This is a genomic window from Pseudomonas sp. TZ252 (genome assembly GCF_056110345.1).
Map to the genome: position 1 here is coordinate 4,233,022 of NZ_CM148566.1, position 223,442 is coordinate 4,456,463.

Consider the following 223,442-nt stretch of genomic DNA (forward strand, 5'->3'; position numbering starts at 1 on the left):
AGCCAGCCGGCCAGTTGCTCCGGCTCGGCCAGCAGTTGCCAATGGCCGACGCTCGCCTCGCGCCGCCACAGGCGTGGCGCCCACAGGCTGAGGTGCTGGAACAGCTGGGCGCCGACGTAACGGTCGCGGGTCGGTACGATCAGTTGCACCGGCACTTCGGTGTGGCGCTTGCGCGGACGGAACAGGCTGCGGATGAAGTTGCCGCGGTACAGCTTGACCCCGTGCCGGCCGTCGCTGGCCTGGGTCGGGTTGACCTGCGGATGGCGGACGCCTTCGGCGTGCTTCAGGAACTGCGGCCAGAGCCGGGCCAGGCCGGCGCTCCAGAGCAGCTCGGGTACGACGGGGGTATGGAAGAAGGCGATGTACCAGGAGTGGAGCAACTGGCCGAATACCGCTTTCAGGGCCTTCGGACTGCGCTGCCTGAGGTGTTCGCGCATCCAGAAACCGACATGGTCCAGGCAGGGCCCGGAGATCGAGGTATAGGACGCGATCAGCGGTCGGCACTGCGGATCGGTGACGCTTTCCCAAGTCTGGATCGAGCCCCAGTCATGGGCCAGCAGGTGTACCGGGCGGTCCGGGCTGGTGGCGCGGATCACCGCCTGCAGGTCTTCGCTGAGCCGCTGCAGGTGGTAGTCGCGGCTCCAGCGTGGCTTGTCCGAAGCGCCGGCGCCACGCACGTCGTAGGCGACGATGCGGTAGCGCCCGGCCAGTTGGCGGATCAGCGGCAGCCAGGTCTCGTGGTTGTCCGGGTAGCCATGCACCATCAGCAGCGTCGGCTTGCCGTTGTCCGGCGCGCCCCAGCAATGAACCGCCAGGCGCACGTCGCCGGATTGCACGAATAGGCGTTCCGGCTGCAGGTCGGGGAGGGCGAGGAGCGCGTTCATGCGGCCTCCCGTGCTTGCGGCAGCAGTCCGCGCGCCTGCCAGCGGCGGACGTGCGGCAGGTCGTCGTCGAGCCAGTAGGCGTCGTCTTCGGTGACCACCAGCAGTTCTTCGAACTTGGCGCCCACCCCGCGTAGCCCCAGGTGCGGTTCCACCGCCCAGAGACCGGGCGTCGGCGGGTGCTCGGAGCGCTTGCCGCTGGACCACAGCGGCGACCAGCCTTCGCGCTTGCCGGTGACCAGCGCGTTGCGCGTCAGGGTGTACAGGTTGCGCACGCCGAAGCGCGCCACCGAGGGACCGCGGCGGTTGCCGAGCTTTTCCACGCGATGGGCGAGCACTTCGAAGGGATAGGCCTTGTGCCGTGGCAGGGTGCCCTGGATCACGCAGAGCCGGTCGACCGCCTGGCTGACTTCGGCCAGGGGGCGCCGTTCGCGGACCAGGTCAAGGATGGTGCGTCGGTGTATCAGCAGATCGTCCATCAGCCGCTCCTGCAACAGGTTGTGGCCTAGTGCGCCGGAGTAGCCGACATCGGCGGTATAGGCGCCGAGGGTCGGCGCGCAGTCGAGGATGAACGGCATGCCTTCCTCCAGGCGCTGCTTGCCGGGGTAGAAGGCCAGGTTGAAGCCACCGAGATGACGCAGGCCGTCGAAGCCCTTGAACGAGGTGCGGCTGCCGAACCAGGCGAAGGGCTGGTGGAACCAGTCGTCGACGCCATGATCCTGCAGCCAGGTCTTCATCAGCGCCGCGGCTTCCCTCTCGCTGATGCCGGCGCGCAGTTCGCCGTGGATGGTTTCGCAGCAGGTATAGGCCAGTCGCTGGACCTGGCGGAAGTGATCGAGATCGTCGGGAGTGGGTACCCAGGCGCCTTGGGACATGGCTCTCTCCAGGCTGGCTTGTCGTTATTGTGACATTGATTGATGTCATGGTTGATGCTGGCCCATAAGCAGGCGTTGCGCCAGCCCTGGGAAGTCTCTTCACGCCGGTGTTACGGCACTTGCTACCGGCGCCGGAAGGCCCGGGGCAGAAGGCTCGGGACGTTTCCCCCGGGTTTTGGCGGTGGTGCCGGAGAAGCGGCTGACCGACGAGTCCAGTCTTTGGTTGGCGCCCGCGCATCCGGACGCTGGCACAGAGCGTTGCGCCCCCGGAGGTTGTGGCCGTTCGGCGGGCCTCGTTATGATCCGCCTCCATGAGCACACCCCTGACCCTCCTGCAGCGCCTGCTGCAACGTGGCGAGCAGCCGTCCGCCGAGGATGCCCGCGAATACAGCGTCGACGAACTGGCTCGCGCGGCCGGCAGCAGCGTGCGCAACGTACGCGCCTACCAGGACCGCGGCCTGCTGCCGCCGCCGGAGCGGCGCGGCCGGGTCGGCGTGTATTTCGACAGTCATCTCAAGCGCCTGCGGCTGATCAGCCAGTTGCTCGAGCGCGGCTATTCCAGCGCCAACATCAAGGAACTGCTGGAAGCCTGGGAACAGGGCCGCGACCTCGACCATGTGCTCGGCCTGGACCAGGCGATCATCGGCGAGTGGAACCTGGAGACGCCCGGCAGCATCGGCTTCGACGAACTCCAGGCGATCTTCGGCGACGAACTGAACGACCGGGTGATCGACAAGGCCCAGGCGCTGGGCCTGCTGCTGTTCGACGGCGAGCGCATGAAGATCCCCAGTCCACGGCTGTTCCAGGCCGGGCTGGAACTGTACCGCAGCGGCATCCCGCTGGAGGCGCTGCTCGATCAACTCGGCGAGTTGCGCAGCGACACCGAGCATCTGGCGGCGGGAATCGTCCGCCTGATCGTCACCCACCTGGTGGACGGCCGCGGCACCGACCTGCTGCCCGGGGCGCCGGACCTGCAGGAGCTGGCCAAGGTGTTCCTGCGCCTGCGCCCGCTGGCGGAACACGTGGTCCAGGTGGAACTGGCGCGCGGCCTCAAGCTGTCGGCCAACGAAATGCTCGGCGAGCGTGTCGGCGAGATGCTGCGCAAGCTGGAAAAGCCTTCCTGACTCTTCTTCAGATCTTCCGCGCCGCCGCCTGGATCTGTTCCCGCAGCCAGGCGCCGGCCGCTTCGCGCTCGGCGTCGCCGCGCCAGATCTGCACGTAGTCGAAGCGCGGGATCGCCAGCGGCGGCTCGCAGAGCGCCAGTTCCTCGGGTAGCCGCAACCTTTCGAGGGTGCGTTCGGCGATGGTCAGTACCAGGTCGGTGCCGGCCAGCAGCGCCGGGGCCACGGTGAAGTGCGGCAGGGTCAGCGCCACCTGCCGGCGCAGGCCGCGTTTTTCCAGGGCGCTGTCGACTTCCTCGGCCGGGTTGTCCTGTAGCGAGACGCGCACGTGGCGGGCCGCCAGGTAGCGGTCGAGGGACAGGCCGTCGGGGCGGTCGAACAGGCTGCGCCGACAGACGCAGACGAAACGCTCCTCGAACAGGCGCCTGGCGCGCACGCCCTCCGGAAGCAGGGGGAATACCCCCAGCGCGCAGTCCAGCTGTCCTTCGGCGACCTGACGGGCGGTTTCCAGGCGCGGTTCCTGGACTATCCCGAAGCTCACCCCGGGCGCCAGCGCCTGTTGCTGGCGCAGCAGCGCCGGCAGCACCACCCAGGCGCCGTAGTCGGACATGCCCAGGCGGAAGTGGCGTCGGCTGCGCACCGGTTCGAAGGTCGGCCCGCCGATCACCCCGCGTACCTGGTCGAGGCTGGCCTGGAGCTTCGGCGCCAGCTCCAGCGCCAGGCTGGTCAACTGCATGCGGCTTTTTACCCGCACCAGCAGTGGATCGCCGAACAGTTCGCGGAGACGCCCGAGGGCGTGGCTGACCGCCGGCTGCGACATGGCCAGGCGCTGCGCCGCGCGGGACACGTGGCGCTCGCTGAGGAGCGCGTCGAGCACCACCAGCAGGTTGAGGTCGATACGGCGTAGGTCATGAATCTGCTGCATGGAAGGTGTACCAACTATCGATTTCCATTCGCGAAGTGGATAGCAAAAACTCTGCTCCAGAGGCAAGCGCCGGAGGAGGAGAATCAGCATGCCCAATTATCTGATGGTACTGATGGCAGTTTCGGTGGGCGGCATGGTGGTGCTGCAGGCCGGCAGCAACGCCTTGCTCGGGCGCCTGCTCGGCCATCCACTGAGCGCCAGCCTGACTTCGCTGGGCGTCAGCCTCGGGGTGGTCAGCCTGGGCCTGCTGCTGGTGCGGGTGCCGCTGCCGGCTACCGCCAGCCTCGGCGGCGCGCCCTGGTGGAGCTGGCTCGGCGGGCTGTTCGGCGCGGCCTACCTGACGGTGGCGATCCTGGTCGCGCCGCGCCTGGGTGCCGCCACTTTCATCGCGTGCGTGGTGGCCGGGCAGATGCTGGTCTCGGCGCTCTGCGACCAGTTCGGCTGGGCCGGTTTCCCGGTGCGCCGGTTGTCCTGGGAGGGCTATCTCGGCCTGGCGCTGGTGGTGGCGGGGGTATTGCTCCTGCAATGGCGGGGAAGAGCGTGAGGAGAGTGCCGGCGAAGGCTGTCAAGTGGAATCTGGCCTAGACCAAAATCTTGATCTCAAATTGTGATGAAGTTGGCATGAATAGTTGTTGCAAAGCGTGTTGAAACCAAAGCGTCTTTTTCCCTCACTAGCGTCGTCGGGGTTCGAACAGCTTGCTGCCGAGTGAGCCTGCGGGCGTCATGGATGCGCTCGGCAGCCCTGTGCCACACCCTGACCTGGTGAGTCCCCCGATGATTTCGAAAAGCAGAAGAAGCTTCATCCGCCTGGCCGCCGGTACGGTCGGCGCCACCGTCGCCACCAGCATGCTGCCGTCGAGCATCCAGGCGGCCCTGGCGATTCCCGCGCACCGCCGGCATGGCAACCTCAAGGACGTCGAGCACGTGGTGATCCTGATGCAGGAGAACCGCTCCTTCGACCACTATTTCGGCACCCTCAAGGGCGTCCGCGGCTTCGGCGACCGCATGGCGATCCCGCTGCCCGATGGCCAGCGGGTCTGGCACCAGAAGGGCAGCAAGGGCGAGATCCTGCCCTACCACTTCGACACCAGCACCACCAGCGCCCAGCGCGTCGACGGCACCCCGCACACCTGGCCGGACGCCCAGCAGGCCTGGAACGAAGGGCGCATGGACAAGTGGCTGCCGGCCAAGACCGAGCGTTCCCTGGGCTACTACAAGGAGCAGGACATCGCCTTCCAGTTCGCGATGGCCAACGCCTTCACCATCTGCGACGCCTATCACTGCTCGTTCCAGGGCGGCACCAACCCCAACCGGCTGTTCCTCTGGACCGGCACCAACGACCCGCTCGGCCAGCACGGTGGTCCGGTAACCACCAACGACCACGACAGCAACGGCCCGGTGGAGCAGGGCTACACCTGGACCACCTATCCCGAGCGCCTGCAGGCTGCCGGCATCACCTGGCGGGTCTACCAGGACATGGCCGACAACTTCTCCGACAACCCGCTGATCGGCTTCCGCCAGTACCGCGCCGCGGCGCCTGACTCGCCGCTGATCGTCAACGGCCTGAGCACCTGGAAGCTCGATGCGCTGAAGCGCGACGTGCTGGCCAACAGCCTGCCGCAGGTGTCCTGGATCGTCGCCCCGGCCAAGTACTCCGAACACCCCGGCCCGTCCAGCCCGATCTGGGGGGCCGAGTACACTTCCTGGGTACTCGACGCGCTGACCGCCAACCCGGAGGTCTGGAGCAAGACCGCGCTGCTGGTGATGTTCGACGAGAACGACGGCTTCTTCGACCACGTCGCCCCGCCGGCCGCGCCGAGCCTGAACAAGGACGGCACGCTGCGCGGCAAGACCACCGCCGACGCCACCCTCGAATGGCACACCAAGGGCGATATCCGTTATCGCAACCAGCCCTACGGCCTCGGCCCGCGGGTGCCGATGTACGTGATCTCGCCGTGGAGCAAGGGCGGCTGGGTCAACTCCCAGGTGTTCGACCACACCTCGGTGATCCGCTTCCTGGAGCAGCGCTTCGGGGTCATGGAGCCGAATATCAGTCCCTGGCGTCGTGCCGTCTGCGGCGACCTGACCTCGGCGTTCAACTTCGCCAACCCGAACAACGAGCCGTTCCCCGAACTGCCCGACACCAGCCAGGCCGACGCCATCGTCGCCAGCCAGATCAAGCTGCCGAAGCCGAAGCCGCCGGCGGTGGCCGCCATGCCCAAGCAGGAAATGGGCATCCGTCCGGCCCGCGCCTTGCCCTACGAGCTGGGCGTGCATGCGCGCTACCGCAGCGGCGGAGATGCGCTGAGCCTGACCTTCGCCAACACCGGCAAGGCCGGCGCGGTGTTCCAGGTGTTCGACCTGCTCGACAGCGAGAGCCCGCCGAAACGCTACACCGTCGGCGCGCGCAAGCGCCTGCACGACAGCTTCCAGGGCGACGCCAGCGGCGACTACCACCTGGAAGTGCACGGTCCGAACGGTTTCCTCCGGGTCTTTCGCGGCAACCTGCGGCGCGACCTGGCGGAGCGCAAGGCGCCGCTGCCGGAAGTGCGGATCGACTACGAGCCGCTGTTCGGCAACCTGCGCGTGCAACTGATCAACCGTGGCCGCCATCCGGTCAAGCTGACGGTCAAGGACAACGTCTATCGCCAGGGCGAGCGGCGTACCGTCAACGTGCCGCCGGGACAGCGCCGGGAAGTCCGCTATTCGCTGCGCAGCAGCGGCAACTGGTACGACTTCAGCGTCAGCGCGCAGGGGGCGGACAGCTTCCTGCGGCGTTTCAGCGGTCGCATGGAAGATGGTCGCTCCGGCTTCAGCGACCCGGGCATGGGCCTGGGCACGCTGACCTTCTGACCCGGACGGCCGCGCCGGCTCCCTGCAATGGGGCGGCCGGCGCGGACGGCCTGCGCCCTAGTCGAGGGGAACCGGGTAGAGGGTATTGAGGATCCACTTGCCGTCCTTCAGGACGAAACCGTACGAAATCTCCTTGGCCATGTACGTATCCCAGCGCGTGCAGGCGCCCTGGCCGTCGGCCTGCTTGCAGGAGTAGGCATCGATCTTGCCCATGTGCAGCTTCTCCAGGGAAACCACCTGGAACTTGCTGTTGCCGCTGCAGGCCACCGGATTGTCGATGTATCCGTACTGGCGCCAGGCCGCGTCGTAGTTGCCTCTCGACTTGAACAGGGTCTTGTCTTTCTGCGACGAGCCGGACGGCGGCGTCATCCCGTAGATGTGCTGGGTCACGTGGCCGCCCATCGAGGTATTGCGCGTGGCGTCGGCGCTTTGCTGCACGCTGGTGATGTCGCGGCAGGCGGCGGCGTTGGCCGAGGAGGCCAGCAGCAGAAGGGCGGAGAAACCCAGGCCGGCGACGCACTGGCGTGCGTCGGGGCGGGGCAGTGAAAAGCGGTTCATCGGCGGCTCCTGTGAGATGGATTGCTTATGAAGGAACGCCGCCGCGCAGTTTTCGTGAAGATGCCTCAGTCGCGATAGCGTGGTGGCGGCGCGTAGCCGCCGCCGTTCCGGGCGTCGGCGGGAAATGCCTGCGGTCCGTCGGCCGGCGCCTCGCGACCGCTGGCCGGAGCGTCCAGCTCGAACAGGGCCACGCCGATCACGCCGAGGTTGCGGCTGTCGCCGGCCGCGCTGTTGCTGGCGTAGGCATCGTCGGGGCTGGCGAAGCGGAACGCCGCGACTTCCCGTTCGTTCTTGCGGAAGCCCTCGATCACCAGGCTCTCGCCCGGTTCCAGCACATAGCCGCGGTTCTTCAGGCTGCCCGGCTGGCCGTTGAGCACGTCCAGGCCGTCTACCGTGGAGACCACCTCGTAGGTCGCGTTGCCGAGGTTGTTCAGCCACAGTCGGTAGCGCTGGCCTTCACGACCCTGCAATTGCAGGGTGCTGCGGTGCTGCACGAGGTCGAACTTGCCGCCATCCTCGTCGAGTACGGCGAAGCCCACCCTGCCCTTGGCCAGGGGCAGTTCCTTGATGGCACGTCCATCGAAGCGGCTCGCGCTGTAGAACACCTGGCGGCGATCGACCGGTTGCTCCGATAGACGTCGCAGGGCCACCGAGGTGACCGGCGAGGCGACGCCTTCGCCCCATTGGGTGCCGAGCCGCTGCTCGGTCGGCGCGCCGGCCTGCTGTTGGGGCAGGCTGCAGCCGCCGAGGGCCAGCAGGCCCAGCAGTAATGCGGATAGCAGTGGTTTGCGCATGGTTCCTTCCTCTCCCTGGACACCTGGAGGCGGGGTGCCTCCCTGATGGCTCCGAGCACCGATGATGCCCGATCTTCGGCGGGCTTCGTAAATTTCCTCGAACGGGCGCGGCGGCGCGTTTTCCTATTGGCTGACCCAGCGCTGCCGCGCCCAGGCGCTCAGGCTGTCGACCCCGAGCACCAGGACCAGCATGGCCAGGATCACCGTGGCGGCCTGGGCCTGCTGGAACAGGCTCAGGCTGAAATAGAGCATCTGCCCGAGCCCGCCGGCACCGACGAAGCCGAGCACGCTGGCCATGCGGATATTGTTCTCCCAGCGGTACAGGGTATAGGCCACCAGTTGCGGCCAGACCCCCGGCAGGGTGCCATAGGCGAATGCCGCGAGGCGTCCGCTGCCGGCCAGGCGCAAGGCCTCGGCGGGCTGCGCCGGGGTGTTCTCCAGGGCTTCGGCGAACAGCCGGCCGAGCACGCCGCCGGTGTGCAGCGCCAGGGCGAGGGTCCCGGCGTTCGGCCCGAGCCCGGCCGCCAGCACCATCAGCGCGCCCCAGACCAGCTCCGGCACCGCGCGCAGCGCATTGAGCAGGAGTCGCGCCAGGCTCTGCGCCGGCACGCCGAAGCGACCTGCCGCCGGCAGCGCGAAGAGCAGGCCGAGCAGCGCCGCCAGCAGGGTGCCGATGGCCGACATGGCCAGGGTTTCCAGCAGCCCCCGGCCAATCGCCCGCAGGTGCGGAGCGGACAGGTCGGGCGGGAAGAACTCGCTGGCGTAGGCGGCCATCTGGCCCCGTCCCTTGCCGCTGAAAAGACCTGCGGTGTCCATGTCCAGATAGGCGAACGAGGCGCCCACCGCGGCCACCACCAGCAGCGGCCAGAGCAGCAGGCGCCAGGTCCGGCTCATGCCAGCCTCCCGCGCAGGAAGCGGCTCAGCAGGTCGGCGAGGAGGACCAGCAGGAGGAAGGTCAGCAGGATGCTGGCAACCTCGCCGCCGGCGAACATCCGCAGCGACAGGTCGATCTGCTGGCCGAGGCCGCCGGCGCCGACGAAGCCCATCACCACCGAAGCACGGATCGCGCACTCCCAGCGATAGACAGTGTAGGAAATCATTTCCCCGGCGGCGTTCGGCAGCACCCCGTAGGCGAATGCCGCCAGCCGCGATCCGCCGCCCAGCAGCAGGGCGCGGGTGGGGCGCGGATCCACCGACTCGAAGATTTCCGCGTAGACCTTGCCGAGCATGCCGGCATAGGTGATGGCGATGGCCAACACCCCGGCGGTGGGGCCCAGGCCCACGGCGCGGACGAACAGCAGCGCCCAGACGATTTCCGGCACGCTGCGCAGGAGGATCAGCAGGCCGCGCACCGGCCAGCGCAGTGCCCGTGCCCACCAGGCCGGCAGGCCGCCGCGCGGCAGTGCCGAGAGCGACAGGGCGCGGGTCGCCAGCAGTGCGGCGGGAAACGCCAGGAGCCAGGCCAGGGCCATGCCGGCGGTGGCGATGGCGAGGGTTTCCAGGGTGGCGCGGCCGAGCAGGGCGAGGAACCCGGGATCGTGTGCCGGCGGCCAGAAGCCGGCGAGGAAACCGCCCATGGTGCGCGCGTTGTCGCCGCTGAACAGGGCGGGGATATCCAGTTCGCTGAGGCGCAGCCCCGGCCAGAGCAGCAGCAACGCGGCCAGGGTCAGCAGCAGGCGCGGCAGGGCGGCGGGGTCGCGCGGCGGAGAAGCGGCGTTCAGCATCGTGGGATGTGCACCACGGCGGGTTCGCCGGCCGGGCTGGCGCGCTCGGCCTGCAGTTGTTCGTTGGCGTAGAGGGCGTCCAGCGCGGCGCGGTCGACTTCGCCGGCGGGCAGGTCGAAGGCGATGCGTCCGGCGCGCAGCCCGATCACCCGGGGGAAGTGTTGCAGCGCCAGGTCCACCGCGTGCAGGCTGGCCAGCAGGGTGCTGCCGCGCGCGGCGGCCTCGCGGTTGAGCAGGGCCAGGGTATGGCCGGCGAGCACCGGGTCCATGGCCGAGACCGGTTCGTCGGCGAGGATCAGCTCGGCGCGCTGGTAGAGCACCCGGGCGATGCCGACCCGCTGCAACTGGCCGCCGGAAAGCTGGTCGCAGCGCTGGAACAGCTTGTCGCCGAGATCCAGGCGTTGCAGGGCGTCGTGGGCGCCGGCGCGGTCCAGCGGATAGACCAGGCTGACCAGGCTCTTCCATAGCGGCCACTGGCCGAGGCGCCCGGCCAGTACCGCGCTGACCACCCGTTGCCGTGGCGGCAGCGGCGGTGCCTGGTGGACCAGGCCGATGCGCGCGCGCAGGCGTTGGCGGGCGGCGGCGGATAGCGCCCAGGGCTCCTCGCCGAGCAGTTCGACACGGCCGACGCTGGGCCGCCATTGGCTGGCGAGCACCCGCAGCAGGCTGGTCTTGCCGGCGCCGGAAGGTCCGATCAGGGCCACCCGTTCGCCAGCGGCCAGGCGCAGGCGGATGTCGGCAAGGGCGCGTTGGCCGTCGGCGTGGACCAGGTCCACGCCGTCGAGGCTCAGGCTCACTTCAGCAGGCCGGCGGCGCGTGCGGACTCCTCGATGCCCTTGTAGTTGTCCGGATTGGTCTCGATGAAGCGGCTGGCGGCCTGCAGGTCGAGGATCTCCTTGTCGGCCGGTTTCGCCGGGTCGAGGGCGAGGAAGGCCTGCTTGATCTTCTCGGCCAGGGCCGGGTCGAGGTTGCCGCGCACGGTCCAGTTGTAGTCGTAGTAGGTCGGCGTGGTGGCGAAGACCTTGACCTTGGCGGTATCGACCTTGCCGCTGTCCACCAGCTTCTGCCAGACCGAGGCGTTCAGCACGCCGGCGTCGACCTTGCCGGCCTGGACCCAGGCTACGGTGGCGTCGTGGGCGCCGGAGTAGGCGACGCGGGAGAAGAACTGCTCGGGGACGATGCCGTCCTTCTGCATGAAGTAGCGCGGCATCAGGCTGCCCGAGGTGGAGGAGACCGAGCCGAAGGCGAAGGTCTTGCCCTTCAGGTCCTGCAGGGATTTCACCTGGGGATCGGCCGTGATGAATTTGCTGGTGAACTGCTGGTCCTGCTCGCGCTGCACCAGGGGGATGGCGTTGCCGGTCTTCAGCCGCGCCTGGACGAAGGTGAAGCCGCCCAGCCAGGCCATGTCCAGGCGGTCGGCGGCCAGCGCCTCGACCACCCCGGCGTAGTCGGCCACCGGGACGAACTTCACCGGCATGCCGAGTTGCTTCTCCAGATAGGCGCCGAGCGGCTTGAATTTGCGCAGTAGCTCGGTGGGCGCCTCGTCGGGGATCGCCGAGACCTTGAGTTCTTTCAGGGTTTCGGCGTGGGCGAGCGCGGCGGACAGGGACAGGGCGATGCCGGCGGCGAGCGCCAGGGAGCGTTTCAACATGGGAGAGTTCTCCGGTTCAATGGCGGAAAAAACCCGGGGAGTATAGTGGTGCGCGGCCCGCTTGGGCAGCCGTCGCGGCGTTGCTCGCCGGCGCCTCGCGGGTAATATGGCGCTCCCCGTGCCCATTCGCTGCGTATTGGAGTTCGCCATGTCCGCTTCCCTGCCTTCCCTTGCCTTCGCCGGTCTCGGCCTGATGGGCGTGCCCATGTGCCGCCGGCTGCTGGCCGCCGGCTATCCGCTGGCGGTGTGGAACCGTTCGCCGGGCAAACGCGAGTTGCTCGCGGCCGAGGGCGCGAAAGCCGTCGAGGTCCCGGCCGAGCTGGCCGCCGACGCGGAAATCCTGATGCTTTGCCTGGCCGATACCGCGGCGGTGCGCGAAGTGGTGTTCGGCGCCGGCGGCATCGTCGAGAACGCCAGGCCCGGGCAGTTGCTGGTGGACTTCTCCAGCGCCGAGCCGGCCGCCACCCGCGAGATGGCCGCCGAGCTAGAGGCGCGCTGCGGCGTGCGCTGGGTCGACGCGCCGGTCTCCGGCGGCACGCCGGGCGCGGAAAGCGGCAGCCTGGCGATCATGGCCGGCGGACGCGCAGCGGATATCGAACGCCTGCGGCCGGTCCTCTCCCGGCTTGGCCAGCGCCTGACGCGCATGGGCGAGGTGGGCGCCGGGCAGGTGACCAAGGTCTGCAACCAGATGATCGTTGCCTGCAACGCCCTGGTGATCGCCGAAGTGGTGGCGCTGGCGGAGCGGGCCGGGGTCGACGCCAGCCTGGTCGCTCCGGCGCTGGCGGGCGGCTTCGCCGACTCGAAGCCGTTGCAGATCCTCGCCCCGCAAATGGCCGAGAGCCGTTACGAGCCGGTCAAGTGGCACGTACGGACCCTGCTCAAGGATCTCGATACCGCGGTGAAGCTGTCCCGCGAGCAAGGCGCGGCCACCCCGATGAGCGGGTTGGCCGCGCAGTTGATGCGTCTGCACGGCAGCCAGGGCTATCTCGAACGCGATCCGGCGACCCTGGTGGAGCAATACCGGACCGCCGTCGAGTGAACCTCAGGCCTGGTTCAGGCTGCGCAGCGGCGGCGCGGCGTCGAAGCGGTAGGCGCGGAGGAACTCTTCCAGGGCCGCCAGCGGCAGCGGCCGGCTGAACAGGTAGCCCTGCACCAGCTCGCAATGGTTCTCCCGCAGGAACGCCAGTTGCTGCGGGGTCTCCACGCCCTCGGCGACGACTTTCAGATGGAGCTTCTGGGCCATCGCGATGATCGCCTGGGCGATTTCCATGTCCCGCTGCGAGGCGGGGATGTCCATGATGAACGAGCGATCCACCTTCAGCGCGTCCAGCGGCAGGCGCCGCAGGTAGGCGAGCGACGAATAGCCGGTGCCGAAGTCGTCGATCGACAGGCTGACGCCCAGCTCGCGGAGGCGTTCGAGCAGCGGGATGGTCTGGTCGATGTTGTACATCAGCGCGTCCTCGGTCACCTCCAGTTCGAGGAAGCACGCCGCCAGCCCGGCCTGCTCCAGCGCATGACGGACTTCGTCGACCAGGCTGGCCCGGCCGAGATTGCTGGCGCAGCAGTTGACCGCCACCCGCAGCCGTTCGTGGCCGGCCAGGTGCAGGCTGCGCAGGTCGCGGCAGGCGCGTCGCAGCACCCAGTCGTCGAGCTGGTCGATCATGCCGTTGGCTTCGGCCAGGCCGATGAAGCGGTCCGGACCGAGCAGGCCCTGGGTCGGATGGCGCCAGCGCACCAATGCCTCCAACTGGTGTACCTCGCCGTCGGCGAGGGCGAGGATCGGCTGGTAGTGCAGCTCCAGTTGGTCGTCGCGCAGGGCTTGGCGCAGTTCCTCCTCCATCTGCAGTTCCTGGGTCGCCCGCACCAGCAGTTGCCGGCTGAAGAACTGCGCGTTGTTGCGCCCGCAGGCCTTGGACTGGTGCAGGGCCAGGCCGGCGTTCTTCAGCAGCTCCTCGCACTGCTCGCCGTCGTTCGGGTAGAGGCTGACGCCGACGCTGGCGGTCATCACCAGGGTGCGCCCGTCCAGGGCGATGGGTTCCTTCATCTTCTGCATCAGGCGTTGCGAGAGGATGTGCGCCTCGTGGTCCTGGGTGAGGTCGGCGAGCACGCAGAACTCGTCGCCGGCGAAGCGCGCCACCACGTCGCTATCGCGCAACACGCTGCGGATGCGTTCGGAGACGATCTTCAGCAGTTGGTCGCCAGAGTCGTGGCCGAGGGAATCGTTGATCCGCTTGAAGTGATCGAGGTCGAGGAACATCACCGCCAGGCCCTTGCCTCTCAGGCGACAGTTCTCCAGGTGCTGGACGAACACTTCGTTGAATGCCGTGCGGTTCTGCAGGCCGGTCAGGCTGTCGTAGCGAGCCATCTGGCGCAGCGAGGCGTGGGCGTGGTCGAGCTGGTTGAGCAGGGCGTTGACCCGGCTGTTTTCGCTGAGCCGGCGCTCCCGTTGTTTCTCCGACCATGCGGCCCAGATGCCGCAGGCGGCGATGGCGCTGGCGAGCACTCCGGTGAGCCAGCCCAGGCGCAGCGAGTCGGCGCTGGCTTGCAGTTCCAGCGGCGTGCCGGCGGGTACGCTGAGCACCAGCGCGGCCATCCCGGTGAAATGCATGGCGGCGATGGCGCCGGCCAGCAGCAGGCTGGCGATCAGTTTCATGTAGCGGTAGCGCGCGCTGCGCCGGCCGCGCAGGTAGGGGACCGCGGCGAGGGCGGTGAAGGCGGCGCCGATGGCGATCAGTACCGAAAGGGCGAACAGCGATGGCTGGTAGTACTGGGTGGCCACCGAGCGCATCGCCGCCATCCCGGTGTAGTGCATGGCAGCGATGCCCAGGCCGATGCAGCAGGCGGCGAGCAGGCAGGGCAGCAGGCCGAAGCGCGGGCGGGCGGTCATGTACATCGCCAGGTACGAGGCGGCGACGGCGATCAGCAGCGACAGGCCGGTGATCGGCAGGTCGTAGCGCAGGGCGATCGGCGCGTGGAACGCGAGCATGGCGACGAAATGCGTGGCCCAGATGCCGCTGCCCAGGCAGAACGCCCCGATCCATTGCCAGAGGCGCGGGTGGCTCAGGCTGTTGCCGACCCGCTCGACCATGTCCAGTGCCGTGTACCCGGCGAGGCAGGCGACGAGGAAGGCGAGCGCCACCAGCGACGGCGAATAGGTGCAGTTCTGCAGCACGTAGCCGTCGACGGGAGACTCTCCGAGGAAGCGCAGGCCTTGCCAATCCATAGCGGTGTCTCCCTGGACACGGAAAACCCGCGGACGGCGCGGGTGCGGGCTGGGGGTGGCATTGTGCTTCCAGTATAGATAGCGGGAGCCACCTGCAAGGTCGGCATGGAAGGAAGTCGCTGGCCGCCGACATACGGCCGGTTTCGGCATTTTCCCGGGGAGAAAAGGCATAGCTGAGCTTGTTCCGGCTCCATCGCCACGGGCATGATCGCTGCGCCCGCGAGGGCTCGCGAGGCTTCACGAAATTTTGACCAGGCGCCCGATAGAGTTCGGGCGCCCCGCCACGGGGGGTGGCGGCGGTCCGTTACGTTTCAGGAGTTGCTTCAATGGGTGGGGGTATCAAGCGTTTCTTGCCGGCTATCGGTTCGACCCGGCTGGTGATGCTGTTCGCGCTGGTTCTGGTGGTGTTCTACAACGCGGCGACCTGGAAGGCCCTGCATGGCCTGGTGCCGCTGCAAGGCTTGAAGGGCTTCGCGTTCTTCGCCTCGTTCGCGGCGTTCCTGTGGGCCGCCTTCACGCTCCTGCTGACCCTGGTTTCCTTCCGCCCGCTGCTCAAGCCGGCCTTGACCCTGGTCGCCCTGTGCTCGGCCGGCGCGACCTACTTCATGGGCAGCTACGGCATCAGCATCGACACGGTGATGGTGCAGAACGTCTTCGAGACCAACGCCACCGAGGCCGGCGACCTGGTCAACCCGACCCTGCTCGGCTATCTGCTGTTGCTCGGTGTCCTGCCTTCGCTGCTGATCTGGCTCTGGCCGGTACGCTACCGGCCGTTCTTCCGCGGCCTGCTGAACAAGATCCTGACGCTGCTCGGCTGCCTGCTGATCGTCGCGGTAATGGTAGGCAGCTTCTATTCCACCTACGCCCCGATCTTCCGCGAGGAAGACAAGCTGACCCACTTCATCAACCCGACCAACTACATCTACGCGGTGGGCAAGTACGCCAAGCAGCGCCTGGTGATCAAGGAACACCTGGTGGTCGAGCCGATCGGCCTGGACGCCCGCCAGGCGCCGGCTGCGCTGCAGCGACAGAAGAAATCGCTGCTGGTGTTCGTGGTCGGCGAGACCGCCCGTGCCGACCATTTCTCGCTGAACGGCTACGCCCGCGAGACCAACCCGGAGCTGAGCAAGCAGGACATCGTCAACTTCACCCAGGTCCGTTCCTGCGGCACTTCCACTGCGGTCTCGGTGCCCTGCATGTTCTCCCAGTACCCGCGCGAGGACTACAGCGACAAGAAGGCCAAGACCCACGAAGGCCTGCTGGACATTCTCCAGCGTGCCGGCGTGCAGGTACTGTGGCTGGAGAACAACAGCGACTGCAAGGGCACCTGCCTGCGGGTGCCCAACCGGGACATCCCGAAGACCCAGCCGAGTCCGTTCTGCGACGGCAAGAACTGCCTGGACGAGTCGCTGCTGGTAGGCCTGCAGGAGTACATCGACGGGCTGCAGGACGACGCCATCATCGTCCTGCACTCCGATGGCAGCCACGGTCCCGAGTACTACGAGCGCTACCCGAAGGAGATGGAGCGCTTCCAGCCGGTATGCCGGACCAACCAGCTCGGCAGTTGCAGCAAGGAAGAGCTGGTGAACGTCTACGACAACACCATCCTCTATACCGACCACTTCCTGACGAAGGTGATCGAATTGCTCAAGCGGAATGCCGACAAGCGCGATACGGCGATGATCTACGTGTCCGACCACGGCGAGTCGCTGGGCGAGAATGGCGTCTACCTGCACGCGGCGCCCTATTCGATCGCGCCCCAGGCGCAGATCCACGTGCCGATGGTCATGTGGTTCGCCCCGCAGGCGCTGGGCAACTGGGGCATCCAGCGCAGTTGCCTGGACGGCAAGCGCGACGACAAGGACCTGAGCCATGACAACCTGTTCCACTCGGTGCTCGGCCTGCTGGACGTACAGACTTCGCTGTACCAGCCGGCGCTGGACATCTTCGCCAGTTGCCGCGCGCCCAGGGCAGCCCAGTGAGCGACGGGGGCTGAAAGAAAAAAGGCCGTGGAGGATTCCCCCCACGGCCTTTTTCGTCGGCTTTCGCCTTATTTGTCGCGGACCAGCAGGACCGGACGCGAAGCCACGCGGATCAGGCCTTCCGCCACGCTGCCGAGCATCAGGCGGCGCATGCCGCGACGACCATGGGTGCCCATGACCACCACGTCGGCATCGCTGGCCTGGGCCTCGAGCTCGATGCGCTCGGCGATTTCCTCGCTGGCGCGCTCCTGGCAGACGCGATCGAAGGTGGCGCCTTCGACGTTGCTCGCCTCGACCTTCTCGCGGGCCTTGGCCAGGACGTCATCGGCGGCTTTCAGCGCGGCTTCGCGCAGCGGCTCGGGGTTGTAGTACACCGCGTAGTCGGGAAGGTGGCGCAGCGGGCTGTCGACGATGGTGATGACGCGCAGCTTGCCGCCGCTGAGGCCGGCCAGCTTGATGGCCTCTTCCAGGGCGCGGTCGGAGACCGGGCTGCCGTCCACGGCTACCAGAATGCGATCGTACATAAGGTGTCCCTCCAGAGTGAGTGTCCGCCCGCCGGGCGTTCTTGAAACTTCAAGGACACTGTAGACCCTCGCGGCCGGCGGACCTTTGCCGGAGGTCAATAAGTCGCAGGGCGACCGTCGCGATTCCGCTGCGACGCCCGGCTCGCGGCCCGGCGGGGGCCGGGGAACGGGGCGAACGGTCGCCGCGCGGCCATCCGCCGTTGCGGCCTTCGCTGGAAATGAAATGAAAGAAGCCATGGGGGATGCCCATGGCTTCTCGTTTCGCGCAGCCGTTGCCGGGCGTCAGCCGGCGACCAGGATGCGGATCGCCTCGAGGCGCAGGGAGGCCTTGTCGAGCAGGGCCAGGCCTTCCTCGCGCTGGGTGCGCAGGCTGTCCAGCTCGCTGTCGCGGACGCTCGGGTTGACCGCCTTGAGCGCGGTCAGGCGCGCCAGTTCCTCGTCCATGGCGGCGGCGAACTGCTGCTTGGCCCTGGCCACGCGTTCCTCGTGGCGCGGGACGATCTTGCCCTCGGCCACGTCGAACTGCTTGGCCAGCACATCGCGCTGGGCCTGGACGAACTTGTTGGCGCTGACCCGTGGCACGCTTTCCAACTGGTCGTTGAGGGTTTCCAGGGATACCCGGCCGGCCAGGTCGTTGCCGTTGGCGTCGAGCAGGCAGCGCAGGGCCTGCGGCGGCAGCCAGCGGCCGAGCTGGAGGGCGCGCGGTGCCACGGCCTCGCTGACGAACAGGAGTTCGAGCAGCACGGTGCCAGGCTTCAGCGCCTTGTTCTTGATCAGCGCCACCGAGGTGTTGCCCATCGAGCCGGACAGCACCAGGTCCATGCCGCCCTGAACCATCGGATGTTCCCAGGTGAGGAACTGCATGTCCTCGCGGGCCAGCGCCTGGGCACGGTCGTAGGTGATGGTCACGCCTTCGTCGTCGCCGAGGGGGAAGCCGGCGTCGAGCATCTTCTCGCTTGGCTTGAGGATCAGGGCATTTTCCGAATGGTCTTCGCTGTGGATGCCGTAGGCGTCGAACAGGCGCTCCATGTAGATCGGCAGGGCGAAGTCGTCGTCCTGTTCCTCGATGGCCTCCACCAGCGCCTCGCCTTCGCCGGCGCCGCCGGAGTTCAGCTCGAGCAGGCGGTCGCGACCGCTGTGCAGCTCCGCTTCGAGGGCTTCGCGACGGGCGCGGCCTTCGGCGAGCAGCGCGTCCCAGGCCTTGTCCTCGCCGCCGTCGAGCAGCGGCAGCAGGCGCGGGCCGAACTCGTGTTGCAGGGCGTTGCCGGTGGGGCAGGTATTGAGGAAGGCGTTCAGCGCCTGGTGGTACCACTGGAACAGGCGCTGCTGGGCGCTGTTCTCCAGGTGCGGTACGTGCAACTGGATGGTGTGTCGCTGGCCGATCCGGTCGAGGCGGCCGATGCGCTGCTCGAGCAGGTCCGGGTGGGCCGGCAGGTCGAACAGCACCAGATGGTGGGCGAACTGGAAGTTGCGGCCTTCGCTGCCGATTTCCGAGCAGATCAGCACCTGGGCGCCGAACTCTTCGTCGGCGAAGTAGGCGGCGGCGCGGTCGCGCTCGAGAATGCTCATGCCTTCGTGGAACACCGTGGCGGAGATGCCCGAACGCAGGCGCAGGGCGTCTTCCAGGTCGAGGGCCGTCTCGGCGTGGGCACAGATGACCAGGACCTTGAACTGCTTGAGCATCTTCAGGGTATCGATCAGCCACTCGACGCGCGGGTCGAAGCGCCACCAGCGGTTGTTGTCGTCGCCGTCTTCCCACTGCTGCTGGAAATTCACTTCCGGATACAGGTCCGGGTGTTCGCCGGCCGGCAATTCCTCGTACTGGCTCGGCATCGGCAACGGATAGGCGTGCAGTTCGCGCTGGGGGAAGCCCTGCACGGCGGCACGGGTGTTGCGGAACAGCACGCGACCGGTGCCGTGGCGGTCGAGCAGCTCGCGGACCAGGCGCGAGCGAGCTTCTTCATCGCCGCCCTCGACGCTGGCCAGCAGCTCGTCGCCCTCGCTGCCGAGGAAGCCGTGGATGGCCTTGCGCGCGCCGGCGGAAAGACTGCCGTGGTCGAGCAGTTCCTGCACCGCTTCGGCGACCGGGCGATATTGCTCGCTCTCCCGGCGGAACGCTTCGAGGTCGTGGAAACGATTCGGATCGAGCAGGCGCAGGCGCGCGAAGTGGCTGTCCTGGCCGAGTTGCTCCGGGGTCGCGGTGAGCAACAGGACGCCGGGAATGATCTCCGCCAGTTGCTCGACCAGCGCGTATTCGGCGCTGACCTGGTCCTGGTGCCAGACCAGGTGGTGGGCTTCGTCGACCACCAGCAGGTCCCAGCCGGCGGCGAACAGGGCGTCCTGGGCGCGTTCGTCTTCCTTCAGCCACTCCAGGGCGACCAGGGCCAACTGGGTGTCCTCGAAGGGATTGCTGGCATCGCTTTCGGCGAAGCGCTCCTTGTCGAACAGGGCCACCTGCAGGTTGAAGCGCCGGCGCATCTCCACCAACCACTGGTGCTGGAGGTTTTCCGGGACCAGGATCAGCACCCGCCCGGCGCGGCCGGAGAGCAACTGGCGATGGATGATCAGGCCGGCCTCGATGGTCTTGCCCAGGCCCACTTCGTCGGCCAGCAGGACGCGCGGCGCCATGCGGTCGGCGACTTCGCGGGCGATGTGCAACTGGTGGGCGATCGGCTGGGCGCGGGCGCCGCCGAGGCCCCAGAGCGAGGACTGGAGCAGTTGGCTGCGGCGTTCGAGAGTGTGGTAGCGCAGGGAGAACCAGGGCAGGGGATCGATCTGTCCGGCGAACAGACGGTCGCTGGCGAGGCGGAACTGGATGAAGTTGGAGAGCTGGGTTTCCGGCAGGGTGCGCTGCTCGTTCTGCGCGGTGAGGCCGTGGTACACCAATAGGCCTTCGCTTTCCTCGACCTCGCGGACGGTCATCTTCCAGCCTTCGAAGTGCGTCACTTCATCGCCGGGGGCGAAGCGCACGCGGGTCAGCGGCGCATTGCGCAAGGCGTATTGGCGGGTATCGCCGGTCGCCGGATAGAGCACGGTGAGCAGGCGGCCATCCTGGGCCAGGATGGTCCCCAGGCCCAATTCCGCTTCACTGTCGCTGATCCAGCGTTGCCCCGGTTGATACTGCGCCATGTCCACCTCCCAAAAAAGCCGGGTATGGTACCGCAACGCGTGGCGTTGAGCGACGCTTGGCGATGGATTGCGTGTTGCGCCACGGCTTCGTCGGAGAGCCGTCCGTCGGTACGGGAGCGCCCGCCTGGCGGCTGGTTCTCAAGTCGAGCGGCGGGTCGACCGATAACCCTTGTAGAAGAACGCCGCAAACCGGCACGCTGCGAGAACCCATGACGCGGCACTACCCAGAGAGGTTGCCTGCATGCTTCCGCCGATCCCCCAGGGCCTGATCCCGGTCACCGTCCAGCAGGACCCGCCCAAGCCCCGTCCGGCCACGCCGCCGGTCGCGCCGACCCAGGCTGGCGCGGGCAGCGATGGCGTCGCCTTGCGCCAGGAGCGCGACGAGGAAAGCTGGCTGGAAGAGGAATACCGCCGTCGCCAGCGCCGCCAGGGCGGCGAGGCGCACGCGCGGAGCGACGAGGGGGACGAGGCGCCGGCTGACGAGGCGGGGGAGAGCGCCCAGGCGGACGAGCTGCCGCGCAAGGGACAATTGATCGACATCGAAGTGTAACCCTGGTTTTCCAGGCTTCAGCAGCGGCCTTGCGGCGTAGTAACCTGCGGCCCATGGACCTGTTCGCCGACGCACCCCTGACCCTGCCGGACGCCGACCTGCGCTATCTCCCGCATTGGCTGGATGCGCCGCTGGCGAGCGCCTGGCTGTTGCGCCTGGAACAGGAAACGCCCTGGGAACAGCCGATCCTGCGCATCCATGGCGAGGAGCATCCGACCCCGCGCCTGGTGGCCTGGTACGGCGACCCTGACGCCGCCTACCGTTATTCCGGCCAGGTCCACCGGCCGCTGCCATGGACCGCGTTGCTCGGCGAGATCCGCGAGCGCGTGGAGCGCGAGGTCGGCCAGCGGGTCAACGGCGTGCTGCTGAACTACTACCGCGACGGCCAGGACTCCATGGGCTGGCACAGCGACGACGAGCCAGAGCTGCGCCGCGATCCGCTGGTCGCCTCGCTCAGTCTCGGCGGCAGCCGCCGCTTCGACCTGCGGCGCAAGGGCCAGACCCGCATCGCCCACTCTCTGGAACTGACCCATGGCAGCCTGCTGGTCATGCGCGGCGCAACCCAGCATCATTGGCAACATCAGGTGGCGAAGACCCGCCGCTCCTGCATGCCCCGTTTGAACCTGACCTTCCGCCTGGTGTACCCCCAGCCATGAACGACGACGACAAGGTGATCGACCTCAGCGCCGAGCGCGACAAGCGCATCCACGACGTGCACGAGAAGCGCCTGCAGGAGGTCCGCAAGGCCTTCGAACAGGTGTTGCCGCTGGGCAAGCCGCGGAAGAAGCCGAAAGGCAAGCCGAAGAAGCGCTGAAGCCTCCGCCGCCGCGTTCGCCGGCGGCGCATTCCTGCGGGCAACGTGCGGCGATCGGGCAGGTTTTTCCCGGTTATCTGCGGCGTCCGACCGCATTCTCCCTCCTGCGAAACTTGACCTGGGTCAGTGTCATGCACCTGGCCGAAAAAGCCCGTCCGGGCGATTGATCCAGGTCAATATTGCGCCGCCGCGCCTCGCTAATCTGAGCCCATCGAGCAACACCCAACCGGCAACTGGAGGCCATCAACATGTTCATCGACGAAGTGGTTCTCGCAGGGATTCTTACAGTAGGCCTCATGGTCGCTTTCTTCGGTGGGGTCGGTTACTTCATCTGGAAGGATTCCCATAGCCGCAAAGGCTGATCCTCCCGGATACACAGAGCACGCAAGGCACTTAGGGCGACTTCGGTCGCCCGTTTTTTTTGCGCCTGGAAAAACACCGGCGCAGCGATCGGGATACTACGAATGTCGCTGGACGATATTGTTAGCAGCCTAATAATATAGGCTGCACATATCGCCTCGGCGTTCGCCGGCTATCTATGCTGATGTAGACCCCGTTTCGGAAGACCCTGTGCCCATTCACTGGAAGCCGTTCCTGGCACCCTCGACGCTGGCGCTCAAGTTCGCCATCAAGACGCTCCTGGCCGGCGGCCTGGCGTTGTGGTGCGCCTTTCGCTTCGACCTGGAGCAGCCGCAATGGGCGCTGATGACCGTGCTGATCGTGTCCCAGCCGTTGTCCGGCATGGTGGTGGCGAAGGGCTTGTTCCGCCTGCTCGGCACCCTGGTCGGCACCGCGATGTCGGTGTTGATGATCGCGCTGTTCGCCCAGGCGCCCTGGTTGTTCCTGCTGGCCATCTCGCTCTGGCTGGGGCTCTGCACGGCGGCCTCGACCTCCCTGCGCAACCACGTTTCCTATGCCTTCGTACTTTCCGGCTATACGGTGGCGATCATTGGCCTGCCGGCGGTGGACCAGCCGCTGCTGGTCTTCGAGCAGGCGGTGGCGCGTTGTACCGAGATCTGCCTGGGGATCATCTGCGCCTCGGCGGTCAGTGCGATCCTCTGGCCGCAGCGGGTCGAGCAGAACCTCGACAAGCAGGCCCACGCCACCTGGCTGCTGGGCATGCAGGCCGCGCGCGGCGAGATCGACCCGCGCCAGCGGCAGCCGCAGGGGCTGCTCAACGCGCTGAGCAAGATTGTCGAGGTCGATGCGCAGCGCGACCATGCCTGGTTCGAAGGCGAGCGCGGGCGGCGCCGGGCCGGCGCCCTGGCGTTGCTCTCGCGCGACCTGCTCAGCCTGTTGCGCACCGCGCGCGGCGTGGCCCGGCAACGGGCGCGGCTGAGCGAAGAGGAAGAGCGCCGGGTGGAGCGCTGGCTGGCCGCGCTGGCCAGCGCCCTGGAAGGAACCGATCCGGCGTCGATGCAGGCGCTGCGCGAGGAGTTGGCGCAGGTCGCGGTCGAGCCGCAGTGGAGCAACGACCAGCGGTACCTGCTGACCCGCTGCTCGGTGCTGCTGCTCAAGGCGGTGAATGCCGAGAAGGGCATGCGCGCGGTGGCCAGCGGCGAGGTCGAGGGGCGGGTGGGCAGCGCCGGTACCCTGTCCTGGCACCGCGACCTGCAGATGGCGCTGTTCTACGGTACGCGTAGCGCCCTGGCGTTGCTCGGGCTGTCGGTCTACTGGATCTATACCGCGTGGCCGGCGGCGTCCGGCGCGATGCTGCTGGCGGCGGTGGTGTGCAGCCTGTTCGCCAACCGCGACAACGCGGTGGCCATCGGCCTGAGCTTCCTGCGCGGCATCGTCTACGCGATCCCGGCGGCGATGCTGGTCAGCCAGTGGCTGCTGCCGCAGTGGAATGGCTTCCCGCTGCTCTGCCTGGCGATGGGCGTGCCGCTGTTCTTCGCCACCCTGGGCATGGCCGTACCGGTTACCGCCGGCACCGCCACCTCGTTCGCGATCCACTTCATCGTCCTGGTCGCGCCGCGCAACCAGATGGACTACAACCTCGCGACCCTGCTGAATTCCGCCCAGGGCGTGCTGATCGGAGTCGGCTTCGCGGTGGTGATCTTCCGCTTGCTGACCTTGCGTCCGGGCTGGCTGACCCGACGCCTGCTGGACGCCACCTGCGTCGATCTCGGCCGCCTCACCCGGCGCCCGCTGGCGCAGGCGGAGAACTGGTTCGGCGGGCGCATGGCCGACCGCCTGTTGCGCCTGGCGCGGCACGCCAACCTGTTGCCGGAGCAGGAGCGGCGGCGTTGGGACGATGGCCTCCTGGCGCTCGACCTGGGTAACGAACTGATCCACCTGCGGGCCTGCCTGGAAGGCGCCCGTGGCGTCCTGCGCAAGGCGCGCGACCGCTTCCTCGGGGAACTGGGCGAACTGCTTGAGGCCGGTCCCGCGGGTCCGCGCAGTGACCGCCTGGAGCGGATCAGCCTGCCGTTGCGCGAAGCCCTGGAGCGTGACGCTCGCCACGACGACGAAGCCAGCCGCCTGGCGCGCGCGGCCCTGGCGCAACTGCTGTTCACCTGGCAGCAGTGGTGCCATCAGGAGGAAAGCCATGAGTCTGCATGAATCGGCCTGGGGCGGCGTCTACCTCAGCCCGCTGTTCGTCTATGCCCTGCTGGCGCTGGCGGCCACCGCCGCGCTGCGGGTGCTGATCCAGAAAACGCCGTTGCGTCGCTGGGTCTGGCACGAGGCGCTGTTCGACTGCGCCCTGTTCATTTTGATGTTGAGTGGCATTACCTGGGCGGCTACGACCTGAATCGTCGCCCCGAGAAGGAGATTCGCATGCGTGCATCGCTTCGCGTCGTCGTCACCCTGCTGGTGGTCGCTGCCGCTGTCCTCGCCGGCATCTGGCTCTGGCGCTACTACATGCTCTCGCCCTGGACCCGCGATGCCCGGGTGCGGGCCGACGTGGTGGTGGTGGCGCCGGACGTGTCCGGCTGGGTGACCGACCTGGAGGTCAAGGACAACCAGGTGGTCAAGGTCGGCGACGTGCTGATGCGCATCGACCAGGAACGCTACCAGGCCAACCTGGAGCAGGCCCGCGCCGTCGCCGAGACCCGTCACCAGCAATACCTGTTGCGCCAGAACGAGGCGGCCCGGCGCAGCCGCCTGGGCATCGGCGCGATCAGCGCCGAGGACAAGGAAAACGCCCAGATCAATGCCGCCATCGCTCGCAGCGAGTACCAGGAGGCGCTGGCCCAGGTGAAGATCGCCGAACTCAACCTCAAGCGCAGCGAGCTGCGCGCCGCGCGCAACGGCCAGGTGACCAACCTGCGCCTGGCCCAGGGCAACTACGCCACGGCGGGCCAGGCGGTGATGGCGTTGGTCGACCAGCAGTCCTTCTATGTGGTCGCCTACTTCGAGGAAACCAAGCTGCCCGGCATCCGCGTCGGCATGCGCGCCCAGGTCCGCCTAATGAGCGGCGATCAGCCGATCGACGGCACGGTGGAGAGCATCAGCAGCGGTATCACCGACCGCAACTCGACGCCGGACGGCCAGTTGCTGGCCAATGTCGAGCCGACCTTCAACTGGGTGCGCCTGGCGCAGCGCATTCCGGTGCGCATCCGCCTCGACCAGGTGCCGGCGGATGTCCACCTGAGCGCCGGGATGACCGCCAGCGTCACCGTGCAGGGGGACTGAACGGCAGCGCTTGCGTGGCGCCATCCAGCGTGCTGGCGCCAAGCGCGCAGGCCAGCGCCGCCAGCACCAGGGCGAGGCCGACCCAGGGCGTCGCGGCGACTCCCAGTGCCGCCACCACCAGGCCGCCCAGCGCCGCGCCGAGGCCCACGCCCAGGTGCATGGCCGAGGTGTTCAGGGCGACGCCGGCGGAACCGCTGGCCGGATCGCTGCGCAGCAGGAAGCTCTGCACCACCGGCGAGATCATCCAGCTGATCGCGCTCCAGACCATCAGTACCGGCAGGAACCCGATGCTGCCCAGGCTCAGCGGCACCGCCGCCAGCGCCAGGGCGAAGGCCGCCGGCACCAGACGCAGGGCGCGCCGGTGGCCGAGGCGGTCGGCCAGCCAGCCGCCGATATAGCCGCCGCTCAGCGCTGCCAGGCCGATCAGCAGGAGGATCAGGCTGATCTCGCTGGGCGAGCGAATACCGGCCATGCTCGCCAGGTACGGGGTGAAATAGGCGAACAGGGTGAAGTGCCCGCCGAGCAACAGGATCGATACCAGTTGCGCGAGCCACAGCGCGGGCTGGCGCAACTGCCGCAGGTAGCCTTCGCGGCCGGGCAGGTCGCCGGCCTGGCGTTGCGGCAGGTAGCGCCAGAGCAGCAGGCACAAGGGCAGCGAATAGACCGCGATGCCGGCGAAGATCCAGCGCCAGCCGAACCAGTCGCTGATCTGTACGCCCAGTGGCACGCCGAACACCAGCGAACCGCTGATGCCCATGAAGATCAGGCCGATCGCCCGGCCGCGCTGGGCCGGGGCGGCCAGCTCGGCGGCGAGCAGGCTGGCGAGGACGATCAGCAGCCCGCAACAGGCCGACATTCCCAGGCGAGCCAGGAGCAGGCCGAGATAGCCCGGAGCGAGGGCGGCGAGCGCGTTGCTGAGGGCGAACAGCAGCAGGGTCGCCAGCAGCAGGCGGCGGCGTTCGATGCGCCGGGTCAGCCAGCCGAGCAGCGGTGCGGCGAGGGCGAAGCCGAGGGAGAACAGGGTGGTGAGCTGGCCGGCCAGGCTGATGGAGACCCGCAGGTCTTCGGCCAGGGGCGGCAGGATGCCGATCAGGATGCTTTCCGCCAGGCCGGCGGCGAAGGTGGTCAGGGATAGCAACAGCAAGCGAAGGTCCATGGCGGCTCCGATTCCCGGTAAGGGGTTTCGGGCGGTGGAGTGCCTTCGGTTATCCCTGATGATTGAGGTAAGACAGCGGACAGGGTAGAGCAGCGCGCGGCGGCCCGGCAAGTCCGCCGGGCCGGATGGCCCGACGGTAGGGAAAGCCGCTCAGCCGATGCTGATCGGCGGCAGTTCGGCCAGCTCGACGCTGAGCTTCTCTTCCGGCGCCATGATCTCCGCTTCGCCGTCGACCACCTGCTTGCCTGCCTGGTTGAACACCCGCGTGGCCATGCGCACGCGATTTTTCGGCAGCTTCTCGAGGACTTCCAGTTCGACCTTCAGGTCGTCGCCGAGCTTGACCGGACGGGTGAAGCGCAGGGTCTGGCCGAGATAGATGGTGCCTGGGCCGGGCAGCACGGTGGCGATCGCCGCGCTGATCAGGGCGCCGCTGAGCATGCCGTGGGCGATGCGTTCCTTGAACTGGGTGGTGGCCGCGTAGGCGGCGTCCAGATGCACCGGGTTGCGGTCGCCGGAGACTGCGGCGAACAACTGCAGGTCGCGCTCGGCGATGCTGCTGGTGTACTCGGCCTTTTGCCCGACCTCTAGCTCGGCGTAGGGAATGTTCTGGACCTGGCTCATGTTCTCTCCTTTGTCGAATGATCCCGGCGGTGGCGCAGGGCCTGTTCCAGCCAGTCGATCAGGTCTTGGGTGACCGCGTCGCGGTTGCTCTCGTTGAACAGCTCGTGACGGGCCTCGGGATAGGTCTTCAGGGTCACCTGGCGCAGCCCGGCACTGCGCAGGGCGTCGGCCAGGTCGCCCAGGCGCTTGCCCTGGCTGACCGGGTCGCGTTCGCCGCCGATGATCAGCAGCGGCAGGTCGGCATCGATCTGCCGCAGGTGGGTGGGCGGGGTGATATCGGCCAGGCCGCCGAGCAGGTCCACCCACAACTGGTTGCTGCAGCGGAAGCCGCACAGCGGGTCGGCCACGTACCTGTCGACTTCCTGCGGATCGCGACTGAGCCAGTCGAAGGCCGTGCGATTGGGCTTGAACGCCTTGTTGAACGAGCCGAACGAGAGGAAGTCGATCAGCGCGCTCTTGCCCAGCGGCCCCTGGCGCCAGCGCTCGAAGCGGGCGATCAGGCGGGCGACCCGGTAGAGCGCTTGCGGCTGGTAGTTGGAGCCGGAAAGGATCGCCCCTTGCAGGCTGCAGCTGTGGTGCAGCAGATAGGCCATGGAGATGTAGCTGCCCATGCTGTGGCCCAGCAGGAAGATCGGCAGTTCCGGGTGCTGCTGGCGGATATGGTGGTTCAGGCTGGCCAGGTCGCCGACCACCTTGCCCCAGCCGCCCTGGTCGGCGAAGTGGCCCAGCTCGTCGGCTTCGGCGGTCCGGCCGTGCCCGCGCTGGTCGATCGCATAGAAGTGGTAGCCGGCAGCGTTCAGCGCGGCGGCGAGACGCTCGTAGCGACCGGCGTGCTCGGCCATGCCGTGGGACAGCATCACCGCGCCAACGGCCGTTGCGCTCGGCCAGTGGCGGGTGTACAGCGGGGTTTCGTCGCTGGCGGGGAGCCAGTAGGCAGCGGCGGGCATGTTCGTTCCTTGTGCCGGGCGGACGCGTTCCGGCGCATTCTAGCAGCGTGCGCGGTTTCGTCCCGGAAAAGCGCCACCCTTGGGCACGGCCCGCTCTGGAATGGCGGGCGGCGAAGAGCGACAGGCTGGAGATTCACACTATCAATAAGGGCAGGAGGAGTATTTGCGCTGTCCGATGCAACTGCTAAGTTGCCCGATACCCCGCACACGCGGGCCAGACCCGCTCAGGTAAGAGGACAAGAATAAATGCAACCTGAATTCTGGAACGACAAACGCCCGGCCGGCGTACCCGACAGTCTCGACTTCGGCGCCTACCGTTCCGTGGTCGAGGTCTTCGAGCGCTCCTGCAAGAAATTCGCCGACCGCCCGGCCTTCAGCAATCTCGGCGTGACGCTCAGCTACGCCGAACTCGATCGTCTGTCCGCCGCCTTCGCCGCCTACCTGCAGAAACAGACCGATCTTCAGCCCGGCGACCGCATCGCGGTGCAGATGCCCAATGTCCTGCAATATCCCATCGCGGTGTTCGGCGCCTTGCGCGCGGGGCTGGTGGTGGTCAACACCAATCCGCTGTACACCGCCCGCGAAATGCGCCACCAGTTCAAGGACGCCGGCGTGCGTGCGCTGGTCTACCTGAACGTGTTCGGCAAGCTGGTCGAGGAAGTGCTCCCGGATACGCGGATCGAGTACCTGATCGAGGCGCGCATGGGCGACCTGTTGCCGGCGCTGAAGGGTTGGCTGGTGAACAGCGTGGTGAAGTCGGTGAAGAAGATGGTCCCCGATTATCGCTTGCCCCAGGCGCTGCCGTTCAGGCAGGCCTTGAAGCAAGGCCAGGGCCATGCCCTGCAGCCGGTCAGGGTCGGCCTGGAGGATGTCGCCGTGTTGCAGTACACCGGCGGCACCACCGGGGTCTCGAAGGGGGCGATGCTCACCCACGGCAACCTGGTGGCGAACATGCTGCAGGTCCACGCCCAGCTTTCCCAGCTCGGCAAAGATGGCCTGCCGCTGATGAAGGAGGCGCAGGAGGTGATGATCGCGCCGCTGCCGCTCTACCACATCTATGCCTTCACCGCGAACTGCATGTGCATGATGGTCAGCGGCAACCATAACGTGCTGATCACCAACCCGCGCGACATCCCCGGTTTCATCAAGGAACTGAAGAAGTGGCGTTTCTCCGCGCTGCTCGGCCTCAACACCCTGTTCGTCGCGTTGATGGAGCACCCCGGGTTCAAGGACGTCGATTTCTCCAACCTGAAGCTCACCAACTCCGGCGGCACTGCACTGGTCAGCGCCACCGCCGAGCGCTGGAAGGGCGTCACCGGCTGCACCGTGGTGGAAGGCTATGGCCTCACCGAATGCTCGCCGGTGGTGACCACCAACCCCTACGGCGAGCAGGCGCGCCTGGGCACGGTGGGGATTCCGGTCGTGGGCACGGCGCTCAAGGTGATCGATGAGCAGGGCAACGAGCTGCCTGTCGGCGAACGTGGCGAACTCTGTGTGAAAGGTCCGCAAGTGATGAAGGGGTACTGGCAGCGTCCCGAGGCCACCGAGGAGATTCTCGATGCCGAAGGCTGGCTGAAGACCGGCGACATCGCGGTGATCGACGAGGACGGCTTCGTGCGTATCGTCGATCGCAAGAAGGACCTGATCCTGGTCTCTGGCTTCAATGTCTACCCCAACGAGATCGAAGACGTGGTGATGGCCCATCCGAAGGTGGCCAGTTGCGCGGCGGTGGGCATTCCCGACGAGAAGTCCGGCGAGGCGGTGAAGCTGTTCGTGGTGGCCCGCGACCCCAGCCTGTCGGTCGAGGAGCTCAAGGCCTACTGCAAGGAAAACCTCACCGGATACAAAATTCCGCGACAGATTGTGCTCAAGGATGCATTACCGATGACGCCTGTGGGTAAAATCCTCCGTCGTGAGCTGCGCGAAATCGCCTGATAGCCTTACAAGGCTCTGAAACGGGCATTTGCCGGGGACAGGAAAGACCGTGACCGAGACTAATGTCTCGGTCATTTTTTTGACCGAATAGGTCATGTTTGGTGCTGGTCTGCCTCTGGCAAAGCTGATAATCTCGGCGCGCCTAATAGCCCTGGGTCCAGGGTTAGCGAGCAGATCACAACAAGATGCCGCCATGAGCGGTGAAGATTAGCTGTTGCTTAGGAGTGGGCTTCCATGATCGAAAACTTCTGGAAGGACAAGTACCCAGCGGGTATTGCTGCCGAGATCAATCCCGACCAGTACCCGAACATCCTGTCGGTACTGAAGGAGTCCTGCCAACGTTTTGCCACCAAGCCCGCGTTCACCAACCTGGGCAAGACCCTGACCTACGGCGAGCTGTACAAGCTGTCCGGCGACTTCGCCGCCTACCTGCAGCAGCACACCGATCTCAAGCCCGGCGACCGCATCGCCGTCCAGTTGCCCAACGTCCTGCAATACCCGATCGTGGTCTTCGGCGCCATGCGCGCCGGTCTCATCGTGGTCAACACCAACCCGCTGTACACCGCGCGCGAACTGGAACACCAGTTCAACGACTCCGGCGCCAAGGCGGTGGTCTGCCTGGCCAACATGGCCCACCTGGTCGAGGGCGTACTGCCGAAGACCGGCGTCAAGCAGGTGATCGTCACCGAAGTCGGCGACATCCTGCCGCCGCTGAAGCGCTTCATCGTCAACTTCGTGGTCAAGCACATCAAGAAGATGGTGCCGGCCTACAGCCTGCCGCAAGCCACCAAGCTGACCGACGCGCTGGCCAGGGGCGCCGGCAAGTCGTTCCAGGAAGCCGCGCCGCAGGCCGACGACGTCGCCGTGCTGCAATACACCGGCGGCACCACCGGGGTCGCCAAGGGCGCCATGCTGACCCACCGCAACCTGGTGGCCAACATGTTGCAGTGCAAGGCGCTGATGGGCGCCAACCTCAACGAGGGCTGCGAGATCCTCATCGCGCCGCTGCCGCTGTACCACATCTATGCCTTCACCTTCCATTGCATGGCGATGATGCTCACCGGCAACCACAACATCCTGATCACCAACCCGCGCGACCTGCCGTCGATGCTCAAGGACCTCGGCCAGTGGAAGTTCACCGGCTTCGTCGGCCTGAACACCCTGTTCGTCGCCCTGTGCAACAACGAGACCTTCCGCAAGCTGGACTTCTCCGCGCTGAAACTGACCCTCTCCGGCGGCATGGCACTGCAGCTGGCCACCGCGGAGCGCTGGAAGGAAGTCACCGGCTGCGCCATCTGCGAAGGCTACGGCATGACCGAGACCGCGCCGGTGGTATCGGTCAACCCGTTCCAGAACATCCAGGTCGGCACCATCGGTATTCCGGTGCCCTCGACCCTGTGCAAGGTGATCGGCGACGACGGCCAGGAAGTGCCCCTGGGCGAGCGCGGCGAACTCTGCGTGAAGGGTCCGCAGGTGATGAAGGGCTACTGGCAGCGCCAGGAGGCCACCGACGAGATCCTCGACGCCGATGGTTGGCTGAAGACCGGCGATATCGCGATCATCCAGGAAGACGGCTACATGCGCATCGTCGACCGGAAGAAGGACATGATCCTGGTCTCCGGCTTCAATGTGTATCCGAACGAACTGGAAGACGTGCTGGCGACCCTGCCGGGCGTCCTGCAGTGCGCCGCGATCGGCATCCCCGACGAGAAGTCCGGCGAGTCGATCAAGGTCTTCGTGGTGGTCAAGCCGGGGGCGACCCTGACCAAGGAACAGGTCATGCAGCACATGCATGACAACCTGACCGGCTACAAGCGGCCGAAGGCCGTGGAGTTCCGCGACAGCCTGCCGACCACCAACGTCGGCAAGATCCTGCGCCGCGAACTGCGCGACGAAGAGCTGAAGAAAGCGGGCCAGAAGTAAGTCCGCCGTTGCCTGAAGAAGCCCCGCCGATGCGGGGCTTCTTCGTTGCAGGCAGTCGGTTGCGGGGTGAGCGGGCCTGTGCGGACGTGCCGGCAGCGCATCACCTGCCGGAGGAAACCCCCATGGCCTGCCCTGGCCGAAGAAATACGCCGTCTGCCGATCAGCCGGTGTCTGGAACTGATCCAGGCATTGCTGGATCGCGCCGGCCCCGAGGTGCTCAAGCGACTGGGGCGCTGAGAGGGCCATCGCCCACCAGCAGCGTCGGCCGTATCGCGGCAGCGAGCGTTAACCGGGATTCGTCCTCTTCCGCTCAAATCTGCGACAATTCCGAATATTTTTCGCCTCGGCAGTGGCCGGAGCTTCTCCCGTCCTCCGCGACTGCGGCACGCTCACAGCATTCGAAAAGCCTAGATGACCGACCAGACTCCTTCCCTTGACCAACTCGTCCGGCGCCTCGACCAGGCCCAGATCAGCGACCGCCACCGCTTGCGCCGGCAGCTCCACGAACTGCGCAAGCAGCCCGACGACGCGCGCCTGGCGCAGTGGGTCGAGCGCTTCCAGACCTCCTGCGCCAAGGTCGAGGCGCGGCGCGCCAGCGTGCCGGCGATCCGCTACGACGACAGCCTGCCGATCGCCGCCAAGCGCGACGAGATCAAGGCCGCCATCGCCGCCCACCAGGTGGTGGTGATCGCCGGCGAGACCGGCTCGGGCAAGACCACCCAGTTGCCGAAGATCTGTCTGGAGCTGGGTCGCGGCATCCACGGCCTGATCGGCCATACCCAGCCGCGTCGGCTGGCGGCGCGCAGCGTGGCGACGCGGGTCGCGGAAGAGATCGGTACGCCGCTGGGCGCGCTGGTCGGCTACCAGGTGCGCTTCGAGGACCAGAGCGACGACAGCACCCTGGTCAAGCTGATGACCGACGGCATCCTCCTGGCCGAGACCCAGCACGACCGCTACCTGGAGCGCTACGACACGCTGATCGTCGACGAAGCCCACGAGCGCAGCCTGAACATCGACTTCCTCCTCGGCTACCTGAAGACCCTGTTGCACCGGCGTCCGGACCTGAAGCTGATCATCACCTCGGCGACCATCGACCTGGAGCGTTTCTCCCGGCATTTCGACGGCGCCCCGGTGATCGAGGTTTCCGGCCGCACCTATCCGGTGGAGACCTGGTACCGGCCGCTGGCGGCGGAAACCGACGAGGAGGGCAACCGGGTCGAGGACGACCTGTCGGTGGACCAGGGCATCCTCGCCGCCCTCGACGAGATCGCCGCCCACGAACGCGAGGTCGGCAAGCGGCCCGGCGACGTGCTGGTGTTCCTCCCCGGCGAGCGGGAGATCCGCGACGCCGCGGAGATGCTGCGCAAGGCCAACCTGCGCCACACCGAGGTGCTGCCGCTGTACGCGCGACTGACCCCGGCCGAGCAGCAGAAGATCTTCCAGCCGCGCCCGGGACGCAAGATCGTGCTGTCCACCAACGTCGCGGAAACCTCGCTGACGGTGCCGGGCATCCGTTACGTGATCGACAGCGGCACCGCACGGATCAGCCGCTACAGCTACCGCGCCAAGGTCCAGCGGCTGCCCATCGAGGCGGTGTCGCAGGCCAGCGCCAACCAGCGCAAGGGCCGTTGCGGGCGGGTCGAGCCGGGCATATGCGTGCGTCTCTACAGCGAGGAGGACTTCAACGCGCGTCCGGCCTTCACCGACCCGGAAATCCTCCGCACCAACCTGGCCGCGGTGATCCTGCAGATGCTGCACCTGCGCCTCGGCGACATCGAGGCGTTCCCCTTCATCGAGCCGCCGGACGGCAAGGCGATCAAGGACGGCTTCACCCTTCTGCAGGAACTGTCGGCGGTCAACCGCGAAGGCCAGCTGACCCCGCTGGGGCGCCAACTGGCGCGCCTGCCGATCGACCCGAGGCTGGGCCGCATGCTGCTGGAGGCGGCCCAGCAGGGTAGCCTCGAGGAAGTGTTGACGGTGGCCAGCGCGCTGTCCGTGCAGGACCCGCGCGAGCGTCCGGTGGAGCGGCAGCAGGCCGCCGACCAGGCGCACGCGCAATGGAAGGACCCGGATTCCGACTTCGCCGCGCTGATCAATCTCTGGGGTGGCTTCGAGGAGCAGCGCCAGGCGCTGGGTTCCAACGCCCTGCGCAGCTGGTGCCGGAAGAACTTCCTCAACTACCTGCGCCTGCGTGAGTGGCGCGACGCCCACCGCCAACTGACCCTGATCTGCCGCGAACTGAAGCTGCCGTTCGGGCGCCCGGCCAAGGCCGAGGCGCGCAAGCCGGAGGCGAAGAAAGGCGCGTCGGCCGACAACGAACGCGAGGTACCGGGGATCGATTACGCGGCGGTCCACAAAGCGATCCTGTCCGGCCTGCTCAGCCAGATCGGGCAGAAGGCCGAGGAAGGCGACTACCTCGGCGCTCGCCAGCGACGTTTCTGGATCCATCCGTCCAGCGGCATCGCTCGCAAGCGCCCGCAATGGATCATGGCCGCGGAACTGGTGGAGACCACCAAGCTGTTCGCCCGAATGGTCGCGAAGATCGAGCCGGACTGGCTGGAGCCGCTGGCCGGGCACCTGATCAAGACCAACCACTTCGAGCCGCACTGGGAGAAGCGTCGCGGCCAGGTGGTGGCGTTCGAGCAGGTCACCCTCTACGGCCTCATCGTCATCGGTCGACGTCCGGTGCACTACGGTCCGATCGACCCGCCGGTGGCGCGCGAGCTGTTCATCCGCGAAGGCCTGGTGCGCGGCGAGATCAACAGCCGCGCCAAGTGCCTGAGCGCCAACCGGCAGTTGCTGGAAAAGCTCGACGAGCTGGAAGCCAAGGCACGCCGGCGCGACATCCTGGCTGACGAGGAAACCCTGTTCGCCTATTACGACGCGCGCCTGCCGGCGGATATCTACCAGACCGCCAGTTTCGAGAAATGGTACGCCCGCGAGCGGCAGAACCAGCCGGACCTGCTGCTGATGCGCGAGGAAGACGTGCTGGCCCGCGAAGCCAGCGAAGTCACTGCGGCGCAGTACCCGGATCGCCTGCGCCTGGGCGACCTGCACCTGTCGCTGAGCTACCAGTTCGAGCCCGGCACCGCGCGCGACGGCGTCACCGTGCGGGTACCGGCGCCGCTGCTGCCGCAATTGCCGGCCGAACGCATCGACTGGCTGGTGCCCGGCCTGCTCTACGACAAGGCGGTGGCGTTGGTGCGCAACCTGCCGAAGGCGATCCGCAAGAGCTTCGTGCCGGTACCGGACTTCGTCCGCGCCGCCCTGGAGCGCATCACCTTCGGCGAAGGTTCGCTGCCGCAGGTGCTGGGCCGCGAGCTTCAGCGCATGACCGGCGTGCGGGTAGCCGACGAGGCCTGGGCCGAGGCGGCGACGCAGTTGGACGATCACCTGCGGATGAACATTGAGGTGGTCGACGCCCAGGGCAAGTTCCTCGGCGAGGGCCGCGACCTGGCCGAACTCACCGCGCGTTTCGCCGAAGCCAGCCAGGCGGCCCTGGCGATTCCCCAGGCCGACAAGGAACAGCAGCGTCCGGTGGAGGCCAAGGCCTTCGCCAGCGTCGCCGAGAAGGCCCAGCAGAAGGTCGCCGGATTGTCGATGACGGTATACCCGGCGCTGGTGGAGGAGCAGGGCGAGGTCAAGGAAGGGCGCTTCCCGACCCAGGCCGAGGCCGACTACCAACACCGCCGCGCCCTGCAACGACTGCTGTTGCAGCAACTGGCCGAGCCGGCCAAGTACCTGCGCGCCAAGCTGCCGGGGCAGACCGAGATGGGCCTGCTGTACCGCGAGCTGGGACGGGTCGAGGCGCTGGTCGAGGACATCCTCCTGGCCAGTCTCGACAGTTGCGTGCTGCAGGGCGAAAGCCTGCCGCGCGACGGCGCCGCCCTGGCCGCGCTGGCCGAGCGCAAGCGCGCTGCCTGGAACGAGCACGCCGAGCGCCTGGCACGCCTGGTGCTGGATATCCTCAAGCTCTGGCACGGCCTGCAGAAGCGCTTCAAGGGCAAGGTCGAGCTGGCCATGACCGTGCCGCTGAACGACGTCAAGGGCCAACTGGCCAACCTGGTGTATCCGGGGTTCGTCCGCGCCACCCCGCTGGAGTGGTTGAAGGAGTATCCGCGTTACCTCAAGGCCATCGAGCAGCGCCTGGACAAGGTCGCCGGCCAGGTCCAGCGCGACCGGGTGTGGAGCGGCGAGCTGGGCGAACTCTGGGCGCAATACCAGGCGCGCCTCGCCAAGCACGCCCAGGAAGGCAAGCGCGACGCCGAGTTGCAGGTGTATCGCTGGATGCTGGAGGAGTACCGGGTCTCGCTGTTCGCCCAGCAACTGGGAACCCGGCTGCCGGTCTCGGACAAGCGCCTGGCCAAGCAGTGGAGCCAGGTCGAGGGCTAGTTCCAGGGATACCGCGCGAAATGAAAAAGGCGCGCCGGTCGAAACCGGCGCGCCTTTTTCGTTCTGGTCCGATCAGTCGCGCAGGTTCAGTGCGCGACGGATGGTGAAGAACAGGTCGGTCTGGTCGGTCAGGCCGGTGACATTGGCGGCCTGCGGGCCGTAGGCGGCGATGCGCAACTGGGTGCCGGTGTGCTCCTGGGAGCCTTCCTCGGAGTTGCCGTAGCTGATCGCCAGCGGCGCGCCGTCCTTGGTCGTGAGCAGTTGGGTCAGCCCCGGCGCGGCGGTTTCCGGCGGGATGATCTGGCTGGAGTGGGCGTGGTCGGCGGTGACGATCACCAGGGTCTCGCCATCGGCCTTGGCGAAGGCCAGGGCCTTCTGCACGGCTTCGTCGAGGTCGACGGTCTCGCCGATCTGGCCGCACGGATTCGCGGCGTGGTCCTGCTTGTCGATGGACGCGCCCTCGACCTGCAGGAAGAAGCCGTTCGGATTGTCCTTCAGCAGCTCGATGGCCTTGCTGGTCATTTGCGCCAGGGTCGGGATGTCGGCGGTGCGCTTCGGGTTCGCCTCGCAGCTCACCGCCGGCTGGTTCAGGTTGCCGTGGTAGGTGGCGGTCGGACCGAGCCAGCGCACTGGCATGTTGCCCGGCGCGAACAGGCCGATCAGCGGCTGCTTCTGGTTGGCGCGGCGCACGGCTTTCAGCTCGTCGAGGTTCTCGACGATCCGGTAGCCGCGGGCTTCGGCCTGGGCGCGGAGGGTCTTGCCGGCATAGCGGCCAGCCTTGGCGGTTTCCGCGAAGGTCGCGGCGCCGCCGCCGAGAACCACGTCAGGGCGGGTCTTCAGCCACTGCTCGGTGATCGAGCCGGCGCCGCCGTTCTCCAGGGCATTGCTCGGGCACTGCTTGCTGGTGGCCTCGGGACCGTAGCACTTGCGAGCGGTGACGTGGGCGAGCAGGGCGGCGGGGGTGGCGTCCTGCAGCTCGGCGGTGGAGACGTTGCCGGTGGCCTTGCCGTTGAGCTTGGCCAGCTCCAGCAGGTTGCGGTGCGGCTGTTCGTGGATATCCACGCCGATCGCGCCGTTGTACGACTTGACCCCGGTGGTCCAGGCGGTGGCGGAGGCGGCGGAATCGGTCACGTAGTCCGGCAGGCCGCTGTCCTTGTGCAGGGAGTAGTGGGTGTACTGGCCGGTCAGCGGCAGCGCATCGATACCCTTGAAGTAGCCGCCCGCGCCGCGCGCGTAGTTGCGCGCCACGGTGATCTCGGAGTCGCCCATGCCGTCGCCGATCAGCAGGATCACGTTCTTCGCCTTCTTCTTCGACAGCGACTGCTTCAGGGCCTGGGTCAGGTCCTGCTCGACGCGCCGTGCGCCGCCGTACTCGCTGAGTTCGCCACGGGCCTGGCGGTTGAACAGCGACGGATCGTCCTGGCGCGCCTGGGCCGGCAAGGCGCTGCCGAGCACGGCCATGGAGACGGCAAGAGAGAGGGCGAGGGGATAACCTGGGGTCATGACGCATTTCCCTATGTTGAGGAGGTGGCTGTGCGAGACGGCAGGGCCATCCGGCGAGTGCTACGAAAGTAGGGAAGGGTGATGACGGGCTTGTGACAATTTCTTTCGAAGTGTGTGGCGCGCGCGACGCATCACGTCGTGACGAGCGGGGAGCGAGCCGGTATGGTGCGCAGGTCTATTCCGGTTCGTTCAAGGAAAGCCTCCATGAGTCTGCACGGCGTTTACGATTCCCAGAACATCTTCGCCAAGATCATTCGCGGCGAAGCTCCCTGCTACAAGGTCTACGAAGACGAGGACGTGCTCGCCTTCCTCGATCTGTTCCCGCAGTCCTACGGGCATACCCTGGTGATTCCCAAGCACGCCGAGGCGCGCAACCTGCTCGAGATCGATGCGCAGAACCTGGCCAAGGTCATGGCCGTGGTCCAGCGCCTGACCCGCGCCCTGGTCGAGGAGGTGCAGCCGGACGGCGTGCAGGTCGCCCAGTTCAACGGCGCCCCCGCCGGGCAGACGGTCTTCCACATCCATTTCCACGTCATCCCGCGCTTCAGCGGCGAGAATCTCGGCATCCATGCGGCGAAGCAGGGCGACCCGGAAGTGCTCGCACAACTTCAGGAGCGTTTGGCGCAGCGTCTGCAAGGCTGATTGCGCAAGGGCCGGCCCGGGACGGGGGGGCGGTCCTTCGCTCGTTGGATTTTTCTGAAATACCTTGTTACATACTGTCGAGGGTCAGGCGCGCCGCGGTTTTCCGGCGATGTGCGCAACAATTTGCACAGTTTTTTTGACGTAGCATCCGCGACATCCCGCTCTTCGGAGCGACCACGGCGAACAGGGACGCCAGCCGTGCAGGTTTTTCGAGCAACAGGGGACAGCGGATGTTCAACCCGGCCAACCAGACCCACTTCAGCCTCACCCTCGACGGCCTCCGCCACGACCTGCAGGTCCTCGCCTTCAACGGCCACGAAGGCATCAGTCGCCCCTACCGTTTCGAACTCGAACTGGTCGGAGAGCGCGCCGGCCTCGACCTCGAAACGTTCCTCCACCGGCCCGCCTTCCTCGCCTTCACCCCGCAGGGCCAGGGTGTCCACGGCCTGGTCTACGGCGCTGCCCAGGGCGATGCCGGCAAGCGCCTGACCCGCTATCGCCTCACCCTCGTCCCGCACCTGGCCTACCTCGCCCAGCGCAACAACCAGCGGATCTTCCAGCACCTCACGGTGCCGCAGATCGTCGCCCTGATCCTCGAGGAGCACGGCATCCTCGCCGACGCCTACCGCTTCCAGCTCGGCACCCGGTATCCCGAGCGCGAATACTGCGTGCAGTACGACGAAAGCGACCTGCATTTCGTCCAGCGCCTCTGTGCCGAAGAGGGCATCCATTTCCATTTCCGGCACAGCGCCGAGGCGCACCTGCTGGTGTTCGGCGACGACCAGACGGTGTTCCCCCGCCTGGGCCGTCCCACCGCCTACGTGCACGACAGCGGGCTGGTCGCCGACGAACCGGTGATCAAGCGCTTCAGCCTGCGCCTGGCCAGCCGCACCACGCGCACCACCCGCCGCGACTACGACTTCGAGAAGCCGCGGCTGCTGCTGGAGGCCGGCAACCGCCCCGCTGCCGACGCCCCGGCCGAGCCGGACCTGGAGGACTACGACTACCCCGGTCGCTTCGTCGATCGCCAGCGCGGCAAGCTGCTCAGCCAGCGCGCCCTGGAGCGCCACCGCGCCGACCGGCGCCTGGGCGAAGGGGTCAGCGACCAGCCGCTGCTGGTCAGCGGGCACTTCCTGGAGATCGCCGAGCACCCGCGCGCGGAGTGGAACGACCTGTGGCTGCTCAGCGAAGTCTTCCACGAAGGCAAGCAGCCGCAGGTGCTGGAAGAGAACGTTACCTCCGACACGTCGGCCAGCACGGACGACTTCCAGCAGGGCTACCGCAACCGCTTCCTCGCGACGCCCTGGAAGGTGTTCTTCCGCCCGCCGCTGGAGCACCCGAAGCCGCGCGTGCTGGGCAGCCAGACCGCGGTGGTGACCGGCCCGCCAGGCGAGGAAATCCACTGCGACCGCTACGGCCGGGTCAGGGTGCAGTTCCACTGGGACCGCGAGGGCCAGGGCGACGACAAGAGCAGTTGCTGGCTGCGCGTAGCCAGCGGTTGGGCCGGCAACGGCTATGGCGGCATCGTCATTCCGCGGGTCGGCATGGAAGTGCTGGTGGACTTCCTCGAAGGCGATCCCGACCAGCCGCTGGTCAGCGGCTGCGTCTACCACGCCGCCCACCCGGTGCCCTACGAGTTGCCGGCGAACCAGACCCGCAGCGTCTTCAAGAGCCTCAGCAGCCCTGGCGGCGGTGGCTACAACGAGCTGCGCATCGAGGATCGCAAGGGCCAGGAACAGATCTTCGTCCATGCCCAGCGCGACTGGGACGAGAACATCGAGCATGACCAGAAGATCCGCGTCGGCCACGAACGCCACGACACCGTGGAGGCGAACAGCTACAGCGAGTTCAAGGCCGAGGAGCATCACACCGTGCACGGAGAGCGCAAGGTCGAGCTGAAGGCCGATGACCACCTGACGGTCGGCGACAGCCAGCACGTGAAGCTCGGTCGTGCCTACCTGGCCAGGGCCGGGCGCGAGATCCACCTGAAGGCCGGGCAGAAGATGGTGATCGAGGCTGACAGCGAACTGACGGTGAAGGCCGGCGGCAGCTTCATCCGGCTCGACGCAAGCGGCATCGCCATCAGCGGCCCGTTGGCACGGATCAATGCAGGCGGCGCGCCGGGAAGCGGCTCGGGGATCGCGATCAAGATGCCGCGGGTGCCGGGCATGGCCGACCAGGACAGCTCCGGCGCGCCACCCGAGGCGGTCGCGGCCAACCTGCCGCCGCGGCAACCGGTCTGCGAAGAGTGCCTGCTACAGGCGAAGAAAAGAGGCCAGGCGCTCGCCGAGCGCTGAGGAACCGCGATGACGCCGAACCCCCGCCATTGGGCCCGCGAGCTGTGGCAGCGCTCCCGCGATCGCGGCTTGCAGACCCACATCGATGTATTGGTCGATGCCACCGGGCTGGACGACTATCCCTTGCTCGCCGAGCATGCGCGGCAAAGCGATCCTCCGGCGCTGTTCAAATTGCTGGAGCAAACCCCGGAGGCCGCCCTGGCCGACGAGGGCCCGCTGCTGCTGCGCCTGGAAGACGGCCACGCGGCCTGGCTGGACGAACTGCTCGAACGCATCGACTGCCGCCGCCACCTGATGCTCCTGTTCAGCCCCTGGCCGTTGCCGCGCCTGGGCGAGCACCTGCGCAGCTGCACCCAGGCCGAGTGGAACCAGGGTCGTTCCAGCGGCGTACTGCGTTTCTACGAGCCGGGCCTGTTCATGGCCGTCAGCGACATGCTCGATCCCCGGCAGAGCCGTTATCTGCATGCCCCGGTTTCCAGCTGGCACTGGCTGGACCGCGACGGCCGGCCGAGGGCGCTGGCCGGTCATTACCAGGCCCACGAGACGCCGCCGCTGCAAGCGGCCCTCCGCCTGGAAGCGCACCAGGTCGCTGCCTTGCGCGCCTGGAGCGAGGCCGAAGCCTACCGCCGCGAATACTTCGTGCTGCCCCGCGAGTATGGACTGGGCAGCCAGGAAAGCCTGCTCCAGCATCTGGTCCAGGCGCACCTGGCCGCCGACCGCCAGGGCTTGCAGGACTTCGACCAGCGCGATGCCTTCGTCGCCCAATGGCTACGCGAACAGACCCCCGGCCCCGGCTTTTCCCCGGCGGGAACGAGTCGCGCATGAACGGGCGCGGCATCGGCCTTCCCGCCCTGCTTCCGGGGCCCCTGCTGGCCGCGGGCTGCCAGAGCGGGCCGGACATGCTGGCGGCGCCGGTGATGGGTTACAACCATACGTCCGCGGCGATCAATTGGTTTTCGGTGAATGGGGCGGGTGGACCGCGTTTAGGCCCTTATCAGGGGGATGGTAGCCAGGTTTGTTGCGGAGTGATTCCAAAGAAGTGGAATCCAAATTTGAAAGCTGTCGTGGAATGGGAGAAAGATCCCAAACCGCACGCCGCTATAAGGCGAGATAAATATGGACGGCTGGATAAAGATGATTACTTGAGAAATGCCTCAAGCTACACCCGACACAAGATGATCGTGGATGTACCTAGATATAGTGAAAAAATATGCCTGTTGCAGGTGCATTTCCTCCCGTGCTACCAGGTCGTGGTCTCAACAACCTATTACAGCCAGGGGCATCCAGAGTATCCAGATAGAAAGTATTTTCAGAAGAGAGCCTTCATGCAAAAGCTCTTGAATGCAAAGGGGTTAAGGACACCTGTTTGGCTGATTGCTTTACTGATAGGTTTTTTGTTTTTACAAGCGTGCCAGGCAGGCCCTGATATGGTGTCTACTCCTATCGGAGGATACAACCATAAATTCGGCGGCTATTAACAGATTCAGTGTAAATGGTGCTGGCGGATTAAACCTTGGTCCATTTCAGGGGGAGCAGGGCAGGTATGTTGTGGTGTAGTTCCTAGAGTTTGGAAGTCGGGCTTGAAGGCAACCGTAGAGTGGGAGGTGGTTCCTGAGCCAGGGGCTTATAAAGACTGGCCGGAAAGATATTTTCAGATGGCTGGAGAAAACGTATGAGAGAGCATGGGCTCTTGTATGTTCGTCATAAGGAAGCCGTCGATATACCTCCTTGTGATAGTAAGGAGATTTGTTCGCTAAAAATGCACTTTCTTCCATGTGATAAGGTTGCTACTTCAGTTGCCTGTTATACGCCGTTTCATCCTGAATATCCGAATAAAGGTTACTTTTATATGAGGGGTATGTCATGCAGAAGTTGATGAACTTGATCTGTGTGGGAAATAAAAATTCCATTGGGCTGGTGGTTTTTCTCAGCACCTTCTTTGGGCTGGTGGCATGCCAGGCTGGGCCTGAAGTGCTGTCTACACCTATCATGGGTTACAACCATACTCCGGCGGCGATTAACGAATTTACGGTGAATGGTGCTGGCGGACCGAACTTAGGTCCTTATCAGGGAGATGGTAGTCAAGTTTGTTGTGGGGTAATTCCAAAGAGATGGAATCCAAATTTGAAAGTTATTGTGGAATGGGAGAAGGATCCAAATCCCCGTGCCGTTATAAAACGAGATAAATATGGGCGGTTGGATGAGAGTGATTATTTGAGGCATGCCTCAAGTTACACCCGTCACAAGGCGACTGTGAATGTGCCTAGGTATGATGAAAAGGTGTGCTTGCTGCAGGTGCACTTCTTGCCGTGTGACGAGGTGGCTGTTTCTACGACTTGTTATGGGCCAAATCATCCAAAATATCCTGATAAGGCCTATTTCGAGATGAGAAAGTCAACGATATGTCCGGCTAACTGAAGGCAGGTGGGAAGATGCCTAATTTTGGATTTCATATAGCACCCACCCATCCTGTGGCAGGGCGCCTGATTTATGATTCTAAAAAATTATCAGAAAATATATTAAAGCAGCAGAGTGATGAACGGGTTTTTTCAAGGGCGCAAGAGCAAAAAAGGCTTTCTGAAGGTGACGTAGTCGGTGGTGCGCCTTGCTGTAAAGCTATCCATATTACACTTGGTTTTGATGGGACTAATAATAACGATAAGGCTGATGGTTCATCGGTTTCTCCATCTTGCAGTAATGTCGCTAGGCTAATTCATGCAAGTATTGGGAGCGGCGATGATATAAACAGTAGGGGGATTTTTAAGTACTATTGCCCAGGTGTGGGTACGGTGTTTCCGGATATTAAAGAATTTACGCCTTCAAACATGGGGTTAATTGGTGCTGAGGGAGGCGAAAATCGAATAAACTGGGGGCTGGTTCAGTTAGTTGATGCTCTTTTCTATACTTTATTAAAAAGTAGGCTTAAACTAAATGAGGTTCAGGACCTAGTAGAAGAAATGTCCACTAACTGGACCGTCAGTACGCTCACTGGTGGTTTATTGGAAAACGGCGAGAAAAAACGCCGAGCTGCCTTGGAGCCAAAACTCAAGGAACTGGAAGAAAAGCTTCGACAGCGTCAGAACTCTGGACAGAAACCGCATATCCTGGCCATGCGCTTGTATGTCTACGGATTCTCCCGTGGGGCGGCAGAAGCACGAGCCTTTGCCAACTGGCTGCAGGAGCTAACCCGGGTCAGCGATGCCGATGGTCGGGTGGAATATCGCTTTGCCGGTCTGCCGATCTCGATCGAGTTCCTCGGCCTTTTCGATACCGTGGCGGCAGTTGGGCTGGCGGATAGTGCGCCGTTCGCTGCCGGGCATATGGATTGGGCCGATGACACCATGCGCCTGCCCGATGAGGCCCTCTCCCAGTGCCTGCCGACCATCCTGCCGGAAGACTGTTCTTTTCTGAAACGTTGCGTGCATCTGGTTTCCTGTCATGAGCAGCGTGCCAGTTTTCCACTCGATTCGATCCGCCGTCGTGACATGGATGCCAACGGACGTCGGACGGGGCCCTCCTGCTACCGGAAGTGGACGGTGGAATATGCTTATCCTGGTGTTCACTCGGATGTTGGTGGCGGTTATGGCGTCGGCAACCAGGGGAAAGCTGTGGGAGGTTCGGAATTTCTACTATCCCAGATAGCGTTGCAGCATATGTATGCGGAGGCTTTCGAGGCAGGTGCTCCTTTGCAAGTTCCAGCACCTGCCGTCCATCCAGACTTTCATGAAGATTGGCGGGTAATGGTGCCCAAGATTGAAGCGGAGTTCAGCGTCTCCGAAGAACTCGCCACCCGTTTCAACGCCTGGCAGGCCCAAGCCCAGGCCAAGGCCGGCCCCCTGGAAGAGGTGATCCGTCGCGAGACCGCGTTGATCACCGCCTGGCGCATCGACCGCTATGCCGGCGGGCTGCGCAACAAGGCGTTCTTCGCCAATGTCCCGCCGGACATGCCGGAAGCCCAGCAGAAGGCCTGGGAGGCCCTGCACAAGCGGCGTAGCCGGGAGTACGCGGCCGCCCAGCAGGGCGAGCCGCTCCCGCCGATGAGCGCCGCCGAACAGGCGGAGTGGGATCGCAACGTGGCGCTGATCGGCGGCGAGGACAAACTGCGCGACCTGCGGGTGGAGAAGCAGTTCGATCCGCCGCTGGACCAGCGCCAACTACTCGGCGCCGCCGCCGAATTCGCCCATGACTACAAGGGCGACTGGGGCGTGCTCGACGACGGCATGACGGTGGGCGGAGTGATCGACCTGCTGCTCGGCGGCACCGTATTCCTGATCAACGAGGAAGACGAAGCCGAGGAATACAGCCAGATCCACCGCGACGGTAGCGCGCGCTACCACCAGTTGTTCAGCGCTCCCGACCGGGTGGCGCCGGGCCAGGAAAAGCTGGTGGCGCTGTTCGACGAACAGGTGCACGACTCCCGCGCCTGGTTCATGAACACTTCGGCGATAGGCCCGCGAGAACCCTTCACCGACTACTTCCGCTATCGCCTGGTGCATTTCGATAACGAGTCGAACAAGCGGCTCTCGGTGCTGGCCACCGCCGGGCGGGTGGTGGGCGTCGGGGTGATGCTGGCCAGCGTCGGCCTCAGCGTCAAGCGCCGCGATCCGCGGATGCTGCTCGGGCTGTTCCTGCCATCGCTGGCGCGTCCGCTGCTGAGCGGCAAGGTCGGCCTGCCGGAGATCAGCGCCTTCGACCCGCTGACCGGGATCGCCTTGCCGATGGTCGGCGGGGCGGCGCTGGACAACCTGCGGGCCTTCACCCGCGAGCCTGGCGACAAGGTCGAGCAGATCGGCCAGTTGCCGCCACCGCCGCCGCTAGCGGTCGCGGCGGTGCAATCGCCCGCATTGCAGCAGGTGCTGCTGGCTCAGCAGACCGTGGAGGCGCTCAAGGCGCGCGACCTGGGCAGCCTGGCCGGGCTGGTGGCCAAGGCCGAACTCACCCAGGCGCCCGCGGCGGCGACCCCGGCCTGGCTCGCCGAGGCGAAGCAGGCCTTGCAGGACATGGGTACGGAGCGGGCGCAACCGCCGGGCCCCGGCTCGGCGCCGGGCTGGCTGCAGCGCGGCAAGGACCTGATGGAATCGCTTTGAACCTCGACCGGCGAACGCGGCCGACCTGTCGCCCCGGATCATTCGGTGCGGATGTCGAACCCGCTGCTGGCCTCGCTGACGATACGGAAGCGCGCGTTGCCGTCCGCGGCGATCCGGGTTCTCAGCTCGCGGTTCAGCAGGCCCTTGCCGCAGAGAGTGTCGTCCTGGGTATCGATGCCGATACCGACCACATGCTCGCCCGCCGGCACCTGGAAGCTGGCTTCCTCGCCGACGCCGATGCGCGCGGCGACCTGGCGGTCGATAAGGAACGCCACGTAGCAGCCGCCGCCCAGGTAGCCATAGTCGCGGTGGACTTCCAGCCGGCCGCCACCGCTCACCGGTTGCTGGTAGCCGAGCAGGCGTTCGGCGGGGATCGCCCGGGTCTTCTCGGCGGGAACCGAGGAACAGCCGGCCAGGAGGAAAAGGATCGCTACGGCGTACATCGGGCGCATGAAGGCTCTCCGTCGAAAGGTTCCCTCAGGCTAGCCCAGTTTCGCTGGAGCGCGGAGCGACGGGGCGGAGTGGGCTAGAATGCCTGGCCTGTTCTTCCGGAGCCGACTACCGATGCGCCAGGCCCTGCTGATCGTCGACGTGCAACCCTGTTTCGCCCCGCCGGACTGGCTGCTGGAAGGCATCGGCCAACTGCTCGGGCGGATGCCCTCGGTGGCCAGCGTCGAGCGCCATGACGAATCCCGTACGCCGTTCCAGCGCCAGCTCGGCTGGCGACCGCCGCTCGACGATGCCTGCCTGGTGGCGGCCGACCGGGTCTTCGTCAAGCATGGCTACCTGCCGACGGCGGAACTCGTCGACCATCTGCGTGCGCTGCGAGCGGAACGGGTGCTGGTATGCGGCATCCAGGCCGACACCTGCGTGCTCGCCGCCGGCTTCGCCCTGTTCGACGCCGGCCTGCAACCGACCCTGATCGGCGACCTGGTGCTCGGCTCCTCGCTGGATCGCTCGGGGGAGCTGGGTGTGCGCCTGTGGAAGCATCATTTCGGCCAGGTCGTCAGCCTGGCCGAGGTGCTGGCGGATTGAGGCTCAGTGGGGCCGGCTGAGCAGCGCGACCGTGGCCTCGGCATTCATCATCCGCGCCGCCGCCAGCGGCGTCAGCCCGGCGGCGTCCTGGGCGTCACGACGGGCGCCGTGGGCCAGCAGGCTGGCGGCGACCTCGGCCTGGTTGAACATGGCCGCCATCATCAGTGCGGTCTTGCCGTCGGCCGAGGCGCCCTCGACGTCGGCGCCGCCGGCGAGGAGCAGTTCGACCATCGCCAGGTCGCCCTTGAACGCAGCGCCGGCCAGCGGTGTCTGCCCGGCCAGGTTGCGCAGGTCCGGGTCGGCCTTGTAGGCCAGCAGCAGGCGTACCGTGTCGGCGTGGCCATGGTAGCTGGCCAGCATTAGCAGGCTGTCGCCCTTGTGGTTGCGCAGGTTCGGCGGCAGGCCCTGTTGCAGCAGTTGCTCGAGGCGCTGGCTGTTGCCCTGGCGGGCCAGGTCGAACAGCTGGTGGACGAACTCCTGGGTTTCCATATCCAGTTCTGGACGAGGGCTATCGGTCATGGGGCTGCTTCCTTGTGAATACCGGGTTTGCCGAATGATAGGCGGCCTTGCCGAGGTGGGCTGTTGAGCATTGCCTATGGGGCGGGTTGGCAAATTCAATCGATGGTTGGGGTGGGAAGGTGCCAGCCTGCTGTGACCGGAAGCCGGCCTGGTTGCGTCGTCTTTACAGTTCGATACGGATATCGGTGGCGAAAACGGGGAAAATAAACCGATCGTGCGCCTATCGGCTGTGCCCGGCGCGCACTCTGGAATATCCTTGGCGCCTTCGATACCACTGAGCGGTGCGCGCGCTTGCCGAAGCGAGGCGGTGGCACACTGCGCAATGGCCGACCTTGCCCGGGCCCTGTACGAAAGCGCGTCGCCAACGTCTTTTCGTAGAGCGCCCGGCATCGCCGCGAGCGAACCCGTTTCCGGTGCCGGCCCCAGGCGGGCACCGCTATGCCTAATCGGCCCCGTTCGACGGCGGCCCAGCGAGAGAAGAGGAACAACTGTGCATAAAGCCGTCATCAGCGGAACCGGTCTTTATACTCCGCCCTACAGCATCTCCAACGATGAGCTGGTGGAGAGCTTCAATACCTTCGTGCGCCAGTACAACGACCAGCACGCCGAGGCCATCGCCAAGGGCGAACTGGAGGCGCTGGCCGAGTCCAGCTCGGCGTTCATCGAGAAGGCGTCCGGCATCAAGAGCCGCTTCGTGATGAACAAGGAAGGCATCCTCGACCCGCAGCGCATGGTTCCGTACCTTCCCGAGCGCAGCAACGACGAGTGGTCGATCCTCTGCGAGATGGCCGTGGCCGCCGCCAGGGAGGCGCTGCAGCGTGCCGGCCGCAGCGCCGCCGACATCGACGGGGTGATCGTCGCCTGCTCCAACCTGCAGCGCGCCTACCCGGCGATCGCGGTGGAGGTGCAGGCCGCGCTGGGCATCCAGGGCTACGGCTACGACATGAACGTGGCCTGCTCCTCGGCCACCTTCGGTATCCAGGCCGCCACCACCGCGATCCAGACCGGCCAGGCGCGGGCGATCCTGATGGTCAACCCGGAGATCTGCACCGGCCACCTGAACTTCCGCGACCGCGACAGCCACTTCATCTTCGGCGACGCCTGCACCGCGGTGATCGTCGAGCGCGCCGACCTGGCCGTGTCGAAGCACCAGTTCGACATCGTCAGCACCAGGCTGCTGACCCAGTTCTCCAACAACATCCGCAACAACTTCGGCTTCCTCAACCGCGCCGACGAGAGCGGTATCGGCAAGCGCGACAAGCTGTTCGTCCAGGAAGGCCGCAAGGTGTTCAAGGATGTCTGCCCGATGGTCGCCGAGCTGATCGGCGAGCACCTGGCGGCCAATGAAATCCAGGTCGCCGAGGTCAAGCGCTTCTGGCTGCACCAGGCCAACCTGAACATGAACCTGCTGATCACCCGCAAGCTGCTCGGCCGCGACGCCGAGGCGCACGAGGCGCCGGTGATCCTCGACAGCTACGCGAATACCAGTTCCGCCGGCTCGGTGATCGCCCTGCACAAGCACCAGGATGACCTGCCCAGCGGCGCCATCGGGGTGCTCAGCTCGTTCGGCGCCGGTTACTCGATCGGTAGCGTGATCCTGCGTAAACACTGATCGTGGCGGCGCCTACCGACTCCGAGCTGCTGCCGCGCCTGCTGGCCGGCGAGCAGCGAGCCTTCCGCGAGCTGGTTGGCGCCTACCAGGGCGCCATGCGGGCCGTGGCCTGGGCGATCATCGGCAGATCGCATACCGAGGAAGTGGTGCAGGACGCCTGGCTCGCGGCGGTTCGCGGGCTGGACGGGTTCCAGGGGCGTTCGAGCCTGAAGACCTGGCTGCTGACCATTACCGCCAATACCGCCAAGAGCCGCTTGCGCCAGGTTCGCCGGGAAGTTTTCCTCGACGACCTGCCGGGGCCCCATGGTACGGTGGATGACCAGCGCTTTGCCGCCGACGGTCACTGGAGCCAGCCGCCGCACGCCTGGCACGAGGATTCGCCGGAAGCCCTGCTCGCCGAGGGCGAACTGCGCGATTGCCTGGACAAGACCCTCAACGGTCTGTCCGAGCTGCAGCGCAGCGTGCTGACCCTGCGCGAACGCCAGGGCTTGGAGCTGGAGGAAATCCGTGATCTCCTGGATATCACGCTTTCCAATGTCCGGGTGCTGCTGCATCGCGCCCGCCTGAAGGTCTTCGCCACCCTGGAGCATTTCGAGGAGACCGGCCAATGCTGAGTTGCAAGGAACTGGTCGCCCGGTCCAGCGACTTTCTCGATGGGCAACTGGACTTCCGCGGACAACTGGCGGTGCGCAGCCACCTGCTCATGTGCCGGCATTGCCGGCGCTTCATCCGCCAGATGCGCCTGACCCAGGCGACCGTGCGCCATCTGCCGGAGGGGCAGGGGCCGGAACTCGACCGTCTGGCCGCGCATCTCTCCGAATTGCGCAAGGACGCCGCGCGGCGCTGAGCCGGGGTATCCTCGACACCAAGCCGCCGCCCGCGATTCGTGGGCGGCGGCTTTTTCGTTTCCGCTATCCGGCGTGGGCGAACCGAACCCGGCCTGGCATGGGTGGCTCTCCCTTCCGCGTGACGAGGTCGAGGAGTGTGGCTGGGCTTGGCGGATATCGCTGCGCGATATGCACCCTACGGAGGGGCGGCAATCCGTTTCGCTGGGCGAGCATCCGAAGTTGAGGAGAACGCCTGGGACCTGGCGAATATCGCCGACCGATATTTCTCCAGCAGGGGCAATCCCTGAGTTCAGGCAAAGGGACGGGAAATTTTTTTCGACTCCGCTGTAACGCCGCCAGGGGTGCTCCGTCCATTGGAGCGAGGACGCCATACCGGCGCCCGCTACCAACTTCAGGAGTTACCCATGAAAAAGATTTCCCTCGCTTCTTCCGTCGTCGGCGCTGCTCTGCTCGGCGTAGCCAGTGTCGGCGCGCATGCCGCGCAGAATCCCTTCGCCGTGCAGGAGCTGAGCAGCGGCTACAGCGTGGCTGCCGCCGAGAAAGCCAAGGAAGGTTCCTGCGGCGAGGCCAAGTGCGGTGCCGACAAGGGCAAGCGCGAAGCCTCCAAGGCCGGTCATGAAGGCAGCTGCGGTGCGGATCGCAAGGCCAAGGAAGGTTCCTGCGGTGGCGAGAAGAAGGCCGGCGAAGGCAACTGCGGCGCCGACAAGAAGAAGTCGTAAGGCCTGAGGAGACGGACCATGCAACGGGAATTCGTCAGCGGCGCCGGGCTAGGCCTGCGTCGCGCGCTGCTGGAGCCGCTCGGCGCCGGCGATGGGGTCCGGGTCGACTTCCTCGAGGTCGCTCCGGAGAACTGGATCGGCATCGGCGGCCGTCTCGGCCGCCAGTTCCGCGAGCTGACCGAGCGCCTGCCGTTCCTCTGCCATGGTCTGTCTCTCAACCTCGGTGGCTACGCCCCGCTGGACATGTCGTTGCTGCGCGCGATCAAGGGTTTCATCGAGCAGCATGACATCCGTGCCTACAGCGAGCACCTGTCGGCCTGCGCCGACGACGGCCAGCTCTACGACCTGATGCCGCTACCGTTCAGCGACGAATCGGTGCGCCGGGTCGCCGAACGGGTCCGGGTGGTACAGGACGTCCTCGAGCGGCCGTTGATCGTCGAGAACGTCTCGGCGTATGCGCGCTTGCCGGGCGAGCTGGAAGAGGTCGATTTCGTCCGCGCGGTACTGGAGGAAGCCGATTGCCAATTGCTGCTGGACGTCAACAACGTCTACGTCAACGCCTGCAACTTCGGTTTCGACGCACACGCCTACATCGCCGCGATGCCCAGCCGGAGGATCGCCTACCTGCACATGGCCGGGCACGACGAACAGGGCGCCAGCCTGAAGATCGACACCCATGGCGCGCCGGTCTGCGATCCGGTCTGGGAACTGCTGGCACATGCCTATGCCTGCCATGGCGAACGCCCGACGCTGCTGGAGCGCGATTTCAACCTCCCGCCACTGAGCGAGCTGTATGCCGAAACCGATCGCATCCGCGAGCTGCAGCGGCGCAGCGGTGAAGCGCAACTGCGCAGCCTGGGGTACGGCACATGAACCACACGACCTTGCAACGGCGTTTCGCCGCACGTATCCGCGATCCGCAGCAGGCCTTGCCGCCCGGCATCGCGACGGAGCGCATGGCGATCTACGAGGAACTGTTCTTCAACAACCTGGACGGTTTCATCAGCAGCGGTTTCCCGGTCCTGCGCCAGTTGTTCGACGAGCCGCGCTGGCATCGCCTGGTGCGTGCCTTCATGCGCGAGCATCGCTGCCGCACACCGTACTTCAGCCAATTGGGCGAGGAGTTCATCGGCTGGCTGCAGGACGGCTACCGCGCGGAGGAGGGCGATCCGCCCTTCCTGCTGGAGCTGGCTCACTACGAGTGGGTCGAGCTGGCCCTGTCGCTGGCCGAGGCGCCTGTCGAGACGCTGCCGCAGGCCTGGTCGTGGTCGCCACTGGCCTGGCCGCTGGCCTATCGCTGGCCGGTCCATCGCCTGGGGCCGAGCCATCGGCCGATGGAGCCGCCGGCCGAGCCGACCTGCCTGCTGGTCTGGCGCGATCCGGCGGAGCGGGTGCGCTTCCTGCACCTGTCGCCATTCGCCTATCGCCTCGCGCAGCGCCTGAGCGAGGAGGGCGAGGCGCCGGTGGCGCTGCTGCCGTTGTTGCGCGAGTTGGCCGGAAGCTGCGGCCTGAGCGCCGACGTGGAGTATTTCGAAAATGCCTTCGCCTTGCTGGAGGACTGGCACGCCCAGGGCATCCTCATGGGCGAGGGCGCTCTGGAGTGATGATGAAGACTGTCTTCCTGCGTTTACAGCATGCCCTCGACGTCACCCGTCGAGCGGATTTCCTCGCCCCGCTGGCGCTGCGCCTGTACCTGGCGCCGGTGTTCTGGATGGCCGGCAGCCAGAAGCTGGCGGACATGCCGGCCACCATCGAGTGGTTCGGCAATCCCGACTGGGGACTCGGCCTGCCGTTTCCCGAACTGCTGGCCTGGCTCGCCGCGCTGAGCGAGGCCGGTGGCGCCGTGTTGCTGTTGTGCGGCCTGGCCGTGCGCTGGATCAGCCTGCCGCTGATGGTGACCATGCTGGTAGCGATCTTCGCCGTGCACTGGCCGAACGGCTGGCAGGCGATCGCCGATCCGTCCGCGCCGTTCGCCAACGCCCAGGTGCTGGAGGCTGGCGAGAAGCTGGCGCGAGCCCGGGAAATCCTGCGCGAATACGGCAACTACGACTGGCTGACGTCGAGCGGAAGCTTCGCCATCGTCAACAACGGCATCGAGTTCGCCGCGACCTACCTGGTGATGTTGCTCGCGCTGTTCTTCGGCGGCGCCGGCAAGTGGCTTTCTGCTGACTTCTGGATTGCTCGAAAATTGCGCTGAGATTTCTACCCATATCGAATAACCCGAAAGGCCCGTAGTAGAGGGCTTTTCGCTTTATTCGCATTGGAGATAAAAAGTTCCTCTGTAATGAAACATTTATCTCCATGCAATTTGGCTGCAATCTGCCATCGCCAAGATTCCCCCCAACACAAAGGGGCCGCCTTACGGCCAGCGCGGAACAAGGGGCGCGCTGTAGCCAGGCACTCGCGTGTTGCCAATGCACACACCATTAAGGGGAAATCTTCGATGATCCGTAAGCACTCGCTCGGCTTCGTTGCCAGCGCTCTGGCTCTGGCCGTATCTGCCCAGGCGTTCGCCGGCACCGTGACCACCGACGGCGCCGATATCGTGATCAAGACCAAGGGCGGCCTCGAAGTCGCCACCACCGACAAGGAATTCAGCTTCAAGCTGGGCGGTCGCCTGCAGGCCGACTACAGCCGTTTCGACGGTTTCTATACCAAGAATGGCAACACCGCCGACGCCGCCTACTTCCGCCGCGCCTTCATCGAACTCGGCGGCACCGCATACAAGGACTGGAAATACCAGATCAACTTCGACCTGTCGCACAACACCGGCAGCTCCGACAACGGCTATTTCGACGAAGCTTCGGTCACCTACACCGGCTTCAACCCGGTCAACCTGAAGTTCGGTCGCTTCGACCCCGACTTCGGCCTGGAAAAGGCCACCAGCTCCAAGTGGGTGACCGCTCCCGAGCGTAACGCCGCCTACGAACTGGCCGACTGGATCAACACCCACCAGGACGGCATGGGCGCCCAGGTCAACTCGACCTTCGCCGACATGGCCTACCTGTCCGCCGGCGTATCCGCCAAGGACGCCGACGACAGCGACGGCGACAGCGTCAAGCAGTTCAACTTCCGCGGCGTGTTCGCGCCGATGCACGAAGCCGGCAATGTTCTCCATGTCGGCGTGAACTATGCCTACCGCGACCTCGACGACACCGCCTTCGACTCGCGCATCCGTCCGCGCCTGGGCATGCGCGGCATCGCCACCAGCGGCGGCAACGACGCCGGTGACAACGGCAACCGCGCGACCTTCGGCGGTGTCTCCAACTCGCCGGCCGGTTCCTACAAGGACGATAGCGTCTGGGGCCTGGAAGGCGCCTGGGCGATGGGCCCGTTCTCGGCCCAGGCCGAATACCTGGCACGCAAGCTGAAGGCCGATGACAACGCCTACAAGGACATCAAGGCCAAGGGTTACTACGCGCAACTGGCCTACACCCTGACCGGCGAGTCCCGCCAGTACAAGCTGGAAGGTGCCAAGTTCGACTCCGTCAAGCCGGAAAACAAGGAAATCGGCGCCTGGGAAGTGTTCTACCGCTACGACAACATCAAGGTGGAAGACGACAACGTGGTCGCCGATACCGCCACTCGCGAAGTCGGCGACACCAAGGCCAAGGCCCACAACCTGGGCGTGAACTGGTACGTCAACGATGCGGTGAAGATCAGCGCGGCCTACGTCAAGGCGAAGACCGACAAGATCACCAACAACAATGGCGACGATGACGGCGACGGCTTCGTGACCCGTTTGCAGTACGTGTTCTAAGAAGCGACAACGATCTGCTCCTGTTTTCGGCCTCGCTCCGGCGAGGTCTTTTTAATCGCTTCCTTACCCGGTTGTGGCGATGTTGGCAGCCTGCAACCGGGTCTTTCTTTCGTTACAGGTCTACCCGCAGGTACTGGCAGGAATATCCGAAAGCCAGACGGTTATCGGCAGAAACTCTTGGTTTTCATTGCAGTCATGCAATCTTCGCAAGGTTGCCGCAATATATGAAACAAACTGTTACATCTGTCGCCCGGACCTGATGCCTCTAGGCTTGCGCCCTTATCCGACGGCCTCATCCAGGCGCTATCCGGCTGCCTGTCACAAAAGCTTTCGCGCTTTGCAGTCTCGCTGTCACAACCCATCCAGATGATCCCCCTCCAGCAGCGCCGGCCGGCGATAGAACCGGCCGTTTCCGCGCTGCTCAAGACCATTCGAAATCCGAACAGGGGACTTACCTGATGATTCGCAGACACTCGTGCAAAGGGGTGGGGAGCAGTGTTGCCTGGAGTTTGCTGGGCCTGGCGATTTCCGCGCAGAGCCTGGCCGGGACCGTGACCACCGACGGTGCCGACATCGTGATCAAGACCAAGGGCGGCCTCGAAGTCGCCACCACCGACAAGGAATTCAGCTTCAAGCTCGGCGGCCGCCTGCAGGCCGACTACGGCCGCTTCGACGGCTACTACACGAACAACGGCAATACCGCCGATGCCGCCTACTTCCGCCGCGCCTACCTGGAGTTCGGCGGCACCGCCTACCGGGACTGGAAGTACCAGATCAACTACGACCTGTCGCGCAACGTCGGCAACGACAGCGCCGGCTACTTTGACGAAGCTTCGGTCACCTATACCGGCTTCAACCCGGTCAACCTGAAGTTCGGCCGCTTCTACACCGACTTCGGCCTGGAAAAGGCCACCAGCTCCAAATGGGTCACCGCGCTGGAGCGCAACCTCACCTACGACATCGCCGACTGGGTCAACGACAACGTCGGTACCGGTATCCAAGCCAGCTCGGTGGTGGGCGGCATGGCTTTCCTCTCGGGCAGCGTGTTCAGCGAGAACAACAACGATACCGACGGCGACAGCGTCAAGCGCTACAACCTGCGCGGCGTGTTCGCGCCGCTGCACGAGCCGGGCAACGTGGTGCACCTGGGCCTGCAATACGCCTATCGCGACCTGGAGGACAGCGCGGTGGATACCCGGATCCGCCCGCGCATGGGCATGCGCGGCGTCTCCACCAATGGCGGCAACGATGCCGGCAGCAATGGCAACCGCGGTCTGTTCGGCGGCAGTTCGGCAGTCGAGGGGCTGTGGAAGGACGACTCGGTCTGGGGCCTGGAAGGCGCCTGGGCGCTGGGTGCCTTCTCGGCCCAGGCCGAGTACCTGCGGCGCACGGTCAAGGCCGAGCGCGACCGCGAGGATCTCAAGGCCTCCGGCTATTACGCGCAACTGGCCTACACCCTCACCGGCGAGCCGCGCCTCTACAAGCTGGACGGCGCCAAGTTCGACACCATCAAGCCGGAGAACAAGGAAATCGGCGCCTGGGAGCTGTTCTACCGCTACGACTCGATCAAGGTCGAGGATGACAACATCGTCGTCGACAGCGCCACCCGCGAGGTCGGCGACGCCAAGGGCAAGACCCATACCCTGGGCGTCAACTGGTACGCCAACGAGGCGGTGAAGGTTTCCGCCAACTACGTCAAGGCGAAGACCGACAAGATCAGCAATGCCAACGGTGACGATAGCGGCGATGGCCTGGTGATGCGCCTGCAGTACGTGTTCTGAGGCGCTCGGGCCCCGTCCGGCGGGCGGGGCTCGTTTCCGCAGGATGTTACCCGCGTCATGAAATTGCCTGGTGGATGTCCGGGCGGGCCGCCCAGCTTGACCCAGGGCACAGATCGCATGGCGGCATCTGGCTATGCTGGTCCCTCGGAAACGCTCTGGGAGGGACTGATGATCGGCTGGGGACGTGCCTGTATTGGCGTCGGGGGGCTGCTGTTGCTGGGCCAGTTGCTGGGGGGCGCCCTGCTGCTCGCGGACGACGGCGAAGCGACGCTGGCGGTCGAACACTTCTGGCAATTCGTCTTCCTGATCCCGGCGATCCTGGTGGCACTGGGAATGTTCGTCCTGCAGCATCACGTGGGTTCCTTCGCCCAGTTGTACCGCCGGCGTCTCGATGGCGCCTCCTACCTGCTGGTTTCCTGCGGCATCGCCCTGGTCCTGGGCAAGCTCTGCGTCCTGCTGCTCGCCTGAGCCCCTCGCGCGGCCCGGCATGTCCGGGTTTGCCCGAGGCATTCAGCTTCCTGATTTAGCCGGAGGGCGCTGAAACCCTTGGTTACACTGGCCTTCATCACACGAACAGGAAGGCAGGACCCCCTATGCAAAACCGCATGATGATCACCGGTGCCGGCTCCGGGCTGGGGCGCGAAATCGCCCTGCGCTGGGCGCGTGACGGCTGGCGCCTGGCGCTGGCCGACGTCAACGAAGCCGGCCTGGCGGAAAGCCTGAAACTGGTGCGCGAGGCGGGTGGCGATGGCTTTACCCAGCGTTGCGACGTACGCGACTACAGTCAACTGACCGCGCTGGCGCAGAGCTGCGAGGAGAAGTTCGGCGGCATCGACGTCATCGTCAACAACGCCGGGGTGGCCTCCGGCGGCTTCTTCGGCGAGTTGTCCCTGGAGGACTGGGACTGGCAGATCGCGATCAACCTGATGGGCGTGGTCAAGGGCTGCAAGGCCTTCCTGCCGTTGCTGGAGCGAAGCAAGGGCAAGATCGTCAACATCGCCTCGATGGCGGCGTTGATGCAGGGCCCGGCGATGAGCAACTACAACGTGGCCAAGGCCGGGGTGGTGGCGCTTTCGGAAAGCCTGCTGGTAGAGCTGGCGCTGGTCGAGGTCGGCGTCCATGTGGTCTGTCCTTCGTTCTTCCAGACCAACCTGCTGGACTCTTTCCGCGGCCCGAGCCCCGAGATGAAGCACCAGGTCGGCAAGTTGCTGGAGAGTTCGCCGATCAGCGCCGCCGACATCGCCGACTACATCCACGCCGAAGTGGCCAAGGGCAGTTTCCTGATCCTGCCCCACGAGCAGGCGCGGATGGCCTGGAGGATCAAGCAGCAGAATCCCCAGGCGATCTATGACGAGATGACCGCGATGGCCGGCAAGATGCAGGCCAAGCGTCAGCGCCAGGCCTGAGTGGAAATGGCTGCAGGCCAGCAGGGGCGCGGCTTTGCACCATTGCGGTGCGGCGCAGATAGTGCTTGCCCAAGGCGGTGCGATCGAGTAGCTTGAGTCACCGGCCTGCCTGCCGAAGTACGTTGGACCCCACAAGAAGCCTCGCTCATTTGCGAGGCTTTTTGCTTTTCCGCCCTCGCGCCCTGTGCTAGAAGGCTGCCTCTGCGAGTCCGTTCTGTTCTGGAGTACCCCTGTGGAGTCTGAATCCATCGTCTATGGCTGCATCCGCGACTGGCCGGGCGATTCGATGGAGCGGCGCATGCGTCGTGCCGCCAACCGCCGCGTGCTGGACAGCCTGCCGGGCGGCGAGGCCTGGCCGTTCCTCGGACGCGAGATGTTCAGCCGCTGCGAGCAGTCCGGGGCCGGGCTCTACCAGACCCAGATCATCCACTTCGGTGCCAGCTACCAGGCCATCGAATACGAGTGGAGCCTGTGGGTCGAGCAGTTCGAGGCGTTGCTCAGGCGCCTCTACTGGGCCAGCGCGGTGGTCCACCTGGAGACCGAAGTGAACGGCAGCCATACCTTTCGCTGGGAGTCCGAGCGTGGCTTCCATACCCCCCAGGAGAGCGACCTGCAGGTCCGCTGCGCCTGGGAGCGGGAGGGCGGGCGGCGGTGATCAACTACTTCTGGTTCGTCCTCGCGGCGTTCTGCGAGATCGCCGGCTGCTACGCTTTCTATCTCTGGCTGCGGCTGGGCAAGAGCGCCCTGTGGGTGCTGCCCGGCCTGCTCAGCCTGACCCTGTTCGCCTTGCTGCTGACCCGCGTGGAGGCCAGCTACGCCGGCCGCGCCTATGCCGCCTATGGCGGCATCTACGTCGCCGCGTCGCTGTTCTGGCTGGCTTTCGTCGAGCGCTCGCGGCCGCTATGGAGCGACTGGCTGGGCGTGGCCTTGTGCGTGGTCGGTGCCAGCGTCGTGCTGTTCGGCCCGCGCCTGTCTCAGTGACTCAGGCGGGGTGGGTGGCGCGCCCGTCACGGGCGCCGGTCCCCGCCGTCCCGGGCCGCCGCACCCCGAACCGGCGGATCACTGCGAAGTGTTGCGCTGTACGTCACCTTTTTCCTGATCCAGTTCCTTGAGCATCTGCGCGTAGGCATCGCAATCGCTCGGCCGGTTCTGTTCCGAGCGGGCTTCCTGGCGCTGGCGCAACTGCTCGTTGAGTTCCCTGGCCCGTTGCGGGTTCTTCTGGGTGATCGAGGCGACCTTGGTGGCGACTTCCTTGCCCATCTTTTCCGCCTCCGCTTCGGAACAGGCGAAGACCGGCGTGGCGACCAGCAAGGCGCAGGCGCTGGCGAGGGCGAAAAGCGGTTTCATGGCGTACTCCTGTGGGGTGGTCCTGAGCGGTGGAGCCCGGTCGAGCCGACAAAGTTCAGCCGCAACGCCGGACGGCGACCGATTCGAACCCTCGCGGCGGGTTGCGGGTCGCACGCATAGAGAGGGTGCGAAGGACCCTCGTTGCTTATGCCGCAGGAGGTATGCCATGACTCACGATTGGGATCTGGTCGAACGGTTGCTGCTGGAGGTCCGGCAGTCCGCCCATGAGAACTTCGCCCCGCGCGCCCATGCCGAACGCCTGGCCGAGGAACGCTCCCAGGCCGGGCAGCGGGTCGGCGACATGGATGCGTTGAAGCAGAAGGCCGCCGACTACGAGGCGATCCTGCTGGAGGGCGGCTTCATCGAACCGCGTCCGGAAGAGCAGGGCGGCAATGGCGAGAACTTCGTCCTCACGCCGCGCGGCGAGCGCCTGCTCGGCCTGATCGGCGGCGAGACGCCGAAGGCCGCCGAGGCTCGCCGGCTGCTCGAGGAGAACGGCAGCGAAGCGCTGCACGCCGAGCGCTTCGACCGTTTCGTCGCCGGGCTCTGAAACTGCGCCCGACGGGCGATCGGCGGGGCTTGTGAGTCGCCCGCGGCGCCACCATAGTGCGGAGCATGATGCCTATTTCATCCTCTTCCGCCCGCCGCGCCGAGCCGGCTCCGCGGCCCCTGGCGGAGTTCCATCCCGCCGTCCGCCAGTGGTTCGAACGCCACTTCGCCGCGCCCACGCCGGCCCAGGTCGAGGCCTGGCCGGCGATCCGCGAGGGGCTTTCGACCCTGGTCGCCGCGCCCACCGGTTCGGGCAAGACCCTGACCGCCTTCCTCGCCGCCATCGATGCCCTGGTGGTGGAGGGGCTGGCCGCCGGCGGCGAGTTGGCGGATGCCACCCAGGTGGTCTATGTCTCGCCGCTGAAAGCGCTGTCCAACGACATCCGCATCAACCTGGAGCAACCGCTGGCTGGCATCCGCGAGGAACTGGCGCGTCTCGGCCTGCCCGACGTCGATATCCGTAGCGCGGTGCGCACAGGCGATACGCCGCAGGTCGAACGCGGAGCGATGCGCAAGCGCCCGCCGCACATCCTGGTCACCACGCCCGAATCGCTGTACATCCTGCTCGGCTCGGAGTCGGGCCGGCAGATGCTTGCCGGGGTGCGCAGCGTGATCGTCGACGAGATCCATGCCCTGGCCGGCAGCAAGCGCGGCAGCCACCTGGCGCTGTCGCTGGAGCGCCTGCAGGCGCTGTGTCCGCGACCGCTGCTGCGGATCGGGCTGTCCGCCACGCAGAAACCGATCGAGAAGGTCGCGCGCTTCCTCGTCGGCGCCAGCGGCAATCCGCGCGATCCGGCCTGCCGGATCGTCGACATCGGCTATACGCGCCCCCGCGACCTGGGCATCGAGGTACCGCCGGTGGCGCTGGAAGCGGTGATGTCCAACGACACCTGGGAGCTGGTCTACGACCGCCTGGCGCACCTGGCCGGCGAGCACCGCACCACCCTGGTGTTCGTCAACACCCGGCGCATGGCCGAGCGGGTCACCCGCTTCCTCGCCGAACGCCTCGGCAGCCGCCAGGTGGCGGCCCACCACGGCAGCCTGGCCAAGGAGCTGCGCCTGGATGCCGAGCAGCGCCTCAAGGCCGGGCAATTGAAGGTACTGGTGGCGACCGCCTCGCTGGAGCTGGGCATCGATATCGGCGACGTCGAGTTGGTCTGCCAGTTGTCGTCGCCGCGCTCCATCGCCGCCTTCCTGCAACGGGTCGGGCGTTCCGGGCACAGTGTCGGCGGCACCCCCAAGGGCCGGTTGTTCCCGACCTCCCGCGACGACCTGGTGGAATGCGCGGCGCTGCTCGACAGCGTGCGCCGTGGCGAGCTGGACAGCCTGGTGCTGCCACGCCAGCCGCTGGACGTGCTGGCGCAGCAGATCGTCGCCGAAGTGGCCTGCCAGGAGTGGCGCGAGGACGACCTCTATCGGCTGGTGATCCGCGCCGAACCCTACGCCGGGCTGGAGCGCGAGCGCTTCGACGAAGTCCTGCGGATGCTTGCCGAGGGCTACCACTCACGCCTCGGCGTGCGCGGCGCCTATCTCCATCGCGATGCGCTCAACGGCCTGCTCCGTGGCCGCCGTGGCGCGCGGCTGACCGCGCTGACCTCGGGCGGGACCATTCCCGATACCGGCGACTACAGCGTGCTGCTGGAGCCGCAGGGCCTGCTGGTGGGGACGGTCAACGAAGATTTCGCGGTGGAGAGCCTGGCCGGCGATGTGTTCCAGCTGGGCAACACCTCGTACCGGATCATCCGCATCGAGCCGGGACGGGTACGGGTCGAGGACGCCCAGGGCCAGCCGCCGAACATTCCGTTCTGGCTGGGTGAGGCGCCGGGGCGCAGCGACGAGCTGTCGGCCAGCGTGGCGCGCCTGCGCGACACCCTCGACGAGCTGCTCGGCGAAGGCCAGGCATTGCCGGAAGGGCAGCGGCTGGAGCCAGCCATCGCCTGGCTCGGCGCCACCCTCGGGCTGGACGATGGCGCCGCGCGGCAGATCGTCGAGTACCTGGCCCGCGCCCGCCAGGCCCTGGGTGGCCTGCCCGGGAGCCGGCGGCTGGTGATGGAACGCTTCTTCGACGAATCCGGCGGCATGCAACTGATCATCCACAGTCCCCACGGCAGCCGCCTCAACCGCGCCTGGGGCCTGGCGCTGCGCAAGCGTTTCTGCCGCAGCTTCAACTTCGAGCTGCAGGCGGCGGCCACCGAGGACGCGATCATCCTCTCGCTGTCCACCAGCCACAGCTTTCCCCTCGACGAGGTCTGGCGCTACCTGCATTCGGCGAGCGCCGAGCACCTGTTGGTACAGGCCGTGCTCGACGCGCCGCTGTTCGGCGTGCGCTGGCGCTGGAACCTGACCACCTCGCTCGGTTTGCCGCGCTATGCCGGCGGTCGCAAGGTGCCGCCGCAACTGCTGCGGATGAAGAGCGAGGATCTGCTGGCCAGCGTGTTCCCCGACCAGGTGGCGTGCCTGGAGAATATCGTCGGCGAGCGCGAGGTGCCCGATCACCCGCTGGTGGCGCAGACCCTTGACGACTGCCTGCACGAGGCGATGGATTGCGAGGGCTGGCTGGCCCTGCTGCGCGACATGGAGAGCGGCGCGGTGGACTTGCTGGCGCGCGACCTGCCGGCGCCTTCGGCGTTGGCGGCGGAGATACTCACCGCGCGTCCCTACGCCTATCTCGACGATGCGCCGCTGGAGGAGCGGCGTACCCAGGCGGTACAGAATCGCCGCTGGAGCGATCCCGAGTCCGCCGACGACCTCGGCGCCCTGGACCTTGAGGCGATCGAGGCGGTGCGTGGCGAGGCCTGGCCGGAAGCGCGCAACGCCGACGAGATGCATGAGGCGCTGAACAGCCTGGGCTTCCTCACCTCGGGCGAGGCCGAGGCCAATCCGGGCTGGGGGGAATGGCTTGCGCAACTGTCGGAGCAACGCCGCGCCGGACGCCTGGACTGCGCAGGCAGCACTCTCTGGCTGGCGGCGGAGCGCCTGCCGGCGATGCGCCTGGTGCATCCCGCGGCGAAGGTGCCCGACGCTTTCCAGGCGCCTCGCGGCTATCCGCCGCCGGACTCGGCGGAAGCGGCGACCGTGGAGCTGACCCGCGCCCGCCTGGGTGGCTTCGGGCCACGCACGGCCGGGCAGTTGGCGGCCGACCTGGGCATCGGCCTGGCCGACCAGCAGTACGCGTTGGCCGCCCTGGAGCGCGAAGGCTATGTGCTGCGTGGCCGCTTCAGTCCTGGCGCGACGGAAGAGGAGTGGTGCGAACGCCATCTGCTGGCGCGCATCCATCGCTATACGGTGAAGCGCCTGCGCCGGGAAATCGAGCCGGTGGAGCGCGCCGATTTCATGCGTTTCCTGTTCGACTGGCAGCGCCTGGCGCCGGGCACCCGTGGCCGGGGTGCGGAGTCCCTGGCTACGGTGGTCGAGCAGCTGGAAGGCTTCCAGGCCGCGGCGGCCGCCTGGGAAAGCGAACTGCTGGCAGCGCGGGTGGCCGACTACGCCAGCCATTGGCTGGACCAGCTGTGCCGTTCCGGACGCATCGTCTGGGCGCGCCTGGCCGGACGCAGCAAGGCCGCCGGCGGTCCGCTGCGCAGCGCGCCGATCGTGCTCCTGCCGCGCCGCGAGCTGGGGCTCTGGAGCGTCCTGCAGCGCGACGCGCCGGAGCCGGAACTGTCGCCGCGCGCGGCCAGGGTACTGGAGGTGCTGCGCGAGCAGGGTGCATCGTTCTTCGACGAACTGAGCCAGGATGCCCACCTGCTGCGCAGCGAGCTGGAGAACGCCCTCGGCGAGCTGGTCTCGGTCGGCCGGGTCAACGCCGACAGCTTCGCCGGGCTGCGCACCCTGCTGATGCCGGCGGACAAGCGCAGCCGCCAGGAGCGCCGCTCGCGCGGCCTGCCGGGCGGCATGCAGGACGCCGGGCGCTGGGCGCCGCTGCGCCGGGCGAAGGCGGAAGAGGCGGGGCAGCGTTTGCCGGCGGAGGTTCTCGAACATGTCGCCCGGACCTTGCTGCGGCGCTATGGGGTGGTCGCCTGGCGCCTGCTGGAGCGCGAGGCCGACTGGCTGCCGCCGTGGCGCGAGTTGCTGCGCGTCTACCATCGCCTGGAAGCGCGCGGCGAGATTCGCGGCGGGCGCTTCATCGCCGGCCTGGCCGGCGAGCAGTTCGCCTTGGCGGAAGCGGTCGGCCTGTTGCGCGAGGTGCGCAAGCGACCGCCGGATGGGGCGATGCTGGTGGTGTCGGCAGTCGATCCGTTGAACCTGGTCGGCGGCCTACTACCCGGCGAACGGGTGCCGGCGGTGACCGGCAACCGCCTGCTCTATCGAGACGGAGCGCCGCTGGCGGCGCTGGTAGCCGGCAAGGTGCGGATGCTCGCGGAAGTCGACGGCGAGACCGCGCAGCAGATCCGTGCGCTGCTGATCCGCCGTCACTGAGGCCCGCTCAGCGCAGGCTCAGATGGCGGCTGAGCAGGGCCCGCAACGCGGCCGGCTTGACCGGCTTGGACAGGTAGTCGAGGCCGGCGGCGTGGATCTCCGCCACCAGTTCCGGCCGCGCGTCGGCGCTGATCACCACGCCCGGCACCGGCTCGCCCAGGCGCGTACGCAGCCAGGCCATCAATTGCGTACCGGTCTCGCCGTCGTCCAGGTGATAGTCGATCAACGCCAGTTGCGGGCGCATCTCGCTGTCCAGCAGCGTGGCGCATTCCTCGCGGCTGCGCGCGGTCCAGACCTGGCAGCCCCAGCGGCTGAGCAGGCTGTTCATGCCGGCGAGGATGCTGTCTTCGTTGTCCACGCAGAGCACCTGGGCGCCGTTCAGCGCTTGCGCCGGTTCGGCCTTGTGGCCGTTGGCCAGGGCCGGCGGCGCCTGCCGCGCCAGCGGTACGCGGACGCTGAAGACGCTGCCCTTGCCCGGCCAGGAACGTACCTCCAGCGGATGGCCGAGGACCTTGCAGAGCCGGTCGGCGATCGCCAGGCCGAGACCGAGGCCTTTCTCCGCGCGGGTCTGGTGGCTGTCCAGGCGCTTGAACTCTTCGAAGATGACTTTCTGCTTGTCCGGGGGGATGCCCGGCCCCTGATCCCAGACTTCCAGGCGCAGGTAGCCGTCCTCGCGGCGCACGCCGAGCAGCACGTGGCCCTTGGCGTAGCGGAAAGCGTTGGTCAGGAAGTTCTGCAGGATGCGCCGCAGCAGCTTGATGTCGCTGTCCACCCGCAGCTGGCTGCCGCGCAGGCGGAAATGCAGGCCCTGTTCCTGGGCCAGCGCCTTGAACTCGACGCCGAGGGCATCGTAGAGGTTGTTCAGCGGGAACGGGTTGCGTTCGGCGCTGACCCGGCCGCTTTCCAGGCGCGAGATGTCCAGCAGGTCGGTGATCAGGTCCTCGGCGGAACGCAGCGACGAGTCGAGGTGCTGCACCAGGTCGCGGACCTCGCCGGGCAGCGCGTCCTGGTGGGCGAGGGCGGCGGAGAACAGCCGCGCGGCGTTCAGCGGCTGCATCAGGTCGTGGCTGACGGCGGCGAGGAAGCGGGTCTTCGACTGGTTGGCGGCCTCGGCGTTGCTCTTCGCCTCGCTGAGTTCCTGGTTCAACTGCGAGAGTTCCTGGGTACGCTCCTGGACCCGCTGTTCCAGCGACTCGTTGGCGCCCTTGAGGCCCTGTTCGGCCTCGCGGTAGGCGGTGATATCGGTGAAGCTCATGACGAAGCCGCCGCCGGGCATCGGGTTGCCGATCAGCTCGATGACCCGGCCGTTGGGGAACAGCCGCTCGGAGGTGTGTGGAGTGCCCTGGCGCATCCAGTACAGGCGCTTGGCCACGTGCATGTCCGGATCGCCGGGCCCGCACAGGCCGCGATCGGCGTTGTAGCGGATGATGTCGGCGATCGGCCGGCCGACGTAGATCAGCCCGTCCGGGTACTCGAACAGCTCCAGGTAGCGGTGGTTCCAGGCCACCAGGCGCAGCGACTGGTCGACCACGCTGATGCCCTGGGTGATGTTCTCGATCGCGCCCTGCAGCAGGGCGCGGTTGAATTGCAGCACCTCGGAGGCTTCGTCGGCGATCCGCACCACGTCCTCCACCTGCATCTCGCGCCCTTCGATGGCGGCCTTCACCACCGCCCGCGCCGAGGACGCGCCGAGGACCCCGGCGAGCAGGCGCTCGGTGTGCGCGATCCACTCGTTGTTGGCGGTCTGGTTCGGGGTGAAGCCCTTGCCCTGGCGGTAGGCGAAGCGGATGAAGCTTTGCCGCGCGCGTTCCTCGCCGACGAAACGCGCGGCGAGCATCAGCAGGTCTTCCACCTGCACCGCGAGCATGAAGCGCGAGTTCTGCCGCTGGGAGATCTCCTGGCCGATGAAGCGGCTGGCCTGCCAGTGCTCGGACACGCGGGTGCGCGAGAGCACCGAGACCAGGCCGAACAGGGCGAAGTTGCCGACCAGCGAGATCAGCACGCCCTGGGTCAGCGGCTCGATCGGCAGGCCGAAGGGATTGCTTGCCAGCCAGGTCAGGCCGGGGATGCGCTCCAGCGGCCAGCCGAGGCCCTTGGCCACCACCGGCAGGACCAGCGTATAGGCCCACAGCAGCGAGCCGGCGGCGAGGCCGGCGAAGACCCCGCGGCGGTTGGCCTGTTTCCAGTACAGCGCGCCGATCATCGCCGGGCCGAGCTGGGCGATGGCGGCGAAGGCGATCTGGCCGATGGTCGCCAGGCTGGCGCTGGAGCCGAGCAGGCGGTAGGCCACGTAGGCGAGCAGCAGGATCACCGCGATGCTCACCCGGCGTACGGTCAGCAGCCAGTGACGGAAGGCCTCGAAGGGCCGTTCGGTGTCCTTTTCCCGGCGTCGCAGCAGCCACGGCAGGAGCATGTCGTTGGAGACCATGGTCGACAGCGCGACGCTGGCGACGATGACCATTCCGGTGGCGGCCGAGGCGCCGCCAATGAATGCCAGCAGGGCCAGCGCCGGGTGCGCCTCGGCCAGCGGCAGGCTGATGACGAAGGAGTCCGGCATTACCCCGGCGGGCAGGTGCAACTGGCCGGCGAGGGCGATCGGCACCACGAACAACGCGGCCAGCACCAGGTAGATGGGGAACACCCAGCGCGCCAGGTTGAGGTCGCGCGGCTCGATGTTCTCCACCACAGTGACGTGGAATTGCCGCGGCAGGCACATGATCGCGGTCATCGCCACGCCGGTCTGCAGCAGCATCGCCGGCCAGTGCACGGTCTCTTCCCAGTAGTCGGCCAACTGCGGCGCGGCGCGGGCCTGGGAGAAGAGATCGGCGAAGCCGTCGTAGAGGCCGAAGGTGACGAAGATGCCCACGGCGAGGAAGGCGGTGAGCTTGACCAGCGACTCGAAGGCGATGGCCAGGACCATGCCGCGGTGGTGTTCGGTGACATCCAGGCTGCGGGTACCGAAGACGATGGTGAACAGCGCCAGCACCAGCGACACGATCAGCGCCGTGTCCTGGGCGCGGGTACCGGTGGAGTCGGCGCCGGAGCCGATCAGCAGGTTCACCCCGAGGACGATGCCTTTCAGTTGCAGGGCGATATAGGGCAGCACGCCGACCATGCAGATCAGCGCCACCACCACCGCCAGCGCCTGCGACTTGCCGTAGCGGGCGGCGATGAAGTCGGCGATGGAGGTGATGTTCTCCTGCTTGCTGATCATGATCATCTTCTGCAGCACCCAGGGCGCGAATAGCATCAGCAACACCGGTCCGAGGTAGATCGGCAGGAACGACCAGAGCTGGTCGGTGGCCTGGCCGACCGCGCCGAAGAAGGTCCAGCTGGTGCAGTACACTGCCAGGGAGAGGCTGTAGACCCAGGCGCGCAGGCGGGGAGAGAGCGGGGTGCGGCGACGGTCGCCATAGAAGGCGATGGCGAACAGGATGGCCATGTAGACCAGGGCGACCACGGCGATCAGCCCGATGGACAGCGACATGCGAACTCCGATGATGTCCCCGCGTGAAGCTGGCGTGAGGCGGGGGTCTTGCTTTCGCGCCAGTTTCGCACTTGTCGGCCCGCGCGTCAGGCCGCCTGCGACCAAGGTCGCACGCATGCTTGAGCCGGACGCGCGGAGTTGGTAGCGTGCCGGGCTGCGTGAGCGCGGACGGCCCCGGCGGCCGGCTGTCCGTTCATCGTAGCCGGTTTCGGCTGCGGCACTAAACGCGGCCGCTACGCTCTGATGGGAGCGGAGTTTTGCGTCGATGTCGAGGAGGGCGCCCATGTTCAAGCCGCTACCGATCACCCTGCAGCGCGGAGCCTTGCGTCTCGAGCCGCTGGTGGAAGCGGACATTCCCGAGCTGGTGAGCCTCGCCGAAGCCAACCGCGAGGCGCTGCAGTACATGGACGGACCGACGCGGCCGGACTGGTACCGCCAGAGCCTCGCCGAGCAGCGCGAGGGCAGGGCGTTGCCGCTCGCCGTCCGCCTCGGTGTGCAACTGGTCGGGACCACGCGCTTCGCCGAGTTCCTTCCCGCCTTGCCGGCCTGCGAGATCGGCTGGACCTGGCTCGACCAGGCCCAGCACGGCAGCGGCCTGAACCGCATGATCAAGTACCTGATGCTCAAGCATGCCTTCGACAACCTGCGCATGGTCCGCGTGCAGCTCAGCACGGCGGCGAGCAACCTGCGCGCCCAGGGCGCCATCGACAAGCTCGGCGCGCAGCGCGAGGGCGTGCTGCGCAACCACCGGCGGCTGGCCGGCGGGCGGCTAGACGACACCTTCGTCTACAGCATCACCGACCACGAATGGCCTCAGGTCAAGGCGGCGCTGGAAGCCAGCTTCACCGGCTGAAGCCGGTTCCGTCGCTCCTGCGGTATGCTGGGCGGCCCGTCCGGACGGGCGAACGAGGAGACGGCAGTGCCGGACGAGACGAGCGGAGAACACACGCATTTCTGGCGCGCCGCCGAACTGGGCGGCGTCGAACTGCTGCACGCGCGCTATGTGGAGCAGCGCTTCGCGCCGCACGTGCACAGCAGCTTCGCCCTGGTCATCATCGAGCAGGGCGCGCAGCGCTTCCGCCATCGTGGCGGCGAGCACCTGGCCCCGCTGGGCAGCATGGTGCTGATCAACCCCGACGAAGTGCACACCGGCTCCAAGGCCCATGATGCCGGTTGGCTCTATCGCGGCTACTACCCGGAAATGGAACAGATCGACGGGATTCTCGACGAGCTGGAAATCCATCATGGCGGCGTGCCGCGCTTCGCCGACAGCGTGATCCACGACCAGCCCCTGGCACGCGCCTTCGTCCACTTGCACCGCCTGCTGGCCGAGCATGCCGACAGCCTGGAAACCCAGACCCGCTGGCGTGAGACGGTGCTCGCCCTGTTCCGTCGCCACGCCCGTCTGCCAGAAGCGCCGAAGGCCGGGCAGGAGCCGTTGGCGGTGGCCCGTGCCCGCGAACTGCTGGCGGCGCGGTTGCTCGATCCGCCTTCGCTGGAGGAACTGGCGGCGGCGGTCAATCTGTCCCCGTTCCATTTTGCCCGGGTCTTCCGTCGCGCCACCGGCATGCCGCCCCACGCCTGGCTCAGGCAGCGCCGCCTGGAGCAGGCCAGGGCACTGCTCAAGAGCGGCCGGGCGCCGCTGGAGGTGGCCCTGGAGCTGGGCTTCGCCGACCAGAGCCACCTCGGTCGCCAGTTCAAGCAGGCCTACGGCGTGGCACCGGGTGAATACCGCTCGGCCTGCGCGCGCTCATCCTTGACGATCTACGAATAAGTCAAGCTCACATTTGCAAATCATTTGTATTTACGTTCTTTACGATTTGCCGTAATTTTGCGCCCCACTTTTTCCTGCGTCCCTGGGGGAGCCTCGATGTCGTCCGTGAGTTCGTTGTCGCGCCTGGCCGTCGCCATCGCGCTGGGTGTGTCCATGCAGGCGGCGCAGGCCGAAGAGGAAGCCAAGGAGCTGGGCACGGTCACCGTGGTCGGCGACTGGCTGGGCGAAGCCGACCAGGCGGTGGTGCAGAACCATCCCGGTGCGCGCAGCGTGGTGCGTCGTCGGGAAATGCTCGAGAGCGGTGCGCAGAACGTCCGCGACGTGCTGCGCAAGGTGCCCGGCGTGCAAGTGCAGGACAACAACGGTACCGGCGGCAGCGACATCTCCCTGAACGTCGGGGTGCGTGGCCTGACTTCACGCCTGTCGCCGCGCTCGACGGTGATGATCGACGGCGTGCCGGCGGCGGTGGCGCCCTACGGCCAGCCGCAGCTGTCGATGATGCCGCTGTCCATCGGCAACCTGGAGAGCATCGACGTCGTGCGCGGCGCCGGCTCGGTGCGCTACGGCCCGCAGAACGTCGGCGGGGTGATCAACTTCGTGACCCGGGCGATTCCGGAGAAGTTCTCCGGCGAAATCGGCACTACCATCGAGCATGCCGGCCACGGCGGCTGGAAGAAGCTCAACCAGGCGTTCCTCGGCGGGACCGCCGACAACGGCCTGGGCGTGGCGCTGCTGTATTCCGGGGTGAAGGGCGCCGACTACCGCGACGGCAACAACGACAACGATATCGACGACGTGCTGCTCAAGACCCATTGGCAGCTCACCGACAGCGACCAGTTGGCGGCCAACTTCCACTACTACGACGCCTACGCCGATATGCCGGGCGGCCTGACCCAGGCGCAGTACGACGACGATCCCTTCCAGTCGGTACGCGACTGGGACAATTTCCGTGGTCGGCGCAAGGACTTCTCGCTGAAGTACACCCGCCAGGTCGACGACCTCACCCAGTTCGAGGTGCTCACCTACTACAGCGACAGTTTCCGCGGCAGCAGCATCGCCGCGCGCAACCTCAGGACCATCACCTCGTACCCGCGCGACTACCATGTGTTCGCGGTGGAGCCGCGGGTCTCGCGGATCTTCTTCGCCGGCCCGACCACCCAGGAGATCGGCATCGGCTACCGCTACCTGAAGGAAGCGATGAACGAGCGTGCCAGCCAACTGGCACTGGTCGACAATGTGCCGACCGTGCGTCCCGGCTCGGACGGCCATACCTACCAGGACCGTACCGGCGGTACCGAGGCCAGCGCCTTCTACATCGACGACAAGATCGATGTCGGCAACTGGACCATCACCCCCGGCATCCGCTTCGAGAAGATCGACAGCGACTGGCGCGACCGCCCGGTGCTCGGCCTGAACGGCAAGCCGGTGCAGGAGAAGAAGCGCAGCAAGGACTACAACGAACCGCTGCCGGCGCTGAGCCTGATGTATCACTTGAGCGACGAGTGGAAGCTGTTCGCCAACTACTCCGAATCGTTCGGCAGCCTGCAGTATTTCCAGCTCGGCCAGGGCGGCAGCGGCAACGATACCGCCGCCGGCCTGGAGCCGGAGAAGGCCAAGACCTACGAACTGGGCACGCGCTACGACAACGGCAGCTGGGGCGGCGAGATCACGCTGTTCTACATCGACTTCGACGACGAGCTGCAGTACGTCAGCAACGACGTCGGCTGGACCAACCTCGGCGCCACCAAGCACCAGGGCATCGAGACTTCCGGCCACTATGACTTCGCCGCTCTCGATCCGCGCCTGGACGGCCTGTCGGTCTACGGCAGCCTCACCTATACCCGCGCCACCTACGAAGGCGACATTCCCTCCTTCAAGGGGCGCGACCTGCCGCTCTACTCGCGCCAGGTGGCCACCGCCGGGGTGCGCTACGAGGTCGACCGCTGGACCTACAACCTCGACGCCTTCGCCCAGTCCATGCAGCGCGCGCCAGGGCTGAGCACCGACAGCCAGGGCAACTTCACCCACAACTACATCACCGAGCCCAGCGCCGACGGCCAGTACGGCGACATTCCCGGCTACGTGACCTGGAATGCCCGCGTCGGCTACGACTTCGGCCCGCAGGCGTCGAACCTGAAGCTCGGACTCGGGGTGAAGAACCTGTTCGACAAGCAGTATTTCACCCGCTCCAGCGACAACAATTCGGGAATCTACGTGGGTCAGCCGCGAACGCTGTTCATGCAGGCCAGCGTCGGTTTCTGAATATTCGGATGCGACTTGGCGCATCGTCCGACGACAGGCGTCCTGCGGTAACGCGGACGCCTGTTCTATGATGGGCGCGGAATTTCCATCGGAACGCTGTGGCCTGATCCGCGGTCCATGCAGTCCAATCGATGACGGGCTTCCTTTCGGCGGCCACGCAAGGTAACAAGGACGATGACCCAACATTCGCAATTCGCCCTGCTGGGCAAGCGGCGTTTCCTGCCGTTCTTCATCACCCAGCTGCTCGGCGCCTTCAACGACAACATCTTCAAGCAGTCGCTGATCCTCGCCATCCTCTATCACCTCAGCGTCAGCGGCGACCGCAGCCTGCTGGTCAACCTCTGCGCACTGCTGTTCATCCTGCCGTTCTTCCTGTTCTCGGCACTGGGCGGACAGTTCGGCGAGAAGTACAACAAGGACGCGCTGATGCGCGCGCTGAAGCTGGCCGAGGTAGGCATCATGCTGGTCGGCGCTGCCGGCTTCGTCTTCGGCAGCCTGCCGCTGATGTTCGTCGCGCTGTTCGCCATGGGCACCCACTCGGCGCTATTTGGCCCGGTCAAGTATTCGATCCTGCCCCAGCACCTGCACGAGGACGAACTGGTCGGCGGCAACGCGCTGGTGGAGATGGGCACCTTCCTGGCGATCCTGGCCGGCACCATCGGCGCCGGCGTGCTGATGTCCCATGCGCATTACGCGGCGGCGGTGGCCACCGCGGTGGTGCTGGTGGCCGCCTGCGGCTACCTGGCCAGCCGCGGCATTCCGCGAGCGGCGGCGGCGCTGCCGGGGTTGAAGCTCGACTGGAACATCTTCGCCCAGTCCTGGAGCATCCTCCGCCTGGGGCTCGGCCAGCGCCCGGCGGTCTCGCGCTCGCTGGTGGGCAACTCCTGGTTCTGGTTCCTCGGCGCGGTCTACCTGACGCAGATCCCGACCTTCGCCAAGGAATGGCTGCACGGCGACGAAAGCGTGGTGACCCTGATCCTCACCGTGTTCTCGGTGGGCATCGCGCTGGGCTCGATGCTGTGCGAGAAGCTTTCCGGTCGCAAGGTGGAGATCGGCCTGGTGCCGTTCGGCTCGATCGGCCTGACCGTCTTCGGCATCCTCCTCTGGTGGCACGCCGGCGGCATTCCCCCAGGCGAGGCGCCCTACGACTGGCTGGCGGTGCTGCGCCACCATGAGACCTGGGCGGTGCTGGCCGACATCCTGTTCATCGGCATTTTCGGCGGCTTCTACATCGTACCGCTGTACGCCCTGATCCAGGCGCGCACCGACGAAGACAAGCGCGCCCGGGTGATCGCCGCCAACAACATCCTCAACGCCCTGTTCATGGTCGCCGCGGCGCTGGTCTCGATCCTCTTCCTCAGCGTCGCCAAGCTGTCGATCCCGCAGCTGTTTCTCGCCCTGTCGCTGATGAACGTCGCGGTGAACGTGTACATCTTCAAGATCGTCCCGGAATTCACCATGCGCTTCCTGGTCTGGCTGCTCAGCCACACCATGTACCGGGTCCGGCATGTGAACCTGGAGGCGATCCCGGACGAGGGAGCGGCGGTGCTGGTGTGCAACCACGTCTCGTACGTGGACGCGCTGCTGATCGCCGGCTCGATCCGGCGGCCGGTGCGCTTCGTCATGTACTACAGGATCTTCTCGCTGCCGGTGCTCAACTTCGTCTTCCGCACCGCCGGCGCGGTGCCCATAGCGGCGCGCCACGAGGACGAAGGGATCTACGAACGCGCCTTCCAGCGCATCGCCGACTACCTGAGGGACGGGGAGCTGGTGTGCATCTTCCCTGAGGGCAAGCTGACCGCCGACGGCGAGATGAATGAGTTCCGCGCCGGGATCGAGCGGATCATCGAGGAAACCCCGGTTCCGGTGATCCCCATGGCGCTGCAGGGCCTGTGGGGCAGCTTCTTCAGCCGCGACCCGAACAAGGGCTTCTTCCGCCGCCTGTGGTCGCGGGTAAGCCTGGTGGCCGGCGAATCGGTGGCGCCGGGGGCGGTGGAGCGCCTCGACCTGCAGGCGCGGGTGACGAGCTTGCGCGGCGAAGCTCGTTGATCGATCCGCAGAAACGAAAAAGCCCCGGCGATGCCGGGGCTTTTTTTGGCGAACTACAAGTTAGATAACTTGTACTTCGTCGGCTTGCAGGCCTTTCTGGCCGTTGACGACCACGAAGGAAACCTTCTGGCCTTCCTGCAGGCTCTTGAAGCCGGTGCCCTGGATGGAACGGAAGTGAACGAACAGGTCGTTACCGCTTTCCGGGGTGATGAAGCCGAAGCCTTTGGCGTCGTTGAACCATTTTACGGTGCCGTTCTGACGATTCGACATGGTGTAACTCCTGAAACAAAGTTGATTGCGGCGACGGAAATATCCGAGCCGGTAGGTACTGAGTTGCAAAGAGTACGAGGAGCCGAGGCGATGAGCGGACCGAGATCTACCACACCAGGTCACGATTCACTGTGACCCAAGCAAGCACAGTGGTCGCAGAGTACGCGATAAAACTGCGGAAAGCGATACCCCTCGGAGCATATTCGATGGATGTCTAATGGCTCAGCTTGAGGCCGACCAGTCCGCAGACGATCAGCGCGACGCTGGCCAGGCGCAGCAATGCCATAGATTCGCCGAACAGGACGATCCCGGCGATTACCGTGCCGACCGCGCCGACCCCGGTCCAGACGGCATAGGCGGTGCCCAGCGGCAGGTGCTTCATGGCCAGGCCGAGCAGGCCCAGGCTGACCAGCATGGCGAGCGCCGTGAGGACCGTGGGAAGCGGCTTGCTGAAGCCTTCGGTGTATTTCAGACCAACGGCCCAGCCCACTTCGAACAGGCCGGCGAAAAACAGGATGATCCAGGACATGGCGATCTCCAGGGCAACGGGTGGCGGGGCCGTCCCCATTCGATCACCGGCCGGAGGCGGGTGGTGAGGTCGTCCTCACTGCGTGCGGTATTTTGCATGGTTCATCGGTCGGGACAAGGCTTCCCGACCGGGACCCAGTTCAACGCGGCGTATCTTCCATGCGCCGGAACAGGGCGGCCAGCAGCGAACCGGAGAGATTGTGCCAGACGCTGAACAGCGCGCTGGGCACCGCTGCCAGGGGCGAGAAATGGGCGTTGGCCAGCGCCGCGCCGAGCCCCGAGTTCTGCATGCCGACTTCGATGGCCAGGGCCTTGCGCTGTGCCAGCGGCATGCCGGTCAGCTTGCCGGTGAGATAGCCGAGCGACAGGCCGAAGCCGTTGTGCAGCATCACCACGGCCATGATCAGCAGGCCGGACTCGGCGATCCGCGCCTGGCTGGCGGCCACCACCGCGGCGATGATCACCACGATGCTGAATACCGAGACCAGCGGCAGCACCTCCGCCACCTGTCGGGTGCGCTCGCCGAGCAGGCGCTGTGCCAGCAGGCCGAGGGCGATGGGCACCAGCACCACCTGGAGGATCGACAGGAACATCGCCGCGAACGACACCGGCAGCCAGGCCGAGGCCAGCAGCCAGACCAGCGCCGGCGTGACCAGCGGGGCGAGCAGGGTGGTCACCGAGGTGATCGCCACCGACAGGGCGACATCGCCACGGGACAGCCAGGTCATCACGTTGGAAGCGGTGCCGCCGGGGCAGCAGCCGACCAGGATCACGCCCACCGCGATCTCCGCCGGCAACTGCAACAGGCGACAGAGCAACCAGGCCAGGCCGGGCATGATGACGAACTGGGCCAGCACGCCGATCAGCACCCGTATGGGGTGCCGGGCGACCTCGCGGAAGTCTTCGCCCTTGAGCGTCAGGCCCATGCCGAACATCACCAGGCCGAGCAGCGGCGCGATGGCGACGGTGAGCGGGAGGAACCAGGCCGGCCGGAAGAAGGCGAGGATGGCGAACAGCAGGACCCAGAACGGGAAGCTGGCGCTGACGAAACGGCTCAGGGCGGTCAGGGCACGCATGGGCTTTCCTTGTTATTGGACGGCCGCCAGTCTGCCATGCCGGGCGCGACTCTCCCAGCGGCGGGCGCCGCCGGGAGAGCGGGGCGTCAGACGCCCTGGGGGATTTCTTCGCCGCCGAGGGCCTCGAAGAGCGCCGGAAGGAATTCGGCGAAGGTCAGCATCATCAGGGTGAAGCTGGCATCGAGCTGGCCGAGGGCGTCTTCGCCGCCGTCCTTTTCCGCCTGCTCCTGCAGCAGGTCTTCGAAGCGCAGGCGCTTGACCGCCAGCTTGTCGTCGAGGACGAAGGACAGCTTGTCCGACCAGGCCAGGGACAACTGGGTGACCAGCTTGCCGGCGGTGAGATGCAGCTGGATTTCCTCGCTGGTCAGGTCCTGGCGCTTGCAACGGACCACGCCGCCGTCCTCGTGGGTGTCGCGCAGCTCGCATTCGTCGAGCACGTGGAAGTCGCCGGCGGCTTCCTGGGTCTTGACCCAGTCGGTGAGGGTCGCGGTCGGCGCGACCTTCACGCTCAGCGGGCGTACCGGCAGGGAGCCGAGCGCTTCGCGCAGCGTCGAGAGCAGGTCTTCGGCCTTCTTCGCGCTGGCCGAGTCGACCAGGATCAGGCCGAGGCTTGGCGCGATCGCGGCGAAGGTGCTGGAGCGGCGGATGAAAGCACGCGGCAGCAGGGTCTGGACGATCTCGTCCTTCAACTGGTCGCGTTCCTTCTTGTAGACCTTGCGCATCTGCTGGGCTTCGATCTCGTCGACCTTTTCCTTCAGTGCGTCACGCACGACGCTGCCCGGCAGGATGCGCTCTTCCTTGCGTGCCGAGATCAGGAAGAAGTCCTGGCTGACGTGTACCAGCGGTGCGTCCGGGCCTTTGCCGAACGGCGCGGTGAAGCCGTAGGTGGTCAGCTCCTGGCTGGCGCAGGGGCGGGCGGGTTTTTCGCCGAGGGCTTTCTCGAGGGAATCGGCATCCAGTTGCAGATCCTGGGTGAGGCGGTAGACGAGCAGATTGCGGAACCACATGGGGTCGTTCTCTCCGGGCACAAAGGACCCATTATTCCGCCGCTGGCGGCTCAGGCCAACCCCGGTCCGTCGCTAACTCCTTGGAACGGCAGAAAATTTTTTTCATCGAGGGGCTTGCCAGGGGCCGAATCGCTCCGTAGAATGCGCCCCACTTCGAGAGTGAAGGGTGATTAGCTCAGCTGGGAGAGCATCTGCCTTACAAGCAGAGGGTCGGCGGTTCGATCCCGTCATCACCCACCAATCTCGCAAGTTACGCGCAGCGGTAGTTCAGTCGGTTAGAATACCGGCCTGTCACGCCGGGGGTCGCGGGTTCGAGTCCCGTCCGCTGCGCCATTTCCTTCCTTCGCTGTATCTCTTGCGCTTCCTTCCCGCTTCATAATTCGACGTTTTTCGACGCTTCCTTTCCGCTGTTCTTCTGTCCTCGTTCCGCGCGTTCGTTCTGCTATCTCCTTCATTTTTCGGAAAGTTCGGCCTTGAACTTATCCGCGCGCACCTGTTCCTATTGCCCATAGCCACTGGTCGCGACAGCCTGCTAAGCTCGCGGCTTCATCGAATATGCCCGAGCGGCGAACAGATTAAAGGACTCAGCATGAAACAACATCGGTTGGCAGCAGCGATCGCACTGGTCGGTCTGGTTCTCTCCGGCTGCGATTCGCAGACCAACGTTGAGTTGAAGACCCCGGCGCAGAAAGCTTCCTATGGTATCGGCCTGAACATGGGCAAGAGCCTGTCCCAGGAAGGCATGGACGACCTGGATTCGAAAGCCGTCGCCAAGGGCATCGAAGACGCCCTCGGCAAGAAGAAGCAGCAGCTCACCGATGAAGAGCTGACCGAAGCCTTCGCCTTCCTGCAGAAACGTGCCGAGGAGCGCATGGCCGCCATCGGCGACGAAAACGCCAAGGCCGGCAAGAAATTCCTCGAGGAAAACGGCAAGCGCGACGGCGTGACCACCACCGCTTCCGGCCTCCAGTACGAAATCGTGAAGAAGGCCGATGGCCCGCAACCGAAGGCCACCGACGTGGTGACCGTCCACTACGAAGGCCGCCTGACCGATGGCACCGTCTTCGACAGCTCCATCGAGCGCGGCAGCCCGATCGACCTGCCGGTCAGCGGCGTGATCCCGGGTTGGGTCGAAGCCCTGCAACTGATGCATGTCGGCGAGAAGATCAAGCTGTACATCCCCAGCGAGCTGGCCTACGGCGCGCAGAGCCCGAGCCCGGCGATCCCGGCCAACTCGGTACTGGTCTTCGACATGGAACTGCTCGGCATCAAGGATCCGTCCAAGCCGGACGCGGAGCCCGAGGCCGGTGCCGCAGCGCAGCCCGAAGCCAAGGCGGACGCGAAGAAGTAATTCTTCCGCCGCGATGCATGAAACGCCCCGTCCATGACGGGGCGTTTTCATTTGCGGATTCGGCTGAACCCAGGCGCTGCCGCGAGGGTCTGAAAAACAGGTCGAGGGCACGGCCGGTGTTACCCTTATGCACACATTTGTCGCACGTCGACCCGACCTACGGTATTGACCTCGGGTTGTCCGTTGCGCTAGGTCAAACCCTTGATTTTCAATGCTTTTAGAGCATTGTCTAAAAAGTGTCCGATCTGTCGGAAAGCCTGTAGCGACGGGCTTCTCGCCGACGGAAGGGGGGGCTGTTCACAAGGTTATCCACAGTATGCGTGGATAACCCGGAGAGCCTCGGCGGCAAGCGCTTGAGCGAGGTGGAAGGATGGATGCACCACGAGGATTCAGTCGTTACCTGGGGATCGCGGAACGTTTCCTGGCCCGTGGCCGGGTGCCCGCCTTGTTGATTGCGGTAGCACGCAAGCGCTCGCGCCTGAAGCTGGTGAAGAGCGACCTGCGCCTGCTGCAGGAACTGCTGGTGGCCTGGGTTCGCGGCGAATACCGCGGACTCAGCCGCCAGGCGTTGCTCTCGGTGATCGCGGCGCTGGCCTATTTCCTTTCGCCGGTGGATATCGTCCCCGACTTCATCTTCGGTATCGGCCTGCTCGACGATCTCGCCGTCCTGGCCTGGGTAGTGCGTCGCTGGCAGTCCGAGCTGGATGCCTTCAAGGTCTGGCGCGACGCCCAGGCCGTCGAGACGCAGCAGGCGCTGCGAGAGCTGCCGGCTCCCAGGGCGGAGCGCGTTCAGGGTTCCTGAGGCGCTCGCAGGCTGTTTTCCAGCAGGCGCTCGATGCTGCCGTCCCTGACCATCTCGTCGAGCACCCGGTCCATACTTTCGACGGGGACCGGCAGTTGTCCGCCATAGATGCAGTGCATCCGATAGCTCTGCAGTACCAGCGGACTGACGCTCAGGCCCAGCTCGGGATGCTGGCGCGTCAGGTAGAGCAGCGGGCGGCGCATGTCCACCGCGGCGTCCAGGCGCGAACGCTTGAGCATCTGCACGCGACTGGCCAGGTCGCGGGTATCTTCGCGGCGAATTTCCCCGGCAGCGAAGGCCTGCATGAGATTGTCCGCGTAGACATAGCCTAGACTTGTACCCAGGGTCTTGCCGCGCAGCTCGGCGAAGTCGCGGATCGCCGGACGGTCGTCGCGCTGCAGCAGGACGTCCTGCTCTTCGAAGAGGGCAGGAGACCAATGGTAGCGTTCGGGTTTGCTATCCCATCCGGGGTTGGAGTTGCAGATCACGTGAATATGTCCGCTGGCCATGAAGCCGTCGATCCTTCGGTTCGGCGTTTCCACGAAACGCAGCGACAATCCCAGCCGCTGCGCGACCCGCTCCCCCAACTGGCGGGTGAAGCCGCCTTGCAGCTGGTGGTCGACGATGTCCACGTAGGGCATGCCGTCGGCGGGGCTGAAGCCCCAGCGCAGCTCGCCGGCGAAGGCCTGTCCGACTCCCAGCAGGATGCACAAACCAAGACTTCTCCGGCGCACCCGTGGGCTCCTCCACCAGGCAGACTGTGTGACCAGGGCAGCAGTATAGCCAGTCCGCAGCGGCGCTGTGCCTGATAAGATGGCGGCTTGCAAGGAGACCGACATGAATGTCCAAGTGATCACGCGAGACGGCGAGGCGGAATACGCGGTGTTGCCCTGGGCCGAATACCAGGCGTTGCTGGCCGCCGCTGGTCGCCCGGCCGCCAGTGTCGCGGTGGAGACGACCGCGCCGGCGCCGCCTTCCGCGAGTCTGCTGGAGCGCCGCGAGGCGCGCGGCCTGAGCCTGGAACAGGTGGCCCGGGAGGTCGGTATCAGTCCTTCCTATATGGCGATGATCGAACGCGGCGAACGCGAGGCCAGCGAGGCCATCCTGTTCGCCCTGGAGCGTGTGCTGGGCAAAGCGACGGGGGCCTGACCTTGAGTGTGCTGATCAGCCGTAAACACTGGGATAGCCTGCTGCTGGAAATCGAAGATGCGCGTCGCCAGCGTCATCTGCTCACCTACCGGGCGCTGATCGAGCGCCTGCAACTGCCGACTCCGGCGATGACCACCCTCACCGCGGCTCTCGAGCACCTGGCATCGCTGGATGCGCGCTCGGGGCGTCCGTTGCGCAGTTCGCTGGTCATCAGCCAGGGCGCAAGCCGCTTGCCGCGCACCGGTTTCTTCGAGTGCGTGGAGCGCCTCGGGCGTTTTTCCGGTCCGCCGGACGGCCCGGCCGCGGCTGGCTGGCATGCGGCGGAAGTGGTCCGTGTCTTCGAATTCGAGTATCCCGATGAACTCTGAATGGATCTGGCGCCTGCGCGCCCGCCTCGGTTACGGCGTGGCCCGGCAGTTGCTGGGCTGGCCCTGGCTGGTCAAGCAGCCGCGAGCCTGGCAGTGGATGCAGGGGCAGTTCTCGCGCATGGCCAACCTCGGACACCGCGACGCCCAGGCGTTCTACGGTCACCTGCTGCTGTTCCGTGGACAGGGCTTCGGCGCGCGCGAGGAGGGCCTGCGCCTGCTGCGCCTGGCTGCCAGCGCGGGCGATGGGAAAGCGGCCTACCAGCTCGGCGTGCAGGCGCTCAAGGGCGACAGCCGGCAAGCGCCCGACGCGCTGGCAGCCAGCCGCCACTGGGCGCAAGCGGCAGAGGCGGGCCACCCGCTGGCGGCGCGCAAGCTGGCGGAACTCTACCGCGATGGAGGCCCGGGCCTGGCGCCGGACAGCGAGCGCGCCGAGCACTATGCGCAACGGGCGTCCGCGCTCGGTCTATAGCTGAACGAACGGTTCAGGCGGCCTCGATCAGGTGCAGGCTTTAGCCTGGCAGCGCCTTGGCCTGGCGCTTGGCCTCGGAGGCCAGCGTCGCCAGGTGCGCGGCATCCATTCCCTGGCAGGCTTCGGCCGGTAGATGCACCACGCCGACGGACAATGACAGCAGCGGGTACTCCTCGCGCTGGCCATGGCGATTGTGTGCAACGAAACAGCCGGCTTCCAGGTGCTCGCGGCTGTAGAAGCGTCGGCATTGGCTCTGGAAGGTTTCCAGCAATCGGTCGATCCGTGTGCGCCAGTCCTCGGGGCCGAGCACCAGCATGAAGTCGTCGCCGCCGATGTGGCCGACGAAGTCGCTGCCCGGGTCGATCCGTTCGCTCAGGCACTGTGCCAGGCACAGCAGGACCTCGTCGCCGCGGGCGTAGCCGTAGAGATCGTTGAAGGGTTTGAAGCTGTCGACGTCGATGTAGCAGATCACCGCCTCGCGCCTTTGTTGCAGCAGGCGTTCGAGGCATTGCTGGATCGGCACGTTGCCGGGAAGCAAGGTGAGCGGATTGGCGTGCCGCGCCTGCTGGAGCTTTTCCTCGGTGATCAGCCTGAGCACGTCGATCACCCGGCCCATGCCCGCATAGTGCCCGCCGCGGGTGACGATGAAATCTTCCTCGATACGCTGGCGTGCGCGGCTAGTCAGCAGGCGGCTGACCTGCTGCAGGGTCTGGCCGAGTTCCACGGCGAGAAAATCGTCGCTCATCAGGCGGCTGATCGGCTTGCGCAGGAACAGGTCGCAGGCGAAGGGCCGGAGCAAGGCGTCGGTGAGCGCGTGGCGATGGACGATGCCGATGGGACGCCCTTCTTCGTCGAGGATCGCCAGGGAGTTCAGGTTGGCCTGGTGACGGAAGATTTCCACCACTTCCTGGGTCGAGGTGCGAACGTCGACCGCGCGCTGTTCCAGCAGCAGCGCACGCAGGTCGCCGTGCTCGTCGCCGGATGACTGGCTGGGGGCGCCAGCGCTGGGCAGCATCTGTTGTACGTCGCTCGCCGGGTGTTCCTGCGGGCGGCCGAACAGATAGCCTTGCACCAGGTCGACCCCCATCTCGCTAAGCACCGCCAGTTCCTCGGGCAGTTCGATGCCTTCGGCGATGACCTGGGCGCGAGAGGCCCTGGCCATCTTCAGGATGGAGCCGACGAACTCGCGTTTCACGGTGTCCAGGTGGATGCCGTCGACGAAGTGGCGGTCGATCTTCACGTAGTCCGGACGCAGTTCCGACCACAGGCGCAGGCTGGAGTAGCCAGCGCCGAGGTCGTCGAGGGCGATGGAGAAGCCCATGGCGCGATAGTGGTGCAGCGCGGTGTCGAGCAGGTCGAAGTCGTCGATGGGGGTCTGTTCGGTCAGTTCGATCACCACCCGGTTCGGCGAGATCCCCAGCTGTTGCAGCAATTGCAGGGTGCGGCCGGGCGGATGGCCGGCTTCGAGGAGGGACTCCGGGGAGACGTTGAGGAACAGCATGGCGTCGCCCTGGATGTCGCGGAAGCGGCTGAAGGCGCGTTGTCGGCAGAGCAGTTCCAGTTCGCTCAGCCGTCCGCATTGGCGGGCCACGGCGAACAACGCCAGGGGCGAGTGCAGCGGGCTGTTGGACGGACCGCGGGTCAGCGCTTCGTAGCCGACCAGGCGCCGTTCGGAAAGCGAGAGGATGGGCTGGAACAGGCAGTGCAGGTCGCCGTGGGCCAGGATGCTGTCCAGGGCGCTCAACTGCTCGGTGACGGTCATGGAACGCTCTCGTCGCAATGAAAAAGGGCCGGTTGTGCAACCGGCCCCGTATTTCACGACAGTCCCATGACTGTTTTATGACGCTCCCGCTGAACTCAGTGCTTGGCCACCGCCGAGTTGAGGTTCAGGTAGTCCAGCAGGATGTGCCCGGACTCGGTGAGGTAGGCGTCGTCCTGCGGCTTGGTCTTGTCGTCCTCTTCCGGCAGGGCGTTCTCGTCCTCTCGCTTGAGTTCCTTCAGCGGCTCCTGGCCCTTGGACTTGCGCAGGGCGTTCTCCATGGCCAACTGGCGGTTCTCGATGCTGGTCTGCTGGGCGCGGCGCTTGGCCTCGTTCAGGCTGACGGTCTTCTCCTTCATCAGCTCCTGGGCCAGCGCCAGGCGCTCGCGGGCGTAGACGAAGTCGGCGTTGTTCTCGGTGCGTGCGTCGTGCTGGGCCTTGAGTTGCGCGAGGAACGGCTTGAACGGGTTGGCCTCGTCCTTCACCACCGGGCGGATGGTGTCCCAGGGCATCGAGTCGGGCAGGGCGCTTTCGCCGATTTCCTTGTCGTCGACGATGGACGGGTAGCTGATGTCCGGGATCACGCCCTGGTGCTGGGTGCTCTGCCCGGAGACACGGTAGAACTTCGCCAGGGTCAGCTTCAGTTCGCCGTGGTTGAGCGGCTGGATGGTCTGCACGGTGCCCTTGCCGAAGGTCTGTCCACCGAGGATCAGCGCGCGGTGGTAGTCCTGCATGGCGCCGGCGAAGATCTCCGAGGCGGAGGCCGAGAGACGGTTGACCAGCACGGCCAGCGGGCCGGTATAGAAGGCCTTGCCTTCGTCGTCGTTGAGCACGTCGACGCGGCCGTCGCTGTTGCGCACTAGTACGGTCGGGCCCTGGTCGATGAACAGGCCGGTCAGCTCGGTGGCCTCCTGCAGGGAGCCGCCGCCGTTGTTGCGCAGGTCGAGGACGATGCCGTCGACCTTGTCCTTCTGCAATTCGGCGACCAGCTTCTTCACGTCGCGGGTGGTGCTCTTGTAGTTCGGGTCGCCGGCGCGGTAGGCCTTGAAGTCCAGGTAGAAGGCCGGCAGGTCGATCACGCCGAGCTTGTAGCTGCGGCCTTCGTGGTCGACCTTGATGATGGATTTCTTCGCCGCCTGGTCCTCCAGCTTCACCGCCTCGCGGGTGATGGCGACGATCTTGCTGGTCTGGTCGTTCGGCGCGTTGCTCGCCGGAATCACTTCCAGGCGTACCTGGGAACCTTTCGGCCCACGGATCAGCTTGACCACTTCATCCAGGCGCCAGCCGACCACGTCGACCATTTCGCCCTTGCCCTGGGCGACGCCGATGATCTTGTCGGAGGTGGCGATCTGCTTGCTCTTCGCCGCCGGGCCGGCCGGCACCAGGCGTACGACCTTGACGTAGTCGTTGTCGCTCTGCAGCACCGCGCCGATGCCTTCCAGCGAGAGGCTCATGTTGATGTCGAAGTTTTCCGCGTTGTCCGGCGACAGGTACTGGGTGTGCGGATCGTAGGACTGGGCGAAGGCGTTGATGTAGGCCTGGAAGATGTCTTCGCTGCGGGTCTGCTTCAGGCGCGACAGCTGGTTCTTGTAGCGCTTGGTGAGCTGTTCCTGGATCGCCTTGTCGTCCTTGCCGGTGATCTTCAGGCGCAGGACCTCGTCCTTCACCTTCTTGCGCCAGAGGTCGTCGAGCTCTGCGGTGTCCTTCGCCCAGGGGGCCTTTTCGCGGTCGATCAGCAGGCTCTCGTCGACGCTGAAGTCGATCTTGTCGACGCCCTTGTCGAGCATCGCCAGGGCGTAGTCGAGCCGACCTTTCAGGCGGTCGAGGTGGCGCTTGTAGATGACGAAGCCGGGATCGAGGTCGCCGCTCTTGAGGAAGTCGTCGAACCTGTTGCGCCAGCGATCGAACTCGGCGATGTCGCCGGCGGTGAAGTACATCCGCGCCGGATCGAGCATCTTCAGGTAGCTGTCGTAGATCTTGGCCGAGCGTTCATCGTTCAGCGGCGGCTTGTTGTAGTGGTGCCGCTTGAGCAGTTCCACCACGTTGAGGCTGGCGATGACCTGCTCGCGGTCCGGCTGCAGGCTGTCCCAGGAATTCTGGGCGCTGCCGACGGAGACGGCGGTCGAGGCGAACAGCGGCAGCGAACTGGCGCCGAGGAGGAGCAACAGGGCGGTACGGGGCAGAAAACGCTTCATGCTGATTCGACTGATCGCGGAGTAATGACGCATATTAGGCCTTATTAGCCGGCGCCGGGTTCCCTTGGCGCAATGCAAAAAGCCCGACTCTGGGTGATCGGGCCGTGACAACCCCACTATGGAGGCAGCGTGAACGCATTGCAAGGTATCGAAGGTCGTGTCGAGTGGTCGGAAATCGCCGCCCCGTCCTGCGGTCAGGGCGAAATCCGCATCCGCGTGGCGGCCGCCGGACTCAACCGCGCCGACCTGTTGCAGAAGGCCGGGCTCTACCCGCCGCCACCCGGCGCCAGCCCGGCGCTGGGGCTCGAGTGTGCGGGTGTGGTCAGCGAGGTGGGCGCGGGCAGCACCTGGCAGGTCGGCGACCGGGTCTGCGCGCTGCTCGCCGGCGGCGGCATGGCCGAGGAAGTGGTGGTGGACGCGCGCCACGTACTGCCGGTCCCGGCAGGGCTGAGCCTGGCGGAGGCGGCGGGGATTCCGGAGGTCTACGCCACGGCCTGGCTGAACCTGTTCCAGTTGGCGGCGTTGCAGCCCGGCGAGAAAGTGCTGCTGCACGCCGGCGCCAGCGGCGTCGGTTCGGCCGGCATCCAATTGTGCAAGGCGTTCGGCAACCCCTGCTGGGTCAGCGTCGGTTCCGCCGAACGCCTGGCCTACTGCGAATCCCTGGGCGCCGCCGGCGGCGTGCTGCGCAAGCAGAGCCTGGAATCGCTGCGCGATTTCGCCCCGTTCGACGTGATCCTCGATCCGGTCGGCGCCCGCTATGCCGGGTTGAACCTGGAGTTGCTGCGGCGCGACGGGCGCTGGGTGATCATCGGCCTGATGGGCGGCCGCGAGGCGCAACTGGACCTGGCTCAACTGCTAGGCAAACGCATCCAGTTGACCGGCTCGACCCTGCGTACCCGTGATGCCGAGTTCAAGGCGCAGTTGATCGCCGAACTGGGGTTGAAGGTCTGGCCATTGTTCTCCGCCGGGAAACTCCGCGCGCAGCTGGAGCGAACCTTCCCGATCGTCGACGCCGAGGCGGCGTTCGAGGCGTTGGCGAGCAACCAGGTGCAGGGCAAGGTCGTGCTGGTGGTGGACCCGTCGCTGGCCTGAAGGGCCGCTTCGGCGACGCGATGGAAAGCGCGATCCGCTCGCGCTTTCGCAGCGAGCCTGTCAGCGCCAGGCGTTGACCGGCCAGCCCATTTCCTTGGCGTAGGCGAGCAGGGTCGGGTCCGGATTGACCGTGTTCGGATGGCCGACCAGCTTCAGCAGCGGCAGGTCGTTGCGCGAGTCCGAATAGAACCAGGCGTCGGCCAGTTGGCGATCGTCTCCTTCCAGCAGGTCGAGCAGACGCAATACCTTGCCTTCGCGATAGGTGAGGGTGCCGAGGGTGCGGCCGGTGTAGTGTCCGTCGAGCACTTCGAGATCGATGGCGAGGACTTCGTCGACGCCGATCCGCGCCGCGATCGGCTTGACCAGGTGCACCCCGGATGCGGAGACGATCAGCACCCGGTCGTTGGCGCTGCGGTGGCGCGCCAGGCAGGCGCAGGCGTCGCTGTAGATCAGCGGCTCGATGACCTCCTCGACGTAGGCCTCCACTTCCCGCTCGACTTCCTCGACGCTGCGACCGATCAGCGGTTGCAGGGTGTAGTCCATGTACAGGTCCATGGACAGCTTGCCTTCGGCGTACTGCTCCATCAGTTCGGCGTCGTGGCGGACGAAGGATTCGTCGACCCAGCCGAGACTCGCCATGCGCTGGCTCCACAGGCTGGAGCAGTCGCCGTGGATCATGGTCTCGTCCAGGTCGAAGATCACCAGGCTCATCAAGCTACCTCTCGAATACTGTTGCGATCGATGACCAGCGTCAGCTGACTGCCGGCCGGATACAGGCGGTCTGCGCTGCGGTTGAGGACGTCGACGGTGAGTTCCACCCCGGCGGCCTCGACGCGGTAACGGATCACGTTGCCGAGCAGACTGTGCGAGCGTACCAGCGCCGGCACGCCTTCGCTCGGTTCGTTGCCCAGGCGCAGGGATTCCGGGCGGATCGCCACCTGTTGCGCGCAGGGCTGGCCGAGCAGGCGGCTGGCCTGTTCGGCGTCGAGCAGGTTGTAGTTGCCGATGAAGCCGGCGGCGAAGGCGTTTTCCGGCGCGGTGTAGAGGGTCTCCGCGTCGCCGCTCTGGACGATGCGTCCGGCGTTCATCAGGACGATGCGGTCGGACAGGGTCAGCGCTTCCTCCTGGTCATGGGTGACGAACACCGTGGTTAGCCCCAGCTCCTGCTGGATGCGGCGGATCTGTTCGCGCAGGTGCTTGCGGATGCGCGCGTCGAGGGCCGACAGCGGCTCGTCGAGCAGCAGCAGGCGCGGGCGCGTCACCAGCGAGCGGGCCAGCGCCACGCGCTGGCACTGGCCGCCGGAGAGTTGGTGCGGGTAGCGTGCGGCGTACTCGCCCAGTTCCACCAGTTCGATGGCTTCGGCGACCCGCTGCTTCAGTTCCGCCGCCGGCACCTTCTGCATGCGCAGGCCGAAGGCGACGTTCTGTTGCACGGTCATGTTGGGGAACAGCGCGTAGCTCTGGAACACCATGGCGATCCCGCGCTTCTGCGGCGGCAAAGGCACCACATCCTCGCCGTCGATGAGGATGCGCCCGCTGTCGACCTCGGTCAGCCCGGCGATGCAGCGCAGCAGGGTGGACTTGCCGCAGCCGCTGGGGCCGAGCAGGGTGACGAACTCGCCGCGGGCGGCGGCGAAGTCGATATCGCGGAAGATGCTGGTGGCACCGTAGCTCTTGTCGAGCTGTTCGACGCTGACGAACGACATGATCAGGCCTTGTCCTTGTTCAGTCGGTTGGCCGCCCAGGTCAGGACCAGGACGAACACGAAGTAGGAGACCACCACTGCGCTGGTGTAGTGGCCGCTGCTGTTGCGCATGTTGTTGAGGAACACCTGCAGGGTCTCGTAGCGGGTACCGACCAGCAGGTTGGCGAAGACGAATTCGCCGATGAGGAAGGAGAACGACAGCAGCAGGGCCACCATCACGCCCTTGCGCAGGTTCGGCAGCACGACCAGCAGCGCCGCCTTCCAGGTGCTGGCGCCGAGCAGGTGGGCGGCGTCCATCAGGTCGCGCAGGTTGATCGCCTGCAGGTTGTTGGTGATCGCCCGGTACATGAACGGCAGGGCGATGGTGAAGTAGCAGCCGACCAGCACCCAGGGCGTGCCGATCATTTCCAGCGGCCCGCTGGCATAGAGTTGCAGCAGGCCCACCGAGGAGACGATCGGCGGCACCGCGAAGGGCAGCAGGATGAGCACGTTCATCACGCCGTCCAGGCGCGGGAAGTGGTAGTGGATGACGAACATCAGCGGCAGGATCAGCAACACGCTGAACGCCAGGGCGCCGAAGCAGACCAGCAGCGAGCGGGCGAAGGCCAGCAGGAAGCGCTGGTCGCTCCACAGCGTCAGGTACCACTTCAGGGTCAGGCCGTCCGGCAGCAGGGTCGCCGACCACTGGGTGGCCAGCGAGTAGAGCAGGGTCGCCGCCAGCGGCAGGACCAGGATCAGGAACAGCGCGCAGACCACCAGGCGATGGTAGAGCGCGGCAGGACGTCGATCAGCGCGCGACATGGTAGCTCCTGCGCAGCAGCCATTGGTGGACCAGGGTGATCAGGGTCATCAGGCCGACCAGCACCATGGCCAGGGCGCTGGCCATGTTCGGGTCGGGGAACACGTCGCCGGCGACCAGCGCGCCGATGCGGATCGGGATCACGTTGAAGTTGCCGGTGGTCAGCGAGTACACCGTGGCGTAGGCGCCGAGGGCGTTGGCCAGGAGGATGACGAAGGTACCCAGCAGCGCCGGGGTCAGCACCGGGATGCCGATGTGTCGCCAGTACTGCCAGCCGTTGGCGCCGAGCAGCGCGGCGGACTCGCGCCAGTCCTCGCGCAGGGCGTCGAAGGCCGGGTAGAGCAGCATCACCCCGAGGGGGATCTGGAAATAGGTGTAGAGGATTATCAGGCCGGTCTTCGAGTAGAGATTGAAGTCGTCGATCCAGCCGGCCTGCTTGAGCAACAGGGTCAGCGCGCCGTTGAAGCCGAGCAGGATGATGAAGGCGAACGCCAGCGGTACCCCGGCGAAGTTGCTGGTCATGTTGGAGAAGGCCATGACGAAGTCGCGCAGGCGGCTGTCGACGTGGCGCAGCGAATGGCTGCCGAGCACCGCGATGAGCAGGCCGAGCAGGCTCGACCAGCCGGCGATCTCCAGGCTGTGGCGGATCGCCTGGCGGTAGAAGGGCGAGCCGAACAGCTCGAGGTAGTTGGCCAGGCTCCAGGCGTCGCTGGCCTTCAGGCTGTTCAGCGCGACCCAGGCCAGCGGCGCTATCTGGAAAATCACGAAGAACGCCGCGAAGGGCAGCAGGAACAGCAGCGCCAGCCATTTGCCGGAGAGTCGTTTCATGGGGCGAGCAGCTCCCGGCAGACGGGTTTGTCGTGGGCGGCGCCGAGGATTTCGCAGAGCGTGCCGCAGAGGTCGGTCTGCAGCGGTTGCGCCAGGTCGTCGCGGCTGAAGGCGTCGCCGAAGACGAACAGCGGCACCTCGCGCTCCTCCTCGAGGATGCCGCCGTGGCTGCGGTCCTCGTTCATTCCGTGATCGGCGGTGATCGCCACCTGGTAGCCGGCCGCCAGCCACTGGTGCAGGTATTCCGACAGCAGTGCGTCGGCGCGCCGCGCGGCGTTGCGGTAGGCGGGGCTGGCGAGGCCGTGCCTGTGCCCGGCGTCGTCGATGTTCATCGAGTGGACCAGCATGAAGTTCGGTGCGTGCCGGCGGCGCAGGCTTTCCGCGTCGGCGAACAGGTGCGAGTCCGGATAGTGGTCGCTCCAGTAGAAGTGTCCGCGCTGGATCGGCAGTGCGCTGTCGTCGGTGTGGCGGTCGCGGGCCGGGTCGAACGGCGCGCGGTTGTACAGTTCGCTGACCCAGTGGTAGGCCGCTGCCGCGGTACTCAGGCCGGCCGCGCGGGCGTAGTGGAACAGGCTCTGTTCCTGGCTCAGGCGGACCACGTCGTTGTGCAGGATGCCGCTATCGATTGGCGGCACTCCGGTGAGGATGCATTCGTAGAGCGGCCGGGACAGCGAAGGCAACTCGCATTCCAGGCGGTACGACTGGCCGCGGCCGGCGCCGCAGAGGGCCTGGAGATGCCCCATGCAGTCGCGGGCGACGCTGTGGTTGAGGCCGTCCAGCAGGACGAGGATGACGTCGTGGCGCATTCGGGGTATCCGTCGATGCGGGGCGGCCGCCGGGGAGGGCGGCCGCGCTCCGCGTCACTGCATGTTGATGATCACCGCTTCCTGCCACTGCCGCGGCAGGCGCTTGGAGGTTTCCTCCCAGGCCTTGGCGTCCTTGATCGGCTGGGCCTTGGCGTACTGCTCGTTGGGCAGCAGTTGGGCCTTCACGTCGTCCGGCAGGGGCAGGCTCTCGGCGCGGATCGGTCGCGCGTTGCCCTTGGCCAGGTTGATCTGTCCGGCGTCGCTGAAGATGTACTCGCGGGCAAGCTTGGCGGCGTTCGGGTGCTTGGCGTACTTGTTGATGATGGTGGTGTAGCCGGAGATCACCGAGCCGTCCGAGGGGATCAGCACCTCGAAGCGCTCCGGGTCGATCTGCTGGCGGTAGCTGAGGCCGTTGAAGTCCCAGACGATGCCGACTTCGACCTCGCCCTTTTCCAGGGTGGCGATCACCGGGTTGGTCAGCGACAGGCGGCCCTGCTTGGCGATCTTGCCGAAGAACTCCAGGCCCGGCTTGATGTTCTTCTCGTCGCCGCCGTTGGCGATGGCCGCGGCGAGCACCCCATTGACCGCCTGGGCGGCAGCGCTGACGTCGCCGATGGTGACCTTGTACTTGCCCTGCAGCAGGTCGGCCCAGCTGTGCGGTACGTCCTTCACCAGTTGTTTGTTGACGATGAAGGCGATGGTCCCGGTGTAGGCGAGTGCCCAGTGGCCGTCCTGGTCCTTGGCCCAGGCCGGGATCTGTTCCCAGGTGCTCGGCTTGTACGGCTGGCTGACGCCCTGCTGCACGGCGATGGGGCCGAAGGCGGCGCCGACGTCGCCGATGTCGGCGCTGGCGTTGTCCTTCTCGGCCTTGAACTTGGCCAGCTCCTGGGCCGAACTCATGTCGGTATCCATGTGCTTGAGCCCATACTTGCTCTCAAGGTCCTTCCAGGTGTCCTTCCAGTTCGCCCAGCTGTCGGGCATGCCGACGCTGTTGACCTGGCCTTCCTTGCGCGCGGCCTGTTCCAGCGCCTGCAGGTCCGCTTCGGCGGCCAACGCCAGGCCGCTGCCGAGGGCGATGGCGGTTCCCAGCAATGAAGCAAGCATGCGTTTCATTCGGTGCTCCTTCGTTCGAGAGGTTCGGTCGGGCAGCCTCGGGAGTTCTCGACGCTCCTTCGGGCGGGACTGCCGCGGGTGTGGTCTAGATCAGCAAGACCCAGGCCAATCTAGAGTCGCTGGATGACGGTTTCATGTCAGCTAGCCGCGCCTGGCATCGCCGCGGCTTGCATCCGCAGAAGCGTAGACCATGCTTAAGCCCTCGATTCCATGGGCGCCGGGCGCCTCCGGGAAGACCGTTGTCTTGTACCTGTCACGTCCCGGTCATCTGGGTTTCCTAGCATCGGACGAGCCGGAGGCACAGGGCGGGCCGGCGGAAATGCCCCTTGTTGGGGCTGGACTAGACCAATAAGGAAGCTGTCGATGCGTGACGAAGCGCTACCCACCGTAACGGCGATCTGCCGGGCGCTCAGCGAGCAGATCGGCCATGGTCTGCTGCCGGCGGGTGGCAAGCTGCCGGCCGAGCGCAAGCTCAGCGAGCTGTTCGCGACGACCCGGATCACCCTGCGCGAGGCGCTGATCCAGCTGGAGTCGCAGGGCCTGATCTACCGCGAGGAGCGCCGCGGCTGGTTCGTCTCCCCCGAGCGGCTGGCCTACAACCCGCTGGTCCGCAGCCACTTCCATGCGATGGTCAGCGAACAGGGCCGGGTGCCGGCGACCGAGGTTCTGTCGGCCCGGCAGATGCCGGCGAGCGCGGCGGTTTGCGAGCTGCTGGAGCTGCCGGCGCTGTCCAGCGTCTACCAGATCCGCCGGGCGCGGCGGGTGGACGGGCGGCTGGTGCTGTATGTCGAGCACTACCTGAACGCGCAGTACTTCCCCGGAATCCTCGGCCACGACCTGACCCGCTCGCTGACCGAACTCTATGCCAGCGAGTACGGCATCCACTATGGGCGGGTGCGTTTCGACATGGTGCCCACTGCACTGCATGCCGAGGCTGCGGCGCCGCTGAAGGTGGCGGTGGGCAGCCCGGCCCTGCGCATTAGCCGGATCAACCGCGACCAGCGTGGTCGGCTGATCGACTGCGACCTGGAGTTCTGGCGCCACGACGCCATCCATATCAGCGTCGAGGTACCGCAGTAACGCCACGCGTCGACGACCTGCGGCACCTTCTGCGAGGATGGGCTCCCGGGAAAAGGAGCCCTCGCATGTTCATACTGCCGATTTCGTCCGACCTGCACCTGGAGCTGCTCGACCAGCCGCGCGCCGAGGAACTGTTCCGCCTGGTGCGCGCCAACAGCGAGCACCTGGCGCCCTGGATGCCGTGGGTGCCACTGACGCAGAGCGCGGACGATACCCGCCGTTTCATTGGCGAAGGCCAGCGGTTGTGGGCGGAGCGCAGGAGTTGCCGCTGCGGGATCGTCGAATCCGGATGCCTGGTCGGCGTCATCGACCTGCACGATTTCACCGAGGACAGCCGCAGCGCCAGCATCGGCTACTGGCTGGCGGCGTCCGCGCAAGGGCGCGGGCTGCTCGCCAGGGCGCTGGGGAAGACGATCGAGTTGGGTTTCCTTGGCTACGACCTGCAGCGCCTGGTGATCCGCTGTTCCACCGAGAACCTGCGCAGCCAGCGCGCCGCCGAGCGCCAGGGCTTCCGGCGCGACGGAGTGATCCGGGCCAACGAGATCATCGCCGGGCGTGCCCACGACCATGCGATCTACACGCTGCTGCGCAGCGAATGGCACGCTGCGCACGCCTGAGTGGCCCCGGGCGAATGCCCGGGGCATGAGCGAGGCTGGCGCTCAGGGCAGCTCGCTGCTGGCGTAGAAGGCGCCGAGCACCTTGACCAGGTGCGCCAGGTCATGGCTGCCGGCCAGCTCGCGAATCGAGTGCATGGCGAAGGTCGGCAGGCCTATGTCGACGGTGCGCACGCCGACCTGGCTGGCGGTGATCGGGCCGATGGTCGAGCCGCATCCCATGTCGCTGCGGGTCACGAAGCTCTGCACCGGCACTTCGCTGTCCTGGCAGAGGTGGCGGAAGAAGCCGGCGGTTTCGCTGTTGGTGGCATAGCGCTGGTTGCTGTTGATCTTGATCACCGGACCGCCGTTCAGCGCCGGGCCATGGTTGGCGTCGTGCCTGTCGGCGTAGTTCGGGTGTACGCCATGGGCGTTGTCGGCCGAGACCAGCAGCGAGCGCTGGATCGCCCGGCTGAAGGCGTCGCCTTCCGGCAGCAGGCGGCGCAGTACCTGTTCGAGGAACGGACCGTCGGCGCCGCAATGCGAACAGGAACCGACTTCCTCGTGGTCGGTGCAGACCAGGATGCAGTTCTCGTCGCCTTCGGCGTTGAGCAGGGCTTCCAGGCCGGCGTGGCAGGACAGCAGGTTGTCCAGGCGCGCCCCGGCGATGAACTCGTCGTTGAGACCTACCACCGCGGCGGACTGGGTGTCGTAGAACGACAGCTCGTAGTCCAGTACCACGTCGGCGGTGATGCCGTGCTCGCGCAGCAGCTGTTCGTCGAGCAGCAGGCGGAAGTCGGCGGCCTCGCCCGGCGCCAGCTGGGCGATGATCGGCGGCAGTTCGTTCTGCGCGTTGATCGGCCAACCCTCGTTGGCGGCGCGGTTGAGATGGATGGCCAGGTTGGGGATTACCGCGATGGCCTTGCGGAAGTCGACCAGGCGGCTTTCCAGCTTGCCATTGGCGCGGAAGGTGACGCGCCCGGCCAGTGACAGGTCACGGTCGAACCAGGGGGCGAAGAGGGCGCCGCCATAGACTTCGACGCCGAGCTGGAGGAAGCCGTTGCGAGCGATCTCCGGGTTCGGCTTGACCCGCAGGCAGGGGCTGTCGGTGTGCGCGCCGACCAGGCGGAAGCCGCTTTCCAGGGGCGAGCGACGGCCCAGGCGGATGGCGATCAGCGACGAGTCGTTACGGGTCACGTAGTAGCGGCCGCCGGTTTCGGTGTGCCAGGCGTCGCGCTCGTCGAGGCGGCGGTAGCCGGCGGCTTCCAGGCGGCGGGCGAGGCTGGCGGTGGCATGGAAAGGCGTGGGCGAGGCCTTGAGGAAATCGATCAGGCCCTGGTTGAGTTCTGCGCGCATAGTGGCTCCGGACGGCAATCCATGCAGTCTATCGTATTGTCCGACGGGGTTCAGGTCGTTGGCGGCGGGGCCGGCCAGAAAAAGCGGAAGCTGGTCGTTGTATGGCAAGACGGGGTACCGGAAATCGGCGGGCGGCGTCCCGGCGGGCCGGGACGCGGCGGGGAAGGCTCAGAACGGCGCCGGCGACTCGAAGCGCAGGCGTTCGCCGCTCTGCGGATGGGTCAGGCACAGCAGGCTGGCGTGCAGGCACAGGCGTTCGTGGGCGGCGAGGGCTTCGGGGTTGGCGTAGAGGCGGTCGCCGAGCAGCGGATGGCCGATGGAGAGCATGTGCACGCGCAACTGGTGCGAACGGCCGGTGATCGGCGTCAGCTCGACCCTGCTCCAGCGTTCATGACGCTCGATCACACGCCAGAAGGTCAGGGCGTGGCGGCCGTGCTCGAAGTCCACCACGTGACGCGGCTTGGTCGGCGGGTCGTAGCGCAGCGGCAGTTCGATGCGCCCGCTGTCCAGTTCCGGCAGGCCCCAGCAAAGGGCGGTATAGGCTTTCTCGGTCTCGCGGTCGTGGAACTGGCGGGACAGCTCGCGGTGGCTGTCGGCGTCGCGGGCGAGCACCATCAGGCCGGAGGTTTCCCAGTCCAGGCGGTGGACGATGCGGGCCTCGGGATAGCCGTTTTCCTGCAGGCGGGTGACCAGGCAGTCCTTGTTGTCATCGGCGCGGCCGGGCACCGACAGCAGCAGGGTGGGCTTGTCGACCACCAGCAGGGCGTCATCCTGGTGAACGATTCGGATCTGGGACAGCGGCATAGCGAACGGGCTCATCGCCGGGAGGCGGCAGGGAGCCTGGCGGGCAGGCTCGGTGAAACGACTGCGGCGGCCAATGGCCGCCGCAGTATGGACCCTGGGCGAATCAACGATCCGGCAGGGTGATGTTGAGTTCCAGGATCGAGCAGTTGCCCTGGTTCTCCAGTTCCACCTGGATCTGCTCCTGGTCGATCGGTACGTACTTGCGGATCACTTCCAGCAGGTCTTTCTGCAACTGGGGCAGATAATCCGGCTGTGCGCGCTGGCCACGTTCGTGGGCAACGATGATCTGCAGTCGTTCTTTCGCGATGGAAGCGCTGTTCTGCGATTTCCGACTGCGAAAGAAGTCTAAAAGGCTCATTCACGTCCTCCGAACAGTCTTTGCAGGAATCCTTTCTTCTGCACATCGAGGAATCGATGCGGTATTTCCTTGCCGAGCAGGCGGTCGACCGCATCGCTGTACGCCTGGCCGGCGTCGCTCTGCTCGTCGAGGATCACCGGCACGCCCTGGTTCGACGCCTTGAGCACGGCCTGGGATTCCGGGATCACCCCGAGCAGGCGGATGGCGAGGATCTCCTCGACGTCGTCGACGCCGAGCATCTCGCCCTTGGTGACGCGCTCCGGGTTGTAGCGGGTCAGCAGCAGGTGTTCCTTGATCGGCTCCTCGCCTTTCTCGGCGCGCTGCGACTTGCTTGCCAGCAGGCCGAGCATGCGGTCGGAGTCGCGTACCGAGGAAACCTCGGGGTTGGTCACGACGATCGCTTCGTCGGCGAAGTACATGGCCAGGTGGGCGCCTTTCTCGATGCCCGCCGGGGAGTCGCAGATGATGTATTCGAAATCCTTGCGCAGTTCGGCCATGACTTTCTCGACGCCTTCCTTGGTCAGGGCGTCCTTGTCGCGGGTCTGGCTGGCGGCCAGGACATGCAGGTTTTCGAGGCGCTTGTCCTTGATCAGGGCCTGGGTGAGGGTGGCCTCGCCGTTGACGACGTTGACGAAGTCGTACACCACGCGGCGTTCGCAGCCCATGATAAGGTCGAGGTTACGCAGGCCGACGTCGAAGTCGACGATGACGGTCTTGAAACCGCGCAAGGCCAGGCCGGTGCCGATAGCTGCGCTGGTGGTGGTTTTACCGACGCCACCCTTACCGGAAGTGACTACGAGAATTTTGGCCAAGGTGATTCACCCCAATGAAAAACGTAAGAATTCTGGTCCCTGAAAGTGGCGGCAGTATCCGTTAAAGGCGGGTGATGTTCAACACGTCACCCGACAGGCTGACGTGCACTGCCTTGCCCCACTGCGGGCTGCGTCGCAGGTCCTCCGCGACCTTGTAGTTACCGGCGATGGAGACCAGTTCGGCGGCCAGCTGCTGGCAGAAGATTCGCGCCGTGGCGTCGCCTTTCACGCCGGCCAGTGCGCGTCCGCGCATCGGGCCGTACACATGGATGTTTCCGTCGGCGAGAAGTTCCGCGCCGGGACTGACCGCGGCCAGCACGATCAGGTCGCCGCCGGCGGCGTAGATCTGCATGCCGCCGCGCACCGGGGTCTTCACCACCTTGGTCGGGCGGCTGACGGGCTCGGCGGGCTTCTCTTCCGCCTTGGCCGGCTCGGGCCTGGCTTCACCGGCGCTCGGGCTGGGCTCTTCGGCAGGCTTGCGCGGGGCGCTGTCCTTGATGTCCAGCGGTCGTTCGCGGGCGCCCGAGGGCGGCAGCACCGGCAGGTCCAGGGCCTGGGCGGCGGCGATGTCCTCCTCGCGCCCGGCGCGTATCGCCAGGGTGCGCAGGCCGTGGCGGCGACAGACCTCGAGGAGCGCCGGCAGGTCGAGGCGGCCTTCGCCTTCGGGCAGCTTGTCGAGGGCCATGACCAGGGGGGTGTCGCGGAAGAAGTTGGGCGCTTGCGCCACTTTGTCGGCGAGTTGCCGTTCGAGCCTCGCCAGGTCGTTGTGCGCCAGTTCGAGGATGGTCACCGCGAGCATGCTGCCCTTGAGCTGGAATACGGGGTCTTGATCGAGGAGGTCGGCTTGGCTCATGGGGCTTGTCGGTCGTTGAATTGCAGGGACTTATAACGAGAACGCCGGATGCCCGCAAGCGTGGCAGATAGCCGGGGCGGCGTCGATCGGCAACGCGGCGTCCCGCCGGGACGGCGGGCAGGGTAGAATGGCGGGCTTTGATCGTCGTCGGAACCGTCCATGGATCGCCCCCGTTTCTCCAGCGCTTTCCTCCATCCCCGCTACTGGCCGCTCTGGTTCGGCCTGGGACTGCTCTGGCTGGTGGTGCAGTTGCCGTATCCCGTCCTGCTGATGCTCGGCCGTGGCCTGGGGGCGCTGATGTACCGCTTGGTCGGCTCGCGCCGCGAGATTGCCGCGCGCAACCTCGAACTGTGCTTTCCGGAAAAGTCGCCCGCCGAACGCGAGCGTCTGCTGAAGGAGAACTTCGCCTCCAGCGGCATCGCCTTCTTCGAGATGGCCATGAGCTGGTGGTGGCCGAAGGCGCGCCTGGCCCGTCTTGCCCATATAGAAGGCCTGGAGCATCTGCGCGAGGCCCAGGCGCAGGGCGAGGGGGTGATCCTCATGGCCCTGCATTTCACCACCCTGGAGATCGGCGCGGCGCTGCTCGGCCAGGTGCACACCATCGACGGCATGTACCGTGAGCACGACAATCCGGTGTTCGACTATGTCCAGCGCCGTGGCCGCGAGCGGCACAACCTCGATGCCACCGCCATCGAGCGCGAGGACGTGCGCTCGATGCTCAAGGTGCTGCGTGGCGGCCGCGCCATCTGGTACGCACCGGACCAGGACTACGGCGCCAAGCAGAGCCTGTTCGTGCCGCTGTTCGGCATCCCGGCGGCCACCGTCACCGCCACCACCAAGTTCGCCCGCCTGGGCCGGGCGCGGGTGTTGCCGTTCACCCAGAGCCGCCTGGCCGATGGCAGCGGTTATCGCCTGACCATCCACCCGCCGCTGGAGGACTTCCCCGGCGAGAGCGAGGAAGCCGATTGCCTGCGGATCAACCAGTGGGTCGAGCGCTGCGTGCGCCAGCAGCCCGAGCAGTACCTGTGGGCGCACCGGCGTTTCAAGACCCGCCCGCCAGGCGAAGCCAAGCTCTATCCGAAACGGCGCAAGCGCTGAGGACGGGCATTCCGGACGCGCGCGGGGTCTGGCTATACTCGCCGCAGTTCATGACGGAAGCCCCGCTGTGTCCGATCCCCTTGCCCCACGTCCGCCGCTCACCGGCCTGATCCTTTCCGGGGGCGGCGCCCGCGCGGCCTACCAGGTCGGGGTCCTGGCCGCCATCGCCGACCTGCTGCCGGACAGTGCCGGCAATCCTTTCCCGGTCATCGTCGGTACCTCCGCCGGCGCCATCAACGCCGTTGGCCTGGCTTGCGGCGCCCTGCAATTCCGCCAGGCGATCCAGCGCCTGACCGCGGTCTGGCAGGGATTCCGCACCGAACATGTCTATCGCAGCGACTGGCCGGGCGTGACCCGCCAGGCCTCGCGCTTCCTCGGCCATAGCCTGCTCGGCCTGGGACGGCGGGTGCCGGTGGCGTTGCTGGACAACCGGCCGTTGCATGAGCTGCTGGCACGTGAGCTGGATTTTTCCGGGATTCATGCGGCGGTGCGCCAGCGCCAGTTGCGCGCGGTGGCGGTGACCGCGTTCGGCTACGAGTCGGGGCAGGCGGTGACCTTCTACCAGGGGCGCGCGACCATCGATCCCTGGGTACGCCATCGGCGCCTGGGCATTCCCACCCGCCTGGAGCTTCGGCACCTGCTGGCCAGCGCGGCGATCCCGCTGCTGTTCCCGCCGGTGCGGATCAACCGCGAATACTTCGGCGACGGCGCGGTGCGTTCCCAGGCGCCCATCAGCCCGGCGTTGCACCTGGGCGCCACGCGGGTGCTGGTGATCGGCGTCAGCGGCAACCCGGCCACCGGTGGCGACAGTGCCATGACCGGCCTGCCGCCGTCCGACCGACCGCCGAGCCTGGCGCAGATCGGCGCCCACCTGTTGAACAGCACCTTCATCGACAGCCTGGAAGGCGACATCGAGCAGTTGCAGCGGATGAACCAGATCGGCCAGTTGGTGGCGCCGGAGGTGCGCCGCCAGGCGGGTGGGCTGGAGCCGGTGGAGGTATTGCTGGTGTCGCCGAGCCGGCCGCTGGACGAGATCGCCGCGCGGCACTACCGGGAGCTGTCGCGGGTGCTGCGGCTTTTCCTGCGCGGTCCCGGAGCGACCCGCGCCAGCGGGGCGGGGGTATTGAGCTACCTGTTGTTCGAGCGCGGCTATTGCAGCGAACTGATCGAACTGGGCTACCACGATGCGATGGGCAAGCGGGCGGAACTGGAGCGCTTCCTGCGGATCGAGCGGTAAACCTTATTCAGGACGGGACAGGCGGAAGGAAAAAGCCGCCCCGAAGGGCGGCTCGCGCACGGCTCAGACGGCCAGGACACCGTCGCGATAGTCGCGTAGCGCCTGCTCGATTTCCTCGCGGCTGTTCATCACGAACGGACCGTACTGGACGATCGGCTCGCGCAACGGCTTGCCGGCGAGCACCAGTACCCGGGCGCCGGCTTCGCTGCGCAGGCTCAGTTCCCCTTCTTCGGACAGCCGAGCCAGGCGATTGGTGGCGATTTCCACCGGGCGTTCGCCTTCCACCGTCAGGCTGCCTTCGTAGACGTACAGCAGCACGCGATGGCCGTCCGGCAGGCGCGGGGCGATGCGGCCGCCGGCAGGCAATTGCAGGTCGTAGTAGTGCGGCTCGGTGTCCGGCCTTTCCACGGCGCCGATCTGCTGCGCCTGGCCGTCGTCGAAGCGACCGGCGATCACCGTGACCTTCACGCCTCCGGCGGTTTCCAGGCGCGGCACGTCTTCCGGCTCGATATCGCGATAGCCGGCCGGAGCCAGCTTGCTCTTCGCCGGCAGGTTGACCCACAGCTGGAAGCCACGCATCGCGCCTTCCACCTGTTCCGGCATCTCGCTGTGGATGATGCCGTGGGCGGCGGTCATCCACTGTACGCCGCCGGGCTTGAGCAGGCCGCGATTGCCGAGGTGGTCTTCGTGGCGCATACGCCCTTCGAGCATGTAGGTCACGGTCTCGAAGCCGCGGTGCGGGTGCGAAGGGAAGCCGGCGACATAGTCGTCCGGGTTCTGGGTATCGAACTGGTCGAGCATCAGGAACGGATCGAAGCGTTCCGGGGACGGGCCGCCGATCACGCGGGTCAGGCGGACGCCGGCGCCATCGGAGGCGGGGTGGCCGGTATGCAGTTCGAGGACATCACGGTAGCGGGTCATGGGAACCTCCTGGTTCGTGTATGGCTCGATGATAGTCCTCTCTGGTCGATATATGGTTGCGAGTTTTATGTAATTCCTATCGATTTATTGAATCGTTATGAGGAAAAGAAACCGCCGCACAGGGCGACGGTTCTTCGTCTCACTCGGCGATCTGCAGCTTGCGCGCCTCGGTATAGATGTAGCGCAGTTTCTCGTACTCGAACGGCGAGTTCATCTGGCCGTAGCGGAAGCTGGTGTTGTAGCGCCTGTCCACCACGCGCAGGGCGGTGATCTCCGGGTGGTCGCCGCTGGCCTGGGGAACGTTGAGGTAGTTCACCTGGTATTCGCCGACGTAGTCCACCACCAGTCCGCCGGTGTCGCGCAGGTTGGACGGGCCGAGGATCGGCAGCATCAGGTAGGGGCCGCCGCCCACGCCGTAGAAGCCGAGGGTCTGGCCGAAATCCTCGCTGCGCTTGTGCAGGCCCATCCTGGTCGCAGGGTCCCACAGGCCGAGCACACCGAAGGTGGTGTTGAACAGCAGCCGCGCGGTGGTTTCCATCGCCGCCTTGCCCTTCAACTGGGCGAGGTTGTTCAGCAGGTTGGGCACGTCGCCGAGGTTGTCGAAGAAATTGCTCACGCCGCTGCGGACGAAGTGCGGGGTGACGTACTCGTAGCCTCGTACCACGGGCAGGAACACCCACTCGTCGAAGCGATAGTTGAAGTGGTAGACCCGGCGGTTCCAGGATTCCCAGGGATCGTACATGTTCAGTGCGTCGAGGGTGGCGCGCTCGAATTCGCGTTGATCCAGGCCGGGATTGAACTTGAGTTGGTCCAGCGGACGGCTGAAACCGTCGCCGTCGAGCTGGCGTGGCGGCAGTTCGACCGGCGCGGCGGCCTGGTCGGCCTGGGCGCTGGCGGCAGCGCTCAGCAGAAGGGCGAACATCCAGTGTGCGGTTCGGCTCATCGATCAGTTTCCTGCCTGCTGGGTGAGGGCCGCGCTGGCGACCTGGGTCTGTCCGGCGGCGGGCGTGGCGAAGAAGTCCAGCATGTCCTGCGCGTTGACCTTGTAGTTGAGGTTGCCGCAGTGACCGCCATAGGGATAGACGGTCAGGCGTTCGCCGAAGGTCCGGCGAAGGAAACCGAGGTCGCCCGGGCCGAGGATGACGTCGTCGGCGTTGTGCATCACGGCGATCTTCGGGCTGTCGTGCAGATAGTCCTGCAGCTTGTAGAGGCTGACCTGGTTGACCAACTGGGTCAGGCTGCCGCCGTCGTAACGGGCTCGCCACATCGGGATCAGTTGCTCAGTCATGTAGCACTCGAAGTCGCACTGCAGCGCGCGCTTGAAGAAGGGCTCCAGGCTGGTGCCTTCGTTGATCGGGTAGTTCGGCGGGGTGATCAGGCCGCGACGGTTGACCAGGTCCGAGGTGAAGGCGATGTCGGCGGCGGAGAAACGGAACGAGGTGCCGATCAGCATGGCCATTTCCTCGTTGCTCAGGCGCTGCTTCGACTGCTGGAAGTCGTAGAGCATGGCGTCGTTGATGTCGACGTAGCCTTTCTGCCGGAAGTAGCGGGTCAGCTTGCTCAGCACCACCTCGTAGAAGGTGCGCGAGTCGGTGATGCCCTTGACCTGGGTTTCCACCAGTTTGTCGAGGTTGCTCACCGAGGTGTAGAGGTTCACCGGTGGATTGAGCAGCAGCACCTTCTTGAAGTTGAAGCTCTGGCGGCTTTCGTCGAGGTGGCTGACGAACGCGGCGTTCAGCGCCCCCAGGCTATAGCCGGTGAGGTAATAGTCGGTCACCGGCAGGTCGCGCTGCTGCGCGCGCACCGCCTGCATCACCCGGTACAGGTCATCGGCGTCGTCGCTGGAAAAGCCCGGTGTGGCGAAGCGCGAGGCGCTGGCCATGAAGTCCCAACTGGTCGGCGAGGACAACTGCACCACGTGGTAGCCGGCCTGGTAGAAGAGCTTCTTCAGGTATTCCGGGTAGCTGCTGGCATAGTGCGCGCCAGTCCCGGCGATGATGAAGATCAGCGGCGCCGCATGATCCTGGCGGGCCAGGCGGTAGCGCAGCTTCTTCACCGGCCAGAAGTTGTCCGGCAGGGCGAACTCGCGCTCCGGGCGCAATTTCAGGCTGTAGTCCTTCTGGTCGATGTCCTCGCTGTGCGGAAGCTCGGGACGCAGTTCCGGCGGCGTGGTGGCGATGGTCGCCTCGAACGGGTTGGTCAGTGGATAGCCGTAGCTCGCGGCGTCCACGTCCCGGGCCTGCGCCAGATTGGCACAACCGAGGGCGAGGCCGCCGAGCAGGGCAGCGAAACGGAGGAAGTGGGGCATCGGGGGAATCCCTTCGAGGGAAAAGTACTGAGTGAATATACTGCCGCTATGACAACTGCAAGCCTCAGTAGTGCAGTGGGTTATTGCAGCCAGCGTTCCAATCGGTCTTTCCCGCCTCTTGCCGTGCCTCGCGAATATCCCTTCAGGCGTGGCGGTGCAGCCAGCCATGGGCGCTAGCCGGGCGCGGCGCGCCGTCTTTCTCGAAGCGTTTCCAGATCTTCTCGTGGAAGTAGAAACCGACCGAGTTGCACAGCGGCTCGACCGCCGCCACCAGCCCGCCGACCGCTATGCTGCCGGTCAGCGCATAGGCCACGCTGAAGGCGATGATGAAGTGCATGACGGTGAAGGTCAGGGTCTTGAGCATGGCTGCTCTCCTTTGATCGAGAATCATTCCTCTTTGGCGAAAGCCTATCCAGGCGCTCGGCCAAGCGGAAATCGGCCTGTCCAATCGAGTGCATAGAGCGCTTCGATCGCACTGTCTCGGAGCACATCCGCAGCGTGCCGCAGCGCAGTTCGAGGCATGTCGTTATCGGGTGCGATGGGTGTCGTTCTCAGAGCAGTCCGCCGTCCGGGCGCGCCGATGATGGACGGCGGCACCGCAGAGTGCCGCGACCGCCGGGGAGCGTCCCCGTCGGCATAGAACAAGGGGTACGTCTGATGCGAATGATGCGACGACTGTTGTGCTGGAGTGCGGGCCTGGCAATGTCGGCGGCTGTGGGGATGGCGGCCGCGGCGGACAAGCCGGTGATCACCATCGGTTACGTGGACGGCTGGTCGGACAGCGTGGCGACCACCCATGTGGCCGCCGAGGTGATCCGCGAGAAGCTCGGCTACGAGGTGAAGCTGATGCCGGTGGCGGCGGGGATCATGTGGCAGGGCGTGGCGCGCGGCAAGCTCGATGCCATGCTCTCGGCCTGGCTGCCGGGCACCCACGGCGCCTACTACGAGAAGATGAAGGATAAGGTGGTCAACCTTGCCATCAACTACCCGGACGCACGCATCGGCCTGATCGTCCCCGAATACGTGAGCGCCAACAGCATCGCCGACCTCCAGGCGCAGAAGGACGCTTTCGGCGGCCGCGTGGTGGGCATCGATGCCGGCGCCGGGGTGATGATCAAGACCGACGAGGCGATCAAGCAATATGGCCTCGACTACAAGCTGGTGGCCAGTTCCGGCAGCGGCATGATCGCCGAGCTGACCCGTGCCGAGAACGAGAAGAAGCCGGTGGTGGTGACCGGCTGGATTCCGCACTGGATGTTCGCCAAGTGGAAGCTGAAGTTCCTCGACGATCCGAAGAAGGTCTATGGCGATACCGAGCATGTCGACACCGTCGCCAACCCGGCGCTGGAGGCCAAGGCCAAGCCGGTCTGGGAGTTCCTGAAGAAGTTCGGCTGGAGGGATGGCAACGAGGTCGGCCAGGTGATGCTGGCGATCCAGGAGGGCGCCAAACCCGAGGATGCGGCGAAGCAGTGGGTGGCGGCCAACCCGGGACGGGTCAAGGACTGGGTGCAGTAGCACGGCTGGTTCGATCGGGGAACGCCGTGCCCGGGCAACCGGGCACGGCGTTTTTCCTTGCCGAAGGCTGGCTCCGGAATCTGCCGGAAGGCCCGGGAATACCGGTCTAGAGCGGCTGGCGAAACGCTACGACTAAAGTCGTCTGGAGCGCTTGCACCAGCGTCCTACAGTGGATATCGACGACATTCCGCGTCACCCCGCTGTGAGGATAAAAACAATGAACGACAGCATCTACCAGCGGATTGATACCAATCCGCGCTTCAAGGAGTTGGTGGCCAAGCGAGAGCGTTTCGCCTGGATACTTTCTTCGATCATGCTTGGCCTCTACGTGATATTCATCCTGCTGATCGCTTTCCAGCCGCAGCTGCTGGGCGCGCGTATCAGTCCCGATTCGTCCGTGACCTGGGGCATCCCGATGGGTGTCGGACTGATCCTTGCCGCGTTCATCCTGACCGGCCTGTACGTGCGTCGCGCCAACGGCGAGTTCGACAGCCTGAACCAGGAAATCCTCAAGGAGGCGCAGCAATGATCGCTCGTCTCCTTGCCGCGCTCGGTCTTGCGGCCTTCGCTCCGGCCCTCTGGGCCGACGCGCTGACCGGCGACGTGCAGCGCCAGCCGCTGAACGTCTCGGCCATCGTCATGTTCGTCGCCTTCGTCGGCGCGACCCTCTGCATCACCTACTGGGCATCCAAGCGCAACCGCTCGGCGGCCGACTACTATGCCGCAGGCGGCCGCATCACCGGCTTCCAGAATGGCCTGGCGATCGCCGGCGACTACATGTCGGCGGCATCCTTCCTGGGTATTTCGGCGCTGGTCTTCACTTCCGGCTACGACGGCCTGATCTACTCGATCGGCTTCCTGGTCGGCTGGCCGATCATCCTCTTCCTCATCGCCGAGCGCCTGCGCAACCTGGGCAAGTACACCTTCGCCGACGTCGCCTCCTACCGCCTCAAGCAGAAGCAGATCCGCACCCTGTCGGCCTGCGGCTCGCTGGTGGTGGTGGCGTTCTACCTGATCGCGCAGATGGTCGGCGCCGGCAAGCTGATCGAGCTGCTGTTCGGCCTCAACTACCATGTCGCGGTGGTCCTGGTGGGCATCCTGATGGTGCTCTACGTGCTGTTCGGCGGCATGCTGGCGACCACCTGGGTGCAGATCATCAAGGCCGTGCTGTTGCTCTCCGGCGCCTCGTTCATGGCGATCATGGTGCTCAAGCACGTCAACTTCGACGTCAGCACGCTGTTCTCCGAAGCCATCAAGGTGCATCCGAAGGGCGAGGCGATCATGAGTCCGGGCGGCCTGGTCAAGGATCCGATCTCGGCATTCTCCCTGGGCTTCGCGCTGATGTTCGGCACCGCCGGGCTGCCGCACATCCTGATGCGCTTCTTCACCGTCAGCGACGCCAAGGAAGCGCGCAAGAGCGTGTTCTACGCCACCGGTTTCATCGGCTACTTCTACATCCTGACCTTCATCATCGGTTTCGGCGCGATCCTGCTGGTCAGCACCAACCCGGACTTCAAGGACCCCACCGGCGCCCTGATCGGCGGCAACAACATGGCGGCGGTGCACCTGGCCGACGCGGTGGGCGGCAGCCTGTTCCTCGGCTTCATCTCGGCGGTGGCCTTCGCCACCATCCTCGCGGTGGTCGCCGGGCTGACCCTGGCCGGGGCCTCGGCCGTCTCCCATGACCTGTACGCCAGCGTGTTCAAGGGCGGCAAGGCCAACGAGAAGGACGAGCTGCGGGTCTCGAAGATGACCACCGTGGCCCTGGGCGTGGTCGCCATCGTGCTCGGCATCCTCTTCGAGAAGCAGAACATCGCCTTCATGGTCGGCCTGGCCTTCTCCATCGCCGCCAGCTGCAACTTCCCGGTGCTGCTGCTCTCCATGTACTGGAAGAAGCTGACCACCCGCGGCGCCATGATCGGCGGCTGGATGGGCCTGATCACCGCGGTGGGCCTGATGGTCCTCGGCCCGACCATCTGGGTGCAGATCCTCGGCCACGAGAAAGCCATCTACCCGTACGAGTACCCGGCGCTGTTCTCGATGATCGTCGCCTTCGTCGGTATCTGGTTCTTCTCCATCACCGACAAGTCGGCGGCGGCCGACGAGGAGCGGGCGCGCTTCTTCCCGCAGTTCATCCGTTCCCAGACCGGCCTGGGCGCCTCTGGCGCGGTGGCCCACTAAGCGCTACGTGAAGACGTAGCCCGAGGCGGCGGCCGGATTTCCGGTCCGCCGCCTTTCGTTTCAGCGTCCCGGTTACAGCGAGATGAGCCATGCCTGACAGTTTCAACTTCGCCTCGCCGCCCTTCGACCAGTTGCGTCCCCATCAGCGCGAGACCCTCAAGCAGGCCCTCAGCGTAGGCTACTACGCGCCGGGGGAAACCTTGCTGGAGGCCGGTTCGGCGGTCCCCGGGCTGTTCGTCCTGCTCAAGGGCGTGGTCGAGGAGCGCGGCGACGACGGGCGAGTGTTCGCCCAGTACGCCGCGGACGACCTGTTCGACGTCCGCGGGCTGTTTTCCGGCAGCAGCAAGCATCGCTACCTGGCGATCGAGGAAAGCATCGTCTACGAACTGCCGGCCAGTTGCTTCCACCAGTTGTGCGGGGAGAACCCGGGTTTCGCCCGGTTCTTCCAGGCCGACCTGGCGGCCAAGCGCCAGTTGGCCCAGCGCGACGGGCAGAACCTTGCCGAGTTCATCCTTACCCGCATCGCCCGCGAGCACTTGCTGCCGGCGCTGGAGGTGGAGGCCTCGCTGTCCCTCGGCGACGCCGCGCGCCTGCAATTGAGCCACGGCGCCGATGCCCTGCTGGTGCGGCTGGAGAGGGACGGGCCCGAGCTCGGCATCGTCACCCGCACCGACCTCATGAGCGCGCACTTCCGCGACGGGCGCAGCGAGCTGGAGGCGATCGGGCCGTTGGCCCATGGTCCGCTGGCCAGCGTCGAACTGGGCGATTTCCTGTTCGACGCGATGATCCTCATGACGCGCCAGCGTATCGAGCGGGTCGCGGTCACGGAGGACGGTCAGGTGATCGGCCTGTTGCACCTGACCCAGGTGCTCAGCCTGTTCTCCACCCATTCCCACGTCCTGGCGCTGCGCATCGCCCGCGCCGACGACCTCGGCGACCTGCGCCGCTGCGCGGAAACCCTGGACACCCTGATCGCTACCCTGGCCGGCAACGGTATCCGCCTGCGCTTCATCATGCAGCTGGTCAGCGCGCTCAACGAGCAATTGCTCGAACGGCTTTTCGAATTGTTGCTGCCGCCAACCCTGCGCGGGCGCTGCTGCTTGCTGGTGATGGGCAGCGAAGGACGCGGCGAGCAGTTGCTGAAGACCGACCAGGACAATGCCCTGGTCCTGGCCGACGATCTGCCGCAGGAACAGGCCCTGGCGATGATGCAGCGCTTCAGCGCGGCCTTGCTGGAGTTCGGTTATCCGCCCTGTCCCGGAGGGGTGATGGCCAGTCGGCCGGAATGGTGCAAGCCGCTGGCGGCCTGGCAGGCGGAGCTGCGCGGGACGCTGCTGGAGGGCAAGCCGGAGCAGCTGTTGCGCCTGTCGATCCTGGCCGATGCCTGGCCGGTGGCCGGCAACCTGCAGCTGTTCGAGCCGTTGCGTCGGCAACTGCGCGGTTTCGCCGACGGCGGCGAGCGCTGGCTGGCGGATATCGCGGCGGCGGCCCTGCAATTCGATACGCCGCTGACCTTCCTCGGCCAGCTGAAAACCCAGGACGCCCGCCTCGATCTCAAGCGCGGCGGGATCTTCCCCATCGTCCACGGCATCCGCACCCTGGCCCTGCGCGAAGGCCTGGAGACCCGCGGGACCCTGGCACGGATCGAGGCGCTGAAGCGACACAAGGTCCTCGAAGCACGCCTGGCGGACGACCTTAGCGAGTCTTTCGAGCTGTTCCTGCAACTGCGCCTGACCCGCCAGTTGGCCGGCCAACGCGACGGTCGCCAGCAGGGCCTGGACGTCAGCGGCATGAGCCGCCACGATCGCGACATGCTGCGCTACGGCCTGCATGTGGTGAAGAAGTTCAAGCAGAGCGTGGCCCGTCAATTCCACCTGGAGACCCGATGAACACCATGGTCAAGTTGCCCGACAGCCGCTGGCCGGGCTGGCGCCGCCGGCTGTATTGGTGGATGCACGAGGCGGTCGAGGCGGAGGAAGTGATCTCCCTCGATCTCGAGACCACCAGCCTCGACCCGCGTCGTGCCGACATCCTCAGCATCGGCGCGGTGCTGGTGCGGCGCGGCAAACTGGTCATGGGCGAGCGCCTGGAACTCTACGTCGAGCCGCCGCCGAGCCTGGATGCGGAGTCGATCCGCATCCACAAGCTGCGCCGCGCCGACCTGGAGGGACAGTTGCAGCTGGAGCAGGCCCTGCGCCAGGTGCTGGCGTTCATCGGCGACCGACCGCTGCTGGGCTACTATCTGTCGTTCGATGTCGCCGTGCTGAACCGGCACCTGCGCCAGCTCCTCGACCGACAGTTGCACAACCCCTCCATCGAGATTTCGTCGCTGTACCACCGGAAGGTCAGCCGGCATTTTCCCGACGCACACATCGACCTGCGCTTCGACACCCTGGCGCGGGCCCTGGATGTGCCGGTCAGCGGTCGCCACACCGCCCTCGGCGACGCCCAGGCGGTGGCGCTGATGTTCATGCGCCTGCTCAAGGGGCCGGCGCCCAAGGTCATCCACTGAGGCTGGAGGGCGCGGATTTATTGAATCTTCGTTGCTCGGCGGGGGTCGAGAACTACAAGGGCGGAATCTGCCGCCCTTTGCCCCATGAGCCGAACAGGAGCGACGCCCATGAGTCTCGGTACGATTCTTCTGATCATCCTGATCCTGCTGCTGATCGGCGGCCTGCCGGTCTTTCCTCATTCGCGCAACTGGGGCTACGGGCCCTCGGGGATCGTCGGCGCATTGCTGGTGGTGCTGTTGGTCCTGTTGCTGCTGGGCATGATCTAGGGCCCGATCGGGAATGCCGTCGCGGCGGGTATCGGCGGATAACGCCTCCGGCGTTATGCGCCCTACGCGGAGGGTTCCAAGCTTTCGCTCTGCGCTGGGGTAGGGTGAATAACCGCATCGCGGTTATCCGCCGTCGCGGCGGGTATCGGCGGATAACGCCTCCGGCGTTATTCGCCCTACGCGGAGGGTTCCCAGCTTTCGCTCCGCCGTTGCGGCGGGGTATCGGCGGATAACGCCGTTGGCGTTATGCGCTCTACGTAGGATGGATTGAAGCCTTCGCTTGGAGAAGGGCGGTTTCATCGCGGGTCCGCCGGGCGCTTTTTTCCATCGACCGGCTTCACTTGCCTTGCGTCTCGCGCCAGACTGGCGCGCATGCCGATCCAGACGCTTGCCACCCTTGCCGATATCGACGCCGCCGAGTGGGACGCCTTGCTGCCTCCCGCCCAGCCATTCCTGCGTCATGCTTTCCTGTCCGCGCTGGAAGACAGCCACAGCGTGACGCCCGCTACCGGCTGGCGCCCGGCTCATCGCGTGCTGCGCGATCCGCAAGGGCGGCTGTGCGCGGCGCTGCCGGCCTATGTGAAGGCGCACTCGTACGGCGAATACGTGTTCGACTGGAGCTGGGCCGACGCCTGCCAGCGGGCCGGTATCCGCTACTACCCGAAGCTGCTGGTAGGGGTGCCCTTCACCCCGGTCGCCGGTGCGCGCCTGCTGGGCGAGGACGAAGGGTTGCAGGGGCTGCTCGCGTCCCTTGGCGAGGAGGCCGAGGCGAGCGGTCTGTCGAGCATCCATGTGAATTTCACCGACGCCCGGGCGGACACCTTGCTTGCCGCGCGTGACGGTTGGCTCGAACGCCTGGGTTGCCAGTACCACTGGCACAACCGCGGCTATCGGGACTTCCAGGACTTCCTCGAGGCCCTCAGTTCGCGCAAGCGCAAGCAACTGCGCAAGGAGCGCGAACAGGTCGGCGGACAGGGCATCGAGTTCGAATGGCGGGAAGGCGGCCAGTTGTCCGAACTGGAGTGGGATTTCGTCTATCTCTGCTACGCCAACACCTACCTGGTGCGCGACCGCGATCCCTACCTGAGCCGCGAGTTCTTCGGCCTGCTGGCCGAGCGCATGCCGGAGGCGATCCGTGTGGTCTTCGCCCACCAGCGTGGCAAGCCGGTGGCGATGGCGTTCAGCCTGGTCGCTGGAGATACCCTGTACGGGCGCTACTGGGGATGCCTGGCCGAGTTCGACCGGCTGCACTTCGAGACCTGCTTCTACCAGGGCCTGGAATTCGCCATCGGCGCCGGCCTGGCGCGCTTCGACGCCGGCGCCCAGGGCGAACACAAGCTGATCCGCGGTTTCGAGCCGGTGCTGACGCGCTCCTGGCACTACCTGGCGCATCCCGGTCTGCGCGATGCCGTGGCGCAGTTCCTCGAACAGGAGCGGGCGGGTGTGCGCGCCTACGCCGAGGAGGCCCACGGCCTGTTGCCCTACCGCCAGGCCTGAAGGGGGCCGGAACGATAGGGCGTGGCGTCCGCTCAGCCGTTGCTGGTGCTGCCGCCCCATTCGAGGAAGCGGATCTTGTGCAGCTCGCCGCTATGGTCCTCGTAGACCACGGTCACCGGCACTACGCCGGTCCTGGTCGAATTGTCGGTACGGTGCAGGACATTCTTCACGTCCAGTTGCATGCCGTAGTGGTATTCCTCGACCGGCAGGCCGCGGCCCGGGTCCTTGTCCACGTCCTGGGCGAAGGCCATGGGGGCGAGGCTGGTGATGACGGCGGACACGACAGAGGCAAGTTTCATTCTGTGATTCTCCGTAGCGATGGGGCGAAATCCCCGGTACCGAGCACTGGCATCCTTGGTCGTCCGTGGCCGACGCCAGGTGGACGGGGACGATGCGGCAGGCGTCGGGATCGAGCCGGGGCACGGGTTCGATAAGAACACCGTTTCGCTGGCGGAAAAAATCGAAGCGCGTGCTAGTCGAGATCGACGGCGGTGATGATTGCCGCGAAAAGGCCCGTTGCAGAGCCTTTGACAAGGTCACCCAGGCCGGGCGGCGCGAGCCGCCGCCCGGTGCCGAGGCTTCAGTCGACGCCGACGAAGCCGCCGGTCTGGTGTTGCCAGAGGCGCGCATAGAGGCCGCCATGGGCGAGCAACTCGGCATGCGTGCCGCTTTCGGCGATGTGGCCCTTGTCCAGCACCACCAGGCGGTCCATGCGCGCAATGGTCGACAGGCGGTGGGCGATGGCGATCACCGTCTTGCCCTGCATCAGGGTCTCCAGGCTTTCCTGGATCGCCGATTCGACTTCCGAGTCCAGCGCCGAGGTCGCTTCGTCGAGGATCAGGATCGGCGCGTCCTTGAGCAGCACCCGGGCGATGGCGATGCGCTGGCGCTGGCCGCCGGAGAGCTTCACTCCGCGTTCGCCGACATGGGCGTCGAAGCCGCGGCGGCCCTCGGCGTCGCTGAGCAGCGGGATGAACTCGTCGGCGCGAGCCTTGCGCACCGCTTCCATGAGTTCCGCGTCGCTGGCGCCGGGGCGGCCGTAGAGCAGGTTGTCGCGGATCGAGCGGTGCAACAGCGAGGTGTCCTGGGTGACCATGCCGATCTGCGCGCGCAGGCTTTCCTGGGTCACCCCGGCGATGTCCTGGCCATCGACCAGGATGCGTCCGCTCTCCAGGTCGTACAGGCGCAGCAGCAGGTTGACCAGGGTCGACTTGCCGGCGCCGGAAGGTCCGACCAGGCCGATCTTCTCGCCGGGCCGGACCTTCAGGTCGAGACCCTGGATCACGCCGCTGCCCTTGCCGTAGTGGAAGGCGATGTGCTCGAACTCCACCTCGCCGCGCTCTACCCGCAGCGGCTGGGCGTCCTCGCGGTCGACCACCTTGCGCGGCAGGGCGATGGTCTGCATGCCATCCTGGACCTGGCCGATGTTCTCGAAGATGCCGCCGACCACCCACATGATCCAGCCGGACATGTTGTTGATGCGGATCACCAGCCCGGTGGCCAGGGCGATGGCGCCCACCGAGATCAGCTCCTGGCTCCACAGCCACAGGGCCAGGCCGGTGGTGCCGGTGATCAGCACGCCGTTCATCACCGTGATGGTCACGTCCATGGAGGTCACTACGCGCCCGGCGCGTTGCGACTTGAGGGTCTGGTCGCCGATCGCTTCGCGGGCGTAGTCCTCTTCCTGGCGGGTGTGGGCGAACAGCTTCAGCGTGGTGATGTTGGTGTAGCCGTCGACGATCCGCCCCATCAGCTTCGAGCGCGAATCCGAGGCCTCCACCGAGCGGCGCTTGACCTGGGGAACGAAGTAGGCGAGGGCGCCGACGTAGGCGAACACCCACAGCACCAGAGGGATCATCAGGCGCCAGTCGGCCTCGGCGAACAGCACCAGGGCGCTGACGGTATAGATCAGCACGTGCCAGAGGGCGTCCACCACCTGCACCGCCGAATCGCGCAACGAGTTGCCGGTCTGCATGATGCGCTGGGCGATGCGCCCGGCGAAATCGTTCTGGAAGAAGCCGAGGCTCTGCTTGAGCACGTAGCGGTGGTTCTGCCAGCGGATCAGGTTGGTCATGCTCGGGTTGATGCTCTGGTGCACCAGCATGTCGTGCAGGGCGTTGAACAGCGGGCGCAGGACCAGCGCCACCACCGCCATCCAGATCAGTTCGTTGGCGTGCACGCGGAAGAACTCCGCGCTGGGCGTGCTCTGGGCGAGATCGACGATGCGGCCGAGGTAGCTGAACAGCGCCACCTCGATCAGCGCGACGATCAGGCCGACCACCAGCAGGGCCAGGAACACCGGCCAGACCTGGCGCAGGAAGTAGACATAGAAACGCAGCACTTCGCTGGGCGGCATGCGTTCGGAAGCACTGCGGAACGGGTCGATCAGACGTTCGAAACGACGATAAAGCATGATGGCTCTCTTCTGGAGCGGGCCCGTCCTGGGCCCGCCGGATCAAGCCCCTGCGGCTGGACTCAGAGGCGTTTGGCGGACAGGATCACCACGTCGTCGCTCGGCACGTCGGCGAAGCCGTTGCGGCGGGTGGTGGGAACCTTGGCGATCTGGTCGACCACGCCCATGCCACGCACCACCTTGCCGAACACGGCATAGCCGAAGTCGCGGGCACCATGGTTGAGGAAGTCGTTGTCGGTCAGGTTGATGAAGAACTGGCTGGTGGCCGAGTCGACCACTCCGGTACGGGCCATGGCGAGGGTGCCGCGCTCGTTGAGCAGGCCGTTGTCGGCCTCGTTCTTGATCGGTGCACGGGTCTTCTTCTCCTGCATGCCGGCGCTGAAGCCGCCGGTCTGCACCATGAAGCCCGGGATCACGCGGTGGAACAGGGTGCCGTCGTAGTAGCCGCTGTCGACGTACTCGAGGAAGTTCTTCACGCTGATCGGCGCCTTGGCCGGATCGAGTTCTACCTCGATCTCGCCGAGGCTGGTGGCGATCAGGACGTGCGGCTTGGCGGCAGGCGTGGCGGCCAGCAGGGAACCGGCGAAGAGCAGGGTGCAGGCGGCGATCAGGAGACGTTTGAGCATGGTTGTTCCTTGGTTTTATCGATATCGGCGAGGAAGCCGAGCAGGGTGGTGTTGAAAATCTCGGGTTGGTCCATCGGCGTGGCGTGGCGGGAGTCCTCCACCACCACCAGGCGGGCGTCGGCGATCCGCTCGCAATAGGCCTGCTTCAGCGATACCGGCGTGTAGTCGCGATCCGCGCTGATCACCAGGGTCGGACAGGCGATCTCGGCCAATCGTTCCTGCACGCCCCAGCCGATGATCGCGTCGAGGCTGGCCAGGTAGGCGCGCTTGTCGTTCTCCGCCCAGCGCGCCTCGATCTTCTCTCGCAGCCCGGCCTGTTCCGCCTTGGGAAACAACAGCCGGCCGAGGGCGCGGCCGATGGTCCGCAGGCTGAGCAGGCGCGAGAGGAGCTTGCGCTTGGCCACCTCCAGATGTTCGCGAGGCTTGCGCGGGATGACTTCCGGAGTGCTGTTGACGATGGTCAGGCTGCGCAGCAGGTCGGGTCGGTCGCAGGCCAACTGGAAGCCGATCATCCCGCCCATGCTGATGCCGACCAGGTGTACCGGGCCGCAGCCGAGCCGGTCGAGCAGCGCCGCGCAGTCCTCGGCGAAGCCGGCCATGCTGTAGCCGCCGCGCGGCTTGCCGGAGCGGCCGTGGCCGCGCAGGTCCGGGACCAGCAGGCGGTAGCGGCCCAGCAGGGCCGGCAACTGGTATTCCCAGTCGCGGGCGCTCGAACCGAGACCGTGCAGCAGCAGGACCGGCGCGCGCTCGGTGGGACCGGGGTGGTCGTCGTAGACGAGGGTGCAGTCGCGGTGCTGGAAGTCAGGCATCTGCGTTCACTCGGCGGCCGGTTCGGGCGCCGCGAAGGGCGCGTTGAGCGGTACGTTGGCGAACGACTTGAGCATTTCCATGAGGATCTGGCTGGCCGGGCCGAGCGGCTTTTCCTTGTTGGTGTAGAGGTAGAAGCGGCTCTGCCGCACGCCGCCCTGGCTCAGCGGCAGCGGCTTGAGCTGGCCACTCTGCAGTTCGCGCTCGATGATGTGTCGCGGCAGCCAGGCGAAGCCCAGGCCGTTGCCGACGAAGGTCGCCGCGGTAGCCAGGCTGCCCACCGTCCAGCGCTGTTCGGCGCCCAGCCAGCCGTGGTCGCGCGGCTGTAGCCGGCCGCTGTCGCGGATCACCACCTGCATCTGGGTTTCCAGGTCCTGGTGGGTCAGTTCGCGTTGCAGGCGGTGCAGCGGATGGTCGGGGTGGGCCACGGCGACGAACTCGACCACGCTGAGGTCGGCGCCGAGGTGGCCGGGAATGATCAGGCCGCTGATCGCCAGGTCGGCGGCGCCCTGGATCAGCGCTTCCTCGACGCCGGAGAGCACTTCCTCGCGCAGCAGCACGCGACAGCCGCGGCTCTGCGGCATGAAGGCGGACAGCGAGCGGACGATCCGCGCGGTGGGGTAGGCGGCGTCCACCACCAGGCGCACCTCGGGTTCCCAGCCCTGTTCCATGTGGTGCGCCAGTTCCTCCAGTTGCCCGGCCTGCTTGACCAGTTGCCGCGAACGGCGCAGCAATACTTCGCCGGCCTCGGTCAGCACCGCCTTGCGTCCGTCGATGCGCAGCAGCGGCACGCCGAGCTGTTCCTGCATGCGCGCCACGGTATAGCTGATCGACGATTGCGAGCGGTGCAGGGCTTCCGCGGCCTGGGCGAAGCCGCCGTGGTCGACCACCGCCTGCAGGGTCCGCCATTGGTCCAGGGTTACGCGTGGCGCTTTCATTTCCGCCTCCTCGAATGCAGGGATGCCTCGCCGGCGTTTCCGCGGCCGGCAGGCGATGACGAGTGCGCCGGAGGGGCGACTTCGCTTATCGTGTCGTCGGCGTCCTGTACGGGGTAGCTGTCCATTCTCTTGACGTACGGGATGCCGTGGTTTTCAGGGTGTTGCCATTTTTCCATCTGTCGCTACCGGGAGTCCGGCCATGAAAAGGCTTTGCTGTTTCGCACTATCGCTGCTGCCCCTGTCCGCTTTCGCCTATCCGATCGAGGTCGACCCGCAACTCAACGGCACCGAGGTCTCCTACAGCACCCAGGACATCGGGCGCGACATGGGCGCGATCCTTCTCACCAACCTGGGAGGCCAGGCGGCAGAGTGCACGGCGGTGTTCCGCAACGGCCCGGAGACCCCGAAAGTGCGCAAGGGCGTGATCCAGCCCGGGCAGAACAGCAACTTCACCGCGCAGTTCGGCCGCGACATCATCAAGTTGCGGATCAAGCTGACCTGCAAGATCGCGAAATAGAGCGTTCTCTCACCGAAAGACTAGGTGGTGCCTGTTTATAAATCAACCTGGTCGATATTTAACAGCGGTTTTTTCAACTTTTTAATCGATTAATCATTCTCTACCCTCACCTCCATCGTTGTAGCGCAGTGGGTGGAGGTCGAGTCATGTCCCGTGTCCTGGTTATCGAGAGCAGTGCCCGCCAACGGGGCTCGGTTTCCCGCCTGCTGACGGCGGAATTCATCTCCCACTGGAAAATCGCGCATCCCGCTGATCGCTTCCAGGTTCGCGACCTGGCGCGCGAGCCGCTGCCGCACCTCGATGAATTATTGCTGGGAGCCTGGACCACCCCCTGTGATGGCCATAGCGCTGCGGAAAGGCGCGCCCTCGAGCGTTCCAATCGCCTGACCGAGGAGTTGCGGATGGCGGACGTGCTGGTGCTGGCGGCACCGATGTACAACTTCGCCATTCCCAGCAGCCTGAAGAGCTGGTTCGACCATGTGCTGCGCGCCGGCCTGACCTTCCGTTACGCCGAGCAGGGGCCGGAAGGCCTGCTACAGGGCAAGCGCGCCTTCGTTCTCACCGCCCGCGGCGGGATCTACGCCGGCGGTGGTCTCGATCACCAGGAACCCTATCTGCGCCAGGTGCTGGGCTTCGTCGGCATCCACGACGTCACCTTCATCCACGCGGAGGGCATGAACATGGGCCCGGAATTCCGTGAGAAAGGCCTGGCGCGAGCCCGTGAGCGGATGCGGCAGGCGCTGGAAACCGACACCTCCCTTTGCGTCCCTCTGCCAACGCTCCGGTGATTGGACGCAGCACCCGGTCGAACCCCTTCCCCCCGCGTGTTCGACCGGGTTTTTTTATTCCCTGCGGACTTTCGATGGTTGCCGGTGTGACGGCCGGGGCGGATTCAGGCGCGCTCGGGATCGCCTCGTTCGTCGCCGACTGCGGTTTTCCTGCCCCGTGCACCGAGGCGCGCCGACAGCACGATGGCGAGGATGATCAGGGCACCGCCGAGGAACATCCGCGGCCCCGGCGTCTCATGGAACAGCAGCCAGGCGAAGGCGATCCCGTAGACCGGCTCCAGGGCGAATACCAGTGCCGCGGTGCGGGCCTTGACCACCGCCAGGCTGGCCACGAACAGGCTGTGCGCCAGGCCGGTGCAGAAGACGCCCAGCAGGGCCAGCCAGAGCCAGTCGAGAGCGGGTAGCGCCGGTAGTTCGCCGACCGCGAATGGCAGCAGGCACAGGGCGACTACCAGGTTCTGCCAGAGCGCCGCCTGCACCGGGCCGACCTGCCCGCTGTTGCTACGGTTGGCCAGCGACAGCAGGGCGAACAGCAGGCCGGAAAGGATCGCCCAGAGCAGGCCGAGGGTGGCGCCGCTGGCGAGGTCGAAGTTCGGCGTGACCAGCACCAGGCCAAGGCTGACCAGGACCACCAGCAGTCCTTCCGCGAGATGAATGCGCTCGCGGAAGAGCAGCCCTTCGAGGATTACCGTGAAGGCCGGGAAGCTGGCGAAGCCGAGGGTGGCGATGGCCACGCCGGCGGTCTTCACGGCGATGAAGAAACTCACCCAGTGGCCGGCCAGGAGCAGGCCGCAGAGCGCCAGGCGCAGCCATTGCGCGGGTCCCAGGGCGCGCCAGGCCTGGCCCGCGAGGCGGGCGAAGAGGCCGAGGGCGAGCACCGCGAACAGCGCACGACCGAACACGATCACCCCGGGGGAGGCGCTGGCCAGCTTGCCGAACACCCCGGTCAGGCCGAAGAGGAGGGCGCCGCCGTGCAGGGCGGCGAGGGCGGAACGTCGATTCATGGGGATCCTTCAGGCCAGGCGCGCACCGTTGGGCAGGGGCTTGTCGAAGCCGGCCAGGACCACCTTGTCCTCGCTATCGTAGACCCCGGTGATCAGGACCTCCGAGCGCACCCCGGCGATCTGCTTCGGAGCGAAGTTGCAGACGCAGAGGACCTGGCGTCCGACCAGTTGCTCGGCCTGGTAGTGTGCGGTCAGTTGCGCGCTGGAGGTGCGCAGGCCGAGCGGTCCGAGGTCGACCTCGAGGACATAGGCGGGTTTGCGTGCCTTGGGGTTGGGAGCGGCGCTGAGGATGGTGCCGACGCGCAGTTCGACGCGTTCGAAATCCTGCCATTCGATGATGTCCATGCTGACTCCTGTTCTGTCGATGGGCAGAGAGTAAGGAGTCGTGACGGATTTGTCTGTCGTGCGGCTAGCCGGTTTTGTCGCGGGACTCGCGACGCAGTTGTCGCGGGGTGACGCCGAACTCGCGGACCAGCGCTGCGGTGAAGGCGCTCTGCGAGGCGTAGCCGACCCGGGCGGCGATCTCGCCCACCGCCAGGCTGCTCTCCAGCAACAGTTCGTGGGCCTGGTGCAGGCGTCGGCTGCGCGCGTAGTCCATGGGCGTCTGTCCGGTCTCGGCGAGGAACAGGCTGTGGAAGCGCGCCACCGAAAGACCGGCCAGCCGCGCCAGGTCGGCTACCTGTAGCGGATGGGCGGCATGGCGGTCGAGGTAGGCGTCGAGGCTGGCCAGTGGCAGGCGGGGCTGCTGGCGCGGCGGCTGGCGCTCGCTGGCCAGGCTGGCGAGGAGCAGGCCGGCGCCCTGGTGGGCGATCACCGGGTCGTTGATCGGGCCGCTGGCCAGCCAGTTCACCAGTTGGCCCTGGGCGGGCGTCAGCGACAGCGCCTGCGGTCGCTCGAACAGCCGCCTACCGGCTTCGGCGTGTTCGCCCAGGCCCAGCAGCAGGCTGCCGTCGCAGGGCAGGTCGAGGACCAGGCAGCGGCTGCCGGAGGGACTCGAGCAGGCATGCCGGGCTTGCGCCGGAACCACCGCGAAGGTCTGCCGCAACACGCGGCTGCCGCGCCCCTCGACCTCGAAGTCGAGGCAGCCGCTGAGGCCCAGGACCAATTGGGCATGGTCATGGCTGTGGACGATCTGGTCGTGGCTGTAGTGGCGCAGGGAAAGGATCGAACCCATGGCGAAGCTCCCGGAGGCAGGCGCCCAGTCTACCCGCTGGCGCCGGCGACAGACAGCCGGGCCCTGTCACGCAACGGTCGCCGGCCTGTCACAGTCGTTTCACCGGCGCCGGCCAAGATCGGAAAAACACCGTCGGAGACCCGCCGATGAGCACCGCGCAACGCTTCACCTCGAACCGCAAGCAGCGGGTCCGGACCCTGTGGATCTCGGATGTCCACCTGGGGACGCGGGATTGCCAGGCCGAACACCTGGCGGCGTTCCTCAAGCGCTACCACGCCGATCGCATCTACCTGGTGGGCGACATCATCGACGGCTGGAAGCTGCGCGGCGGCATCTACTGGCCGCAGGCGCACACCAACGTGATCCGCCGCCTGCTCACCCTGAGCAAGCGCGGCACCGAGGTGATCTACGTCACCGGCAACCATGACGAATTCCTGCGCCGCTATTCGAGCCTGATCCTCGGCAACATCCGCCTGGTCGACGAGGCGGTGCACAGTACCGCCGACGGCCGCAAGCTGCTGGTGATACACGGCGACCAGTTCGACGTGATCACCCGCTACCACCGCTGGCTGGCGTTCCTCGGCGATTCCGCCTACGAGTTCACCCTGCTCCTCAACCGTTGGCTGAACCACTGGCGGCGGCGCTGGGGCTACGGCTACTGGTCGCTGTCGGCGTACCTCAAGCACAAGGTCAAGACCGCGGTGAACTTCATCAGCGACTTCGAGGAAGCCATCGCCCACGAGTGCCACAAGCGCGGGCTCGACGGGGTGGTCTGCGGGCACATCCACCATGCCGAGATCCGCCGCATCGAGGGCGTCGATTACCTCAACTGCGGCGACTGGGTGGAGTCCTGCACGGCGCTGATCGAACACTGGGACGGCAGCATCCAGCTCTACCGCCTGGCCGAGGAGCAGGCGCGGCTGGCGGCGCAGGCCGCGGCGGTCGAGCCGGCGGCATGAGGCTATTGATCGTCAGCGACGCCTGGTTACCGCAAGTCAACGGAGTCGTCACCAGCCTGCTGGCCCTGCAGCGCGAGCTGGAACTGCTGGGCCACCAGGTACGGGTGCTGTCGCCCGCCGACTTCCGCTGCCTGCCCTGTCCCAGCTATCCGGAAATCCCCCTGGCCTGGAACCTCTGGCGCCTCGGCGGGCTGATCGAGGCCTTCGCCCCGGATGCCGTGCACCTGGCCACCGAGGGGCCGCTCGGCTGGGCCGCGCGGCGCTGGCTGGGCAAGCGCGGCCTGGACTTCACCTCGGCGATCCATACGCGCTTTCCCGAATACCTGCGTGACCGCTGTCCGTGGCTGCCGCTGTCCTGGGGCTATGCCTTCCTGCGCGCCTTCCATCGGCCGAGCCGGGCGGTGCTGGTGAGCACCCCGCGCCTGCGCGACGAGTTCTGCGCCTGGCGCTTCCAGCACCTGCGGCTGTGGCGCAAGGGCGTCGATACCGAACTGTTCCATCCCGCCGAGACACCCGCGGCGGAAGAGCGGCCGCCGGTGTTCCTGTATGTCGGGCGGCTGGCGACGGAAAAGAACCTGGAGGCGTTCCTCGATCTCGAACTGCCGGGCGAAAAATGGCTGGTGGGCGACGGCCCGCAGCGGGCGGCGCTGGAGCAGCGCTATCCACAGGCGCGTTTTCTCGGCTACCGCCATGGCCGCGCGCTGGCCGACGCCTACCGGGCGGCCTCGGTGCTGGTGTTTCCCTCGCTGACCGATACCTATGGCCTGGTGATGCTCGAAGCACTGGCCTGCGGCGTGCCGGTGGCGGCCTTCGCCGTGCCGGGGCCGCTGGATGTATTGCAGCAGGGCGTGACCGGGGTCATGCACGAGGATCTTGGCGAAGCCTGCCGCCAGGCGCTGGCGCTGGATCGCCAGGCCTGCGGGCGCTGGGCGCGGGAGCAGTCCTGGCGGGTTTCGGCGGAGGAGTTCCTGGCGCTGCAGGCGAGCGGCCCGCGGACTGCGCCGGAATGGCGCGACGAACTGCCGGCGGCGCTCGACGAACTCAGAGGATGACCTTGTCGCGTAGGCGCTCGGCGGCCTGTTGCAGGGCCTGGATGACCCGTTCCTTGTCGTAGTTCTGGATGTTGTTGGTGTCCAGGTACATGGAGAAGCCGGGCAATTCGTGCTCGACGTAGCTGGGCGCGGCGCCGAGGTCGCGGCGCGAGTCCACCACCTGGTAGATCTGCACCGGGCGGCTGAAGCCCTTGACCGCGATCTGGCCCTTGTCGCGGCACATGATCACGTCCTTGATCAGCGAGTAGGTCTCGTGGGAAATGAGGATTTCGCCGGCTTCCGAGGCGCTTTCCAGGCGGCTGGCGAGGTTCACCTCGCGGCCGATGATGGTGTAGTCCATGCGCGTGTCGGCGCCGAAGTTACCCACCGTGCAATAGCCGGTGTTGATGCCCATGCGGATTTCCAGCGGCTTGGTGATGCCCTGGGCCCGCCACTGCTGGCGCAGCACCTTCATGTGCTTGCGCATGGCGATGCCCATCGATACCGCAGCCACCGCGTCCTTCTTCGCGCCCTGGGTGCTGGGGTCGCCGAAGAACACCATGACGCAGTCGCCGACGAACTTGTCGATGGTGCCGCCGTACTTGAGGGCGATCTTCGACATCTCGTTGAGGTAGTTGTTGAGCAGGTCGGTCAGGGCCTCGGCTTCCAGCTCCTCGGATAGCTCGGTGAAGCCGCGGATGTCGGAGAAGAACACGGTGAGCTTCTTGCGCTGGGTTTCCAGGCGCACGCTCTTCTTGCCGCTGAAGATCATTTCCCAGACCTGCGGCGACAGGTACTTGGCCAGGTTGCGCGCGAGCCGCGCGGCCTTTTCCTGCTCGCGGGCGATCTCCTGGCGCACCTGGGCCAGTCGCAGGCCCTGCTGGTGGCCGAAGAAGGCGGTGATGCAGATGTACAGTCCGCAGAACAGGATGCTGACCGCGGCCACCTCGACCGGGGTATTGCCCAGCAGCGGCGGGGCGACGAGCACGGCGACCAGCAGGGCGCTGCTGGCCGATACCAGCAGGGCCATGCCGAGCAGGCGCAGGCCGCCGATGACCAGCGCGGTGAAGCTCAGCACCAGCAGGAACATCAGGCTGGGCACCACGGAGAAGCCGAGCAGCGCCATGCCCAGGCCGCAGTGCACGGCGTCCACCGCGAGCAGGACGCGGGTCACCTTGCGCGGGTCGTGCTGGCGGAAGCGCTGGCCGAGGTGGTACGCCAGGTGCGGGTAGAGCAGCGCATAGGGCACCATCCAGAGGATGCCGTAGCTGAAATACTGGGTGTAGGTTCCCGCCGCGATGCTGGCGCCACAGGCGATATAGGCCAGCACGCGCGAATAGTATTCACGCATGGACGCGACGGACCGGCTCGTCGGCGAGCGGTCGGGGAGGGTAGGCTTCATGCGCTGGAGAGGATCCCTGTGTATTTTCGTCCTGGCTCGGCTTCGTGAGCTTTCCGCCTGAGGAATGGCGGTTGGCCAGGTTGCTGGCGGAATCTTAACCAAGCGTTTGCGCGGCGGCCAGTGACAGCTGAGCGATAGTTCAGGAAAGCGCACCGATCCGGGACCGACGGTCGTCCCGGCGGAGCGACCGGCCCGGGCGGCCGGCCGCGCGGGACGGGTCAGAAGCGGATGCGGCCGGTGAAGGCGTCCTTGAGCATCACCCAGTCGCCCATGAACGACCACAGCGGGTACTTGAAGGTGGCCGGGCGGTTCTTCTCGAAGACGAAGTGGCCGACCCAGGCGAAGCCATAGCCGACCAGCGGCAGCGCCAGCAGCCATAGCCACTGCTGGCTGGCCACGGCGAGGAACAGCACCGCCAGCACCAGCAGGCTGCCGACGTAGTGCAGGCGGCGGCACACCGCATTGCTGTGTTCCTGCAGGTAGTAGGGGTAGAACTCGGCGAAACTGTGGAAACGCTCGTCGTCAGGGCTGCTCATGGAATGCCTCCTCTCGTTGTGTCCGCGCAGTGTAGTGCGGGCCGCACGATGTCGCGGATGACATACAGGGCCAGTTTAGTATCCTTGGGCCGCCAGGCCGGTCGACGGTCGGCGTGCCTCCCGCCAGAACAAGAAGAGACCGATGCCGGAACGTACAACCTTGTCCAGCTGGGTCCAGGGCATCGTCCTCGCCCTGGAGCTGGAAGGCCTCGACGGACGCCAGCTGTTCGCCGAGCTGGGCCTCGACTACCAGGCCTTGCAGGACCCCGACGCGCGCTTCCCGCAGGACGCCATGAGCCGTCTGTGGCAGCGTGCGGTGGCGCTCAGCGGCAACCCGGCGATCGCCCTGAACATCGCCCGGGTCCGGCGCCCGGCTTTCCACGTCGTCGGCTATGCGCTGATGTCGAGCCGCAACCTGGCGGAAGGCTTCGCGCGCCTGGAGCGCTACCAGCGGATCATCGCGGAAGCGTCCGACCTGACTTTCCGCCGCACGCCGCAGGGCTATCGAATCGGCGTCACGGTGCATGGCGATCGCCTGCCGGCGCCACCGCAGAGTGCCGAATGCTCGCTGGCCTACCTGGTGGACATGGTCCGCTGGATCACCGGCCGGTCGCTGGACCCGCTGGCGGTGGAACTGCCCGGCGCGCCCCGCGAGCCGCTGGCACCCTATGTCGAGCTGTTCCGCGCGCCGCTGCGCTTTCACGCCGAGGAGTTCGCGCTGGTGTTTTCCCGCGTCGACCTCGAGACGCCGCTACCCTCGGCCAACGAGGCGCTGGCCCAGTTGCACGATCGCTTCGCCGGCGAATACCTGGCGCGTTTCAGTACCAGCCGCATTACCCATCTGACCCGGCAGACCTTGTGCCGGCTGCTGCCGCAGGGAGAACCCAAGCGCGAACGGGTGGCCCAGGCGCTGCACCTGTCGCAGCGCACCTTGCAACGGCGCCTCCAGGAAGAAGGCACCAGCTACCAGCAACTGCTCGACGACACGCGCCGGGATATGGCCGAACAGTATCTCCAGCAGCCCGGCCTGACCTTGCTGGAAGTCGCCTACCTGCTGGGTTTCGCCGATCCGAGCAATTTCTTCCGGGCATTCCGCCGCTGGTTCGGCTGCACGCCCAACGAATACCGGGCGCGCCGCCAGGAGCGCCCGGGCTAGTCGCCAGGCCAGGCGGGACGCTTCAGGGCTGCACGGCGGGTTGCGCCGAGGCCTGGCGCAGGGTCCAGTCGAGAACCTGGGCCGACAGCGTATCGCCGGCCTTGCCGAAGGCGCTGACCACCGCCGCGACCTTCTTGCCATCCACCGGCTGGCTGACCTCGAAACGCCGGCTGGCGACCACGCGCTTGTCGTCGGTACGCACCAGGCGCGCGTCGTAGCGGATCAGCGCGCTGGCCTGGCCGTTCGGGTACTCGGTCTGGAAGGCGCGAAGGTCGCCGCCCAGTTCGAAATCGGCCTGCAGGTTGCTGTCGTCGCTGCTCAGGCCGCGGACCCGGCCGTCGGCCTGGAACGCCTGCATCAGACGATCGCGCAGCAGCGACGGCGCCGGATCGCTCCAGCGCGCGCCCTGGTACACGCTGATTTCGTCGCCGTGCGGGCGCACCGCGATGCGCGGGCTCTCCAGCACCAGGCTGGTACGCGGCCGGGCGATCCGCAGCGACCAGTCGACCGGCCGCGCGGCGGCGCTGGCCGGAGGGTTGTGCACCGGTAGCAGGTAGACCTGGAGGACCTGCGCCTCCGGCAGGATCGAGCAGGCGCCGAGGGTGGCGAGCGCGGCCAGGCCGGCGGCCAGGGACAGGCGACGCAGCGGGCGAAGGGCGAGCCTCATGGGGTGAACTCCTTGGTTTTTTCCCGGCCCAGCAGGTAGTTCGCCGGGTTCTCTTCCAGGCGCCGGCTGATTCCGCGCAGTGCCGCCAGGGTATCGCGCAGTTCGCTGACCGCCGGGCCCAGCTCGGCGAGTCCCTGGATGCCGCCGTCCAGCGAGTGGCGATTCTCGCTGATCAACTGGTCGAGGGTGGCGCTGGTGCGCTCCAGCGAAGCCATGGTCTTGTTGGCGTTTTCCAGCATCCCCTTGCCTTGCTCGTTGAGCAGGGCGTTGGCGCTGCGCATCAACTCGCTGGCCTGGGCCAGGGCGGCGTTGGCCTGCCTGCTCGCCTGGGCCAACTGCTGCATCACCGCGCTGACGTTCTCGCGCTCGGCGGAGAGCGCGCCGGTGGCCTGGTCGAGATGGTCGAGGGTGCGGCTGATGCGCGCTGTGTTTTCCTCGGAGAGCAGGTTGCTGAAGCGCGCGATGAGCTGGTTGATGTTGCCCATCAGGTCTTCGCCGTTGCTCAGTAACTGGGTCAGCGGCGAGGGCGTGGCGACGATCACCGGGATCTTCCCGTCCTTGCCCTCCAGCATCGGGCTGGCGGGCGTGCCGCTGCTGAGCTGGATGATCGAGGTGCCGGTGATCCCGGTGAGCGCCAGCTTGGCGGTGGTGTCCTGCTTGATCGGCGCGCTGGCCACCACGCGGATGCGTGCCCAGACCTTGCGCGGGTCCTTCGGATCGAGGCGGAGGAAGGCCACGTCGCCGACCTTGATCCCGCTGTACTGCACCGAGCTGCCCTGGGAAAGGCCACTGACCGCTTCGTTGAAGACGATGTCGTAGTAGTTGAACTTGCCCTCCGAGCCGGACTTGGCCAGCCACAGGCCGAAGAGCAGGGCGGCACCGATCACGATCACGCTGAACAGGCCGATCAACACATGGTGGGCTCGGGTTTCCATCTCAGTGATTCTCCGGCACGGCGGCGGCTTGGTGGGCGGCGCGCCCGCGCGGCCCGTGGAAGTATTCGCGGACCCAGGCGTCGTCGGTGGCGGCGACCCGTTCCAGGGTGTCGACCACCAGGACCTTCTTCTGCGACAGCACGGCGACCCGGTCGCAGATGGTGTACAGGGTGTCCAGGTCATGGGTGACCAGGAACACGGTCAGGCCGAGGGCGTCGCGCAGGGTACGGATCAGGTTGTCGAAGGCCGCCGCGCCGATCGGGTCGAGGCCGGCGGTGGGCTCGTCGAGGAACAGGATGTCCGGGTCCAGCGCCAGGGCGCGGGCCAGGGCGGCGCGCTTGATCATGCCGCCGGAAAGCGAGGCCGGATACTTGTCGCCGGCGTTGGCCGGTAGCCCGGCCAGGGCCAGCTTGACCTGGGCCAGGTGCTCGGCGTCGGCGCGCGGCAGGCCGGCGTTCTCGATCAGCGGCAGGGCGACGTTCTCCACCACGGTAAGCGAGGAAAACAGCGCGCCCTGCTGGAACAGCACGCCGAAGCGCCGTTCGACCAGGGAGCGGCGCTCCTCCGGCAGTTGCAGCAGGTCTTCGCCGAACACCCGCACGCTGCCGGAGGTCGGCCGGCGCAGGCCGACGATGCTGCGCAGCAGCACCGACTTGCCGGTGCCGGAGCCGCCGACCACGCCGAGGATCTCGCCGCGACGGACGTCGAGGTCGAGGTGCTCGTGGACCGCCTGGGCGCCGAAACGGTTACACAGGTCGCGGACCTGGATGATCGCCTGCGGGTTGTCCTGGCTCACCAGCCCATCTCCATGAAGAACAGCGCGGCGAGGGCGTCGAGCAGGATCACCACGAAGATCGAGTGGACCACGCTGGTGGTGGTGTGCTCGCCCACCGACTGGGCGCTGCCGCTGACCTTGAAGCCTTCCAGGCAGCCGATCACGGCGATCAGGAAGGCGAACAGCGGGGCCTTGCTGATACCGACCAGGAAATGCTGTACGCCGATTCCGTCCTCCATGATCGACAGGAACATCGCCGGCGGGATGTCCAGGGTCCAGGCGCAGACGGTCATGCCGCCGACGATGCCGCAGAGCATGCCGACGAAGGTCAGCATCGGTAGCGATACCAGCAGCGCCAGCACCCGCGGCAGCACCAGCAGCTCGATGGGGTTGAGGCCGAGGGCGCGGATCGCGTCGATCTCCTCGTTGGCCTTCATCGAACCGATCTGCGCGGTGAAGGCGCTGGCGGTGCGGCCGGCCATGAGGATCGCGGTGAGCAGCACGGCGAACTCGCGGAGGAAGGAGAACACCACCAGGTTGACCGTGTAGATGGTCGCGCCGAAGTTGGCCAGCACCGTGGCGCCGAGGAAGGCGATCACCGCGCCGACCAGGAAGGTCAGCAGGGCGATGATCGGCACCGCGTCCAGGCCGCTCTTCTCGATGTTCGCCACCAGCGGCGTGACCCGCCAACTGGCCGGGCGGACCAGGCTGCGGAGCAGGGTCTCCAGGGTCAGGCCGATGAAGCCGAGGAGTGCCTTGAGGTGCAGCCAGAAGGTCTCCATGGCACAGCCGATGCGAGCCAGCAGTTCGATGGCGGTGGTCGGCGGCTTGGGTTTTTCCGGTTCGCAGAAGTCGTGCAGGGCGTGGCCGACGGTCTTCAGCAGGGCCTGGCGCTCGCGCGGCAGGCCGGGCTCCAGCTCGGCGAGGTCGGCCAGGCGCTCGGCGCCGAGCAATTCGGCGAGCAGGGCGGCGCCGGCGGTATCCAGGGCGCCCAACTGGCTCAGGTCGAAGCTGGCGTTGCCCGCCACTTCGCTGCGCAGGCGCGTCACCTCGCGCTCCAGAGCCGTGTAGTGGGCGAGCGTCCAATCACCTATGGCTCTGACGCGGGCGGGCTGGGTGGAGCTATCCAGGCTCACGTGGCCGGGTTGCGGCTGTGTCGTCATGGTGCAGAAGCTTACACCGGCTTTTCAGTCCCTGAGTAGAGCCATTGCAGACAGGCCCGTGAGCGCTCAGTGGCGCCAGAACGCCGGGGTCAGCAGGACCAGCACGGTGATGATCTCCAGGCGGCCGAGCAGCATGCCGGCGGCCAGCAGCCACTTGGCGGCGTCCGGCAGGCTGGCGAAGTTGCCCGAGGGGCCGATGATGGGGCCCATCCCCGGGCCTACGCCGGCCACGGTGCTGGCGGCGCCGGTGAGGGCGGTCATCCAGTCCAGGCCGATCAGCGACAGGCAGAGGGCGAGCAGGCAGACGACGATGGCGAAGAAGAACGAGAAGGTCAGGATCGAGCGGACGATTTCCTCGTCCAGGCGATGGCCGTTGTAGTTCTGCTTGAGCACCGCGCGCGGGTGGATCAACTGGTAGAGGTTGGCCTTGAGCAGGGTGTAGGCGACCTGGAAGCGGAAGATCTTGATGCCGCCGGCGGTAGAACCGGAGCAACCGCCGATGAAGCCGAGGTAGAAGAACAGCATGATCGAGAAGTGCCCCCACATGCTGTAGTCGCCGAGGGCGAAGCCGGTGGTGGTGACCACCGAGGTGACATTCACCGCGACGATGCGGAAGGCATCCATCCAGGGCAGCTTGGAGGTTACCGCGTACCAGGTGCCCATCAGCAGCCAGGTCACCAGCAGCAGGCCGAGCAGGCCGCGGACCTGCTGGTCCTTGATCAGCGCCTTGCGGTGTCCGCGCAGGGTGGCGACGTAGAGCGCGAATGGCAGGCTGCCGAGGATCATCACCACTACCGCGGTCCAGTGCACCGCTGGCTGCTTCCACTTGGCCAGGGATTGGTCGGAGGTGGAGAAACCGCCGGTGGAAATCGCCGACATGGCGTGGTTGACCGCGTCGAACGGGCTCATGCCCGCGCCCCAGAAGGCCAGGCTGCCGAGCAGGGTGATGCCGACATAGGTGGCGACGATGTACTTGGCGACCATGTGCGAGCGTGGCAGGACTTTTTCCGAGCGGTCCGAGGATTCGGTCTGGAACAGGCGCATGCCGCCGATCCGCAGCATCGGCAGGATCGCCACGGCCATGGCGATGAAGCCGATGCCGCCCAGCCAGTGCAGCAGAGAGCGCCAGATGAGGATGCCCGGGGACATGTCGTCCAGCCCGCTGAGCACGGTGGAGCCGGTGGCGGTGATTCCCGACATGCTTTCGAAGAAGGCATCGGTGTAGCTGATGTGCTGCTGCAGGACGAACGGCAGGGCGGCGAAGATGCATACCAGCACCCAGCTCGATACGGTGAGCATGTACATGTCCCGCGGGCGCAGGTGGACATGCTCGGGACGTCCCGGCAGGACCAGGCCGAGGCCGGTGACGAAGGTGGCGACGCTGGACCAGATGAATGCCTGGATGCCTTCGGTACGGTCGAAGGCGAGCATGGTCAGGATCGGGACCAGCATGCTGGCGGCCAGAGTGATCAGGAAGATGCCGATGATGAAACCGAGGATACGTAGGGTCGGCAAGGCCATGGATCGTGGGGCTCTGGGCTGTGGCGGACCGGCCATTCTACCAGCCGTCCGCGGAGAGTAAATCTGCCGCTGCACCCCTCTTCACAGCTGCCGCGAAATCGCTAGAATCTCGCTTCGCCCGCCGGCGCTCGCCGGTTTCTCTGGTGTTCTGCCAACCATGTCCACTGACAATCCGTGTCTTACCTGCGGCGCCTGCTGTGCGCATTTTCGTGTGTCTTTCTATTGGGGCGAGTGCCGTTCCGCAGGCGGCGTCGTACCCGACGAACTGACCGTCCGCATCAGCCCGCAGATGGTTGCCATGAGCGGTACCGAGAACAAGCCGGCACGCTGCGTCGGGCTGCTCGGCGAGGTCGGTTGCGGCGTTCGCTGCACCGTCTACGAGCAGCGCTCGAGTACCTGCCGCGAGTTCGAGGCGGCCTGGGCCAACGGCCAGCCCAACCCGGCCTGCGATGCCGCGCGCGCCGCCTACGGCCTGCCGCCGCTGACCCCGCCGCTGCAGCCGCACCTGGCGCCGGGACGGGTCGCCTGAGAGCGGGCGTGAGCCTGGCGATTGCGTCTACAATGGCGATTTCGTTTCTGACAGGAGTTCGCCCATGGAGGCTCTCGACGCCTTGCTCACTCGCGTTTCCCACGCCCGCCTGAGCGATCCCGCGCCCTCGCCGGAGCAGCTCGACCGGCTGTTCCGGGTCGCCTTGCGTGCCCCGGACCACGGGCAACTGCGGCCCTGGCGCTTCATCCTGGTAGAGGGCGAAGGCCGCCGGGCCCTGGGCGATCTCTACGCCCGCGCCCTGGCGAGCCGCCAGCCGGACGCCGCCGAGGAAGCGCTGGCCAAGGCCCGCAACATGCCGCTGCGCGCACCGCTGCTGGTCGTGGCGGTCGCTTGCCTGCAGGACCACCCGAAGGTGCCGCACGCTGAGCAACTGCTGGCTGCCGGCTGCGCCGCCCACGGCCTGGTGCTGGGCGCCTATGCCCAGGGACTGGGGGCGATGTGGCGGACCGGCGAGATGGCCACCGATCCGGTGGTGCACGCCGGCCTGGGGCTCGGCGAGCAGGAGCGGATCATCGGCTTCGTCTACCTGGGTACGCCGATGGGCGAGTTGCGCACGCCGGCGGAACTCGACCCGACGGCCTTCGTCAGCGCCTGGCCGGGCTGAGCGGCAACAGCAGGCGTACGCACCAATACGCGCCCTGGGCGTGCCAGAGCAGTCGTCCGCCCTGCCAGCCGGCCAGTCGTCGGGCGGCTTCCACGGCCGCCGGCAGCCAGCGCCGGCCTTCTTCCGCCTGGCCGAGGATGTCCAGGCGCAGCCGGCCGTGGCGTGCGTCCAGCGCCGGATTCAGTGTGATGCGCTGCCACGGGCGGGCCTGCGCGGCGCCGCCGAGCAGGCCGTAGAGCGCCTCGTGCAAGGCCGGGCGCCAGCTTTCCAGCGGCCAGGTGCCGCGTTCCGGCAGGTTCAGGTCGAGGCGCGCCCAGCGATGCCGCAGTTGCTGGGCGACCTGTCCTAGCTCGACCGCCAGGACCAGCGATTGCGGTTCGTCGCCGGGAGGTTCCGGCGGCGGCGCGATGGCCTGGGCGAGCGGGCGTTCATCGAGGAACAACGAAGCGGGAAGAGTCATGCCGGATGCTCCTGGGGAATTGTTCATCTGGGCGCGGCGTCATTCGGTCGCCTTGCTCCGTAGCGGCAGGCTGAGGGTGGCGATGAAGCCGCCGTCGGGATGGTTGCCCAGGCGCAGGTGCCCGCCGTGGCGCTCGATGGCGCGGCGGGCGATGGCCAGGCCCAGGCCGTGTCCCGGGCTGCTCTGGTTGGGTGCGCGGAAGAACGGCTCGCCCAACTGCTCCTGCAGTTCGGCGGCGATGCCTGGCCCATGGTCGCGGACGCTCAGGCGCAGGTAGTCGCCGGCGCTGCTGGCACGCACCTCCAGGGGTTGGCCGACGGGGTTGAAGCGCACGGCGTTGCGCAGCAGGTTGTCTACCGCGCGTTCGAACATGTCCGGCCAGCCGTCGATGCTCAGGTCAGGCGCCACCTCCAGGCGGATATCCTGTTCCGGAGCCAGCAGCAGGGCGTCTTCGCGCAGCCGCTGGAGCAGCGGTAGCAGGGCGATCCGTTGGCTCGCGCCGGGTTCGGCGTCGAGCCGGGCGAGGGCGAGGATCTCGCCGATCAGCGCTTCCAGGCGGTCGCATTCCTGTTCCAGGCGCGGCCACATCTGCGCCCGCGCTTCCGGTTCGGCGCGTTCGGCCAGGGCCAGGGCGATGCGCAGGCGCGCCAGCGGCGAGCGCAGTTCGTGGGATACGTCGCGGAGCAACTGACGCTGGCTGCCGATCAGGCTTTGCAGGCGTTCGCCCATGCGGTTGAAATCGCGCGCCAGGGTGCCCAGTTCATCGCCGCGCCGCGCCAGGCGGGCCAGGCTGTCCTTCTGGTAGGCGGTCTGGCCGAGGTCGTGCACGGCGCGCCGCAGACGGTTCAGCGGACGGGTGATGGACAGCGTCAGCAGCAGGCTGAACAGGGTCAGCACCACCAGTGCGATGCCCAGCGCGCTGAGCGGCCAGAGCAGGCTGCCGCGGTGCCAGGCCTCCAGCTCCGGGTGCGGGATGCGGTAGATGAACAGATAGGTATGGTTGCTCTGCGGGCTGACGTATTCCTGGCTCAGCTGGCGCCAGGGGAAGCGCGGCAGGTTGCGGTCGCTGGTGCGCGGCGGGCGGTGGTGGGGGCGCGGCAGGTAGGTGCCGTCGACCAGGCGCTGGCCGCTTTCATCGAGCACCTGGATGGAAATCCCGTAGTCGCGACGGCGTTGCTCCAGCAAGCCCTGGGCCGCGTAGCTGCCCTGTTCTTCGTAGAGGGCGGTCCACTGCTCGGCGAGATCCTTCAGGCCAGGATGGCGGGCGATGATCCAGGTGTCCTGGTTCAGCGCACGACCCAGCAGGATGGACAGCCCGGCGACCAGCAGCAGGGCCAGCCAGAAGGCGGCGAGGATTCGCCAGAAGAGTGAACGCATGGTTTTCCTGTTGAATCGCATGTCGGGCCGGCCGCGAGGGTAAACCCCTAGGATATGCGATTCCGGCTGGTCGGAAGACCGCTACCGGAGGACCCGGTAGCGGTGGCTCGGACGTCAGTTGGACTTCTTGTCGGCCTTCCATTGCTGGAATTCGGCCCACTCTGCCTTGCGCTGCTCGCGCTTCTTCTGCAGTTCGTCGAACTTCTTCTGCTGCTCGGGGGTGAGCAGGGCGCGGATGTCCTTCTGGGTCTTCTCGTGGCTGGCCTTGAGTTCGTCCTTCAGGGCCTTCTGCTCGGCCGCCGGCAGCTTGGCCAGGTAGCGCTGGGTGATCTCGTGGCGGGCCTTCATTTGTTCGCCCATCAGTTTGCCCATCTGCTGGCGCTGTTCGCGGGTCAGGTCCAGTTCCTTCATCGGGCCGCCATGCCGGGGACCGTGCTGGCCCATCATGTGGCCGCCTTCCATCGGCGGGGGTGGCAGGTCGTTGGCGGCGGGCGCGGCCATGGCGAAGGTCGGCAGGGCGGCGGCGATGAACAGGGCGGTTAGCGTCTTGCGCATGGTGTTTCTCCTTTCTGGGTCCGGCCATTTACCGGATGAGCCCAGTCTAGGGAGGTCAAGGTCAAGCGCGGTCAGCCCTGGGTAAAGCTTGGGTAAAGACCTTGTGTCGGCGGGCTGACGAAACCCGCTCAGTGGCTGTAGTAGTAGCCGCGGCCGCGCAGGGCGAGGATGCGCGGGCTGCCGTCGGGGTGGCTGCCGAGCTTCTTGCGCAGGTTGCTGACGTGCATGTCCAGGCTGCGGTCGTAGAGGGTCAGCTTGCGGCCCAGCGCCAGTTGCGCCAGGGCCTGCTTGTCCAGCGGCTCGCCGGGCTGGCGCAGGAGCGCTTCGAGGATGCGGCTTTCGGAAAGGGTCAGGCTGATCTCCTGGCCGTCGATCTGCGCCACGCCGCGCGTCAGGTTCAGCGACAGGTCGCCCAGTTGCATCTGCGCGCTGGGTTGCGCCGGGTGGGTTCGCCGCAGCACGGCGCGCAGCCGTGCGGTGAGTTCGCGCGGGTCGCAGGGCTTGGCCAGGTAGTCGTCGGCGCCCAGTTCCAGACCGAGGATGCGGTCCAGCGGCTCGCCGCGGGCGGACAGCATCAGCACCGGCAGGTCGGGATGGTCGCCGCGCAGTTGCTTGAGCAGTTCCAGGCCGCTACCGTCCGGCAGCATCACGTCGAGCACCACGGCATCCGGTGTCTGCTCGGCGAGGGCGCGACGGGCCTGGGCGCCGTCGTGGCTGGCACGCACGGAGAAACCTTCCTGGACCAGCCAGGTACCGAGCAGCTCGCAGAGCTCCCGGTCATCGTCGATCAACAGCAGTTCGCTCATCGAGTGTCGCTCAATTGATCCATTCGCGTCGCTGTCGCCGGCGGCCGCGGCTCAGGGCACCGAGGACGAACGCGAGCAGGGCCGTGGCGGCGCCGGCGACATACCAGGTCTGCTCTTCCGTGAGCAGCGGCGGTTGCCGCTGCGCCTGGGCCGCCTGCAGCTGCTCGCGCAACTGGCGGTTCTCCTGGCGCATACGACTGACCAGTTCGTCGCGCTGGCGTTCCGTTTCCACCAGGCGGCGCTCCAGTTCGGCGGTAGCCTGCGTAATGGAAGGTTGCGCGGCTGGAATCGGTGCCGGCGCGGGTTCCTCGGCCAGGGCCAGGGAAGCTCCCAGGCTCAGCAGCAGGCAATGGGCAGCGGATGGACGCATCATGACTCCTTGTACCGATGAAGCGACGGATTGCACTGTCTTCCGGTTCGCCCTTCCGGCTTGGCGAAAGCGCCGGGCCGGCCTGGTTGCGCTGCGGCGGGCACCGGAAAGCGGCGTCCGGTGCGAAAACGTTTGCCGGGAGGGCGACCGGGCCGGCCGCCGGTACCCGGCGACTGCCTCAGGGCAGGACTTTCTTGAACGGCTTGACCACCACCTCGGCGTACACCCCGGCGGCCCGGTAGGGATCGGCCTCGGCCCAGCTCTGCGCCGCGGCCAGCGAATCGAATTCGGCGACGATCAGGCTGCCGGTGAAGCCGGCGGCGCCCGGGTCGTTGCTGTCGATCGCCGGGTGCGGGCCGGCGAGTACCAGGCGGCCTTCTTCCTTCAGCTGTTCGAGACGGGCCAGGTGGGCCGGGCGGCTGGCCAGGCGGCGTTCCTGGGAAGCGGGGATGTCACGGGCGATGATCGCGTAGAGCATGTCAGTCCTTGGGCTTTTCGCCGGTATCGGCGTCGTGCAGGTGGCGAGCCAGGAACAGGCCCTGGCCGATCAGGAACAGCAAGGTCATGCCGAGGCTGCCGAACACCTTGAAGTCCACCCAGAAGTTCGGATAGGTGAAGACCACGTACAGGTTGGCGAAGCCGCACACCAGGAAGAACATCACCCAGGCGATGTTCAGGCGCACCCAGAGGCCCTGCGGCAACTGGATGGCATGGCCCATGATGCGCTGGATCATCGGCTTGTCGCCGATGAAGTGACTGCCGGCGAAGGCCAGGGCGAACAGCCAGTTGACCAGCGGCGCCTTCCATTTGAGGAAGGTGTCCTCGTGGAAGGCCAGGGTCAGGCCGCCGAGGACCAGGCAGGCGCCGAGGGTGAACCACTGGCTCTTTTCCAGGTGGCGGTGCTTGAGCCAGAGGGCGCCGTAGACGATCACCGAGGCGAGGATCAGGGTCGCGGTCGCGCCGTAGATGCCACTCAGATTGAACCCGGCGAACTCGACGTTCTGAGGGTCTATCTTGTAGACGATGAAGAACAGGATCAGTGGGATGAAATCGATGAATTGCTTCATGGTGGCAGTCAGGACACGGTTGAAACGGCATAATAGCAACCTCTGGATGTTCTGAAACAGTCATCCTGTCTTTCCGAATGCGTCAGGCCTGTGCCGCAGGCGCATTCGCCAGGTGGAGCAGGCTCCCCGGACCCATGAACGGTACGTCTCGATACCGCGAGGCAGCGAATCGGCGTTGCTTCATCACCATTCTTCACTGGAATCAGGATTCAGCCATGCGTGTCGATCTGCATTGCCACAGTACCGCCTCCGATGGCGTGCTCGCGCCCGCCGCCCTGGTGCAGCGGGCCCACGAGAAAGGCGTCGGGCTGCTGGCGCTGACCGACCACGACACTCTGGAAGGCCTGCCGGAAGCCCACCAGGCGGCCGCTCGACTCGGTATCGAACTGGTCAACGGTATCGAGCTGTCCTGCACCTGGGGCGGTGCCACCATTCATGTGCTGGGCTACGGTTTCGACCTCGACGCCGCTCCCCTGCGCCAGGCGACCGAAGCCCTGCACCGGGGCCGCTGGGCGCGCGCCGAGGAAATCGACCGGCGGCTTGCGGCCAAGGGTATGCCCGGTGCGCTGGAGGGCGCGCGGGCGATCCAGCGGGCCCTGGGCGACAGCGGCAACGCGCCGGCGCGGCCGCATTTCGCCGAGTTCCTGGTCCAGGGCGGCTGGGTCAAGGATCGCGCCGACGCGTTCCGCAAGTGGCTGGGGGCCGGCAAGCTGGGAGACGTCAAGCAGCACTGGCCGACCCTGGAGGAAGTGGTCGGCTGCCTGCGCGAGGCGCGCGCCTGGATCAGCCTGGCGCACCCGTATCATTATGATTTCACCCGGACCAAGCGCCGGCGCCTGGTCGCCGACTTTCTCCAGGCCGGCGGACACGCCATCGAGGTGGTCAATGGCGTGCAGCCGGCCGAACAGGTCGGTACCCTGTCGATCCTGGCCCGCGAGTTCGGCCTGATGGTCACCGCCGGCAGCGATTTCCACGCGCCGGGCGACTGGTCCGAACTGGGCATGTACCGTGCGGTTCCAGAGGACCTTCCGGCCATGTGGCCGCGTTTCGCCAGGCATTTTCGCGATACCGAACGTCATTCCGAAGCCAAGGGGGCCGAATGAGCCAGTTCTTCCAGATCCATCCGGAAAATCCCCAGCCGCGGCTGGTCAAGCAGGCGGTGGAAATTGTCCGCCAGGGTGGGGTGATCGTCTATCCCACCGACTCGTCCTATGCCCTGGGCTGCCGCATCGGCGAAAAGACCGCGGTGGATCGCATCCGCCGCATCCGCCAACTGGACGACAAGCACAACTTCACCCTGGTCTGCCGCGACCTTTCCGAGCTGGGCGTCTATGCCAAGGTCGACACCGGCCTGTTCCGCCTGCTCAAGGCGCACACCCCCGGTCCCTACACCTTCATCCTCAGCGCCACCCGCGAGGTGCCGCGCATGCTCCTGCACCCCAAGCGCCGCACCATCGGCCTGCGCGTGCCGAACTGTCCGATCGCCCGGGCGCTGCTGGAGGAACTGGGCGAACCGCTGATGAGCGTGAGCCTGATCATGCCCGGCAGAGGCGAGCCACTGAACGATCCCTATGAAATGCGCCAGGTACTGGAACACCAGGTCGACCTGATCGTGGACGGGGGCTATGGCGGCGGCGAGGCCTCCACCGTGATCAGCCTGACCGACACCGATCCCGAAGTGATCCGCGTGGGTTGCGGCGATCCGGCGCCGTTCATGCAGCCGGCCTGAGCGCCGCCCGAATCCGCCCACCACGAGCCTAGCGATGCAGGACGATAACCCGGCCAACGCCGACACCCCTCCAGCCGAACCCGCCGCCGAGCGGGTGCCGCTGCAACTGGCGCTGGTCTACGGCGAGGCGGTCACCGAGCTGCCGCAGGACCTCTATATCCCGCCGGACGCGCTGGAGGTCTTCCTCGAGGCCTTCGAGGGCCCGCTCGACCTGCTGCTATACCTGATCCGCAAGCAGAACATCGACATCCTGGATATCCCGGTGGCGGAAATCACCCGCCAGTACATGGGCTATGTTGAGCTGATGAAGGCGGTGCGCCTGGAGCTGGCCGCCGAGTACCTGGTGATGGCGGCGATGCTGGCGGAGATCAAGTCGCGCATGTTGCTGCCGCGCTCGGCGGAAGCCGAGGAGGAAGAGGAAGATCCACGGGCCGAGCTGATCCGCCGCCTGCAGGAGTACGAACGGTTCAAGAAGGCCGCCGAAGACCTCGACGAACTGCCCCGGGTCGGCCGCGACGTGCTGGTGCCGGCGGTGGCTGCTCCCGAGGCGCGGGCGCGCAAGCTGCTGCCGGAGCTGGCGCTGCAGGAGCTGATGCTGGTGATGGGCGAGATGCTGCGCCGCGCCGACCTGTTCGAGAGCCACCAGGTGACCCGCGAGGTACTGTCCACCCGCGAACGCATGAGCGAAGTGCTGGAGCGCCTGAAAGGCGGCGCCTTCGTGCCCTTCATCCAGTTGTTCACCCTGGAGGAGGGCAAGCTCGGCGTGGTGGTCACCTTCATGGCGATCCTCGAACTGGTCAAGGAGCAGATGGTGGAACTGGTGCAGAACGAGGCTTTCGGCGCCATCCATGTGCGCCTGCGGATAGCCCGCGAAGCGGAGGAAGGCGAAACCCTGGAGGAAGCCCTGGAAGACGATTTCGAGTGAGCGCGCCGCGCCGCTGGCCGTTCGTCCCCCTGCGGACGGTCGCCTTTTCCGAGCTTCCGGCTTCGCTCCCTGCCGTGGCCTGTTAAGCTGCATGCCCGATTCCGCTATCTTTCCCTCTTCCTGGCTCCGGTATCCGTTGCGACGATGAACCTGTCCGATCCCCACGAACTCGCCACTCTGCTCGAAGGCATCCTCCTCGCGGCCGGCAAGCCGCTGTCGCTGGAACGCCTGGCCGAGCTGTTCGACGAGGCAGAGCGGCCGGAGCCGGGGCAGTTCCGCGACGCCCTGGCGATCCTGGCACTGTCCTGCGCAGGGCGCTCCTTCGAGCTGAAGGAAGTCGCGTCCGGGTATCGCCTGCAGATTCGCGAGCGTTTCTCGCCGTGGGTCGGCCGCCTCTGGGAGGAGCGTCCGCAGCGCTATTCGCGCGCGCTGCTGGAAACCCTGGTGCTGATCGCCTACCGCCAGCCGATCACCCGTGGCGAGATCGAGGAGATCCGCGGCGTGGCGGTGAACACCCAGATCGTCAAGACGCTGATGGAGCGGGAGTGGATCCGCATCGTTGGCTACCGCGAGGTGCCGGGGCGCCCGGCGATGCTGGCGACTACCAAGGCGTTCCTCGATTATTTCAACCTGAAGAGCCTCGACGAGCTGCCGCCGCTGTCGGCGCTGCGCGAGATGGAGCCCGAGCCGGAACCGCCGGTCGAAGTGGCGCCCGCGGCGCAGCCGCCGCGCGACGATCTCGACGAGGATGCGATTCCTGCCTCGATCCAGGCCCTGGCCGATCGCGCCATCGCCGAGGCCGGGGAAAGCCTCGAGGAGATCGAGGGGGAGGCCGGCGAGCCGGAGAAGCCGCGCGAGGAAACCAGCTTCCGCAGCCTGCTGCTGGAACTGGACGAGATGGAGCAGGGCCTGAAGACCGACTTCGACGACCTGCTCGACCCTCCGGAGCCCTCGGAGCAGGGCGACGAGTCCGCCGAGCCAGCGGCTGGGCCGATTCCCGTGGTCGCGGAGCAAGCCGTCGAGCCTGCCGTCGCGGAGGCTGTCGCGGGCGCCGATCCCGATGACGAGGAGCGCGCTCTGGCGGAGGCCATGCGCGAGGAGCGCGAGGCACTGGACGCCGACGACGACTGGCCGCGCCGCTGACCGTCGTTCCACCCTGTAGAATTCATCCGGCCGCGCCGGCGAGGCCGGCCCGCTCCGTTTCATCGACCCTGGAACCCGCCCATGAAAGAGACCCTGAACGAACTGATCACCCTCATCAGCACCGGCTGCATGGGCGCCGAGGAGATCCGGCGGATCGCCGACGAGGCGGCCCAGGCCTATGCCGATCCGGCAGGGTTCCTCGCCGCCAACCCGGATATCAACTACGACGACAGCTTCCCGATCCCGCTCGGCGAGTGGGTGGTGGTCGGTAGCCTGCCGGATATCGTGCTGTTCCAGGCCGACACCTATGCCGAGCTGTTCGCCCGGATCGTCGCCTCCTTCGGCAAGGACGTGGCGTTCAACATCAAGCCGAAGCAGTTGCTCAAGACCGAGCCGCTGGTCGCCCTCAACCGTATCCAGGTGCAACTGAGCAGCATGTATCCGGAAAAGGGCGGCTACGTGCTGGTGGATTTCAGCGAGCCGCTGGACGACGAGTTGCAGGCGGTGCTGGTCTATACCCAGGACCTGCCGCGGGTCATGGCGCTCTGCGTCGAGGCCGGCATCTATGCCGCGCCTGCCTACGAAAGCCTGCGCGACGCCGAGGCCGAGTGACCGCGGGCCGCTCGATCGGCCCGATAGTCATTCCCTCCTGGACGCCGGCCCGCCGCCTGTCGTGAAGTGACGGGCGAGGTCCGGTTGCGGTCCGCGCCAAAAAAGGGGGAACGCTTGAAAAGTCCTTGCATCAATATCTGTGAGTTCGATGCCGACGTGTGCCGTGGCTGCGGGCGTACGCGCCAGGAAATCCGTGCCTGGAAGCGCGCGGACAAGGCCGAGCAGCGACTGATCCTCGCCGAGGCCGACCTGCGCCTGCTGGCGTTGCAGGCGCGCGGTCGGCGCAAGTTCCGCTGAGGCGCGTCAGTCGCGGGCGGCGGCCAGCGCCAGGGCGCTGTCCAGCATGCGGTTGGAGAAGCCCCACTCGTTGTCGTACCAGGCCATCGCCTTGACCAGCCGGCCGCTGACCTTGGTGTGGTTGGCGTCGAATATCGACGAGCGCGGGTCGTGATTGAAATCCACCGACACCAGCGGCTGGGTGTTGTAGCCGAGCACCGGAGAGCCCTCGCTGGCTTCGCGCAGCAGGCGGTTGACCTCGTCTACGCTGGTATCCCGGGCCACCTGCACGGTGAGATCGACCAGCGACACGTTGATCACCGGCACCCGCACCGCCAGCCCGGTAAGCTTGCCGGCGAGTTCCGGCAGGACCAGGCCGACCGCCTCGGCGGCGCCGGTCTTGGTGGGGATCATCGACTGGGTCGCCGAACGTGCGCGGTACAGGTCCGGGTGGTACACGTCGGAGAGGTTCTGGTCGTTGGTGTAGGCATGGATGGTGGTCATCAGGCCGTGCTCGATGCCCAGCTCGCGATGCAGCACCTGGGCCACCGGTGCCAGGCAGTTGGTGGTGCAGGAGGCGTTCGAGACGATCCGATGGGAGGCGCGCAGCACCTCGTGGTTGACGCCGTAGACCACGGTGGCGTCGACGTCCTTGCCGGGCGCCGAGATCAGCACCTTGCCGGCGCCAGCCTGCAGGTGGGCAGCGGCTTTGTCGCGGCTGGTGAAGAGCCCCGTGCACTCGAGCACGATGTCCACGCCGAGGCTCTTCCAGGGCAGTTCCGCCGGGTTGCGGATGGCACTGACGGCGATGCGGTCGCCCATCACCCGCAGGCTTTCGGCATCGTGCTCGACCTCGCCGGGAAAGCGTCCATGGACGCTGTCGTACTGGAACAGGTGGGCGTTGACCGCGGCGTCGCCGAGGTCATTGATCGCCACTACCTGCAACTGTTCGCGGTAGTGGCCGGTATACAGGGCGCGAAGAACGTTTCGGCCGATGCGACCGAAGCCGTTGATGGCCAGGCGGATAGTCATAATGAGGTCGTCTCTTTTCTATTGTTGTGGTAAAAACCATTACATTTCGTCCAGAAAGAAAAGTAAACATCCTTCAACCGATGATTATGTTGTAAAAACAACAATTGATAGTCTGTAGGAGAATCTGCCATGCACCCTCGTGTGCTCGAAGTCACCCGCCGCATCCAGGCCCGTAGCGCGGCCACTCGCCAGCGCTATCTCGAGATGGTCCGGGCGGCGGCCAGCAAGGGGCCGCACCGCGGCACCCTGCCGTGCGGCAACCTCGCCCACGGGGTCGCGGCCTGTGGCGAAAGCGACAAGCAGACCCTGCGGCTGATGAACCAGGCCAACGTGGCCATCGTTTCCGCCTACAACGACATGCTCTCGGCGCACCAGCCGTTCGAGCGCTTTCCGGGGCTGATCAAGCAGGCGCTGCACGAGATCGGTTCGGTCGGCCAGTTCGCCGGCGGCGTGCCGGCCATGTGCGACGGGGTGACCCAGGGCGAGCCGGGCATGGAACTGTCGCTGGCCAGCCGCGACGTGATCGCCATGTCCACCGCCATCGCGCTGTCTCACAACATGTTCGATGCAGCGCTGTGCCTGGGTGTTTGCGACAAGATCGTGCCGGGCCTGCTGATCGGCTCGCTGCGCTTCGGCCACCTGCCCACCGTGTTCGTCCCGGCCGGGCCGATGCCGACCGGCATCTCCAACAAGGAAAAGGCCGCGGTGCGCCAACTGTTCGCCGAGGGCAAGGCCACTCGCGAAGAGCTGCTGGCCTCGGAAATGGCCTCCTACCATGCACCCGGCACCTGCACCTTCTATGGCACCGCCAATACCAACCAGTTGCTGGTGGAGGTGATGGGCCTGCACTTGCCCGGTGCCTCCTTCGTCAACCCGAACACCCCCCTGCGCGACGAACTCACCCGCGAAGCGGCACGCCAGGCCAGCCGGCTGACCCCCGAGAACGGCAACTACGTGCCGATGGCGGAGATCGTCGACGAGAAGGCCATCGTCAACTCGGTGGTGGCGCTGCTCGCCACCGGCGGCTCGACCAACCACACCCTGCACCTGCTGGCGATCGCCCAGGCGGCGGGCATCCAGTTGACCTGGCAGGACATGTCCGAGCTGTCCCATGTGGTGCCGACCCTGGCGCGCATCTATCCGAACGGCCAGGCCGACATCAACCACTTCCAGGCGGCCGGCGGCATGTCCTTCCTGATCCGCCAACTGCTCGACGGCGGGCTGCTTCACGAGGACGTACAGACCGTCGCCGGCCCCGGCCTGCGCCGCTACACCCGCGAGCCGTTCCTCGAGGATGGCCGGCTGGTCTGGCGCGAAGGGCCGGAACGGAGTCTCGACGAAGCCATCCTGCGTCCGCTGGACAAGCCGTTCTCCGCCGAAGGCGGCTTGCGCCTGATGGAGGGCAACCTCGGTCGCGGCGTGATGAAGGTCTCGGCGGTGGCGCCGGAACACCAGGTGGTCGAGGCGCCGGTACGGATCTTCCACGACCAGGCCAGCCTGGCCGCGGCCTTCAAGGCCGGCGAGCTGGAGCGCGACCTGGTCGCCGTGGTGCGTTTCCAGGGCCCGCGGGCGAACGGCATGCCGGAGCTGCACAAGCTCACGCCGTTCCTCGGGGTCCTGCAGGATCGTGGCTTCAAGGTGGCGCTGGTCACCGACGGGCGCATGTCCGGGGCGTCGGGCAAGGTGCCCGCGGCCATCCATGTGAGTCCGGAAGCCATCGCCGGCGGTCCGCTGGCGCGCCTGCGCGACGGCGACCGGGTGCGGGTGGATGGGGTGAACGGCGAGTTGCGGGTGCTGGTCGACGACGCCGAATGGCAGGCGCGCAGCCTGGAGCCGGCGCCGCAGGACGGCAATCTCGGTTGCGGCCGCGAGCTGTTCGCCTTCATGCGCAACGCCATGAGCAGCGCGGAAGAGGGCGCCTGCAGCTTTACCGAGAGCCTCAACGGCTGGCGCTGATTCTGATAGGTCGATATCCGCCGGCGCTTGGCTGGCGGCTGTCTCTCCGGCAACATCTGCCGACCGTCCCGCCCTGGCGCGGGGCATTGCGGTTCAACGACGATGAATAACGACAACAAAAGAAGCGCCGGCGGCCTCGGCCTGGTCGGCGATATCGGCGGCACCAATGCGCGTTTCGCGCTCTGGCGCGGGCAGCGCCTGGAATCCATCGAGGTGCTCGCCTGCGCCGACTACCCGCGGCCTGAACTGGCCGTGCGCGACTACCTGGCGCGGATCGGCGAATCGGTGGCGAACATCGACTCGGTCTGCCTGGCCTGCGCCGGTCCGGTCGGGGCGGCCGATTTCCGTTTCACCAACAACCACTGGGTGATCAATCGTGCCGCGTTCCGCGAGGAGCTGGGGCTGGATCACCTGCTGCTGGTCAACGACTTCAGCACCATGGCCTGGGCCGCCTCGCGGCTAGGCGCGGACGAGCTGGTGCAGGTCCGCGCCGGCAGCGCCCAGGCGGATCGCGCCCGGCTGATCATCGGTCCCGGCACCGGCCTTGGCGTCGGCAGCCTGCTGCCGCTGGGCGGGGGACGTTGGGAAGTGCTGCCCTGCGAGGGCGGGCACGTCGACCTGCCGGTCACTTCGCCGCGCGACTTCGCGCTCTGGCAGGGCCTGCAGGCGCGCTACGGACATGTCTCCGCCGAGCGCGCACTGTCCGGCAACGGCCTGCTCGCCCTCTATGAAATCAGCTGTGCCCTGGACGGGGTCGCCGTACGCGCGAGCAGTGCGGCGGAAGTCGGTGCCCTGGCCATGGCCGGCGACGCCCAGGCGGACGCCGTGCTGGAGCACTTCTTCCTGTGGCTGGCGCGGGTCGCCGGCAACGCGGTGCTCACCGTCGGCGCGCTCGGTGGCGTCTACATTACCGGCGGCATCGTCCCGCGTTTCCTCGAGCGTTTCATCGCCAGCGGCTTCGCCGAGGCCTTCGCCAGCCGTGGCAAGACTAGCGGCGCTTACCTGCAGGACGTACCGGTGTGGGTCATGACCGCCGAACATCCGGGCCTGCTCGGCGCCGGGGTCGCCCTGCAGCAGGCCCTGGACGCCGAGGGCTGAGTCGGCGTCGAGCAACCGCATAAGGAGGAGCCTCGTGAGCGCGAACGGACGATCGATCCTGCTGGTGGACGATGACCAGGAAATCCGCGAATTGCTGGAGACCTACCTGAGCCGCGCCGGCTTCCAGGTCCGCAGCGTCTCGCGGGGCGCCGACTTCCGCCAGGCGCTGTGCGAGGAGGAGGCGAGCCTGGCGATCCTCGACGTGATGCTGCCGGACGAGGACGGCTTCAGCCTCTGTCGCTGGATTCGCTCCCACCAGCGCCTGGCCTGCATGCCGATCATCATGCTCACCGCCAGTTCCGACGAGGCCGACCGGGTGATCGGCCTGGAACTGGGTGCCGACGACTACCTGGGCAAGCCGTTCAGCCCGCGCGAGCTGCTGGCGCGGATCAAGGCCCTGCTGCGCCGCGCGCAGTTCACCCAGGTGCGCGGTGGCGACGTACTGGCTTTCGAGGACTGGCGGCTGGACACGGTCAGCCACCGACTGTTCCACGAGGACGGCGAGGAGTTCTTCCTCAGCGGCGCGGATTTCGCCCTGCTCAAGCTGTTCCTCGACCATCCGCAGCAGATCCTCGACCGCGACACCATCGCCAACGCCACCCGCGGCCGCGAGGTGCTGCCGCTGGAGCGCATCGTCGACATGGCGGTCAGCCGCCTGCGCCAGCGCCTGCGCGACACCGGCAAGGCGCCGCGGCTGATCCAGACCGTGCGCGGCAGTGGCTACCTGCTGGCGGCGCAGGTGCGGCCGCACCTGCAGCCATGAGCGAACGGCGGCGCTGGTCGCCGGTGCCGCGCTCGCTGCTCGGGCGCATGCTGCTCCTGACCCTGCTCGCGGTGCTGGTCGCGCAAGGGCTTTCCAGCCTGTTCTGGCTGTCGCACCTGCGCTCCAGCCAGCGCGAGGGCCTGCTCACCAGCTCGCGCAGCCTGGCCTACTCGATGGCGGCCAGCGTCAGCTACTTCCGTTCCCTGCCGCTCGGCTACCGTCCGCTGGTGCTCGACCAGTTGCGCAGCATGGGCGGTACGCGCTTCTTCGTCTCGCTGAACGACCGGCCGCTGGAGATGCGTGCCCTGCCGGACACGCCGAACAAGCAGGCGGTGCTGGAGATCGTCCAGGACGTGTTGCACCAACGCCTGGGCAAGGAGGTCGAGCTGCAGGTCGAATTCGTCAGTCCCGACGAGCTGCGCCTGTTCAACGGCGCGCTGAAGCTCGACGAGCTGCCGCGTTCCTGGGCGCACTACGCGCTGACCCTGGAGCCGGTGAACCCGCCGGTGCTGGTGACCCAGATCCGCATCGGCGACAGCGAGTGGTTGTACATCGCCAGCCTGATGCCGGCGCCGTACGTCAGCCTGGAACCCGAGGGACTGCAACCGCAGCAGGTGCTCTCGATCGTTTTCACCAGCCTGTTGCTGCTGCTTTTCACCGGTTTGCTGATGCATTGGCAGAGCCGTCCGCTCAAGCGCCTGGCGCGCGCCGCCCGCGACCTGGCCCTGGGCAGTCCGTCGGCAGCGCTGGAGGAGCGCGGCGCCAGCGAACTGGTGGAGGTGGCGCGCGCCTTCAACACCATGCATGAGCGCATCGACCGCTACCTGAACGAGCGCGGGCAGTTGTTCAGCGCCATCTCCCACGACCTGCGCACGCCGATCACCCGCCTGCGCCTGCGGGTAGAACTCCTCGAGGACGAGCGCTTGCAGGAGAAGTTCGGGCGCGACCTGGACGAGCTGGAACTGCTGGTGAAGGGCGCGCTGCAGTGCGTGAAGGACACCGATATCCACGAGAACGTCGAGTCGGTCGACCTCAACCTGTTGCTCCAGCACATCGCCGAGCCCTACCTGGCCGATGGCCGGGTGGAGGTCGTCGGTCGCGCCGCGGAGCCTTATCCGGGCAAGCCCCTGGCGCTCAAGCGCTGTATCGGCAACCTGCTGGACAATGCGCTGAAATACGGCGAACGCGCCCGCCTGAGCCTGGAGGACGGGCCGGAAGCGGTGGTGCTGCACGTCGACGACGACGGCCCCGGCGTGCCCGAGCAGCGCCTGGAACAGATCTTCGAGCCGCGCTTCCGTCTGTCTCCGCGAGGGCAGGGCTACGGGCTGGGCCTGGGCATCGCGCGCAACATCGCGCACACCCATGGCGGCGAAGTCAGTTTGCAGAACCGTCGCGAGGGCGGCCTGCGGGTCAGCCTGCGCTTGCCGCGCCTGGGGCTGGAGTGATGGGCTGGCTTGGCGGGCCCTTGAACGAGGCGGGCAGGCACGAGGTTCTCCCGCGTTCTGCGGCAGCCGCAGACAGAGGCGGAGCGGGCGCTATGGCAGTGTTTGCGCGGGCATCGATTGCTCGGGCTGAAGTTTCGTCGGCAGAAGGTTCTCGGGCCGTACATCGTCGATTTCGTCTGCCATGAGCGGATGCTGGTGATCGAACTGGATGGGGGGCAGCATGTGGGTTCGCCGGCCGATGCCTGGCTGGAGAGCCGGGGTCCAGGGTACTGCGGTTCTGGAACGACAAGGTGCTGGCGCGCAGGGAGGTGCTGCTGGAGGTCATTCTCGTGTTGTAGGAGGTTTCTGTCGCGAAACCGCCTTGCCGAGTTCAAGTCCAGATTTTTCTGCTCTGCCTCAATCCCAATGTAACCACTCCGTGACAAACCCGGATCGCTTCGTTACCCGCGACGCGGAACGCTTGAATAGACTCGAAGCATTGCAAGCGCAGACTTGCTCCGAATAACAAGAAGAAGGTTTTCCTCATGAATGCGATCCGTCGCCTCTCTGCCGTCATCTGTCTTTCCTCCCTCTGTCTCTCCCCGCTGCTGGCCCAGGCCGGCGAAGTCGAAGTGCTGCACTGGTGGACCTCCGCCGGCGAGAAGCGCGCCGCCGAAACCCTGAAGAAGCTGGTCGAAGCCAAGGGCCACACCTGGAAGGACTTCGCCGTGGCCGGCGGTGGCGGCGAGGCGGCGATGACCGTGCTGAAGACCCGCGCGGTGTCCGGCAATCCGCCGGCCGCGGCGCAGATCAAGGGGCCGGATATCCAGGAGTGGGGCGAACTGGGCCTGCTTGCCGACCTCAACGCGGTGGCCGCCGAAGGCAAGTGGGACAGCCTGCTGCCGAAGCAGGTGGCGCAGATCATGAAGTACGACGGCGACTACGTAGCAGTGCCGATCAACGTACACCGGGTGAACTGGCTCTACATCAACCCGGAAGTGTTCAAGAAGGCCGGCGCCACCCCGCCGACCACCCTCGACGAACTGTTCGTCGCCGCCGACAAGCTCAAGGCCGCCGGTTTCACGCCGCTGGCCCATGGCAGCCAACCGTGGCAGGACGGCACCGTGTTCGAGAACCTGGTGCTGAGCAAGATGGGCCCGGAAGGCTATCGCAAGGCCTTCGTCGAACAGGACAAGGCGACCCTCACCGGAGCGCAGATGGTCGAGGTGTTCGCCGCGCTGAAGAAGCTCCGCGGCTACGTCGATGCCGACGCCGCCGGTCGCGAATGGAGCGCCGCCACGGCGATGGTGATCAACGGCAAGGCCGGGATGCAGATCATGGGCGACTGGGCGAAGAGCGAGTTCACCGCCGCCGGCAAGGTGCCGGGCAAGGACTACCAGTGCCTGCCGTTCCCCGGCACGCAGAAAGCCTTCGACTACAACATCGACTCGCTGGTGATGTTCAAGCTGAGCAACGCGGAGAACCGCAAGGCCCAGGAAGACCTGGCGCGCAGCGTGCTCGACCCGTCCTTCCAGAAGGACTTCAACCTCAACAAGGGCTCCATCCCGGTTCGCCTGGACGCCGACATGGCGCCGTTCGACAGTTGCGCCCAGCAGTCGATGAAGGACTTCAAGCAGGCTTCCCAGGACGGCAACCTGGTGCCGAGCATGGCCCACAGCATGGCCGCTTCCAGCTACGTGCAGGGGGCGATCTTCGACGTGGTGACCAACTTCTTCAACGACCCCGCCGCGGATCCGCAGAAGGCCGCCCAGCAACTGGCGGCCGCCATCGAGGCGGCGGCGCAGTAAGTCCCTGGCGCGGAGCCCGGCCTGGGCTCCGCTCGATCCTCCCGACTGGCTCCGTGCCGCCGAGCGGCACGGGTGGGTTCCTTCGCACGCGAGAAAACGCATGGCGACCAATTCCCCTGTCTATCCCACGGCTCCGGTAGCGCCTCGTCGCGTCTCGCCACTCGATCGCCTGCAAGGCTGGCTGCCGAAGCTGGTGCTGGCGCCAAGCGTGGTCGTGGTGCTGTTCTGCATGTATGGCTACATTGGCTGGACGCTGCTGCTGTCCTTCACCAACTCGCGCTTCATGCCCAGCTACAAGTGGGCCGGGCTGAGCCAGTACCAGCGCCTGTGGGACAACGACCGCTGGTGGGTGGCGAGCAAGAACCTGCTGCTCTTCGGCGGCTCGTTCATCGCCATCTGCCTGGTGCTCGGAGTGTTCCTCGCAGTGCTGCTGGACCAGCGCATCCGCCGCGAAGGCTTCATCCGCACCCTCTACCTGTATCCCATGGCGTTGTCGATGATCGTCACCGGCACCGCCTGGAAGTGGCTGCTCAATCCGGGCCTGGGCCTGGACAAGCTGCTCCGCGACTGGGGCTGGGAAGGTTTCCGCTTCGACTGGCTGGTGGACCCGGAGCGGGTCGTCTACTGCCTGGTGATCGCCGCCGTGTGGCAGGCCTCCGGCTTCGTCATGGCGCTGTTCCTCGCCGGCCTGCGCGGGGTCGACCCGGCCATCGTGCGCGCCGCCCAGGTCGACGGTGCGAGCCTGCCGACCATCTACCTGCGCATCGTCCTGCCGAGCCTGCGCCCGGTGTTCTTCAGCGCGCTGATGATCCTCGCCCATATCGCGATCAAGAGCTTCGACCTGGTGGCGGCGATGACCGCCGGCGGCCCGGGTTATTCCTCCGACCTGCCGGCGATGTTCATGTATGCGCATACCTTCACCCGTGGCCAGATGGGGCTCGGCGCGGCGAGCGCGATGCTGATGCTCGGCGCTGTACTGGCGATCGTGGTGCCTTACCTGTATTCCGAACTGCGAGGCAAGCGCCATGCGTGACGCGTCCCTGAACCCGAGCTTCAGCGTCAGCCGCCTGGCCGTGCACCTGACCCTCTGGGGCGCCTGCGCGCTTTACCTGGTGCCGCTGCTGGTGATGCTGCTGACCAGCTTCAAGACGCCGGACGACATCCGCACCGGCAACCTGCTGTCGCTGCCCGACACCTTCACCGTCATCGGCTGGCTCAAGGCCTGGGACAGCGTCGGCGCGTTCTTCTGGAACTCGGTGCTGATCACCGTGCCCGGCGTGCTGATCTCCACCTTCATCGGCGCGTTGAACGGCTACGTGCTGTCGATGTGGCGCTTCCGCGGTTCCCAGCTGTTCTTCGGCGCGCTGTTGTTCGGCTGCTTCCTGCCGTTCCAGGTGATCCTCCTGCCGATGTCCTTCACCCTCGGCAAGCTCGGCCTGGCCAATACCACCAGTGGCCTGGTGCTGGTCCACGTGATCTACGGCCTGGCCTTCACCACGCTGTTCTTCCGCAACTATTTCGTGGCGATCCCGGATGCCCTGGTCAAGGCCGCGCGCCTGGACGGCGCCGGCTTCTTCACCATCTTCCTGCGCATCCTGCTACCGATGTCCACGCCCATCGTGATGGTCTGCCTGATCTGGCAGTTCACCCAGATCTGGAACGACTTCCTGTTCGGCGTGGTGTTCGCCAGCGGCGATTCGCAACCGATCACGGTGGCCCTGAACAACCTGGTGAACATCACCACCGGGGTCAAGGAATACAACGTCGACATGGCCGCGGCGATGATCGCCGCGCTGCCCACGCTGGTGGTCTACGTACTGGCCGGCAAGTACTTCGTGCGCGGCCTCACCGCCGGCGCCGTGAAAGGCTGAGACGGGTCGCTGACCCCGGAGACGAACGAAACATGGCAACCCTCGAACTGCGCAACCTGCACAAGAGCTACGGCAGCGGCCTGGCCGATACCCTCAGGGACATCCGGCTGAAGATCGACTCCGGCGAATTCCTGATCCTCGTCGGGCCCTCGGGTTGCGGCAAGTCGACCCTGATGAACTGCATCGCCGGGCTGGAGAGCATCACCGGCGGTGCGATCCTGGTGGACGGCCAGGACATCAGCGGCATGAGCCCCAAGGACCGCGACATCGCCATGGTCTTCCAGTCCTACGCCCTGTACCCGACCATGAGCGTGCGCGAGAACATCGCCTTCGGCCTGAAGATCCGCAAGATGCCCCAGGCCGCCATCGACGAGGAGGTGGCGCGGGTGGCCAGGCTGTTGCAGATCGAGCACCTGCTCGAACGCAAGCCCTCGCAGCTCTCCGGCGGCCAGCAGCAGCGGGTGGCCATGGGCCGGGCGCTGGCGCGGCGGCCCAAGGTCTACCTGTTCGACGAGCCGCTGTCCAACCTCGATGCCAAGCTGCGGGTGGAAATGCGCACCGAGCTGAAGCTGATGCACCAGCGGCTGAAGACCACGACCGTGTATGTCACCCACGACCAGATCGAGGCCATGACCCTCGGCGACAAGGTGGCGGTGATGAAGGACGGCGTCATCCAGCAGTTCGGCACGCCGCAGCAGATCTACAACGACCCGGCCAACCTGTTCGTCGCCAGCTTCATCGGTTCGCCGCCGATGAATTTCATTCCGTTGCGCCTGCAGCGCCGGGACGGACGCTGGACCGGCCTGCTCGATAGCGGCCAGGACCGTATCGAACTGCCGCTGAGCCTGGAGCCCGGCCTGGAGGAGGGGCGCGAGCTGATCCTCGGCGTACGACCGGAGCAGATCGCCCTGGGCGATGGCAGCGCTGCCCATGACCTGCGTACCGAGGTCGAGGTGCTCGAACCGACCGGGCCGGACACCCTGGTCTTCGTCACCGTCAACCAGGTCAAGGTCTGTTGCCGCCTGGCGCCGGACGTCGCGCCGGCCGCGGGCAGCGGCATGAGCCTGCGCTTCGATCCCGCGCGGGTCCTGCTGTTCGACGCGCAGAGCGGCGAGCGCGTGGCCGTGCGCACGGCGGGCGTGGCGGCGGAGAAGGTCACCGCCTTGAACGGCAATCGCCAGAAGAACTCCTGAATCCTTTCGTACTGCCTAGACCACAACCACGAGGACGCTGGAAATGTACAAGAACAAGAAAACCAGACCGGCCGCCAGGACCGTTGGCTGCCTGTTTGCCCTTGGAGCGCTGGGCTTGGGGAGCGCGGCGCACGCCGCCGAGGCGTTCTCCCCGAACTCGAAATGGATGCTCGGCGACTGGGGCGGCAAGCGCACCGAGCTGCTGGAGAAGGGCTACGACTTCAAGCTGGAGTACGTCGGCGAGGCGGCGGCCAACCTCGACGGCGGCTATGACGACGACAAGACAGGACGCTACACCGACCAGTTCGCCCTGGGCGTGCACATGGACCTGGAGAAGATCCTCGGCTGGAAGGCTACCGAGTTCCAGTTCACCGTCACCGAGCGCAACGGCAAGAACCTTTCCAACGACCGCATCGGCGACCCGCGTGCCGGGCACATCAGCTCGGTGCAGGAGGTCTGGGGCCGCGGGCAGACCTGGCGGCTGACCCAGCTGTGGCTCAAGCAGCAGTACTTCGACGGCGCGCTGGACGTGAAATTCGGCCGTTTCGGCGAGGGCGAGGACTTCAACAGCTTCCCCTGCGATTTCCAGAACCTGGCCTTCTGCGGCTCGCAGGTGGGCAACTGGGCGGGGAGCATCTGGTACAACTGGCCGGTCAGCCAGTGGGCGTTGCGGGTGAAGTACAACTTCGCGCCGGACTGGTACGTGCAGGTCGGCGCCTACGAGCAGAACCCGTCGAACCTGGAGACCGGCAACGGCTTCAAGATGAGCGGCAGCGGGACCAAGGGCGCGCTGCTGCCGGTGGAGCTGATCTGGCAGCCGAAGGTCGGCGCCGAGCAACTGCCGGGCGAGTACCGGCTGGGCTACTACTACAGCACGGCGAAGGCCGATGACGTCTACGACGACGTCGACGGCCAGCCGCAGGGGCTGACCGGCAACGACTTCAAGTCGCGCGGCAGCAAGCATGGCTGGTGGGTGGTGGCGCAGCAGCAGGTCACTTCGCACAACGGCGATGCTTCGCGCGGGTTGAGCCTGTTTGCCAACCTGACGGTCCACGACAAGGCGACCAACGTGGTGGACAACTACCAGCAGCTCGGGGTGGTCTACAAGGGTCCGTTCGACGCGCGGCCGAAGGACGACATCGGCCTGGGCATCGCGCGCATCCATGTCAACGACGATGTGAAGAAGCGCCAGCGCCTGGTGAACCAGGTGAACGGCATCGACGATTACGACAACCCGCTGTACCAGCCGCTGCAGGACACCGAGTACAACGCCGAGCTGTACTACGGGGTGCATGTGACCGACTGGCTGACGGTGCGGCCGAACCTGCAGTACATCAAGCAGCCGGGCGGGGTCGACGAGGTCGACAACGCGCTGGTGGCGGGGATCAAGATCCAGACGGTGTTCTGACCGTCGCGTTGCCTGCTCCGGTGTTGTGCCTGGGCCCGCCCGAGCGTTTCGGGCGGGCCGTTTTTTTCCGGCGACCGCTCTTCCCGGCTGCCTGTTACAAACCGACTACGCTTTTCCTGTGCCGATCATTTGGGGCTTGCGTGCGAAATGTAGTAAAACTACACGGATGCACGCCCGGGCTTTCCGGGAAGGGGAGAGGGTAGGACAATCGGACATGCTTGAGCATCCGCTGCAGCGTTTCTTTCATTCCATGCGGGCCAAGCGACCGTTCGACTGGGTACGCTTCCAACGTCGCGATCTGCTGTTGATCGACCATCCGCTGTGCCAGGCCGTATTCAGTCGGCAAGGGGCGCAGCTCCTGCATTTCCAGCCGCAGGGCGAACGCCCGTTGCTGTGGTGCGCCAGCGAATGGCCGGCCCTCAGCAGCGCGCCGGTGCGCGGCGGCATCCCGGTCTGCTGGCCGTGGTTCGGCAGCCATCCGAACGGCAGCGAATGGCCGCAGCAGGGCTGGGCGCGGCAACGCGAATGGCGCCTGCTGGATGCCTACGCCGACGAAAGCAAGGTGGTGGTGAGCTGGCAACTGGACCTGGAGGACTGGCACGTGCGCCTCGATGCGCGCCTTGGCCAGCGCCTGGAGCTGGAGCTGTGCAGCTACCATGAGGAAGACGACGATTGCCTGTTCAGCTTCGCCCTGCAGCCCTACTGGCGGGTCGGCGCGCTGAGCCGGGTGGTGGTGCACGGCATGGAGCTGGAGTCGGCTCGCGGCCAGCGCGGCGCTTCGCGGATTCCGGGAACCTGGATACCGCGCGGCGCGGTCAAGCAGGTGCTCTACCATCCCGGATCGCTGGTGCTGGAGGACGGCGGCTGGAACCGCCGCTTGCGGATCGACAAGAACGTCAGCGCCGGCAGCGTGATCTGGCACCCCGGCAGCCGCCCGGTGGAGCAGGTCGAGCCGGGCGAAGCGGAACGCTTCCTCTGTATCGGCGCCGCTGGCTACCGCCCGGGCGGGCTGATCCTGGCGCCCGGCGAACGCATGCGCCTGAGTCTCGCCGCCGGCCTGCAATAGGCGGGCGGTCAGTTGTCCTCGTCGAGGGGATAGCGGGTTGGCACCAGGCTTTCCTTGATCCGCCGCAGGTGCGGCTGGAAGTCCACGCCGCGGCGCAGGGTCACTCCGGTGGCCAGTACGTCGAGCACGGTGAGCTGGACGATCCGCGAAGTCATCGGCATGTAGATGTCGGTGTCTTCCGGCAACGGGATGTCCAGGCACAGGGTGCTGGCCCTGGCCAGCGGCGAGCCGGCGGCGGTCAGGCCGAGCACCGAGGCGCCGTTCTCCCGCGCCAGGTGCGCCACCTCCACCAGCTCGCGGGTGCGTCCGGTATAGGAAATCACCACGAACAGGTCGCCGGTATGCGCCACCGAGGCGATCATCCGTTGCATCAGCACGTCGGCCTGGGCGCTCACCGCCAGGTTGAAGCGGAAGAACTTGTGCTGCGCGTCGAGCGCTACCGAGGCCGAGGCGCCAAGACCGAAGAAGTGGATCTGCCGGGCCTGGATCAACAGGTCCACGGCGCGGTCGATGACGCGTGGGTCGAGCAGCTTGTGGGCGCTGTCGAGGGAGGCGATGGTGTTGCTGAAGATCTTCCGCGTATAGGCTTCCGGCCCGTCGTCCTCGGCTACCGCCTGGGTCACGAAGGCAGCGCCGCTGGCCAGGCTCTGGGCCAGCTGGATCTTCAGTTCCGGATAGCCGCTCATGCCGAAGGAGCGACAGAAGCGGTTCACCGTCGGTTCGCTGACCGCTGCCGCCTGGGCCAGGGCGGCGATGCTGAAGCGGGTGGCCTGCTGCGGGTTCTGCAGGATGACCTCGGCGACTTTGCGCTCCGCCTTGTTCAGTTCGTCCAGGCGGCTCTGGATCTGCTCCAGCAGGTTTTTCATCCGGGTTCCTCGTGTTCTGTCGGCCCGGCGGGGAAGGGCCGGCGGCGGCGCCTATCCTAACGTCAGGCCGGCATGCGACCAACAGCGTGGCGGGCTGGGAAAAATATGTTGTTTAATTACTACATATTTGTCTTAATTGCGCAGTGGATGGCTCAATATCACTCAATATTTGGTTGGTAACAACAAATGCCTGATGTCCGCGTTCTGCCTTGCACGTTAGCGCTGTTCGGTGCGCTGGGCGATCTCGCCTTGCGCAAGCTGTTCCCGGCGCTCTACCAACTCGATCGTGAGAACCTGCTGCACCGCGATACCCGCGTCCTGGCCCTGGCCCGTGACGAAGGCGCTCCCGCCGAACACCTGGCGACGCTGGAGCAGCGCCTGCGCCTGGCAGTGCCGGCGAAGGAGTGGGACGACGTGGTCTGGCAGCGTTTCCGCGAACGCCTCGACTACCTGAGCATGGACTTCCTCGACCCGCAGGCCTATGTCGGCTTGCGCGAGGCGGTGGATGACGAACTGCCGCTGGTCGCCTACTTCGCCACGCCGGCCTCGGTGTTCGGCGGCATCTGCGAGAACCTCGCCGCCGCCGGTCTCGCCGAGCGCACCCGGGTGGTGCTGGAGAAGCCTATCGGTCATGACCTGGAGTCGTCCCGCGAGGTCAACGAGGCAGTCGCCCGGTTCTTCCCGGAAAGCCGCATCTACCGGATCGACCATTACCTGGGCAAGGAGACAGTGCAGAACCTGATCGCCCTGCGCTTCGCCAACAGCCTCTTCGAGACCCAGTGGAACCAGAACCACATCTCCCACGTGGAGATCACCGTGGCCGAGAAGGTCGGCATCGAAGGCCGCTGGGGCTACTTCGACCAGGCCGGGCAACTGCGCGACATGGTGCAGAACCACCTGCTGCAACTGCTTTGCCTGATCGCCATGGATCCGCCCAGCGACCTTTCGGCGGACAGCATTCGCGACGAGAAGGTCAAGGTCCTCCGCGCCCTCGAGCCGATTCCCGCAGAACAACTGGCTTCGCGCGTGGTGCGTGGGCAGTACACCGCCGGTTTCAGCGACGGCAAGGCAGTGCCGGGCTACCTGGAGGAGGAACATGCGAATCGCGACAGCGACGCGGAAACCTTCGTCGCCCTGCGCGTGGACATCCGCAACTGGCGCTGGTCGGGCGTGCCGTTCTACCTGCGCACCGGCAAGCGCATGCCGCAGAAGCTGTCGCAGATCGTCATCCACTTCAAGGAGCCGCCGCACTACATCTTCGCTCCCGAGCAGCGTTCGCTGATCAGCAACCGGCTGATCATCCGCCTGCAGCCGGACGAAGGTATCTCCCTGCAAGTGATGACCAAGGACCAGGGCCTGGGCAAGGGCATGCAATTGCGTACCGGCCCGCTGCAACTGAGTTTTTCCGAGACCTACCACGCGGCGCGGATTCCCGATGCCTACGAGCGTCTGCTGCTGGAGGTCACCCAGGGCAACCAGTACCTGTTCGTGCGCAAGGACGAGGTGGAGTTCGCCTGGAAGTGGTGCGACCAGCTGATCGCTGGCTGGGAACGCCTGAGCGAAGCGCCCAAGCCGTATCCGGCGGGGAGTTGGGGGCCGGTGGCCTCGGTGGCCCTGGTGGCCCGCGATGGGAGGAGTTGGTATGGCGATTTCTGAGTTGAAGCTGCCGGCCGGCGTCGGCCTGCAGGTCTGGGGCAGCGCCGCCGAGCAGGCCCGCGGCCTGGCCGCCGAGGTTGCCGGCCGGTTGCGCTCGGCGCTGGCCGAGCAGGGCCAGGCGCTGCTGGTGGTGTCCGGTGGGCGCAGTCCGGTGGCCTTCCTCGAAGCCTTGAGCGAGGAGCCGCTGGACTGGTCGCGGATCACCCTCAGCCTGGCCGACGAGCGCTGGGTGCCGGAGTCCCATGCCGATAGCAACGCCGGCCTGGTTCGCCGCCACCTGCTCCGTGGCGAGGCGGCGAAGGCGCGCTTCATCGGCCTCTACCAGCCGGCGGCGAGCCTGGAGGAAGCGGCCGAGCTGGCCGACCACCACCTGCACGAGCTGCCGTTGCCGATCGACGTGCTGGTCCTCGGCATGGGCGACGACGGCCATACCGCCTCGCTGTTCCCGAACAGCCCTGGCCTGGACCTGGCGATGGATCCCCAGGGCACGCGCCGTTGCCTGCCGATGTGGGCGCCGAGCGTGCCGCACCAGCGCCTGACCCTACCGCGCGCCGTGCTGGCGGCGGCGAAGGTGCAGCTGCTGGCGATCCAGGGCCAGTCCAAGCTGGCCACCCTGAACGCCGCGCTGGCGGTCGAGGACGAACGGCGGATGCCGGTTCGCGCCTTCCTCCGCGCGCCGCTGACGATCCATTGGTACCCCTGAGTGGCGGAGCTGTAGCCATGCACAACCTTGAACAGAAGACCGCCCGCATCGACACGCTGTGCCGGGAGGCGCGCATCCTCCCGGTGATCACCATCGACCGCGAGGCGGACATCCTGCCGATGGCCGATGCCCTCGCCGCCGGCGGCCTGACCGCCCTGGAGATCACCCTGCGCACGGCACACGGGCTGACCGCCATCCGTCGCCTCAGCGAGGAGCGCCCGCACCTGCGCATCGGCGCCGGCACCGTGCTCGACCCGCGGACCTTCGCCGCTGCGGAAAAGGCCGGGGCGAGCTTCGTGGTCACCCCGGGTTGCACCGACGAGTTGCTGCGCTTCGCCCTGGACAGCGAAGTCCCGCTGTTGCCCGGCGTGGCCAGCGCTTCCGAGATCATGCTCGCCTACCGCCATGGCTACCGCCGCTTCAAGCTGTTTCCCGCCGAAGTCAGCGGCGGCCCGGCGGCGCTGAAGGCGTTCTCGGGACCATTCCCCGATATCCGCTTCTGCCCCACCGGAGGCGTCAGCCTGAACAATCTCGCCGACTACCTGGCGGTACCCAACGTGATGTGCGTCGGCGGCACCTGGATGCTGCCCAAGGCCGTGGTCGACCGCGGCGACTGGGCCCAGGTCGAGCGCCTCAGCCGCGAAGCCCTGGAGCGCTTCGCCGAGCACCGCAGACACTGAGACTGCCCGCCTGGGCATGCCCGGCTTCGGCCGGGTTTTTTTATGCCGTCCGGATTATCCGGGGCATGGAACGGCTAACGTCATCGGCGTTATTCGCCGATGCGCCGGCGTTCCCGCAGATAGTCGCCGAGCCGGCTCTGCAGGTAGGGTACGGCCATGGCATGCGCGAGGTAGGCGTCCACCTCCATCAATCGCCAGTATTGTCCTTCGTCGCCGAAGCGGATGGCCTCGAACTCGCGGTCCTCCAGGCGCGCCACCAGGAAGTAGGCGAAGGGCGCGCTGCCGCTGGTGCTCGGATACTGTCGCTGCCATTCGATACGAGGTTCTTCCAGGCGGATGGAGAACTCTTCCTCGAGTTCGCGCAGGGCGCATTCGGCAGGCGTCTCCAGGCCCTCACGGCCGCCGCCGGGAAAGTCCCAGTAGCCGGGGAAGGGAATGCCGGGTTTTTCGTCGCGTTTGTAGACGACCAGGTGGTCGCCATAGAACAGCGCCAGCTTGGCGCCGCTGAAGGGAGGGACATCGTGCACCGGGGCCTCCGGGTGGCGGGGTGGGTGAACCCGGCCTAGTCTAGCGGGATTGTCCGGGTTTCCGCCCGGGGACGGTGCTTTGTCCTGACGAAGCGCGTATGATGCGCGCCCTTCGATTCGTTGCCAGCCACACCGGGAGGTGCCCAGATGAACGATACCCCAGAGAATCCCCACGTACCGGTCGGGGAAAAATTGCAGAAAGTCCTCGCCCGTCTCGGCGTCGGTTCCCGGCGCGACGTAGAAGTGTGGATCGCCGAAGGCCGGGTCAACGTCAATGGCAGCGTGGCCAGCCTCGGCCAGCGGGTCGACAGCCACGATGCGATCACCGTCGATGGCCACCTGATCCGCCGCGAAGAGGCCGCCGAGAGTGTCCGTCGCGTGCTGATCTACAACAAGCCGGAAGGCGAGGTCTGCACCCGCGACGATCCGGAAGGCCGCCCGACCATCTTCGACCGCCTGCCGCGCCTGCGCACCGGTCGCTGGATCAATGTCGGTCGCCTGGACATCAATACCACCGGCCTGCTGCTGTTCACCACCGATGGCGAACTGGCCAACCGCCTGATGCATCCTTCCTATGAGATGGACCGTGAATACGCGGTACGGGTGCGCGGCGAGGTCACCGAAGAGATGATCGAGCGCCTGCTCAACGGCGTGATGCTCGAGGACGGCCCGGCCAAGTTCAGCGATATCCAGCAGGCGCCGGGCGGCGAAGGCTTCAACCACTGGTACCACTGCGTAGTGATGGAGGGCCGCAACCGCGAGGTGCGCCGGTTGTGGGAATCCCAGGGGTTGGTGGTCAGCCGCCTCAAGCGGGTGCGTTTCGGCCCGGTGTTCCTGACCTCCGAGCTGACCATGGGCCGCTACCGCGAAATGGACCAGCGCGAGATCGACATCCTCAGCGAGGAAGTCGGCCTCAAGCCAGTGGCCCTGCCGGGCATGACCACCAAGGCGCGCGAGAAGGCCGAACGCCAGCAGCGCAAGCAGGCCCGTCCGCTGGCGCGCAGCGAGCGTCCGGAAGCCGGGCGCAAGCGTGCGCCGCGGCGCGAGGACGGCGAAAATGCCGCTCGTCGCGCGCCGGCTTCGCGTCCCGCGCGCGGTCCGCAGCCGAGCGCCGAGCGCAAGGGGCGCGAGCAGGGCACTCCGGTTGCCGAGCGGCCCCGCGAGAGCAACCGCAAGCCGCGCCCGAGCAAGCCGCGCGACGAGCGTCCGGCCAGCGCGCCGGGCGACAAGCCGGCGGCCCGCAAGCCGCAGGTCAAGCGGCGGCCGAAACCGGCCGGCGACGGTATGCGTCCGGGCTTCCGCCGCTGAGCGGAAAGCGCCCTGGAAAGGCCCCTTCGGGGGCCTTTTTCATGCCTGGGAATCGGTGTCTAATGGTCGCCCGCACACAAGGAGGTGGTGAAATGCACAGGATCCTGGCTATCGCGCTCTGCATGCTATGGAGCGTCGCCGGGCTGGCCGCGGATGCGGCGATGCCGGCGCAGAGCTGCGCAAGCCTTGGCGAGGCGACGGCCGGCCCCGAGGACAACTTCCGTCCGCCGCTGGAGGGCGAGGTGATCGACAAGGGGCGCGCCTATTTCCACAGCGCGCCGCGTGCCGACTGTGTCACCGGGGTCTTCGTGATTCCCGGCGACTTCATCACTGTCTACAAGCCGAGCGGCGAGTGGCTGAACGTCATGTACGTGGCTCGAGACGGCAAGGAAACCAGCGGCTGGCTGCTGGAGAAGCGCGTCCGCTTGCGCCAGGCCTTTGGCGGCCCGGACGAGCCGGCGCAGCCATAAGAGGCAGGACCTTGGCGGAAACCGTGACTGCGCCGGTGAGAGCCGTTGCTACTGCCGTCGCCCGATGCGCCCGCTCCGCGCTTCGGGGTGTGCGAGTCGGCAAGCCTCAGGCGCAGCGCAGGCGGTTGCGGCCGTCGCGCTTGGCTTCGTAGAGCGCCTCGTCGACCCGTCGCAGCAGGTCGTCGCTGCCTTCGCCGGGCCGCAGGTCGGCGCAACCGAGGCTGATCGACAGCTTCAGCGGTTCGCCGGCGTGCCGGTAGTCCAGTTCCTCCACCGCCTGGCGCAGGCGTTCGCCGACCATGCAGGCAGCCTGCAGTGGCGTGCTGGACAGCAGGACGAGGAATTCCTCGCCGCCGAAGCGGAACACCATGTCGACATTGCGCAGGTGGTCCTTGATGGTTTCCGCCACGGCCTTGAGGGCTTCGTCGCCGACGGCGTGACCGTAGTGGTCGTTGACCCGCTTGAAGTGGTCGATATCGAGCATCAGCACCGAGAGCGGTTGCAGGTTGCGCCGGGCCAGTTCCAGTTCGCGGCCGAGCGCCTGGTCCATGGCGATGCGGTTGCCGGTGCCGGTCAGGGCGTCGCGCAGGGCGGTCTGGATCGCGGCGCGATAGAGCAGGGCGTTGCGCAGCGGGAACAGCAGGGTGCCGAGCAGGCTCTCCAGTTGCCGTTGTTCGTCTTCGCCGAGGCGCTGGCGGCGACGGAAGATCAGTTCGCCGAGGTAGTCGCTGTCATGGCTCAGGCGATAGCTCACCGAATGCTTGGCGCTGCTGCCGAACTCCAGGCGCAGGTCGGAGCCCGGATGGCGGTAGCCAAGGGCGTCCAGCGGGATCAGTTGGCGGACTTCCTCGAAGAACAGGCCGAGAATCCGCTCTGCCTCCAGGCTGCTCTGCAACTGTAGGGTCAGTTGCTGGCGCAACTCCGTCAGGTTGCTGGCGCGCGGCCCGCTGGCGTTGCCGCCGGGCTGGGGGCCGCGCTTCTGCTTGGCGGCGTCGAAATCGATGGTATTGGACTGCTTGGGAGGAGCCATGCGCGGAACCTCTGGCGCGAAAGACGGCGACAGTAGGGCTAAGGCGAGTTTCGTGCCAGCCAACTGAAGAACGGAGAAATCAGAGGCACAGACAGGTTTTCCTAGGAATGGTTTCCACATTCTGTAGGAATTTCGGAGAGATTTCGACGGAATAATGGCGTTTTGCTGGCGAGTGGCCGAGGCACTCGTCGGAAAGCTGGCGCTCCGCTAGCGGAGCGCCGCCATGGTTCAACTGAAGGCGTTGATGAACCAGGTGATCGCCGGGATGGCGACGAGATCGATCAGTACCGCGCCGCACAGGGGCACGATGATGAAGGCCTTGTGCGAGAACACCCGATAGTGCTCGCAGACCGCGCCCATGTTGGCCACCGCGTTGGGCGTGGCGCCCAGGCCGTGGCCGAGGAAGCCGGCGCAGAGCACCGCGGCGTCGTAGTTGCGGCCGAGCAGGCGGAACAGCACGAAGATCGTCAGCAGCAACAGCACCGCGACCTGGATGAACAGTACGCCGAGCAGCGGCAGGCCGAGGTTCTCCAGCTCCCAGAACTTCAGGCTCATCATCGCCATGGTCAGGAAGATGCCCAGGCAGACGTCGCCCAGGGTGCCGACGGCGTGGTCCGGAATGCGCAGCCAGCCGAGACGGTCGTCGAGGTTGCGCAGGACGATGGCGATGAACATCGCCCCGACATAACTGGGCAGCACCAGGCCCAGGCGTTCCTCGAGCGCGTCGCCGAGCCAGAAGCCGAGCACCATCACCAGCAGCACGCAGGTCAGCAGGCGCAGCAGGAGATTGCCGTCCAGCGTGGCCGCCGCATGCTGGCGTCGCTCCTGCTGGCCGAGGGCTTCCAGCCGATTGTCGCTTTCCGCCTGCACCGGCAGGCGGTTGCGTTCGATCAGCCAGCGCGCCACCGGGCTGCCGAGCAGCCCGCCAGCGACCATGCCGAAGGTGGCCGAGGCCAGCGCCACGGTGGTCGCGCCCTGGGCGCCGAGCCCTTCCGCAACCGGGCCGAAGGCCGCCGCCGCGCCGAAGCCGCCTTCCAGCGACACCGCGCCGGCCATGATCCCGAGCAACGGGTCGAGGCCGAGCAGTCCGGCGCTGCCGACGCCGATCAGGTTCTGCAGTATCGCCAGCGCCCAGCAGGCCGACAGGTAGACCAGCAGGGTCTTGCCGCCCTTGCGCAGCAGGCCGAGGCTGCCACCGAGGCCGACGGTGGTGAAGAACGCCACCATCAGGGGCGTCTGCAGGCTGGTGTCGAGGCCGATGTCGAGCCAGCCGCGATCCCTGAGCAGCCAGACCAGGAAGGCGAAGCCGAAGCCGGCGATCACCGGCGACGGTACGCACAGACGTGTCAGCCAGCGGCTGCGCTTCTTCAATTGGCTGCCGAGGGCGAGCAGGAGCAGGGCGAGGGCGGTGGTGGACAGGGCGTCCAGGTGCAATGTCGGCATGGCGTGGCTCTATTGTTGTTGTGTGGGCGAAAGGGCGATCAGTTGACCAGGCTGTCGACCAGGCGCGCGGCGATCCGGGCGGTGCGCTGGTCGCTATCGAGTTGCGGGTTGAGTTCGGCGATGTCGGCCAGGCGCAGCTTGCCGCTGGCCTTGGCGCGGCGGACCAGGTGCTCCACCACCGGCATCTCCACGCCGTGCGCCGAGGGCGCGCTGACGCCGGGCGCCTGGGCGGCCGGGAGCACGTCGAGGCAAACGGTCAGGTAGAGGTGGTCGACGGATTGCAGGAAGCTGTCGAGGAAGGCTTCGCTGCGTTCCAGGTTCCACGGCTGCAACTGGCGGTCCAGCAGGTAGCGCACACCCAGGCGCTGGGCCTGGTCGAACAGCGCCGCGGTGTTGCTCAGGCGGCTGATGCCCAGGCAGCAGTAGGCGAACGGCCAGTCGCTGGCCTGGCAGAGTTCGGCGATCTGGCGGAACGGCGTGCCGGAGCTGGCCCGTTCGGCGTGGCGCAGGTCGAAATGCGCGTCGAAATTGAGGATACCGATGCGCGGCAGGCGCTCATGCCGACTCAAGTGGCGGGCGAGGCCGGCGAAGCTGGCGTAGGCGATTTCGTGGCCGCCGCCCAGGCCGACCACCCGGTGGCCGCGCGCGAGCAGGTCGGCGACGCGTTGCGCGTAGCGTTCCTGGGCGGCTTCCAGATCGTCGCCGGCGACGATGTCGCCGGCATCGTAGATCGCTTGCTCGCCGTGCCAGGCCAGGTTGGCCAGCGCGCGACGCAAGGCTGGCGGTCCGTGGCGCGCGCCCTGGCGACCCTGGTTGCGGCGCACGCCTTCGTCGCTGGCGAAACCGAGCAGCACGCTGGCCGCTTCGGCGTCGTCTGCGTAGGGACGCATCCATTGGTGCCAGCGCCGCGCGTCGGCGCCTTCCTGGCTATCGATCCGGCCTTGCCAGAGGCTCATGTCGGGGGCGGGGTACATCGAAACTCCTGTTGGTCAGTCCAGCCGCGCGGAAAGTCGCGCGGCGGCGTCGAGGGTCCATTGCCGCAAGCGTTCGCTGCGCGACTGGGCGCGCAAGGCGGGGGCCATCAGGCTGAGGGCGCCGTGCAGGCGCTGGCGGCTGTCCAGCAGCGGTACGCTGATGCCCCAGACGCCTTCGTCGATCTCGCCCTGGCTGACGGCGTAGCCCTGTTCGCGGATCAGCCGGAGTTCCTGCTCCAGCTTGTCGATACGCTCGGCGGAGAGTTCCTGGGCGAGGTACAGCTCCTCGCGCCGTTCGTCCTCCAGGTGCGCCAGCAGGGCTTTGGCCGAGGCGCCATGCAACAGCGGCTGCGCCAGCCCTTTCTGGTAGCAGCAGCGCAGTGGCTGCGGACTGTCGAACAGTTCCAGGCAGATCGCCTGCTGGTTGCTGGCCACCATCAGCGCCACGCTCTCCTGGCTCAGGTCGGCCAGGCGCTTGAGTTCCGGTTTGGCGAGACCGATCAGCGAGGCCTCGCGATCGAATTTCTTCGCCAGTTGCAGGCAGGCCGGGCCGGGCAGGTAGCGGCCCTGGCCGGCCTGTTCTTCGGCCAGGCCCCAGCGCAACAGGGTCTTCAGGTGCCGGTAGGTGCTGCTCAGCGGCTGCTCCAGGGTCAGCGACAGCTCCTTGGCAGACAGGGCTTCGGGCGCCTGGCCGAGGGCAATGAGGATCTGCAGCAGGCGATCGGTGGGGGAATGCTTCGACATGGGAACTCCTTGACCCACAGGGTGAAGGCGATTTCCCGGAAAATGAAACCACTTTCCCACTCAGTGGGAAAAATATGCAAAAAGAATGGGAAGTTCCGGACGGGAAGAGGGAAGGACAGGGCAGCCTCGCCGGGCGGCGAGGCTGCCGGGGAATCACTGGGCGTCGAAGGCCTGGCCGTTGACGCCGGCGCTGTCCGGCCCCATGAGGTACAGGTAGACCGGCATGATCTCCTCGCCGGTGGGGTTGTTCAGCGGGTTTTCCCCAGGGTAGGCGAGGGCGCGCATGCTGGTGCGGGTGGCGCCGGGGTTGACGCTGTTGGCGCGGATCGCGCTGGTACCGTCGAGTTCGTCGGCAAGGGTCTGCATCAGGCCCTCGGTGGCGAACTTCGATACCGAATAGGCGCCCCAGTAGGCGCGGCCCTTCCGGCCCACGCTGCTCGAGGTGAAGATGATCGAGGCGTCGCTGGAGAGCTTCATCAGCGGCAGCATGGCGGTGGTCAGCATGAACATGGCATTGACGTTCACCTGCATCACGCGCATGAAGTTCTCCCCGGAAATCTGCTGCATCGGCGAGCGCGGACCGAGGATCGAAGCGTTGTGCAGCAGGCCGTCGATGCGGCCGAACTCGTTCTCCAGGGTTGCCGCCAGTTCCTCGAACTGGTGCGGCTGGGCGGTCTCCAGGTTGAACGGGATCACGGCGGCCTGCGGATGGCCGGCGGCCTCGATGGCGTCGTAGACCTCGTTCAGGTACTCCTCGGTCTTGCCCAGCAGCAGCACGGTGGCGCCGTGGGCGGCGAAGGTCTTGGCGGCGGCGGCGCCGATGCCGCGGCCGGCGCCGGTGACCAGGATCACGCGGTCTTTCAGCAGGTCGGGGCGGGCGGAGTACTGGAACATGTCGAATCCTTTGAATGCATGACCCGCCTGGCGGCGGGTCGTTGTCTGTCGGCGGCGCTGCGGATCAGCAGTCGCAGAGCGCGCGGTCGAGAACGTCGATGAGTTCGCGCGGGTGGTCGACGATCACGTCGGCGCCCCAGTGCGCGGGGTTGTCTTCGGGGTGGATGTAGCCGTAGCGCACCGCCGCGGTCTTGGTTCCGGCGTCGCGGCCGGATTCGATGTCGCGCAGGTCGTCGCCGATGAACAGCACCCTCGACGGATCGATGCCGAGCTGGCTACAGGCCAGTAGCAGCGGCTCGGGATCGGGCTTGCTGCGGGTCACGTGGTCCGGGCAGACCAGCACCCTGGAACGCTCGGCGTAGCCCAGGCGCTGCATGATCGGTTCGGCGAAGCGCACCGGCTTGTTGGTCACCACGCCCCAGATCAACCCGGCTTTCTCGATCGCCGCGAGCAGTTCGGGGATGCCGTCGTAGGGCCGGCTGAGAACCGCGCAATGCTCCTGGTAGCGGTCGAGGAACTCCTGGCGCAGGGGTTCCAGTTCCGGGCTGTCCAGCGACAGGCCGAAGGCCGCGGCAACCATCGCGCGCGCGCCGCCGGAGACCACGTCGCGCACCTGTTGCTCGTCCACCGGCGGCAGGCCGTGGGCGGCACGCATGGCCTGGGTGATGGCGATGAAGTCCGGCGCCGTGTCGAGCAGGGTGCCATCCATGTCGAACAGTACCGCTTTGAGCCGCATGCGCTTCACGCCTCCCGCTGGGTCTGGACCATGTAGTTGACGTCGACGTCGTTGGCCAGCTTGTAGTGCTTGGTCAGCGGGTTGTAGGTCAGGCCGATGATGTCCTTGACCTCGAGACCGGCCTCGCGCGACCAGGCGCCGAGTTCCGACGGACGGATGAACTTGCGGAAATCGTGGGTCCCGCGCGGCAGCAACTGGAGGATGTATTCCGCGCCGATCACCGCGAACAGGTAGGCCTTGGGATTGCGGTTGATGGTCGAGAGGAAAACCTGTCCGCCCGGCTTGACCAGGCGGTGGCAGGCGCGGATCACCGAGGCCGGGTCCGGCACGTGTTCGAGCATCTCCAGGCAGGTGACCACGTCGAACTGCCCGGGCATTTCCTCGGCCATCTGCTCGGCGGTGATCTGCCGGTAGTCGACGGCGACGCCGGATTCCAGTTGGTGCAGGCGCGCCACCGCGAGCGGCGCTTCGCCCATGTCGATGCCGGTGACGTTGGCGCCGCGCTGGGCCATGGCTTCGCTGAGGATGCCGCCGCCGCAACCGATGTCGAGCACCTTCTTGCCGGCCAGGCCGGCGCGCTCGTCGATCCAGTTGACGCGCAGCGGGTTGATGTCGTGGAGCGGCTTGAACTCGCTCTCGCGGTCCCACCAGCGATGGGCCAGTGCCTCGAATTTGGCGATCTCGGCGTGGTCGACGTTGCTCATAATCGTTCCCGTTGAAGAGTGAAGCCTTTGGGGGAAGGGCCGCGGCGGCGGAATCCAATCCTTCATGTTGCCAGCTTTGGCGGAGGGATGGGGCCGGCGGCGGTTCGCCTTCCTATGTCAGTTTGTCGCAGCGGGCCGGCCCGCCGCGGTTCAGGACCTGTCGCTGGCGGCGATCTTCGCCCCCCATTCGCGGGCCCTGGCGATCAGGCGCTGTTCGTCGTGACGGAGCAGGCGGCCGTCGTCGAGGAGTTGCCTGCCGCCGACCCAGACGTGCCGCACGCAGTCGCGGCCGCTGGCATAGATAAGTTGCGAAACCGGGTCGTAGACCGGTTGCAGGGCCAGGCCGGACAGGTCGAAGGCCACCAGGTCGGCGGCCTTGCCGGCTTCCAGGGAGCCGATCAGGCGCTCCAGGCCAAGCGCGCGGGCGCCGTTCAGGGTGGCCATGCGCAGCGCGCGGTGGGCGTCGAGGGCGGTGGCCTGGCCGTACACGGCCTTGGCCAGCAGCGCCGCGGTGCGGGTCTCGCCGAGCAGGTCGAGATCGTTGTTGCTCGCCGCGCCGTCGGTGCCGATGGCCACGTTGACCCCGGCCTGCCAGAGCTTTTCCACCGGGCAGAAGCCGCTGGCCAGCTTGAGGTTGGATTCCGGGCAGTGGATCACCGAGCTGTTGGTTTCCACCAGCATCGCCAGGTCGTCGTCGTCTACCTGGGTCATGTGCACCGCCTGGAAGCGTGGGCCGAGCAGGCCGAGGCGGTGCAGGCGGGCCAGCGGGCGCTCGCCGTTGCGCTCCATGGCCTGCTCCACCTCGAAGGCGGTCTCGTGGACATGCATCTGGATGCTGGCGTCGAGTTCCTCGGTGAGCACCAGGATCTGCTCCAGCTTGTCGTCGCTCACCGTATAAGGTGCGTGCGGGCCGAAGGCGATGCGGATGCGCGGGTGGTGCTTGAGGTCGTCGAACAGCGCCATGCCCTGGCGGATCGCCTCGGCGCTGTCGCGGGCGCCGGGGATCGGGAAGTCCAGTACCGGGATCGCCACCTGGGCGCGGACCCCGCTGTCATGGACCACGCCGCAGATGGCCTGTGGATAGAAGTACATGTCGGAGAAACAGGTGATGCCGCCCTTTACCTGTTCGGCGATGGCCAGCTCCGTGCCGTCGCGGATGAAATCCTCGCTGACCCATTGGCCTTCGGCCGGCCAGATGTGGTCCTGCAGCCAGGTCATCAGCGGCAGGTCGTCGGCGAGACCGCGGAACAGACTCATCGCCGAATGGCCGTGGGCGTTGACCAGACCGGGGGCGAGCAGCATGCCCGGCAATTCGCGGATTTCCGTGGCGCCATGGCGCATGGCCTGCTCGCGCGGCGCGACCAGGGCTATCTGGCCGCCGCGGATGCCCAGCGCGTGGTCGCGCAGCACCACCCCGGCGGGCTCCACGGGGACGATCCAGGTCGGCAGCAGGAGGAGGTCGAAGGGGTTACGGACGTTGGGCATGGCGGCGCATCCTGGGCGCAGAGCGGGAAGCCGGAAGTATACCCGAGCGTCCGCGGCTGGGGCTCGTTATAATCCGCAGCTTTTCCGTGATTCAGCGAGAGGTGTGTGCATGCGAGAGCGACTGCTGGCGGCCGAGCGGGTCAAGGCGATCGAGTGGCGGGACGGTACGCTGCGGTTGCTGGATCAGCGCCTGCTGCCCCAGGAGGAGGTCTGGCTCGAACATGAGTCGGCGGCCGAGGTGGCCAAGGCCATTCGCGATATGGTCGTGCGCGGCGCGCCGGCCATCGGCATCAGCGCCGCCTACGGCATCGTCCTTGGCGCCCGCGCGCGCCTGGCGCAGGGCGGCGACTGGCGCGCCGCGCTGGAGGAGGACTTCCGCCTGCTGGCCGACTCGCGACCCACGGCGGTCAACCTGTTCTGGGCGCTGAACCGCATGCGCGACCGTCTGGAGCGAATGAAAGAGGGCGACCAGCCGCTGGCGGTGCTGGAAGCCGAGGCGATCTCCATCCATGAAAGCGACCGCGAGGCCAACCTGACCATGGCCCAGTTGGGCATGGAGCTGATCCGCAAGCAGCAGGGCAGCCCGCAGAACATCCTCACCCACTGCAATACCGGCGCCCTGGCGACCGGCGGGTTCGGCACCGCGCTGGGAGTGATCCGCGCCGCGCACCTGGAAGGCCTGGTCAATCGCATCTACGCCGACGAAACCCGGCCCTGGCTCCAGGGCTCGCGACTGACCGCCTGGGAGCTGGCCAACGAAGGCATCCCGGTCAGCCTGAACGTGGATTCGGCCGCCGCGCACCTGATGAAGACCGAAAACATCACCTGGGTCATCGTCGGCGCCGACCGCATCACCGCCAATGGCGATGTCGCCAACAAGATCGGCACCTACCAGCTGGCGGTCAACGCCATGCACCACGGCGTGCGCTTCATGGTGGTGGCGCCGAGTTCGACCATCGACATGAACCTGGAGAGCGGCGAGGACATCCCGATCGAAGAGCGCGACGGTCGCGAACTGCTGGAAATCGGCGGGCGACGGGTGGCGGCCGAGGTCGATGCCTACAATCCGGTATTCGACGTGACCCCGGCGGACCTTATCGATGCCATCGTGACCGAGCGTGGCGTCGTCGAGCGTCCCGACGCCGAGCGCATGGCCGCCCTGATGAGCCGCAAGCGCCTGCATTGAACGAGGCGACTGGAGGTCGTCCCCGCCAGGGCCTTTGCCTTGGGCTGGGGCGTGGGCTGTGGTAAGCTCCGACGGTTATTCGAGCGCCCCGCGGAGGGGCCTCGAGAGTGCGCGAATCCTTGACTCAAGTCGTTGATTTGTAGTGAGTTGGCGCTGCTCGGGCATGCGCCGACCTACTTCGTTTGCCTCAGGATCGAGGCGGCGAAGTTCCACCAGAAAAAGGAACCAGGCTTCTCATGGGCGAACTGGCCAAAGAAATTCTCCCGGTCAATATCGAAGACGAGCTGAAACAGTCCTATCTCGACTACGCGATGAGCGTGATCGTCGGGCGGGCCCTGCCGGATGCACGTGACGGCCTGAAGCCGGTGCACCGCCGTGTGCTTTATGCCATGAGCGAGCTGGGCAACGACTGGAACAAGCCCTACAAGAAATCCGCCCGTGTGGTCGGCGACGTGATCGGTAAGTACCACCCGCACGGCGACACCGCGGTCTACGACACCATCGTGCGCATGGCGCAGCCGTTCTCGCTGCGCTACATGCTGGTAGACGGCCAGGGCAACTTCGGTTCGGTGGACGGCGACAACGCCGCAGCCATGCGATACACCGAAGTGCGCATGGCCAAGCTGGCCCATGAACTGCTGGCGGACCTGGAAAAGGAAACCGTCGACTGGGTGCCCAACTACGATGGCACCGAGCAGATCCCGGCGGTCATGCCGACCAAGATTCCCAACCTGCTGGTCAACGGTTCCAGCGGTATCGCCGTGGGCATGGCGACCAACATCCCGCCGCACAACCTCGGCGAAGTGATCGACGGCTGCCTGGCGCTGATGGACAACCCCGACCTGACCGTCGATGAGCTGATGCAGTACATCCCCGGTCCGGACTTCCCCACCGCCGGCATCATCAACGGCCGCGCCGGGATCATCGAGGCCTACCGCACCGGTCGCGGGCGCATCTACATCCGTGCCCGCGCCGTCGTCGAGGAGATGGAGAAGGGCGGCGGTCGCGAGCAGATCATCATCACCGAGCTGCCGTACCAGTTGAACAAGGCGCGGTTGATCGAGAAGATCGCCGAGCTGGTGAAAGAGAAGAAGATCGAGGGTATTTCCGAGCTGCGCGACGAGTCCGACAAGGACGGCATGCGCGTGGTCATCGAGCTGCGTCGCGGCGAGGTGGGCGAGGTGGTCCTCAACAACCTCTACGCCCAGACCCAGCTGCAGAGCGTGTTCGGCATCAACGTGGTGGCCCTGGTCGACGGCCAGCCGCGCACGCTGAACCTGAAGGACATGCTCGAAGTGTTCGTCCGCCACCGCCGCGAAGTGGTGACCCGGCGTACCGTCTACGAGCTGCGCAAGGCCCGCGAGCGCGGGCACATCCTGGAAGGCCAGGCGGTCGCCCTGTCGAACATCGACCCGGTGATCGAGCTGATCAAGAGTTCGCCGACCCCGGCCGAGGCCAAGGAACGCCTGATCGCCACTGCCTGGGAGTCCAGCGCGGTGGAAGCGATGGTCGAGCGTGCCGGCGCCGACGCCTGTCGCCCGGAAGACCTGGATCCGCAGTACGGCCTGCGCGACGGCAAGTACTACCTGTCGCCGGAACAGGCCCAGGCGATCCTCGAGCTGCGCCTGCATCGCCTGACCGGCCTGGAGCACGAGAAGCTGCTCTCCGAATACCAGGAAATCCTCAACCTGATCGGCGAGTTGATCCGCATCCTGACCAACCCGGCGCGCCTGATGGAGGTGATCCGTGAGGAGCTGGAAGCGGTCAAGGCCGAATTCGGCGATGCTCGCCGCACCGAGATCGTGGCTTCCCAGGTCGACCTGACCATCGCCGACCTGATCACCGAGGAAGACCGTGTGGTGACCATCTCCCACGGCGGCTACGCCAAGTCCCAGCCGCTGGCCGCCTACCAGGCGCAGCGTCGCGGCGGCAAAGGCAAGTCCGCCACCGGGATGAAGGACGAGGACTACATCGAACACCTGCTGGTGGCCAACAGCCATGCGACCCTCCTGCTGTTCTCCAGCAAGGGCAAGGTCTACTGGCTGCGTACCTTCGAGATTCCGGAGGCCTCGCGTACCGCGCGTGGCCGGCCGCTGGTGAACCTGCTGCCGCTGGACGAGGGCGAGCGGATCACCGCGATGTTGCAGATCGACCTGGAGGCGCTGCAGCAGAACGGCGGCGCCGATGACGACCTCGACGAAGCCGAAGGCGCGGTGCTCGAGGGCGAGGTGGTCGAGGCCGCCGAGGTCGAGGAAGTCGAGGGCGAGACCGCCGAGCTGGTGGCCGAGCCGACCGGCGCCTACATCTTCATGGCCACCGCCTTCGGTACCGTGAAGAAGACCCCGCTGGTGCAGTTCAGCCGTCCGCGCAGCAGCGGCCTGATCGCGCTCAAGCTGGAAGAGGGCGACACCCTGATTGCCGCCGCGATCACCGATGGCGCCAAGGAAGTCATGCTGTTCTCCAGCGCCGGCAAGGTGATTCGCTTCGCCGAGAGCGTGGTGCGCATCATGGGCCGCAACGCCCGCGGCGTACGCGGCATGCGCCTGGGCAAGGGGCAGCAGCTGATCTCCATGCTGATTCCGGAGTCCGGGGCGCAGATCCTCACCGCCTCCGAGCGCGGCTTCGGCAAGCGTACCCCGCTGAGCAAGTTCCCGCGTCGCGGCCGTGGCGGCCAGGGGGTGATCGCCATGGTCACCAACGAGCGCAACGGCGCGCTGATCGCCGCGGTACAGGTCCAGGAAGGCGAGGAGATCATGCTGATTTCCGACCAGGGCACCCTGGTGCGGACGCGTGTCGACGAAGTCTCCCTGTCCGGCCGCAATACCCAGGGCGTAACCCTGATCAAGCTCGCCAGCGACGAGGTACTGGTCGGTCTGGAGCGTGTCCAGGAGCCGTCGGGCGGAGATGACGAGGACCTGCCCGAGGGCGAGGAAGCTGCCGAATCTCTGGGCGAGTCGGCCGAGTCCGAGCCCGCGGCGGAAGCGGAAGGCAACGAAGAGTAAGGCTCGGGGCGGGCGCCTGCGCCCGCCCGGCCGATGACCTCGGCGGATAACTCACGGCTATCCGCCCTACCTATAGCGAGAGTGGATGTGAGCAAGCGAGCCTTCAATTTCTGCGCCGGTCCCGCGGCGCTTCCCGACGCAGTTCTGCAACGTGCCCAGGCCGAGCTTCTCGACTGGCGGGGCAAGGGCCTTTCGGTCATGGAAATGAGCCACCGTAGTGATGACTACGTGGCCATCGCCAGCAAGGCCGAGCAGGACCTGCGCGACCTGCTCGACATTCCCTCGGACTACAAGGTGCTGTTCCTGCAGGGCGGCGCCAGCCAGCAGTTCGCCGAGATCCCGCTGAACCTGCTGCCCGAAGATGGCGTCGCCGACTATATCGATACCGGTATCTGGTCGAAGAAGGCCATCGAGGAGGCTCGTCGCTATGGCACCGTGAACGTCGCGGCCAGCGCCAAGGAGTACGACTACTTCGCCATTCCGGGTCAGAACGAGTGGACGCTGACCAAGGACGCGGCCTATGTGCACTACGCCTCCAACGAGACCATCGGCGGCCTCGAGTTCGACTGGATTCCCGAGACCGGCGACGTGCCGCTGGTCACCGACATGTCCTCCGACATCCTCTCGCGCCCGCTCGACGTGTCCCGCTTCGGCCTGATCTATGCCGGGGCGCAGAAGAACATCGGCCCGTCCGGCCTGGTGGTGGTGATCGTTCGCGAAGACCTGCTCGGCCGCGCCCGCAGCGTCTGTCCGACCATGCTCAACTACAAGATCGCCGCGGACAACGGTTCCATGTACAACACCCCGGCGACTTACTCCTGGTACCTGTCCGGCCTGGTCTTCGAATGGCTGAAGGAGCAGGGCGGGGTGACCGCGATGGAGCAGCGCAACCGCGCCAAGAAGGACCTGCTGTACAAGACCATCGATGCCAGCGACTTCTACACCAACCCGATCCAGCCGAGCGCCCGCTCCTGGATGAACGTGCCGTTCCGCCTGGCCGACGAGCGTCTCGACAAGCCGTTCCTGGAAGGCGCCGAGGCGCGCGGGCTGCTCAACCTGAAAGGCCACCGCTCGGTCGGCGGCATGCGCGCTTCCATCTACAACGCCCTTGGCCTGGACGCGGTCGAGGCGCTGGTCGCATACATGGCGGAGTTCGAGAAGGAGCACGGCTGATGGCGGACCAGGACCAGCTCAAGGCCTTGCGCCTGCGCATCGACAGCCTCGACGAGAAGTTGCTCGAGCTGATCAGCGAGCGTGCCCGTTGCGCCCAGGACGTGGCGCGAGTCAAGACCCAGACCCTGGGCGAGGGCGAGGCGCCGGTGTTCTACCGTCCCGAGCGCGAAGCCTGGGTGCTCAAGCACATCATGCAATTGAACAAGGGGCCGCTGGACAACGAAGAGGTCGCGCGGCTGTTCCGCGAGATCATGTCGTCCTGCCTGGCGCTCGAGCAGCCGCTGAAAGTGGCCTATCTCGGACCCGAGGGCACCTTTACCCAGGCCGCGGCACTCAAGCATTTCGGCAACGCGGTGATCAGCACGCCGATGGCGGCGATCGACGAGGTGTTCCGCGAGGTCGCCGCCGGCGCGGTGAACTTCGGCGTGGTGCCTGTGGAAAACTCCACCGAGGGGGCGGTCAACCATACCCTCGACAGCTTCCTCGAGCACGACATGGTGATCTGCGGCGAAGTCGAGTTGCGTATCCACCATCACCTGCTGGTCGGCGAAACCACCAAGACCGACAACATCACCCGGATCTATTCCCATGCCCAATCCCTCGCGCAATGTCGCAAGTGGCTGGACTCGCACTACCCGAGCGTCGAGCGGGTGGCGGTGTCGAGCAACGCCGACGCGGCCAAGCGGGTGAAGAGCGAGTGGAATTCGGCGGCGATCGCCGGCGACATGGCGGCCAGCCTGTACCACCTGAGCAAGCTGCACGAGAAGATCGAGGACCGCCCGGACAACTCCACGCGCTTCCTGATCATCGGCAACCAGGAGGTGCCGCCGACCGGCGACGACAAGACCTCGATCATCGTTTCCATGCGCAACAAGCCGGGGGCCCTGCACGAGCTGCTGGTACCGTTCCACAACAATGGTATCGACCTGACCCGCATCGAAACCCGCCCGTCGCGCAGCGGCAAATGGACCTACGTGTTCTTCATCGATTTCGTCGGCCACCATAAAGAACCGCTGATCAAGGACGTCCTGGAGAAGATCGGCCAGGAAGCCGTCGCCCTGAAGGTCCTGGGCTCCTATCCGAAAGCGGTGCTCTGAGCGCGCTGTCATTCCGAAGAGACGGGTCATCGATGAATGCCCCGTCCCGCGTCGAGGCTGAACTATCCATGTCCGATTTCCTTGCCCTGGCCCAGCCGGGGGTGCAAAAGCTGTCGCCCTACGTCCCTGGCAAGCCGGTGGACGAACTGGCCCGCGAGCTGGGCATCGACCCTGCGGCGATCGTCAAGCTCGCCAGCAACGAGAACCCTCTGGGTGCGAGCCCGAAGGCGCTGGAGGCTATCCGCGCCGAACTGGCGGAACTGACCCGTTATCCTGACGGCAACGGTTTCGAACTCAAGCGCAAGCTGGCCGAGCGTTGCGCGGTGGATGCGGCGCAGGTGACCCTGGGCAACGGCTCCAACGACATTCTCGACCTGGTCGCCCGTGCCTACCTCGCGCCTGGTCTGAACGCCGTGTTCAGCGAACATGCCTTCGCCGTCTACCCGATCGCCACCCAGGCCGTGGGCGCCGAGGGGCGGGCGGTCAAGGCGCGCGCCTGGGGGCATGACCTGGAAGCGATGCTCGCCGCCATCGATGGGCAAACTCGCGTGGTGTTCGTCGCCAACCCGAACAACCCGACCGGGACCTGGTTCGGTGCGGACGCCCTGGAGCGGTTCCTCGCCCAGGTGCCGGCAGAGGTGCTGGTGGTGCTGGACGAGGCCTATATCGAATACGCCGAGGGCGACGAGCTGCCCGATGGCCTGGACTACCTGGCGCGGCACCCCAACCTGCTGGTCTCGCGGACCTTCTCCAAGGCCTATGGCCTGGCTTCGCTGCGGGTCGGCTACGCGCTTTCGAGCAAGGCGGTGGCCGATGTGCTCAACCGCGTGCGCCAGCCGTTCAATGTCAATAGCCTGGCCCTGGCGGCTGCCTGCGCGGCGCTGGATGACCATGACTACCTGGCGCAGAGTCGCCGCCTAAACGATTCCGGCATGGCGCAGCTGAAGGATGGCTTCCATGCGTTGGGCCTGTCCTGGATTCCCTCGAAAGGCAACTTCATCGCCGTGGATCTGGCTCACGATGCCGGTCCGGTCTACCAGGCGCTGCTGCGCGAAGGCGTGATCGTGCGTCCGGTGGCTGGCTACGGGATGCCGACCTTCCTGCGCGTCTCCATCGGGCTGCCGGAAGAGAACGATCGTTTCCTCCAGGCGCTGGGCAAGGTGCTGGCGCATGACTGAGGTCACGCCGCTGCAACAGTCGACCCCTAAGCTGGGCCGCCTGGTGGTGGTGGGGCTGGGCCTGATCGGCGGCTCCTTCGCCAAGGGGTTGCGGAGCAAAGGGTTGTTCCGCGAAGTGGTCGGCGTGGATCGGGATGCCGAGTCTTGCCGCCTGGCGGTGGAGCTCGGCGTGGTCGACCGTTGCGAGGAGGATCTTGGCCGCGCCTGCGTCGGCGCCGACGTGATCCAGTTGGCGGTGCCGATCCTGGCGATGGAGCGGGTGCTGGCCGACCTGGCGAAGCTCGACCTGGGCAAGGCTGTATTGACCGACGTTGGCAGCGCCAAGGGCAATATCGTGCGTGCCGCGCGTGTCGCGTTCGGCGGGATGCCGCGGTACCTGGTACCGGGGCATCCGATCGCGGGTTCCGAGCAGAGCGGAGTGACCGCGGCGAAGGCGACCCTGTTCCGCCGGCACAAGGTGATTCTCACGCCCTCCGCGGAGACCGATGCCGACGCGCTGGCGCTGGTCGACAGCCTGTGGCGCGCGCTGGGCGCGGACGTCGAGCACATGGAGGTCGAGCATCACGACGAGGTTCTGGCGGCCACCAGCCACCTGCCTCACCTGCTGGCCTTCACCCTGGTCGACTCCCTGGCCAAGCGCAGCGAGAACCTGGAGATCTTCCGCTATGCCGCCGGCGGTTTCCGTGATTTCACGCGGATCGCCGGCAGCGACCCGGTGATGTGGCACGACATCTTTCTCGCCAATCGCGAGGCGGTGCTGCGTACACTGGATGTTTTTCGTGACGACCTCGACGCGCTGCGCGAGGCCGTCGACACTGGGGACGGGCACCAGTTGTTGGGCGTTTTCACGCGCGCCCGGGTAGCCCGTGAGCATTTCAGCAAAATCCTGGCCCGTCGGGCCTATGTGGACGCCATGCACAACAACGACCTGATTTATCTGGCCCAGCCGGGCGGCAGCCTGTCCGGAACCATCCGGGTACCGGGCGACAAGTCGATTTCCCATCGCTCGATCATGCTCGGCTCCCTGGCCGAAGGCACCACCGAAGTGGAGGGCTTCCTCGAGGGCGAGGACGCACTGGCAACCATCCAGGCGTTCCGCGACATGGGAGTGGTGATCGAGGGGCCGCAGAACGGCCGCGTCACCGTCCATGGCGTTGGCCTGCACGGCCTCAAGGCGCCGCCTGGGCCGATCTACCTGGGTAACTCCGGTACTTCCATGCGTCTGCTCAGCGGTCTGCTGGCGGCCCAGCCGTTCGACAGCACCCTGACCGGCGACGCTTCCCTTTCCAAGCGGCCGATGAATCGCGTAGCCAAGCCGCTGCGCGAGATGGGCGCGGTAATCGAGACGGGGCCGGAAGGCCGTCCGCCGATGACCATTCGCGGCGGCCAGCGCCTCACCGGTATGCATTACGACATGCCGATGGCCAGCGCCCAGGTGAAGTCCTGCCTGTTGCTCGCCGGGCTCTACGCCGCGGGTGAGACCTCGGTCACCGAGCCGGCGCCGACCCGCGACCACACCGAGCGCATGCTGCGCGGCTTCGGCTATCCGGTGGTGGTCGAGGGCAGCACCGCCAAGGTCGAATCCGGGCACAAGTTGAGCGCCACCCATATCGAGGTCCCGGCCGACATTTCCTCGGCAGCCTTCTTCCTGGTTGCCGCCAGTATCGCCGAGGGTTCGGAACTGGTCCTGCAGCACGTCGGCATCAACCCGACGCGCGTCGGCGTCATCGAGATCCTGCGCCTGATGGGTGGTGACCTGAGCCTGGAAAACCAGCGCGAGGTCGGCGGCGAGCCGGTCGCCGACATCCGCGTGCGCTCCGCGCGGCTCAAGGGCATCGACATTCCCGAGGACCTGGTGCCACTGGCCATTGACGAGTTCCCGGTACTCTTCGTGGCTGCCGCCTGCGCCGAGGGGCGCACGGTCCTGCGTGGCGCCGAAGAGCTGCGGGTCAAGGAGTCGGACCGTATCCAGGTCATGGCCGACGGCCTGAAGGCCCTGGGCGTGAAGGCCGAGCCGACCCCGGATGGCATCGTCATCGAGGGTGGTGCGTTCGGTGGCGGCGAAGTCTGGGCGCACGGCGACCACCGTATCGCCATGTCCTTCAGCGTCGCTTCGCTGCGTGCCAGCGGGCCGATCCGCATCCACGACTGCGCCAACGTCGCCACCTCCTTCCCCAACTTCCTCGCCCTGTGTGCCCAGACCGGTATCCGGGTCGCCGTGGAGAACAATTGATGAACGGCGCTGTACCGATGCTCGCCATCGATGGCCCCAGTGGCGCCGGCAAGGGCACGGTCGCCGGGCTGCTCGCCCGGCGCCTGGGCTGGAACCTGCTGGATTCCGGGGCGCTTTATCGGCTGTTGGCGTTCGCCGCGGTCAACCATGGTGTCGACCTGACCAATGAAGAGGCGCTGAAGGTCCTGGCTGCGCACCTCGATGTGCAGTTCGTCGCCGCCGATGGCAGCCATGGGCAGCGCATCATTCTCGAAGGCGAGGAAGTGACCGATGTGATCCGTACCGAGCAGGTCGGTGCCGGCGCTTCCCAGGTCGCGGCGCTGCCGGCCGTGCGCGATGCGCTGCTGCAGCGCCAGCGGGCGTTTCGCGAGGCTCCGGGACTGGTGGCCGACGGCCGCGACATGGGCACCGTGGTATTTCCCGATGCGCCTCTGAAGATCTTCCTCACCGCCTCGGCGGAGGAGCGTGCGCGTCGACGCTACCTGCAGTTGAAGGCGAAGGGCGCGGATGTCGACCAGTCTGCCTTGCTGGAAGAAATCCGCGAGCGCGACGAGCGCGACAGCCAGCGCGCGGTCGCGCCGCTGAAACCGGCCGATGACGCGATCCTGCTGGACTCCACCGAAATGAGCATCGAGGCGGTGGTCGAGACGATCATCCGGCACTGCGAGCGGCAGGGCTGGGACGTCTGAGGTTTCGGCGCGGGAATTGACGATACAGGGCCTGGTTGCTAATATTCCAGACCTTATGTTGTGGCGTTTTGCAGGTGCGACGAGGGTTGCCTCCCGACTTGCCTGGCGCCATCGCAGAACAACCCAACTGGGCATTCCCATTCGGGAGTGCAATCAGAAGCTAGCAGGAAACCAGCAAATTGTCCTGCGGCTTCATTTAATGACTTGACCGCATTGGCTGGTGATGCGGAATCGGGCCCTTCCGGGCCTTTGACTACAGGTATGAACATGAGCGAAAGCTTCGCAGAACTCTTTGAAGAAAGTCTGAAATCCCTCGACATGCAGCCGGGTGCCATCATCACCGGCATCGTGGTCGACATCGATGGTGACTGGGTCACCGTCCATGCCGGTCTGAAATCCGAGGGCGTCATCCCGGTCGAGCAGTTCTACAACGAACAGGGCGAGCTGACCATCAAGGTGGGTGACGAAGTCCACGTCGCACTGGACGCGGTAGAAGACGGCTTTGGCGAGACCAAGCTGTCCCGCGAGAAAGCCAAGCGCGCCGAGAGCTGGATTGTTCTGGAAGCGGCTTTCGCTGCCGACGAAGTGGTCAAGGGCGTCATCAACGGCAAGGTCAAGGGCGGTTTCACCGTCGACGTCAACGGCATCCGCGCGTTCCTGCCGGGTTCGCTGGTCGACGTTCGTCCGGTTCGCGACACCACCCACCTGGAAGGCAAAGAGCTCGAGTTCAAGGTCATCAAGCTCGACCAGAAGCGCAACAACGTTGTCGTTTCCCGCCGCAGCGTCCTGGAAGCCGAGAACAGCGCCGAGCGTGAAGCTCTGCTGGAATCGCTGCAGGAAGGCCAGCAGGTCAAGGGTATCGTCAAGAACCTCACCGACTACGGCGCATTCGTGGACCTGGGCGGCGTAGACGGCCTGCTGCACATCACCGACATGGCCTGGAAGCGCATCAAGCATCCGTCCGAGATCGTCAACGTTGGCGACGAGATCGACGTCAAGGTCCTGAAGTTCGACCGCGAGCGCAACCGTGTATCCCTGGGCCTGAAGCAACTGGGCGAAGACCCGTGGGTTGCCATCAAGGCGCGTTACCCGGAAGGTACCCGCGTCATGGCCCGCGTCACCAACCTCACCGACTACGGCTGCTTCGCCGAGCTGGAAGAGGGCGTGGAAGGCCTGGTACACGTCTCCGAAATGGACTGGACCAACAAGAACATCCATCCGTCGAAAGTCGTCCAGGTTGGCGATGAAGTGGAAGTTCAGGTTCTGGACATCGACGAAGAGCGTCGTCGTATCTCCCTGGGTATCAAGCAGTGCAAATCCAACCCGTGGGAAGACTTCTCCAGCCAGTTCAACAAGGGTGACCGTATCTCCGGTACCATCAAGTCGATCACCGACTTCGGTATCTTCATCGGTCTGGACGGCGGCATCGACGGCCTGGTCCACCTGTCCGACATCTCCTGGAACGAAGTCGGCGAAGAAGCCGTACGTCGCTTCAAGAAGGGCGACGAGCTGGAAACCGTCATCCTGTCGGTCGATCCGGAGCGCGAGCGCATCTCCCTGGGCATCAAGCAGCTGGAAGACGATCCGTTCTCCAACTACGCGTCCCTGCACGAGAAAGGCAGCATCGTCCGCGGTACCGTGAAGGAAGTCGACGCCAAGGGCGCTGTCATCAGCCTGGGCGACGACATCGAAGGTATCCTGAAGGCTTCCGAAATCAGCCGTGACCGCGTCGAAGACGCGCGCAACGTCCTGAAGGAAGGCGAGGAAGTCGAAGCCAAGATCATCAGCATCGACCGCAAGAGCCGCGTCATCAGCCTCTCCGTCAAGTCCAAGGACGTCGACGACGAGAAGGACGCAATGAAAGAACTGCGTAAGCAGGAAGTAGAAAGCGCTGGTCCGACCACCATCGGTGATCTGATCCGTGCTCAGATGGAGAATCAGGGCTAAGTCTCTGATCCATCATGAAAAAGGGCGGCCTAGGCCGCCCTTTTTCGTTTTCCCCTTCTTGGACCTGTTCAAAGACTGATCAGCATGCTAAAAGAGACCTGAGCTGATCTAGCCGCTTGAAAAAGAAGGGAAAACCATGACCAAGTCGGAGTTGATCGAACGGATCGTTACCCATCAGGGGCAACTGTCCGCGAAGGATGTCGAGTTGGCAATCAAGACCATGCTGGAGCAAATGTCCCAGGCCCTGGCGACCGGGGACCGGATCGAGATCCGTGGTTTCGGCAGCTTTTCCTTGCACTACCGCGCCCCGCGCGTCGGTCGCAACCCCAAGACCGGGGAGTCGGTACGCCTCGACGGCAAGTTCGTGCCGCACTTCAAGCCGGGCAAGGAGTTGCGGGATCGGGTTAACGAGGTTTGAATTGGCTGAAACATGTTATTAGGAGTCTTTATGCTTCTCAGGCGTCTGGCTATCGCTGGCTTTTTTTTCCTATTGGCGCTTATAGTCATTGTCTTCGTATTGGAGAATCTTGACAGTAGTCATGTGACGTTTTTGGGGAGGCAGTCTCCTGAATTTCCTTTGGTGCTCTTGCTGCTATCGTCTTTTGTTATGGGGGGGCTGCTTGTTCTACTAATGAGTCTTCCTGGCTACATGCGCACACGCAGCATGCTTTCTGGCTTGCGTACGGAAGTGGCGAAGCTAAGGACAAGTCCGCTGGATCACTAAGGGCGGCGGAAAGGCTTTGCCGGGAGGGTGATTGCTCGAGGGGTGTAAGGGGCGGAGGAAACTAACCTTCTGTGTGGTTGTCTATGCATGTTGAGCTATTTATCTCGACACTGTCGGATGAAAGGGCTTGTCGAAGGAGGCTTTCGGTTCGTACTCCTTGTATTCTCGAGTCATGCTGGCAAAATGCAGTAGCTTGGAGAGCATGGAGCTGGAGAACGATTTCTGCCTTTGATCGGAACTCCTAACCAAAATCAAGTGATGGATGCATTGTGACCACAGAAAGATCACCCCGTGTTGTCCCTATTGATGGGCAGATCGACCTCGTTGAACTTGCACAAGGTATTCTCAGGCAGAAGTGGTTGATTGCCTCTTTTTTTCTTCTTGCAACGGCCCTCGCCGTTGTTTATGCATTTTATAGTCGGCCAATCTATGAGGCTCGAGCTTCTGTTTTGCCCCCTTCCTTAAATGAAATATCTGGTTTTAATCTTGGGCGAAAAGAGAGTGACCTGGGAGTCTTTTCTGTCAAGGATATATATGACGTCTTTATCAGGAATTTGATGGCTGAAGAGACACGGCAGAATTTCTTCAAGGAAAAGTATCTACCGACCTTGGGAGACAAAGGGGCGGAATCTCTTGATGCATTATATAATAAGTTCAATGATGAATTGCAGATCAAAGCATCGGTGGATGGTTCAGGGCGCTATTTGATTTCTGCTGTAGCTCATGAGTCGGATACAGCAGCTTATTTAGTTGACTCTTATATTGAAATGGTCGCCGGAATATCCAAGAATGAAATGCTCAAAAATATTAAAAGAGACTTGCATGTAAAAAGTGTGAATCTAGAGCAGCAGATAAATATCATGAGGGCAATGGCCAAGACTCGCAGGGAGGATACTATCTTGCGCCTGAGGGAAGCTCTGAAAATAGCCGAAGCCCTGAAGATTGAAAATCCACCCTCGTTTGAGGGGCAAACGGAGCGGCAGCTATCTTCGATCATGATCGGGGAACTTATGTATATGCGTGGGGCGAAAGCTCTGCGGGCAGAGATATCTAGTTTAGAGGCGCGTGAGTCTGATGATTCTTTCATCGGCGGATTGAGAGCTTTGCAGGAAAGATATGCTCTTTATACAAAACTATCTCCTGATGAAAGTCAAGTCTCTGTCTATAGAAAAGATGGGGTCGTTGAAACTTCTGATAAGCCAATAAAGCCGAAGAAATTGATTATAATTGTACTGGGTGCTGTATTTGGTATTTTCCTGGGATGCTTGGTAGGCCTGCTACGCATTGTGCAGTTTAGGCGCTGAAGTAGCTGATGGCATAACGCACATCAGGATTATGTCGATCTCTGGAGCAGATTGAGCTGTGCCGATTTTTTTGAACTTATTTGCTTGAGGGATATGGCTTGAGCTTGGCTAGGAATACTTTTTGGAACTTTTTAGGGGTACTGATTCCTTCCTTGGCGGCGTTGCCTGCTATCGGTTATCTGGCCAGAGTTTTGGGGGTCGAGAATTTTGGGCTTCTGACCTTGTCTTTTGCCATCATTGGATATGCCAGTATATTTGACTTGGGTTTATCCAGAGCTGTTATCAGGGAGGTGGCTCTGAGTTCAGATAAAGGTTCGGAAGTCAACAAGGCTGTTGGGACTTCCTCTGTAGTAGTTACTATTGCGGGTTTCACCTGTGCCTTGCTCTTGTACTTCAATAGCGAACGCTTAGCCTCGTCGTTGGGAGTAACGGCGGGGAACTGGCCAGACGTGGTATTGGGGCTCAACTACCTTAGTTTTGCAATAGTCCCCTTGCTATTGAGTACGGTCTGGTTCTCCTTTTTGGAAGGCCGTGGGGATTTTAGGAACCTGAATTTTCTAAAAATTATTTCTGGTTTGGCTGTTGCTATCATTCCTGCCGCTTGGGTTTGGATAAGTGGGGACGAACGGTTTTCTGTGGCGATGCTGGGGCTCGTAGCCTCTCGTATATTCGTCATGCTGCTGGCGTATGTGTTTTGTGTGCTCCCGTTCGGACTTCGAGTGCACGTTTTTGATTATTTTACTTTCAAGCGTCTGATCAACTATGGCGGCTGGATTACTGTTAGTAATTTTATTAGCCCTGTAATGGTCTATTTTGATAGGTTCTTTATTTCCAGCCATCTGGGGGCGGCAACTGTTGCCTTGTACTCAGCCCCCTCCGAGGTGATTGGAAGGGTTGCCTTCGTTCCCACGTCCATATCCCGGGTCATATTTCAGCGTTTGAGTCTGGATTCTTCTGATAGTATACAAACCAGAGTTGCCTATAAGATGACCTTCGTTGTATGTGGCTTATCTTCAGCTCTTATATTCTTTGGTAGTGACATTATTCTTTCTGTATGGCTTGGTGATAAGTATCTGGGGGAGGCCTCTCTTGTCCTCAAAATCCTTGCTGTTGGCTTTTTGTTCAATTCTCTGGCGCAAATACCTTTTGCCAAAATTCAAGCTGAAGGTAATTCCAGGTTGACAGCTATTTTACATATTTTCGAGGTGCTCCCATATCTGGCTTTGTTGTATTTTCTAGTTCTACATTCTTCCATAGTGGGGGCGGCAATAGCTTGGACTGTCAGGGTGTCTGTCGACTTTCTGCTGTTGGAATATTTCTCCAGGAAATAGAGGGCTAAGCGCAGTGTATATAAGGCTGGATGCTCTTCGGGTCGCTGAGTTTTTTTTCTTGCTGTTCTCTGTTGTTTTTTTGGCGGAAATATCAGTGGGCGGTAGTGGGGCTTGGAGTGAAAAGCTGATTGGTTTTTCGTTTCGTAAACTGCTTTTTGTGTTGATTTCACTTTTTCTAATCCTCATTTTTCTTCTAGAGCGAAAGTGCCTTTCTATTATTTTTTATCTTTCTCTGGTTTCGGTGTTTTTTATTGTTTGGGGGGGCGTTCTGCCTTATCTTAACGATTACTGGGGGCGCAATTTTCAAGATGCTTCGTCGCTCTTTGGTTTGACGGCGCTTTGTATTGTTGCTGTCATCGGTTCAGATAGGGTTCTACTGTCTATAGTTTCGGCCGCTTTCTGTTTTTCCTTTGTTCTAGCAGTACTGCACTGTATTCTTTATTTTGGATTTTCTGCCGGGGCGATAGACGTTTCTTGGGTAAATGACTTCTTCTATCAGTATCTTGCTGGGAAGGGAGAGATTTTCATATTTACGAAGGAGCCCAGCATTAGGGTCTTCTGGGCTAGCACTTCCTTTATCTTGGTTGGATATACAATCGCTCTTTTCGGTTTTTTGAAATCGAACGGATTTTTTCGCCGCTTGTTGATTCTTTTTGTGCTCTGGATATTTGTATTTGCGGCTTATGCATCTGATACGAGAGCGTTACTGGGATATATGGCGTTTGTTCCTGTTTCCTATGTTTTCTTTAGGGTTGCTGCTTATCTGCTTTATCCGTTTTCCTCCGGAGTAAAGATCGCGCTTTATGTTTTTGGTATGGTTATGGTGGAGTTGCTTTTGCTACTTGCGGTGACACCCTCGGTACTGAAAGTGCTCGGGTTGAACAAGGAGGGGGAGGGGACTGAACGTGCTGATCAGATCGAAGCGATATATCATACCCTGTCTGAGAATCTATTTTGGGGTATTGGTCTGGGTGGCAACTCCGAGTACCTGATAAGATCGGAGCAGGCACCTTGGTCTTATGAGATGTCGCTCTGGGCACTGGTGATGAAACTGGGGCTCATTGGCAGTGCTATATTGCTCAGTATTCTATATATGGCCTTGCTGATCCCGCGGGCAGGTTTTGTGCCTGGGTTTGAAAAGAGCAAGCTTGTCAGGTTCCTATGTGCGGTCGGCTATGGCTATCTCATCGTTGTGAGTACCAACCCTTTCTTGTTTAGCCTTATCGGCTTTGCAACAATCATGGTTTTTTATTCGTGGTACGTATATGCGGGGCGAAAGAATGTCGGCTGCTAAAAACTTGAGGCTTTATGCTGTAATAGTTGCTTATTTTCCGGAGGAGCATGCTCTGTCCAGTTTGGTCAGGTCTTTGGTTTCTCAAGGGTGCAAAGGTGTTGTGGTTTTTCAGAACTCGCTGCTTTCTTCTGCCTTCATGGATGAACATTCGGATGCCTGTACATTTCTGGGTGAAGGGGAAAACCTAGGCTTGGGAACTGCAATAAACCTATCATTTGACCATCTAAAGTCAAAGGGGGCGGATGCTGTTTTCACCTTTGATCAGGACTCCAGTCTTCATGAAGACTTTGTTCAGCATATGCGTGCCATGTACCAAGGCCTAACTGATAAAGCTATTCCTTTTTCCGCTGTTGTGCCCAGGATAGTGGACAGAAGATCTTTAGATTTTGAATATATACTTCCCGAGATCCAGCAAAAAGAACTTCCTGAGGGCTTGAAATTTTTGAGGATTGGTCTGCAGTCGGGGATGTTGATCAATTATGAAACTTGGTGGGAGCACAAGTTCGATGGTGGACTCTTCATCGAGTATGTCGATACCGAGTGGTGTTATCGTCTCGGATATGAAGGGAGGTATCTCTGTCTCGCCGAAGAGGCTATCATGTATCATGAGGTTTCTGATGAGTTACCAAAAAAGTTTCTTGGGTTTTATTTCTTGAAATATTCGCCTGTGCGTCGTTATTATTTTTTTCGAAACTCTATATTTCTCTTGAGGCAGAGCTACGTTCCTGCTTATTTCAAGTTAAGAATATTGACGGCTTTTGCTAATCGCATCGTTTCAATGATTCTTTTTTCTGACGACAGGCGTCGCTCTTTTAGTTTAACGGTGAAAGGTATTCTTCATGGGTTGGGCTCTGTAAAAGGGCCTTTGCTCTAGGTGGGGTATGGTAAAAAAAGTCTTGATAATAAGTAATAACGCCTTATCTTTTTCGGCTAATAACGGAAGGACCTTGAATTCTTTCTTTGCCGATTATGATGGCGAGAAACTGGCCCAGCTTTTTTTTAATGCTGAGAGGCCTCAATCCAAAGTCGTCAAGCGCTTCTTCAATGTCAGAGCCTTCGAACAGCTGCGCCAACTTTTTTCCAAAGAGCATGAGGCGGGGAGTGATGTTTCGTCATCTGTGAGCAGCGTTGTCACAACTGCGCACGGGCTAGTTTCAAGCTCGGTAAAGGTTCGATTTGTTAGTTTCTTGAATACCTATCTTGAATCCTTGAAACTGTACCTGCGCGATTTAGGTTACCGGTGTGGCCTACAAAAGAATAAGCGGCTAATGGCTTGGGTGGAAAATTTTTCTCCTGAATGCATTTTCTTTGTGGCGGGGAACTGTAAGTTTGCTATCGATTATGCGCTTTTTCTTAGCGCTAGATTGAACATACCGTTGTTTACCTACATCACGGACGACTATGTTCTTTCGAATTGTCCGGTTGGCCCTTTTGGCAAGGCTTATCATCACGGGCTTCATAAGCGTTACGCCGAGCTTTTACAGTCTTCTCGACAGGTTTTCTTCATAGGTGACTCAATGAGGTCCGCTTTTGAGAGTGCATATGGCTCGGGTGGCGAAACACTTATAAATTGCAATTTGATCAGTCAGCCTGTACCTGCGGGTCGGGAGTTCGTGACTCCAGGGCAAGTCAGAGTGGTTTTTGCGGGTGGGCTCCACTTGGGGAGAGATTCTAGTATAATATCCTTTGCCAGACTTATGTCTGGAGTCTGTGGTCAACTGGGTCTTTCGTATAGCATTGATCTTTACTCTGGACAAAGTTTTTCTTCTGCTATGCTTTCACGCTTCGAGGCTTCAGGCATAAGTTACCGAGGATCTGCTTCCTGGGATGATTTGCAGGTTGAGTTCAAGAAAGCGGACTTTCTACTTCATGTGGAAAGTTTTTCGGAGAAATATGCGGAGAAGACCAGGTATTCTCTTTCCACCAAGCTTCCGGAGTATCTATCCAGTGGTGTCTGTGTGATTGGTTTTGGTCCAGAGACGGTTGCCTCCATCAAGCTCCTAAGGGACCACAAAATAGGGTTGGCACTGTCGAAGAATGCTGGTGACATGAATGTGCTGAGCGACGCTATACAGAGTACGTTCATAAGAAGTTCTTTTGGGGAACAGGGTGTTTCATTTGCATGGGCAAACTTTTCTCCTGAGCTGATTAAGAAGAAGCTATATGATTCACTGCAGGAGGTTTAATATGTTTTCTTCGAAGAAATTGCTGATTACGGGTGGTACTGGTTCTTTTGGGAATGCTGTCTTAAAGCGATTCTTGGACACAGATATTGCCGAGATTCGAATCTTCAGTCGCGATGAGAAGAAGCAGGATGATATGCGCAAGCGCTATGGAAGCGCTAAGCTGAAATTCTATATCGGCGATGTTAGGGACTATCAGAGCGTTCTCAATGCCATGCGAGGCGTGGATTTCGTCTATCATGCAGCGGCCTTGAAGCAGGTTCCCTCCTGTGAGTTCCATCCTATGGAGGCTGTGAAGACGAATGTTATCGGAACCGATAATGTCTTGGAAGCGGCGATACAAAGTGATGTGAAAAGAGTCGTTTGTCTAAGCACCGACAAGGCTGTCTATCCCATTAACGCCATGGGTATTTCCAAGGCGATGATGGAAAAGGTGATGGTTGCGAAATCACGTAACCTTGAAACCACTTCCACTGTCATCTGTGGTACTCGTTACGGTAACGTAATGGCTTCGAGGGGGTCAGTGATTCCGCTGTTTATCGAGCAAATGCGTTCTGGCAAACCTCTGACCATTACTGACCCGAGCATGACCCGCTTCATGATGACTCTCTCCGATGCGGTGGATCTGGTGCTTTACGCGTTTGAGCATGGTAACAATGGTGACCTCTTCGTGCAGAAGGCTCCAGCCGCAACGATTGAGGTGCTGGCCACGGCATTGACGGGGCTGCTTGGTAAAGAAGGCTATCCGGTCAATGTAATCGGTACGCGGCATGGCGAGAAACTCTATGAAGCGCTCTTGAGTCGTGAGGAAATGGCTTGTGCCGAAGATATGGGAGACTATTATCGCGTACCGCCGGATTTGCGCGATCTGAATTATAGTAAGTTTGTAGAGCAAGGTGAGGAAAGGATTTCCCATACCGAAGACTATAATTCACACAATACAGATCGTCTGGATGTCAAGGGTATGCAGGAATTGCTGCTGAAGCTTGATTTCATACGTGCTATTCAGCGTGGCGAACAGGCAAACCCCGAGGAATAGGGCATGAGGGTCTTAATAACCGGTGCAAATGGCTTTGTAGGAAAGAACCTTGCTGCTCATTTAGCTGAGCGAAATGATGTCGAGGTTATAACCTTTACGCGCGAGAATAGTATTGAAAGCTTGCCAGGAATTCTTGGCTCGATTGATTTTGTTTTTCATTTGGCTGGTGTCAATCGCCCCGAGAATCCTGAGGACTTCAAATCTGGAAATGCGAATCTGACCAAAGCACTATGTGATGCAATCCGGCGAACTGGTCGTTCTATTCCTCTGCTCTATACATCTTCGACGCAGGCGGAGTTGCAGAATAAATATGGGCTGAGTAAGCGCGATGCAGAGAATTATATTCGAGAGCTGAGTTTGGATACAGGCTCTCCTGTATATATATTCCGCTTGCCGAACGTCTTTGGCAAGTGGTCGCGTCCCAGTTATAACTCTGCGGTGGCGACTTTTTGCTATAATATTGCCAGGGATATTCCCATTCAGATAAATGATCCTACGGCTCAAATTACGCTCGTTTATATCGATGATGTAGTCAAAAAGTTTTTGGCAATTCTCGATGCTCCGGCTTCTAGGGAGCATGAGACTCGAATCGAGCCGCAATACAAGATCACCGTCGGTGATCTTGCCGACCAGATACATGCGTTCCGCGACAGCCGGAAGTCGCTCGTTACGGAGCGCGTAGGTGTCGGCTTGGTGCGGGCCTTGTATTCCACCTATCTCAGCTTCCTCCCCGAGGACCGTTTCAGCTACGAGCTGCCGATGCATGGCGATGCGCGGGGAGTCTTCGTTGAGATGCTGAAAACGCCTGACTCCGGTCAGTTCTCGTTCTTCACTGCACATCCTGGCGTCACTCGTGGTGGTCACTACCACCATTCCAAGACTGAGAAATTCCTCGTAATCAAGGGTAGCGCTCGCTTCAAGTTCAGGAATATTTCCACTGGGGCTTTTTATGAATTATATACCAGTGGCGAAAAGGCCGAAGTTGTCGAAACAGTCCCGGGCTGGACGCATGATATAACGAATGTTGGTTCCGAGGAGATGGTCGTCATGCTCTGGGCGAACGAAATATTTGATCGTGAGCATCCGGATACCTATGCTTGCCCGGTTGGCGAAAAATAAATGACTTGTAGTGAGGCTCTGATGAAGAAGTTAAAAGTTGTCACGGTAGTAGGTACGCGCCCCGAGATCATTCGCCTCTCTCGTGTAATGGCGAAGCTCGACGAGTATTGTGACCATGTTCTCGTCCATACCGGGCAGAATTATGACTATGAGCTCAACGAGATATTCTTTCAAGACCTGGGCATTCGAAAGCCAGATCATTTCCTGAATGCTGCTGGTGCATCCGGAGCGGAAACCATTGGTAATGTAATTATTGCTGTCGATCGAGTGCTCTCGGTAGAGCAGCCAGACGCCTTGCTGGTACTGGGAGATACGAATAGCTGTATGGCGGTACTACCCGCTAAGCGTCGAAAGATCCCAACTTTCCATATGGAAGCTGGCAATCGTTGCTTTGATATGCGTGTTCCCGAAGAAATAAATCGACGAATTGTGGATCACACTGCTGATATCAACCTCACTTATAGCACCATCGCTCGGGATTACTTGCTGCGGGAAGGTTTACCGCCCGACATGGTTATCAAAACCGGTAGTCCTATGTTTGAGGTTTTGAACTACTATAGGGACGGTATTGAGAGTTCTGATGTGCTGGCGCGGCTGGGCCTGGAAGAGAATAGGTTCTTTGTGGTGAGTGCGCATCGGGAAGAGAATGTCGACTCTGAAAGAAACTTCCTTTCGTTGGTCGAGACCCTGAATGAAATTTCGGAAAAGTATGACTTTCCTGTAATTGTTTCCACGCATCCGAGAACGATGAAGCGTGTGGAAGCAATGGGTGTCAAGTTTCATGCCAATGTGCGCTTGCTAAAGCCGTTGGGTTTCAAGGACTACAATAAGCTGCAATTGTCGGCCAAGGCGGTTCTTTCCGACAGCGGTACGATCAACGAAGAATCCTCGATCCTGAACTTCCCCGCCTTGAATATACGTCAGGCTCATGAGCGGCCGGAAGGCATGGAGGAAGCAGCGGTGATGATGGTCGGGCTCGGTCGCGAGCGCGTGATGCAGGGGCTAGAGATTCTCGAGAGCCAGTCTCGTGGAGCTAACCGGCTGCTTTATCTTGTGCATGACTATAGCTGTGATAACGTTTCGGAGAAGGTAGTGCGGATTCTCGTAAGCTATCGAGACTACGTTATGCGTACCGTTTGGAAAAAGTACTAAGTTCTCGTTATGGATAAGGCGAAGCTCAAGGTTCTAGTTGTTACGCAGTATTTTTGGCCAGAAAATATGCGTATTAACGACTTGGTCTCCGACTTTGTCGGGAGAGGGCACGAAGTTACGGTTTTGACGGGGTGCCCAAACTATCCCGAGGGTCGGGTCTTTTCCGGTTTCAAAGAGAACCCGGCCAGCTATTCCTGCTATCTTGGCGCTTCGGTGATCAGAGTTCCCATGCTCCCACGCGGGCTGCGTAGTATACAGCTTGCCTTGAACTACTTGTCGTTCTTCATGAGTGCGTCTTTTTTCGGGGCGTTCAGGCTAAGAAGAAGGAAGTTTGATGTAGTCTTTGTTTACGCTGTTTCACCAATAATGGTAGCCATACCTGCGATTATCATTGGACGTCTAAAAAGAGCGCCAGTATTTGTCTGGGTGCTGGACCTGTGGCCAGAGACATTAAGGGCCGTGGGCGTCCTCAACAGTGATCGGGCTCTTTCTATAGTAGGTAAGATGGTATCTTGGATCTACAACAGAACGGACTATGTATTGGTACAGTCAAAAGCCTTCATGGATAGTGTGGCGAAGTATTGTACCAGGACCATACCCGAAGGCAGGATTATCTACTTCCCGAGTTGGGCCGAGGATGATTTCTCCAATAGTGAATCGGCGAACTCTGCCCTTTTGGAAAGAGATGATTCCGTTTTTACCCTTCTGTTTGCGGGAAATGTTGGAGAGGCGCAGGACTTTCCCTCCATTCTAGATGCCGCGGAGCGTCTACGCCAAGATGTTCCCATGCGTTGGGTGATCGTTGGCGATGGCCGCGCAAGTGCATGGCTTAAGGCCGAGGTTGCAGCCAGGGGATTGGATAATGTCCTGCTGCTGGGCCGGCATCCTCTTGAGGAGATGCCGCCGCTCTTTGCCTTGGCGGACGCTCTATTTGTGTCGCTGAAGACTAATGAAGTATTCGAAAAGACCATCCCTGGGAAGGTTCAAGCCTACCTGGCTTCCGGCAAACCGGTGATCGCGATGATAGATGGAGAGGCATCCAGGGTGATCTCCGAGGCTGGTGCTGGCTACGCATGCGCTTCCGGCGACGTGGAGGCTCTGGTGGACATCATTCGTCGAGCCGCGGCGCTAACTGGGGAGCAGCGAGAAGGGCTTGGTAGAGCCGGGCGAGAATACTATGAATGCAATTTTTCGAAGCAAGCACTTTTGAGTCGCCTGGAGGGGCTCTTCATTGACGCACGCTTGAGAAGGGATGAAAAATGAACAAGGTTTTATTGACCGGTGCCTCAGGGTTCGTGGGTAAAGCATTGGCAGGTGAGCTTCTTCGGCAGGGATATGCATTGAACATGGCTTTCCGACAGATTCCTTCAAAGGTGCTAGATGGGGCTGTCGCTATTCCGGTAGGGAATATCGAGGGTGGCACCCTTTGGAGTGACGCTCTTGCAGGCGTCGATACCGTCATTCATAGCGCTGCTCGTGTTCATGTGATGAATGACCAGGCTCTCGATCCTTTGGCTGAGTTCAGAAAAGTGAATGTCGAGGGAACACTGAATCTCGCTCGGCAGGCGGCAGCAGCGGGGGTCAAACGTTTCGTTTTCGTCAGCTCTATCAAGGTGAACGGCGAGTCTACGACCACGGGTAGTCCATTCAAGCCCGACGATGTTCCAGCTCCTTCCGATCCCTATGGGATCTCCAAGCTCGAAGCTGAAACCGGTCTGCGGCAGGTGTGTGAAGAGGCAGGGATGGAATATGCTATTGTTCGTCCTGTTCTGGTCTACGGCCCTGGAGTGAAAGCCAATTTCCTCAATATGATGAAGTGGTTGGACAAAGGTATTCCTTTGCCTCTGGGGGCCATAAACAATCGCCGTAGTCTGGTGTCGCTGACAAACTTGGTGGATATGCTGGTTACCGTAGCGAGCCATCCTGCTGCTGCTAATCAGGTATTTCTTGTAAGTGATGGAGAGGACCTGTCTACCACTGGTCTTTTGCGAAGAATGGCGGTAGCAATGGGAAAAAGAGCGAATCTGCTGCCAGTCCCTGAATCGTTGCTGAAGACTGCTGCTCTCTTGTTAGGGAAGAAGTCTGTAGGTCAGAGACTCTGCGGGTCTTTGCAGGTCGACATCTCTAAGAATAAGCAGTTGTTGGATTGGAATCCGCCGCTTTCTGTGGACCAAGGACTGCAACGGGCCGCTGAATATTATTTGGAATATCGCTGAAATGTCGATCTGGTGGATTTTATTTCCTGTGGTTTTAGTATCGGCAGGACTTACAGGATTATTGAGATTCTACGCCATCTCAAAAAAAGTCATGGATGTTCCTAACGCCCGCAGTTCTCACACCGTGCCTACGCCGAGAGGCGGTGGGGTGGCTATCGTTCTGACTTTTCTCCTAGTGGCTTTTCTTCTACCCCTATTTTCCATTCTGGAGTGGCGCCAGGCGTTACTTTTCCTACTGGGAGGAGGCGGTGTCGCTCTGCTTGGTTTCCTTGACGACCATGGTCACGTGGCTGCTCGTTGGCGCCTGCTTGGGCATTTCATGGCTGCACTGGTTTCACTCTTTCTTCTGGCTGGTGTGCCGCCGTTCAAGCTACTGGGTTATCAATGGGATTTGGGCTGGGTTGGGGTCGTACTTTTTGCTTTCTATCTCGTCTGGTTGCTCAATCTTTATAATTTCATGGATGGCATAGACGGCCTTGCATGTCTTGAAGCTATCTTTGTCTGTTTGGGAGGAGCACTGGTGTATTGGATGAATGGCAAGACAGCGCTTTCCTTGATCCCCCTGTTGCTGGCTTTTGCTGTTCTCGGTTTCTTGTTTTGGAACTTTCCTCCCGCGAAGATCTTCATGGGTGATGCTGGTAGTGGGTTCCTTGGACTGACTCTGGGAGTCCTATCGATTCAGGCAATGTGGGTCGAGCCAGAGTTCTTCTGGGCATGGCTGATTCTGCTGGGGGTCTTCATCGTGGATGCGACCTACACGCTGGCACGACGCTTGTTGCGTGGCGACAAGGTGTATGAAGCCCATCGGAGCCATGCCTATCAGTATGCCTCCAGGCATTTCGGCAAGCATGCTCCTGTTACACTCGGCGTAACCGGACTGAATTTGGTTTGGCTTCTACCCATGGCGCTTTGGGTGGCAAGTGGCCATCTTGAGCCTGCTCTGGGTATCCTCATAGCTTATACCCCCCTCGTTTTCCTGGCTGTGAAGTTCAAGGCTGGTAAGCTAGAGTCGGTTGGATAGAGCTCTTCAGCTATAGCTATTGAGGGAGTAGGGAATGCTAGATCGCTTTAGAGTAAAACTGTTGTCGATGCCTCGTCGGTGGAAGCGCTTGCTTCAAGTGGCGACAGATATCCTGCTGGTGTGGTTATCGCTGTGGTTGGCATTTGTCGTGCGTCTTGGTACGGACGACATGATTGATATTTTCGGCGAGCATGCGTGGCTCTTCATTGCCGCTCCGCTTATCGCCATTCCATTGTTCATTCGCTTCGGCATGTATCGCGCGGTGATGCGCTATCTCGGTAACGACGCATTGATCGCCATCGCCAAGGCGGTGACCATCTCGGCTCTGGTGCTGTCGCTGGTGGTGTACTGGTATCGTGGCGCGCCGGCGCCGGTGCCGCGTTCCCTGGTGTTCAACTACTGGTGGTTGAGCATGCTGCTGATCGGCGGCTTGCGTCTGGCCATGCGCCAGTATTTCATGGGCGACTGGTACTCTGCTGTGCAGTCGGTACCATTTCTCAATCGCCAGGATGGCCTGCCCAGGGTGGCCATCTATGGCGCGGGGGCGGCCGGCAACCAGTTGGTTGCGGCATTGCGTCTCGGTCGGGCGATGCGTCCGGTGGCGTTCATCGATGACGACAAGCAGATCGCCAACCGGGTCATCGCCGGTCTGCGGGTCTATACCGCCAAGCATATCCGCCAGATGATCGACGAGACGGGCGCGCAGGAGGTTCTCCTGGCGATTCCTTCCGCCACTCGGGCCCGGCGCCGAGAGATTCTCGAGTCCCTGGAGCCGTTCCCGCTGCACGTGCGTAGCATGCCTGGCTTCATGGACCTGGCCAGCGGTCGGGTCAAGGTGGACGACCTGCAGGAGGTGGACATCGCTGACCTGCTGGGGCGCGACAGCGTCGCACCGCGCAAGGAGCTGCTGGAACGGTGCATCCGCGGTCAGGTGGTGATGGTGACCGGGGCGGGCGGTTCTATCGGTTCGGAACTCTGTCGGCAGATCATGAGTTGTTCGCCTAGCGTGCTGATCCTGTTCGAGCACAGCGAATACAACCTCTACAGCATCCATCAGGAACTGGAGCGTCGGATCAAGCGCGAGTCGCTTTCGGTGAACCTGTTGCCGATCCTCGGTTCGGTGCGCAATCCCGAGCGCCTGGTGGACGTGATGCGTACCTGGAAGGTCAATACCGTCTACCATGCGGCGGCCTACAAGCATGTGCCGATCGTCGAGCACAACATCGCCGAGGGCGTTCTCAACAACGTGATAGGCACCTTGCATGCGGTGCAGGCCGCGGTGCAGGTCGGCGTGCAGAACTTCGTGCTGATTTCCACCGACAAGGCGGTGCGACCGACCAATGTGATGGGCAGCACCAAGCGCCTGGCGGAGATGGTCCTTCAGGCGCTCAGCAACGAATCGGCACCGGTGCTGTTCGGCGATCGGAAGGACGTGCATCACGTCAACAAGACCCGTTTCACCATGGTCCGCTTCGGCAACGTCCTCGGTTCGTCCGGTTCGGTCATTCCGCTGTTCCGCGAGCAGATCAAGCGCGGCGGCCCGGTGACGGTCACCCACCCGAGCATCACCCGTTACTTCATGACCATTCCCGAGGCAGCGCAGTTGGTCATCCAGGCCGGTTCGATGGGGCAGGGCGGAGATGTATTCGTGCTGGACATGGGGCCGCCGGTGAAGATCCTGGAGCTCGCCGAGAAGATGATCCACCTGTCCGGCCTGAGCGTGCGTTCCGAGCGTTCGCCCCATGGTGACATCGCCATCGAGTTCAGTGGCCTGCGTCCTGGCGAGAAGCTCTACGAAGAGCTGCTGATCGGTGACAACGTGAATCCCACCGACCATCCGATGATCATGCGGGCCAACGAGGAACACCTGAGCTGGGAGGCCTTCAAGGTCGTGCTGGAGCAGTTGCTGGCCGCCGTGGAGAAGGACGACTACTCGCGGGTTCGCCAGTTGCTGCGGGAAACCGTCAGTGGCTATGCGCCTGACGGTGAAATCGTCGACTGGATCTATCGCCAGAGGCGGCGAGAACCCTGAGTCATCGTTCTCCGGAAAAGGCCGCCTAGCGGCCTTTTTTGTTTTCTCTGTACGATGTTTCCGGTGCCGGACCAGGAAGCGACTGCTTTGCTGGGGCTGTCGATCCAGGTGCGTTCCACGGCGATAAGGTGGTTTCGTGGATGGGCATGAAGCCCTCTACGTGGTCATTCATCTCTGAAGGAGTGCACCCATGCACCTAATCAAATCCGCTCTGCTTCTCATCCTGTTCGCCTGTCTTCCGTTTTCGGCTTCCGCCGCACCGGTCGCCGTCGCCAAGAATCCGCTGGCCGCAACGACACCTGCGACGACCGTGTCGCCGGGGGAGCAGGTCAATATCAATACGGTCGACGAGGCCGCCCTGATACGGGGGCTCAACGGTGTCGGCGAGGCCAAGGCCAGGGCGATCCTCGAGTATCGTGCGGCCCATGGTCCGTTCGTCTCGGTGGATCAACTGCTGGAAGTGAAAGGGGTAGGCCCGGCGTTGCTGGAGAAGAACCGGGCGCGGATCGTCATCGAGTGAGGTGCGACTGAAGGGGCGAACTTTCGTCCCGATAACGAAAAAGCCCCCGGCATGTGCCGAGGGCTTTGAATTTGGCTCCGCGACCTGGACTCGAACCAGGGACCCAATGATTAACAGTCATTTGCTCTACCGACTGAGCTATCGCGGAACAGCGAGGCGTATGTTACTGATTAAAAAGGGGAAGTCAAGCCTCTCCCGATGACTTCCCCATTTTCCCTACAGGACCTGGACGATGGCCTTGGTGATGGTCTCCAGGTTCGATTTGTTCAGCGCGGCGACGCAGATACGGCCGGTGCTGACGGCGTAGATACCGAACTCGGTCTTCAGGCGCTCGACCTGGTCGGCGGTCAGGCCGGAATAGGAGAACATGCCACGTTGGCGACCGACGAAGCTGAAGTCGCGCTTGGCGCCGTGGGCTGCCAGTTGCTCGACCATCGCCAGGCGCATGTCGCGGATGCGGTCGCGCATCTCGCCCAGTTCCTGCTCCCAGAGGGCCCGCAGTTCCGGGCTGTTGAGCACGGAGGAGACGACGCTGGCGCCGTGGGTCGGTGGGTTCGAATAGTTGGTGCGGATCACTCGCTTCACCTGGGACAGCACGCGGGCCGATTCATCGCGGCTTTCGGTTACGATCGAGAGGGCGCCGACGCGTTCGCCATAGAGCGAGAAGGATTTGGAGAACGAGCTGGAAACGAAGAAGCTCAGGCCCGACTGGGCGAACAGGCGCACCGCGGCGGCGTCTTCCTCGATGCCGTTGCCGAAGCCCTGGTAGGCGATGTCGAGGAACGGCACGTGGCCCTTGGCCTTGAGCACGTCCAGCACCTGTTTCCAGTCGTCCAGCTCGAGATCGACGCCGGTCGGATTATGGCAGCAGGCGTGCAGAACCACGATCGAGCGGGCCGGCAGGGCATTCAGGTCTTCCAGCAGGCCGGCGCGGTTCACGCCATTGCTGGCGGCGTCGTAATAGCGGTAGTTCTGCACCGGGAAGCCGGCGGCTTCGAACAGTGCGCGGTGGTTTTCCCAGCTCGGGTCGCTGATGGCCACGGTGGCGTCGGGCAGCAGGCGCTTGAGGAAGTCGGCGCCGAGCTTGAGCGCGCCGGTGCCGCCGACGGCCTGGGTCGTGACCACACGGCCGGCGGCCAGCAGCTCGGACTCGTTACCGAACAGCAGTTTCTGTACGCCCTGGTCGTAGGCGGCGATCCCTTCGATCGGCAGGTAGCCGCGCGGCGCGTGGGCCTCGATGCGGGCCTTCTCGGCAGCCTGCACGGCACGCAACAGCGGAATGCGCCCCTCCTCGTTGTAGTACACGCCCACGCCCAGGTTGATCTTGCCCGGACGGGTATCGGCGTTGAAGGCTTCGTTCAGGCCAAGGATGGGATCACGCGGTGCCATTTCGACGGCAGAAAACAGACTCATTTTGCGGCTGCTCGGAGTGTGAAGAGAGGAGGGCAACGCAACCCGTTATGCGGGGGCGCAAAGGGTTGCGCAAACGGGGGGTTATTATAGACACCCCTTGATGCATGCGGCGACATTTAGGTGCATGCTTTCAGCTATTTCTGACGCCGGATTTTCCTTGGCGTCACAGCTCCCTGCGAGGTTTTTCATGGATACGTTCCAACTCGACTCGCGCTTCAAGCCCGCCGGCGACCAACCGGAAGCCATCCGGCAGATGGTCGAGGGGCTGGAGGCGGGGCTTTCGCACCAGACCCTGCTGGGGGTGACGGGCTCTGGCAAGACTTTCAGCATCGCCAACGTGATTGCCCAGGTGCAGCGCCCGACCCTGGTCCTGGCGCCGAACAAGACCCTGGCGGCCCAGCTCTACGGGGAGTTCAAGACGTTCTTCCCGCACAATTCCGTGGAGTACTTCGTTTCCTACTACGACTACTACCAGCCGGAGGCCTACGTCCCGTCTTCCGATACCTATATCGAGAAGGACTCCTCGATCAACGACCATATCGAGCAGATGCGCCTGTCGGCGACCAAGGCGCTGCTCGAGCGTCCGGATGCGATCATCGTCGCCACCGTGTCGTCCATCTACGGCCTCGGTGATCCCGCGTCCTACCTGAAGATGGTCCTGCACCTGGACCGCGGCGACCGCATCGACCAGCGCGAACTGCTGCGGCGACTGACCAGCCTGCAGTACACCCGCAACGACATGGATTTCGCCCGTGCGACTTTCCGTGTGCGTGGCGATGTGATCGACATCTTCCCGGCCGAATCCGATCTCGAGGCGATTCGTGTCGAGTTGTTCGACGACGAGGTGGAAAGCCTCTCGGCCTTCGATCCGCTCACCGGCGAGGTGATCCGCAAGCTGCCGCGCTTCACCTTCTACCCCAAGAGCCACTACGTGACCCCGCGCGAGACGCTGCTGGAGGCGGTCGACCAGATCAAGGCCGAACTCAAGGAACGCCTGGACTACCTGCGCAACAACAACAAGCTGGTGGAAGCGCAGCGCCTGGAGCAGCGCACCCGTTTCGACCTGGAGATGATCCTCGAGCTGGGCTACTGCAACGGCATCGAGAACTACTCGCGCTATCTTTCCGGGCGGGCCCCCGGCGAGCCGCCGCCGACGCTCTACGACTACCTGCCGGCCAACTCGCTGCTGGTTATCGACGAATCGCACGTCAGCGTTCCGCAGGTCGGCGCGATGTTCAAGGGCGACCGCTCGCGCAAGGAGACCCTGGTGGAATACGGTTTCCGCCTGCCTTCGGCGCTGGACAACCGGCCGCTGCGCTTCGAAGAGTGGGAGGCGGTGAGTCCGCAGACCATCTTTGTCTCCGCCACCCCGGGCCCCTACGAGGCGGAGCATGCCGGGCGGGTCATCGAGCAGGTGGTGCGTCCCACCGGGCTGGTCGATCCGGAGATCGAGGTACGTCCGGCGATGACCCAGGTGGACGACCTGCTCTCGCAGATCCGCCAGCGTGTGGCCAAGGACGAGCGGGTGCTGGTGACTACCCTGACCAAGCGCATGGCCGAGGACCTCACCGATTATCTCGGCGATCACGACGTGCGGGTGCGCTACCTGCACTCGGACATCGATACCGTCGAGCGAGTGGAGATCATCCGCGACCTGCGCGCCGGTGCGTTCGACGTGCTGGTGGGGATCAACCTGCTGCGCGAAGGCCTGGACATGCCCGAGGTGTCGCTGGTGGCGATCCTCGACGCGGACAAGGAAGGCTTCCTGCGCTCGGAGCGCTCGCTGATCCAGACCATCGGTCGTGCCGCGCGCAACCTGCACGGCAAGGCGATCCTCTACGCCGACAACGTCACCGGCTCGATGCAGCGTGCGATCGACGAGACCGAGCGGCGTCGGGCCAAGCAGATCGCCTTCAACGAAGCCCATGGCATCGTGCCCAAGGGGGTGCGCAAGGACATCAAGGACATTCTCGAAGGCGCCGTGGTGCCCGGCGCGCGCGGCAAGCGCAAGGGCGTGGCCAAGGTGGCGGAGGAGAGCGGGCGCTACGAGAACGAACTGCGCTCGCCGAGCGAGATCAGCAAGCGCATCCGCCAACTGGAGGAAAAGATGTACCAGTTGGCCCGCGACCTGGAGTTCGAGGCGGCGGCGCAACTGCGCGACGAGATCCAGACGCTGCGCGAGCGCCTGGTCAACGTCTGATCTTCAGTGAGCCCCGGCGTCGGCGCGGGTGCCGATGCCGGCCGGCAGCGAGCGGGTCAGCAGCACCGCGAGCATGCTCACTGCGAGCACCATGCCGATGACATGGAAAGCATCGTTGTAGGCCATGATCATCGCCTGCTGGTGGGTGATCTCGCTGAGTTTGCCCAGCGCCGCCTGCTGGCTGCCCAATTGCGCGGCGAGTTGCGCGAGGCGTTCGTCGACCTGCGGGTTGGTCGGCACCAGGGCTTCGCGCAGATAGTCGAAGTACACCTTGGCGCGACTGTCGAGCAGGGTCGCGAGCAGGGCGATGCCGATGGCGCCGCCGAGGTTGCGCAGGATGTTGAACAGGCTCGAGGCCGAGCCGGCATCCTGTGGCTGCAGGTAGGCGGTGGCGATCAGCGAAATGGTCACCATGATCATCGGCTGGCCGAGGGCGCGCAGTAGCTGGATCTGGTTGAACTGCGGTCCGGCGAAGTCCGGGTTGAGCACCCCGGAGAAGAAGCTGGCAAGGCCGAACAGGCCGAAGCCGGCGGCGCAGAGCAGGCGCGGCGAGACCAGCTTCATCAACTTCGGGACCAGCGGGATCAGGAACAGCTGGGGAATGCCCATCCACATGATCACCTCGCCGATCTGCATGGCGTTGTAGCCCTGGATTTGCGCCAGGTACAGCGGCAGTACGTAGATCGAGCCGTACAGGCCCATGCCCAGACCGATGCTGGAAATGCTCGCGAGGCCGAAGTTGCGGTTGCGCAGGATGCCCAGGTCGATCAGCGGGTTCGGCCGCGACAGTTGCAGGATGACGAACAGGACCAGGCTGAACAGGGCGACGCTGCCGAGGCTGACGATCAGTTGCGACTCCAGCCAGTCCTTGCGGTGACCTTCCTCGAGGAAAACCTGCAGGCAGCCCAGGCCGATGCCGAGGGTGACGATGCCGGCGTAGTCGGTACTCTTCAGCAGTTCCCAATGCGGCGCCTTTTTCTCCAGGCCGTAGAGCAGCCCGGCGATCATCAACAGGCCCGGCGGCACGTTGATATAGAAGATGTATTCCCAGCCGAAGTTTTCCGTCAGCCAGCCTCCCAGGGTCGGTCCGATGGAGGGCGCGAAGGTGGCGGTGATGGCGAACAGCGCCATGCCCTTCGGACGGTGGTGTTCCGGCAACTTGACCAGGGCCAGGGTGAACGCCAGCGGAATCAGCGCGCCGCCGGTGAAACCCTGCATGGCGCGGAACACGATCATGCTTTCCAGGTTCCAGGCGAACGAGCAGAGCAGCGAAGACACCAGGAAGCCCACCGAGATCATCACCGCCAGGCGGCGTGCCGAGAGCAGCTGCACCAGCCAGGCGGTCATCGGGATCATGATGATCTCCGCCACCAGGTAGGAGGTGGAGATCCACGAGCCTTCCTCGAGGGTTGCCGCCAGCGCGCCCTGGATGTCCTTCAGCGAGGAGTTGGTGATCTGGATGTCGAGCACCGCCATGAATGCGCCGAGCATGGCGCTGAGCACCGCGATCCAGTCGCGCCGGGTCGGTTCGCCAAGCGGCCGGGCCAGCGCCTCAGCGGTCACGGAGCTCGACCTCGGCTTCGACGGACATGCCGGGGCGGATGCGGCCATGCAGCGGGTTGTCGGCCTCGAACACGATCTTCACCGGGATGCGTTGCACCACCTTGGTGAAGTTTCCGGTGGCGTTGTCCGGTGGCAGCAGGCTGAACTGCGCGCCGGAAGCGGCGAACAGGCTATCGATGCGGCCGTCGATAGGCGTGTCGGGGAAGGCGTCGAAGGTCAGGCGCGCCTTCTGCCCGTCGCGCATGCGGCCTACCTGGGTCTCCTTGAAGTTGGCCTGGACCCAGATGTCTTCGTCCGGCACCAGCGACAGCAAATGGGTGCCGACCTGCACGTACTGGCCGTTGCGTGCGCTGCGCTGGCCAACCAGGCCGCTGATCGGCGAATGGATCAGGGTGCGTGACAGGTTGATTTCGGCTTGCGCCAGTTCGGTGCGGGCGCTGGCGATCTGCGCTTCCAGGCGCTTGATCTCGGCGCCCAGGGTGTCGCGCTGGACGCGTTGTGCCTCGAGGTCGGCGCGGGCCTTGGCCAGTTGCGAGCGAGCCACATGGTTGTCGGCGGTGAGGGTGGTGACCCGTTCCTCGGAAACGTAGCCGGGCTTGCGCAGGGCTTCGGCGCGGTTCAGGTCGATCTGTGCGCGACCGAGGGTTGCCTGGCTGGCGTTGACGTCGGCGGCGCTGGCGGCGATCAGGCTGCCCTGCTGCACCAGCTTGCTGCGCGCCTGGGCCAGTTCCGCCTCGCGGGTGGCCAGCGCGGCCTGGGCGCGCTCGACGGCGAGCTTGAAGTCGGCGTCCTCCAGGCGTACCAGTAGCTGCCCCTTGTCCACGTGCTGGTTGTCGCGCACCAGGACTTCCTCGACCCGCGCGCCCAACTGGCTGGCCACCCGCGTGATCTCGCCCTGGACGTAGGCGTTGTCGGTGCTTTCCACGTGGCGGCCGATGAACCACCAGTGCAGGAAGAAGGCCAGGGCGATCAGGCCGACGGCCACCAGGAAGACGGTCAGGCGACGTTTGAGTTGGGCGGGCATGGGTGGAGTGTTCCGTCGGCAAAATTCGGCCAATCTAGCAGTGTTCCGCCGGACGTTATAGGCGCTACACTTCGGACTCTTTGTTGCTTATAGGGAACAATAATGGGGCTTGATGATGCGCTGATCTTCACCCGCGTGGTGGAGTACCACAGCTTCACCCAGGCCGCGCAGAGCCTGGGCATGCAGAAGTCCACGGTGAGCCGGCGCATCGCCCTGCTGGAGGAGCGTCTGGGCGTGCGCCTGCTCAATCGCACTACCCGAAAGTTGCGCCTGACCGAAGTAGGGCAGGCCTACTACGAGCGCTGCCGGCAGATCATGCACGATTTCGCCGAGGCCGAGCAGGCGGTCATGCAGTTGCAACAGGCGCCGTCGGGATTGCTGCGGATCACCTCGCCGATAGAGTTCGGCCAGATGTTCCTCGCCAGCCTGCTGGGCGACTTCATGCGCCAGTACCCGCAGATCACCGCCGAGGTCGAGCTGGCCTCGCGCAGCGTCGATCCGCTGCAGGAGGGCGTCGACATCGTGATCATGGTCGGCCAGCCGGAGGATTCCACCCTGGTGGCCCGTCGCCTGCTCTCTACCAGCCGCTGGCTCTGCGCCAGCCCCGACTACCTGGCGGCGCACGGCACGCCGACATCGGTGGCCGAGCTTGCCGGGCATCGCGCGGTCCTTCTGTCCACCGACTCCCAGCGCTACTGGCCGCTTTCCGGAGACAGCCTGCCCTGCCAGCGGGTGCTGTCCTGCAACAACATCACCTTCGCCCGCGAGGCGGTGGTCGCCGGTGCCGGTATTGCCGCGCTACCGGCGCTGATCTGTGCGGAGAGCGTGCACAGCGGGCGTCTGGTGCGTTTGCTGGCGGACGTGCCGTTGCCGGTCGGCGAACTGTATGCGGTCTATCCTTCGCGGCGTTTCCAGGCGATGAAGGTCAAGGCCTTCCTCGATTTCCTGATCAGCCGCCTGCCGGCCGACACCGGTCGTTTACTGGAGCCGGAGGCGGCCCGCCTGATAACATCGCGCCCCTGAATTTCCGTTTTAACTTCCGCTTGGCAAGAGAGTCTCCATGACCACTGTTCGTACTCGCATCGCCCCGTCGCCGACGGGCGACCCGCACGTCGGTACCGCATACATCGCGCTGTTCAACCTGTGCTTCGCGCGTCAGCACGGCGGTCAGTTCATCCTGCGCATCGAGGACACCGACCAGCTGCGTTCGACGCGGGAGTCCGAGCAGCAGATCTACGACGCCCTGCGCTGGCTCGGCATCGAATGGGACGAGGGCCCGGACGTCGGCGGCCCGCATGGCCCGTACCGGCAGAGCGAGCGCGGGCATATCTACAAGAAGTATTCGGACGAACTGGTCGAGAAGGGCCATGCCTTCACCTGCTTCTGCACGCCCGAGCGCCTCGATGCGGTTCGCGCCGAGCAGATGGCGCGCAAGGAAACCCCGCGCTACGACGGCCACTGCATGCACCTGCCGAAGGATGAGGTGCAGCGCCGCCTCGCCGCCGGCGAGTCCCACGTCACCCGCATGAAGGTGCCGACCGAGGGCGTCTGCGTGGTGCCGGACATGCTCCGCGGCGATGTCGAGATTCCGTGGGATCGCATGGACATGCAGGTGCTGATGAAGGCCGACGGCCTGCCCACCTACTTCCTCGCCAACGTGGTCGACGACCACCTGATGGGCATCACCCACGTCCTGCGCGGCGAAGAGTGGCTGCCGTCGGCGCCCAAGCTGATCAAGCTCTACGAGTATTTCGGCTGGGAGCAGCCGCAGCTGTGCTACATGCCACTGCTGCGCAACCCGGACAAGAGCAAGCTGTCCAAGCGCAAGAATCCGACCTCTATCACCTTCTACGAGCGCATGGGCTACCTGCCGCAGGCGCTGCTCAACTACCTCGGGCGGATGGGCTGGTCGATGCCGGACGAGCGCGAGAAATTCACCCTCGCCGAGATGATCGAGCATTTCGACCTGTCGCGCGTCTCCCTGGGCGGACCGATCTTCGACCTGGAGAAGCTCTCCTGGCTGAACGGGCAGTGGATCCGCGAGCAGTCCGTGGAGGAGTTCGCCCGTGAGGTGCAGAAGTGGGCGTTGAATCCCGAATACCTGATGAAGATCGCTCCGCACGTGCAGGGACGGGTGGAGAACTTCAGCCAGATCGCGCCGCTGGCCGGATTCTTCTTCAGCGGCGGGGTGCCGCTGGACGTTTCGCTGTTCGAACACAAGAAGCTCGATCCGACCCAGGTCCGCCAGGTCCTGCAACTGGTGCTGTGGAAACTCGAATCCCTGCGCCAGTGGGAGAAGGAACGCATCACCGGCTGCATCCAGGCTGTCGCCGAACACCTCCAGCTCAAGCTGCGCGACGTGATGCCGCTGATGTTCCCGGCCATCACCGGGCATGCCAGCTCGGTTTCGGTGCTGGACGCCATGGAGATCCTTGGCGCCGACCTGTCGCGTTATCGCTTGCGCCAGGCCCTGGAGCTGCTGGGCGGGGCGTCGAAAAAGGAAACCAAGGAGTGGGAGAAGATCCGCGACGCCATTCCCGGCTGACCGGCTTTCTTCCACAGTCGATGACGAGGCCCGCCCAGTTGCGGGCCTCGTTTTTGGGGGAGGGGAGGTAAGTGATTGTTCTTCCGGTAAAATTTTTTAGGTTTCGATGAAAAATAATGTTGACAGCCTCAAGCCTCGCCCTTAGTATGCGCCCCGTCTTCACGACGAACTCAACGAAGTGAAGCGATCCAGCGGTACTTTGGGGCTATAGCTCAGCTGGGAGAGCGCTTGCATGGCATGCAAGAGGTCGACGGTTCGATCCCGTCTAGCTCCACCAAATTGCCGGGAATACGCGGTTGGTTTTGCGGATTCCTACGAAGGTTTCGTCCCCTTCGTCTAGTGGCCTAGGACACCGCCCTTTCACGGCGGTAACAGGGGTTCGAGTCCCCTAGGGGACGCCACTTCATGTTCATCCGTCCCAGCAATGGATGAACGTGTCGACGACCGGAAGGTTGTCGAAGCGATCGGAAGATCGCCCGCCTGATGGCGAATTCGGGGCTATAGCTCAGCTGGGAGAGCGCTTGCATGGCATGCAAGAGGTCGACGGTTCGATCCCGTCTAGCTCCACCACATTCCAAGGCCAGCATCGCTGGCCTTACTTTTCGAAGGTTTCATTGTCCCCTTCGTCTAGTGGCCTAGGACACCGCCCTTTCACGGCGGTAACAGGGGTTCGAGTCCCCTAGGGGACGCCACTTTTTCCCGCTCTGCGGGGCTCTATAGGGCCATTCCGAATTGGAATGGCCCTTTTGTTTTTTCCCTTTCGAATTTCCTGACAGACGGCCCGGCCGTACGCTTGCCGATTTTTATTATGCATATAATATTTCATCCATAATATTTTCGGAGATCGTCATGAGCGACAAGAAAACCCAGACCCGTGCCCGCATCCTCGGTGCCGCCACCCAGGCCCTGCTCGAGCGGGGCGCCGTCGAACCTAGCGTCGGGGAAGTGATGGGCGCGGCGGGGCTCACCGTCGGCGGCTTCTATGCCCACTTCCAGAGCAAGGATGCGCTGATGCTCGAGGCGTTCGAGCAATTGCTCGGCAAGCGCCGCGAACTGCTCGGCGAACTCGATCCCGGATTGTCGGGAAAGGAGCGTCGTGCCTTGGCGGCCGCCTTCTACCTGTCGCGCAAGCATCGGGACGCACAGGTCGACGCCGGTTGTCCGCTGCCGGCGACCCTAGCCGAGGTGGCGCGCCTGCCGGAGGGGTTTCGCGAGGTCTTGAGCAGACATGTCGAGATCATGGTCGCCAGCCTGGCGGAAAGTCCCGAGGAAACCGACGTCGCCCTGGCCGACCTGGTGTTGATGATTGGCGGTTTGGCGCTGGCCCGGGCATTGGGGCCGGGGGATCTGTCCGACCGGGTTCTGCGTGCCGCCAAGCAGGCGGTGAACTGAGGAGGTGCGAGATGAGCAGCCTGACCTGGATTCGCGGTTTCAACGGGACGATCGGCCGCATCGCGCCGCGTTGGACGGCCGAGCGTATGCGTCGGACGTTCATGGTGTCTGGCGAGTGGCCGCCGAAGGATTGGGAGCTGCCGCTGCTGGCCAGTTCGGAGCGCGTCACTCTGCGCTTCGGGCTGTCGGTGTTGCGCTGGGGCGAGGGGCCGGCAGTCCTGCTGCTGCATGGCTGGGCCGGCAGGCCGACACAGTTCGCCCATCTGATCGAGCAACTGGTCGGCGCGGGTTATTCGGTGTATGCCCTCGATGCGCCGGCCCATGGCCGCTCGCCGGGCAGGGAGGCGAACGTGGTGCTGTTCGCCCATGCCTTGCTGGAGGCCGCTGGCGAGTTGCCGCCGCTGCGTGCGGTGGTCGGTCATTCCCTGGGTGGCGCGGCGGCGTTGCTGGCGGCCCAGATGGGGCTGCGCAGCGAAGCGCTGGTGACGGTCTCGGCGCCGTCGCGGATTCTCGAACAGTTGCGCCTGTTCGCTCGTTTCGTCGGTTTGCCGGCCCTGGCTCGCTCGCATTTCATCCGCCTGGTCGAGCGTCAGGCTGGCATATCCGCGGCGTGCCTGGATGTGGCGCGCTACCGTCTGGAAATGCCCGGGCTGGTGGTGCATGCCGACGACGACACGCGCGTAGCGGTGGAAAATGCCGAGCGCATCCATGCCGCCTGGCCGGCCAGTCGCTTGCTGCGTCTGCCGGGCGGCGGCCACCACCGACTGCTCGGCGAGCGCAGGCTGAGCGAGTCGCTGCTGGCGCTGCTCGAGGAGCGCCCGGCGATGCGCGCTTGCCGGCGCGTGGAAAAGACGGCGAGCGCTTCCTGAGGCGCGTAGCAGAGGGGTTGTCGTTGTCCTGACCTCGGTTCTTCGGTAAAAAGCGCTGTGGCCCGCGCGGAGCGATCCGGCGGGGCGAACCGTTTCGAATCGAGGAGTGCCCATGACATTGCCGCTGGATCGGGTCCTGCAGCAGGCCAGCCCGGTATTGCCGGTGCTGGTGATCGAGGACGTGGCGCTGGCGCCCGACCTGGCGCGCGCGTTGTATGCGGGCGGCGTCACGGTGCTGGAAGTGACGCTGCGCACGCCGCAGGCGCTGGACGCGATCGCCGCCATCCATCGCGAGGTGCCCGAGGTCCTGCTGGGGGCGGGTACCCTGATCCACACCGAGCAGTTTCTCGAGGCGCGCGACGCAGGCGCACAGTTCGCCGTCAGCCCCGGATGCACGCCGCGTCTTGCCGCCGCCGCGGAGGATGCCGGCCTGCCATACCTACCCGGGGTGATGACGCCTTCGGAAGTGTTGCTGGCGCTGGAGTACGGTTATCGCTCGCTGAAGCTGTTCCCGGCTGATGGCACTGCCAGCGTGAAAATGCTGAAAAGCCTGAAGGGGCCGTTCACCGGCATCCGCTTCTGCCCGACCGGCGGGGTGAACCTGGACAACCTGCTGAATTTCCTCCGCCTGCCCAATGTCGCCTGTGTCGGCGGCACCTGGTTGGCGCCGCCGAGCCTGATCCGGGCGCGGGCCTGGGATCAGATCACACAACTGGCCAGGGAAGCGCGCGAACTGGCCGGCAGCCTGGAGCAGCATTGATGAATTGGGACTACGCCGATCCGTTCGTGATCGACCTCAGGGTCCTCGCCGAGGACATCGACGGGCTCGGCCACGCGAACAACGCCGTCTACGTCAGTTGGCTGGAGCGCTGCGCCTGGCGCCACTCGCAGCGGCTGGGCCTGGACCTGGCCGAGTACCGCCGGCTGGACCGGGCGATGGCGGTGCTGCGCCACGAGATCGACTACCTGGCCGCGGCCTACGAGGGCGACGAACTGCAATTGGCGACCTGGATCGTCGAGTCCGACCAGCGCCTGCGGATGAACCGGCGCTTCCAGTTGGTACGCCCGGCGGATGGCGCCACGCTGCTGCGGGCGCAGACCACCTTCGTCTGCATCGAACTGTCCAGCGGCAAGCCGAAGCGGATGCCGGCGGAGTTCATCGACGGCTATGGCCAGGCTCTGCTCGCCGGGGCCTGACCCGTCGCGCGTCGGCCGGCAGGCATTCGCACTTTGTTCCGGGCGGCGGATTCTCTAGAATCCGCCGCCTGTCATTTTCGAGGTAGTGGTTCGTGCAAATCGCCCTGGCGCCGATGGAAGGTCTGGTGGATGAAATCCTCCGCGACGTGCTGACCCGCGTCGGCGGCATCGATTGGTGCGTCACCGAATTCATTCGCATCACCGATCGCCTACTGCCGGCCACGGCTTTCCACAAGCTGGCGCCGGAGCTGCGCGACGGCAGCCGGACCCGCGCCGGGACGCCGATGCGTGTGCAGTTGCTCGGCTCCGATCCTGCGTGCCTGGCGGATAACGCCGCGTTCGCCTGTGAGCTGGGTGCCCCGGTGATCGACCTGAACTTCGGTTGTCCGGCCAAGACCGTGAACCGCTCGCGCGGCGGCGCGGTATTGCTCAAGGAGCCGAAGCTGATGCACGACATCGTCGCCGCCGTGCGTCGCGCGGTGCCGAGCGAGATTGCGGTGACCTCGAAGATGCGCCTGGGCTACGACAGTCCCGACGGCGCCCTGGATTGTGCGCGGGCCCTGGCCGACGGCGGCTCGGCCCATGTAGTGGTGCATGCCCGGACCAAGGTCGATGGCTACAGGCCGCCGGCGCACTGGGAGTGGGTGGCGCGGGTGGCCGAGGCGGTGCGCGTGCCGGTGTTCGCCAATGGCGAAGTGTGGACGCTCGACGACTACCTGCGTTGTCGCGAGGTCAGCGGGGTGGAGGACATCATGCTCGGTCGCGGCCTGGTCTCGCGTCCTGGCCTGGCTCGGCAGATCGCCGCCTGGCGCGATGGCGGCGAAATCCGCGAGATGCCCTGGAGCGATCTGTTGCCGCTGCTGCGCGACTTCTGGCTGCAGGCCCGGCGCAAGCTCGCCCCGCGCTATGCCCCGGGCCGTCTCAAGCAGTGGCTGGGCATGCTCACCCGCACCTATCCCGAAGCCGTCGAGCTGTTCGCACGGATACGCCGGGAAAGCGATTGCGAAACCATCGACCGGCTGTTGCAGGTGTCGTTCAGCCAGGCGGCCTAGCTTGCGTACCAGGCCTAGCGGCCGCCGCTGACATCGATGAAGGTGCCGGTGCTGTAGCTGGCTTCGTCCGACGCCAGCCAGAGAATCGCCCGCGCGACTTCCTCCGCCGTACCGCCGCGTCCTAGCGGTATGCCGCCCTTCAGGCGTTCGATACGGCCTGGCTCGCCGCCGCTGGCGTGGATCTCGGTATCGATCAGTCCGGGCCGCACCGCGTTGACCCGGATACCCTCCGCCGCCACTTCCCTGGCCAGACCGATGGTCATGCTGTCGATGGCGCCCTTGGCGGCGGCATAGTCGATGTATTCGTTGGGCGATCCCAGCCGCGAGGCCATCGAGGACACGTTGACGATGCTGCCGCCGCGCCCGCCGTGGCGGGTCGACAGGCGCTTCACCGCCTCGCGGGCGCAGAGGAAGCTGCCGGTCACGTTGGTCGCGAATACCCTGTGCAGGCGCGCCGCGTCGATGTTTTCCAGGCGCGTCTGCGCTTCCAGCATGCCGGCGTTGTTGACCAGCACGTCGAGGCGCCCGAAACGTTCGTCGATGGCGGCGAACAGCCGCTCGACATCGCCTTCCTCGGCTACGTCGGCCGCCACCGCCAGGGCTTCGCCGCCCTGGCGCTCGATGCGCTGGCGCAGCGCTTCGGCGGCCTCGCGGTTGCGCAGATAGTTGAGGACGACCGCATAGCCGCGTTCGGCGGCGAGCAGAGCGGTGGCGGCGCCGATGCCGCGGCTGGCTCCGGTGATCAGCATGACGTTGCGCATGATGATGCTCCCCAGGTCAGTAGCGAGTGAAGGTCAGGTAGTCGGCGTCCCAGCCCAGGCCCTGCCAGAACAGGTTGGACAGCGGCGCGTCAAGGGCCGATTGCGCGCGGATCAGGCCGGCGCCGCGCGAGCGCAGGGCCTCCTCGGCGCTGCCCACCAGTTCCCGGGCCAGGCCCTGGCGGCGGGCCTGCGGCAATACGTAGAGCTCTGCGATCTCTCCGACCCGTGCCTGACCGTCCTCGATCTGCCACAAGTGGGCGAGGACGAAACCGCGGGGATGCTGCTGGGCCTCCGCCAGCCAGAGCAAGCGGTTGCGCGAGGCGGCCAGGAGCAGTGCCTGGATCGCCTGTTGGTCGCCGGCATCCAGGGTTTCCCCGGCTTCGCGGACATTGGCTTGCCAGAGCGCGGCCACTGCGGGGACGTCGTCGGCGCTGGCCAGGCGAACCCGGTGCTGCTCTGGCGTCGCATCGAGCTCCTGGCCGACCCGCAGCAGGTTGCCGTCGGGATCGACCAGGGCGAATTCGCGCATACCCCAGGGCTGGTCTTCCAGGACCGTGATGCGTGGAATCCCCTGGCCGCCCAGGCCGAGGGCCGTGGCCTGGCGATGCAGCGCCTGGGCGTCCTCCAGGCGCAGGTAGGCAGCGCTGCAATTGGTCTTCGGTTCGAGCGCCTCGAACAGCGACAGGTGCAGCTCCAGGGCGCCGCGCTGGAGGATGGCGTAGGTCGGATAGCGAGCGCCAAGGTGGAAGCCGAGGGACTGGTAGAAGGCGCTGGCGCTGTCCAGATCGCGGCAGGGGAAGGTCGGGATTGCGCGTTCCATGGCGACGGTTCTCGAAAGGATGAGTTTCGATCTGAGCACGACGAACGGTCGTTCTCAAGGCTCTTGAAATACTTCCGACGATCCCTATCTAGTTCGTGCGGGATGCCGAAGACGGGTTCCGCACCAGAGTACTTGCTGATAATTCAGGAGATTCGCAATGAGCAACGCTTTTTCCCTCGCCCCGCTGTTCCGTCATTCCGTAGGCTTCGATCGCTTCAACGATCTGTTCGAGTCGGCCCTGCGCAATGAGGCCGGGAGTACCTACCCGCCCTACAACGTCGAAAAGCACGGTGACGACGAGTATCGCATTGTCATCGCCGCCGCCGGCTTCCAGGAAGAAGACCTGGACCTGCAGGTCGAGCGCGGCGTGCTGACCGTCAGTGGCGGCAAGCGCGAGAAGTCCACGGACAACGTGACCTACCTGCACCAGGGCATCGCCCAGCGCGCCTTCAAGCTGTCGTTCCGCCTCGCCGACCATATCGAGGTCAAGGCGGCTTCGCTGGCCAACGGCCTGCTGAACATCGACCTGGTGCGGCTGGTTCCGGAAGAAGCCAAGCCGAAGCGTATCGCCATCAATGGCCAGCGCCCGGCACTGGACAACCAGTAACCGTCAGCGGTGATCGAAAAAAGGCGCCTTCGGGCGCCTTTTTTTCATTTCGTTACGCTATCGGCCCGGGGCTCCGCCGGTAGGCCGTCGGGCACCTCGTCCAGCAGGACGTCGAGGTCGACGGCGGCCGCCATCGCCCGGTTGCCTTCGTCGCTGGGGTGCAGATGGTCGCCGGAGTCGTAGCGCGCGGCGAGCCGCGACGGCTGCTCCGGATCGCGCAATGCCGCGTCGAAGTCGATCACCGCATCGAAGGCGCCGGCATGACGGATCCACTCGTTAACCTGCCTGCGCAGGGCTTCCTTGGCGGGATGGTAATAATCGCTCAACGGCGTGCCGGGCAGTGCGCCCTCGAACGGCGTGAGGGTCGCGCCGACGACCCGGATACCCCGGTTGTGCGCCCGTTCGATCAATTGCCGGTAGCCGGCGATCAGCGCTTCCAGGGTGGGCGGTGCGGCATTCCGGGCGAAAGCGGTACCGGGCCAGGCAATGTCGTTGATGCCGAGCATCACCACCATGCTGCTTGCGCCTGGCTGGGCCAGTACGTCGCGGTCCAGACGTGCCAGCGCGCTCGCGCCCATGCCGTCGCTCAGCAGACGGGCGCCGGAAATCCCCGCATTGACCACGGCGACGCCATGCGGGGCCAGGCGTTCGGCGAGGAAGTCCGGCCAACGGCTGTTCCGGTCGAGGCTGGCGCTGGCTCCGTCGGTGATCGAGTCGCCGAGCGTCACCAGCGTCCGCGTTGCCGTTTCGGTTTCGACCAGGATACCTGTCAACAGCAGGCGCGCGCTGGTGCTCTGGCTGTCCGCCGCGTCCAGCTGCAATGCGTGGCTTTGGGTCTGCTCGCCGGCGACGATCCAGCCCGTCTGGCGGCCGTCCCAGTGGAAGGTTTCCATGGGCGTGGCGGCCGGCAGGTAGAGACTCACCAGCACCTGCGAGAGCGCGGCCACCGGCATCGCCACCGGATCGCTGAGTAGCGTGGCGCCGGGCGCGATGGTCGCCGTCCGGCGTCCGCCAAAGGTCACGTCATGCAGGCTGCCGGTGGCGACCGCGGCGCGCTCGGAACCGGGTTTGGCCAGGGTGGCCCGGCCGATCCGGATCGGGCGCCTTCCATAGGTATTTGCCAGGACGATGCGCACGCGCGTTCCTCCCAGGCTGATTCGCGCCAGTTGCCGCACCGTCTGGTCGTGCAGTTCGGCCGGCACGTTGCTGGGAAACAGGAAGTCCTCAGCCCAGACCGGCTGCGGGCTGGCCTGCCAGCTGGCGGTCCAGGAAGCGGCCGGCGCGGCGCAGGCGTACAACAGGCTCGTCGCGAGCGCGAAGGCCCGGGTTGCGCTGGAGGTCGCGGCGGGAAGTCTTTCGATGGGTCGTTTCATGTCGTTGAATTCAGTGGTTATCCTGTAGCTGATGATGAATTCAAAGATTTAAGGGGAATAGGCCGTAGCGGGGAACATCATTTATGAAGCGAAATCATCAGGCAGGGCGCCATGGCCCGGCTTGAAGTCAACCGTTCCGGCGAACTGGAGGTGTTTGCCCGGGTCGTCGAGTCGGGGGGCTTTTCCGCCGCCGCTCGACGTTGCGGCATGACGCCCTCGGCAGTCAGCAAGTTGATCACCCGGCTCGAACAGCGCCTGGGAACCCGCTTGCTGAACCGCTCCACCCGACAATTGCAACTGACACCCGAGGGATGCGCGTTCTACGAGCGCGGGGTGCGTATCCTGGCCGATCTGGAGGAAGCCGAGCGGTGTGCGAGCGAAAACGCGGCGCCGCGTGGGCGCTTGCGAGTCAACGCCAACGTGCCTTTCGGGCATCACTTCCTGCTGCCGCTGGTGCCCGAGTTCCTCGCGCAGCATCCCGAGGTGACGCTGGATATCGTGCTGACCGATGAGGTCGTCGACATCCTCGAGCAGCGCACCGACGTGGCCGTGCGCGCGGGGCCGCTGAAAAGCTCGAGCCTGGTGGCGCGCAAGCTGGGGAGCACGCGCATGCTGATCGTCGGTGCGCCGGCCTATCTGGCCCGGCATGGCATGCCGGCCACGCCGCAGGCGCTGCTGGGGCACAACCGCCTCGGCGCCAACTATGTGCGAACGCGCTCCGGCTGGCCGCTGCGGGACGCCGGCGAGGAACTCGTGGTGCCGTTGTCGGGCAACGCCCAGGCCAGCGATGGCGAGGCGCTGCGCCGTCTGGCCGTGGCCGGCCTGGGCCTGGCGCGGCTGGCCGCGTTCCAGGTGCGCGAGGACATAGCCGCCGGGCGCCTGATTCCCGTGCTCGAGGCATACAACCCAGGCGACCTGGAGGAAGTCCACGCCGTCTACGTCGGCCAGGGCGGCTATCTGCCGCTGCGCGTGCGGGCGTTCCTGGACTTTCTGGCGGAGCGCGTCGATATGAGCCAGGGTTGATCGCAGTGCTACATGAATACGCCGATTCCGCGGCCGAAAGCTTTTCTTCCTAGCGCTTCATCCACAGGAGGCAATCCAGATGAGCGATGACATCCAGCGTTACCCCAGCAGCCTGCCGTTTCCCTTTTCCCGCGCGGTGCGGGCCGGCGGCTTCCTGTTTCTTTCCGGACAGGTGCCGATGAGTCCGACCGGCGAGGTGGTACGTGGCGATATCCAGACCCAGACCGAAGCGGTGATGGCACGCATCGGCGAGACCCTGGAGAGCTGTGGCGCGCGTTTCGACCAACTGGTGAAGGTCACCGTCTGGCTGTCGGACATGGCCCACTTCGCCGGTTTCAACGAGGTCTACCAGCGTCATGTGCAGGGGGCCTTGCCGGTACGCTCGACGGTGACCGCCGGGCTGGCGCTGGGGGTCGACGTGGAGGTCGAGGTGCAGGCGTGGGTCGGCGAGGGCTGAGTCGCGAGGGCATTGGCATGCAGGTCGGGTGAGCGCTGGCCGCGGACGGCAAAGAGGGGAGGGCCTACCCGTGGCGTCCGACCTGAATCGCTTCAGGCCGCTGGAGTGCCGTTGCCGAATGCCTGTTCGTCGAGCAGGCGCATGAAGGCGCGCGCGGCGTTCGACAGGGTCCGCTCGGTGTGCAGGATATAGCCGAGCTGGCGGCTGAGCTGGATGTCCTGCAGCGGCAGGCGCACCACCTGGTCGTCGAGCATGGTCCGCGGCAGCACGCTCCAGGCCAGGCCGATGGAGACCATCATCTTGATGGTCTCCAGGTAGTTGGTGCTCATGGCGATGTTCGGCGTCAGCCCTTCGGCTTCGAACATGCGCCGCACGATGTGGTGGGTGAAGGTGTTGCCGCCGGGGAATACCGCGGGGTGCTTGGCGACGTCGGCGAGGAACACCGTGCCCTGTCGGGCCAGCGGGTGCTCCGGGGCGGCGACGAAGTCCAGCGGGTCGTCCCATACCGGGACTGCGCGCACCGGTTCGGCGGTTTCCGGGGCCAGGGTGATCACCGCCAGTTCCGCACGACCATGAAGGATCTCCTCGTAGGCCACTTCCGAATCCAGGAACTGGATATCCAGCGCCACCTGCGGATGCGCCCGGGTGAAGGCGCGCAGCAGCGGCGGCAGGCGATGCAGGCCGATGTGGTGGCTGGTGGCCAGGACCAGCCGGCCGCTGACCTCGCCGGTGAGGTTGTTCAGCGCCCGGCGGGTGTCGTCGAGCACGTTGAGCAACTGGTAGGCGCGCGGCAGCAGGGCGCGGCCGGCCTCGGTGAGGTTGACCTCGCGGCCGACCCGGTCGAACAGCCGGGCATTGAGCTGCTGTTCGAGGGCGGCGATGCGCTTGCTCACCGCCGGTTGGGTCAGGTGCAGGCGCTCGCCGGCTTCGGAGAAGCTGCCGGTCTCGGCAATGGCGATGAAGGTGTTGAGGCTGTTCAGGTCCATTGCGGGCCTCCGCTGGTTTCGGCTGCCCGGAGCTTAGCGCCAATGGATTCCTGTTGGGAATGCTTTGGATGAAAAATATGAATTTGAGTTATTCGTAGACAAGCCATAGGATCATCCTCACAAGCCCTGTGGGCATAGAAATGAGCTGATGAGGAAATCCCGATGGCCGGCAAGACCCTCTACGACAAACTCTGGGACATGCACCTGGTCAAGCAGCGCGACGACGGTTCGGCGCTGATCTACATCGACCGCCATATCCTGCACGAAGTGACCTCGCCGCAGGCCTTCGAGGGTCTTCGCCTGGCCGGGCGCAAGCCGTGGCGGATCGACGCCAACATCGCCACCCCGGACCACAACGTGCCGACCACCCGCACCGAGCGCAAGGGCGGCATCGCCGCCATCGCCGACGAGGTCTCGCGCCTGCAGGTGCAGACCCTCGACGAGAACTGCGACGACTTCGGCATCACCGAATTCAAGATGAACGACGTGCGCCAGGGCATCGTCCATGTGGTCGGTCCGGAGCAGGGCGCGACCCTCCCGGGGATGACCGTGGTCTGCGGCGACTCGCACACTTCCACCCACGGCGCCTTCGGCGCGCTGGCCCACGGCATCGGCACTTCCGAGGTAGAGCATGTGCTGGCGACCCAGTGCCTGGTGGCGAAGAAGATGAAGAACATGCTGGTCAAGGTCGAAGGCAGGCTGCCGGCCGGCGTCACGGCGAAGGATATCGTCCTCGCGGTGATCGGCAGGATCGGCACCGCCGGCGGCAACGGCCACGCCATCGAGTTCGCCGGCAGCGCCATCCGCGACCTGTCCATCGAAGGGCGGATGACCATCTGCAACATGTCGATCGAGGCGGGCGCCCGCGTCGGCCTGGTCGCCGTCGACCAGAAGACCATCGACTACGTGAAGGGCCGGCCCTTCGCGCCGAGCGCCGAGCAATGGGACCAGGCCGTCGCCTGCTGGCAGGGGCTGGTGTCGGACGCCGATGCCCGCTTCGATACCGTGGTCGAGCTGGACGCCGCGCAGATCAAGCCGCAGGTCAGCTGGGGCACGTCGCCGGAAATGGTCCTGGCCGTGGACCAGAACGTGCCGGACCCGGCCCGCGAGAGCGACCCGATCAAGCGCGGTTCGATCGAGCGCGCCTTGAAGTACATGGGCCTGCGGCCGAACCAGGCGATCACCGACATCCAGCTGGACCGGGTATTCATCGGTTCCTGCACCAACTCGCGGATCGAGGACCTGCGCGCTGCCGCCGAAGTGGCCAGGGGTCGCAAGGTCGCCGCGACCATCAAGCAGGCGCTGGTGGTGCCGGGTTCCGGGTTGGTCAAGGAGCAGGCCGAGAAGGAAGGCCTGGACCGGATCTTCATCGAGGCCGGCTTCGAATGGCGCGAGCCGGGCTGTTCCATGTGCCTGGCGATGAACCCAGACCGGCTGGAGAGCGGCGAACACTGCGCCTCGACCTCCAACCGCAACTTCGAGGGCCGTCAGGGCGCCGGTGGCCGTACCCACCTGGTCAGCCCGGCGATGGCCGCCGCCGCGGCCGTCAACGGCCGCTTCATCGATGTCCGCGAATTGCTCGCCTGAGGAGAACCGAGATGAAACCCTATACCCAGACGACCGGTCTCGTCGCTCCGCTGGATCGCGCCAACGTCGATACCGATCAGATCATTCCCAAGCAATTCCTCAAGTCGATCAAGCGTACCGGCTTCGGCCCCAACCTGTTCGACGAATGGCGCTACCTGGATGTCGGGCAGCCGGGACAGGACAACTCGAAGCGTCCGCTGAACCCGGACTTCGTCCTCAACCAGCCGCGCTACCAGGGCGCCAGCGTACTGCTGGCGCGGGAGAACTTCGGCTGCGGCTCGTCCCGCGAGCACGCGCCCTGGGCGCTGGACGAGTACGGTTTCCGCACGGTGATCGCACCGAGCTATGCCGACATCTTCTTCAACAACAGTTTCAAGAACGGCTTGCTGCCGATCATCCTGCCCGAGGCCGAGGTGGACGAACTGTTCCGCCAGGTCGAGGCGAACGAAGGCTACCAGTTGTCCATCGACCTGGCGGCGCAGACCGTTACCCGTCCTGATGGCAAGGTGCTGGGTTTCGAGGTCGACCCGTTCCGCAAGCATTGCCTGCTCAACGGCCTCGACGACATCGGCCTGACGCTGCAGGACGCCGATGCGATCCGTGCCTTCGAGGACGGCTACCGCCAGCAGCAGCCCTGGCTGTTCCGCTGAGCGCCACGCGAGTCCCCTTGCCGGGCGCATCCTGGGTAGGGTGCGCCCGGTTTTTCTCCCGGAGTAGGTTCATGAGCGACCACGATGACGTTGTCCAGCGCCAGTTCGGCGCCCAGGCTTCGGCCTACCTGAGCAGCGCCGTGCATGCCCAGGGCGAGGAATTCGCCTTGCTGCGCGACGCCCTGGCCGGGCGCCCGGAAGCGCGGGTCCTCGACCTGGGCTGCGGCGCCGGCCACGTGAGCTTCCAGGTCGCCGCCCTGGCAGGGGAGGTGGTGGCCTACGATCTTTCCGCCGAGATGCTCGCCGTGGTGGCGCAGAGCGCCGCGGAACGGGGCATGGCGAACATCCGTACCGAACAGGGCAAGGCGGAGAGCCTGCCCTTCGCCGACGGCGAGTTCGATTTCGTCTTCAGTCGCTATTCCACCCATCACTGGCGCGACGTCGGCCTGGCCCTGCGCGAGGTGCGGCGGGTGCTCAAGCCCGGCGGGGTGGCGATCTTCGTCGACGTGGCGGCGCCCGGGCAGGCCTTGCCGGACACCTTCCTGCAGACCGTCGAGCTGCTCCGCGACACCAGCCATGTGCGCAACTACTCGCCGGCCGAGTGGGCGCGCCTGAGCGGCGAGGCGGGCTTGCTGGTAACCGGAAGCCGGCGCCAGCGCCTGCGCCTGGAGTTCCAGTCGTGGGTCGAGCGGATGCGTACGCCGGAGGTGTTCCGCCAGGCGATCCGCAGCCTGCAGCTGGCGGTGGGCGAGGAAGTCAGGGAGTATTTCGAGATTGCCGACGACGGCTCGTTCAGCACCGACGTGCTGGTGCTGTGGCTGCGTCGGGAGTGACGGTTCGATCGCGGCGGCGCATGCCCGCCGTTCAATGAATGAAGGACAAGAGGGTGTTATGAGCAAGCAGATCCTGGTTCTCCCCGGTGACGGTATCGGCCCGGAAATCATGGCGGAAGCGGTCAAGGTGCTGGAACTGGCCAACGACAGGTTCCAGCTCGGCTTCGAACTGGCCGAGGACGTCATCGGTGGCGCGGCCATCGACAAGCACGGCGTGCCGCTGGCCGACCAGACCCTGCAGCGCGCGCGCCAGGCCGATGCGGTGCTGCTGGGCGCGGTAGGGGGGCCGAAGTGGGACAGGATCGAACGCGATATCCGTCCCGAGCGCGGTCTGCTGAAGATTCGCTCGCAACTGGGCCTGTTCGCCAACCTGCGTCCGGCCATCCTCTATCCGCAACTGGCCGCGGCCTCCAGCCTGAAGCCGGAAGTGGTCGCCGGGCTGGACATCCTCATCGTCCGCGAACTGACCGGCGGCATCTACTTCGGCCAGCCCCGCGAGCAGCGTGTGCTGGAGAACGGCGAGCGCCAGGCCTACGACACCCTGCCGTACAGCGAGAGCGAAATCCGTCGTATCGCCCGCGTCGGTTTCGACATGGCCCGCGTACGCAACAACAGGCTCTGCTCGGTGGACAAGGCCAACGTCCTCGCCTCCAGCCAACTGTGGCGGGAAGTGGTGGAAGAGGTGGCGAAGGACTACCCGGACGTCGAGCTTTCCCATATGTACGTGGATAACGCCGCCATGCAACTGGTGCGCGCGCCCAAGCAGTTCGACGTGATGGTCACCGACAACATGTTCGGCGACATCCTGTCGGATGAGGCTTCCATGCTGACCGGTTCCATCGGCATGCTGCCTTCTGCCTCGCTCGACGCGAACAACAAGGGCATGTACGAACCCTGCCACGGTTCCGCCCCGGACATCGCCGGTCAGGGCATCGCCAACCCGTTGGCGACCATCCTCTCGGTCTCGATGATGTTGCGCTACAGCTTCAGCCAGGCGACCGCCGCCGACGCCATCGAGCAGGCGGTGAGCAAGGTCCTCGATCAGGGGCTGCGCACCGGCGACATCTGGTCCGAAGGCTGCCGCAAGGTCGGCACCCGGGAAATGGGCGATGCCGTAGTCGCGGCACTCAAGAATCTGTAATCTGACGGGCTTGGCCGGCGCCATGATGGCTGCCGGCCAGCTCACTTCTCTCATATAGGTGTAGTTGCGATGAAGCGTGTAGGTCTGATCGGTTGGCGCGGGATGGTGGGTTCCGTACTCATGCAGCGGATGCTGGAAGAGCGGGACTTCGACCTGATCGAGCCGGTGTTCTTCACCACGTCGAACGTCGGTGGCCAGGGCCCGGAAGTGGGCAAGGACATCGCTCCGCTGAAGGACGCCTACAGCATCGACGAGCTGAAGACCCTCGACGTGATCCTGACCTGCCAGGGCGGCGACTACACCAGCGAAGTATTCCCCAAGCTGCGCGAGGCCGGCTGGCAGGGCTACTGGATCGATGCCGCCTCCAGCCTGCGCATGGAAGACGACGCGGTGATCGTCCTCGACCCGGTCAACCGCAAGGTCATCGACCAGGCTCTGGACGCCGGCACCCGCAACTACATCGGCGGCAACTGCACCGTCAGCCTGATGCTGATGGCCCTGGGCGGGCTGTTCGACGCCGGCCTGGTCGAGTGGATGAGTGCCATGACCTACCAGGCCGCCTCCGGCGCCGGCGCGCAGAACATGCGTGAACTGCTCAAGCAGATGGGCGCCGCCCATGCATCGGTGGCGGATGACCTGGCCAACCCGGCCAGCGCGATCCTCGACATCGACCGCAAGGTGGCGGAGACCCTGCGCAGCGAAGCCTTCCCCACCGAGCATTTCGGCGCGCCGCTGGGCGGCAGCCTGATCCCCTGGATCGACAAGGAACTGCCCAACGGGCAGAGCCGCGAAGAGTGGAAGGCCCAGGCGGAGACCAACAAGATCCTCGCTCGCTTCAAGAACCCGATCCCGGTCGACGGTATCTGCGTGCGCGTCGGCGCCATGCGTTGCCACAGCCAGGCGCTGACCATCAAGTTGAACAAGGATGTGCCGCTGACCGACATCGAGGGCCTGATCAGCCAGCACAATCCCTGGGTCAAGCTGGTGCCGAACCACCGCGAGGTAAGCGTGCGCGAGCTGACCCCGGCCGCCGTCACCGGCACCCTGAGCGTTCCGGTCGGGCGCCTGCGCAAGCTGAACATGGGCTCCCAGTATCTCGGCGCCTTCACCGTCGGCGACCAGTTGCTGTGGGGCGCTGCCGAGCCGCTGCGGCGCATGCTGCGCATCCTGCTGGAGCGCTGATCGATCCGGTGCCGCCCGCAATGGGCGGCGCCTCGATTGCCTGGGCGAAGGTGGGCAAGTAAAGTGCCACGCCTATTTCGCAGACCGCCGAGGCTTTTCCCATGTCCCAGCCCCTCAATGTCGCAGTCGTAGGCGCCACCGGATCGGTTGGCGAGGCTCTGGTCGGTCTCCTCGACGAACGCGACTTCCCGCTTCATCGTCTGCACCTGCTGGCCAGCGCCGAGTCGGCCGGGCAGCGCATGGGTTTCGCCGAAAGCAGCCTGCGCGTCGGCGATGTCGATAGCTTCGATTTTTCCAGTGTCGGCCTGGCCTTCTTCGCCGCGGCAGCCGAGGTGTCGCGTGCCCATGCCGAGCGCGCCCGCGCGGCGGGTTGTTCGGTGATCGACCTGAGCGGCGCCCTGGAACCGAGCGTCGCACCGCCGGTCATGGTTTCGGTGAATGCCGAACGCCTGGCCTCGCAAGCGGCGCCGTTCCTTTTGTCCAGTCCTTGCGCCGTAGCCGCCGAACTGTGCGAAGTGCTGGCGCCACTCCTGGCCACGCTGGATTGCCGGCAACTGAACCTGACAGCCTGCCTCTCCGTCTCCAGCCTGGGGCGCGAAGGGGTCAAGGAACTCGCCCGGCAGACCGCCGAACTGCTCAATGCGCGCCCCCTGGAGCCGCGTCTCTTCGACCGCCAGATCGCCTTCAACCTGCTCGCGCAGGTCGGAGCGGTGGATGCCGAGGGACACAGCGCGATCGAGCGGCGCATCTTCGCGGAGGTGCAGGCCTTGCTTGGCGAGCGTATCGGACCGTTGAACGTTACCTGCATCCAGGCGCCGGTATTCTTCGGCGATAGCCTCAGCGTGACCCTGCAGTGCGCGGAACCGGTGGACCTGGCCGCGGTGACGCGGGTCCTCGATGCGACGAAAGGTATCGAATGGGTCGGCGAGGGCGATTATCCGACGGTGGTCGGCGATGCCCTCGGCCAGGACGAGACCTATGTCGGCCGGGTGAGGGCGGGGCAGGCTGATCCCTGTCAGGTCAATTTGTGGATTGTGTCTGATAATGTGCGAAAAGGTGCCGCGCTGAATGCCGTGCTCCTGGGTGAGTTGTTGATAAAACACTATCTGTAAAAGATACTTACCCACAGATTTGTAGAATTATTCGAGCTTGTTAATACTGGTTCGATCCGCTGCTGCCGGGGAGCGTCCGTCCATGCATGGCTGGGCGAGCGGACAGCAAGCACCGACGCACTCCCTCTCGTGAAACGAGAAAAGATATTAAAACCAAGGGATTACACTATGGTTCGGCTTCGTACACTGGTTCGGGCAATCGCGGCGGCCTCGGTCCTGACTTCCGGCATGGCGCATGGATTGGGACTGGGGGAAATCACCCTGAAGTCGGCGTTGAACCAACCGTTGGATGCCGAGATCGAGCTGCTCGAAGTTCGTGACCTGGGTTCGGGCGAGGTGATCCCGAGCCTGGCGTCGCCGGAAGAGTTCAGCAAGGCGGGCGTCGATCGCCTGTACTACCTCACCGACCTGAAGTTCACGCCGGTGGTGAAGCCCAACGGCAAGAGCGTCATTCGCGTGACCTCGTCGAAGCCGGTGCAGGAGCCCTACCTGAACTTCCTGGTCCAGGTGCTCTGGCCGAACGGCCGCCTGCTGCGCGAGTACACCGTCCTGCTGGATCCGCCGCTGTACTCCCCGCAGGCCGCGGCAAGCGCTCCGCAAGCGCCGGTCAGCGCGCCGCGCGCGACCGGCGCCCCGCGAGCCCCGCAGGCTCCGGCTCCGGTGCGTACCACCGCGCCGGCAGGCAGCGACACCTATCGCACCGTTTCCAACGACACGCTCTGGGAGATCGCCCAGCGCAACCGTACCGATCGCGTTTCCGTACCCCAGGCGATGCTCGCGTTCCAGGAACTGAATCCGGGCGCCTTCGTCGATGGCAACATCAACCGGCTGAAGAGCGGCCAGGTCCTGCGCATTCCCACCGAACAGCAGATGCTGGAGCGCTCGCCGCGCGAGGCGCTGTCCCAGGTGCAGGCGCAGAACCAGAGCTGGCGCGGCAGCCGCAATCCGGCCGCGGGCAGCGCTGGCGCCAGGCAGTTGGATGCGACCCAGCGCAATGCCGCCGGGTCGGCGCCATCCAAGGTCGACGCCACGGACAACCTGCGCCTGGTGTCTGGCGAGGGCAAGGCCAGCAAGGGTGCCGACAAGGGCGGGAAGGGCGACAGCAAGGCGCTCGCCGATACCCTGGCGGTGACCAAGGAAAGCCTCGATAGCACTCGCCGCGAGAACGAAGAACTGCAGAGCCGCATGCAGGATCTGCAGAGCCAGCTGGACAAGCTGCAGAAGTTGATCCAGTTGAAGGACGCCCAGTTGGCCAAGCTGCAAGGGCAGTTGGGCGCCGAAGGCCAGGGCGCAGCCCAGCCGAACGCAGCCCTGCCGGATGCGTCCCAGCCCAATGCAGCAGCGCAGGCGCCGGCTCAGCCCGGGACTCCCGCTGCGGCAGCGCCGACTCCTGCTCCAGCCGGAGAAGCACCCGCCGCTCCGGCGCAGCCTCCGGTGGCGCCGCCGCCCGCGCCAGCTGCCGAGAAGCCTCCGGCACCTGCCGTTCCGGCGCCCGCTCCGGTACAGGCGGCAGAGCAGCCGGCACCGAGCTTCCTCGACGAACTGCTGGCCAACCCGCTGTGGTTGGCGGTGATCGGCGGTAGCGCACTGCTGGCGTTGCTGGTGCTGCTGATGATCCTGTCGCGGCGCAATGCGCAGAAAGAGAAGGAAGAAGCCCAGGCTTTCGCCGCGGATACCGGCGAGGAACAGGAGGATGCGCTGGACCTGGGAAAGGACGGCTTCGACGACCTGACCCTCGACGAGCCTGAGCCGCAGGTCGCAGCCGTCGCTCCGCAGGTCGAGAAGACCACCGCGCAGACTTCCGATGCGCTGGGCGAGGCCGACATCTATATCGCCTACGGGCGTTTCAACCAGGCCGCCGAACTGTTGCAGAACGCCATCTACGACGAGCCGCAGCGCACCGACCTGCGCCTCAAGCTGATGGAAGTCTATGCCGAGATGGGCGATCGCGAAGGTTTCGCTCGCCAGGAAAACGAGCTGCGCGAAATCGGCGGCGCACAGCCGCAGGTCGAGCAGCTCAAGTCGCGCTATCCGGCAATGGTCGCGGTCGCCGCGGTTGCCGGCCTGGCCGGCGCCAAGCTGGCGCAGGACGAGCTGGATAGCTTCAGCCTCGACGATCTGTCGCTCGACGACAGCGGTCACGCGGCCAAGCCGGATGCGGCAGGACAGGATCTCGACGACGCCTTCGACCTGAGCCTGGACGACCTGGGCGGCGACGACGTGCAGGCCGACCTCAAGTCCGACAGCGGGGCGCTGGACGACCTGACCCTGGACAGCGATCTGGACCTGGCGGCCTCGACCGCGGCGGACAAGCCTGTCGACGATCTCGACTTCGGCCTGGATTTCGCGGAGTTGGCAGAGACTCCGAGCCAACCCAAGCATGACGACCTGGGCGATTTCTCCCTGGATCTCGATGCGCCGGAAGACAAGCTTTCGGACGACGACTTCCTGCTTTCGCTGAACGACGAAGT

The 223,442-nt window shown here is 65.2% G+C and carries 211 protein-coding genes, 7 tRNA genes and 1 pseudogene (2 of these 219 only partly in view); 136 read left to right on the forward strand and 83 right to left on the reverse strand.

What is annotated here, in order from left to right; translation table 11 throughout:
- On the reverse strand, positions 1-884 hold the 5' portion of the coding sequence (locus tag ACYAF3_RS19590; RefSeq protein WP_003117579.1) for an SDR family oxidoreductase. The gene continues 895 nt to the left of window position 1, outside the view; the window shows 884 of its 1,779 coding nt (coding positions 1-884); its start codon is at positions 882-884; the stop codon falls past the left edge of the window.
- Positions 881-1,756, reverse strand: coding sequence for a M24 family metallopeptidase (locus tag ACYAF3_RS19595; protein WP_003091703.1), 876 nt, complete (start codon positions 1,754-1,756; stop codon positions 881-883). The genes ACYAF3_RS19590 and ACYAF3_RS19595 overlap by 4 nt, the downstream gene beginning before the upstream one ends.
- Before the next feature lie 425 nt (positions 1,757-2,181).
- On the opposite strand from ACYAF3_RS19595, the gene ACYAF3_RS19600 reads away from it, so the two are divergent.
- Positions 2,182-2,880 carry a MerR family transcriptional regulator gene (locus ACYAF3_RS19600; protein WP_003143427.1) on the forward strand — a complete coding sequence of 233 codons (699 nt, stop codon included), beginning with the start codon at positions 2,182-2,184 and terminating at the stop codon, positions 2,878-2,880.
- Positions 2,881-2,887: 7 nt separating this feature from the next.
- On the opposite strand, the gene ACYAF3_RS19605 is transcribed toward ACYAF3_RS19600, so the two are convergent.
- Positions 2,888-3,802 carry a LysR family transcriptional regulator gene (locus ACYAF3_RS19605; protein WP_003113148.1) on the reverse strand — a complete coding sequence of 305 codons (915 nt, stop codon included), beginning with the start codon at positions 3,800-3,802 and terminating at the stop codon, positions 2,888-2,890.
- Positions 3,803-3,890: 88 nt separating this feature from the next.
- Between ACYAF3_RS19605 and ACYAF3_RS19610 the strand changes: the two genes are divergently transcribed.
- Positions 3,891-4,346 (forward strand): DMT family transporter, encoded by a 456-nt coding sequence (locus ACYAF3_RS19610; RefSeq protein WP_003091697.1) that lies wholly within the window; start codon positions 3,891-3,893, stop codon positions 4,344-4,346.
- Positions 4,347-4,576: 230 nt separating this feature from the next.
- A complete protein-coding gene (locus ACYAF3_RS19615; RefSeq protein WP_003117582.1) occupies positions 4,577-6,655 on the forward strand; it encodes a phosphocholine-specific phospholipase C in 2,079 nt (692 codons plus the stop codon).
- 57 nt (positions 6,656-6,712) lie between these two features.
- On the opposite strand, the gene ACYAF3_RS19620 is transcribed toward ACYAF3_RS19615, so the two are convergent.
- The 6 genes from ACYAF3_RS19620 to ACYAF3_RS19645 form a co-directional block, all read right to left on the reverse strand.
- Positions 6,713-7,213, reverse strand: coding sequence for a hypothetical protein (locus ACYAF3_RS19620; RefSeq protein WP_003113150.1), 501 nt, complete (start codon positions 7,211-7,213; stop codon positions 6,713-6,715).
- A 65-nt stretch (positions 7,214-7,278) separates the two neighbouring features.
- Positions 7,279-8,007 (reverse strand): hypothetical protein, encoded by a 729-nt coding sequence (locus ACYAF3_RS19625; RefSeq protein ID WP_003160761.1) that lies wholly within the window; start codon positions 8,005-8,007, stop codon positions 7,279-7,281.
- 123 nt (positions 8,008-8,130) lie between these two features.
- The gene (gene phnE, locus ACYAF3_RS19630; protein ID WP_003452927.1) at positions 8,131-8,901 is read right to left on the reverse strand and encodes a phosphonate ABC transporter, permease protein PhnE; all 771 of its coding nucleotides are present in this window, start codon (positions 8,899-8,901) and stop codon (positions 8,131-8,133) included.
- Complete coding sequence (locus ACYAF3_RS19635) at positions 8,898-9,731, reverse strand: PhnE/PtxC family ABC transporter permease (RefSeq protein WP_003452909.1); 834 nt, start codon at positions 9,729-9,731, stop codon at positions 8,898-8,900. Before ACYAF3_RS19635 ends, phnE begins: the two co-directional genes overlap by 4 nt.
- A complete protein-coding gene (locus ACYAF3_RS19640; RefSeq protein ID WP_003117585.1) occupies positions 9,725-10,528 on the reverse strand; it encodes a phosphonate ABC transporter ATP-binding protein in 804 nt (267 codons plus the stop codon). The genes ACYAF3_RS19635 and ACYAF3_RS19640 overlap by 7 nt, the downstream gene beginning before the upstream one ends.
- The gene (locus tag ACYAF3_RS19645) at positions 10,525-11,382 is read right to left on the reverse strand and encodes a putative selenate ABC transporter substrate-binding protein (protein WP_003113155.1); all 858 of its coding nucleotides are present in this window, start codon (positions 11,380-11,382) and stop codon (positions 10,525-10,527) included. Before ACYAF3_RS19645 ends, ACYAF3_RS19640 begins: the two co-directional genes overlap by 4 nt.
- Positions 11,383-11,530: 148 nt before the next feature.
- Between ACYAF3_RS19645 and ACYAF3_RS19650 the strand changes: the two genes are divergently transcribed.
- Positions 11,531-12,421: an NAD(P)-dependent oxidoreductase gene (locus ACYAF3_RS19650; RefSeq protein WP_003113156.1), complete on the forward strand. Its 891-nt coding sequence runs from the start codon at positions 11,531-11,533 to the stop codon at positions 12,419-12,421.
- Between the two features lie 3 nt (positions 12,422-12,424).
- On the opposite strand, the gene ACYAF3_RS19655 is transcribed toward ACYAF3_RS19650, so the two are convergent.
- Positions 12,425-14,605, reverse strand: a complete 2,181-nt coding sequence (locus tag ACYAF3_RS19655; protein ID WP_003117586.1) for a putative bifunctional diguanylate cyclase/phosphodiesterase — start codon at positions 14,603-14,605, stop codon at positions 12,425-12,427.
- A gap of 326 nt (positions 14,606-14,931) precedes the next feature.
- Between ACYAF3_RS19655 and ACYAF3_RS19660 the strand changes: the two genes are divergently transcribed.
- The gene (locus tag ACYAF3_RS19660; RefSeq protein WP_003091675.1) at positions 14,932-16,587 is read left to right on the forward strand and encodes a phosphoethanolamine transferase; all 1,656 of its coding nucleotides are present in this window, start codon (positions 14,932-14,934) and stop codon (positions 16,585-16,587) included.
- A 68-nt stretch (positions 16,588-16,655) separates the two neighbouring features.
- Here ACYAF3_RS19660 and ACYAF3_RS19665 read toward each other — a convergent pair whose 3' ends face one another.
- Both ACYAF3_RS19665 and rapA read right to left on the reverse strand, forming a co-directional pair.
- Complete coding sequence (locus ACYAF3_RS19665) at positions 16,656-17,111, reverse strand: universal stress protein (RefSeq protein ID WP_003091672.1); 456 nt, start codon at positions 17,109-17,111, stop codon at positions 16,656-16,658.
- Between the two features lie 282 nt (positions 17,112-17,393).
- A complete protein-coding gene (rapA, locus tag ACYAF3_RS19670; RefSeq protein WP_003119658.1) occupies positions 17,394-20,246 on the reverse strand; it encodes an RNA polymerase-associated protein RapA in 2,853 nt (950 codons plus the stop codon).
- A 235-nt stretch (positions 20,247-20,481) separates the two neighbouring features.
- Between rapA and ACYAF3_RS19675 the strand changes: the two genes are divergently transcribed.
- The 7 genes from ACYAF3_RS19675 to ACYAF3_RS19705 all read left to right on the forward strand — a co-directional run bounded on the left by ACYAF3_RS19675 (position 20,482) and on the right by ACYAF3_RS19705 (position 25,243).
- Positions 20,482-20,790: a hypothetical protein gene (locus ACYAF3_RS19675; protein ID WP_003091664.1), complete on the forward strand. Its 309-nt coding sequence runs from the start codon at positions 20,482-20,484 to the stop codon at positions 20,788-20,790.
- Between the two features lie 53 nt (positions 20,791-20,843).
- Entirely contained in the window at positions 20,844-21,446 is a 603-nt protein-coding gene (locus ACYAF3_RS19680) for an alpha-ketoglutarate-dependent dioxygenase AlkB family protein (protein ID WP_003115462.1), read from the forward strand.
- Positions 21,443-21,604, forward strand: coding sequence for a hypothetical protein (locus tag ACYAF3_RS19685; RefSeq protein ID WP_003091659.1), 162 nt, complete (start codon positions 21,443-21,445; stop codon positions 21,602-21,604). The genes ACYAF3_RS19680 and ACYAF3_RS19685 overlap by 4 nt, the downstream gene beginning before the upstream one ends.
- 248 nt (positions 21,605-21,852) lie before the next feature.
- Complete coding sequence (ccoM, locus tag ACYAF3_RS19690) at positions 21,853-21,966, forward strand: cytochrome c oxidase subunit CcoM (protein WP_003091657.1); 114 nt, start codon at positions 21,853-21,855, stop codon at positions 21,964-21,966.
- Between the two features lie 208 nt (positions 21,967-22,174).
- Positions 22,175-24,169 (forward strand): FUSC family protein, encoded by a 1,995-nt coding sequence (locus tag ACYAF3_RS19695; protein ID WP_003113160.1) that lies wholly within the window; start codon positions 22,175-22,177, stop codon positions 24,167-24,169.
- A complete protein-coding gene (locus ACYAF3_RS19700; RefSeq protein WP_003091655.1) occupies positions 24,156-24,359 on the forward strand; it encodes a DUF1656 domain-containing protein in 204 nt (67 codons plus the stop codon). Before ACYAF3_RS19695 ends, ACYAF3_RS19700 begins: the two co-directional genes overlap by 14 nt.
- 26 nt (positions 24,360-24,385) lie before the next feature.
- Entirely contained in the window at positions 24,386-25,243 is an 858-nt protein-coding gene (locus ACYAF3_RS19705) for an efflux RND transporter periplasmic adaptor subunit (RefSeq protein ID WP_003091654.1), read from the forward strand.
- On the opposite strand, the gene ACYAF3_RS19710 is transcribed toward ACYAF3_RS19705, so the two are convergent.
- From ACYAF3_RS19710 to ACYAF3_RS19720, 3 genes are all read right to left on the reverse strand, one after another.
- The gene (locus tag ACYAF3_RS19710; protein WP_003117592.1) at positions 25,224-26,399 is read right to left on the reverse strand and encodes an MFS transporter; all 1,176 of its coding nucleotides are present in this window, start codon (positions 26,397-26,399) and stop codon (positions 25,224-25,226) included. The genes ACYAF3_RS19705 and ACYAF3_RS19710 overlap by 20 nt on opposite strands.
- A 150-nt stretch (positions 26,400-26,549) precedes the next feature.
- A complete protein-coding gene (locus ACYAF3_RS19715) occupies positions 26,550-27,020 on the reverse strand; it encodes a MaoC family dehydratase (protein WP_003091647.1) in 471 nt (156 codons plus the stop codon).
- Positions 27,017-27,967, reverse strand: coding sequence for an alpha/beta hydrolase (locus tag ACYAF3_RS19720; RefSeq protein ID WP_003143440.1), 951 nt, complete (start codon positions 27,965-27,967; stop codon positions 27,017-27,019). Before ACYAF3_RS19720 ends, ACYAF3_RS19715 begins: the two co-directional genes overlap by 4 nt.
- Positions 27,968-28,213: 246 nt before the next feature.
- On the opposite strand from ACYAF3_RS19720, the gene fadD2 reads away from it, so the two are divergent.
- The 3 genes from fadD2 to hrpA all read left to right on the forward strand — a co-directional run bounded on the left by fadD2 (position 28,214) and on the right by hrpA (position 36,217).
- Positions 28,214-29,902 (forward strand): long-chain-fatty-acid--CoA ligase FadD2, encoded by a 1,689-nt coding sequence (gene fadD2 / locus ACYAF3_RS19725; RefSeq protein WP_003143442.1) that lies wholly within the window; start codon positions 28,214-28,216, stop codon positions 29,900-29,902.
- A 234-nt stretch (positions 29,903-30,136) separates the two neighbouring features.
- A complete protein-coding gene (fadD1, locus tag ACYAF3_RS19730) occupies positions 30,137-31,825 on the forward strand; it encodes a long-chain-fatty-acid--CoA ligase FadD1 (protein ID WP_003091643.1) in 1,689 nt (562 codons plus the stop codon).
- Positions 31,826-32,236: 411 nt separating this feature from the next.
- Positions 32,237-36,217: an ATP-dependent RNA helicase HrpA gene (hrpA, locus tag ACYAF3_RS19735; RefSeq protein ID WP_031689052.1), complete on the forward strand. Its 3,981-nt coding sequence runs from the start codon at positions 32,237-32,239 to the stop codon at positions 36,215-36,217.
- A 72-nt stretch (positions 36,218-36,289) separates the two neighbouring features.
- On the opposite strand, the gene phoA is transcribed toward hrpA, so the two are convergent.
- Positions 36,290-37,720: an alkaline phosphatase gene (gene phoA / locus ACYAF3_RS19740; protein WP_003112133.1), complete on the reverse strand. Its 1,431-nt coding sequence runs from the start codon at positions 37,718-37,720 to the stop codon at positions 36,290-36,292.
- A 204-nt stretch (positions 37,721-37,924) separates the two neighbouring features.
- Between phoA and ACYAF3_RS19745 the strand changes: the two genes are divergently transcribed.
- The 8 genes and pseudogenes from ACYAF3_RS19745 (at position 37,925) to ACYAF3_RS19780 (ending at position 45,746) form a co-directional block, all read left to right on the forward strand.
- The gene (locus tag ACYAF3_RS19745; protein ID WP_003105490.1) at positions 37,925-38,362 is read left to right on the forward strand and encodes an HIT family protein; all 438 of its coding nucleotides are present in this window, start codon (positions 37,925-37,927) and stop codon (positions 38,360-38,362) included.
- Between the two features lie 230 nt (positions 38,363-38,592).
- The gene (locus ACYAF3_RS19750; RefSeq protein ID WP_034077051.1) at positions 38,593-40,659 is read left to right on the forward strand and encodes a type VI secretion system Vgr family protein; all 2,067 of its coding nucleotides are present in this window, start codon (positions 38,593-38,595) and stop codon (positions 40,657-40,659) included.
- A gap of 9 nt (positions 40,660-40,668) precedes the next feature.
- Positions 40,669-41,484, forward strand: coding sequence for a DUF4123 domain-containing protein (locus tag ACYAF3_RS19755; RefSeq protein ID WP_031684418.1), 816 nt, complete (start codon positions 40,669-40,671; stop codon positions 41,482-41,484).
- Positions 41,481-42,000 (forward strand): annotated as a pseudogene (locus ACYAF3_RS19760) (DUF3304 domain-containing protein). The gene ACYAF3_RS19755 and the pseudogene ACYAF3_RS19760 overlap by 4 nt, the downstream one beginning before the upstream one ends.
- Positions 42,001-42,179: 179 nt before the next feature.
- A complete protein-coding gene (locus tag ACYAF3_RS19765) occupies positions 42,180-42,335 on the forward strand; it encodes a DUF3304 domain-containing protein (RefSeq protein WP_221767833.1) in 156 nt (51 codons plus the stop codon).
- Positions 42,332-42,535 carry a DUF3304 domain-containing protein gene (locus ACYAF3_RS19770; RefSeq protein ID WP_073658300.1) on the forward strand — a complete coding sequence of 68 codons (204 nt, stop codon included), beginning with the start codon at positions 42,332-42,334 and terminating at the stop codon, positions 42,533-42,535. The genes ACYAF3_RS19765 and ACYAF3_RS19770 overlap by 4 nt, the downstream gene beginning before the upstream one ends.
- Positions 42,523-43,077 carry a DUF3304 domain-containing protein gene (locus ACYAF3_RS19775; RefSeq protein ID WP_031635490.1) on the forward strand — a complete coding sequence of 185 codons (555 nt, stop codon included), beginning with the start codon at positions 42,523-42,525 and terminating at the stop codon, positions 43,075-43,077. The genes ACYAF3_RS19770 and ACYAF3_RS19775 overlap by 13 nt, the downstream gene beginning before the upstream one ends.
- Before the next feature lie 14 nt (positions 43,078-43,091).
- Positions 43,092-45,746, forward strand: a complete 2,655-nt coding sequence (locus tag ACYAF3_RS19780; protein ID WP_073658301.1) for a T6SS phospholipase effector Tle1-like catalytic domain-containing protein — start codon at positions 43,092-43,094, stop codon at positions 45,744-45,746.
- Positions 45,747-45,784: 38 nt separating this feature from the next.
- Here ACYAF3_RS19780 and ACYAF3_RS19785 read toward each other — a convergent pair whose 3' ends face one another.
- Positions 45,785-46,198, reverse strand: a complete 414-nt coding sequence (locus ACYAF3_RS19785; RefSeq protein ID WP_003104441.1) for a hypothetical protein — start codon at positions 46,196-46,198, stop codon at positions 45,785-45,787.
- Positions 46,199-46,277: 79 nt separating this feature from the next.
- Between ACYAF3_RS19785 and ACYAF3_RS19790 the strand changes: the two genes are divergently transcribed.
- The gene (locus tag ACYAF3_RS19790) at positions 46,278-46,781 is read left to right on the forward strand and encodes a cysteine hydrolase family protein (RefSeq protein ID WP_003119669.1); all 504 of its coding nucleotides are present in this window, start codon (positions 46,278-46,280) and stop codon (positions 46,779-46,781) included.
- A 3-nt stretch (positions 46,782-46,784) separates the two neighbouring features.
- On the opposite strand, the gene ACYAF3_RS19795 is transcribed toward ACYAF3_RS19790, so the two are convergent.
- A complete protein-coding gene (locus tag ACYAF3_RS19795) occupies positions 46,785-47,300 on the reverse strand; it encodes an ankyrin repeat domain-containing protein (RefSeq protein ID WP_003091630.1) in 516 nt (171 codons plus the stop codon).
- Positions 47,301-47,790: 490 nt separating this feature from the next.
- Here ACYAF3_RS19795 and ACYAF3_RS19800 point away from each other — a divergent pair, with 490 nt between their 5' ends.
- The 13 genes from ACYAF3_RS19800 (at position 47,791) to ACYAF3_RS19860 (ending at position 58,407) form a co-directional block, all read left to right on the forward strand.
- Positions 47,791-48,912 carry a beta-ketoacyl-ACP synthase III gene (locus ACYAF3_RS19800; RefSeq protein ID WP_003104436.1) on the forward strand — a complete coding sequence of 374 codons (1,122 nt, stop codon included), beginning with the start codon at positions 47,791-47,793 and terminating at the stop codon, positions 48,910-48,912.
- Positions 48,913-48,914: 2 nt separating this feature from the next.
- A complete protein-coding gene (locus ACYAF3_RS19805; protein ID WP_073658302.1) occupies positions 48,915-49,526 on the forward strand; it encodes an RNA polymerase sigma factor in 612 nt (203 codons plus the stop codon).
- Entirely contained in the window at positions 49,520-49,759 is a 240-nt protein-coding gene (locus ACYAF3_RS19810) for an anti-sigma factor family protein (RefSeq protein WP_003091627.1), read from the forward strand. Before ACYAF3_RS19805 ends, ACYAF3_RS19810 begins: the two co-directional genes overlap by 7 nt.
- A 405-nt stretch (positions 49,760-50,164) precedes the next feature.
- Positions 50,165-50,479 carry an HvfA family oxazolone/thioamide-modified RiPP metallophore gene (locus ACYAF3_RS19815; protein WP_003091625.1) on the forward strand — a complete coding sequence of 105 codons (315 nt, stop codon included), beginning with the start codon at positions 50,165-50,167 and terminating at the stop codon, positions 50,477-50,479.
- A gap of 18 nt (positions 50,480-50,497) precedes the next feature.
- Complete coding sequence (locus tag ACYAF3_RS19820) at positions 50,498-51,352, forward strand: HvfB family MNIO-type RiPP peptide maturase (protein WP_003114074.1); 855 nt, start codon at positions 50,498-50,500, stop codon at positions 51,350-51,352.
- Positions 51,349-52,083, forward strand: a complete 735-nt coding sequence (locus ACYAF3_RS19825; protein WP_003114075.1) for an HvfC family RiPP maturation protein — start codon at positions 51,349-51,351, stop codon at positions 52,081-52,083. Before ACYAF3_RS19820 ends, ACYAF3_RS19825 begins: the two co-directional genes overlap by 4 nt.
- Positions 52,084-52,085: 2 nt before the next feature.
- Positions 52,086-52,676, forward strand: coding sequence for an HvfX family Cu-binding RiPP maturation protein (locus tag ACYAF3_RS19830; protein ID WP_003117603.1), 591 nt, complete (start codon positions 52,086-52,088; stop codon positions 52,674-52,676).
- Positions 52,677-52,922: 246 nt separating this feature from the next.
- Complete coding sequence (gene oprO, locus ACYAF3_RS19835) at positions 52,923-54,239, forward strand: outer membrane porin OprO (protein WP_031632533.1); 1,317 nt, start codon at positions 52,923-52,925, stop codon at positions 54,237-54,239.
- A gap of 458 nt (positions 54,240-54,697) precedes the next feature.
- Positions 54,698-56,020, forward strand: a complete 1,323-nt coding sequence (gene oprP / locus ACYAF3_RS19840) for an outer membrane porin OprP (RefSeq protein WP_003119678.1) — start codon at positions 54,698-54,700, stop codon at positions 56,018-56,020.
- Between the two features lie 168 nt (positions 56,021-56,188).
- Positions 56,189-56,488 carry a hypothetical protein gene (locus ACYAF3_RS19845; RefSeq protein ID WP_003091621.1) on the forward strand — a complete coding sequence of 100 codons (300 nt, stop codon included), beginning with the start codon at positions 56,189-56,191 and terminating at the stop codon, positions 56,486-56,488.
- 125 nt (positions 56,489-56,613) lie between these two features.
- Entirely contained in the window at positions 56,614-57,426 is an 813-nt protein-coding gene (locus ACYAF3_RS19850) for an SDR family oxidoreductase (RefSeq protein ID WP_003091619.1), read from the forward strand.
- A gap of 232 nt (positions 57,427-57,658) precedes the next feature.
- Positions 57,659-58,081: a hypothetical protein gene (locus ACYAF3_RS19855; protein WP_003091617.1), complete on the forward strand. Its 423-nt coding sequence runs from the start codon at positions 57,659-57,661 to the stop codon at positions 58,079-58,081.
- A complete protein-coding gene (locus ACYAF3_RS19860) occupies positions 58,078-58,407 on the forward strand; it encodes a YnfA family protein (RefSeq protein WP_003111657.1) in 330 nt (109 codons plus the stop codon). The genes ACYAF3_RS19855 and ACYAF3_RS19860 overlap by 4 nt, the downstream gene beginning before the upstream one ends.
- A gap of 78 nt (positions 58,408-58,485) precedes the next feature.
- Here the strand turns inward: ACYAF3_RS19860 and ACYAF3_RS19865 are convergent, their stop codons facing one another.
- Positions 58,486-58,773, reverse strand: a complete 288-nt coding sequence (locus tag ACYAF3_RS19865) for a hypothetical protein (RefSeq protein ID WP_003091615.1) — start codon at positions 58,771-58,773, stop codon at positions 58,486-58,488.
- Between the two features lie 166 nt (positions 58,774-58,939).
- Here ACYAF3_RS19865 and ACYAF3_RS19870 point away from each other — a divergent pair, with 166 nt between their 5' ends.
- A complete protein-coding gene (locus ACYAF3_RS19870) occupies positions 58,940-59,323 on the forward strand; it encodes a hypothetical protein (protein WP_003091614.1) in 384 nt (127 codons plus the stop codon).
- Positions 59,324-59,391: 68 nt separating this feature from the next.
- Positions 59,392-63,738: a DEAD/DEAH box helicase gene (locus ACYAF3_RS19875; RefSeq protein ID WP_003158328.1), complete on the forward strand. Its 4,347-nt coding sequence runs from the start codon at positions 59,392-59,394 to the stop codon at positions 63,736-63,738.
- 7 nt (positions 63,739-63,745) lie between these two features.
- Here the strand turns inward: ACYAF3_RS19875 and ACYAF3_RS19880 are convergent, their stop codons facing one another.
- The gene (locus ACYAF3_RS19880; RefSeq protein ID WP_003117605.1) at positions 63,746-67,225 is read right to left on the reverse strand and encodes a PAS domain-containing hybrid sensor histidine kinase/response regulator; all 3,480 of its coding nucleotides are present in this window, start codon (positions 67,223-67,225) and stop codon (positions 63,746-63,748) included.
- A gap of 265 nt (positions 67,226-67,490) precedes the next feature.
- On the opposite strand from ACYAF3_RS19880, the gene ACYAF3_RS19885 reads away from it, so the two are divergent.
- The 4 genes from ACYAF3_RS19885 (at position 67,491) to ACYAF3_RS19900 (ending at position 73,310) form a co-directional block, all read left to right on the forward strand.
- The gene (locus ACYAF3_RS19885; protein ID WP_003119682.1) at positions 67,491-68,078 is read left to right on the forward strand and encodes a GNAT family N-acetyltransferase; all 588 of its coding nucleotides are present in this window, start codon (positions 67,491-67,493) and stop codon (positions 68,076-68,078) included.
- Positions 68,079-68,144: 66 nt separating this feature from the next.
- Complete coding sequence (locus ACYAF3_RS19890; RefSeq protein ID WP_003115566.1) at positions 68,145-68,999, forward strand: AraC family transcriptional regulator; 855 nt, start codon at positions 68,145-68,147, stop codon at positions 68,997-68,999.
- A 96-nt stretch (positions 69,000-69,095) separates the two neighbouring features.
- Positions 69,096-71,261: a TonB-dependent receptor family protein gene (locus ACYAF3_RS19895; protein WP_003091606.1), complete on the forward strand. Its 2,166-nt coding sequence runs from the start codon at positions 69,096-69,098 to the stop codon at positions 71,259-71,261.
- A 174-nt stretch (positions 71,262-71,435) separates the two neighbouring features.
- Positions 71,436-73,310 carry an MFS transporter gene (locus tag ACYAF3_RS19900; protein WP_003091605.1) on the forward strand — a complete coding sequence of 625 codons (1,875 nt, stop codon included), beginning with the start codon at positions 71,436-71,438 and terminating at the stop codon, positions 73,308-73,310.
- A gap of 60 nt (positions 73,311-73,370) precedes the next feature.
- Here ACYAF3_RS19900 and ACYAF3_RS19905 read toward each other — a convergent pair whose 3' ends face one another.
- The 4 genes from ACYAF3_RS19905 to rdgC all read right to left on the reverse strand — a co-directional run bounded on the left by ACYAF3_RS19905 (position 73,371) and on the right by rdgC (position 76,191).
- Complete coding sequence (locus ACYAF3_RS19905) at positions 73,371-73,580, reverse strand: cold-shock protein (protein ID WP_003091604.1); 210 nt, start codon at positions 73,578-73,580, stop codon at positions 73,371-73,373.
- Positions 73,581-73,794: 214 nt separating this feature from the next.
- Positions 73,795-74,109: a quaternary ammonium compound efflux SMR transporter SugE gene (sugE, locus tag ACYAF3_RS19910; RefSeq protein ID WP_003091603.1), complete on the reverse strand. Its 315-nt coding sequence runs from the start codon at positions 74,107-74,109 to the stop codon at positions 73,795-73,797.
- Between the two features lie 139 nt (positions 74,110-74,248).
- Positions 74,249-75,184, reverse strand: coding sequence for a bile acid:sodium symporter family protein (locus ACYAF3_RS19915; protein ID WP_003452887.1), 936 nt, complete (start codon positions 75,182-75,184; stop codon positions 74,249-74,251).
- 86 nt (positions 75,185-75,270) lie between these two features.
- Positions 75,271-76,191 (reverse strand): recombination-associated protein RdgC, encoded by a 921-nt coding sequence (gene rdgC / locus ACYAF3_RS19920; RefSeq protein WP_003091601.1) that lies wholly within the window; start codon positions 76,189-76,191, stop codon positions 75,271-75,273.
- Positions 76,192-76,355: 164 nt separating this feature from the next.
- On the opposite strand from rdgC, the gene ACYAF3_RS19925 reads away from it, so the two are divergent.
- The 4 genes from ACYAF3_RS19925 to ACYAF3_RS19940 all read left to right on the forward strand — a co-directional run bounded on the left by ACYAF3_RS19925 (position 76,356) and on the right by ACYAF3_RS19940 (position 78,344).
- Positions 76,356-76,431: transfer RNA gene (locus ACYAF3_RS19925), tRNA-Val, on the forward strand.
- Between the two features lie 16 nt (positions 76,432-76,447).
- A tRNA-Asp gene (locus ACYAF3_RS19930) sits at positions 76,448-76,524 on the forward strand.
- A 256-nt stretch (positions 76,525-76,780) separates the two neighbouring features.
- Positions 76,781-77,542 (forward strand): FKBP-type peptidyl-prolyl cis-trans isomerase, encoded by a 762-nt coding sequence (locus ACYAF3_RS19935; RefSeq protein ID WP_003091600.1) that lies wholly within the window; start codon positions 76,781-76,783, stop codon positions 77,540-77,542.
- Positions 77,543-77,912: 370 nt separating this feature from the next.
- Positions 77,913-78,344: a YkvA family protein gene (locus tag ACYAF3_RS19940; RefSeq protein WP_023111520.1), complete on the forward strand. Its 432-nt coding sequence runs from the start codon at positions 77,913-77,915 to the stop codon at positions 78,342-78,344.
- On the opposite strand, the gene ACYAF3_RS19945 is transcribed toward ACYAF3_RS19940, so the two are convergent.
- Positions 78,332-79,078: a substrate-binding periplasmic protein gene (locus tag ACYAF3_RS19945; protein WP_105248328.1), complete on the reverse strand. Its 747-nt coding sequence runs from the start codon at positions 79,076-79,078 to the stop codon at positions 78,332-78,334. The two genes, ACYAF3_RS19940 and ACYAF3_RS19945, sit on opposite strands and share 13 nt — an antisense overlap.
- Before the next feature lie 103 nt (positions 79,079-79,181).
- Here ACYAF3_RS19945 and ACYAF3_RS19950 point away from each other — a divergent pair, with 103 nt between their 5' ends.
- From ACYAF3_RS19950 to ACYAF3_RS19960, 3 genes are read left to right on the forward strand one after another with little or no spacing between them, the layout of a single operon-like run.
- Positions 79,182-79,493 (forward strand): helix-turn-helix domain-containing protein, encoded by a 312-nt coding sequence (locus ACYAF3_RS19950; protein WP_003114792.1) that lies wholly within the window; start codon positions 79,182-79,184, stop codon positions 79,491-79,493.
- Between the two features lie 2 nt (positions 79,494-79,495).
- On the forward strand, positions 79,496-79,861 hold the full coding sequence (locus tag ACYAF3_RS19955) for a hypothetical protein (protein WP_003114793.1): 366 nt from the start codon (positions 79,496-79,498) through the stop codon (positions 79,859-79,861).
- Positions 79,851-80,330, forward strand: a complete 480-nt coding sequence (locus tag ACYAF3_RS19960) for a tetratricopeptide repeat protein (RefSeq protein ID WP_003091595.1) — start codon at positions 79,851-79,853, stop codon at positions 80,328-80,330. The genes ACYAF3_RS19955 and ACYAF3_RS19960 overlap by 11 nt, the downstream gene beginning before the upstream one ends.
- Positions 80,331-80,370: 40 nt before the next feature.
- Here ACYAF3_RS19960 and ACYAF3_RS19965 read toward each other — a convergent pair whose 3' ends face one another.
- Together ACYAF3_RS19965 and ACYAF3_RS19970 are read right to left on the reverse strand one after the other, a co-directional pair.
- Positions 80,371-82,092 (reverse strand): bifunctional diguanylate cyclase/phosphodiesterase, encoded by a 1,722-nt coding sequence (locus ACYAF3_RS19965; RefSeq protein ID WP_034007793.1) that lies wholly within the window; start codon positions 82,090-82,092, stop codon positions 80,371-80,373.
- Between the two features lie 95 nt (positions 82,093-82,187).
- Positions 82,188-84,284: a carboxy terminal-processing peptidase gene (locus tag ACYAF3_RS19970; RefSeq protein ID WP_003091593.1), complete on the reverse strand. Its 2,097-nt coding sequence runs from the start codon at positions 84,282-84,284 to the stop codon at positions 82,188-82,190.
- Positions 84,285-84,413: 129 nt separating this feature from the next.
- On the opposite strand from ACYAF3_RS19970, the gene ACYAF3_RS19975 reads away from it, so the two are divergent.
- On the forward strand, positions 84,414-85,376 hold the full coding sequence (locus ACYAF3_RS19975) for an NAD(P)H-quinone oxidoreductase (protein ID WP_004345021.1): 963 nt from the start codon (positions 84,414-84,416) through the stop codon (positions 85,374-85,376).
- Positions 85,377-85,436: 60 nt separating this feature from the next.
- Here ACYAF3_RS19975 and ACYAF3_RS19980 read toward each other — a convergent pair whose 3' ends face one another.
- The 6 genes from ACYAF3_RS19980 to ACYAF3_RS20005 are packed head-to-tail and all read right to left on the reverse strand — an operon-like array spanning position 85,437 to position 90,627.
- Positions 85,437-86,087, reverse strand: coding sequence for an HAD family hydrolase (locus ACYAF3_RS19980; RefSeq protein ID WP_016852626.1), 651 nt, complete (start codon positions 86,085-86,087; stop codon positions 85,437-85,439).
- Positions 86,087-87,082, reverse strand: a complete 996-nt coding sequence (locus tag ACYAF3_RS19985; protein WP_003109170.1) for an ABC transporter ATP-binding protein — start codon at positions 87,080-87,082, stop codon at positions 86,087-86,089. Before ACYAF3_RS19985 ends, ACYAF3_RS19980 begins: the two co-directional genes overlap by 1 nt.
- Before the next feature lie 2 nt (positions 87,083-87,084).
- The gene (locus ACYAF3_RS19990) at positions 87,085-87,882 is read right to left on the reverse strand and encodes an ABC transporter permease (protein WP_003091589.1); all 798 of its coding nucleotides are present in this window, start codon (positions 87,880-87,882) and stop codon (positions 87,085-87,087) included.
- On the reverse strand, positions 87,869-88,708 hold the full coding sequence (locus ACYAF3_RS19995) for an ABC transporter permease (protein ID WP_003091588.1): 840 nt from the start codon (positions 88,706-88,708) through the stop codon (positions 87,869-87,871). Before ACYAF3_RS19995 ends, ACYAF3_RS19990 begins: the two co-directional genes overlap by 14 nt.
- Positions 88,705-89,514, reverse strand: a complete 810-nt coding sequence (locus ACYAF3_RS20000; protein WP_003114798.1) for an alkaline phosphatase family protein — start codon at positions 89,512-89,514, stop codon at positions 88,705-88,707. Before ACYAF3_RS20000 ends, ACYAF3_RS19995 begins: the two co-directional genes overlap by 4 nt.
- Positions 89,515-89,568: 54 nt before the next feature.
- Positions 89,569-90,627, reverse strand: coding sequence for an ABC transporter substrate-binding protein (locus ACYAF3_RS20005; RefSeq protein ID WP_023089360.1), 1,059 nt, complete (start codon positions 90,625-90,627; stop codon positions 89,569-89,571).
- A 363-nt stretch (positions 90,628-90,990) separates the two neighbouring features.
- On the opposite strand from ACYAF3_RS20005, the gene ACYAF3_RS20010 reads away from it, so the two are divergent.
- Together ACYAF3_RS20010 and ACYAF3_RS20015 are read left to right on the forward strand one after the other, a co-directional pair.
- A complete protein-coding gene (locus ACYAF3_RS20010) occupies positions 90,991-91,707 on the forward strand; it encodes a UTRA domain-containing protein (RefSeq protein WP_003091585.1) in 717 nt (238 codons plus the stop codon).
- A gap of 65 nt (positions 91,708-91,772) precedes the next feature.
- Positions 91,773-92,324, forward strand: coding sequence for a GNAT family N-acetyltransferase (locus ACYAF3_RS20015; RefSeq protein WP_009313721.1), 552 nt, complete (start codon positions 91,773-91,775; stop codon positions 92,322-92,324).
- A 42-nt stretch (positions 92,325-92,366) separates the two neighbouring features.
- On the opposite strand, the gene ACYAF3_RS20020 is transcribed toward ACYAF3_RS20015, so the two are convergent.
- The 5 genes from ACYAF3_RS20020 to minC form a co-directional block, all read right to left on the reverse strand.
- Positions 92,367-93,656, reverse strand: coding sequence for a M18 family aminopeptidase (locus ACYAF3_RS20020; RefSeq protein WP_003114800.1), 1,290 nt, complete (start codon positions 93,654-93,656; stop codon positions 92,367-92,369).
- A 168-nt stretch (positions 93,657-93,824) separates the two neighbouring features.
- A complete protein-coding gene (locus tag ACYAF3_RS20025; protein WP_003114801.1) occupies positions 93,825-94,460 on the reverse strand; it encodes an RluA family pseudouridine synthase in 636 nt (211 codons plus the stop codon).
- 103 nt (positions 94,461-94,563) lie between these two features.
- Complete coding sequence (gene minE, locus ACYAF3_RS20030; protein WP_003091581.1) at positions 94,564-94,818, reverse strand: cell division topological specificity factor MinE; 255 nt, start codon at positions 94,816-94,818, stop codon at positions 94,564-94,566.
- Positions 94,815-95,630 carry a septum site-determining protein MinD gene (gene minD, locus ACYAF3_RS20035; protein WP_003091579.1) on the reverse strand — a complete coding sequence of 272 codons (816 nt, stop codon included), beginning with the start codon at positions 95,628-95,630 and terminating at the stop codon, positions 94,815-94,817. The genes minE and minD overlap by 4 nt, the downstream gene beginning before the upstream one ends.
- A gap of 61 nt (positions 95,631-95,691) precedes the next feature.
- Positions 95,692-96,483 carry a septum site-determining protein MinC gene (gene minC, locus ACYAF3_RS20040; RefSeq protein WP_003114802.1) on the reverse strand — a complete coding sequence of 264 codons (792 nt, stop codon included), beginning with the start codon at positions 96,481-96,483 and terminating at the stop codon, positions 95,692-95,694.
- Between the two features lie 159 nt (positions 96,484-96,642).
- On the opposite strand from minC, the gene ACYAF3_RS20045 reads away from it, so the two are divergent.
- Together ACYAF3_RS20045 and ACYAF3_RS20050 are read left to right on the forward strand one after the other, a co-directional pair.
- On the forward strand, positions 96,643-97,581 hold the full coding sequence (locus tag ACYAF3_RS20045) for a lipid A biosynthesis lauroyl acyltransferase (RefSeq protein WP_003114803.1): 939 nt from the start codon (positions 96,643-96,645) through the stop codon (positions 97,579-97,581).
- Between the two features lie 67 nt (positions 97,582-97,648).
- Positions 97,649-98,818, forward strand: coding sequence for a patatin-like phospholipase family protein (locus ACYAF3_RS20050; RefSeq protein ID WP_003091575.1), 1,170 nt, complete (start codon positions 97,649-97,651; stop codon positions 98,816-98,818).
- 63 nt (positions 98,819-98,881) lie between these two features.
- Here ACYAF3_RS20050 and ACYAF3_RS20055 read toward each other — a convergent pair whose 3' ends face one another.
- The 4 genes from ACYAF3_RS20055 to ACYAF3_RS20070 form a co-directional block, all read right to left on the reverse strand.
- Positions 98,882-99,739 carry a pirin family protein gene (locus ACYAF3_RS20055; protein ID WP_003109175.1) on the reverse strand — a complete coding sequence of 286 codons (858 nt, stop codon included), beginning with the start codon at positions 99,737-99,739 and terminating at the stop codon, positions 98,882-98,884.
- A gap of 139 nt (positions 99,740-99,878) precedes the next feature.
- A complete protein-coding gene (locus tag ACYAF3_RS20060) occupies positions 99,879-100,682 on the reverse strand; it encodes an MlaA family lipoprotein (protein ID WP_049270077.1) in 804 nt (267 codons plus the stop codon).
- Between the two features lie 3 nt (positions 100,683-100,685).
- A complete protein-coding gene (locus ACYAF3_RS20065) occupies positions 100,686-102,047 on the reverse strand; it encodes an alpha/beta fold hydrolase family protein (RefSeq protein ID WP_003091553.1) in 1,362 nt (453 codons plus the stop codon).
- Positions 102,048-102,189: 142 nt separating this feature from the next.
- Entirely contained in the window at positions 102,190-102,411 is a 222-nt protein-coding gene (locus ACYAF3_RS20070; protein ID WP_003091551.1) for a DUF2061 domain-containing protein, read from the reverse strand.
- A 293-nt stretch (positions 102,412-102,704) separates the two neighbouring features.
- Here ACYAF3_RS20070 and ACYAF3_RS20075 point away from each other — a divergent pair, with 293 nt between their 5' ends.
- From ACYAF3_RS20075 to ACYAF3_RS20105, 7 genes are all read left to right on the forward strand, one after another.
- The gene (locus ACYAF3_RS20075; RefSeq protein WP_003452840.1) at positions 102,705-103,562 is read left to right on the forward strand and encodes a glycine betaine ABC transporter substrate-binding protein; all 858 of its coding nucleotides are present in this window, start codon (positions 102,705-102,707) and stop codon (positions 103,560-103,562) included.
- A 217-nt stretch (positions 103,563-103,779) separates the two neighbouring features.
- Positions 103,780-104,091 carry a DUF485 domain-containing protein gene (locus ACYAF3_RS20080; protein ID WP_003091547.1) on the forward strand — a complete coding sequence of 104 codons (312 nt, stop codon included), beginning with the start codon at positions 103,780-103,782 and terminating at the stop codon, positions 104,089-104,091.
- Entirely contained in the window at positions 104,088-105,743 is a 1,656-nt protein-coding gene (locus ACYAF3_RS20085; protein WP_105579349.1) for a cation acetate symporter, read from the forward strand. The genes ACYAF3_RS20080 and ACYAF3_RS20085 overlap by 4 nt, the downstream gene beginning before the upstream one ends.
- Before the next feature lie 89 nt (positions 105,744-105,832).
- Positions 105,833-107,632, forward strand: coding sequence for a CBS domain-containing protein (locus tag ACYAF3_RS20090; protein WP_003116398.1), 1,800 nt, complete (start codon positions 105,833-105,835; stop codon positions 107,630-107,632).
- On the forward strand, positions 107,629-108,255 hold the full coding sequence (locus ACYAF3_RS20095) for a 3'-5' exonuclease (RefSeq protein WP_003114810.1): 627 nt from the start codon (positions 107,629-107,631) through the stop codon (positions 108,253-108,255). The genes ACYAF3_RS20090 and ACYAF3_RS20095 overlap by 4 nt, the downstream gene beginning before the upstream one ends.
- Positions 108,256-108,363: 108 nt before the next feature.
- Positions 108,364-108,522 (forward strand): DUF3309 family protein, encoded by a 159-nt coding sequence (locus tag ACYAF3_RS20100; RefSeq protein ID WP_003091542.1) that lies wholly within the window; start codon positions 108,364-108,366, stop codon positions 108,520-108,522.
- 372 nt (positions 108,523-108,894) lie between these two features.
- The gene (locus ACYAF3_RS20105; RefSeq protein WP_003114811.1) at positions 108,895-110,019 is read left to right on the forward strand and encodes a GNAT family N-acetyltransferase; all 1,125 of its coding nucleotides are present in this window, start codon (positions 108,895-108,897) and stop codon (positions 110,017-110,019) included.
- Positions 110,020-110,051: 32 nt separating this feature from the next.
- Here the strand turns inward: ACYAF3_RS20105 and ACYAF3_RS20110 are convergent, their stop codons facing one another.
- From ACYAF3_RS20110 to ACYAF3_RS20130, 5 genes are all read right to left on the reverse strand, one after another.
- Positions 110,052-110,318 carry a DUF2790 domain-containing protein gene (locus tag ACYAF3_RS20110; RefSeq protein ID WP_003091540.1) on the reverse strand — a complete coding sequence of 89 codons (267 nt, stop codon included), beginning with the start codon at positions 110,316-110,318 and terminating at the stop codon, positions 110,052-110,054.
- A 281-nt stretch (positions 110,319-110,599) separates the two neighbouring features.
- The gene (locus tag ACYAF3_RS20115) at positions 110,600-112,432 is read right to left on the reverse strand and encodes an ABC transporter ATP-binding protein (RefSeq protein ID WP_003109184.1); all 1,833 of its coding nucleotides are present in this window, start codon (positions 112,430-112,432) and stop codon (positions 110,600-110,602) included.
- Positions 112,433-112,494: 62 nt separating this feature from the next.
- Positions 112,495-113,058, reverse strand: a complete 564-nt coding sequence (gene ppiA, locus ACYAF3_RS20120; protein WP_003114812.1) for a peptidylprolyl isomerase PpiA — start codon at positions 113,056-113,058, stop codon at positions 112,495-112,497.
- Complete coding sequence (locus tag ACYAF3_RS20125) at positions 113,040-113,867, reverse strand: alpha/beta fold hydrolase (protein ID WP_003114813.1); 828 nt, start codon at positions 113,865-113,867, stop codon at positions 113,040-113,042. Before ACYAF3_RS20125 ends, ppiA begins: the two co-directional genes overlap by 19 nt.
- Positions 113,868-113,873: 6 nt before the next feature.
- Positions 113,874-114,803: a PA3225 family LysR-type transcriptional regulator gene (locus tag ACYAF3_RS20130; RefSeq protein WP_003091534.1), complete on the reverse strand. Its 930-nt coding sequence runs from the start codon at positions 114,801-114,803 to the stop codon at positions 113,874-113,876.
- 199 nt (positions 114,804-115,002) lie between these two features.
- Between ACYAF3_RS20130 and ACYAF3_RS20135 the strand changes: the two genes are divergently transcribed.
- On the forward strand, positions 115,003-115,320 hold the full coding sequence (locus ACYAF3_RS20135; protein ID WP_003091533.1) for a hypothetical protein: 318 nt from the start codon (positions 115,003-115,005) through the stop codon (positions 115,318-115,320).
- A 146-nt stretch (positions 115,321-115,466) separates the two neighbouring features.
- The gene (gene azoR3, locus ACYAF3_RS20140; protein WP_003114814.1) at positions 115,467-116,108 is read left to right on the forward strand and encodes an FMN-dependent NADH-azoreductase AzoR3; all 642 of its coding nucleotides are present in this window, start codon (positions 115,467-115,469) and stop codon (positions 116,106-116,108) included.
- 104 nt (positions 116,109-116,212) lie between these two features.
- On the opposite strand, the gene ACYAF3_RS20145 is transcribed toward azoR3, so the two are convergent.
- The 3 genes from ACYAF3_RS20145 to ACYAF3_RS20155 form a co-directional block, all read right to left on the reverse strand.
- Entirely contained in the window at positions 116,213-117,112 is a 900-nt protein-coding gene (locus ACYAF3_RS20145) for a DMT family transporter (protein ID WP_003116401.1), read from the reverse strand.
- 9 nt (positions 117,113-117,121) lie between these two features.
- A complete protein-coding gene (locus ACYAF3_RS20150; RefSeq protein ID WP_023083390.1) occupies positions 117,122-117,457 on the reverse strand; it encodes a tRNA-binding protein in 336 nt (111 codons plus the stop codon).
- 64 nt (positions 117,458-117,521) lie between these two features.
- Positions 117,522-118,286 (reverse strand): helix-turn-helix domain-containing protein, encoded by a 765-nt coding sequence (locus tag ACYAF3_RS20155; RefSeq protein ID WP_003114816.1) that lies wholly within the window; start codon positions 118,284-118,286, stop codon positions 117,522-117,524.
- A gap of 146 nt (positions 118,287-118,432) precedes the next feature.
- Between ACYAF3_RS20155 and ACYAF3_RS20160 the strand changes: the two genes are divergently transcribed.
- Positions 118,433-119,245 (forward strand): UDP-2,3-diacylglucosamine diphosphatase, encoded by an 813-nt coding sequence (locus ACYAF3_RS20160; RefSeq protein WP_003091510.1) that lies wholly within the window; start codon positions 118,433-118,435, stop codon positions 119,243-119,245.
- A complete protein-coding gene (locus ACYAF3_RS20165; RefSeq protein ID WP_023093910.1) occupies positions 119,242-120,297 on the forward strand; it encodes a glycosyltransferase family 4 protein in 1,056 nt (351 codons plus the stop codon). The genes ACYAF3_RS20160 and ACYAF3_RS20165 overlap by 4 nt, the downstream gene beginning before the upstream one ends.
- On the opposite strand, the gene ACYAF3_RS20170 is transcribed toward ACYAF3_RS20165, so the two are convergent.
- A complete protein-coding gene (locus ACYAF3_RS20170; RefSeq protein WP_019485235.1) occupies positions 120,287-121,678 on the reverse strand; it encodes an adenylate/guanylate cyclase domain-containing protein in 1,392 nt (463 codons plus the stop codon). The two genes, ACYAF3_RS20165 and ACYAF3_RS20170, sit on opposite strands and share 11 nt — an antisense overlap.
- A 218-nt stretch (positions 121,679-121,896) precedes the next feature.
- The gene (locus ACYAF3_RS20175) at positions 121,897-122,214 is read right to left on the reverse strand and encodes an Mpo1-like protein (RefSeq protein ID WP_003091504.1); all 318 of its coding nucleotides are present in this window, start codon (positions 122,212-122,214) and stop codon (positions 121,897-121,899) included.
- A 142-nt stretch (positions 122,215-122,356) separates the two neighbouring features.
- On the opposite strand from ACYAF3_RS20175, the gene ACYAF3_RS20180 reads away from it, so the two are divergent.
- Positions 122,357-123,370 (forward strand): AraC family transcriptional regulator, encoded by a 1,014-nt coding sequence (locus tag ACYAF3_RS20180; protein ID WP_003114821.1) that lies wholly within the window; start codon positions 122,357-122,359, stop codon positions 123,368-123,370.
- 22 nt (positions 123,371-123,392) lie between these two features.
- On the opposite strand, the gene ACYAF3_RS20185 is transcribed toward ACYAF3_RS20180, so the two are convergent.
- From ACYAF3_RS20185 to ACYAF3_RS20205, 5 genes are all read right to left on the reverse strand, one after another.
- A complete protein-coding gene (locus tag ACYAF3_RS20185) occupies positions 123,393-124,037 on the reverse strand; it encodes an ABC-type transport auxiliary lipoprotein family protein (protein ID WP_003109195.1) in 645 nt (214 codons plus the stop codon).
- Entirely contained in the window at positions 124,034-124,972 is a 939-nt protein-coding gene (locus ACYAF3_RS20190; protein WP_058137189.1) for an MlaD family protein, read from the reverse strand. Before ACYAF3_RS20190 ends, ACYAF3_RS20185 begins: the two co-directional genes overlap by 4 nt.
- A 1-nt stretch (position 124,973) precedes the next feature.
- Entirely contained in the window at positions 124,974-125,768 is a 795-nt protein-coding gene (locus tag ACYAF3_RS20195; RefSeq protein WP_003091499.1) for an ABC transporter ATP-binding protein, read from the reverse strand.
- Positions 125,765-126,910, reverse strand: coding sequence for an MlaE family ABC transporter permease (locus ACYAF3_RS20200; protein WP_004363206.1), 1,146 nt, complete (start codon positions 126,908-126,910; stop codon positions 125,765-125,767). The genes ACYAF3_RS20195 and ACYAF3_RS20200 overlap by 4 nt, the downstream gene beginning before the upstream one ends.
- 66 nt (positions 126,911-126,976) lie before the next feature.
- Entirely contained in the window at positions 126,977-128,431 is a 1,455-nt protein-coding gene (locus tag ACYAF3_RS20205; protein ID WP_003091497.1) for a TrkH family potassium uptake protein, read from the reverse strand.
- Between the two features lie 157 nt (positions 128,432-128,588).
- Between ACYAF3_RS20205 and ACYAF3_RS20210 the strand changes: the two genes are divergently transcribed.
- Positions 128,589-128,960 carry a YkgJ family cysteine cluster protein gene (locus ACYAF3_RS20210; protein ID WP_003114826.1) on the forward strand — a complete coding sequence of 124 codons (372 nt, stop codon included), beginning with the start codon at positions 128,589-128,591 and terminating at the stop codon, positions 128,958-128,960.
- A 64-nt stretch (positions 128,961-129,024) separates the two neighbouring features.
- Positions 129,025-129,585, forward strand: coding sequence for a nitroreductase family protein (locus ACYAF3_RS20215; protein ID WP_003114828.1), 561 nt, complete (start codon positions 129,025-129,027; stop codon positions 129,583-129,585).
- Here ACYAF3_RS20215 and ACYAF3_RS20220 read toward each other — a convergent pair.
- From ACYAF3_RS20220 to ACYAF3_RS20250, 7 genes are all read right to left on the reverse strand, one after another.
- On the reverse strand, positions 129,566-130,045 hold the full coding sequence (locus ACYAF3_RS20220) for a hypothetical protein (RefSeq protein ID WP_003114829.1): 480 nt from the start codon (positions 130,043-130,045) through the stop codon (positions 129,566-129,568). The genes ACYAF3_RS20215 and ACYAF3_RS20220 overlap by 20 nt on opposite strands.
- A 39-nt stretch (positions 130,046-130,084) precedes the next feature.
- On the reverse strand, positions 130,085-131,422 hold the full coding sequence (locus ACYAF3_RS20225) for a HAMP domain-containing sensor histidine kinase (protein ID WP_031640535.1): 1,338 nt from the start codon (positions 131,420-131,422) through the stop codon (positions 130,085-130,087).
- A gap of 114 nt (positions 131,423-131,536) precedes the next feature.
- On the reverse strand, positions 131,537-131,977 hold the full coding sequence (locus ACYAF3_RS20230; RefSeq protein ID WP_003114831.1) for a Spy/CpxP family protein refolding chaperone: 441 nt from the start codon (positions 131,975-131,977) through the stop codon (positions 131,537-131,539).
- A gap of 128 nt (positions 131,978-132,105) precedes the next feature.
- Entirely contained in the window at positions 132,106-132,783 is a 678-nt protein-coding gene (locus ACYAF3_RS20235; protein WP_003091491.1) for a response regulator transcription factor, read from the reverse strand.
- A gap of 10 nt (positions 132,784-132,793) precedes the next feature.
- Entirely contained in the window at positions 132,794-133,156 is a 363-nt protein-coding gene (locus tag ACYAF3_RS20240; RefSeq protein ID WP_003114832.1) for a hypothetical protein, read from the reverse strand.
- Between the two features lie 175 nt (positions 133,157-133,331).
- Entirely contained in the window at positions 133,332-133,631 is a 300-nt protein-coding gene (locus ACYAF3_RS20245; protein WP_003091489.1) for a YciI family protein, read from the reverse strand.
- 1 nt (position 133,632) lies between these two features.
- Entirely contained in the window at positions 133,633-134,220 is a 588-nt protein-coding gene (locus ACYAF3_RS20250) for a septation protein A (protein ID WP_023130790.1), read from the reverse strand.
- Positions 134,221-134,435: 215 nt separating this feature from the next.
- Here ACYAF3_RS20250 and ACYAF3_RS20255 point away from each other — a divergent pair, with 215 nt between their 5' ends.
- The 6 genes from ACYAF3_RS20255 to ACYAF3_RS20280 all read left to right on the forward strand — a co-directional run bounded on the left by ACYAF3_RS20255 (position 134,436) and on the right by ACYAF3_RS20280 (position 138,926).
- The gene (locus tag ACYAF3_RS20255) at positions 134,436-135,323 is read left to right on the forward strand and encodes a PHP domain-containing protein (RefSeq protein ID WP_003116406.1); all 888 of its coding nucleotides are present in this window, start codon (positions 134,436-134,438) and stop codon (positions 135,321-135,323) included.
- Positions 135,320-135,949: an L-threonylcarbamoyladenylate synthase gene (locus ACYAF3_RS20260; RefSeq protein ID WP_003116407.1), complete on the forward strand. Its 630-nt coding sequence runs from the start codon at positions 135,320-135,322 to the stop codon at positions 135,947-135,949. Before ACYAF3_RS20255 ends, ACYAF3_RS20260 begins: the two co-directional genes overlap by 4 nt.
- Before the next feature lie 172 nt (positions 135,950-136,121).
- Complete coding sequence (locus ACYAF3_RS20265; protein WP_003124353.1) at positions 136,122-136,874, forward strand: segregation and condensation protein A; 753 nt, start codon at positions 136,122-136,124, stop codon at positions 136,872-136,874.
- Between the two features lie 144 nt (positions 136,875-137,018).
- Positions 137,019-138,017 (forward strand): SMC-Scp complex subunit ScpB, encoded by a 999-nt coding sequence (gene scpB, locus ACYAF3_RS20270; RefSeq protein ID WP_003114835.1) that lies wholly within the window; start codon positions 137,019-137,021, stop codon positions 138,015-138,017.
- A gap of 81 nt (positions 138,018-138,098) precedes the next feature.
- Positions 138,099-138,629: a hypothetical protein gene (locus tag ACYAF3_RS20275; protein ID WP_003114836.1), complete on the forward strand. Its 531-nt coding sequence runs from the start codon at positions 138,099-138,101 to the stop codon at positions 138,627-138,629.
- Between the two features lie 114 nt (positions 138,630-138,743).
- Complete coding sequence (locus tag ACYAF3_RS20280; protein ID WP_003091481.1) at positions 138,744-138,926, forward strand: DUF1289 domain-containing protein; 183 nt, start codon at positions 138,744-138,746, stop codon at positions 138,924-138,926.
- 6 nt (positions 138,927-138,932) lie between these two features.
- Here the strand turns inward: ACYAF3_RS20280 and gap are convergent, their stop codons facing one another.
- The gene (gene gap, locus ACYAF3_RS20285; protein WP_003091480.1) at positions 138,933-139,937 is read right to left on the reverse strand and encodes a type I glyceraldehyde-3-phosphate dehydrogenase; all 1,005 of its coding nucleotides are present in this window, start codon (positions 139,935-139,937) and stop codon (positions 138,933-138,935) included.
- Positions 139,938-140,066: 129 nt separating this feature from the next.
- Here gap and edd point away from each other — a divergent pair, with 129 nt between their 5' ends.
- The 11 genes from edd (at position 140,067) to ACYAF3_RS20340 (ending at position 152,524) form a co-directional block, all read left to right on the forward strand.
- On the forward strand, positions 140,067-141,893 hold the full coding sequence (gene edd, locus ACYAF3_RS20290) for a phosphogluconate dehydratase (protein WP_003091478.1): 1,827 nt from the start codon (positions 140,067-140,069) through the stop codon (positions 141,891-141,893).
- Positions 141,894-141,995: 102 nt separating this feature from the next.
- Positions 141,996-142,991, forward strand: coding sequence for a glucokinase (locus ACYAF3_RS20295; protein ID WP_003114838.1), 996 nt, complete (start codon positions 141,996-141,998; stop codon positions 142,989-142,991).
- 34 nt (positions 142,992-143,025) lie between these two features.
- The gene (gene gltR / locus ACYAF3_RS20300; protein WP_003091475.1) at positions 143,026-143,754 is read left to right on the forward strand and encodes a two-component system response regulator GltR; all 729 of its coding nucleotides are present in this window, start codon (positions 143,026-143,028) and stop codon (positions 143,752-143,754) included.
- A 23-nt stretch (positions 143,755-143,777) separates the two neighbouring features.
- Positions 143,778-145,199, forward strand: coding sequence for a two-component system sensor histidine kinase GtrS (gene gtrS, locus ACYAF3_RS20305; RefSeq protein WP_012613857.1), 1,422 nt, complete (start codon positions 143,778-143,780; stop codon positions 145,197-145,199).
- Positions 145,200-145,256: 57 nt separating this feature from the next.
- Positions 145,257-145,610 carry an endonuclease domain-containing protein gene (locus ACYAF3_RS20310; protein WP_305954747.1) on the forward strand — a complete coding sequence of 118 codons (354 nt, stop codon included), beginning with the start codon at positions 145,257-145,259 and terminating at the stop codon, positions 145,608-145,610.
- 113 nt (positions 145,611-145,723) lie between these two features.
- Positions 145,724-146,986: an ABC transporter substrate-binding protein gene (locus tag ACYAF3_RS20315; RefSeq protein WP_003091472.1), complete on the forward strand. Its 1,263-nt coding sequence runs from the start codon at positions 145,724-145,726 to the stop codon at positions 146,984-146,986.
- A 100-nt stretch (positions 146,987-147,086) separates the two neighbouring features.
- Complete coding sequence (locus ACYAF3_RS20320) at positions 147,087-148,019, forward strand: carbohydrate ABC transporter permease (RefSeq protein ID WP_003091471.1); 933 nt, start codon at positions 147,087-147,089, stop codon at positions 148,017-148,019.
- Positions 148,012-148,857: a carbohydrate ABC transporter permease gene (locus tag ACYAF3_RS20325; protein ID WP_003091470.1), complete on the forward strand. Its 846-nt coding sequence runs from the start codon at positions 148,012-148,014 to the stop codon at positions 148,855-148,857. The genes ACYAF3_RS20320 and ACYAF3_RS20325 overlap by 8 nt, the downstream gene beginning before the upstream one ends.
- A 32-nt stretch (positions 148,858-148,889) precedes the next feature.
- On the forward strand, positions 148,890-150,050 hold the full coding sequence (locus ACYAF3_RS20330; RefSeq protein ID WP_003114840.1) for an ABC transporter ATP-binding protein: 1,161 nt from the start codon (positions 148,890-148,892) through the stop codon (positions 150,048-150,050).
- 43 nt (positions 150,051-150,093) lie between these two features.
- The gene (gene oprB / locus ACYAF3_RS20335; RefSeq protein ID WP_003116413.1) at positions 150,094-151,458 is read left to right on the forward strand and encodes a carbohydrate porin OprB; all 1,365 of its coding nucleotides are present in this window, start codon (positions 150,094-150,096) and stop codon (positions 151,456-151,458) included.
- 214 nt (positions 151,459-151,672) lie between these two features.
- Positions 151,673-152,524 carry a D-hexose-6-phosphate mutarotase gene (locus tag ACYAF3_RS20340; protein ID WP_003112064.1) on the forward strand — a complete coding sequence of 284 codons (852 nt, stop codon included), beginning with the start codon at positions 151,673-151,675 and terminating at the stop codon, positions 152,522-152,524.
- An 8-nt stretch (positions 152,525-152,532) separates the two neighbouring features.
- Here the strand turns inward: ACYAF3_RS20340 and ACYAF3_RS20345 are convergent, their stop codons facing one another.
- Positions 152,533-153,390 (reverse strand): MurR/RpiR family transcriptional regulator, encoded by an 858-nt coding sequence (locus ACYAF3_RS20345; RefSeq protein ID WP_003091466.1) that lies wholly within the window; start codon positions 153,388-153,390, stop codon positions 152,533-152,535.
- Between the two features lie 186 nt (positions 153,391-153,576).
- Between ACYAF3_RS20345 and zwf the strand changes: the two genes are divergently transcribed.
- From zwf to ACYAF3_RS20360, 3 genes are read left to right on the forward strand one after another with little or no spacing between them, the layout of a single operon-like run.
- On the forward strand, positions 153,577-155,046 hold the full coding sequence (gene zwf / locus ACYAF3_RS20350) for a glucose-6-phosphate dehydrogenase (RefSeq protein ID WP_003113442.1): 1,470 nt from the start codon (positions 153,577-153,579) through the stop codon (positions 155,044-155,046).
- Entirely contained in the window at positions 155,033-155,749 is a 717-nt protein-coding gene (gene pgl, locus ACYAF3_RS20355; RefSeq protein ID WP_003107678.1) for a 6-phosphogluconolactonase, read from the forward strand. The genes zwf and pgl overlap by 14 nt, the downstream gene beginning before the upstream one ends.
- Positions 155,750-155,766: 17 nt before the next feature.
- On the forward strand, positions 155,767-156,429 hold the full coding sequence (locus ACYAF3_RS20360; RefSeq protein ID WP_003113440.1) for a bifunctional 4-hydroxy-2-oxoglutarate aldolase/2-dehydro-3-deoxy-phosphogluconate aldolase: 663 nt from the start codon (positions 155,767-155,769) through the stop codon (positions 156,427-156,429).
- A gap of 89 nt (positions 156,430-156,518) precedes the next feature.
- On the opposite strand, the gene ACYAF3_RS20365 is transcribed toward ACYAF3_RS20360, so the two are convergent.
- Positions 156,519-156,956, reverse strand: coding sequence for an NUDIX hydrolase (locus ACYAF3_RS20365; protein WP_003107683.1), 438 nt, complete (start codon positions 156,954-156,956; stop codon positions 156,519-156,521).
- A gap of 147 nt (positions 156,957-157,103) precedes the next feature.
- On the opposite strand from ACYAF3_RS20365, the gene rluB reads away from it, so the two are divergent.
- Together rluB and ACYAF3_RS20375 are read left to right on the forward strand one after the other, a co-directional pair.
- The gene (rluB, locus tag ACYAF3_RS20370; RefSeq protein ID WP_003113439.1) at positions 157,104-158,264 is read left to right on the forward strand and encodes a 23S rRNA pseudouridine(2605) synthase RluB; all 1,161 of its coding nucleotides are present in this window, start codon (positions 157,104-157,106) and stop codon (positions 158,262-158,264) included.
- A gap of 92 nt (positions 158,265-158,356) precedes the next feature.
- Entirely contained in the window at positions 158,357-158,734 is a 378-nt protein-coding gene (locus ACYAF3_RS20375; RefSeq protein ID WP_003105927.1) for a hypothetical protein, read from the forward strand.
- Between the two features lie 106 nt (positions 158,735-158,840).
- On the opposite strand, the gene ACYAF3_RS20380 is transcribed toward ACYAF3_RS20375, so the two are convergent.
- The 8 genes from ACYAF3_RS20380 to ACYAF3_RS20415 all read right to left on the reverse strand — a co-directional run bounded on the left by ACYAF3_RS20380 (position 158,841) and on the right by ACYAF3_RS20415 (position 166,744).
- The gene (locus tag ACYAF3_RS20380; RefSeq protein WP_003105929.1) at positions 158,841-159,764 is read right to left on the reverse strand and encodes a GGDEF domain-containing protein; all 924 of its coding nucleotides are present in this window, start codon (positions 159,762-159,764) and stop codon (positions 158,841-158,843) included.
- Between the two features lie 228 nt (positions 159,765-159,992).
- Positions 159,993-161,207: a sodium/glutamate symporter gene (gltS, locus tag ACYAF3_RS20385; protein WP_003105930.1), complete on the reverse strand. Its 1,215-nt coding sequence runs from the start codon at positions 161,205-161,207 to the stop codon at positions 159,993-159,995.
- A 38-nt stretch (positions 161,208-161,245) separates the two neighbouring features.
- Complete coding sequence (gene hutG, locus ACYAF3_RS20390; RefSeq protein ID WP_003091455.1) at positions 161,246-162,181, reverse strand: formimidoylglutamase; 936 nt, start codon at positions 162,179-162,181, stop codon at positions 161,246-161,248.
- A gap of 15 nt (positions 162,182-162,196) precedes the next feature.
- Entirely contained in the window at positions 162,197-162,925 is a 729-nt protein-coding gene (locus tag ACYAF3_RS20395; protein ID WP_003091454.1) for an IclR family transcriptional regulator, read from the reverse strand.
- 153 nt (positions 162,926-163,078) lie between these two features.
- Positions 163,079-163,819 (reverse strand): YciK family oxidoreductase, encoded by a 741-nt coding sequence (locus ACYAF3_RS20400; protein ID WP_003091453.1) that lies wholly within the window; start codon positions 163,817-163,819, stop codon positions 163,079-163,081.
- Positions 163,820-163,883: 64 nt separating this feature from the next.
- Positions 163,884-164,564, reverse strand: coding sequence for an N-acetylmuramic acid 6-phosphate phosphatase MupP (gene mupP / locus ACYAF3_RS20405; RefSeq protein ID WP_019371598.1), 681 nt, complete (start codon positions 164,562-164,564; stop codon positions 163,884-163,886).
- Positions 164,561-165,259, reverse strand: a complete 699-nt coding sequence (ubiG, locus tag ACYAF3_RS20410) for a bifunctional 2-polyprenyl-6-hydroxyphenol methylase/3-demethylubiquinol 3-O-methyltransferase UbiG (protein ID WP_003091451.1) — start codon at positions 165,257-165,259, stop codon at positions 164,561-164,563. Before ubiG ends, mupP begins: the two co-directional genes overlap by 4 nt.
- Before the next feature lie 150 nt (positions 165,260-165,409).
- Positions 165,410-166,744, reverse strand: a complete 1,335-nt coding sequence (locus tag ACYAF3_RS20415) for a TRZ/ATZ family hydrolase (protein ID WP_073654288.1) — start codon at positions 166,742-166,744, stop codon at positions 165,410-165,412.
- A 109-nt stretch (positions 166,745-166,853) separates the two neighbouring features.
- On the opposite strand from ACYAF3_RS20415, the gene mtnA reads away from it, so the two are divergent.
- The 23 genes from mtnA (at position 166,854) to ACYAF3_RS20530 (ending at position 195,184) form a co-directional block, all read left to right on the forward strand.
- Positions 166,854-167,930, forward strand: a complete 1,077-nt coding sequence (gene mtnA / locus ACYAF3_RS20420) for an S-methyl-5-thioribose-1-phosphate isomerase (RefSeq protein WP_003091449.1) — start codon at positions 166,854-166,856, stop codon at positions 167,928-167,930.
- Positions 167,931-168,166: 236 nt separating this feature from the next.
- Positions 168,167-170,932 (forward strand): DNA gyrase subunit A, encoded by a 2,766-nt coding sequence (gene gyrA, locus ACYAF3_RS20425; RefSeq protein ID WP_003116419.1) that lies wholly within the window; start codon positions 168,167-168,169, stop codon positions 170,930-170,932.
- Positions 170,933-171,019: 87 nt separating this feature from the next.
- Positions 171,020-172,105 carry a 3-phosphoserine/phosphohydroxythreonine transaminase gene (gene serC, locus ACYAF3_RS20430; RefSeq protein WP_003111764.1) on the forward strand — a complete coding sequence of 362 codons (1,086 nt, stop codon included), beginning with the start codon at positions 171,020-171,022 and terminating at the stop codon, positions 172,103-172,105.
- On the forward strand, positions 172,105-173,202 hold the full coding sequence (gene pheA / locus ACYAF3_RS20435; protein ID WP_012613863.1) for a prephenate dehydratase: 1,098 nt from the start codon (positions 172,105-172,107) through the stop codon (positions 173,200-173,202). The genes serC and pheA overlap by 1 nt, the downstream gene beginning before the upstream one ends.
- Before the next feature lie 68 nt (positions 173,203-173,270).
- Entirely contained in the window at positions 173,271-174,380 is a 1,110-nt protein-coding gene (gene hisC, locus ACYAF3_RS20440; protein WP_025271200.1) for a histidinol-phosphate transaminase, read from the forward strand.
- Positions 174,373-176,613 carry a bifunctional prephenate dehydrogenase/3-phosphoshikimate 1-carboxyvinyltransferase gene (locus tag ACYAF3_RS20445; protein ID WP_003106705.1) on the forward strand — a complete coding sequence of 747 codons (2,241 nt, stop codon included), beginning with the start codon at positions 174,373-174,375 and terminating at the stop codon, positions 176,611-176,613. The genes hisC and ACYAF3_RS20445 overlap by 8 nt, the downstream gene beginning before the upstream one ends.
- The gene (gene cmk, locus ACYAF3_RS20450; protein WP_003106707.1) at positions 176,613-177,302 is read left to right on the forward strand and encodes a (d)CMP kinase; all 690 of its coding nucleotides are present in this window, start codon (positions 176,613-176,615) and stop codon (positions 177,300-177,302) included. Before ACYAF3_RS20445 ends, cmk begins: the two co-directional genes overlap by 1 nt.
- 267 nt (positions 177,303-177,569) lie before the next feature.
- Complete coding sequence (gene rpsA, locus ACYAF3_RS20455; RefSeq protein WP_003091442.1) at positions 177,570-179,249, forward strand: 30S ribosomal protein S1; 1,680 nt, start codon at positions 177,570-177,572, stop codon at positions 179,247-179,249.
- A 136-nt stretch (positions 179,250-179,385) separates the two neighbouring features.
- Complete coding sequence (ihfB, locus tag ACYAF3_RS20460; protein ID WP_003158826.1) at positions 179,386-179,667, forward strand: integration host factor subunit beta; 282 nt, start codon at positions 179,386-179,388, stop codon at positions 179,665-179,667.
- A gap of 30 nt (positions 179,668-179,697) precedes the next feature.
- The gene (locus ACYAF3_RS20465; protein ID WP_003158827.1) at positions 179,698-179,973 is read left to right on the forward strand and encodes a lipopolysaccharide assembly protein LapA domain-containing protein; all 276 of its coding nucleotides are present in this window, start codon (positions 179,698-179,700) and stop codon (positions 179,971-179,973) included.
- Between the two features lie 269 nt (positions 179,974-180,242).
- Positions 180,243-181,277: an LPS O-antigen chain length determinant protein WzzB gene (locus ACYAF3_RS20470; RefSeq protein ID WP_003158828.1), complete on the forward strand. Its 1,035-nt coding sequence runs from the start codon at positions 180,243-180,245 to the stop codon at positions 181,275-181,277.
- A 98-nt stretch (positions 181,278-181,375) separates the two neighbouring features.
- A complete protein-coding gene (locus ACYAF3_RS20475; protein WP_023088169.1) occupies positions 181,376-182,608 on the forward strand; it encodes a flippase in 1,233 nt (410 codons plus the stop codon).
- Between the two features lie 58 nt (positions 182,609-182,666).
- Entirely contained in the window at positions 182,667-183,902 is a 1,236-nt protein-coding gene (locus ACYAF3_RS20480) for a hypothetical protein (protein WP_171949098.1), read from the forward strand.
- A complete protein-coding gene (locus ACYAF3_RS20485) occupies positions 183,889-184,776 on the forward strand; it encodes a glycosyltransferase family 2 protein (RefSeq protein ID WP_023088170.1) in 888 nt (295 codons plus the stop codon). The genes ACYAF3_RS20480 and ACYAF3_RS20485 overlap by 14 nt, the downstream gene beginning before the upstream one ends.
- Before the next feature lie 73 nt (positions 184,777-184,849).
- On the forward strand, positions 184,850-186,088 hold the full coding sequence (locus ACYAF3_RS20490; protein WP_124124278.1) for a glycosyltransferase family protein: 1,239 nt from the start codon (positions 184,850-184,852) through the stop codon (positions 186,086-186,088).
- Position 186,089: 1 nt separating this feature from the next.
- Positions 186,090-187,124, forward strand: coding sequence for a polysaccharide biosynthesis protein (locus tag ACYAF3_RS20495; RefSeq protein ID WP_003104571.1), 1,035 nt, complete (start codon positions 186,090-186,092; stop codon positions 187,122-187,124).
- Between the two features lie 3 nt (positions 187,125-187,127).
- Positions 187,128-188,243: a UDP-2-acetamido-2,6-beta-L-arabino-hexul-4-ose reductase gene (wbjC, locus tag ACYAF3_RS20500; protein WP_003104573.1), complete on the forward strand. Its 1,116-nt coding sequence runs from the start codon at positions 187,128-187,130 to the stop codon at positions 188,241-188,243.
- A gap of 21 nt (positions 188,244-188,264) precedes the next feature.
- Positions 188,265-189,395 (forward strand): non-hydrolyzing UDP-N-acetylglucosamine 2-epimerase, encoded by a 1,131-nt coding sequence (gene wecB / locus ACYAF3_RS20505; protein WP_003104575.1) that lies wholly within the window; start codon positions 188,265-188,267, stop codon positions 189,393-189,395.
- 9 nt (positions 189,396-189,404) lie between these two features.
- Positions 189,405-190,658 carry a glycosyltransferase family 4 protein gene (locus tag ACYAF3_RS20510; RefSeq protein WP_031754249.1) on the forward strand — a complete coding sequence of 418 codons (1,254 nt, stop codon included), beginning with the start codon at positions 189,405-189,407 and terminating at the stop codon, positions 190,656-190,658.
- The gene (locus ACYAF3_RS20515) at positions 190,655-191,611 is read left to right on the forward strand and encodes a UDP-glucose 4-epimerase family protein (RefSeq protein WP_003104579.1); all 957 of its coding nucleotides are present in this window, start codon (positions 190,655-190,657) and stop codon (positions 191,609-191,611) included. The genes ACYAF3_RS20510 and ACYAF3_RS20515 overlap by 4 nt, the downstream gene beginning before the upstream one ends.
- Position 191,612: 1 nt before the next feature.
- Positions 191,613-192,632: an MraY family glycosyltransferase gene (locus ACYAF3_RS20520; RefSeq protein WP_003158833.1), complete on the forward strand. Its 1,020-nt coding sequence runs from the start codon at positions 191,613-191,615 to the stop codon at positions 192,630-192,632.
- A gap of 34 nt (positions 192,633-192,666) precedes the next feature.
- Complete coding sequence (locus tag ACYAF3_RS20525; RefSeq protein WP_023088173.1) at positions 192,667-194,664, forward strand: polysaccharide biosynthesis protein; 1,998 nt, start codon at positions 192,667-192,669, stop codon at positions 194,662-194,664.
- Positions 194,665-194,854: 190 nt separating this feature from the next.
- The gene (locus ACYAF3_RS20530; RefSeq protein WP_003104586.1) at positions 194,855-195,184 is read left to right on the forward strand and encodes a ComEA family DNA-binding protein; all 330 of its coding nucleotides are present in this window, start codon (positions 194,855-194,857) and stop codon (positions 195,182-195,184) included.
- A 72-nt stretch (positions 195,185-195,256) separates the two neighbouring features.
- Here ACYAF3_RS20530 and ACYAF3_RS20535 read toward each other — a convergent pair.
- Both ACYAF3_RS20535 and ACYAF3_RS20540 read right to left on the reverse strand, forming a co-directional pair.
- Positions 195,257-195,332: transfer RNA gene (locus ACYAF3_RS20535), tRNA-Asn, on the reverse strand.
- Positions 195,333-195,400: 68 nt separating this feature from the next.
- Entirely contained in the window at positions 195,401-196,597 is a 1,197-nt protein-coding gene (locus ACYAF3_RS20540; protein ID WP_003104588.1) for an amino acid aminotransferase, read from the reverse strand.
- A 187-nt stretch (positions 196,598-196,784) separates the two neighbouring features.
- On the opposite strand from ACYAF3_RS20540, the gene uvrB reads away from it, so the two are divergent.
- Positions 196,785-198,797 (forward strand): excinuclease ABC subunit UvrB, encoded by a 2,013-nt coding sequence (gene uvrB, locus ACYAF3_RS20545; RefSeq protein WP_003104590.1) that lies wholly within the window; start codon positions 196,785-196,787, stop codon positions 198,795-198,797.
- Positions 198,798-198,800: 3 nt separating this feature from the next.
- On the opposite strand, the gene ACYAF3_RS20550 is transcribed toward uvrB, so the two are convergent.
- Entirely contained in the window at positions 198,801-200,360 is a 1,560-nt protein-coding gene (locus tag ACYAF3_RS20550) for an MDR family MFS transporter (protein WP_003104591.1), read from the reverse strand.
- The gene (locus ACYAF3_RS20555) at positions 200,350-201,384 is read right to left on the reverse strand and encodes an HlyD family secretion protein (protein WP_003104593.1); all 1,035 of its coding nucleotides are present in this window, start codon (positions 201,382-201,384) and stop codon (positions 200,350-200,352) included. Before ACYAF3_RS20555 ends, ACYAF3_RS20550 begins: the two co-directional genes overlap by 11 nt.
- Positions 201,385-201,486: 102 nt before the next feature.
- On the opposite strand from ACYAF3_RS20555, the gene ACYAF3_RS20560 reads away from it, so the two are divergent.
- The 11 genes from ACYAF3_RS20560 to ACYAF3_RS20610 all read left to right on the forward strand — a co-directional run bounded on the left by ACYAF3_RS20560 (position 201,487) and on the right by ACYAF3_RS20610 (position 208,439).
- Positions 201,487-202,407, forward strand: coding sequence for a LysR family transcriptional regulator (locus ACYAF3_RS20560; RefSeq protein ID WP_003091419.1), 921 nt, complete (start codon positions 201,487-201,489; stop codon positions 202,405-202,407).
- Positions 202,408-202,444: 37 nt separating this feature from the next.
- The gene (gene gltX, locus ACYAF3_RS20565) at positions 202,445-203,929 is read left to right on the forward strand and encodes a glutamate--tRNA ligase (protein WP_034072897.1); all 1,485 of its coding nucleotides are present in this window, start codon (positions 202,445-202,447) and stop codon (positions 203,927-203,929) included.
- A 201-nt stretch (positions 203,930-204,130) separates the two neighbouring features.
- A tRNA-Ala gene (locus ACYAF3_RS20570) sits at positions 204,131-204,206 on the forward strand.
- Positions 204,207-204,254: 48 nt separating this feature from the next.
- Positions 204,255-204,330, forward strand: a tRNA-Glu gene (locus ACYAF3_RS20575).
- 93 nt (positions 204,331-204,423) lie between these two features.
- Positions 204,424-204,499 (forward strand) — tRNA-Ala (locus ACYAF3_RS20580).
- Between the two features lie 46 nt (positions 204,500-204,545).
- Positions 204,546-204,621, forward strand: a tRNA-Glu gene (locus ACYAF3_RS20585).
- Between the two features lie 157 nt (positions 204,622-204,778).
- Positions 204,779-205,321 carry a TetR/AcrR family transcriptional regulator gene (locus ACYAF3_RS20590; protein ID WP_023086036.1) on the forward strand — a complete coding sequence of 181 codons (543 nt, stop codon included), beginning with the start codon at positions 204,779-204,781 and terminating at the stop codon, positions 205,319-205,321.
- Positions 205,322-205,332: 11 nt separating this feature from the next.
- Positions 205,333-206,190 carry an alpha/beta fold hydrolase gene (locus ACYAF3_RS20595; protein ID WP_047106806.1) on the forward strand — a complete coding sequence of 286 codons (858 nt, stop codon included), beginning with the start codon at positions 205,333-205,335 and terminating at the stop codon, positions 206,188-206,190.
- A 112-nt stretch (positions 206,191-206,302) separates the two neighbouring features.
- Positions 206,303-206,950 (forward strand): bifunctional 4-hydroxy-2-oxoglutarate aldolase/2-dehydro-3-deoxy-phosphogluconate aldolase, encoded by a 648-nt coding sequence (locus ACYAF3_RS20600; RefSeq protein WP_003115023.1) that lies wholly within the window; start codon positions 206,303-206,305, stop codon positions 206,948-206,950.
- A complete protein-coding gene (locus ACYAF3_RS20605; protein ID WP_003107647.1) occupies positions 206,950-207,387 on the forward strand; it encodes an acyl-CoA thioesterase in 438 nt (145 codons plus the stop codon). Before ACYAF3_RS20600 ends, ACYAF3_RS20605 begins: the two co-directional genes overlap by 1 nt.
- Positions 207,388-207,479: 92 nt before the next feature.
- Positions 207,480-208,439, forward strand: a complete 960-nt coding sequence (locus tag ACYAF3_RS20610; RefSeq protein ID WP_047106804.1) for a tRNA dihydrouridine synthase — start codon at positions 207,480-207,482, stop codon at positions 208,437-208,439.
- Positions 208,440-208,453: 14 nt separating this feature from the next.
- Here ACYAF3_RS20610 and ACYAF3_RS20615 read toward each other — a convergent pair whose 3' ends face one another.
- Both ACYAF3_RS20615 and ACYAF3_RS20620 read right to left on the reverse strand, forming a co-directional pair.
- The gene (locus tag ACYAF3_RS20615) at positions 208,454-209,200 is read right to left on the reverse strand and encodes an SDR family oxidoreductase (protein ID WP_003104218.1); all 747 of its coding nucleotides are present in this window, start codon (positions 209,198-209,200) and stop codon (positions 208,454-208,456) included.
- Positions 209,201-209,216: 16 nt separating this feature from the next.
- A complete protein-coding gene (locus ACYAF3_RS20620; protein WP_023113200.1) occupies positions 209,217-210,020 on the reverse strand; it encodes a GNAT family N-acetyltransferase in 804 nt (267 codons plus the stop codon).
- 157 nt (positions 210,021-210,177) lie between these two features.
- On the opposite strand from ACYAF3_RS20620, the gene ACYAF3_RS20625 reads away from it, so the two are divergent.
- Positions 210,178-210,627, forward strand: a complete 450-nt coding sequence (locus ACYAF3_RS20625) for an Hsp20 family protein (protein ID WP_003091405.1) — start codon at positions 210,178-210,180, stop codon at positions 210,625-210,627.
- Between the two features lie 44 nt (positions 210,628-210,671).
- Here ACYAF3_RS20625 and ACYAF3_RS20630 read toward each other — a convergent pair whose 3' ends face one another.
- Entirely contained in the window at positions 210,672-212,000 is a 1,329-nt protein-coding gene (locus ACYAF3_RS20630; protein WP_023113199.1) for an SGNH/GDSL hydrolase family protein, read from the reverse strand.
- Between the two features lie 111 nt (positions 212,001-212,111).
- Between ACYAF3_RS20630 and ACYAF3_RS20635 the strand changes: the two genes are divergently transcribed.
- Positions 212,112-213,023 carry a LysR family transcriptional regulator gene (locus ACYAF3_RS20635; RefSeq protein WP_003115019.1) on the forward strand — a complete coding sequence of 304 codons (912 nt, stop codon included), beginning with the start codon at positions 212,112-212,114 and terminating at the stop codon, positions 213,021-213,023.
- Positions 213,024-213,102: 79 nt separating this feature from the next.
- Positions 213,103-213,480 carry a RidA family protein gene (locus tag ACYAF3_RS20640; RefSeq protein ID WP_003091402.1) on the forward strand — a complete coding sequence of 126 codons (378 nt, stop codon included), beginning with the start codon at positions 213,103-213,105 and terminating at the stop codon, positions 213,478-213,480.
- A 92-nt stretch (positions 213,481-213,572) separates the two neighbouring features.
- Here the strand turns inward: ACYAF3_RS20640 and ACYAF3_RS20645 are convergent, their stop codons facing one another.
- Positions 213,573-214,466, reverse strand: a complete 894-nt coding sequence (locus ACYAF3_RS20645; protein ID WP_003091401.1) for a LysR family transcriptional regulator — start codon at positions 214,464-214,466, stop codon at positions 213,573-213,575.
- A gap of 162 nt (positions 214,467-214,628) precedes the next feature.
- Between ACYAF3_RS20645 and leuC the strand changes: the two genes are divergently transcribed.
- The 7 genes from leuC to fimV all read left to right on the forward strand — a co-directional run.
- A complete protein-coding gene (gene leuC, locus ACYAF3_RS20650) occupies positions 214,629-216,053 on the forward strand; it encodes a 3-isopropylmalate dehydratase large subunit (RefSeq protein WP_003091399.1) in 1,425 nt (474 codons plus the stop codon).
- An 11-nt stretch (positions 216,054-216,064) separates the two neighbouring features.
- Positions 216,065-216,703 (forward strand): 3-isopropylmalate dehydratase small subunit, encoded by a 639-nt coding sequence (gene leuD / locus ACYAF3_RS20655; protein WP_003091398.1) that lies wholly within the window; start codon positions 216,065-216,067, stop codon positions 216,701-216,703.
- Positions 216,704-216,774: 71 nt separating this feature from the next.
- Complete coding sequence (locus ACYAF3_RS20660; protein WP_003115017.1) at positions 216,775-217,536, forward strand: class I SAM-dependent methyltransferase; 762 nt, start codon at positions 216,775-216,777, stop codon at positions 217,534-217,536.
- 58 nt (positions 217,537-217,594) lie between these two features.
- Entirely contained in the window at positions 217,595-218,677 is a 1,083-nt protein-coding gene (gene leuB / locus ACYAF3_RS20665; RefSeq protein ID WP_003091395.1) for a 3-isopropylmalate dehydrogenase, read from the forward strand.
- 69 nt (positions 218,678-218,746) lie between these two features.
- Entirely contained in the window at positions 218,747-219,859 is a 1,113-nt protein-coding gene (asd, locus tag ACYAF3_RS20670; protein ID WP_003111187.1) for an aspartate-semialdehyde dehydrogenase, read from the forward strand.
- Between the two features lie 101 nt (positions 219,860-219,960).
- On the forward strand, positions 219,961-220,971 hold the full coding sequence (locus ACYAF3_RS20675) for an aspartate-semialdehyde dehydrogenase (RefSeq protein WP_003115016.1): 1,011 nt from the start codon (positions 219,961-219,963) through the stop codon (positions 220,969-220,971).
- 168 nt (positions 220,972-221,139) lie between these two features.
- On the forward strand, positions 221,140-223,442 hold the 5' portion of the coding sequence (fimV, locus tag ACYAF3_RS20680) for a motility hub landmark protein FimV (protein ID WP_003122265.1). It continues 457 nt past the right edge of the window; the window shows 2,303 of its 2,760 coding nt (coding positions 1-2,303); it begins with the start codon at positions 221,140-221,142; its stop codon lies off the right edge, out of view.

Bases quoted from the DNA above. Each gene is read 5' to 3' on its own strand.
- ACYAF3_RS19595 (WP_003091703.1), bottom strand. From the start codon at position 1,756: ATGTCCCAAGGCGCCTGGGTACCCACTCCCGACGATCTCGATCACTTC.
- ACYAF3_RS19605 (WP_003113148.1), bottom strand. From the start codon at position 3,802: ATGCAGCAGATTCATGACCTACGCCGTATCGACCTCAACCTGCTGGTG.
- ACYAF3_RS19610 (WP_003091697.1), top strand. From the start codon at position 3,891: ATGCCCAATTATCTGATGGTACTGATGGCAGTTTCGGTGGGCGGCATG.
- ACYAF3_RS19615 (WP_003117582.1), top strand. From the start codon at position 4,577: ATGATTTCGAAAAGCAGAAGAAGCTTCATCCGCCTGGCCGCCGGTACG.
- ACYAF3_RS19620 (WP_003113150.1), bottom strand. From the start codon at position 7,213: ATGAACCGCTTTTCACTGCCCCGCCCCGACGCACGCCAGTGCGTCGCC.
- ACYAF3_RS19625 (WP_003160761.1), bottom strand. From the start codon at position 8,007: ATGCGCAAACCACTGCTATCCGCATTACTGCTGGGCCTGCTGGCCCTC.
- phnE (WP_003452927.1), bottom strand. From the start codon at position 8,901: ATGAGCCGGACCTGGCGCCTGCTGCTCTGGCCGCTGCTGGTGGTGGCC.
- ACYAF3_RS19635 (WP_003452909.1), bottom strand. From the start codon at position 9,731: ATGCTGAACGCCGCTTCTCCGCCGCGCGACCCCGCCGCCCTGCCGCGC.
- ACYAF3_RS19645 (WP_003113155.1), bottom strand. From the start codon at position 11,382: ATGTTGAAACGCTCCCTGGCGCTCGCCGCCGGCATCGCCCTGTCCCTG.
- ACYAF3_RS19650 (WP_003113156.1), top strand. From the start codon at position 11,531: ATGTCCGCTTCCCTGCCTTCCCTTGCCTTCGCCGGTCTCGGCCTGATG.
- ACYAF3_RS19655 (WP_003117586.1), bottom strand. From the start codon at position 14,605: ATGGATTGGCAAGGCCTGCGCTTCCTCGGAGAGTCTCCCGTCGACGGC.
- ACYAF3_RS19660 (WP_003091675.1), top strand. From the start codon at position 14,932: ATGGGTGGGGGTATCAAGCGTTTCTTGCCGGCTATCGGTTCGACCCGG.
- ACYAF3_RS19665 (WP_003091672.1), bottom strand. From the start codon at position 17,111: ATGTACGATCGCATTCTGGTAGCCGTGGACGGCAGCCCGGTCTCCGAC.
- ACYAF3_RS19675 (WP_003091664.1), top strand. From the start codon at position 20,482: ATGCTTCCGCCGATCCCCCAGGGCCTGATCCCGGTCACCGTCCAGCAG.
- ACYAF3_RS19680 (WP_003115462.1), top strand. From the start codon at position 20,844: ATGGACCTGTTCGCCGACGCACCCCTGACCCTGCCGGACGCCGACCTG.
- ACYAF3_RS19685 (WP_003091659.1), top strand. From the start codon at position 21,443: ATGAACGACGACGACAAGGTGATCGACCTCAGCGCCGAGCGCGACAAG.
- ccoM (WP_003091657.1), top strand. From the start codon at position 21,853: ATGTTCATCGACGAAGTGGTTCTCGCAGGGATTCTTACAGTAGGCCTC.
- ACYAF3_RS19700 (WP_003091655.1), top strand. From the start codon at position 24,156: ATGAGTCTGCATGAATCGGCCTGGGGCGGCGTCTACCTCAGCCCGCTG.
- ACYAF3_RS19705 (WP_003091654.1), top strand. From the start codon at position 24,386: ATGCGTGCATCGCTTCGCGTCGTCGTCACCCTGCTGGTGGTCGCTGCC.
- ACYAF3_RS19710 (WP_003117592.1), bottom strand. From the start codon at position 26,399: ATGGACCTTCGCTTGCTGTTGCTATCCCTGACCACCTTCGCCGCCGGC.
- ACYAF3_RS19715 (WP_003091647.1), bottom strand. From the start codon at position 27,020: ATGAGCCAGGTCCAGAACATTCCCTACGCCGAGCTAGAGGTCGGGCAA.
- ACYAF3_RS19720 (WP_003143440.1), bottom strand. From the start codon at position 27,967: ATGCCCGCCGCTGCCTACTGGCTCCCCGCCAGCGACGAAACCCCGCTG.
- fadD2 (WP_003143442.1), top strand. From the start codon at position 28,214: ATGCAACCTGAATTCTGGAACGACAAACGCCCGGCCGGCGTACCCGAC.
- fadD1 (WP_003091643.1), top strand. From the start codon at position 30,137: ATGATCGAAAACTTCTGGAAGGACAAGTACCCAGCGGGTATTGCTGCC.
- hrpA (WP_031689052.1), top strand. From the start codon at position 32,237: ATGACCGACCAGACTCCTTCCCTTGACCAACTCGTCCGGCGCCTCGAC.
- phoA (WP_003112133.1), bottom strand. From the start codon at position 37,720: ATGACCCCAGGTTATCCCCTCGCCCTCTCTCTTGCCGTCTCCATGGCC.
- ACYAF3_RS19745 (WP_003105490.1), top strand. From the start codon at position 37,925: ATGAGTCTGCACGGCGTTTACGATTCCCAGAACATCTTCGCCAAGATC.
- ACYAF3_RS19750 (WP_034077051.1), top strand. From the start codon at position 38,593: ATGTTCAACCCGGCCAACCAGACCCACTTCAGCCTCACCCTCGACGGC.
- ACYAF3_RS19755 (WP_031684418.1), top strand. From the start codon at position 40,669: ATGACGCCGAACCCCCGCCATTGGGCCCGCGAGCTGTGGCAGCGCTCC.
- ACYAF3_RS19770 (WP_073658300.1), top strand. From the start codon at position 42,332: ATGAGAGAGCATGGGCTCTTGTATGTTCGTCATAAGGAAGCCGTCGAT.
- ACYAF3_RS19775 (WP_031635490.1), top strand. From the start codon at position 42,523: ATGCAGAAGTTGATGAACTTGATCTGTGTGGGAAATAAAAATTCCATT.
- ACYAF3_RS19780 (WP_073658301.1), top strand. From the start codon at position 43,092: ATGCCTAATTTTGGATTTCATATAGCACCCACCCATCCTGTGGCAGGG.
- ACYAF3_RS19785 (WP_003104441.1), bottom strand. From the start codon at position 46,198: ATGCGCCCGATGTACGCCGTAGCGATCCTTTTCCTCCTGGCCGGCTGT.
- ACYAF3_RS19790 (WP_003119669.1), top strand. From the start codon at position 46,278: ATGCCTGGCCTGTTCTTCCGGAGCCGACTACCGATGCGCCAGGCCCTG.
- ACYAF3_RS19795 (WP_003091630.1), bottom strand. From the start codon at position 47,300: ATGACCGATAGCCCTCGTCCAGAACTGGATATGGAAACCCAGGAGTTC.
- ACYAF3_RS19810 (WP_003091627.1), top strand. From the start codon at position 49,520: ATGCTGAGTTGCAAGGAACTGGTCGCCCGGTCCAGCGACTTTCTCGAT.
- ACYAF3_RS19815 (WP_003091625.1), top strand. From the start codon at position 50,165: ATGAAAAAGATTTCCCTCGCTTCTTCCGTCGTCGGCGCTGCTCTGCTC.
- ACYAF3_RS19820 (WP_003114074.1), top strand. From the start codon at position 50,498: ATGCAACGGGAATTCGTCAGCGGCGCCGGGCTAGGCCTGCGTCGCGCG.
- ACYAF3_RS19825 (WP_003114075.1), top strand. From the start codon at position 51,349: ATGAACCACACGACCTTGCAACGGCGTTTCGCCGCACGTATCCGCGAT.
- ACYAF3_RS19830 (WP_003117603.1), top strand. From the start codon at position 52,086: ATGAAGACTGTCTTCCTGCGTTTACAGCATGCCCTCGACGTCACCCGT.
- oprO (WP_031632533.1), top strand. From the start codon at position 52,923: ATGATCCGTAAGCACTCGCTCGGCTTCGTTGCCAGCGCTCTGGCTCTG.
- oprP (WP_003119678.1), top strand. From the start codon at position 54,698: ATGATTCGCAGACACTCGTGCAAAGGGGTGGGGAGCAGTGTTGCCTGG.
- ACYAF3_RS19845 (WP_003091621.1), top strand. From the start codon at position 56,189: ATGATCGGCTGGGGACGTGCCTGTATTGGCGTCGGGGGGCTGCTGTTG.
- ACYAF3_RS19850 (WP_003091619.1), top strand. From the start codon at position 56,614: ATGCAAAACCGCATGATGATCACCGGTGCCGGCTCCGGGCTGGGGCGC.
- ACYAF3_RS19865 (WP_003091615.1), bottom strand. From the start codon at position 58,773: ATGAAACCGCTTTTCGCCCTCGCCAGCGCCTGCGCCTTGCTGGTCGCC.
- ACYAF3_RS19870 (WP_003091614.1), top strand. From the start codon at position 58,940: ATGACTCACGATTGGGATCTGGTCGAACGGTTGCTGCTGGAGGTCCGG.
- ACYAF3_RS19875 (WP_003158328.1), top strand. From the start codon at position 59,392: ATGCCTATTTCATCCTCTTCCGCCCGCCGCGCCGAGCCGGCTCCGCGG.
- ACYAF3_RS19880 (WP_003117605.1), bottom strand. From the start codon at position 67,225: ATGTCGCTGTCCATCGGGCTGATCGCCGTGGTCGCCCTGGTCTACATG.
- ACYAF3_RS19885 (WP_003119682.1), top strand. From the start codon at position 67,491: ATGTCGAGGAGGGCGCCCATGTTCAAGCCGCTACCGATCACCCTGCAG.
- ACYAF3_RS19895 (WP_003091606.1), top strand. From the start codon at position 69,096: ATGTCGTCCGTGAGTTCGTTGTCGCGCCTGGCCGTCGCCATCGCGCTG.
- ACYAF3_RS19900 (WP_003091605.1), top strand. From the start codon at position 71,436: ATGACCCAACATTCGCAATTCGCCCTGCTGGGCAAGCGGCGTTTCCTG.
- ACYAF3_RS19905 (WP_003091604.1), bottom strand. From the start codon at position 73,580: ATGTCGAATCGTCAGAACGGCACCGTAAAATGGTTCAACGACGCCAAA.
- sugE (WP_003091603.1), bottom strand. From the start codon at position 74,109: ATGTCCTGGATCATCCTGTTTTTCGCCGGCCTGTTCGAAGTGGGCTGG.
- ACYAF3_RS19915 (WP_003452887.1), bottom strand. From the start codon at position 75,184: ATGCGTGCCCTGACCGCCCTGAGCCGTTTCGTCAGCGCCAGCTTCCCG.
- rdgC (WP_003091601.1), bottom strand. From the start codon at position 76,191: ATGTGGTTCCGCAATCTGCTCGTCTACCGCCTCACCCAGGATCTGCAA.
- ACYAF3_RS19935 (WP_003091600.1), top strand. From the start codon at position 76,781: ATGAAACAACATCGGTTGGCAGCAGCGATCGCACTGGTCGGTCTGGTT.
- ACYAF3_RS19940 (WP_023111520.1), top strand. From the start codon at position 77,913: ATGGATGCACCACGAGGATTCAGTCGTTACCTGGGGATCGCGGAACGT.
- ACYAF3_RS19950 (WP_003114792.1), top strand. From the start codon at position 79,182: ATGAATGTCCAAGTGATCACGCGAGACGGCGAGGCGGAATACGCGGTG.
- ACYAF3_RS19960 (WP_003091595.1), top strand. From the start codon at position 79,851: ATGAACTCTGAATGGATCTGGCGCCTGCGCGCCCGCCTCGGTTACGGC.
- ACYAF3_RS19965 (WP_034007793.1), bottom strand. From the start codon at position 82,092: ATGACCGTCACCGAGCAGTTGAGCGCCCTGGACAGCATCCTGGCCCAC.
- ACYAF3_RS19970 (WP_003091593.1), bottom strand. From the start codon at position 84,284: ATGAAGCGTTTTCTGCCCCGTACCGCCCTGTTGCTCCTCCTCGGCGCC.
- ACYAF3_RS19980 (WP_016852626.1), bottom strand. From the start codon at position 86,087: ATGAGCCTGGTGATCTTCGACCTGGACGAGACCATGATCCACGGCGAC.
- ACYAF3_RS19985 (WP_003109170.1), bottom strand. From the start codon at position 87,082: ATGTCGTTCGTCAGCGTCGAACAGCTCGACAAGAGCTACGGTGCCACC.
- ACYAF3_RS19990 (WP_003091589.1), bottom strand. From the start codon at position 87,882: ATGTCGCGCGCTGATCGACGTCCTGCCGCGCTCTACCATCGCCTGGTG.
- ACYAF3_RS19995 (WP_003091588.1), bottom strand. From the start codon at position 88,708: ATGAAACGACTCTCCGGCAAATGGCTGGCGCTGCTGTTCCTGCTGCCC.
- ACYAF3_RS20000 (WP_003114798.1), bottom strand. From the start codon at position 89,514: ATGCGCCACGACGTCATCCTCGTCCTGCTGGACGGCCTCAACCACAGC.
- ACYAF3_RS20005 (WP_023089360.1), bottom strand. From the start codon at position 90,627: ATGAAACGCATGCTTGCTTCATTGCTGGGAACCGCCATCGCCCTCGGC.
- ACYAF3_RS20010 (WP_003091585.1), top strand. From the start codon at position 90,991: ATGCGTGACGAAGCGCTACCCACCGTAACGGCGATCTGCCGGGCGCTC.
- ACYAF3_RS20015 (WP_009313721.1), top strand. From the start codon at position 91,773: ATGTTCATACTGCCGATTTCGTCCGACCTGCACCTGGAGCTGCTCGAC.
- ACYAF3_RS20020 (WP_003114800.1), bottom strand. From the start codon at position 93,656: ATGCGCGCAGAACTCAACCAGGGCCTGATCGATTTCCTCAAGGCCTCG.
- ACYAF3_RS20025 (WP_003114801.1), bottom strand. From the start codon at position 94,460: ATGCCGCTGTCCCAGATCCGAATCGTTCACCAGGATGACGCCCTGCTG.
- minE (WP_003091581.1), bottom strand. From the start codon at position 94,818: ATGAGCCTTTTAGACTTCTTTCGCAGTCGGAAATCGCAGAACAGCGCT.
- minC (WP_003114802.1), bottom strand. From the start codon at position 96,483: ATGAGCCAAGCCGACCTCCTCGATCAAGACCCCGTATTCCAGCTCAAG.
- ACYAF3_RS20045 (WP_003114803.1), top strand. From the start codon at position 96,643: ATGGATCGCCCCCGTTTCTCCAGCGCTTTCCTCCATCCCCGCTACTGG.
- ACYAF3_RS20055 (WP_003109175.1), bottom strand. From the start codon at position 99,739: ATGACCCGCTACCGTGATGTCCTCGAACTGCATACCGGCCACCCCGCC.
- ACYAF3_RS20060 (WP_049270077.1), bottom strand. From the start codon at position 100,682: ATGAGCCGAACCGCACACTGGATGTTCGCCCTTCTGCTGAGCGCTGCC.
- ACYAF3_RS20065 (WP_003091553.1), bottom strand. From the start codon at position 102,047: ATGCCCCACTTCCTCCGTTTCGCTGCCCTGCTCGGCGGCCTCGCCCTC.
- ACYAF3_RS20070 (WP_003091551.1), bottom strand. From the start codon at position 102,411: ATGCTCAAGACCCTGACCTTCACCGTCATGCACTTCATCATCGCCTTC.
- ACYAF3_RS20075 (WP_003452840.1), top strand. From the start codon at position 102,705: ATGCGAATGATGCGACGACTGTTGTGCTGGAGTGCGGGCCTGGCAATG.
- ACYAF3_RS20080 (WP_003091547.1), top strand. From the start codon at position 103,780: ATGAACGACAGCATCTACCAGCGGATTGATACCAATCCGCGCTTCAAG.
- ACYAF3_RS20085 (WP_105579349.1), top strand. From the start codon at position 104,088: ATGATCGCTCGTCTCCTTGCCGCGCTCGGTCTTGCGGCCTTCGCTCCG.
- ACYAF3_RS20090 (WP_003116398.1), top strand. From the start codon at position 105,833: ATGCCTGACAGTTTCAACTTCGCCTCGCCGCCCTTCGACCAGTTGCGT.
- ACYAF3_RS20095 (WP_003114810.1), top strand. From the start codon at position 107,629: ATGAACACCATGGTCAAGTTGCCCGACAGCCGCTGGCCGGGCTGGCGC.
- ACYAF3_RS20100 (WP_003091542.1), top strand. From the start codon at position 108,364: ATGAGTCTCGGTACGATTCTTCTGATCATCCTGATCCTGCTGCTGATC.
- ACYAF3_RS20105 (WP_003114811.1), top strand. From the start codon at position 108,895: ATGCCGATCCAGACGCTTGCCACCCTTGCCGATATCGACGCCGCCGAG.
- ACYAF3_RS20110 (WP_003091540.1), bottom strand. From the start codon at position 110,318: ATGAAACTTGCCTCTGTCGTGTCCGCCGTCATCACCAGCCTCGCCCCC.
- ACYAF3_RS20115 (WP_003109184.1), bottom strand. From the start codon at position 112,432: ATGCTTTATCGTCGTTTCGAACGTCTGATCGACCCGTTCCGCAGTGCT.
- ppiA (WP_003114812.1), bottom strand. From the start codon at position 113,058: ATGCTCAAACGTCTCCTGATCGCCGCCTGCACCCTGCTCTTCGCCGGT.
- ACYAF3_RS20125 (WP_003114813.1), bottom strand. From the start codon at position 113,867: ATGCCTGACTTCCAGCACCGCGACTGCACCCTCGTCTACGACGACCAC.
- ACYAF3_RS20130 (WP_003091534.1), bottom strand. From the start codon at position 114,803: ATGAAAGCGCCACGCGTAACCCTGGACCAATGGCGGACCCTGCAGGCG.
- ACYAF3_RS20135 (WP_003091533.1), top strand. From the start codon at position 115,003: ATGAAAAGGCTTTGCTGTTTCGCACTATCGCTGCTGCCCCTGTCCGCT.
- azoR3 (WP_003114814.1), top strand. From the start codon at position 115,467: ATGTCCCGTGTCCTGGTTATCGAGAGCAGTGCCCGCCAACGGGGCTCG.
- ACYAF3_RS20145 (WP_003116401.1), bottom strand. From the start codon at position 117,112: ATGAATCGACGTTCCGCCCTCGCCGCCCTGCACGGCGGCGCCCTCCTC.
- ACYAF3_RS20150 (WP_023083390.1), bottom strand. From the start codon at position 117,457: ATGGACATCATCGAATGGCAGGATTTCGAACGCGTCGAACTGCGCGTC.
- ACYAF3_RS20155 (WP_003114816.1), bottom strand. From the start codon at position 118,286: ATGGGTTCGATCCTTTCCCTGCGCCACTACAGCCACGACCAGATCGTC.
- ACYAF3_RS20160 (WP_003091510.1), top strand. From the start codon at position 118,433: ATGAGCACCGCGCAACGCTTCACCTCGAACCGCAAGCAGCGGGTCCGG.
- ACYAF3_RS20165 (WP_023093910.1), top strand. From the start codon at position 119,242: ATGAGGCTATTGATCGTCAGCGACGCCTGGTTACCGCAAGTCAACGGA.
- ACYAF3_RS20170 (WP_019485235.1), bottom strand. From the start codon at position 121,678: ATGAAGCCTACCCTCCCCGACCGCTCGCCGACGAGCCGGTCCGTCGCG.
- ACYAF3_RS20175 (WP_003091504.1), bottom strand. From the start codon at position 122,214: ATGAGCAGCCCTGACGACGAGCGTTTCCACAGTTTCGCCGAGTTCTAC.
- ACYAF3_RS20180 (WP_003114821.1), top strand. From the start codon at position 122,357: ATGCCGGAACGTACAACCTTGTCCAGCTGGGTCCAGGGCATCGTCCTC.
- ACYAF3_RS20185 (WP_003109195.1), bottom strand. From the start codon at position 124,037: ATGAGGCTCGCCCTTCGCCCGCTGCGTCGCCTGTCCCTGGCCGCCGGC.
- ACYAF3_RS20190 (WP_058137189.1), bottom strand. From the start codon at position 124,972: ATGGAAACCCGAGCCCACCATGTGTTGATCGGCCTGTTCAGCGTGATC.
- ACYAF3_RS20200 (WP_004363206.1), bottom strand. From the start codon at position 126,910: ATGACGACACAGCCGCAACCCGGCCACGTGAGCCTGGATAGCTCCACC.
- ACYAF3_RS20205 (WP_003091497.1), bottom strand. From the start codon at position 128,431: ATGGCCTTGCCGACCCTACGTATCCTCGGTTTCATCATCGGCATCTTC.
- ACYAF3_RS20210 (WP_003114826.1), top strand. From the start codon at position 128,589: ATGTCCACTGACAATCCGTGTCTTACCTGCGGCGCCTGCTGTGCGCAT.
- ACYAF3_RS20215 (WP_003114828.1), top strand. From the start codon at position 129,025: ATGGAGGCTCTCGACGCCTTGCTCACTCGCGTTTCCCACGCCCGCCTG.
- ACYAF3_RS20220 (WP_003114829.1), bottom strand. From the start codon at position 130,045: ATGACTCTTCCCGCTTCGTTGTTCCTCGATGAACGCCCGCTCGCCCAG.
- ACYAF3_RS20225 (WP_031640535.1), bottom strand. From the start codon at position 131,422: ATGCGTTCACTCTTCTGGCGAATCCTCGCCGCCTTCTGGCTGGCCCTG.
- ACYAF3_RS20230 (WP_003114831.1), bottom strand. From the start codon at position 131,977: ATGCGCAAGACGCTAACCGCCCTGTTCATCGCCGCCGCCCTGCCGACC.
- ACYAF3_RS20235 (WP_003091491.1), bottom strand. From the start codon at position 132,783: ATGAGCGAACTGCTGTTGATCGACGATGACCGGGAGCTCTGCGAGCTG.
- ACYAF3_RS20240 (WP_003114832.1), bottom strand. From the start codon at position 133,156: ATGATGCGTCCATCCGCTGCCCATTGCCTGCTGCTGAGCCTGGGAGCT.
- ACYAF3_RS20245 (WP_003091489.1), bottom strand. From the start codon at position 133,631: ATGCTCTACGCGATCATCGCCCGTGACATCCCCGCTTCCCAGGAACGC.
- ACYAF3_RS20250 (WP_023130790.1), bottom strand. From the start codon at position 134,220: ATGAAGCAATTCATCGATTTCATCCCACTGATCCTGTTCTTCATCGTC.
- ACYAF3_RS20255 (WP_003116406.1), top strand. From the start codon at position 134,436: ATGCGTGTCGATCTGCATTGCCACAGTACCGCCTCCGATGGCGTGCTC.
- ACYAF3_RS20260 (WP_003116407.1), top strand. From the start codon at position 135,320: ATGAGCCAGTTCTTCCAGATCCATCCGGAAAATCCCCAGCCGCGGCTG.
- scpB (WP_003114835.1), top strand. From the start codon at position 137,019: ATGAACCTGTCCGATCCCCACGAACTCGCCACTCTGCTCGAAGGCATC.
- ACYAF3_RS20275 (WP_003114836.1), top strand. From the start codon at position 138,099: ATGAAAGAGACCCTGAACGAACTGATCACCCTCATCAGCACCGGCTGC.
- gap (WP_003091480.1), bottom strand. From the start codon at position 139,937: ATGACTATCCGCCTGGCCATCAACGGCTTCGGTCGCATCGGCCGAAAC.
- edd (WP_003091478.1), top strand. From the start codon at position 140,067: ATGCACCCTCGTGTGCTCGAAGTCACCCGCCGCATCCAGGCCCGTAGC.
- ACYAF3_RS20295 (WP_003114838.1), top strand. From the start codon at position 141,996: ATGAATAACGACAACAAAAGAAGCGCCGGCGGCCTCGGCCTGGTCGGC.
- ACYAF3_RS20315 (WP_003091472.1), top strand. From the start codon at position 145,724: ATGAATGCGATCCGTCGCCTCTCTGCCGTCATCTGTCTTTCCTCCCTC.
- ACYAF3_RS20320 (WP_003091471.1), top strand. From the start codon at position 147,087: ATGGCGACCAATTCCCCTGTCTATCCCACGGCTCCGGTAGCGCCTCGT.
- ACYAF3_RS20325 (WP_003091470.1), top strand. From the start codon at position 148,012: ATGCGTGACGCGTCCCTGAACCCGAGCTTCAGCGTCAGCCGCCTGGCC.
- ACYAF3_RS20330 (WP_003114840.1), top strand. From the start codon at position 148,890: ATGGCAACCCTCGAACTGCGCAACCTGCACAAGAGCTACGGCAGCGGC.
- oprB (WP_003116413.1), top strand. From the start codon at position 150,094: ATGTACAAGAACAAGAAAACCAGACCGGCCGCCAGGACCGTTGGCTGC.
- ACYAF3_RS20340 (WP_003112064.1), top strand. From the start codon at position 151,673: ATGCTTGAGCATCCGCTGCAGCGTTTCTTTCATTCCATGCGGGCCAAG.
- ACYAF3_RS20345 (WP_003091466.1), bottom strand. From the start codon at position 153,390: ATGAAAAACCTGCTGGAGCAGATCCAGAGCCGCCTGGACGAACTGAAC.
- zwf (WP_003113442.1), top strand. From the start codon at position 153,577: ATGCCTGATGTCCGCGTTCTGCCTTGCACGTTAGCGCTGTTCGGTGCG.
- pgl (WP_003107678.1), top strand. From the start codon at position 155,033: ATGGCGATTTCTGAGTTGAAGCTGCCGGCCGGCGTCGGCCTGCAGGTC.
- ACYAF3_RS20360 (WP_003113440.1), top strand. From the start codon at position 155,767: ATGCACAACCTTGAACAGAAGACCGCCCGCATCGACACGCTGTGCCGG.
- rluB (WP_003113439.1), top strand. From the start codon at position 157,104: ATGAACGATACCCCAGAGAATCCCCACGTACCGGTCGGGGAAAAATTG.
- ACYAF3_RS20375 (WP_003105927.1), top strand. From the start codon at position 158,357: ATGCACAGGATCCTGGCTATCGCGCTCTGCATGCTATGGAGCGTCGCC.
- ACYAF3_RS20380 (WP_003105929.1), bottom strand. From the start codon at position 159,764: ATGGCTCCTCCCAAGCAGTCCAATACCATCGATTTCGACGCCGCCAAG.
- gltS (WP_003105930.1), bottom strand. From the start codon at position 161,207: ATGCCGACATTGCACCTGGACGCCCTGTCCACCACCGCCCTCGCCCTG.
- hutG (WP_003091455.1), bottom strand. From the start codon at position 162,181: ATGTACCCCGCCCCCGACATGAGCCTCTGGCAAGGCCGGATCGATAGC.
- ACYAF3_RS20395 (WP_003091454.1), bottom strand. From the start codon at position 162,925: ATGTCGAAGCATTCCCCCACCGATCGCCTGCTGCAGATCCTCATTGCC.
- ACYAF3_RS20400 (WP_003091453.1), bottom strand. From the start codon at position 163,819: ATGTTCCAGTACTCCGCCCGCCCCGACCTGCTGAAAGACCGCGTGATC.
- ubiG (WP_003091451.1), bottom strand. From the start codon at position 165,259: ATGAGCAACGTCGACCACGCCGAGATCGCCAAATTCGAGGCACTGGCC.
- ACYAF3_RS20415 (WP_073654288.1), bottom strand. From the start codon at position 166,744: ATGCCCAACGTCCGTAACCCCTTCGACCTCCTCCTGCTGCCGACCTGG.
- mtnA (WP_003091449.1), top strand. From the start codon at position 166,854: ATGCGAGAGCGACTGCTGGCGGCCGAGCGGGTCAAGGCGATCGAGTGG.
- gyrA (WP_003116419.1), top strand. From the start codon at position 168,167: ATGGGCGAACTGGCCAAAGAAATTCTCCCGGTCAATATCGAAGACGAG.
- pheA (WP_012613863.1), top strand. From the start codon at position 172,105: ATGGCGGACCAGGACCAGCTCAAGGCCTTGCGCCTGCGCATCGACAGC.
- hisC (WP_025271200.1), top strand. From the start codon at position 173,271: ATGTCCGATTTCCTTGCCCTGGCCCAGCCGGGGGTGCAAAAGCTGTCG.
- ACYAF3_RS20445 (WP_003106705.1), top strand. From the start codon at position 174,373: ATGACTGAGGTCACGCCGCTGCAACAGTCGACCCCTAAGCTGGGCCGC.
- cmk (WP_003106707.1), top strand. From the start codon at position 176,613: ATGAACGGCGCTGTACCGATGCTCGCCATCGATGGCCCCAGTGGCGCC.
- rpsA (WP_003091442.1), top strand. From the start codon at position 177,570: ATGAGCGAAAGCTTCGCAGAACTCTTTGAAGAAAGTCTGAAATCCCTC.
- ihfB (WP_003158826.1), top strand. From the start codon at position 179,386: ATGACCAAGTCGGAGTTGATCGAACGGATCGTTACCCATCAGGGGCAA.
- ACYAF3_RS20465 (WP_003158827.1), top strand. From the start codon at position 179,698: ATGCTTCTCAGGCGTCTGGCTATCGCTGGCTTTTTTTTCCTATTGGCG.
- ACYAF3_RS20485 (WP_023088170.1), top strand. From the start codon at position 183,889: ATGTCGGCTGCTAAAAACTTGAGGCTTTATGCTGTAATAGTTGCTTAT.
- ACYAF3_RS20495 (WP_003104571.1), top strand. From the start codon at position 186,090: ATGTTTTCTTCGAAGAAATTGCTGATTACGGGTGGTACTGGTTCTTTT.
- wbjC (WP_003104573.1), top strand. From the start codon at position 187,128: ATGAGGGTCTTAATAACCGGTGCAAATGGCTTTGTAGGAAAGAACCTT.
- wecB (WP_003104575.1), top strand. From the start codon at position 188,265: ATGAAGAAGTTAAAAGTTGTCACGGTAGTAGGTACGCGCCCCGAGATC.
- ACYAF3_RS20510 (WP_031754249.1), top strand. From the start codon at position 189,405: ATGGATAAGGCGAAGCTCAAGGTTCTAGTTGTTACGCAGTATTTTTGG.
- ACYAF3_RS20515 (WP_003104579.1), top strand. From the start codon at position 190,655: ATGAACAAGGTTTTATTGACCGGTGCCTCAGGGTTCGTGGGTAAAGCA.
- ACYAF3_RS20520 (WP_003158833.1), top strand. From the start codon at position 191,613: ATGTCGATCTGGTGGATTTTATTTCCTGTGGTTTTAGTATCGGCAGGA.
- ACYAF3_RS20525 (WP_023088173.1), top strand. From the start codon at position 192,667: ATGCTAGATCGCTTTAGAGTAAAACTGTTGTCGATGCCTCGTCGGTGG.
- ACYAF3_RS20530 (WP_003104586.1), top strand. From the start codon at position 194,855: ATGCACCTAATCAAATCCGCTCTGCTTCTCATCCTGTTCGCCTGTCTT.
- ACYAF3_RS20540 (WP_003104588.1), bottom strand. From the start codon at position 196,597: ATGAGTCTGTTTTCTGCCGTCGAAATGGCACCGCGTGATCCCATCCTT.
- uvrB (WP_003104590.1), top strand. From the start codon at position 196,785: ATGGATACGTTCCAACTCGACTCGCGCTTCAAGCCCGCCGGCGACCAA.
- ACYAF3_RS20555 (WP_003104593.1), bottom strand. From the start codon at position 201,384: ATGCCCGCCCAACTCAAACGTCGCCTGACCGTCTTCCTGGTGGCCGTC.
- ACYAF3_RS20560 (WP_003091419.1), top strand. From the start codon at position 201,487: ATGGGGCTTGATGATGCGCTGATCTTCACCCGCGTGGTGGAGTACCAC.
- gltX (WP_034072897.1), top strand. From the start codon at position 202,445: ATGACCACTGTTCGTACTCGCATCGCCCCGTCGCCGACGGGCGACCCG.
- ACYAF3_RS20590 (WP_023086036.1), top strand. From the start codon at position 204,779: ATGAGCGACAAGAAAACCCAGACCCGTGCCCGCATCCTCGGTGCCGCC.
- ACYAF3_RS20595 (WP_047106806.1), top strand. From the start codon at position 205,333: ATGAGCAGCCTGACCTGGATTCGCGGTTTCAACGGGACGATCGGCCGC.
- ACYAF3_RS20600 (WP_003115023.1), top strand. From the start codon at position 206,303: ATGACATTGCCGCTGGATCGGGTCCTGCAGCAGGCCAGCCCGGTATTG.
- ACYAF3_RS20605 (WP_003107647.1), top strand. From the start codon at position 206,950: ATGAATTGGGACTACGCCGATCCGTTCGTGATCGACCTCAGGGTCCTC.
- ACYAF3_RS20615 (WP_003104218.1), bottom strand. From the start codon at position 209,200: ATGCGCAACGTCATGCTGATCACCGGAGCCAGCCGCGGCATCGGCGCC.
- ACYAF3_RS20620 (WP_023113200.1), bottom strand. From the start codon at position 210,020: ATGGAACGCGCAATCCCGACCTTCCCCTGCCGCGATCTGGACAGCGCC.
- ACYAF3_RS20625 (WP_003091405.1), top strand. From the start codon at position 210,178: ATGAGCAACGCTTTTTCCCTCGCCCCGCTGTTCCGTCATTCCGTAGGC.
- ACYAF3_RS20630 (WP_023113199.1), bottom strand. From the start codon at position 212,000: ATGAAACGACCCATCGAAAGACTTCCCGCCGCGACCTCCAGCGCAACC.
- ACYAF3_RS20635 (WP_003115019.1), top strand. From the start codon at position 212,112: ATGGCCCGGCTTGAAGTCAACCGTTCCGGCGAACTGGAGGTGTTTGCC.
- ACYAF3_RS20640 (WP_003091402.1), top strand. From the start codon at position 213,103: ATGAGCGATGACATCCAGCGTTACCCCAGCAGCCTGCCGTTTCCCTTT.
- ACYAF3_RS20645 (WP_003091401.1), bottom strand. From the start codon at position 214,466: ATGGACCTGAACAGCCTCAACACCTTCATCGCCATTGCCGAGACCGGC.
- leuC (WP_003091399.1), top strand. From the start codon at position 214,629: ATGGCCGGCAAGACCCTCTACGACAAACTCTGGGACATGCACCTGGTC.
- leuD (WP_003091398.1), top strand. From the start codon at position 216,065: ATGAAACCCTATACCCAGACGACCGGTCTCGTCGCTCCGCTGGATCGC.
- ACYAF3_RS20660 (WP_003115017.1), top strand. From the start codon at position 216,775: ATGAGCGACCACGATGACGTTGTCCAGCGCCAGTTCGGCGCCCAGGCT.
- leuB (WP_003091395.1), top strand. From the start codon at position 217,595: ATGAGCAAGCAGATCCTGGTTCTCCCCGGTGACGGTATCGGCCCGGAA.
- asd (WP_003111187.1), top strand. From the start codon at position 218,747: ATGAAGCGTGTAGGTCTGATCGGTTGGCGCGGGATGGTGGGTTCCGTA.
- ACYAF3_RS20675 (WP_003115016.1), top strand. From the start codon at position 219,961: ATGTCCCAGCCCCTCAATGTCGCAGTCGTAGGCGCCACCGGATCGGTT.